The 229,815-nt window shown below is 72.7% G+C and carries 205 protein-coding genes, 1 tRNA gene and 2 pseudogenes (2 of these 208 cut by a window edge); 85 read left to right on the top strand and 123 right to left on the bottom strand.

What is annotated here, in order from left to right; all coding sequences use genetic code 11:
* Positions 1–561: the final stretch of a TerD family protein gene (locus IE217_RS02300; RefSeq protein WP_190175962.1), read on the top strand. It extends 678 nt beyond the left edge of the window; only the last 561 of its 1,239 coding nucleotides appear in the window; the start codon falls outside the window, past its left edge; its stop codon occupies positions 559–561.
* A 101-nt stretch (positions 562–662) separates the two neighbouring features.
* Here the strand turns inward: IE217_RS02300 and IE217_RS02295 are convergent, their stop codons facing one another.
* Both IE217_RS02295 and IE217_RS02290 read right to left on the bottom strand, forming a co-directional pair.
* Positions 663–2,120 carry an alkaline phosphatase PhoX gene (locus IE217_RS02295; protein WP_190175961.1) on the bottom strand — a complete coding sequence of 486 codons (1,458 nt, stop codon included), beginning with the start codon at positions 2,118–2,120 and terminating at the stop codon, positions 663–665.
* 230 nt (positions 2,121–2,350) lie between these two features.
* Positions 2,351–3,805 carry a hypothetical protein gene (locus IE217_RS02290; RefSeq protein ID WP_190175960.1) on the bottom strand — a complete coding sequence of 485 codons (1,455 nt, stop codon included), beginning with the start codon at positions 3,803–3,805 and terminating at the stop codon, positions 2,351–2,353.
* Positions 3,806–4,104: 299 nt separating this feature from the next.
* Between IE217_RS02290 and IE217_RS02285 the strand changes: the two genes are divergently transcribed.
* Positions 4,105–5,940 (top strand): DUF8508 domain-containing protein, encoded by a 1,836-nt coding sequence (locus IE217_RS02285; protein ID WP_190175959.1) that lies wholly within the window; start codon positions 4,105–4,107, stop codon positions 5,938–5,940.
* Between the two features lie 57 nt (positions 5,941–5,997).
* Here the strand turns inward: IE217_RS02285 and IE217_RS02280 are convergent, their stop codons facing one another.
* Both IE217_RS02280 and IE217_RS02275 read right to left on the bottom strand, forming a co-directional pair.
* Positions 5,998–6,738 carry an SRPBCC family protein gene (locus tag IE217_RS02280; RefSeq protein WP_190175958.1) on the bottom strand — a complete coding sequence of 247 codons (741 nt, stop codon included), beginning with the start codon at positions 6,736–6,738 and terminating at the stop codon, positions 5,998–6,000.
* A 14-nt stretch (positions 6,739–6,752) separates the two neighbouring features.
* Positions 6,753–7,370: an ArsR/SmtB family transcription factor gene (locus IE217_RS02275; RefSeq protein ID WP_190175957.1), complete on the bottom strand. Its 618-nt coding sequence runs from the start codon at positions 7,368–7,370 to the stop codon at positions 6,753–6,755.
* Positions 7,371–7,715: 345 nt separating this feature from the next.
* Here IE217_RS02275 and IE217_RS02270 point away from each other — a divergent pair, with 345 nt between their 5' ends.
* The 7 genes from IE217_RS02270 to IE217_RS02240 all read left to right on the top strand — a co-directional run bounded on the left by IE217_RS02270 (position 7,716) and on the right by IE217_RS02240 (position 11,798).
* A complete protein-coding gene (locus tag IE217_RS02270; protein WP_190175956.1) occupies positions 7,716–8,024 on the top strand; it encodes a Tn3 family transposase in 309 nt (102 codons plus the stop codon).
* Between the two features lie 16 nt (positions 8,025–8,040).
* Positions 8,041–8,472 carry an Rrf2 family transcriptional regulator gene (locus IE217_RS02265; protein WP_190175955.1) on the top strand — a complete coding sequence of 144 codons (432 nt, stop codon included), beginning with the start codon at positions 8,041–8,043 and terminating at the stop codon, positions 8,470–8,472.
* 93 nt (positions 8,473–8,565) lie between these two features.
* Entirely contained in the window at positions 8,566–9,318 is a 753-nt protein-coding gene (locus IE217_RS02260; RefSeq protein WP_190175954.1) for an SDR family NAD(P)-dependent oxidoreductase, read from the top strand.
* 107 nt (positions 9,319–9,425) lie between these two features.
* A complete protein-coding gene (locus IE217_RS02255; RefSeq protein ID WP_190175953.1) occupies positions 9,426–9,821 on the top strand; it encodes an alcohol dehydrogenase catalytic domain-containing protein in 396 nt (131 codons plus the stop codon).
* A gap of 62 nt (positions 9,822–9,883) precedes the next feature.
* Entirely contained in the window at positions 9,884–10,099 is a 216-nt protein-coding gene (locus tag IE217_RS02250) for an NAD(P)-binding domain-containing protein (protein ID WP_190175952.1), read from the top strand.
* A 47-nt stretch (positions 10,100–10,146) separates the two neighbouring features.
* A complete protein-coding gene (locus tag IE217_RS02245; protein ID WP_190175951.1) occupies positions 10,147–10,563 on the top strand; it encodes a nuclear transport factor 2 family protein in 417 nt (138 codons plus the stop codon).
* A gap of 485 nt (positions 10,564–11,048) precedes the next feature.
* Positions 11,049–11,798, top strand: a complete 750-nt coding sequence (locus IE217_RS02240; RefSeq protein ID WP_229864972.1) for a recombinase family protein — start codon at positions 11,049–11,051, stop codon at positions 11,796–11,798.
* A gap of 242 nt (positions 11,799–12,040) precedes the next feature.
* Here the strand turns inward: IE217_RS02240 and IE217_RS02235 are convergent, their stop codons facing one another.
* The 4 genes from IE217_RS02235 to IE217_RS02220 are packed head-to-tail and all read right to left on the bottom strand — an operon-like array spanning position 12,041 to position 14,023.
* The gene (locus IE217_RS02235; protein WP_190175950.1) at positions 12,041–12,532 is read right to left on the bottom strand and encodes a DUF3618 domain-containing protein; all 492 of its coding nucleotides are present in this window, start codon (positions 12,530–12,532) and stop codon (positions 12,041–12,043) included.
* Complete coding sequence (locus IE217_RS02230; protein ID WP_190175949.1) at positions 12,529–12,996, bottom strand: phage holin family protein; 468 nt, start codon at positions 12,994–12,996, stop codon at positions 12,529–12,531. Before IE217_RS02230 ends, IE217_RS02235 begins: the two co-directional genes overlap by 4 nt.
* A gap of 53 nt (positions 12,997–13,049) precedes the next feature.
* A complete protein-coding gene (locus IE217_RS02225) occupies positions 13,050–13,775 on the bottom strand; it encodes a hypothetical protein (protein ID WP_190175948.1) in 726 nt (241 codons plus the stop codon).
* Complete coding sequence (locus tag IE217_RS02220) at positions 13,772–14,023, bottom strand: hypothetical protein (RefSeq protein WP_190175947.1); 252 nt, start codon at positions 14,021–14,023, stop codon at positions 13,772–13,774. Before IE217_RS02220 ends, IE217_RS02225 begins: the two co-directional genes overlap by 4 nt.
* Positions 14,024–14,095: 72 nt before the next feature.
* Here IE217_RS02220 and dapA point away from each other — a divergent pair, with 72 nt between their 5' ends.
* On the top strand, positions 14,096–15,079 hold the full coding sequence (gene dapA, locus IE217_RS02215) for a 4-hydroxy-tetrahydrodipicolinate synthase (protein ID WP_190175946.1): 984 nt from the start codon (positions 14,096–14,098) through the stop codon (positions 15,077–15,079).
* Positions 15,076–15,576, top strand: coding sequence for an HAD domain-containing protein (locus IE217_RS02210; RefSeq protein ID WP_190175945.1), 501 nt, complete (start codon positions 15,076–15,078; stop codon positions 15,574–15,576). The genes dapA and IE217_RS02210 overlap by 4 nt, the downstream gene beginning before the upstream one ends.
* Positions 15,577–15,594: 18 nt before the next feature.
* On the opposite strand, the gene dapD is transcribed toward IE217_RS02210, so the two are convergent.
* The 10 genes from dapD to IE217_RS02160 form a co-directional block, all read right to left on the bottom strand.
* Positions 15,595–16,584, bottom strand: coding sequence for a 2,3,4,5-tetrahydropyridine-2,6-dicarboxylate N-succinyltransferase (dapD, locus tag IE217_RS02205; protein WP_190175944.1), 990 nt, complete (start codon positions 16,582–16,584; stop codon positions 15,595–15,597).
* A gap of 89 nt (positions 16,585–16,673) precedes the next feature.
* Entirely contained in the window at positions 16,674–16,994 is a 321-nt protein-coding gene (locus IE217_RS02200; protein WP_190175943.1) for a DMT family transporter, read from the bottom strand.
* Between the two features lie 129 nt (positions 16,995–17,123).
* Positions 17,124–17,456 carry a metal-sulfur cluster assembly factor gene (locus IE217_RS02195; protein ID WP_003989431.1) on the bottom strand — a complete coding sequence of 111 codons (333 nt, stop codon included), beginning with the start codon at positions 17,454–17,456 and terminating at the stop codon, positions 17,124–17,126.
* Entirely contained in the window at positions 17,453–17,920 is a 468-nt protein-coding gene (gene sufU / locus IE217_RS02190) for a Fe-S cluster assembly sulfur transfer protein SufU (protein WP_189708661.1), read from the bottom strand. Before sufU ends, IE217_RS02195 begins: the two co-directional genes overlap by 4 nt.
* An 11-nt stretch (positions 17,921–17,931) precedes the next feature.
* On the bottom strand, positions 17,932–19,188 hold the full coding sequence (locus tag IE217_RS02185) for a cysteine desulfurase (RefSeq protein ID WP_190175942.1): 1,257 nt from the start codon (positions 19,186–19,188) through the stop codon (positions 17,932–17,934).
* A complete protein-coding gene (gene sufC / locus IE217_RS02180; protein ID WP_190175941.1) occupies positions 19,185–19,949 on the bottom strand; it encodes a Fe-S cluster assembly ATPase SufC in 765 nt (254 codons plus the stop codon). Before sufC ends, IE217_RS02185 begins: the two co-directional genes overlap by 4 nt.
* A gap of 7 nt (positions 19,950–19,956) precedes the next feature.
* Positions 19,957–20,274, bottom strand: coding sequence for a non-heme iron oxygenase ferredoxin subunit (locus IE217_RS02175; RefSeq protein ID WP_190175940.1), 318 nt, complete (start codon positions 20,272–20,274; stop codon positions 19,957–19,959).
* Complete coding sequence (gene sufD, locus IE217_RS02170; protein ID WP_190175939.1) at positions 20,274–21,455, bottom strand: Fe-S cluster assembly protein SufD; 1,182 nt, start codon at positions 21,453–21,455, stop codon at positions 20,274–20,276. Before sufD ends, IE217_RS02175 begins: the two co-directional genes overlap by 1 nt.
* Positions 21,456–21,546: 91 nt before the next feature.
* Positions 21,547–22,968 carry a Fe-S cluster assembly protein SufB gene (gene sufB, locus IE217_RS02165; protein ID WP_190175938.1) on the bottom strand — a complete coding sequence of 474 codons (1,422 nt, stop codon included), beginning with the start codon at positions 22,966–22,968 and terminating at the stop codon, positions 21,547–21,549.
* Positions 22,965–23,708 carry a helix-turn-helix transcriptional regulator gene (locus IE217_RS02160; RefSeq protein WP_190175937.1) on the bottom strand — a complete coding sequence of 248 codons (744 nt, stop codon included), beginning with the start codon at positions 23,706–23,708 and terminating at the stop codon, positions 22,965–22,967. Before IE217_RS02160 ends, sufB begins: the two co-directional genes overlap by 4 nt.
* A gap of 160 nt (positions 23,709–23,868) precedes the next feature.
* Here IE217_RS02160 and IE217_RS02155 point away from each other — a divergent pair, with 160 nt between their 5' ends.
* The 4 genes from IE217_RS02155 (at position 23,869) to IE217_RS02140 (ending at position 27,481) form a co-directional block, all read left to right on the top strand.
* Complete coding sequence (locus IE217_RS02155) at positions 23,869–24,681, top strand: AAC(3) family N-acetyltransferase (RefSeq protein WP_190175936.1); 813 nt, start codon at positions 23,869–23,871, stop codon at positions 24,679–24,681.
* A gap of 31 nt (positions 24,682–24,712) precedes the next feature.
* Positions 24,713–25,636 carry an ABC transporter ATP-binding protein gene (locus IE217_RS02150; protein WP_190175935.1) on the top strand — a complete coding sequence of 308 codons (924 nt, stop codon included), beginning with the start codon at positions 24,713–24,715 and terminating at the stop codon, positions 25,634–25,636.
* Between the two features lie 65 nt (positions 25,637–25,701).
* A complete protein-coding gene (locus tag IE217_RS02145; RefSeq protein WP_229864991.1) occupies positions 25,702–26,418 on the top strand; it encodes an ABC transporter permease in 717 nt (238 codons plus the stop codon).
* Positions 26,419–26,473: 55 nt separating this feature from the next.
* A complete protein-coding gene (locus IE217_RS02140) occupies positions 26,474–27,481 on the top strand; it encodes a COX15/CtaA family protein (protein ID WP_190176091.1) in 1,008 nt (335 codons plus the stop codon).
* 51 nt (positions 27,482–27,532) lie between these two features.
* Here IE217_RS02140 and IE217_RS02135 read toward each other — a convergent pair whose 3' ends face one another.
* From IE217_RS02135 to IE217_RS02125, 3 genes are all read right to left on the bottom strand, one after another.
* A complete protein-coding gene (locus IE217_RS02135) occupies positions 27,533–28,639 on the bottom strand; it encodes an amidohydrolase family protein (protein ID WP_190175933.1) in 1,107 nt (368 codons plus the stop codon).
* A 58-nt stretch (positions 28,640–28,697) separates the two neighbouring features.
* Positions 28,698–29,030, bottom strand: a complete 333-nt coding sequence (locus IE217_RS02130) for a hypothetical protein (RefSeq protein ID WP_190175932.1) — start codon at positions 29,028–29,030, stop codon at positions 28,698–28,700.
* A 95-nt stretch (positions 29,031–29,125) separates the two neighbouring features.
* Positions 29,126–30,082, bottom strand: a complete 957-nt coding sequence (locus tag IE217_RS02125; RefSeq protein ID WP_190176090.1) for a heme o synthase — start codon at positions 30,080–30,082, stop codon at positions 29,126–29,128.
* A gap of 375 nt (positions 30,083–30,457) precedes the next feature.
* Here IE217_RS02125 and tkt point away from each other — a divergent pair, with 375 nt between their 5' ends.
* From tkt to pgl, 5 genes are read left to right on the top strand one after another with little or no spacing between them, the layout of a single operon-like run.
* Positions 30,458–32,560: a transketolase gene (tkt, locus tag IE217_RS02120; RefSeq protein WP_190175931.1), complete on the top strand. Its 2,103-nt coding sequence runs from the start codon at positions 30,458–30,460 to the stop codon at positions 32,558–32,560.
* A 34-nt stretch (positions 32,561–32,594) separates the two neighbouring features.
* On the top strand, positions 32,595–33,713 hold the full coding sequence (tal, locus tag IE217_RS02115; RefSeq protein WP_190175930.1) for a transaldolase: 1,119 nt from the start codon (positions 32,595–32,597) through the stop codon (positions 33,711–33,713).
* A gap of 4 nt (positions 33,714–33,717) precedes the next feature.
* On the top strand, positions 33,718–35,256 hold the full coding sequence (gene zwf / locus IE217_RS02110; protein ID WP_190175929.1) for a glucose-6-phosphate dehydrogenase: 1,539 nt from the start codon (positions 33,718–33,720) through the stop codon (positions 35,254–35,256).
* Positions 35,253–36,314 (top strand): glucose-6-phosphate dehydrogenase assembly protein OpcA, encoded by a 1,062-nt coding sequence (gene opcA, locus IE217_RS02105; protein WP_190175928.1) that lies wholly within the window; start codon positions 35,253–35,255, stop codon positions 36,312–36,314. The genes zwf and opcA overlap by 4 nt, the downstream gene beginning before the upstream one ends.
* Positions 36,311–37,093, top strand: coding sequence for a 6-phosphogluconolactonase (gene pgl / locus IE217_RS02100; RefSeq protein ID WP_190175927.1), 783 nt, complete (start codon positions 36,311–36,313; stop codon positions 37,091–37,093). Before opcA ends, pgl begins: the two co-directional genes overlap by 4 nt.
* A gap of 58 nt (positions 37,094–37,151) precedes the next feature.
* Here pgl and IE217_RS02095 read toward each other — a convergent pair whose 3' ends face one another.
* The 5 genes from IE217_RS02095 to IE217_RS02075 all read right to left on the bottom strand — a co-directional run bounded on the left by IE217_RS02095 (position 37,152) and on the right by IE217_RS02075 (position 43,852).
* Complete coding sequence (locus IE217_RS02095) at positions 37,152–37,991, bottom strand: carbohydrate ABC transporter permease (protein WP_190175926.1); 840 nt, start codon at positions 37,989–37,991, stop codon at positions 37,152–37,154.
* Complete coding sequence (locus IE217_RS02090; protein WP_190175925.1) at positions 37,988–39,355, bottom strand: ABC transporter permease; 1,368 nt, start codon at positions 39,353–39,355, stop codon at positions 37,988–37,990. Before IE217_RS02090 ends, IE217_RS02095 begins: the two co-directional genes overlap by 4 nt.
* Positions 39,356–39,361: 6 nt before the next feature.
* Positions 39,362–40,693 (bottom strand): ABC transporter substrate-binding protein, encoded by a 1,332-nt coding sequence (locus IE217_RS02085; protein ID WP_190175924.1) that lies wholly within the window; start codon positions 40,691–40,693, stop codon positions 39,362–39,364.
* A 50-nt stretch (positions 40,694–40,743) separates the two neighbouring features.
* Positions 40,744–42,381 carry a glycoside hydrolase family 13 protein gene (locus tag IE217_RS02080; protein WP_190175923.1) on the bottom strand — a complete coding sequence of 546 codons (1,638 nt, stop codon included), beginning with the start codon at positions 42,379–42,381 and terminating at the stop codon, positions 40,744–40,746.
* A 199-nt stretch (positions 42,382–42,580) separates the two neighbouring features.
* Entirely contained in the window at positions 42,581–43,852 is a 1,272-nt protein-coding gene (locus tag IE217_RS02075) for an ABC transporter substrate-binding protein (RefSeq protein WP_190175922.1), read from the bottom strand.
* A 215-nt stretch (positions 43,853–44,067) separates the two neighbouring features.
* On the opposite strand from IE217_RS02075, the gene IE217_RS02070 reads away from it, so the two are divergent.
* From IE217_RS02070 to IE217_RS02060, 3 genes are all read left to right on the top strand, one after another.
* Positions 44,068–44,583, top strand: coding sequence for a PadR family transcriptional regulator (locus tag IE217_RS02070; RefSeq protein WP_190175921.1), 516 nt, complete (start codon positions 44,068–44,070; stop codon positions 44,581–44,583).
* Positions 44,580–45,338, top strand: coding sequence for an ABC transporter ATP-binding protein (locus IE217_RS02065; RefSeq protein ID WP_190175920.1), 759 nt, complete (start codon positions 44,580–44,582; stop codon positions 45,336–45,338). The genes IE217_RS02070 and IE217_RS02065 overlap by 4 nt, the downstream gene beginning before the upstream one ends.
* Positions 45,339–45,506: 168 nt before the next feature.
* Positions 45,507–47,804 carry an ABC transporter permease gene (locus IE217_RS02060; RefSeq protein ID WP_190175919.1) on the top strand — a complete coding sequence of 766 codons (2,298 nt, stop codon included), beginning with the start codon at positions 45,507–45,509 and terminating at the stop codon, positions 47,802–47,804.
* Positions 47,805–48,129: 325 nt separating this feature from the next.
* Here IE217_RS02060 and pgi read toward each other — a convergent pair whose 3' ends face one another.
* The 12 genes from pgi to uvrC form a co-directional block, all read right to left on the bottom strand.
* A complete protein-coding gene (gene pgi / locus IE217_RS02055) occupies positions 48,130–49,782 on the bottom strand; it encodes a glucose-6-phosphate isomerase (RefSeq protein WP_190175918.1) in 1,653 nt (550 codons plus the stop codon).
* A 69-nt stretch (positions 49,783–49,851) separates the two neighbouring features.
* Positions 49,852–51,120: an MFS transporter gene (locus tag IE217_RS02050; RefSeq protein ID WP_190175917.1), complete on the bottom strand. Its 1,269-nt coding sequence runs from the start codon at positions 51,118–51,120 to the stop codon at positions 49,852–49,854.
* Between the two features lie 137 nt (positions 51,121–51,257).
* Positions 51,258–51,593, bottom strand: coding sequence for an RNA polymerase-binding protein RbpA (locus IE217_RS02045; protein ID WP_003957010.1), 336 nt, complete (start codon positions 51,591–51,593; stop codon positions 51,258–51,260).
* A gap of 206 nt (positions 51,594–51,799) precedes the next feature.
* Positions 51,800–52,036: a preprotein translocase subunit SecG gene (gene secG, locus IE217_RS02040; RefSeq protein WP_100569504.1), complete on the bottom strand. Its 237-nt coding sequence runs from the start codon at positions 52,034–52,036 to the stop codon at positions 51,800–51,802.
* 121 nt (positions 52,037–52,157) lie between these two features.
* The gene (gene tpiA / locus IE217_RS02035) at positions 52,158–52,934 is read right to left on the bottom strand and encodes a triose-phosphate isomerase (protein WP_190175916.1); all 777 of its coding nucleotides are present in this window, start codon (positions 52,932–52,934) and stop codon (positions 52,158–52,160) included.
* Positions 52,935–52,940: 6 nt separating this feature from the next.
* The gene (locus IE217_RS02030; RefSeq protein ID WP_190175915.1) at positions 52,941–54,152 is read right to left on the bottom strand and encodes a phosphoglycerate kinase; all 1,212 of its coding nucleotides are present in this window, start codon (positions 54,150–54,152) and stop codon (positions 52,941–52,943) included.
* A 152-nt stretch (positions 54,153–54,304) separates the two neighbouring features.
* Positions 54,305–55,312 carry a type I glyceraldehyde-3-phosphate dehydrogenase gene (gene gap, locus IE217_RS02025; RefSeq protein ID WP_190175914.1) on the bottom strand — a complete coding sequence of 336 codons (1,008 nt, stop codon included), beginning with the start codon at positions 55,310–55,312 and terminating at the stop codon, positions 54,305–54,307.
* A gap of 247 nt (positions 55,313–55,559) precedes the next feature.
* Entirely contained in the window at positions 55,560–58,520 is a 2,961-nt protein-coding gene (locus IE217_RS02020; RefSeq protein ID WP_190175913.1) for a M14 family metallopeptidase, read from the bottom strand.
* A 1,263-nt stretch (positions 58,521–59,783) separates the two neighbouring features.
* Complete coding sequence (gene whiA / locus IE217_RS02015) at positions 59,784–60,773, bottom strand: DNA-binding protein WhiA (RefSeq protein ID WP_190175912.1); 990 nt, start codon at positions 60,771–60,773, stop codon at positions 59,784–59,786.
* A complete protein-coding gene (locus tag IE217_RS02010; RefSeq protein WP_190175911.1) occupies positions 60,764–61,858 on the bottom strand; it encodes a gluconeogenesis factor YvcK family protein in 1,095 nt (364 codons plus the stop codon). Before IE217_RS02010 ends, whiA begins: the two co-directional genes overlap by 10 nt.
* Entirely contained in the window at positions 61,855–62,853 is a 999-nt protein-coding gene (rapZ, locus tag IE217_RS02005; protein WP_190175910.1) for an RNase adapter RapZ, read from the bottom strand. The genes IE217_RS02010 and rapZ overlap by 4 nt, the downstream gene beginning before the upstream one ends.
* Positions 62,850–64,979, bottom strand: coding sequence for an excinuclease ABC subunit UvrC (gene uvrC / locus IE217_RS02000; protein WP_190175909.1), 2,130 nt, complete (start codon positions 64,977–64,979; stop codon positions 62,850–62,852). Before uvrC ends, rapZ begins: the two co-directional genes overlap by 4 nt.
* Before the next feature lie 362 nt (positions 64,980–65,341).
* Between uvrC and IE217_RS01995 the strand changes: the two genes are divergently transcribed.
* Positions 65,342–66,289, top strand: a complete 948-nt coding sequence (locus IE217_RS01995) for a hypothetical protein (protein WP_190175908.1) — start codon at positions 65,342–65,344, stop codon at positions 66,287–66,289.
* 44 nt (positions 66,290–66,333) lie between these two features.
* On the opposite strand, the gene IE217_RS01990 is transcribed toward IE217_RS01995, so the two are convergent.
* Entirely contained in the window at positions 66,334–66,759 is a 426-nt protein-coding gene (locus IE217_RS01990) for a Rieske (2Fe-2S) protein (protein ID WP_190175907.1), read from the bottom strand.
* A 217-nt stretch (positions 66,760–66,976) separates the two neighbouring features.
* Here IE217_RS01990 and IE217_RS01985 point away from each other — a divergent pair, with 217 nt between their 5' ends.
* Both IE217_RS01985 and IE217_RS01980 read left to right on the top strand, forming a co-directional pair.
* The gene (locus IE217_RS01985) at positions 66,977–68,029 is read left to right on the top strand and encodes a LacI family DNA-binding transcriptional regulator (RefSeq protein ID WP_190175906.1); all 1,053 of its coding nucleotides are present in this window, start codon (positions 66,977–66,979) and stop codon (positions 68,027–68,029) included.
* Positions 68,026–68,937 (top strand): carbohydrate kinase family protein, encoded by a 912-nt coding sequence (locus IE217_RS01980; RefSeq protein ID WP_190175905.1) that lies wholly within the window; start codon positions 68,026–68,028, stop codon positions 68,935–68,937. Before IE217_RS01985 ends, IE217_RS01980 begins: the two co-directional genes overlap by 4 nt.
* 99 nt (positions 68,938–69,036) lie before the next feature.
* Here the strand turns inward: IE217_RS01980 and uvrA are convergent, their stop codons facing one another.
* Positions 69,037–72,045 carry an excinuclease ABC subunit UvrA gene (uvrA, locus tag IE217_RS01975; protein WP_190175904.1) on the bottom strand — a complete coding sequence of 1,003 codons (3,009 nt, stop codon included), beginning with the start codon at positions 72,043–72,045 and terminating at the stop codon, positions 69,037–69,039.
* 234 nt (positions 72,046–72,279) lie between these two features.
* On the opposite strand from uvrA, the gene IE217_RS01970 reads away from it, so the two are divergent.
* Positions 72,280–72,966 (top strand): maleylpyruvate isomerase family mycothiol-dependent enzyme, encoded by a 687-nt coding sequence (locus IE217_RS01970; protein WP_190175903.1) that lies wholly within the window; start codon positions 72,280–72,282, stop codon positions 72,964–72,966.
* A gap of 81 nt (positions 72,967–73,047) precedes the next feature.
* Positions 73,048–73,704, top strand: coding sequence for an MBL fold metallo-hydrolase (locus IE217_RS01965; RefSeq protein WP_190175902.1), 657 nt, complete (start codon positions 73,048–73,050; stop codon positions 73,702–73,704).
* A gap of 213 nt (positions 73,705–73,917) precedes the next feature.
* Here the strand turns inward: IE217_RS01965 and aroQ are convergent, their stop codons facing one another.
* Positions 73,918–74,391 carry a type II 3-dehydroquinate dehydratase gene (gene aroQ, locus IE217_RS01960; RefSeq protein ID WP_190175901.1) on the bottom strand — a complete coding sequence of 158 codons (474 nt, stop codon included), beginning with the start codon at positions 74,389–74,391 and terminating at the stop codon, positions 73,918–73,920.
* Positions 74,392–74,574: 183 nt separating this feature from the next.
* On the opposite strand from aroQ, the gene IE217_RS01955 reads away from it, so the two are divergent.
* Positions 74,575–75,846 (top strand): MFS transporter, encoded by a 1,272-nt coding sequence (locus tag IE217_RS01955; RefSeq protein ID WP_190176089.1) that lies wholly within the window; start codon positions 74,575–74,577, stop codon positions 75,844–75,846.
* Between the two features lie 33 nt (positions 75,847–75,879).
* On the opposite strand, the gene IE217_RS01950 is transcribed toward IE217_RS01955, so the two are convergent.
* The 6 genes from IE217_RS01950 to IE217_RS01925 form a co-directional block, all read right to left on the bottom strand.
* Entirely contained in the window at positions 75,880–76,980 is a 1,101-nt protein-coding gene (locus IE217_RS01950; protein WP_190175900.1) for a calcium:cation antiporter, read from the bottom strand.
* Positions 76,981–77,020: 40 nt separating this feature from the next.
* Positions 77,021–78,022 (bottom strand): TerC family protein, encoded by a 1,002-nt coding sequence (locus IE217_RS01945; protein ID WP_190175899.1) that lies wholly within the window; start codon positions 78,020–78,022, stop codon positions 77,021–77,023.
* A gap of 263 nt (positions 78,023–78,285) precedes the next feature.
* Positions 78,286–80,388: a TerD family protein gene (locus IE217_RS01940; protein WP_190175898.1), complete on the bottom strand. Its 2,103-nt coding sequence runs from the start codon at positions 80,386–80,388 to the stop codon at positions 78,286–78,288.
* A gap of 98 nt (positions 80,389–80,486) precedes the next feature.
* Positions 80,487–81,065, bottom strand: coding sequence for a TerD family protein (locus IE217_RS01935; RefSeq protein WP_190175897.1), 579 nt, complete (start codon positions 81,063–81,065; stop codon positions 80,487–80,489).
* A 173-nt stretch (positions 81,066–81,238) separates the two neighbouring features.
* The gene (uvrB, locus tag IE217_RS01930; protein WP_190175896.1) at positions 81,239–83,407 is read right to left on the bottom strand and encodes an excinuclease ABC subunit UvrB; all 2,169 of its coding nucleotides are present in this window, start codon (positions 83,405–83,407) and stop codon (positions 81,239–81,241) included.
* 40 nt (positions 83,408–83,447) lie between these two features.
* Positions 83,448–84,326 carry an MHYT domain-containing protein gene (locus IE217_RS01925; protein WP_190175895.1) on the bottom strand — a complete coding sequence of 293 codons (879 nt, stop codon included), beginning with the start codon at positions 84,324–84,326 and terminating at the stop codon, positions 83,448–83,450.
* Positions 84,327–84,612: 286 nt separating this feature from the next.
* Here IE217_RS01925 and IE217_RS01920 point away from each other — a divergent pair, with 286 nt between their 5' ends.
* Positions 84,613–85,485 carry a glycerophosphodiester phosphodiesterase gene (locus IE217_RS01920; protein ID WP_190175894.1) on the top strand — a complete coding sequence of 291 codons (873 nt, stop codon included), beginning with the start codon at positions 84,613–84,615 and terminating at the stop codon, positions 85,483–85,485.
* A 210-nt stretch (positions 85,486–85,695) separates the two neighbouring features.
* Positions 85,696–86,217, top strand: a complete 522-nt coding sequence (locus IE217_RS01915; protein ID WP_373297950.1) for a methylated-DNA--[protein]-cysteine S-methyltransferase — start codon at positions 85,696–85,698, stop codon at positions 86,215–86,217.
* A gap of 12 nt (positions 86,218–86,229) precedes the next feature.
* On the opposite strand, the gene IE217_RS01910 is transcribed toward IE217_RS01915, so the two are convergent.
* Complete coding sequence (locus tag IE217_RS01910) at positions 86,230–86,658, bottom strand: VOC family protein (protein WP_190175892.1); 429 nt, start codon at positions 86,656–86,658, stop codon at positions 86,230–86,232.
* Positions 86,659–86,770: 112 nt separating this feature from the next.
* On the opposite strand from IE217_RS01910, the gene IE217_RS01905 reads away from it, so the two are divergent.
* Positions 86,771–87,676, top strand: coding sequence for a pseudouridine-5'-phosphate glycosidase (locus IE217_RS01905; protein WP_190175891.1), 906 nt, complete (start codon positions 86,771–86,773; stop codon positions 87,674–87,676).
* Positions 87,677–88,110: 434 nt separating this feature from the next.
* The gene (locus tag IE217_RS01900; RefSeq protein ID WP_190176088.1) at positions 88,111–88,995 is read left to right on the top strand and encodes a carbohydrate kinase family protein; all 885 of its coding nucleotides are present in this window, start codon (positions 88,111–88,113) and stop codon (positions 88,993–88,995) included.
* A gap of 233 nt (positions 88,996–89,228) precedes the next feature.
* Here the strand turns inward: IE217_RS01900 and IE217_RS01895 are convergent, their stop codons facing one another.
* From IE217_RS01895 to IE217_RS01885, 3 genes are read right to left on the bottom strand one after another with little or no spacing between them, the layout of a single operon-like run.
* Positions 89,229–90,038, bottom strand: coding sequence for a methyltransferase domain-containing protein (locus IE217_RS01895; RefSeq protein WP_190175890.1), 810 nt, complete (start codon positions 90,036–90,038; stop codon positions 89,229–89,231).
* A gap of 7 nt (positions 90,039–90,045) precedes the next feature.
* A complete protein-coding gene (locus tag IE217_RS01890; RefSeq protein ID WP_190175889.1) occupies positions 90,046–90,696 on the bottom strand; it encodes a nucleoside/nucleotide kinase family protein in 651 nt (216 codons plus the stop codon).
* A 6-nt stretch (positions 90,697–90,702) separates the two neighbouring features.
* Entirely contained in the window at positions 90,703–90,861 is a 159-nt protein-coding gene (locus tag IE217_RS01885; protein WP_190175888.1) for a hypothetical protein, read from the bottom strand.
* On the opposite strand from IE217_RS01885, the gene IE217_RS01880 reads away from it, so the two are divergent.
* On the top strand, positions 90,860–91,615 hold the full coding sequence (locus tag IE217_RS01880) for a DUF2293 domain-containing protein (RefSeq protein ID WP_190175887.1): 756 nt from the start codon (positions 90,860–90,862) through the stop codon (positions 91,613–91,615). The two genes, IE217_RS01885 and IE217_RS01880, sit on opposite strands and share 2 nt — an antisense overlap.
* Positions 91,616–91,743: 128 nt before the next feature.
* Positions 91,744–93,231: a glutamate synthase subunit beta gene (locus IE217_RS01875; RefSeq protein ID WP_190175886.1), complete on the top strand. Its 1,488-nt coding sequence runs from the start codon at positions 91,744–91,746 to the stop codon at positions 93,229–93,231.
* Between the two features lie 207 nt (positions 93,232–93,438).
* On the opposite strand, the gene IE217_RS01870 is transcribed toward IE217_RS01875, so the two are convergent.
* The 3 genes from IE217_RS01870 to IE217_RS01860 all read right to left on the bottom strand — a co-directional run bounded on the left by IE217_RS01870 (position 93,439) and on the right by IE217_RS01860 (position 95,537).
* The gene (locus tag IE217_RS01870) at positions 93,439–94,284 is read right to left on the bottom strand and encodes an SAM-dependent methyltransferase (protein ID WP_190175885.1); all 846 of its coding nucleotides are present in this window, start codon (positions 94,282–94,284) and stop codon (positions 93,439–93,441) included.
* Between the two features lie 101 nt (positions 94,285–94,385).
* A complete protein-coding gene (locus tag IE217_RS01865; RefSeq protein ID WP_190175884.1) occupies positions 94,386–94,676 on the bottom strand; it encodes a DUF397 domain-containing protein in 291 nt (96 codons plus the stop codon).
* Positions 94,677–95,537, bottom strand: coding sequence for a Sco1979 family transcriptional regulator (locus IE217_RS01860; RefSeq protein ID WP_190175883.1), 861 nt, complete (start codon positions 95,535–95,537; stop codon positions 94,677–94,679).
* Between the two features lie 404 nt (positions 95,538–95,941).
* Between IE217_RS01860 and IE217_RS35500 the strand changes: the two are divergent.
* From IE217_RS35500 to IE217_RS01845, 3 genes and pseudogenes are all read left to right on the top strand, one after another.
* A pseudogene (locus tag IE217_RS35500) lies at positions 95,942–96,472 on the top strand (ATP-binding protein); the annotation flags it as partial.
* Between the two features lie 464 nt (positions 96,473–96,936).
* On the top strand, positions 96,937–97,407 hold the full coding sequence (locus tag IE217_RS01850; RefSeq protein WP_190175882.1) for a hypothetical protein: 471 nt from the start codon (positions 96,937–96,939) through the stop codon (positions 97,405–97,407).
* A 136-nt stretch (positions 97,408–97,543) separates the two neighbouring features.
* On the top strand, positions 97,544–99,496 hold the full coding sequence (locus IE217_RS01845; RefSeq protein WP_190176087.1) for an ABC transporter ATP-binding protein: 1,953 nt from the start codon (positions 97,544–97,546) through the stop codon (positions 99,494–99,496).
* Positions 99,497–99,718: 222 nt separating this feature from the next.
* On the opposite strand, the gene IE217_RS01840 is transcribed toward IE217_RS01845, so the two are convergent.
* Positions 99,719–99,901 carry a DUF8839 family protein gene (locus tag IE217_RS01840; RefSeq protein ID WP_190176086.1) on the bottom strand — a complete coding sequence of 61 codons (183 nt, stop codon included), beginning with the start codon at positions 99,899–99,901 and terminating at the stop codon, positions 99,719–99,721.
* 270 nt (positions 99,902–100,171) lie between these two features.
* Between IE217_RS01840 and IE217_RS01835 the strand changes: the two genes are divergently transcribed.
* The 6 genes from IE217_RS01835 (at position 100,172) to IE217_RS01810 (ending at position 108,399) form a co-directional block, all read left to right on the top strand.
* Positions 100,172–101,920 (top strand): S1 family peptidase, encoded by a 1,749-nt coding sequence (locus tag IE217_RS01835; RefSeq protein WP_190175881.1) that lies wholly within the window; start codon positions 100,172–100,174, stop codon positions 101,918–101,920.
* A 4-nt stretch (positions 101,921–101,924) separates the two neighbouring features.
* Positions 101,925–104,069 carry a tetratricopeptide repeat protein gene (locus IE217_RS01830; RefSeq protein WP_190175880.1) on the top strand — a complete coding sequence of 715 codons (2,145 nt, stop codon included), beginning with the start codon at positions 101,925–101,927 and terminating at the stop codon, positions 104,067–104,069.
* A 62-nt stretch (positions 104,070–104,131) separates the two neighbouring features.
* The gene (locus IE217_RS01825) at positions 104,132–105,625 is read left to right on the top strand and encodes a vWA domain-containing protein (protein WP_190175879.1); all 1,494 of its coding nucleotides are present in this window, start codon (positions 104,132–104,134) and stop codon (positions 105,623–105,625) included.
* 38 nt (positions 105,626–105,663) lie between these two features.
* Positions 105,664–106,614: a hypothetical protein gene (locus IE217_RS01820; protein WP_190175878.1), complete on the top strand. Its 951-nt coding sequence runs from the start codon at positions 105,664–105,666 to the stop codon at positions 106,612–106,614.
* Positions 106,611–107,939: a type 2 periplasmic-binding domain-containing protein gene (locus IE217_RS01815; RefSeq protein WP_190175877.1), complete on the top strand. Its 1,329-nt coding sequence runs from the start codon at positions 106,611–106,613 to the stop codon at positions 107,937–107,939. The genes IE217_RS01820 and IE217_RS01815 overlap by 4 nt, the downstream gene beginning before the upstream one ends.
* Before the next feature lie 37 nt (positions 107,940–107,976).
* Positions 107,977–108,399 carry a CU044_2847 family protein gene (locus IE217_RS01810; RefSeq protein WP_190175876.1) on the top strand — a complete coding sequence of 141 codons (423 nt, stop codon included), beginning with the start codon at positions 107,977–107,979 and terminating at the stop codon, positions 108,397–108,399.
* 32 nt (positions 108,400–108,431) lie between these two features.
* On the opposite strand, the gene pip is transcribed toward IE217_RS01810, so the two are convergent.
* Together pip and IE217_RS01800 are read right to left on the bottom strand one after the other, a co-directional pair.
* Positions 108,432–109,394, bottom strand: a complete 963-nt coding sequence (gene pip, locus IE217_RS01805; RefSeq protein ID WP_190175875.1) for a prolyl aminopeptidase — start codon at positions 109,392–109,394, stop codon at positions 108,432–108,434.
* Between the two features lie 37 nt (positions 109,395–109,431).
* Positions 109,432–110,178, bottom strand: a complete 747-nt coding sequence (locus IE217_RS01800; protein ID WP_190175874.1) for a uracil-DNA glycosylase — start codon at positions 110,176–110,178, stop codon at positions 109,432–109,434.
* Between the two features lie 153 nt (positions 110,179–110,331).
* Between IE217_RS01800 and IE217_RS01795 the strand changes: the two genes are divergently transcribed.
* Positions 110,332–110,952, top strand: a complete 621-nt coding sequence (locus tag IE217_RS01795; RefSeq protein ID WP_373297949.1) for an RNA-binding S4 domain-containing protein — start codon at positions 110,332–110,334, stop codon at positions 110,950–110,952.
* Positions 110,953–110,984: 32 nt separating this feature from the next.
* Here IE217_RS01795 and IE217_RS01790 read toward each other — a convergent pair whose 3' ends face one another.
* Complete coding sequence (locus IE217_RS01790) at positions 110,985–111,440, bottom strand: DoxX family protein (protein ID WP_190175873.1); 456 nt, start codon at positions 111,438–111,440, stop codon at positions 110,985–110,987.
* Positions 111,441–111,549: 109 nt separating this feature from the next.
* Entirely contained in the window at positions 111,550–112,245 is a 696-nt protein-coding gene (locus IE217_RS01785; RefSeq protein WP_190175872.1) for a class I SAM-dependent methyltransferase, read from the bottom strand.
* 110 nt (positions 112,246–112,355) lie between these two features.
* Between IE217_RS01785 and IE217_RS01780 the strand changes: the two genes are divergently transcribed.
* The gene (locus tag IE217_RS01780) at positions 112,356–112,622 is read left to right on the top strand and encodes a DUF6343 family protein (protein WP_190175871.1); all 267 of its coding nucleotides are present in this window, start codon (positions 112,356–112,358) and stop codon (positions 112,620–112,622) included.
* A gap of 43 nt (positions 112,623–112,665) precedes the next feature.
* Here IE217_RS01780 and IE217_RS01775 read toward each other — a convergent pair whose 3' ends face one another.
* The 4 genes from IE217_RS01775 to rpsA form a co-directional block, all read right to left on the bottom strand.
* On the bottom strand, positions 112,666–113,046 hold the full coding sequence (locus IE217_RS01775; RefSeq protein WP_190175870.1) for a tetratricopeptide repeat protein: 381 nt from the start codon (positions 113,044–113,046) through the stop codon (positions 112,666–112,668).
* Positions 113,047–113,095: 49 nt separating this feature from the next.
* Positions 113,096–113,695, bottom strand: a complete 600-nt coding sequence (coaE, locus tag IE217_RS01770; protein ID WP_190175869.1) for a dephospho-CoA kinase — start codon at positions 113,693–113,695, stop codon at positions 113,096–113,098.
* Between the two features lie 45 nt (positions 113,696–113,740).
* Entirely contained in the window at positions 113,741–114,679 is a 939-nt protein-coding gene (locus IE217_RS01765; protein WP_190175868.1) for a PAC2 family protein, read from the bottom strand.
* A 187-nt stretch (positions 114,680–114,866) separates the two neighbouring features.
* Entirely contained in the window at positions 114,867–116,357 is a 1,491-nt protein-coding gene (gene rpsA, locus IE217_RS01760; protein WP_189703135.1) for a 30S ribosomal protein S1, read from the bottom strand.
* 317 nt (positions 116,358–116,674) lie between these two features.
* On the opposite strand from rpsA, the gene IE217_RS01755 reads away from it, so the two are divergent.
* On the top strand, positions 116,675–117,574 hold the full coding sequence (locus IE217_RS01755) for a class I SAM-dependent methyltransferase (RefSeq protein WP_190175867.1): 900 nt from the start codon (positions 116,675–116,677) through the stop codon (positions 117,572–117,574).
* A 4-nt stretch (positions 117,575–117,578) separates the two neighbouring features.
* Positions 117,579–120,443: an ATP-dependent helicase C-terminal domain-containing protein gene (locus tag IE217_RS01750; protein ID WP_190175866.1), complete on the top strand. Its 2,865-nt coding sequence runs from the start codon at positions 117,579–117,581 to the stop codon at positions 120,441–120,443.
* 18 nt (positions 120,444–120,461) lie between these two features.
* Here the strand turns inward: IE217_RS01750 and pgfA are convergent, their stop codons facing one another.
* The 3 genes from pgfA to IE217_RS01735 form a co-directional block, all read right to left on the bottom strand.
* Entirely contained in the window at positions 120,462–121,454 is a 993-nt protein-coding gene (gene pgfA / locus IE217_RS01745) for a cell envelope lipid trafficking protein PgfA (protein ID WP_190175865.1), read from the bottom strand.
* A gap of 56 nt (positions 121,455–121,510) precedes the next feature.
* Positions 121,511–121,645, bottom strand: a complete 135-nt coding sequence (locus IE217_RS01740) for an SPW_0924 family protein (protein WP_190175864.1) — start codon at positions 121,643–121,645, stop codon at positions 121,511–121,513.
* A gap of 145 nt (positions 121,646–121,790) precedes the next feature.
* Positions 121,791–123,554, bottom strand: coding sequence for a lytic transglycosylase domain-containing protein (locus IE217_RS01735; protein WP_190175863.1), 1,764 nt, complete (start codon positions 123,552–123,554; stop codon positions 121,791–121,793).
* 293 nt (positions 123,555–123,847) lie between these two features.
* Here IE217_RS01735 and IE217_RS01730 point away from each other — a divergent pair, with 293 nt between their 5' ends.
* Positions 123,848–124,897, top strand: coding sequence for a DUF4184 family protein (locus IE217_RS01730; RefSeq protein ID WP_190175862.1), 1,050 nt, complete (start codon positions 123,848–123,850; stop codon positions 124,895–124,897).
* Between the two features lie 37 nt (positions 124,898–124,934).
* Here the strand turns inward: IE217_RS01730 and IE217_RS01725 are convergent, their stop codons facing one another.
* Together IE217_RS01725 and polA are read right to left on the bottom strand one after the other, a co-directional pair.
* Complete coding sequence (locus tag IE217_RS01725; protein ID WP_190175861.1) at positions 124,935–125,333, bottom strand: hypothetical protein; 399 nt, start codon at positions 125,331–125,333, stop codon at positions 124,935–124,937.
* Between the two features lie 438 nt (positions 125,334–125,771).
* Positions 125,772–128,498 carry a DNA polymerase I gene (polA, locus tag IE217_RS01720; protein ID WP_190175860.1) on the bottom strand — a complete coding sequence of 909 codons (2,727 nt, stop codon included), beginning with the start codon at positions 128,496–128,498 and terminating at the stop codon, positions 125,772–125,774.
* Positions 128,499–128,735: 237 nt separating this feature from the next.
* Here polA and IE217_RS01715 point away from each other — a divergent pair, with 237 nt between their 5' ends.
* The 9 genes from IE217_RS01715 (at position 128,736) to IE217_RS01675 (ending at position 138,847) form a co-directional block, all read left to right on the top strand.
* Positions 128,736–131,015, top strand: a complete 2,280-nt coding sequence (locus tag IE217_RS01715; RefSeq protein WP_190175859.1) for an FdhF/YdeP family oxidoreductase — start codon at positions 128,736–128,738, stop codon at positions 131,013–131,015.
* 65 nt (positions 131,016–131,080) lie between these two features.
* Positions 131,081–131,569, top strand: coding sequence for a hotdog fold thioesterase (locus IE217_RS01710; protein ID WP_190175858.1), 489 nt, complete (start codon positions 131,081–131,083; stop codon positions 131,567–131,569).
* A gap of 90 nt (positions 131,570–131,659) precedes the next feature.
* Entirely contained in the window at positions 131,660–132,064 is a 405-nt protein-coding gene (locus IE217_RS01705) for a hypothetical protein (protein ID WP_373297947.1), read from the top strand.
* Positions 132,061–132,717: a Tat pathway signal sequence domain protein gene (locus IE217_RS01700; protein ID WP_190175856.1), complete on the top strand. Its 657-nt coding sequence runs from the start codon at positions 132,061–132,063 to the stop codon at positions 132,715–132,717. Before IE217_RS01705 ends, IE217_RS01700 begins: the two co-directional genes overlap by 4 nt.
* Positions 132,718–133,004: 287 nt before the next feature.
* Positions 133,005–134,234 (top strand): branched-chain amino acid ABC transporter substrate-binding protein, encoded by a 1,230-nt coding sequence (locus IE217_RS01695; RefSeq protein WP_190175855.1) that lies wholly within the window; start codon positions 133,005–133,007, stop codon positions 134,232–134,234.
* A gap of 111 nt (positions 134,235–134,345) precedes the next feature.
* A complete protein-coding gene (locus IE217_RS01690) occupies positions 134,346–135,278 on the top strand; it encodes a branched-chain amino acid ABC transporter permease (RefSeq protein WP_190175854.1) in 933 nt (310 codons plus the stop codon).
* A 5-nt stretch (positions 135,279–135,283) separates the two neighbouring features.
* Positions 135,284–137,122, top strand: a complete 1,839-nt coding sequence (locus IE217_RS01685) for a branched-chain amino acid ABC transporter permease (RefSeq protein WP_190175853.1) — start codon at positions 135,284–135,286, stop codon at positions 137,120–137,122.
* A gap of 7 nt (positions 137,123–137,129) precedes the next feature.
* Positions 137,130–138,134, top strand: coding sequence for an ABC transporter ATP-binding protein (locus tag IE217_RS01680; RefSeq protein WP_190175852.1), 1,005 nt, complete (start codon positions 137,130–137,132; stop codon positions 138,132–138,134).
* On the top strand, positions 138,131–138,847 hold the full coding sequence (locus IE217_RS01675; RefSeq protein ID WP_189703120.1) for an ABC transporter ATP-binding protein: 717 nt from the start codon (positions 138,131–138,133) through the stop codon (positions 138,845–138,847). Before IE217_RS01680 ends, IE217_RS01675 begins: the two co-directional genes overlap by 4 nt.
* A gap of 81 nt (positions 138,848–138,928) precedes the next feature.
* On the opposite strand, the gene IE217_RS01670 is transcribed toward IE217_RS01675, so the two are convergent.
* Positions 138,929–139,603, bottom strand: coding sequence for an ANTAR domain-containing response regulator (locus tag IE217_RS01670; protein ID WP_190175851.1), 675 nt, complete (start codon positions 139,601–139,603; stop codon positions 138,929–138,931).
* A gap of 101 nt (positions 139,604–139,704) precedes the next feature.
* Here IE217_RS01670 and IE217_RS01665 point away from each other — a divergent pair.
* Positions 139,705–139,787: transfer RNA gene (locus IE217_RS01665), tRNA-Leu, on the top strand.
* 70 nt (positions 139,788–139,857) lie between these two features.
* Here IE217_RS01665 and pyk read toward each other — a convergent pair.
* Together pyk and IE217_RS01655 are read right to left on the bottom strand one after the other, a co-directional pair.
* The gene (gene pyk, locus IE217_RS01660) at positions 139,858–141,294 is read right to left on the bottom strand and encodes a pyruvate kinase (RefSeq protein WP_190175850.1); all 1,437 of its coding nucleotides are present in this window, start codon (positions 141,292–141,294) and stop codon (positions 139,858–139,860) included.
* A 149-nt stretch (positions 141,295–141,443) separates the two neighbouring features.
* Positions 141,444–142,169: an SIMPL domain-containing protein gene (locus IE217_RS01655; protein ID WP_190175849.1), complete on the bottom strand. Its 726-nt coding sequence runs from the start codon at positions 142,167–142,169 to the stop codon at positions 141,444–141,446.
* Positions 142,170–142,307: 138 nt separating this feature from the next.
* On the opposite strand from IE217_RS01655, the gene IE217_RS01650 reads away from it, so the two are divergent.
* Positions 142,308–144,116: a bifunctional metallophosphatase/5'-nucleotidase gene (locus IE217_RS01650; RefSeq protein WP_190175848.1), complete on the top strand. Its 1,809-nt coding sequence runs from the start codon at positions 142,308–142,310 to the stop codon at positions 144,114–144,116.
* A gap of 109 nt (positions 144,117–144,225) precedes the next feature.
* Here the strand turns inward: IE217_RS01650 and IE217_RS01645 are convergent, their stop codons facing one another.
* The 5 genes from IE217_RS01645 to IE217_RS01625 all read right to left on the bottom strand — a co-directional run bounded on the left by IE217_RS01645 (position 144,226) and on the right by IE217_RS01625 (position 152,135).
* Positions 144,226–145,662: a lysine N(6)-hydroxylase/L-ornithine N(5)-oxygenase family protein gene (locus IE217_RS01645; RefSeq protein ID WP_190175847.1), complete on the bottom strand. Its 1,437-nt coding sequence runs from the start codon at positions 145,660–145,662 to the stop codon at positions 144,226–144,228.
* On the bottom strand, positions 145,659–147,080 hold the full coding sequence (locus tag IE217_RS01640) for a pyridoxal phosphate-dependent decarboxylase family protein (protein WP_190175846.1): 1,422 nt from the start codon (positions 147,078–147,080) through the stop codon (positions 145,659–145,661). The genes IE217_RS01645 and IE217_RS01640 overlap by 4 nt, the downstream gene beginning before the upstream one ends.
* Before the next feature lie 124 nt (positions 147,081–147,204).
* On the bottom strand, positions 147,205–148,038 hold the full coding sequence (locus IE217_RS01635; protein WP_190175845.1) for an NAD(P)H-binding protein: 834 nt from the start codon (positions 148,036–148,038) through the stop codon (positions 147,205–147,207).
* Between the two features lie 285 nt (positions 148,039–148,323).
* Complete coding sequence (gene pepN / locus IE217_RS01630) at positions 148,324–150,825, bottom strand: aminopeptidase N (protein WP_190175844.1); 2,502 nt, start codon at positions 150,823–150,825, stop codon at positions 148,324–148,326.
* 962 nt (positions 150,826–151,787) lie between these two features.
* Positions 151,788–152,135: a chorismate mutase gene (locus IE217_RS01625; RefSeq protein ID WP_190175843.1), complete on the bottom strand. Its 348-nt coding sequence runs from the start codon at positions 152,133–152,135 to the stop codon at positions 151,788–151,790.
* 123 nt (positions 152,136–152,258) lie between these two features.
* Here IE217_RS01625 and IE217_RS01620 point away from each other — a divergent pair, with 123 nt between their 5' ends.
* On the top strand, positions 152,259–153,158 hold the full coding sequence (locus tag IE217_RS01620; protein ID WP_190175842.1) for a hypothetical protein: 900 nt from the start codon (positions 152,259–152,261) through the stop codon (positions 153,156–153,158).
* A 40-nt stretch (positions 153,159–153,198) separates the two neighbouring features.
* Here the strand turns inward: IE217_RS01620 and IE217_RS01615 are convergent, their stop codons facing one another.
* Together IE217_RS01615 and IE217_RS01610 are read right to left on the bottom strand one after the other, a co-directional pair.
* The gene (locus IE217_RS01615; protein ID WP_190175841.1) at positions 153,199–154,167 is read right to left on the bottom strand and encodes an SDR family oxidoreductase; all 969 of its coding nucleotides are present in this window, start codon (positions 154,165–154,167) and stop codon (positions 153,199–153,201) included.
* A complete protein-coding gene (locus IE217_RS01610; RefSeq protein WP_190175840.1) occupies positions 154,164–154,934 on the bottom strand; it encodes an SDR family oxidoreductase in 771 nt (256 codons plus the stop codon). The genes IE217_RS01615 and IE217_RS01610 overlap by 4 nt, the downstream gene beginning before the upstream one ends.
* A gap of 101 nt (positions 154,935–155,035) precedes the next feature.
* On the opposite strand from IE217_RS01610, the gene IE217_RS01605 reads away from it, so the two are divergent.
* Genes IE217_RS01605 through IE217_RS01590 form a run of 4 tightly spaced genes read left to right on the top strand, consistent with a single transcriptional unit; the run spans position 155,036 to position 158,467 of the window.
* Entirely contained in the window at positions 155,036–155,779 is a 744-nt protein-coding gene (locus tag IE217_RS01605; protein WP_190175839.1) for an enoyl-CoA hydratase family protein, read from the top strand.
* 5 nt (positions 155,780–155,784) lie between these two features.
* Entirely contained in the window at positions 155,785–156,633 is an 849-nt protein-coding gene (locus IE217_RS01600) for a CoA transferase subunit A (protein ID WP_190175838.1), read from the top strand.
* Positions 156,630–157,409 carry a CoA-transferase subunit beta gene (locus IE217_RS01595; RefSeq protein ID WP_190175837.1) on the top strand — a complete coding sequence of 260 codons (780 nt, stop codon included), beginning with the start codon at positions 156,630–156,632 and terminating at the stop codon, positions 157,407–157,409. Before IE217_RS01600 ends, IE217_RS01595 begins: the two co-directional genes overlap by 4 nt.
* Positions 157,409–158,467 carry an NAD(P)H-dependent flavin oxidoreductase gene (locus IE217_RS01590; protein WP_190175836.1) on the top strand — a complete coding sequence of 353 codons (1,059 nt, stop codon included), beginning with the start codon at positions 157,409–157,411 and terminating at the stop codon, positions 158,465–158,467. The genes IE217_RS01595 and IE217_RS01590 overlap by 1 nt, the downstream gene beginning before the upstream one ends.
* A 470-nt stretch (positions 158,468–158,937) precedes the next feature.
* On the opposite strand, the gene IE217_RS01585 is transcribed toward IE217_RS01590, so the two are convergent.
* Genes IE217_RS01585 through IE217_RS01575 form a run of 3 tightly spaced genes read right to left on the bottom strand, consistent with a single transcriptional unit; the run spans position 158,938 to position 161,575 of the window.
* Entirely contained in the window at positions 158,938–160,095 is a 1,158-nt protein-coding gene (locus tag IE217_RS01585) for an acetyl-CoA C-acetyltransferase (protein ID WP_190175835.1), read from the bottom strand.
* Positions 160,096–160,118: 23 nt separating this feature from the next.
* Complete coding sequence (locus IE217_RS01580) at positions 160,119–160,754, bottom strand: TetR/AcrR family transcriptional regulator (RefSeq protein WP_190175834.1); 636 nt, start codon at positions 160,752–160,754, stop codon at positions 160,119–160,121.
* A gap of 26 nt (positions 160,755–160,780) precedes the next feature.
* Positions 160,781–161,575: an SDR family oxidoreductase gene (locus IE217_RS01575; protein WP_190175833.1), complete on the bottom strand. Its 795-nt coding sequence runs from the start codon at positions 161,573–161,575 to the stop codon at positions 160,781–160,783.
* A 73-nt stretch (positions 161,576–161,648) separates the two neighbouring features.
* Between IE217_RS01575 and IE217_RS01570 the strand changes: the two genes are divergently transcribed.
* Positions 161,649–162,788 (top strand): acyl-CoA dehydrogenase family protein, encoded by a 1,140-nt coding sequence (locus IE217_RS01570; protein ID WP_190175832.1) that lies wholly within the window; start codon positions 161,649–161,651, stop codon positions 162,786–162,788.
* Positions 162,788–163,747, top strand: a complete 960-nt coding sequence (locus IE217_RS01565; RefSeq protein WP_190175831.1) for an acyl-CoA dehydrogenase family protein — start codon at positions 162,788–162,790, stop codon at positions 163,745–163,747. The genes IE217_RS01570 and IE217_RS01565 overlap by 1 nt, the downstream gene beginning before the upstream one ends.
* Before the next feature lie 59 nt (positions 163,748–163,806).
* Here the strand turns inward: IE217_RS01565 and IE217_RS01560 are convergent, their stop codons facing one another.
* The 4 genes from IE217_RS01560 to IE217_RS01545 all read right to left on the bottom strand — a co-directional run bounded on the left by IE217_RS01560 (position 163,807) and on the right by IE217_RS01545 (position 171,820).
* Entirely contained in the window at positions 163,807–164,532 is a 726-nt protein-coding gene (locus IE217_RS01560; protein WP_190175830.1) for a vWA domain-containing protein, read from the bottom strand.
* A gap of 114 nt (positions 164,533–164,646) precedes the next feature.
* Entirely contained in the window at positions 164,647–166,110 is a 1,464-nt protein-coding gene (locus IE217_RS01555) for a glutamate synthase subunit beta (protein ID WP_190175829.1), read from the bottom strand.
* Positions 166,103–170,614 (bottom strand): glutamate synthase large subunit, encoded by a 4,512-nt coding sequence (gltB, locus tag IE217_RS01550; RefSeq protein ID WP_190175828.1) that lies wholly within the window; start codon positions 170,612–170,614, stop codon positions 166,103–166,105. The genes IE217_RS01555 and gltB overlap by 8 nt, the downstream gene beginning before the upstream one ends.
* 474 nt (positions 170,615–171,088) lie before the next feature.
* Positions 171,089–171,820, bottom strand: a complete 732-nt coding sequence (locus IE217_RS01545; RefSeq protein ID WP_190175827.1) for a VIT1/CCC1 transporter family protein — start codon at positions 171,818–171,820, stop codon at positions 171,089–171,091.
* A gap of 280 nt (positions 171,821–172,100) precedes the next feature.
* On the opposite strand from IE217_RS01545, the gene IE217_RS01540 reads away from it, so the two are divergent.
* Genes IE217_RS01540 through IE217_RS01515 form a run of 6 tightly spaced genes read left to right on the top strand, consistent with a single transcriptional unit; the run spans position 172,101 to position 179,238 of the window.
* Positions 172,101–173,321: an ADP-ribosylglycohydrolase family protein gene (locus IE217_RS01540; RefSeq protein WP_190175826.1), complete on the top strand. Its 1,221-nt coding sequence runs from the start codon at positions 172,101–172,103 to the stop codon at positions 173,319–173,321.
* Entirely contained in the window at positions 173,318–174,544 is a 1,227-nt protein-coding gene (locus IE217_RS01535; protein WP_190175825.1) for an ADP-ribosylglycohydrolase family protein, read from the top strand. The genes IE217_RS01540 and IE217_RS01535 overlap by 4 nt, the downstream gene beginning before the upstream one ends.
* Before the next feature lie 8 nt (positions 174,545–174,552).
* On the top strand, positions 174,553–175,767 hold the full coding sequence (locus IE217_RS01530) for an ADP-ribosylglycohydrolase family protein (protein ID WP_229864970.1): 1,215 nt from the start codon (positions 174,553–174,555) through the stop codon (positions 175,765–175,767).
* A complete protein-coding gene (locus IE217_RS01525; protein ID WP_190175824.1) occupies positions 175,755–177,125 on the top strand; it encodes an ADP-ribosylglycohydrolase family protein in 1,371 nt (456 codons plus the stop codon). The genes IE217_RS01530 and IE217_RS01525 overlap by 13 nt, the downstream gene beginning before the upstream one ends.
* Positions 177,122–178,360: a CaiB/BaiF CoA transferase family protein gene (locus tag IE217_RS01520; RefSeq protein WP_190175823.1), complete on the top strand. Its 1,239-nt coding sequence runs from the start codon at positions 177,122–177,124 to the stop codon at positions 178,358–178,360. Before IE217_RS01525 ends, IE217_RS01520 begins: the two co-directional genes overlap by 4 nt.
* Positions 178,357–179,238, top strand: a complete 882-nt coding sequence (locus IE217_RS01515) for an HpcH/HpaI aldolase/citrate lyase family protein (RefSeq protein ID WP_190175822.1) — start codon at positions 178,357–178,359, stop codon at positions 179,236–179,238. Before IE217_RS01520 ends, IE217_RS01515 begins: the two co-directional genes overlap by 4 nt.
* Positions 179,239–179,345: 107 nt before the next feature.
* Here IE217_RS01515 and lgt read toward each other — a convergent pair whose 3' ends face one another.
* The 11 genes from lgt to hisI form a co-directional block, all read right to left on the bottom strand.
* Positions 179,346–180,341, bottom strand: coding sequence for a prolipoprotein diacylglyceryl transferase (gene lgt / locus IE217_RS01510; RefSeq protein WP_190175821.1), 996 nt, complete (start codon positions 180,339–180,341; stop codon positions 179,346–179,348).
* Positions 180,342–180,449: 108 nt separating this feature from the next.
* On the bottom strand, positions 180,450–181,223 hold the full coding sequence (locus tag IE217_RS01505) for a DsbA family protein (protein WP_190175820.1): 774 nt from the start codon (positions 181,221–181,223) through the stop codon (positions 180,450–180,452).
* A gap of 74 nt (positions 181,224–181,297) precedes the next feature.
* Positions 181,298–182,116, bottom strand: coding sequence for a tryptophan synthase subunit alpha (trpA, locus tag IE217_RS01500; RefSeq protein ID WP_190175819.1), 819 nt, complete (start codon positions 182,114–182,116; stop codon positions 181,298–181,300).
* Positions 182,113–183,396 carry a tryptophan synthase subunit beta gene (gene trpB / locus IE217_RS01495; RefSeq protein WP_190175818.1) on the bottom strand — a complete coding sequence of 428 codons (1,284 nt, stop codon included), beginning with the start codon at positions 183,394–183,396 and terminating at the stop codon, positions 182,113–182,115. The genes trpA and trpB overlap by 4 nt, the downstream gene beginning before the upstream one ends.
* A gap of 70 nt (positions 183,397–183,466) precedes the next feature.
* On the bottom strand, positions 183,467–183,673 hold the full coding sequence (gene trpM / locus IE217_RS01490) for a tryptophan biosynthesis modulator TrpM (protein ID WP_190175817.1): 207 nt from the start codon (positions 183,671–183,673) through the stop codon (positions 183,467–183,469).
* A gap of 21 nt (positions 183,674–183,694) precedes the next feature.
* A complete protein-coding gene (gene trpC / locus IE217_RS01485; RefSeq protein ID WP_190175816.1) occupies positions 183,695–184,504 on the bottom strand; it encodes an indole-3-glycerol phosphate synthase TrpC in 810 nt (269 codons plus the stop codon).
* Between the two features lie 191 nt (positions 184,505–184,695).
* The gene (locus tag IE217_RS01480; RefSeq protein ID WP_190175815.1) at positions 184,696–185,262 is read right to left on the bottom strand and encodes a DUF2752 domain-containing protein; all 567 of its coding nucleotides are present in this window, start codon (positions 185,260–185,262) and stop codon (positions 184,696–184,698) included.
* Positions 185,263–185,369: 107 nt separating this feature from the next.
* The gene (locus IE217_RS01475; RefSeq protein ID WP_189703085.1) at positions 185,370–185,618 is read right to left on the bottom strand and encodes an HGxxPAAW family protein; all 249 of its coding nucleotides are present in this window, start codon (positions 185,616–185,618) and stop codon (positions 185,370–185,372) included.
* Between the two features lie 140 nt (positions 185,619–185,758).
* Positions 185,759–186,406 carry a TIGR02234 family membrane protein gene (locus tag IE217_RS01470; RefSeq protein WP_190175814.1) on the bottom strand — a complete coding sequence of 216 codons (648 nt, stop codon included), beginning with the start codon at positions 186,404–186,406 and terminating at the stop codon, positions 185,759–185,761.
* A 688-nt stretch (positions 186,407–187,094) separates the two neighbouring features.
* Positions 187,095–188,573, bottom strand: a complete 1,479-nt coding sequence (locus IE217_RS01465; RefSeq protein ID WP_190175813.1) for an anthranilate synthase component I — start codon at positions 188,571–188,573, stop codon at positions 187,095–187,097.
* Positions 188,574–188,584: 11 nt separating this feature from the next.
* Positions 188,585–189,037 carry a phosphoribosyl-AMP cyclohydrolase gene (gene hisI, locus IE217_RS01460; protein WP_229864968.1) on the bottom strand — a complete coding sequence of 151 codons (453 nt, stop codon included), beginning with the start codon at positions 189,035–189,037 and terminating at the stop codon, positions 188,585–188,587.
* Between the two features lie 83 nt (positions 189,038–189,120).
* Between hisI and IE217_RS01455 the strand changes: the two genes are divergently transcribed.
* The gene (locus IE217_RS01455; protein WP_190175812.1) at positions 189,121–189,756 is read left to right on the top strand and encodes a TIGR03085 family metal-binding protein; all 636 of its coding nucleotides are present in this window, start codon (positions 189,121–189,123) and stop codon (positions 189,754–189,756) included.
* A gap of 38 nt (positions 189,757–189,794) precedes the next feature.
* On the opposite strand, the pseudogene IE217_RS01450 reads toward IE217_RS01455, so the two are convergent.
* The 9 genes and pseudogenes from IE217_RS01450 to hisD form a co-directional block, all read right to left on the bottom strand.
* A pseudogene (locus IE217_RS01450) lies at positions 189,795–190,592 on the bottom strand (MFS transporter).
* A gap of 139 nt (positions 190,593–190,731) precedes the next feature.
* A complete protein-coding gene (hisF, locus tag IE217_RS01445) occupies positions 190,732–191,487 on the bottom strand; it encodes an imidazole glycerol phosphate synthase subunit HisF (RefSeq protein WP_190175811.1) in 756 nt (251 codons plus the stop codon).
* Between the two features lie 49 nt (positions 191,488–191,536).
* On the bottom strand, positions 191,537–191,929 hold the full coding sequence (locus IE217_RS01440) for a RidA family protein (protein ID WP_190175810.1): 393 nt from the start codon (positions 191,927–191,929) through the stop codon (positions 191,537–191,539).
* A complete protein-coding gene (gene priA / locus IE217_RS01435; protein WP_190175809.1) occupies positions 191,926–192,654 on the bottom strand; it encodes a bifunctional 1-(5-phosphoribosyl)-5-((5-phosphoribosylamino)methylideneamino)imidazole-4-carboxamide isomerase/phosphoribosylanthranilate isomerase PriA in 729 nt (242 codons plus the stop codon). Before priA ends, IE217_RS01440 begins: the two co-directional genes overlap by 4 nt.
* Positions 192,654–193,307 carry an imidazole glycerol phosphate synthase subunit HisH gene (hisH, locus tag IE217_RS01430; RefSeq protein WP_190175808.1) on the bottom strand — a complete coding sequence of 218 codons (654 nt, stop codon included), beginning with the start codon at positions 193,305–193,307 and terminating at the stop codon, positions 192,654–192,656. Before hisH ends, priA begins: the two co-directional genes overlap by 1 nt.
* Positions 193,298–193,462, bottom strand: coding sequence for a CG2302 family histidine operon protein (locus IE217_RS01425; protein ID WP_190175807.1), 165 nt, complete (start codon positions 193,460–193,462; stop codon positions 193,298–193,300). The genes hisH and IE217_RS01425 overlap by 10 nt, the downstream gene beginning before the upstream one ends.
* A complete protein-coding gene (hisB, locus tag IE217_RS01420; RefSeq protein WP_190176083.1) occupies positions 193,459–194,052 on the bottom strand; it encodes an imidazoleglycerol-phosphate dehydratase HisB in 594 nt (197 codons plus the stop codon). The genes IE217_RS01425 and hisB overlap by 4 nt, the downstream gene beginning before the upstream one ends.
* 5 nt (positions 194,053–194,057) lie before the next feature.
* On the bottom strand, positions 194,058–195,173 hold the full coding sequence (locus IE217_RS01415; protein ID WP_190175806.1) for a histidinol-phosphate transaminase: 1,116 nt from the start codon (positions 195,171–195,173) through the stop codon (positions 194,058–194,060).
* Positions 195,170–196,495: a histidinol dehydrogenase gene (hisD, locus tag IE217_RS01410; protein ID WP_190175805.1), complete on the bottom strand. Its 1,326-nt coding sequence runs from the start codon at positions 196,493–196,495 to the stop codon at positions 195,170–195,172. The genes IE217_RS01415 and hisD overlap by 4 nt, the downstream gene beginning before the upstream one ends.
* 231 nt (positions 196,496–196,726) lie before the next feature.
* Here hisD and IE217_RS01405 point away from each other — a divergent pair, with 231 nt between their 5' ends.
* The 4 genes from IE217_RS01405 (at position 196,727) to ybaK (ending at position 200,912) form a co-directional block, all read left to right on the top strand.
* Positions 196,727–198,328, top strand: a complete 1,602-nt coding sequence (locus IE217_RS01405; protein WP_229864966.1) for an oxidoreductase — start codon at positions 196,727–196,729, stop codon at positions 198,326–198,328.
* Between the two features lie 236 nt (positions 198,329–198,564).
* A complete protein-coding gene (locus tag IE217_RS01400) occupies positions 198,565–199,647 on the top strand; it encodes a hypothetical protein (protein ID WP_190175804.1) in 1,083 nt (360 codons plus the stop codon).
* A gap of 11 nt (positions 199,648–199,658) precedes the next feature.
* A complete protein-coding gene (locus IE217_RS01395) occupies positions 199,659–200,399 on the top strand; it encodes an LON peptidase substrate-binding domain-containing protein (RefSeq protein ID WP_190175803.1) in 741 nt (246 codons plus the stop codon).
* Between the two features lie 12 nt (positions 200,400–200,411).
* Positions 200,412–200,912 (top strand): Cys-tRNA(Pro) deacylase, encoded by a 501-nt coding sequence (gene ybaK / locus IE217_RS01390; RefSeq protein WP_190175802.1) that lies wholly within the window; start codon positions 200,412–200,414, stop codon positions 200,910–200,912.
* A 25-nt stretch (positions 200,913–200,937) separates the two neighbouring features.
* On the opposite strand, the gene IE217_RS01385 is transcribed toward ybaK, so the two are convergent.
* The 4 genes from IE217_RS01385 to IE217_RS01370 all read right to left on the bottom strand — a co-directional run bounded on the left by IE217_RS01385 (position 200,938) and on the right by IE217_RS01370 (position 205,045).
* Positions 200,938–201,663, bottom strand: a complete 726-nt coding sequence (locus IE217_RS01385) for an AAA family ATPase (RefSeq protein ID WP_190175801.1) — start codon at positions 201,661–201,663, stop codon at positions 200,938–200,940.
* Between the two features lie 34 nt (positions 201,664–201,697).
* Positions 201,698–202,525, bottom strand: coding sequence for an ABC transporter permease (locus tag IE217_RS01380; RefSeq protein WP_190175800.1), 828 nt, complete (start codon positions 202,523–202,525; stop codon positions 201,698–201,700).
* 88 nt (positions 202,526–202,613) lie between these two features.
* Positions 202,614–203,588 (bottom strand): ABC transporter ATP-binding protein, encoded by a 975-nt coding sequence (locus IE217_RS01375; RefSeq protein WP_190176081.1) that lies wholly within the window; start codon positions 203,586–203,588, stop codon positions 202,614–202,616.
* A 242-nt stretch (positions 203,589–203,830) separates the two neighbouring features.
* Entirely contained in the window at positions 203,831–205,045 is a 1,215-nt protein-coding gene (locus IE217_RS01370; RefSeq protein WP_190175799.1) for an NYN domain-containing protein, read from the bottom strand.
* A 223-nt stretch (positions 205,046–205,268) separates the two neighbouring features.
* On the opposite strand from IE217_RS01370, the gene IE217_RS01365 reads away from it, so the two are divergent.
* On the top strand, positions 205,269–205,442 hold the full coding sequence (locus IE217_RS01365) for a hypothetical protein (RefSeq protein ID WP_189703066.1): 174 nt from the start codon (positions 205,269–205,271) through the stop codon (positions 205,440–205,442).
* Positions 205,443–205,542: 100 nt separating this feature from the next.
* Here IE217_RS01365 and dnaE read toward each other — a convergent pair whose 3' ends face one another.
* On the bottom strand, positions 205,543–209,082 hold the full coding sequence (gene dnaE, locus IE217_RS01360; RefSeq protein WP_190175798.1) for a DNA polymerase III subunit alpha: 3,540 nt from the start codon (positions 209,080–209,082) through the stop codon (positions 205,543–205,545).
* 236 nt (positions 209,083–209,318) lie between these two features.
* On the opposite strand from dnaE, the gene IE217_RS01355 reads away from it, so the two are divergent.
* The 4 genes from IE217_RS01355 to IE217_RS01340 all read left to right on the top strand — a co-directional run bounded on the left by IE217_RS01355 (position 209,319) and on the right by IE217_RS01340 (position 214,345).
* On the top strand, positions 209,319–210,644 hold the full coding sequence (locus IE217_RS01355; protein ID WP_190175797.1) for a DUF2252 domain-containing protein: 1,326 nt from the start codon (positions 209,319–209,321) through the stop codon (positions 210,642–210,644).
* A 69-nt stretch (positions 210,645–210,713) separates the two neighbouring features.
* Positions 210,714–211,418, top strand: coding sequence for a hypothetical protein (locus IE217_RS01350; RefSeq protein WP_190175796.1), 705 nt, complete (start codon positions 210,714–210,716; stop codon positions 211,416–211,418).
* Between the two features lie 61 nt (positions 211,419–211,479).
* Positions 211,480–212,322: a thioredoxin domain-containing protein gene (locus tag IE217_RS01345; protein ID WP_190175795.1), complete on the top strand. Its 843-nt coding sequence runs from the start codon at positions 211,480–211,482 to the stop codon at positions 212,320–212,322.
* Positions 212,323–212,674: 352 nt separating this feature from the next.
* Positions 212,675–214,345, top strand: a complete 1,671-nt coding sequence (locus tag IE217_RS01340) for an alkaline phosphatase D family protein (RefSeq protein WP_190175794.1) — start codon at positions 212,675–212,677, stop codon at positions 214,343–214,345.
* 4 nt (positions 214,346–214,349) lie between these two features.
* Here IE217_RS01340 and IE217_RS01335 read toward each other — a convergent pair whose 3' ends face one another.
* A complete protein-coding gene (locus IE217_RS01335) occupies positions 214,350–214,940 on the bottom strand; it encodes a dienelactone hydrolase family protein (protein WP_190175793.1) in 591 nt (196 codons plus the stop codon).
* A 138-nt stretch (positions 214,941–215,078) separates the two neighbouring features.
* Between IE217_RS01335 and IE217_RS01330 the strand changes: the two genes are divergently transcribed.
* Complete coding sequence (locus IE217_RS01330) at positions 215,079–216,227, top strand: mechanosensitive ion channel family protein (RefSeq protein ID WP_190175792.1); 1,149 nt, start codon at positions 215,079–215,081, stop codon at positions 216,225–216,227.
* Between the two features lie 16 nt (positions 216,228–216,243).
* On the opposite strand, the gene IE217_RS01325 is transcribed toward IE217_RS01330, so the two are convergent.
* From IE217_RS01325 to IE217_RS01300, 6 genes are all read right to left on the bottom strand, one after another.
* Positions 216,244–216,984, bottom strand: coding sequence for an SDR family NAD(P)-dependent oxidoreductase (locus IE217_RS01325; RefSeq protein ID WP_190175791.1), 741 nt, complete (start codon positions 216,982–216,984; stop codon positions 216,244–216,246).
* A gap of 102 nt (positions 216,985–217,086) precedes the next feature.
* Complete coding sequence (locus IE217_RS01320) at positions 217,087–218,673, bottom strand: Na+/H+ antiporter (protein WP_190175790.1); 1,587 nt, start codon at positions 218,671–218,673, stop codon at positions 217,087–217,089.
* Positions 218,674–218,759: 86 nt separating this feature from the next.
* A complete protein-coding gene (locus IE217_RS01315) occupies positions 218,760–219,227 on the bottom strand; it encodes a GNAT family N-acetyltransferase (protein WP_190175789.1) in 468 nt (155 codons plus the stop codon).
* Entirely contained in the window at positions 219,224–220,168 is a 945-nt protein-coding gene (locus tag IE217_RS01310) for an RluA family pseudouridine synthase (RefSeq protein ID WP_190175788.1), read from the bottom strand. The genes IE217_RS01315 and IE217_RS01310 overlap by 4 nt, the downstream gene beginning before the upstream one ends.
* Positions 220,169–220,248: 80 nt before the next feature.
* Positions 220,249–220,881, bottom strand: a complete 633-nt coding sequence (gene lspA / locus IE217_RS01305) for a signal peptidase II (protein WP_190175787.1) — start codon at positions 220,879–220,881, stop codon at positions 220,249–220,251.
* A 121-nt stretch (positions 220,882–221,002) separates the two neighbouring features.
* The gene (locus IE217_RS01300) at positions 221,003–222,055 is read right to left on the bottom strand and encodes a TraR/DksA family transcriptional regulator (RefSeq protein WP_190175786.1); all 1,053 of its coding nucleotides are present in this window, start codon (positions 222,053–222,055) and stop codon (positions 221,003–221,005) included.
* Between the two features lie 606 nt (positions 222,056–222,661).
* Here IE217_RS01300 and ileS point away from each other — a divergent pair.
* Positions 222,662–225,793, top strand: coding sequence for an isoleucine--tRNA ligase (ileS, locus tag IE217_RS01295; RefSeq protein WP_190175785.1), 3,132 nt, complete (start codon positions 222,662–222,664; stop codon positions 225,791–225,793).
* Between the two features lie 171 nt (positions 225,794–225,964).
* On the opposite strand, the gene IE217_RS01290 is transcribed toward ileS, so the two are convergent.
* From IE217_RS01290 to ftsZ, 6 genes are all read right to left on the bottom strand, one after another.
* Entirely contained in the window at positions 225,965–227,122 is a 1,158-nt protein-coding gene (locus IE217_RS01290) for a DivIVA domain-containing protein (protein ID WP_190175784.1), read from the bottom strand.
* Positions 227,123–227,174: 52 nt separating this feature from the next.
* Positions 227,175–227,465: a YggT family protein gene (locus IE217_RS01285; protein ID WP_189703050.1), complete on the bottom strand. Its 291-nt coding sequence runs from the start codon at positions 227,463–227,465 to the stop codon at positions 227,175–227,177.
* Positions 227,466–227,515: 50 nt separating this feature from the next.
* Positions 227,516–228,157, bottom strand: coding sequence for a cell division protein SepF (locus IE217_RS01280; protein ID WP_190175783.1), 642 nt, complete (start codon positions 228,155–228,157; stop codon positions 227,516–227,518).
* Positions 228,158–228,284: 127 nt separating this feature from the next.
* Positions 228,285–229,004 (bottom strand): YggS family pyridoxal phosphate-dependent enzyme, encoded by a 720-nt coding sequence (locus IE217_RS01275; RefSeq protein WP_190175782.1) that lies wholly within the window; start codon positions 229,002–229,004, stop codon positions 228,285–228,287.
* 6 nt (positions 229,005–229,010) lie between these two features.
* The gene (gene pgeF / locus IE217_RS01270; protein WP_190175781.1) at positions 229,011–229,742 is read right to left on the bottom strand and encodes a peptidoglycan editing factor PgeF; all 732 of its coding nucleotides are present in this window, start codon (positions 229,740–229,742) and stop codon (positions 229,011–229,013) included.
* Positions 229,739–229,815: the end of a cell division protein FtsZ gene (gene ftsZ, locus IE217_RS01265; protein WP_190175780.1), read on the bottom strand. The gene runs 1,120 nt beyond the window's last position; 77 of the gene's 1,197 nt are visible here — the last part of the coding sequence; the start codon falls outside the window, past its right edge — the gene reads right to left on this strand; the stop codon is at positions 229,739–229,741. Before ftsZ ends, pgeF begins: the two co-directional genes overlap by 4 nt.

The raw sequence follows: 229,815 nt of genomic DNA, 5'->3' as shown, positions 1-229,815 counted from the left end.
AAGGGCCGCGTCAGCCTGCAGAAGAACCAGACGGTCTCCCTGGTCAAGGGCGGCCGCCCGCTGCTGTCCCAGGTGCGGATGGGCCTCGGCTGGGAGCCGGCGTTCCGCGGCGCCGACATCGACCTGGACGCCTCCGTGATCGCCTACGGCCCGCAGCGCAACCACCTCGACAGCTGCTACTTCGGCAAGCTGTCGATCCTGAACGGCGCGGTCAAGCACTCCGGCGACAACCTCACCGGCGAGGGCGCGGGCGACGACGAGGTGATCGTGGTCGACCTCGGCCGGCTGCCCCAGGAGGTCACCGGCCTGGTCTTCACGGTGAACTCCTTCTCCGGGCAGAAGTTCACCGAGGTCGCCAAGGCGTACTGCCGGCTGGTGGACGCGGCCACCGACGAGGAGCTGGTCCGCTTCGACCTCACCCACGCCGAGGCGCAGACGGGCGTGATGATGGCCAAGTTGATCCGGCAGTTCTCCGGCGAGTGGGAGATGACGGCCATCGGCGACTTCGTCAAGGCCCGCACGGTCCGCAACATGGTGAAGCCGGCCGCCCAGGCCCTGTAGCCGACGGGCGGCACGGCGGTACGTGCTCGGGGGCGCCCTCGCCGGTGCGGCGACGGGACGGCGGGGGCGCCCCCGGCCTCAGCGGCCTTCCGGGGTCCGGGTCACCGCCGCTGGCGCTTCCAGGGGCCGGTGATGGCGAGCATGATGCCCGGCTCCTGGATGTTGGCGAACAGCGTGCGGCCGTCGGGCGAGAAGGTGACGCCGGTGAACTCGCTGTACTCCGGCTCCTCCTCGGTGCCGATGTTCAGCTCGTTGCGGGCGATCGGGTAGGTGCGGCCGCTGTCGGTGGCGCCGAACAGGTGCTGGACACCCTCGCCGTCCTCGGCGATGACGAGACCGCCGTAGGGCGAGACGGTGATGTTGTCCGGGCCGTCGAAGGCGCCGTCCGCGGCCGGGTCCGGGTTCACCCCGAGCAGCACCTTGAGGGTGAGGGTGCGGCGCATGGGGTCGTAGAACCAGACCTGGCCGTCGTGCTGGAGCGGGCTCTCGGCGCGGGCGAAGGAGGAGACGATGTAGGCGCCGCCGTCGCCCCACCACATGCCCTCGAGCTTGCGGGCACGGGTGACCTGGCCGGTGGTGAACTGCTTGCGCACGGAGGTGGTGCGCGCGTCGCGGTCGGGCACGTCGACCCAGTCGACGCCGTAGACCGTGCCGGTCCGGGTGGCGCGGGAGAGGTCGTCGACGAACCGGCCGCCGGAGTCGAAGCACTTGAAGGCCTGGAGCACGCCCGCGTCGTCGGCGAGGGTGCGCAGCCTGCCGCGCCCGTGGTGGAAGCCGGCCGGCGGGGTCCAGCGGTAGAGCAGCCCGTTGGGGTTCGAGGCGTCCTCGGTGAGGTACGCGTGGCCGCGCCGGGGGTCGATGACGACCGCCTCGTGGGCGTAGCGGCCGAGGGCCTTGACCGGCCGGGGGTCCCGGTTGGCGCGGCGGTCCTCCGGGTCGACCTCGAAGACGTACCCGTGGTCCTTGGTCATGCCGTTCTGGCCGGCCTTGTCCTCGGTCTCCTCGCAGGTGAGCCAAGTGCCCCAAGGGGTGCTGCCGCCCGCGCAGTTGGTGGAGGTGCCGGCGATGCCGACCCACTCGGCGACGTGGTCGCGGCGCACCTCGACGACCGTGCAGCCACCGGAGGCGGCGGGGTCGTAGACGAGGCCCTCGGTGAGCGGGACGGGGTACTTCCAGCCGGCGCGGGGGCCCTTCAGCTCGTGGTTGTTCACGAGGAGGGTGGCGCCGCGCGGGCCCTCGAAGGCGGCCGTGCCGTCGTGGTTGGACGGGGTGAACTCGCCCGACTCCAGCCGGGTCCGGCCGCTGTGGGTGATGATCCGGTACGAGAAGCCGGCCGGCAGGGCGAGCAGACCCTCCGGGTCGGGCAACAGCGGGCCGTAGCCGACCCCGTGACGGGCGTCCGCCGCGTTCCCCGCCGCGCCGGGCGCGGTCTCGACGTCCGTGTCCGTGGACGCGAGGGCGTTCGGCGCGGTGGCGAGCGCGCCGACGCTGCCGGCCAGGGCCACTCCGGCGCCGGTGAGCGCGGACTGTCTGGCGAAGTCCCTGCGGGTGAGCGACATGGTGTCTCCTGAGACGGTGGGCTGCCGTGGAGGGTGGCGGACCTCGATCGCCGAAACCGTCCCGCCCGCGCCTGAACGCGGATTGAACGCGGGACGACTTCACCGGGTTCTCTTCCATGAATCCGTATGCGCGGCCCCATGAACCGGGAAAGTCACCCGCTCGCCCGCCACCGCCCCCGGACCCCCGCGGACCCTGCCGGTCCTCTCAACAGCCCCGGCTCGAGCCGGCCTCAGCCCCGATTCGAGCGGGCCTTGAAAGCCGCCTTGCGGGCCTCCTTGGCGGTCCTGCGGTCCGGGTGGAGGCGGCCCATCGCCTCGAGCACGTCCGCCGTCTGCGGGTGGTCCACCCGCCAGGCCGCGGCGAAGAAGCCGCCGTGCTGGTCGGCGAGGCCCTCGACCAGGTCGTACAGCTCCTCGGAGTCGCCCTCGGCGGCGAGTTGGGCGGCCACCGTGTCGATGGTCAGCCAGAAGACCATGTCCTGGGAGGGCGCGGGCACATCGGTGTGGCCCCGCTCGGTGAGCCAGACCCGGGCCAGCCCGCCGAGTTCGGGGTCGTCGAGCACCTCGCGCAGGGCCGGTTCGGCCTCGCCGCCGACCAGGGACAGCGCCTGCTGGCAGCGCAGCCGCCGCAGCGGCGCCCCGGCGTCGGTGCCGCGCGCGGCGGACAGCAACTCCCGTGCCGCGGCGAGCGGTTCGCGCCGCGCGAGCCACTGCTCGGTCTCGGCGTGCGAGGCGGCGGGCGGGAACGCGGCCGTGCCGTCGAGCAGCGCGTCCGCCCCCTTGTCGGCGAGCTCGCCGACCGCGGGCGCCTCGAACCCCGCCTCCAGCAGCCGCGCCCGCAGCCCGAACAGGCCGAGCGGCGTGAGCCGCACCATGCCGTAGCGGCTGACGTCCACGTCGTCCACCGGCGCGGCGGGCCCGTCCGCCTCCTCGGCGTCGGCGAGCAGCTCCTCGTCCACGGGCCGGTACTCGACCAGCCCCACCGGCTCCAGCAGGCGGAACTGGTCGTCCAGCCGCATCATCGCGTCGGAGACCTGCTCCAGTATGTCGTTGGTGGGCTCCCCCATGTCGCTGGGCACGATCACCGAGGCGGCGAGCGCGGGCAGCGGCACGGGTCCCGCACCCGCGACGGCGCCGGCGCCGGCGCCCGGCCCCTCCCCTCCCGCCGTCAGCAGGTAGAGGTTGGCCAGTACGCCGTCGAGGAACTCCGCCTCGGCGCCCGGGTCCCAGTCCAGCGCCGAGAAGTCGACCGGGCCGCCCTCCTCCATCGCGTCGACGAGACCGTCGAGGTCCGGCACGCTCGCGTCGGCCAGCACCGACTCCAGCACGTTCAGCCACACGGACAGCACGTCGTGCGGCGAGCCGCCGGTGAGCACGGCCAGCTCCGGCCCGGCGGCGACGGTGCCCGCGTCCTCGTCGGCGATCTCGACGAGCCCGGCGTCGAGGGCCGCGCGCCAGGCCTCGCTCGCGCAGGCCGCCGCGTCGTCCCCGCTCAGCCCGAGCACCTCGGCGGCGGCGGGCAGTTGCTCCTCCACCAGCACGCCCCCGGCGTCGACGCGGGTGCCGGGCCCGGCCCAGCGGGCGAGCCGCGCGGCACGCGAGAGCAGCGGGGTGGCGAGGGCGTCCCGGGCCAGTTCCGGTTCGGAAGCGAGCCGCACCGGGGGCAGCGGGGACCTGTCTGACATCGGCTGGTTCTCCTAGGGCCTGTTGTTCGCCGGGTTCGCCCGGCCCGGGGCTGAAGGGCCTGACGGCTCAACCGCTCAGCCTAGACGGATTTCCACCGATGCCGCCCGGTTCATCTCTCCGCCGGCTCCCGTACATGGCCGAAACCTTGACAACTGACCTGGCCCCGCAGGAGATTGACGCGCGTAGAAGTTCGGGGGGACAGCTGTTCACTGTTTTCCGGGTGCTCTACGCGCGTTGTCATGTCTTCATCCGCTCCACCCTCGTCCCGGCGCTCACGTACGTCCCCGGAGGGATTCCGTTGCCGAGCAAGTCTTCCGCGCGTCTCGCCGCGCTGACCGTCGCCGCCGTCTGTTCCGCGGCGGCGGTCGTCCAGACGATCGTCCTCCCCACGCCCGCGCACGCGGACTCCGTGCGCATCCACGACATCCAGGGCACGACCCGGATATCCCCGTACGCCGGCCAGAAGGTCGCGGACGTGGCCGGAATCGTCACCGGCGTGCGCACCTACGGCTCGTCCAAGGGCTTCTGGATGCAGGACCCGAACCCGGACGCCGACCCGGCCACGAGTGAGGGCGTCTTCGTCTTCACCAGCTCCGCCCCGAAGGTCGCGGTGGGCGACTCGGTCACGGTCACCGGCACCGTCTCGGAGTACGTCCCCGGCGGCGCCTCCTCCGGCAACCAGTCGGTCACGGAGATCACCAAGCCGGCGGTCACCGTGCTCTCCAGCGGCAACGCGGTCCCGGCGCCGGTCGTCCTCGACGCCCAGTCGGTCCCGGCCGCGTACGCCCCCGCCGGGGACGCCGCCGCGAACGGCTCGGTCAACGGGCTGACCCTCCAGCCGTCGAAGTACGCCCTGGACTACTACGAGTCCCTGGAGGGCATGAACGTCCAGGTCGCCGACGCCCGCGTGGTCACCGCCACCGACCCCTACAGCGAGCTGTGGGTCACGGTGAAGCCGCACGAGCACGCCGGCCGGCGCGGCGGCACGGTGTACGGCTCCTACGACTCCCAGAACACCGGCCGCATCCAGATCCAGTCGCTCGGCCCCACCGCCGGCTTCCCGGTGGCGAACGTCGGCGACACCCTCGCCGGCGCCACCAGCGGCCCGCTGGACTACAACCAGTACGGCGGGTACACCCTGGTCGCGGACCACATGGGCACGCTCCAGAGCGCGGGTCTGCAGCGGGAGACCACCCGCAAGCAGTCGCACGGCGAGCTCGCGGTGGCCACGTACAACGTCGAGAACCTCGACCCGTCCGACTCGACGTTCGACGCGCACGCCTCCGCGATCGTGAACAACCTCCAGTCGCCCGACATCGTGTCCCTGGAGGAGATCCAGGACGACAACGGCGCCACGGACGACGGCACGGTCGACGCGAGCGTGACGGTGAACAAGCTCATCGACGCGATCGTCGCGGCCGGCGGCCCGAGGTACGAGTGGCGCTCGATCGACCCGGTCAACGACCAGGACGGCGGCGAGCCCGGCGGCAACATCCGCCAGGGGTTCCTGTTCAACCCCGCTCGGGTGTCCTTCACCGACCGGCCCGGCGGCGACTCGACCAGCGCGGTCGGCGTCACCAGGGAGCACGGCAGGGCGGCCCTCACCTTCTCCCCCGGACGGATCGACCCCACGAGCGCCGCCTGGAAGTCCAGCCGCAAGCCGCTGGCCGGTGAGTTCGTCTTCCGCGGGCGGACGGTCTTCGTGATCGCCAACCACTTCGCCTCCAAGGGCGGCGACCAGGGGCTGACCTCGCAGTACCAGCCCCCGACGCGCGGCTCGGAGGTGCAGCGCCACCTCCAGGCCGCCGAGGTGAACTCCTTCGTCAAGGACATCCTGAAGGTCCAGAAGAACGCGGACGTCATCGCGCTCGGCGACATGAACGACTTCGAGTTCTCCGGCACCGCGAAGATCCTGGAGGGCGACGGCGAACTCTGGTCGGCGGTCAAGTCCCTGCCGAAGAGCGAGCGCTACACCTACGACTACCAGGGCAACCAGCAGGTCCTGGACCAGATCCTCATCAGCCCCTCGATCCGCCGGGCCTGCGACTTCGACTACGACAGCGTCCACATCAACTCGGAGTTCCACGACCAGATCAGCGACCACGACCCGCAGGTCCTGCGCTTCCACCCGTAGCCGAGGACACACCCGGCCCGGCCGCGGGAGCACCCCCGGGCCGGGCCGGCCGCTGTTTCAGGAGCGGGAGCCGGTGGAGAAGGCCGAGGTCAGCCAGGCCTGCCAGGCGGCCCCGGTGGCCTCGGCGTCCGCGTCCTGGGCGAAGTCGTGGACGCTGAGGCCGATCGGGGCGGACCAGTGGTTGCGGCCGAAGAAGCGGATCAGGGCCTCGTCGGTGCGCAGGCCGATGAAGTACTCGTCGCGGTAGTCGAGCACCGCCTCGAAGGGCCGCGGCCCCCGGACGCTCACCCGCGCTCCCACGGCGTCGCCGTCGGTCAGCCCGAGGGCCCGGCCCACGGCGGCGAAGGCGTCGGGGGCGGTGGAGGCCTCCGGGCCGTTCAGGGTCGAGAACGCGACCGGGCGCGGCGCGAAGTGGGTCAGGTACTCACGCAGGGTGTGCAGGTAGAAGTCGGTGTGCCGGTTCGCGCCGTCGTACTGGTTGTCCCAGTCGTCGGTGAAGATGCCGCTGTGCACGTACCGCACCCAGGCCCGGCGTCCCCCGTCGCGCGGCTCGATGGTGTGGTCGAGCTGGTTGAGCGGCTGGGCCGGCATGCCGGTGTCCTCGCTGCGGTTGGTGTAGCGGTGCGGCGGGTCCCAGGCGGTGACGGTGGACCCGAACGGCCCCCGGCCGCCCGCCTTGGGCTCGGGCGGCTCCATCGGCCACAGGTACCCGCCGGTCCCGGCGGTGACCGCCTCCCACACCTCCTCGGGCGTGGCGTCGACCTCGAACTCGCGGACGATCTCGAATTCCTTGGACATGGCGGGGCTCCTGCTCAGCTCTGGTCGGTTTCGGGGGCGGCCGGGCTCTCCTCCCGGACCGTGGGGTGCAGGGCGAGGACGACCCGGTGGTCGCGTCCGCCCTCGGCGCCGGGCGCGTCGTACTTGCGGATCAGCGCGCCGACACCGGCCGTCAGCTCCTGGACGAACGCGGCCCGGTCGGCGGCGGAGGCGAAGCGCACCTCGCCGTCCAGCGCGTACGTTGCCAGCCGCTTGCGGGCCCTGGCCGCGCCGGTGATCAGCGTGCCGACGTCCCGCACCAGGCGCGCGCCGAGCGCGAGCAGCCAGCGCGCGGACAACTGGTCGCGGAAGCGGTCCGGGTCCGGCTGCACCGCGGCGAGCGCCAGCGGCGAAATGACGTACGACGCCGCCGTCGCCCGCATCAGCCGCTCGTTCACGTTGCCCTTGCGGCGCTCGCCGGCGAGCTCGACCAGGCCGACCCGCTCCAGCGCCTTGAGGTGGTAGTTCACCTTCTGCCGGGGCAGGCCCACCTTCCCGGCCAGCATGGCGGCCGACGCCGGGCCGCCGCCCAGCTCGGCGAGCAGCCGGACCCGGACGGGGTCCAGGCAGACGGCGGCGGCTTCGGGATCCTCGATCACGGTGACGTCCAGCACGCGCCCAGCGTCCCACCGAAAACTTTTTTTGTCCAGACGCATTGAGTATTCGGCAGGCGGCCGCCGGAACCAACACGGAGCCGCCCCCACCTCGGCGATGGAACGGCCATGACCCAGATACGCCAGAAACCCGCCACGGGATGATCTTGGGGGCCTGGGGGGGCACACCCGTCACCCGTTCAGCTCAGCGTCGTTGGTGGTGACGTTGGATGTCGTCCGGGGCGCGGTGGGCTGTGACCTCGATCGAGAGGACCGCGTATCCGCGGTTCAAGCGGCTGATCACCGCGCACGAGCTGCACTTGTTCTTCTCGCCGAGCCGTGACGAGGTCGAGTGGGCCGCCGCTCGTGCTGGCTGTGACGAGCACCTGCCGGCCCAGCCGCCTCCGGCACCTGATGCGGGTGGCCGTCTCCGTGCGCGAGGGCGCCATCTCCTCCACGCTGCCGCTGCGGCGCCTGCGGGCGGGCTCACGCAAGAACGCGACATACACGGCCTTCCGCGAGGTCGGCCGCGTCATCCGCACCGTCCAGCTCCCGGCTGACGGAGAAGAACTCGGCGATGGTGTGCTCGCGGGTGGCGTGCTCCTTGACGAGGTCGGCCCGGCCAGCCCCGCAGGACTTGCCGCATGCAGTTGTAACAACTATCGTTACGACTAGAACTGAGGAGTCCGACGTGAGTGCCAACAGCAGACTGACCATTGCGGCGCACGCCCTGACATGGATCGGGCTGTATCAGCGGCGTGGCCACGAGGTCGCCACCTCCGAGCAGATCGCGACGAGCGTCAACACCAACCCGGTGGTGATCCGCCGCCTGCTGGCCAAGCTGAGCAAGGCCGGCCTGGCCGATTCACGGCGGGGGGCGGGGGCGGGCTGGATGCTCGCGCGGGACCTGGCGGCGATCACTCTGCTCGACGTCTACCAGGCGATCGAACCGGGACCGGTCTTCGCCTTGCATCGCGCGACACCGGACCCCGAGTGCATTGTGGGTCACGGCATCGGGCCGGCGATGGCCGCCGTGTACGACGACGTGGAGGCCGCCCTGCGCAGGGAGCTGGCCAAGACTACGCTGGAGGACGTGCTGCGGGACGTCTTGAAAGCCGCCTGAACTCGAACCGTCGACTTCCCTTGATCGAGGGGGGTCGTATTCCACGGCCGCCGATGTAACCAAAATAGTTACACTAAGGAATTGGAGAATCTCATGGGACAACTGGAAGACAAGACCGCCCTCGTCACCGGCGCCTCCAGCGGCATCGGCCTGGCGATCGCCCGCCGTTTCGCCGCCGAGGGCGCCACCGTCTACCTGACCGGGCGCCGCAAAACCGAGCTCGACGCCGCCGTCGCACAGGTCGGAGCCCTGGGCATCGCCATCCAGGCCGATGCCTCCGATCTCGGCGACCTCGACCGGGTCTTCGCCGAGATCACGAACCGCAGCGGCCGCCTGGACATTGTGGTGGCCAACGCCGGCGTCGGGGAATACAGCCCGCTCGGCACGATCACCGAGGAAGAGTACGACCGCACTGCCTCGATCAATTTCAAGGGCACGGTCTTCACTGTCCAGAAGGCGCTGCCGCTGCTGACGGCCGGCGCCTCGGTGACGCTGATCTCTTCCAACTCGGCTCTGCTGGCCACCCCGGGCCTGGGCGTCTACGCCGCCACCAAGGCCGCGGTCCGCAGCCTCGCACGCACCTGGGCCGCTGAGCTGGCCGGCCGCGGAATCCGCGTCAACGCCCTCACCCCCGGCCCCGTCGAGACACCGGGCCTGGCCGAGCTCGTCGCCGCTTTTCCGCGCGACGACCGGCCCACCGCGGCCGAGCCCGCCCCGCCGACCCCGCTCGGCCGCTTCGGCCGTCCCGACGAGATCGCCGCTGCCGCCCTCTACCTGGCCAGCGACCAAAGCAGTTTCACCACCGGCGCGGAACTGCTCGTCGACGGCGGCGTCACACAGCTCTAGGCGGCGAATCGGCGAGGCGGGACGCATTCGACGCTCCCGGGCGTCCGAGCCGCGTACTTGCGACCGTCTCACCCAGGCAATGGCTTCGACACAACAAGGAGTGCGTCATGAAGAGCGTGGTCCACTACCGGGCGGGCGATGCGGCAGCCGTCGCACACATCGAGGACCGGCCGGAGGCGCCGGCCCCTCGGGCCGACGAAATCCAAGTGCGTGTCGGCATCTCCCCCGTCCACCGCGGCGATCTGGTCGCGACGGAGACCGGCCTGCCGGACGGATCCGCGGGGCGCAGGCTGGGCACCGAGGCGGCGGGCGTGGTGACTGCGGTGGGTCCATCGGTGCCGGCGCTCCGTGTCGGCGATCGGGTAGCGGTCCTCCAGATCGCCGCGCAGCATCCACACCTTCTCGCCGTTCATGCCGCCTACCCGCTCGCCGAGCTGCCGAGCGCCATCTCGGCGGCGCGGACCAGTGGCACTGGCACCGTATTGCCGACGTCTCGCCGCTGACCGGCAGCGAGTGGGTCGCCCAGCAACTGCCCGGCGTCACGCTGATCAAGGCCTTCAACGCCATGTTCGCCACCTATATGGCTCCCGAACCCCGGCACCAGGACGGCAACCAGGTCGTCTTCCTCGCCGGTGACGACGAGAGCGCCAAGGCCCCCTTCACACGGCTGCTGACCGAATTCGGGTTCGCGCCGGTCGACCTTGGCGCACTGCGCGAAGGCGGGGCGCTCATGCAGCTCGGCGGGCCGCTGAGCGGCAAGCACTTCCTGTTCCAGGGCTGAGGCCCGACCGACACCCTCAAGAGACGAAGAGACAAAGGACAAGGACGATGACAACAGACACTCAGACCTCGCGGACCGTGGCCGAGAAGTTCCTGGAGCGCCTCGGCCAGCAGGACCCCGACGGCATCCAGGAACTGTTCTCCGAGGAGATCGACTGGCACGTCCCCGGCAGTGACGCACTGCCCTGGACCGGGCGCCGCACCCGCCAGGAGGAGGTCGCGCCGTACTTCACCACCATGTGGCAGCACTTCGCGCACGGCCAGAGCAAGGTCGTGCTGGAGCGCTTCATCGTCGACGGTGGTGACGTGGTGCTGCTGGCGGCCTTCACACACACCGCCGCACCCACCGGCAAGGAGTTCACCACACCGGTGGCCCTGCACCTGGCGATCGAGGACGGCCGAATCGTTCGCATGCACCTGTACGAGGACACGCTGGCCGTCGCCGAGGCGTTCGACGCCGCCTGAGCGGAGGGCACTCAGGGACCCCGCGGCCCGGGGCGGCCCGGCCGGGCATGTACGCATAGGGTCAGCCGAGACACGGCCGAAGCCGAAACGGAGAGCAGAACTCGCCCCCGGCCAATCGCTGCCGGTCAGCACGTCGGGGCGGTCGGCCTTCGGCGATGACTGCCGGCCAGGTCCCCCAGCGTCGCCAGGCCATCGGCCGGTGTCGCCATGTCGACCAGCGTGCCGCCCGCCGGGCCTGCCGCGCTGGGGACGTGACCGGCGCCCACGAACTTTCGCCCCCCACCCTGTTCCGCCGGTCTCCGGCCTCCTCGCCCGGCTGAACGGTGTTCGCAAACGATCGTTTGCCGACAGGCAGGCGACGCGTCCAATGAACCCGTGCAATCCGGGGGTTCACGGCAGCGCGAATCCAATCAGACCCGATGGTGATTACTGACAGGGTTTGACGACAGATAGGGTCCGATCCTCCGTATGGAAGGGGCCCGCGAGTGGCGAACCTGGTCTACAAGCGGGTCTCGACCGACCAGCAGTCGACCGCCCGGCAGAACCTCGTCCTGGATGAGGCCGGCATTGAGGACCCAGTCGTCTTCGAGGAGGACCCGGGAACCTCCAGCCGCCTCCACCCGCTTCAGCGGCCGAAGTTCCGCGAACTGCTCACCTACGCGCGGCCGGGCGACACTGTGCACGTCTCCGAGATGTTCCGCCTCGTGCGCGGCACCGGCCACATCCTCGATGTGCTCGACGTCCTCCACCGCGACCAGGTGGCGCTGCGTATCCACGACGGCGCGTTCTCCGCGATGGACCTCACCGCCCGCCATCCGCGCACCGGCGAGCTGCTGTCCACCGTGAAGTTCATGGTGCAGACCCTCGCCGCCTCCGGCGAACTCCAACGCGACCTCCAGCGCGAGCTGACCTACGACGGACTGCGAGCCGCCGAGGCCAAGGGCAGCAAAGGCGTGCGCCGCCCCGCCGTGGCGGCCGACAGGGCCGGCGCCGCGCGCACCGCGTACCTGGAGGGCCACTCCATCGCCGCCCTCGCCGCGACCACGGCGTCAGCCGCGGCGCCATCCGCACCGCCGTCGCCGACCTCCTGCCCGAGCACACGGCCGCGGACTCGGGCGTCCCGGCCCCGGAGCTGCCCATCACCCTTGACATGCCTGGCAAGGTCGCAGACTTCCTGCGCGCCACCGAACTGGACGATACCGAACGGGCCGTGCTCGACCACGGCCAGGCCGTAGGCGCGGCACGGGCTACACCCTGCGCGTCACCGCCATGCCCGCGCTCCACCGTCAACTCCTCAACCGTTGCCAGAACCTGGACGACGCCGGAGCCATTCCGGCACAGCGCAAGGGCCGCCGCGAGTACGCGAACCGCGTCAGTTCCCTCGGTCAGTAACCAAGATCATCCCGTGGCGGGTTTCTGGCGCATCTGGGTCATGCCCCTGGAAGCGGCTCGCGGGACCTCTCGCGCGCGTCCGGCGTCAGCAGAGACGGCTCTGCCGGCCGCGGCGCAGCAGGAGCACGCCCGCCGTCACCAGCACGGCCCCCGCCGCGCCCGCGATCATCAGGGACCGCGGGTTGCGGCGGCAGACGGCGACCGCGTCGTTCACGCTGTGCGGCACGGAGTGCTCGACGGTGTGCCCCGCCTGCGCCACCCGGTCCTGGACGCCGTGCCCGGCGTGGGACGCCTTCTCCTGCGCCCGGTGCCCGGCCTGGGACGCCTTCTCCTGGGCGCGGTGCCCGGCGTGCACGGCGCTGCTGCGCAGCTGGACCGTCATCGCACCGGCCTTGTCCCTGAGGTCGGCCGCCCGGGCCTTGGCGCGGCCCTTGACGTCGGCCTTCGCCGCCAGTTCCTCGACGGTGTCGCCGAGCCGGCTCCTGGTCTGCTCTATCTGCTGCCTGAGTTCGTCGGGGCCCTTGGCGCCGGTGGCCCGTGCGGACCCGCCGTCCGCCCCCTGTGTCCTGTCGGTCATCGGTGGTGCGCCCTTTCCCTGATCTCCTCGACGTCCGCCCTGACGCTGCCGAGCGTCGCCTCGGGCTTGGGCGGTGTGGCGCGGCGCAGCTGGGCGCGGCCGGCCAGGGCCAGCAGACCGGCGATCGCGAACAGAGCGCCGGTCACGATGAGCGCGGCCGCCCACACGGGCAGCGCCAGCGAGATCGCCGCGATGACCGTGGCGGCGAGCGCTATGAGGCCGACGTAGCCGATGGCTCCGGCAGCGCCGAGCATTCCGCCGCCCCGCCCCATCCGCCGCCCCTTCTGGGCCAGCTCGACCCGGGCGAGGGTCATCTCCTGCCGTACGAGGTCGGAGAGCTGTTCGGTCGCCTGGTGGACGAGTTCGCCCACCGAACGTTCGCCCGCCGGGCGGCGGCCCACCGGGTGGTCGCCCACCGGGTGGAGTTCGTCGCGCACGGGCCTGGCGTCAATGGTGCCGGTCACGGTGTCCCGCCTCCTCTCGGTCCGGAACCCCCGGGTACCCGCACCGCACGGCACTACCCCTGGCCGGGTCCGCCCGGTCCCCGCTCGCCGAGCCGGGCCAGCTGTGTCTGGAACCAGTCGAGCCGGGCCTGCAACAGGGCGGCCTCGGCGGCGAGCTCGGGCACCCCCAGCCCCTCGGGGCCGGCGGCTCCCGCGTCCGCCGGTCCGCCGGGCGCGTCCGGACCGGCCGCGGGCCACGCCGCCCGGCCGGCGGCCGTCACCCGCAGTCCCTCCCCGGCCAGCCGCGCGAAGGCGGCGAGGGTCAGGGACGTACGGCCGCGCACGCAGCCCGCGCACGACGGCGCGAGGGCCAGGCGGCCCGGCCTGCCCCAGCCCGCGTCGGCGAGCGCGGCGGCGGGCGCGCCGCAGGCGCAGGGGCCGACGGTGGCCGTGCGCACCCGCTGGCGGGCGTAGCGGAAGCCGCGCTCGAAGCGGATGTAGGCGCCGAGGACGGAGACCTCCAGCAGCACGGCCGTGCGGTGCTCGGCGGTGCACAGCAGCGCCTGGGCGGCGGCGCGTTCGTGCACGCAGTGGAAGCCGCAGTCGCACAGCCGGGCGGGCGGGCGGTGCCTGCGGCCGTAGACGCAGGCCGCGTCGGCGAGGACGCCGTACGGCAGCGCGCCGCCGAGCGACACTCCGGTGAAACCGGCCCGGGTGCCGTCGTGGGACAGCACCGGGTGGGCGATCTTGTATCCGGTCGGCGGCCTCGTCGGGCGTTCCACGGGCAGCCGGAGCCTCATCGGGCGGCCGGGACCTCTTCGGACGCGGCGGCCGGCTGCCGTACGGGCTCCTCGGCCGTCCCGGGCTCCGCGGGCCTCGCGGCCGGCGCGGTGCGTCCGGGCTCCTCCTCCGCGGCCGCGGGCCGCTCCTCGGCGAATCCGGTGGCCAGTGCCTTGCCGAGCTTCATGACGCCTCCCATGACCTGCCCGTCGGTGACCTCCTGCCATGGTGACCCATGGCGGCCCACTTTGGACAGGATGCGCCGCATCAAGCGATCCTTACCAATACTGGGTAGGAGATTTAAGTAGCGCTACGCGATGCCCCCCTCGAAACTACCCTCATGAACAAGACAGCGGCTCCAGGCCCCACGCCACGCCCCGCCCGCCCCGTCCCTCCCCTCGGCCGCGCCCTGTGCGCGATGATCACGCCGTTCACGGACTCCGGAGGCCTGGACCTGGACGGCGCCCAGCGCCTGGCGGCCCGGCTGCTGGCCGGAGGCTGCGACGGTCTGGTGCTCAACGGCACGACGGGCGAGTCGCCCACCACCACGGACGCCGAGAAGACCGCGCTCGTGCGGGCCGTGCGCGAGGCGGCCGGGGAGGGCGTCCCGGTCATCGCCGCGGTGGGCAGCGCCGACACCCGGCACACCGTCGAGCTGGCGCTCGCGGCCGGCAGGGCGGGCGCGGACGCGGTGCTGGTGGTGACGCCGTACTACAGCACGCCCCCGCAGGAGGCCGTGGCGGCGCACTTCCGCACGGTGGCCGACTCCTGCGGACTGCCGGTGGTGCTCTACGACATCCCCGGGCGCACCGGCACCCGCATCGAGCCGGACACGATGCTCCGGCTCGCCGAACACCCGCGGATCGTCGCGGTCAAGGACTGCTCCTACGACTTCCTCGCCGCCCAGAAGCTGCTCGCGCGCACCGAGTTGGCCTTCTACGCCGGCTGCGACGAGCACAACCTGGCGCTGTACGCGGTGGGCGGCACGGGGTACGTCAGCACGGTGGCCAATGTCGCCCCGCGCCACATGCGCGCCGTCCTCGACGCGTTCGACGCGGGCGACACGGCGGGCGCGGCCCGGCTGCAGCAGGAGGCCACCGAACTCGTGGAGTCGGTGATGTCCTCCGGCCTGCCCGGCACGGTCACCGTCAAGGGCCTGCTCAACGCCCTCGGCCTGCCCGCGGGCCCGGTCCGCCCGCCCCTGCTCCCGGCCGCCCCCGAAACGGTCGCCCACCTGCTGGCGGCCCACGAACGCCTGACGGCCGACACACCGGAGGCGGCGGAACCGGCGGGGCGGGCGCCTTGTCGTACCGTGGCCGGGTGAGCCGGCCGCTGCTGTTTCTCGACGTCGACGGTCCCCTCAACCCCTGGGCGGCGGAGCCGGGCAAGCCCGAGGGGTACACGACGATCACGGTGGCCCTGCACCCCGGCCGGGCGCTGCTCGTCCGCCTCAACCCCGCGCACGGCCCGGCGCTGCTCGGCCTCGGCTACGAACTGTGCTGGGCCACCACGTGGATGGACGCCGCCAACCGCTGGATCGCCCCGGTCGTCGGCCTGCCCGAACTGGCGTACGTCGACTTCGGCGCCGGCCTGTTCGCGCTGCGGCCCGACGGGGTGCACTGGAAGACCGAGGCGATCGTGGCCCACGCCGCGGGGCGCCCGTTCGCCTGGGTGGACGACGAGCAGAGCGGCGCGGACACGGCGTACGTGCGCGACACGCACCCCGCCCCCGCGCTGCTCCAACGGGTCGACCCGGCCACCGGCCTGACGGAGGGCCACTTCACCGCCCTCGCCGACTTCGCGTCCACCCTGACGGCGTGAACGCGCCCCGCGGGGCCGTCAGTTGTGGCTGTGCAGGATCTCGTTCAGGCCGCCCCAGACCGCGTTGTTCGGGCGGGCCTCGACGGCGCCGGTGACCGAGTTGCGGCGGAAGAGGATGTTGGAGGCGCCGGAGAGGTCGCGGGCCTTGACGATCTCCCCGTCCGGCATGGTCACGCGGGTGCCCGCGGTGACGTAGAGGCCGGCCTCCACGACGCACTCGTCGCCGAGCGCGATGCCCACGCCCGCCTCGGCGCCGACCAGGCAGCGCTCGCCGATGGAGATGATCACGTTGCCCCCGCCGGAGAGCGTGCCCATCGTGGAGGCGCCGCCGCCGATGTCGGAGCCGTCGCCGACGACGACGCCCGCGGAGATGCGGCCCTCGACCATGGAGGTGCCGAGGGTGCCCGCGTTGAAGTTGACGAAGCCCTCGTGCATCACGGTGGTGCCCTCGGCGAGGTGCGCGCCGAGGCGGACCCGGTCGGCGTCGGCGATGCGGACGCCCTTGGGGGCGACGTAGTCCGTCATGCGCGGGAACTTGTCGATCGAGGTCACCTGGAGGTGCAGGCCCTCCGCGCGGGCGTTGAGGCGGACCTTCTCGATGTCGTCGACGGCGACCGGGCCGAGCGAGGTCCAGGCGACGTTGGCGAGGAAGCCGAACATGCCGTCCAGGCTCAGGCCGTGCGGCTTGACCAGGCGGTGCGAGAGCAGGTGCAGGCGCAGGTAGACGTCGTGCGCGTCGATCGGCTTCTCGTCCAGCGAGGCGATGACCGTGCGCACCGCGACCACCTCGACGCCCCGGCGGGCGTCGGGACCGGTCGCCGCGGTGGCGCCGCCGCCGAGGAGTTCCGCGGTCCGCTCGGCGGACAGCCGCTCGGTACCGGCCGGGCCGGGCGCTTCCGTGAGCTCGGGCGCGGGGAACCAGGTGTCGAGGACGGTGCCGTCGGAGGCGATCGTGGCGAGTCCGGCGGCCACGGCGCCGGTGGTGCGGGGAGCAGTCGTGTCGGTCATGGGGGAAACCTAACGTGAGCGCCCTGGCCCCGGCGAACCGCTCCCCGTGGCGTCTCATGGACCGGTCGGGCGGGGATCGGCCCGTCCGGTCAGTGGCTCCCGCCGAGGTTCAGCACCACCACTCCGCCGACGATCAGTACGAGCCCGGCGACCTTGGCCACGCCGAGCCCCTCGCCGAAGAACACCAGCCCGATCGCGGCCACGGCCGCGGTGCCCACGCCCGACCAGATGGCGTAGGCCGAGCCGATGGAGACGGTCTTCAGGGTCTGGGCGAGCAGGAGGAAGGAGAGGACGTAACCGAGGACGGTGACCAGCGAGGGGCCGAATCGGCTGAAGCCCTCGCTGTACTTCATCGCGGTGGTGGCGGCGACTTCCGCGGCGATGGCGCCGGCGAGCATCACGTATCCCATAAGACACGGAGCCTAATGACGCGGACATGGCGTGTGCACGGCACGTGCCGTGCACGAGACGCGGGGACGGCGAGGCCCCGTGAGGCCTCGCCGTCCCCGTGTTCCGCGTGGGCGGTCGTGCGCCCGGGCTCAGACGTTGAAGCCCAGCGCCCGCAGCTGCTCGCGGCCGTCGTCGGTGATCTTGTCGGGGCCCCACGGCGGCATCCAGACCCAGTTGATGCGCAGCTCGCTGACCAGGCCGTCGGTGGCGGACTTGGCCTGGTCCTCGATCACGTCGGTCAGCGGGCAGGCCGCCGAGGTCAGGGTCATGTCGACGGTCGCGATGTTCGACTCGTCGACGTGGATGCCGTAGATGAGACCCAGGTTGACGACGTCGATGCCCAGCTCGGGGTCGACCACGTCCATCAGGGCCTCGCGGAGCTCCTCCTCCGAGGCCGGCTTCATCTCCACGGTCTCGCTCATGCCGTCTTCCTTTCGGCGTCGGCGCCGTCCAGCGCCTGGGCCGTCGCGTCCTTCCAGGCCATCCAGCTCAGCAGGGCGCACTTGACCCGGGCCGGGTACTTCGACACCCCGGCGAACGCCACCGCGTCCTCCAGGACGTCCTCCATCGCGTCGTCGGGCTCGATCTTCCCCTTGGACTGCATCAGCTCCAGGAAGGTCTCCTGGATCTTCTGCGCCTCCGCCAGCTCCTTGCCGACGAGGAGTTCGTTCAGCACGGACGCCGAGGCCTGGCTGATGGAACAGCCCTGGCCCTCGTACGAGACGTCGCTGATCGTCGTGCCGTCGTACTTGACGCGCAGCGTGATCTCGTCGCCGCACGTCGGGTTGACGTGGTGCACCTCGGCGTCGCCGTCCCGCAAGCCCCGCCCGTGCGGGTTCTTGTAGTGGTCCAGGATGACTTCCTGGTACATGGAGTCCAGCTTCACGCCTCAGCCCCTCATCCGAAGAAGTTCCGTACGTGCTCCAGGCCCTCGACCAGAGCGTCGATCTCGGCCGGAGTGGAGTACAGATAGAACGACGCTCGCGTGGTCGCGGGAATTCCGTACCGCAGGCAGACGGGCCGCGCGCAGTGGTGGCCGACACGGACCGCGATGCCCTGCTCGTCGAGGACCTGGCCCACGTCGTGCGGGTGGATGTCGCCGAGCGTGAAGGAGATCGCGGCGCCGCGGTCCTCGGCCGTGGTGGGGCCGATGATGCGCAGGTCCGGGACCTCGGCCAGCCGCTTCACCGCGTACTCGGTGAGGGCGTGCTCGTGGGCGAGGATCCTGTCCATGCCGATCGAGCCGAGGTAGTCGATCGCCGCGCCGAGGCCGACCGCCTGAGCGATCGGCGGGGTGCCCGCCTCGAACTTGTGCGGGGCGGGCGCGTACGTCGAGGAGTGCATCGACACGGTCTCGATCATCTCGCCGCCGCCGAGGAACGGAGGCAGGTCCTCCAGCAGCTCCTGGCGGCCCCACAGGACGCCGATGCCGGTCGGGCCGCACATCTTGTGGCCGGTGAAGGCCACGAAGTCGGCCTGGAGGGCCTGCACGTCCAGCGGCATGTGCGGAGCGGCCTGGGAGGCGTCGACGCAGACCAGCGCGCCGACCTCCTGGGCGCGGCGCACTATCGCCTCGACCGGGTTGACCGTGCCCAGGATGTTGGACACCAGCACGAAGGAGACGATCTTCGTCTTCTCGGTGATGATCTCGTCGATGCGGGACAGGTCGAGCCGGCCGTCGTCGGTCAGGCCGAACCACTTCAGCTTCGCGCCCGTGCGCTGCGCGAGCAGCTGCCAGGGGACGATGTTGGAGTGGTGCTCCATCTCCGTGATGACGATCTCGGTCTCGTGGTCCACCCGGTAGGGCTCGTCGGCCCAGCCGAGCATGTTCGCCACGAGGTTGAGCGACTCGGAGGCGTTCTTGGTGAAGATCACCTCGTCGCGGCTGGGCGCGTTGATGAACGCGGCGACCTTGTCGCGCGCGCCCTCGTACAGCGCCGTGGCCTCCTCGGCGAGCACATGCACACCGCGGTGGACGTTGGCGTTGTAGCGCTCGTAGTACTCGCTCAGGGCGTCCAGCACCTGGCGCGGCTTCTGCGACGTCGCCGCGTTGTCCAGGTACACGAGCTTCCTGTCGTCGTGGACCAGCCGGTCCAGGACGGGGAAGTCCTTGCGGATCGCCTCGGTGTCGAGGAGGCCCGGCAGCTGTGTCACTCGGATGCGCCACCCTTCGTGTAAGCCTCGTAGCCCTCGTTCTCCAGCTTGTCCGCGAGCTCGGGGCCGCCGGACTCGACGATGCGGCCGCCGGCGAACACGTGGACGTGGTCGGGCTTGATGTAGCGCAGGATGCGCGTGTAGTGCGTGATCAGCAGGGTGCCGACCTGGCCGGTCTCGCGGACGCGGTTGACGCCCTCGGAGACGATGCGCAGCGCGTCGACGTCCAGGCCGGAGTCCGTCTCGTCGAGGATCGCGATCTTCGGCTTGAGCAGCTCGAGCTGGAGGATCTCGTGGCGCTTCTTCTCACCGCCGGAGAAGCCCTCGTTGACGTTGCGCTCGGCGAAGGAGGGGTCCATGTGGAGCCGCTCCATGGTCTCCTTGACCTCCTTCACCCAGGTGCGCAGCTTGGGGGCCTCGCCGCGGATGGCGGTGGCGGAGGTGCGCAGGAAGTTGGAGACGGAGACGCCGGGGACCTCGACCGGGTACTGCATCGCCAGGAACAGGCCCGCGCGGGCGCGCTCGTCGACGGACATCTCCAGGACGTCCTCGCCGTCGAGCAGCACGGTGCCGCTGGTGATCGTGTACTTGGGGTGACCCGCCAGCGAGTAGGCGAGGGTCGACTTGCCCGAGCCGTTGGGGCCCATGATGGCGTGCGTCTCGCCCTGCTTCACGGTGAGGTCGACGCCCTTGAGGATCTCCTTCGTGGCGTTGTCGGCCTCGACGGTGACGTGCAGGTCTCGGATTTCAAGCGTTGCCATGGGTTCCTCAGGACTCCTGGGAGAGGGAGACGAGCACGTCGTCCCCTTCGATCTTTACGGGGTATACGGGGACGGGGCGCGTCGCGGGGAGCGCGTCGGGCTTGCCGGAGCGGAGGTCGAAGCGCGAGCCGTGCAGCCAGCACTCGATGTGGCAGTCGTCGACCTCGCCCTCGGCGAGCGAGACGTTGGCGTGGGAGCAGATGTCGTAGACCGCGAAGACTTCGTCGCAGGTGCGCACCAGGGAGATGGGCGTGCCGTCGAGTTCCACCCGCTTCGGGGTGTCCTCCTCCAGCTCGCTCAGCCCGCAGACACGTACGTAGGCCATCAGACGGTGGCCTCCAGCTCGGCCTCGATCTTCTCGATCAGCCGCGCCTCGATGTCGGCGACGCCGATCTGCTGGACCAGCTCGGCGAAGAAGCCGCGCACCACCAGACGGCGGGCGTCCTGCTCGGGGATGCCGCGGGCCATCAGGTAGAAGAGCTGCTCGTCGTCGAAGCGGCCGGTGGCCGAGGCGTGGCCGGCGCCGACGATCTCGCCGGTCTCGATCTCCAGGTTGGGCACGGAGTCGACGCGGGCGCCGTCGGTCAGGACGAGGTTGCGGTTCATCTCGTACGTGTCCGTGCCCTCGGCCTTGGCCTCGATGAGCACGTCGCCGATCCACACCGCGTGCGCGTCCTCGCCCTGGAGCGCGCCCTTGTAGACGACGTTGGACTTGCAGTGCGGGGTGTTGTGGTCGACGAAGAGCCGGTGCTCCTGGTGCTGGCCGGAGTCGGTGAAGTACAGGCCGATCAGCTCGGCCTCGCCGCCGGGGCCGGCATAGGTCACGCGCGGGTGCAGCCGGACCAGGTCGCCGCCGAAGGTGACCACGACGGACTTGAAGGAGGCGTCGCGGCCGATGCGCGCGTTGTGCTGGGCGACGTGCACGGACTTGTCGTCCCAGTCCTGGACGGAGACGACGGTCAGCTTGGCGCCGTCGCCGAGCAGGTAGTCCACGTTGGCGGCGAGCACCGCGTCACCGGTGTGGTCGATGACGACGACGGCCTCGGCGAAGGCGCCGAGCTCGATGACCTGGTGGCCGTAGGCGGTGCCGCCCTGGCCGTGCACGGCGATGCGGACCGGCTCGGCGAGGACGGTCTCCTTGGGGACGGTCACGACCGAGGCCTTCTCGAAGGCGGAGTAGGCCTGCGCGGCGATGCGGTCCACGGGGGCGCCGGCCCTGCCGAGCCGGGCGTCGTCGCGGCCGACGGTCTCCACGGTGACGCCCTCGGGGGCCTGGACGTCCACCTTCACGCCCTCGCCGGTGGCGGTGGCGGTGCCGTCGTGCAGGCCGCGCAGCCGCTCCAGCGGGGTGAACCGCCACTCCTCCTCGCGGCCGTGCGGGACCGGGAAGTCCGCCACGTCGAAGGACGGGGGCGCGCTCATGCGCGTGGCGACGGTCGACTCGGCGGCGACCGCGATCTGGCCCGCGGTGGTGGATCCCACGGGGATGTTCTGGGCCTCGGCCATGGCTGTCGTATTGCTCGCTTTCCGTTACGTAAGGGCCTGACGGGGACGGCGGGCCGGGGTCGGTCGGACGACCGCCGGCCCGGGCCGGTGCTTAACCGACCGCGCCCTCCATCTGCAGCTCGATCAGCCGGTTGAGCTCCAGCGCGTACTCCATGGGCAGTTCCTTGGCGATCGGCTCGACGAAGCCGCGCACGATCATCGCCATCGCCTCGAACTCGGACAGGCCGCGGCTCATCAGGTAGAAGAGCTGGTCCTCGGAGACCTTGGAGACGGTGGCCTCGTGGCCCATGGACACGTCGTCCTCGCGGACGTCGACGTAGGGGTAGGTGTCGGAGCGGGAGATGGTGTCGACGAGCAGCGCGTCGCACAGCACGTTCGACTTCGATCCCGCGGCGCCCTCGCCGATCTCCACCAGGCCGCGGTAGGAGGTGCGGCCGCCGCCGCGCGCCACCGACTTGGAGACGATGTTGGAGGAGGTGTTCGGCGCCATGTGGACCATCTTGGAACCGGCGTCCTGGTGCTGGCCCTCGCCCGCGAAGGCGATGGACAGGGTCTCGCCCTTGGCGTGCTCGCCCATCAGGTAGACGGCCGGGTACTTCATCGTCACCTTGGAGCCGATGTTGCCGTCGATCCACTCCATGGTCGCGCCCTCGTAGGCCACGGCGCGCTTGGTGACCAGGTTGTAGACGTTGTTCGACCAGTTCTGGATGGTCGTGTAGCGGCAGCGGGCGTTCTTCTTGACGATGATCTCGACCACGGCGCTGTGCAGCGAGTCCGACTTGTAGATCGGGGCGGTGCAGCCCTCGACGTAGTGCACGTAGGCGCCCTCGTCGACGATGATCAGGGTGCGCTCGAACTGGCCCATGTTCTCGGTGTTGATCCGGAAGTAGGCCTGGAGCGGGATCTCGACGTGGACGCCCGGCGGGACGTAGATGAAGGAGCCGCCGGACCACACGGCGGTGTTCAGCGAGGCGAACTTGTTGTCGCCGGCCGGGATGACCGTGCCGAAGTACTCCTTGAAGAGCTCGGGGTGCTCCTTCAGGGCGGTGTCGGTGTCCAGGAAGATGACGCCCTGCTCCTCCAGGTCCTCGCGGATCTGGTGGTAGACGACCTCCGACTCGTACTGCGCGGCGACGCCGGCGACCAGGCGCTGCTTCTCCGCCTCCGGGATGCCGAGCCGGTCGTAGGTGTTCTTGATGTCCTCGGGCAGTTCCTCCCAGGACTCCGCCTGCTTCTCCGTGGAGCGCACGAAGTACTTGATGTTGTCGAAGTCGATCCCCGACAGGTCCGAGCCCCAGTTGGGCATGGGCTTCTTCTCGAAGAGGCGCAGACCCTTCAGACGCAGCTTGGTCATCCACTCCGGCTCGGACTTCTTGGCCGAGATGTCGCGGACGACCTCCTCGCTCAGACCGCGCCTGGCGGAGGCGCCGGCCGTGTCGGAGTCGGCCCAGCCGTATTCGTACTTGCCCAGGCCCTCGAGTTCGGGGTGGGCAGTCTCCGTGGGGAGAGTCATGCGGGGTTCCTCCCGGCCGTGCTTGCGGATGCGTCGTTGGGAATCTTGGGGATGAACGTCGTGCAGACGCCGTCGCCGTGCGCGATGGTCGCCAGTCTCTGGACGTGGGTACCCAGGAGCTCGGCGAAGATCTCCGTCTCCGCCTCGCACAGCTGGGGGAACTGTTCGGCGACGTGGGCGACCGGGCAGTGGTGCTGGCAGAGCTGCTCACCCTTGTGCGGGAGGGGCGCGCTGCGCGCCGTAGCAGCGTACCCGTCCTGGCTCAGGGCCTTGGCCAGCGCTTCAGCGCGTTCGTCGGGTCCCGCGCCCTCGATCGCCTTGCGGTACGCGTGCGCCTGCGCGGCGATCCGGGCCCGGGCGAAGGCGGCGACCGCCTCCTGGCCACCCTCCTGGTCGGCGATCCAGCGCAGCGCGTCCGCGGCGAGCTTGTCGTAGGACTGGTCAAAGGCGTCGCGGCCGCAGTCGGTGAGCGCGAAGACCTTGGCGGGGCGGCCGCGGGTGCGCGCCCCGTAGACCCGGCGCTCGCGCGCCTCGACCACGTCGTCGGCGGCCAGCGCGTCCAGATGGCGCCGTACGGCCGCCTGGGTGAGCCCCAGCCGCCCGGCCAGCTCGGCGACGGTCGACGGGCCGTGGTCCAGGATGGACCGCGCGACCCGGTTGCGCGTGGAGCGCTCCCCGGTCGCGAGCTCCTCCTGAGGGGGCCCCGTGGGGGTCTCCCGAGCCTCGCCGACGTTTTTCACAACGCCATTGTTGCGTAATTCCGGTGAGAGTGACAAGCGACACCGGCCGGGGCGGACGGTGCCCTGCGTCACTTAGGCCAACCTAATCCCACCTGCGGAAACGCTCCGCGCCGAAGAATTTGGTGGCGGACGGCGGACCCGCGCGGGAGACTGCCTGACCATGCTCACATCCCCTCCGACCGGCCCACTCGTGACCCGGGACACCATCGCCGAGGGCCTGCGCGAGCTCGGCGTGCGCCCCGGCGAGATCCTCCTCGCACATTCCTCGCTGAGTTCACTCGGCTGGGTCTGCGGCGGCCCCGTCGCGGTGGTCCAGGGGCTCCTGGACGTCCTCGGCCCGGACGGCACCCTGGTGGTCCCCACCCAGTCCGGCGACCTCTCGGACCCGGCCCTGTGGAGCAGCCCGCCGGTGCCCGAGGAGTGGTGGGAGACCATCCGCGCCTCGATGCCCGTCTACGACCCCGGGACCACGCCCTCGCGCGGGGTCGGGGTGATCCCGGAGACCGTGCGCACCTGGCCGGGCGCGCTGCGCAGCGCCCACCCGCACACCTCGTTCGCGGCGCTCGGGCCGCGCGCGGCCCGGATCGTCGAGGGCCACGCGCCCGACTGCCGGCTCGGCGAGCGCAGTCCGCTGGCGCGGCTGGAGGCGCTCGGCGCGCGGGTGCTGCTGCTCGGGGCCGGATACGACTCGTGCACCAGCTTCCACCTGGCCGAATACCGGATACCGGGCCCGCTCGCCAGGGTGGGCAGGCCTGGCCCGCACGGGTGGGAGGTGCTGACCGAGGTGTCCATCACCTCCGAGCGGTTCGACGAACTCGGCCACGACTTCGAGCGGGACCGGCCGGTGGCGCGGGGCGCTGTGGGCGCGGCCGAAGCCAGGCTGTTCCCCGTGGCCGACGCGGTGGCGTACGCCGAGCGGTGGCTGGCGCTGCACCGGCCCCGTGAGGAGGACTTCCCGCACCCGGGCACCTGAGGGCCCGCGGGCGAACCTAGACTCTGGGTCCATGCGAAGTGAGCCCGTGGTCCAGGTCCAGGCCCTGGTGAAGCGGTACGGCACGAAGACCGCGGTGGACGGCCTCGACCTGGTGGCCCAGGCGGGAGTGACCGCCGTACTCGGTCCCAACGGCGCCGGCAAGACGACGACGGTCGAGACCTGCGAGGGGTACCGGCGGCCGGATTCCGGCACGGTGCGCGTCCTGGGCCTCGACCCCGTCAGACAGTCCCGCGAGCTGCGGCCCCGGATCGGGGTGATGCTCCAGTCCGGGGGCGTGTACTCCGGGGCGCGCGCCGACGAGATGCTGCGCCACGTCGCGAAGCTGCACGCCCACCCCCTCGACGTGGACGCCCTGATCGAGCGGCTGGGTCTCGGCTCCTGCGGCCGGACCGGTTACCGCCGGCTGTCCGGCGGGCAGCAGCAGCGGCTCGCGCTCGCCATGGCCGTGGTGGGCCGCCCCGAGCTGGTGTTCCTGGACGAGCCGACCGCGGGACTCGACCCGCAGGCCCGCCGGGCCACCTGGGACCTGGTGCGCGACCTGCGCGCCGACGGCGTCTCCGTGATCCTCACCACGCACTACATGGAGGAGGCCGAGCAGCTCGCCGACGACGTGGCGATCATCGACGCCGGCCGGGTCATCGCCCAGGGCTCCCCGGAGGAGCTGTGCCGCGGCGGCGCGGAGAACACCCTGCGCTTCACCGGACGCCCCGGCCTGGACATCGGCTCCCTGCTCAAGGCGCTGCCCGCCGACTGCACCGCCGCCGAGCTGACCCCGGGCGCCTACCGCGTCGCCGGCAAGGTGGACCCCCAGCTGCTCGCCACGGTGACGTCCTGGTGTGCCCAGCACGGGGTCATGCCGGACCGGATCTCCGTGGAGCGGCACACTCTCGAGGACGTCTTCCTCGAGCTGACCGGCAAGGAGCTGCGCTCGTGACCACCGCCACCGGCCCCGCCACGGGCACGTACGCCCCGAAGCCCGGGGCGGCCCCGCTGCCCCGCATGATCGCCGCCCAGGCGGTGCTCGAGACGAAGATGCTGCTGCGCAACGGTGAGCAGCTGCTGCTCACCGTGGTGATCCCGACCCTGCTGCTGGTGCTGTTCAGCTCGGTGGACATCGTGGACACCGGCGCCGGAAAGAGCGTGGACTTCCTCACACCCGGGATCCTCGCGCTCGCGGTGATGTCGACCGCGTTCACCGGGCAGGCCATCGCGACCGGCTTCGAGCGGCGCTACGGCGTGCTCAAGCGGCTGGCGTCCTCGCCGCTGCCGCGCTGGGGCCTGATGACCGCCAAGACGGCCTCGGTGCTGGTCACCGAGGTCCTCCAGGTGATCCTGCTGACCGCGATCGCCTTCTCGCTGGGCTGGTCGCCGCACGGCGGCCCGCTCGCCGTGCTCCTGCTGCTCGTCCTCGGCACGGCCGCCTTCTCCGGGCTCGGCCTGCTGATGGCGGGGACGCTGAGGGCCGAGGCCACGCTGGCCGCGGCCAACCTGGTCTTCCTGCTGCTGCTCGTGGGCGGCGGGGTGATCGTGCCGCTGGACAAGTTCCCGGCGGGCGCCCGCGGCGTCCTGGAGCTGCTTCCCGTCTCCGCCCTGTCCGACGGGCTGCGGGCCGTACTCCAGCACGGCGCGGCCATGCCGTGGGGCGACTGCGGCATCCTCGCGGTGTGGGCGGTCGTGGGGCTCGCGGCCGCCGGCAAGTTCTTCCGCTGGGAGTAGAGACACAAGGCCCGCCATGGACCCTCGTGAAACCGTGCACAAGCAGCGCCCTACGATGGAACGCGTGCCGAACCTGACCCGCGCCGACGCCCTGGCCGCCGTGCGCAACCCGCTCGCCTTCATCGCCGGCCGCTGGACCCCCCACCCGAGGACCGTCCAGCGGGCCGCGTTCGCCGCACTCGCCATGGGCGTGATCATCGTCGTCACCGGCGGCGCCGTCCGGCTCACCGGCTCAGGGCTTGGCTGCCCCACCTGGCCGACCTGCACCGACACCTCGCTGACCACCACGCGCGCGATGGGTGTGCACGGGATCATCGAGTTCAGCAACCGCATGCTGACGTACGTGCTGTGCGCGGCCGTCGGCTGGGCGATCGTCGCCGCGCGGGCCCAGAAGCCGTGGCGGCGCAGCCTGACCCGGCTCGGCTGGGCGCAGTTCTGGATCGTCATGGGCAACGCGGTGCTCGGCGGCATCGTCGTCCTGGTCGGCCTGAACCCGTACACCGTCGCGGCGCACTTCCTGCTGTCCAGCGCGCTGATCGCGGTGGCCACGGTGATGTGGCAGCGCACCCGCGAGGGCGACACGGCACCGCGCCCGCTGGTCGGCAAGGCCGTGCAGCAGCTGGTGTGGTTCCTGGTCGTGGCGAGCGGGCTGCTGATCGCGGTGGGCACGATCGTGACCGGCGCGGGCCCCCACGCGGGCGACTCCAAGGAGGTCGACCGGATCCCCGTCGACTGGGCGACGGTCGCCAAGATGCACGCGGTGCTCGCCTGGATCGTGGTGACGCTGACGTTCGCGCTGTGGTTCGTCCTCAAGGCCGTCGACGCGCCCCAGGGTCCGCTGCACCGCACCCGCGAGCTGTTCGTGATCCTGCTCGCCCAGGGCGTCATCGGCTACGTCCAGTACTTCACGCATCTGCCCGAGGCGTTGGTGGCCCTGCACATGCTGGGGTCCTGCGTGATGTGGGTCGGGGTGCTCAGGGTGCTGCTGTCGCTGCGCGAACGCACCGCGTCCGTGACCGGCCTGCCCGGGCCGTCCCCCGAGGCGACCCTGACGACGGCCTAGCCGGCGCCTGGACGAAGGCTCCCGCGCGGGGCGCACGGTTTCCGCGGCCGCTCACCGCAGCCCGTACACCCGCCCCGCGTTGCCCGCCGCCACCATCCCGGCCACCCGCTGGGCGTCCCCGGGCGACCAGGCGCCCTCCGCGACCCAGGCGCCCAGTACCCGGTCCAGCGCCTCGGTGAACAGCCGGGCGCCGACCACGTGCAGCTCGGGCAGGCCGTGCGCCCCGCTGGAGAAGAGGATCTTGCCGAACGGGGCCAGCTCCAGGATCTCGGCGAGGATCGTCGCGGCTCGCGCGCCGGTGCGCACCAGGGCCGCGCCCGCGTCGGCGTAGACGTGCGGGAAGACGCCGGCCAGGTGGGCGGCCTGGCGGTGGTACGGGTAGCCGTGCAGCAGGACGAGGTCGGTGCCCAGGCCCGCCGTGGCCCGTACGAAGTCGGTCAGCAGCACGGGGTCGGTGCGGTCGATGCGCGCGCCCGGTTCGCCGAGGCCCGCGTGCAGTTGCAGCGGGCGGCCGGAGGCGACCGCGATCCACAGCAGGTGCCGCAGCAGCACCGGGTCGCTCAGTTCGCCGCCCACCCGCCGTCCGGCCAGCCAGCGCCCCGCCGCCCCTCGCACCTCCCCCGGCCCGGGCGGCTCCGGCGCGAGTGCCAGGCCGTGGCGCAGGCCCGCCACGGAGGTGAAGGCGACGGCGTGCGCGGCGGCGGCGTGCACCGACTCGGCGAGGTTGGCGAGGAAGGACTCGACGGTCCCGGAGGTGTCGGCGACCTGCTCGGCGAGCAGTTCCAGGCGCACGATCTCGTGCGCGGCCGCGTCGCCCGTGGAGGCCATCTCGCCGGGCCCGGTGAGGTCCCCGGGCAGCCCGGTGTCGACGAGGTAGGTCGTGATGCCGCTGCCGCGCAGCAGCCTGCGGCCGGCCTCCAGCACGCCCAGTTCGCGGCGGCGGGCGAGATAGCGCGCGGGCGGGCAGTGCGGCTCCAGGCCGAGCAGCGGGGGGCACCAGCGGCGTACGGCGAAACCGGTCTGGGTGTCGAAGAGGGTGGTGCCGGGGGCGGGCGGGCCCTCGGTGCGGGCCAGCTGGGCCTCGAAGGTGCCGAGGCCCAGCTCCGTTCTCAGGACGCCGTGGCAGTACTGGTCCACCAGGGACGGCGTTTCGATCATCCGGACTCCCCGTTCGGTGGACGCGTGCTCCTCACACGTCCTAACGGGTGAACCGGCGTCAGGTGTTGCTCGGGCCGCCCAGCTGGATCCCGGCCATGCGCGTCCACTCGTACGGGCCCGTGCGCACCTTGGCCGCGAACTCGCCGTCGAAGTCCTCGTGGACGGTGATGCCGGCCTTCGCGACGGCCTTCTCGGCCAGCTCGTAGGAGGGCGCCACCAGGTCGCCCCAGCCGCCGTCCTCGCCGACGAGGACGATGCGCGCGCCGCGCTCGCCGAGGTAGGCCACCTGGCCCTCGGCACCGCCGTGCGCCTTGGAGAACGCACCGATCCGCTTGGCGAGGCGTGCCACCGTGCGCTCGGCCTTCGGGTCAACCTGCTCAGTCTCTGCCATGGCCAGGATGCTACCGACGGGTAGATCAAACGGCGACGGGTGGGGTGCGTGGCCTTGACCACGCACCCCACCCGTCGGCTTCGTAGGAGTGCCCGCTAGCGCAGGAAGGGGTCCACCGCGACGGCGACGAACAGCAGCGAGACGTAGGTGATGGACCAGTGGAACAGGCGCATCTCCTTGAGCTTGCCGCCGGTCGCCTCGGCCCTGGCGCGGTTCTGCAGCGCGTGCGCCTCCCACAGCCACCAGCCGCCGGCCACCAGCGCCACCGCCGTGTAGAACCAGCCGGTGTAGCCGAGCGGGGTGAGCAGCAGGGAGACGGCCACCATCACCCAGCTGTAGATGACGATCTGCCGGGCGACGACCTTGTTGGAGGCGATGACCGGCAGCATGGGCACGCCCACGCGCGCGTAGTCGTCCTTGACCTTCATGGACAGCGGCCAGTAGTGCGGCGGCGTCCAGAAGAACATGACGAGGAAGAGGATCACCGGCGCCCAGGACACGGTGTCCGTGACCGAGGACCAGCCGATCAGCACCGGCATGCAGCCGGCGATGCCGCCCCAGACGATGTTCTGGGACGTACGCCTTTTGAGGATCATCGTGTAGACGACGACGTAGAAGAGGAGCGCTCCGAGCGACAGCCACGCCGACAGCCAGTTGACGGTGAGGCCGAACAGCAGCGTGGAGACGACGGCCAGCGTGATGCCGAAGGCGAGGCACTCGCGCGGGCTCACCATGCCGGTCACCAGCGGCCGCTGCGAGGTGCGGTCCATCAGGGCGTCGATGTCGCGGTCGATGTACATGTTCAGCGCGTTGGCGCCGCCCGCCGACAGGTAGCCGCCGACGCAGGTGAGGACGACCAGACCGAGGTCCGGCACGCCCCGCTGCGCCAGGAACATCACCGGAACGGTGGTGATGAGCAGAAGCTCGATGATCCGCGGCTTGGTCAGCGCCACGAACGCCTTGACACGGGCCCCGAACGGCCGACGGCTCGGCTTCTGGCCCGCATCGAGCACCACCCCCGCTGGACGGGATTCGACGGCCGTCACGCACACCCCTGACAGAGACATCCCAGCGAGCCCCCGTCAGGTGAACCGACAGTCGGGGCTCGCGCGTACCACGCCACTGTAGACGTTGCCCAGACCCCGGCCTTCGCGGGGGTGGGGTCGTGTTGGCCCCCGCCCTTCCGGCGGGCGCGCGCCGGCTCGATTGAGCGATCGGATGAGCGCCTCCGTATTCATGTGCCGAATCGGTCGACGAGCAGGCGGGGAGGCGGATCTCCAAGAGTCCCGGCACTCTGGAACGACGCGGAAAACGCACGTTCTTACGGGATAGGCTCGACAGCGGCCGGCCGACGCGGAGAAGGCCGGCAGCCGGCGCGCGGTCACGTGCACCGGCATCCGACATGTGGAGAGGAGCCCTGACCCAGGGTGAGCACCAAGCCGACCACCACAGACCTCGAGTGGACCGAGTTGGACACGCGCGCGGTCGACACCGCGCGCGTCCTGGCCGCCGACGCCGTACAGAAGGTCGGCAACGGCCATCCCGGCACGGCGATGAGCCTGGCTCCCGCCGCCTACACCCTCTTCCAGAAGGTGATGCGGCACGACCCGTCCGATCCGCAGTGGGTGGGGCGCGACCGCTTCGTGCTGTCCGCCGGCCACTCCTCCCTGACCCTCTACACCCAGCTGTACCTGGCCGGCTTCGGCCTGGAGCTGGAGGACCTGAAGTCGTTCCGCACCTGGGGCTCGAAGACCCCGGGCCACCCGGAGTACGGGCACACCCCGGGCGTGGAGACCACGACCGGGCCGCTGGGCCAGGGTGTGGCCAACGCGGTGGGCATGGCGATGGCCGCCCGCTACGAGCGCGGCCTGTTCGACCCGGAGGCGGCGCAGGGCGAGTCGCCCTTCGACCACTTCATCTACTGCATCGCCGGTGACGGCTGTCTGCAGGAGGGCATCTCCGCCGAGGCCTCGTCGCTGGCCGGCCACCAGAAGCTCGGCAACCTCATCCTGCTGTGGGACGACAACCACATCTCGATCGAGGGCGACACCGAGACGGCCGTCTCCGAGGACACCACGAAGCGGTACGAGGCCTACGGCTGGCATGTGCAGCGCGTGGAGGCCAAGGAGAACGGCGACCTGGACCCGCGGGCGATCTTCGCCGCGATCCAGGAGGCCAAGGCCGTCACCGACCGGCCGTCCTTCATCGCGATGCGCTCGATCATCGCCTGGCCGGCGCCGCACGCCCAGAACACCGAGGCCGCGCACGGCTCGGCGCTCGGCGAGGACGAGGTGGCCGCCACCAAGCGCGTCCTCGGCTTCGACCCCGAGAAGCACTTCGAGGTGTCCGACGAGGTGCTGAAGCACACCCGCGGCGCGCTCGAGCGGGGCCGCCGGGCCCGGGCCGAATGGGAGAAGTCCTTCCAGCAGTGGCGCGACGCCGATGCCGGGCGGGCCGCGGAGTACGACCGCTTCGCCAAGGCGGAGCTGCCGGCCGGCTGGCAGGAGAAGATCCCGGTGTTCGAGGCCGGCAAGGGCGTGGCCACGCGTGCCGCCTCCGGCAAGGTGCTCCAGGCCCTGGGCGAGGTGATCCCCGAGCTCTGGGGCGGCTCCGCCGACCTGGCGGGCTCCAACAACACCACGATCGACAAGACGTCGTCGTTCCTGCCCGAGGGCAACCCGCTGCCGGAGGCGAACCCGTACGGCCGCACCATCCACTTCGGCATCCGCGAGCACTCCATGGGCGCGGAGCTGAACGGCATCACCCTGCACGGCAACACCCGTGTCTACGGCGGCACCTTCCTCGTCTTCTCCGACTACATGCGCAACGCGGTGCGCCTGTCGGCCCTGATGCACCTGCCGGTGACGTACGTGTGGACGCACGACTCCATCGGCCTCGGCGAGGACGGCCCCACCCACCAGCCGGTCGAGCACCTGGCCTCGCTGCGCGCCATCCCGGGCCTGAACATCGTCCGCCCGGCCGACGCCAACGAGACCGCGATCGCCTGGCGCGAGATCCTCACCCGCTGGACCAAGGAGTACGGCAAGGGCGCCCCACACGGCCTGGCGCTCACCCGCCAGGGCGTGCCGACCTACGAGCCCAACGACGACGCGGCGCGCGGCGGTTACGTCCTCTTCGACGCCGAGGACGCCGACGGGCAGAGCGCCGAGCCCCAGGTGATCCTCATCGCCACCGGCTCCGAGGTGCACATCGCCGTCGAGGCGCGCGAGCAGCTCCAGGCGGAGGGCGTGCCCACCCGGGTCGTGTCCATGCCGTCCGTCGAGTGGTTCGAGGAGCAGGAGCAGGGGTACCGGGAGAGCGTGCTGCCCCCGGCCGTGCGGGCGCGTGTCGCGGTCGAGGCGGGTGTCGGTCTCACCTGGCACAAGTACGTGGGAGACGCCGGGCGCATCGTTTCCCTGGAGCACTTCGGTGCTTCAGCCGACGGCAAGGTCCTCTTCCGCGAGTTCGGCTTCACGCCTGAGAACGTGGCCGCCAAGGCGCGGGAATCCCTCGCCGCCGCCCAGCGCTGACGCTCATATACGACACGTAGGAGATGCATTTTCCATGACAGACGCACTCAAGCGCCTCTCCGATGAAGGCGTCGCGATCTGGCTGGACGACCTGTCGCGCAAGCGGATCACGTCCGGCAACCTCGCCGAGCTGATCGACCAGCAGCACGTCGTGGGCGTCACCACCAACCCGACGATCTTCCAGAAGGCGATCTCGCAGGGCGACGGCTACGACCAGCAGGTCTCCGACCTGGCCGCGCGCCGGGTCACCGTCGAGGAGGCCATCCGCATGATCACCACGGCGGACGTCCGCGACGCCGCCGACATCCTGCGCCCGGTCTTCGACGCCACCGACGGCCAGGACGGCCGGGTCTCCATCGAGGTGGACCCGCGTCTGGCCCACAACACCAAGGCGACGGTCGCCGAGGCCCGGCAGCTGGCCTGGCTGGTGGACCGCCCGAACACGCTCATCAAGATCCCGGCCACCCGGGCGGGCCTGTCGGCGATCGCCGAGACCATCGGCAACGGCATCAGCGTCAACGTCACGCTGATCTTCTCCCTGGAGCGCTACCGCGCGGTCATGGACGCCTACCTGACCGGCCTGGAGAAGGCCAAGGAGCGCGGCCTGGACCTGTCCAAGATCCACTCCGTGGCGTCCTTCTTCGTCTCCCGCGTGGACACCGAGATCGACCGCCGCATCGACGAGATGGGCACCGACGAGGCCAAGGCGCTGCGCGGCAAGGCGGGCGTGGCCAACGCGCGCCTGGCCTACCAGGCGTACGAGGAGGTCTTCGGCTCCGACCGCTGGAGCGTGCTGGAGAACGCGGGCGCGAACAAGCAGCGTCCGCTGTGGGCCTCCACCGGCGTGAAGGACAAGGCGTACAAGGACACCATGTACGTCGAGGAGCTGGTCGCGCCGAACACGGTCAACACCATGCCGGAGGCCACCCTGGAGGCCACCGAGGACCACGGCGAGATCCGCGGCGACGCGGTGCGCGGCACCTACGAGCAGGCCCGCGCGGACCTCGACGCGCTGGAGCGGATCGGGATCTCCTACGACGAGGTGGTCCAGGTCCTCGAGGACGAGGGTGTCGAGAAGTTCGAGGCCTCCTGGAACGACCTGCTGAAGTCGACCGAGGCGGAGCTGGAGCGCCTCGCCCCGTCGGAGGGCTGAGGCCTTGGCGTCCCACTCCGGCACCGGAGCCAATCCGCTCCGTGACCCCGCCGACCGACGGCTCCCGCGCATCGCGGGGCCGTCGGGCCTGGTCATCTTCGGCGTCACGGGCGACCTGTCGCGCAAGAAGCTCATGCCCGCGGTGTACGACCTCGCCAACCGGGGTCTGCTGCCGCCGGGCTTCTCGCTGGTCGGCTTCGCCCGCCGCGACTGGGAGCACGAGGACTTCGCGCAGGTCGTGCACGACGCGGTCAAGGAGCACTCGCGCACGCCGTTTCGCGAGGAGGTCTGGCAGCAGCTCCTCCAGGGCATGCGCTTCGTGCAGGGCACCTTCGACGACGACGACGCCTTCGAGCGGCTGCGCGGGACGATCGAGGAACTGGACAAGGCGCAGGGCACGGGCGGCAACTTCGCCTTCTACCTGTCCGTGCCGCCGAAGTCGTTCCCGGTGGTCATCCAGCAGCTGAAGAAGCACGGGCTGGCCGACCAGTCCGGCGGCTCCTGGCGGCGGGCGGTCATCGAGAAGCCGTTCGGCCACGACCTGAAGTCGGCCGAGGAGCTGAACAAGGTCGTGCACGAGGTCTTCTCCTCGGACCAGGTCTTCCGCATCGACCACTACCTGGGCAAGGAGACCGTCCAGAACATCCTGGCGCTGCGCTTCGCCAACCAGATGTACGAGCCGATCTGGAACCGCTCCTACGTCGACCACGTGCAGATCACCATGGCCGAGGACATCGGCATCGGCGGCCGGGCCGGCTACTACGACGGCATCGGCGCCGCCCGTGACGTCATCCAGAACCACCTGCTGCAGCTGATGGCGCTCACCGCGATGGAGGAGCCCGCCTCCTTCGGCGCGGACGCGCTGGCCGCCGAGAAGGAGAAGGTGCTCGGCGCGGTCCGGCTGCCCAAGGACCTCGGCAAGTCCACCGTGCGCGGGCAGTACGCGGGCGGCTGGCAGGGCGGCGAGAAGGTGATCGGCTACCTCGAGGAAGAGGGCATCGACAAGAAGTCGAAGACCGACACCTACGCGGCCGTGAAGCTGGGGATCGACAACCGCCGCTGGGCGGGCGTGCCGTTCTACCTGCGCACCGGCAAGCGGCTGGGCCGCCGGGTGACCGAGGTCGCGGTGGTCTTCCAGCGGGCCCCGCACTCCCCCTTCGACACCACGGCCACCGAGGAGCTGGGCCAGAACGCGATCGTGATCCGCGTCCAGCCCGACGAGGGCGTCACCGTCCGCTTCGGCTCCAAGGTGCCGGGCACCTCCATGGAGATCCGGGACGTGTCGATGGACTTCGCCTACGGCGAGTCCTTCACCGAGTCCAGCCCGGAGGCGTACGAGCGGCTGATCCTGGACGTGCTGCTCGGCGACTCCAACCTCTTCCCGCGCACCGAGGAGGTCGAGCTGTCCTGGAAGATCCTCGACCCGATAGAGGAGTACTGGGACAAGCACGGCAGGCCCGCGCAGTACGCGTCCGGGACGTGGGGGCCCGTCGAGGCGGACGAGATGCTCGCACGAGACGGACGGAGCTGGCGCCGGCCATGAAGATAGACCTGACCGACACCACGGCCGGCAAGATCAACAAGGCGCTGGTGCAGGGCCGCCGCGCCATCGGCACACCGGCCGTCGGCATGGTGCTCACCCTCGTCGTCGTCACCGACGAGGAGAACGCCTACGACGCCCTGAAGGCCGCGAACGACGCCTCGCACGAGCACCCCTCGCGCACCCTGGTGGTCATCCGGCGCGTCTCGCGCACCCCCCGGGACCGCACGGGTTCGCGCCTGGACGCCGAGGTGCGGGTGGGCGCGGACGCGGGCACCGGCGAGACGGTGGTGCTGCGGCTGTACGGCGAGGTCGTCGACCACGCCCAGTCGGTGGTGCTGCCCCTGCTGCTGCCCGACGCGCCGGTCGTCGTGTGGTGGCCGATGGACGCCCCGCTGGACCCGGCGAACGACCCGCTGGGCGCCCTCGCGCAGCGCCGCGTCACCGACACCTACGCCTCCGAGGAGCCGGTGCGGGACCTCGCGGCCCGGGCCGACGCCTACACCCCGGGCGACACGGACCTGTCGTGGACGCGGATCACGCCGTGGCGTTCGATGCTGGCGGCCGCCCTCGACCAGGTCGCCTGCGAGGTGAAGGCCGTCGAGGTGGAGGGCGAGGAGTCCAACCCGAGCTGCGAGCTGCTGGCGATGTGGCTCGCGGACCGGCTGGACGTGCCGGTGCGGCGCTCGTCGTCGGGCGGGCCGGGCCTGACCGCCGTCCGTATGGACACCACGTGCGGGGCGATCACCCTGGACCGCGCCGACGGCAGGCTGGCGACCCTGTCCATCGAGGGCCAGCCGGAGCGGGCGGTGGCGCTGAAGCGGCGGGAGACGGCCGAGCTGATCGCGGAGGAGCTGCGGCGCCTGGACCCGGACGACACCTACGCCTCGGCGCTGCGCTTCGGCGTGGAACGGCTGGCGGACCCCTCGGGCGCAATCTCGGCCGGGCAGGAGCCGGTGGCGGTGGCGGTGCCGGAGGAGGAGACGGCGAAGGGGCCGGCGGGCCGGGGGGCGTCCAGGACCGCGCGGAAGGTCCCGGCGCGGAAGGCGGCGGCCAAGTGAGCACCCCTCAGCTGGTCGTCCACCGCGACAAGGAGCTGATGGCGCAGGCCGCGGCGGCCCGTCTCATCACCCGGATCGTGGACGCGCAGGCCTCCACGGGAGCGGCGAACGTGGTCCTCACCGGGGGCCGCAACGGCAACGGCGTGCTCGCCGCGCTGGCCGCCGCGCCGGCCCGGGACGCGATCGACTGGGGCCGCCTGGACCTGTGGTGGGGTGACGAGCGGTTCCTGCCCGAGGGCGACCCGGAGCGCAATGTCACCCAGGCCCGCGAGGCCCTGCTGGACTCGGTGCCGCTGGACCCCAAGCGGGTGCACACCATGCCCGCCTCGGACGGCCCCTGGGGCGCGGACGCCGAGGCGGCGGCGGAGGCGTACGCCGAGGAGCTGGCCCACGCGGCCGGTCCCGCCGGCCATGGCGCGGTGCCCGCCTTCGACGTGCTGATGCTGGGCGTCGGCCCGGACACCCACGTGGCCTCCCTCTTCCCGGAGCACCCGGGGCCGCGCGAGACGGAGCGCACGGTGATCGGCGTGCACGGCTCGCCGAAGCCGCCGCCCACCCGGATCTCGCTCACCCTGCCCGCGATCCGCGCGGCCCGCGAGGTGTGGCTGCTGGCGGCGGGCGAGGACAAGGCCAGCGCGGTGGCCATCGCCCTCTCGGGCGCCGGGGAGATCCAGGCCCCGGCGGCGGGCGCGCGGGGCCGGGCCCGCACCCTGTGGCTGCTGGACACGGCGGCGGCGGCCCAGTTGCCGCGGTCGCTGTATCCGCCGGCGTCGGCGTGAGGCACGGCGGTGGGGGCGGCGGGGGGTCAGGAACCCCCGCCGCCCCCACCGCCGCCGCTCACTTCACCGATCCCGCCATCACCCCCTGCACGAAGTGCCGCTGGAAGGCGAAGAAGACGGCCACCGGCACCACCAGGGACAGAAACGCGCCCGGCGCGAGCACGTCGATGTTGCTCCCGAACTGCCGGATCTGCGACTGCAGTTCCACCGTGAGCGGCTGCGAGGAGCTGTCCGCGAACAGCAGCGCCACCAGCATGTCGTTCCACACCCACAGGAACTGGAAGATGGCGAGGCTGGCGATGGCCGGCCGCCCCACGGGCAGCACGAGCCGGGTGAAGATCCGCCACTCGCTGCCCCCGTCCATCCGCGCCGCCTCCAGCATCTCCTTGGGCATCTCGGCGAAGTAGTTGCGCAGCAGGAACACCGCGAACGGCAGCCCGTAGGCGACGTGGAAGAGGACGACGCCGGGGATCGTGCCGAACAGGCCCAGGACGCCGAAGAGTTTGGCCACCGGCAGCAGGCCGATCTGCACGGGCACCACCAGCAGCGCCACCACCAGCAGGAACAGCGGCTCGCGCAGCGGGAAGTCCAGCCAGGCGAAGGCGTATCCGGCGAGCGCCGCGATGACGACGACCAGCACGGTCGCCGGCACCGAGATCAGCACCGTGTTCCAGAAGGCCTGGGTCATCCCGGCGTTCTTCAGCAGGGCGGAGTAGTTGTCGAAGGACAGTTGGCCGGGGCCTGTCAGCGCCGTCCACCAGCCGCCCTTGGCGGTGTCCTGGGCCGAGCGCAGCGAGGAGACGAACAGTCCCGCGAGCGGTGTGAGCCAGACCAGGCCGATCACCACGAGGAAGGCCTGCACGAGCCCGTTCCCGAGGCCCCTCCTGACCGCGTTCATCGCTGACTCCTTCGGAAGCGGCGGACGTTGAAGACCATCGCGGGGATCACCAGCAGCAGGAGCAGTACGCCGAGCGCGCTGCCGAGGCCCTGGTTGTTGCCGCCGCCGAAGGACACCAGCCACATCTGGGTCGCCAGCACGGTGGCGTCCTCCTGCACCGGGCCGGGCGCGATGATGTAGACGAGGTCGAAGACCTTCATCACGTTGATGACGAGGGTGACGAAGACGACCGTGAGGACCGGCGCGAGCAGCGGCACGGTGATGCGGCGGAAGATCTGCCACTCGTTGGCGCCGTCCATCCGCGCCGCCTCCAGCGCGTCCCGGGGCAGCGTGGCCAGCCCCGCGCCGATCAGCACCATCGCGAACCCGGTCCAGATCCACAGGTAGGCGCCGATGATCGCCGGGGTGACCAGGGTCGGCCCGAGCCAGGAGATGCCCTGGTAGGGCGGCGCGAAGTTGGACTCCGGCAGTTTCAGGGTGTACGAGCCGGCATTCAGCCCGGTGAGGTGGAAGGAGCCGTCGGACGCGGTCGTCGCGCTCGCGACCGTGTGCCCGCCGCTCAGCGCCTCGACCTTCATGCCGGGCAGTCCGCTCTCGCCGCGGTCGACCTTGTCGCGGGTGCCGCCCCCGCCGGGCGTGAAGTCCAGGTAGACGACTCCGCGCAGCTCCCCGGGGGCGGCCTTCCGCCCGGCCGCCGGGTAGGCGGGCACGGCGTTCTTCGGCAGGTCCTTGGGCAGCACGCCGACCATCGGCAGCGCCACCGTGTCACCCGGCGAGACGGCCTTGACCGTGACGTACGAGCCGTCGTGGTCCTGGGTCAGCCGCTCGGCGCGGCCGCGCGCGGTCGGGTAGGACGAGGCGCCCTCGAAGGCGTCGTGCACGGACACCGCTGCCGCGTTCAGCACGCCCTTGTTCGGGTCCTCGTCGTAGGCGAGGCGGAAGATGATCCCGGCGGCGAGGAAGGACACGGCCATCGGCATGAACAGCAGCAGTTTGAACGCGGTCGCCCAGCGGACCTTCTCCACCAGGACGGCGAGGATCAGCCCGAGGCCGGTGAGCAGCGCGGGTGCCACGACCACCCAGATGGTGGTGTTCCGGATGGCCTTGAGCGTGGCCGGGTCGCGGAACATCTCGGTGTAGTTGTCCCCGCCGACGAAGCGGGTGCCGGAGGCGTCGAAGAAGCTCCGGCCGACCGAGAACAGCACCGGGTAGACGACGAGGGCGCCGAGCAGCAGCAGCGCCGGGAAGACGAACAGCAGGGCGACGACCCGGCCCCGCCGGCGCAGGCGCCGCGCCCGGCCGGCGGGCGATGCGGCCGGCGGGGGGCTCGCACCCTTCTCCTTGGTGAGGGTGGTGGCGGTCATGCCGGGTCAGCCCTGGTCCTGGTAGGCCTTGGCCGCCGCGGCCTCCAGCTTCGCCGCGGTGCCCTTCGGGTCGGAGGGGTCGCGCAGGAAGTCCTGGAGCAGCTTCCACTCGCCGGCGCCCTTGGTGCCGCCGAAGGCCGCGGGGGCCTGGTCGGACATGTCGAAGCGGACCGAGTCGCCCGCGTCCACGAGGGACTTGGCGGTGGCGCGGGTGACGTCGTCGCCGTAGGAGGCGAGGTCGAGCTTCTTGTTCGGGGACAGGAAGCCGCCCGCCTTGGCCCACACGGCCGAGGCCTCGGGGGTGGCGAGGAACTCGAGCAGCTTCATGCCGGCCTTGGCGTTCTTGCCCTTCTTCAGCACGACCGCCGCGTCGCCGCCGCTGACGACCGGCGCCTTGCCGCCGTCGACGGACGGGAAGGGGAAGAAGTTCGCGTCCTTGCCGATGGTCCTGCCGAACTGGTCGTGGGCGACACCGGCGACGAAGTCACCCTCGTAGACCATGCCGGCCTCGGGCTTGGGGCCGAAGACCTTCTCCACCGAGCCCGGGAAGTCGGTGTTCAGGGCCCCCTTCTGGCCGCCCGCGATCAGCTGCTTGTCCTTGAACAGCTTGCCGAGCGTGCCGAGCGCCCTGACCACGCTGGCGTCGGTCCACTTCAGCTTGTGCGCGGCGAGGGCGTCGTACTTCTCGGGTCCGGCCTGGGAGAGGTAGACGTTCTCGAACCAGTCGGTGAGCGTCCAGCCGTCCTGTCCGCCGACCGCGAAGGCGGCGAGCCCGGAGTCGGAGAGGGTGTGCCCGGCCTTGAGCATCTCGTCGTACGTCTTCGGCGGCTTGACCCCGGCCTGGTTCAGCGCGTCGGGGCTGTACCAGACGGTCGACTTGTGGGCGGCCTTGAAGTACAGCCCGTACAGGGTGCCGTCGACGCTGCCGTACTTCTTCCACACGGGGGCGTAGCCGGCGTCCACCGACTTCTGGGTGGTGGCGGACAGCGGCTCGAGCCAGCCCTTCCTGGCGAACTGCTGGAGCACGCCGACCTGCGGGACCATCACGACGTCGGGGGCGTTGCCGCCCTCGATCTTGCTGCCGACGACGGTGGAGACGTTGTCGCCGGTGGAGACGAACTGCGTCTTGGCGCCCGTCTTCTCGGTGAACGCGTCGAGCACCTTCTGGAAGTTCTTCTGCTCGGTGCCGGACCAGACGCCGGCCACGGTGACGGTCTGGCCGCTGAGCGGCTTGTCGCCGCCGCCCGCGGAGACCGGGTCGCCGCCGCAGGCGGTCGCGCCGAGCGCGAGGACGAGGGCGGTGCAGCCGGTGAGGAGGGTGGTGCGTCGTCGCATCATCGTTGATGTCCCTTCGGGGAATGGGAAGTTGACGGAGACTCGGAGGAAACTCAGGTGGTGGGCTGGTCGTCGTCGGCCGTCCACCAGGCGGCGGTGGAACCGGCGAGCACTCCGGGCGGGCAGGGCCCGCTGGCGAGCAGCGGGGTGCCGGCGACCGGCGCGGGGGTGGGGGCCGTACCGAAGTTGACGGCGCAGACCAGGCCGTCGCCGCGGACGAAGCCGAGGACGCCGGGCGGGGTGTCCAGCCAGCGCAGCGTGCCCTCGCCCAGCTGGGGCAGGGCGGCGCGCAGCTGGAGGCCGTCGCGGTAGAGGTGCCAGAAGGAGCGGGTGTCGGCGAGGGCGCGGTCGGTGGCGTACTCGGCGAAGTACTCCGGCTGCGGCAGCCAGGGCTTGGCGCCCTCGGCCCCGGAGGTGAAGCCGAACGGGGACGCCTGCCCGGACCAGGGCAGCGGCACCCGGCAGCCGTCACGGATGCGGGCGCGGCTCCCGGTGCGGCGGAAGATCGGGTCGGTGAGCACGTCGTCGGGCAGGTCGACGACCTCGGGCAGGCCGAGCTCCTCGCCCTGGTAGATGTACGCGGCTCCGGGCAGCGCCAGCATCAGCAGCGCGGCGGCTCGGGCACGGGCGGCGCCGAGGCCGCTGCCGCCGGTCGCGGGCTCGCCGTAGCGGGTGACGGTGCGGACCTGGTCGTGGTTGTTGAGGACCCAGGTGACCGTGGAGCCGGTGCCGGCGATGTCCTGCATGGCCTCGGAGACGACCTTGCGGAAGGCGTCGGCGTCCCAGGGGGCGCTGAGCAGGTCGAAGAAGAAGGCCTGGTGCAGCTCGTCGGGGCGGACGTAGCGGGCGTGCTCGCGGGCGCTGGGCACGGAGACCTCGCCCACCAGCAGCCGTTCGCGGCCGTCGCGCGCGGTGTACTCCTCGCAGACGGACCGCCAGCGCCGCCACACGTCGTGCACCTCGGGCTGGTTCCAGGCGAGCGGGTTGACCGAGTCGCGGGTGCGGGCGTCGGCCTCCGGGTCGTCCGAGTCGGGCAGCGCGGGGTGCTTGTAGAGGCCGGCGGCGACGTCTATGCGGAAGCCGTCGACGCCCCGGTCCAGCCAGAAGCGCAGGACGCGCTCGAACTCGGCGGGGACGCGGTCGTCGCGCCAGTTCCAGTCGGGCTGCTCGGGCGTGAACATGTGCAGGTACCACTGGCCGGGGCGGCCGTCCGGCTCGGTGATCCGCGTCCAGGCCGGGCCGCCGAACATGGCGTGCCAGTTGTTGGGCGGCTCGGCGCCGTCCGGGCCGCGTCCGTTGGCGAAGTGGAAGCGGGCGCGGGCCGGGCTGCCGGGTCCGGCGGCGAGCGCCTCGCGGAACCAGGGGTGCTCGCTGGAGCAGTGGTTGGGGACGATGTCGAGCAGGACCTTGACGCCGAGGCGGCGGGCGGCGGCCATCAGCCGGTCGAACTCGCCGAGGTCGCCGAAGACCGGGTCGACGTCGCAGTAGTCGGCCACGTCGTAGCCGTGGTCGTGCTGGGGCGAGGGGTAGAAGGGGCTCAGCCAGATCCCGTCGACGCCGAGCTTCTTCAGATACGGCAGCCCGGCCCGGACCCCGGCGAGATCGCCGATGCCGTCTCCGGTGCTGTCCAGGAAGCTGCGCACGTAGACCTGGTAGATCACCGCGTCGCGCCACCAACGATGCCTGTTCAACCCATTGCCCTGTCTCTGTAGGCCCGTCGTTATGCATGCATGTTAGGTAGGGGCTTCGGAGAGGTGTCAATGAAGTGACCAGAAGCTACCGGTCAGTTGACCACGCATATGGGTACGTAACCGGACAGTCCGACCCCAGTCGTGATGACCGCGTTACTTAACAAGTAACTAGCAGAGGGGGCGGCGAGGGAAGGGCCGGCTAGCGGTGGGAGACGGCGGCCAGCTCGCGCGCCAGCCGCCGCACAGCAGCCTCGGGCGTCTCGCGCCCGGTCAGCGCGTCGTGCACGACCGCCTGCACCACCAGGCTGACCTGGTCGTAGTGCGCGCTCTTGGGGCGCGGCGCGGCCGAGAGCACGGCGGCCCGCAGCGTCGGCAGGTACGGGAACCGCCGGACGAGGCCCGGGTCCTGGTAGAGCGCGGCGCGCACGGGCGGCAGCGCGCCCTTGGTGAGCACCTGGCGCTGGACGGGCTCACTGGTGAGGTACGCGATCAGACGCGCGGCGGAGTCCGGGTGCCGTGCGTGCGTGTTGACGGCCAGGTTGGAGCCGCCCAGCACGCTCGTCCCGGGCCCGTTCGGTCCGGGCAGCGGCACGGCGCCGATCCGGCCGGCGACCTTGGAGCCCCTGGCGGAGGCGACGGCGTAGGCGTAGGGCCAGTTGCGCAGGAAGAGCAGGTGGCCGTCCTGGAAGGCCTGCTTGGACTCCTCCTCCTTGTACGTCAGCGCCGCCTTGGGTATCCAGCCCTCACGGAAGCCGCGCGCGAGGAAGCCGATGCCCTCCCGGGCCGCCGCGGAGTTGACGGTGACGCGGGCGCCCTCGTCGCCGAGGATGGTCCCGCCCGCGGAGTACACCGCCTCGGCCGCGTTGACGGTCAGACCCTCGTAGGGCAGGAACTGGCCCGCGTAGCCGCCCAGTCCGTACTTGGGCGCGATGGTCCTGGCGTCGTGCTCCAGCTCGGCCCAGGTGCGCGGCGGCGGGACGCCCTCCTTGGCGAGGACGTCCTTGCGGTACAGCAGCAGCCCGGCGTTGGTGACGTAGGGGACCGCGTAGAGCCGGCCGTCGTAGGTCGCCGTGTCGACGACCGGGGGCAGGAAGGTCCTCAGCGGGAAGCGGTCGCGCGGCAGCGGGCGGATCCAGCCGGCGGCGGCGAACTCCGAGGTCCAGTTGACGTCGATGTTGAGCACGTCGAAGCGGCTGCGGTCGCCGCCGCGCAGGTCGGTGGTCATCTGCGCGTGCGTCTCGTCGGCGGAGTCGGGCAGCTCGACGAGGGTGACCTTCTCGGCGGGGTGGGTGCGGTTCCAGCCCTCCAGCAACGGGCCGAGATAGCCGGTGAGGTCGCCTGCGGTGGCGAGGGTGAGCGGGCCGCGGCCCGCGCCGGAACCCTCGTCGGCGTGGGCCCCGGAGGCGATGTAGCCGGTCATGACCACGACCAGGACGAGGAGGCCCCTACCCGCGGCGCGCATCCACCGCATAGGTTCCTCCTTGCACACAGGCACCGGGCACCTTCGCCCGGCGTCAGAGGCCATGTATACCTGTTAGGTATGCGCGATACTAGGGCCTGGACCACAGTCCGGGACACGGTCCGCGAGACGGTCCAGGACACGGTCCGCACGACGGCCCGGACACGGTCCGTACGACGGTCAGGAACACATTGCGCACATGACGAGGGCGCGGGAGGAGAGCACGAGTGCGTCTGCACCTGCTGGCACTCCTCGCGCGCGGTCCCGCCCACGGTTACGAGCTGAAGCAGGACCTTGAGCAACTGCTGGGCTCCGCGTACCCTCAGCCGAACGTCGGCCAGATCTACGTCACCCTCGGCCGCCTCGAGAAGTCGGGACTGATCGAGGGCGAGGACGTCGAGCAGTCCAGCCGGCCCAACAAGAAGGTCTACCACCTCACCGAAGCCGGGCGGGATGCGCTGCGCGTCTGGTTCGAGGAGCCCGAGGACGAGCCGCGGGTGCGGGACGAGTTCTTCATGAAGCTCGCCCTCGCGCCGCAGACCGGCCTCGCCGACCAGATCACCCTCATCAACAAGCAGCGGCGCCAGTACCTCAACACCATGCGCAACCTGTCGAAGCTGGCCGCCGCCGAGGACCGCGACAACCGCGTCGCCCATCTGCTGATCGAGGGCGCCATGCTGCATCTCCAGGCCGATCTCGACTGGCTGGAGCGCTGCCAGGAGGAACTGGAGGAGCTGGAGTGAGTGACGTCCTGCCTCCCGTCCTGCGGGCCGAGGGCCTCGTCAAGACCCATTACGGCGAGGGCGCGCCCGCGCACGCCGTGCGCGGGGTCGGCCTGTCGGTGGCGCGCGGCGAGTTCGTGGCGGTCACCGGCCCGTCCGGCGCCGGCAAGTCGACCCTGCTGCACCTGCTGGGCGGGCTCCAGCGCCCCGACGAGGGCAGCATCTGGCTCGACGGCCGGTGCACGGACTCCTACGGCGAGGCCCGCTGGGCGCAGGAGCGCCGCCAGTACATCGGGATCGTCTTCCAGTTCTTCAACCTGGTCTCCAACCTGTCCGTCGCCGACAACGTCGAACTGCCCGCCCTGCTCGCCGGCCGCTCACCGAAGCAGGCCCGCGCCGGACGCGAGGAGCTCCTCGCCGAACTGGGCCTGGAGGGCAAGGAGCGCAGCATGCCGGGCGAGCTGTCCGGCGGCGAGCAGCAGCGCGTCGCCCTGGCCCGCGCCCTGGTCAACCACCCGCCGCTGCTGCTGGCCGACGAGCCCGCGGGCAGCCTGGACAGCAAGGGCACCCGCGAGGTGATGCGGCTGCTGTCCCGCTTCCACCAGCGCGGCCAGACGATCGTGCTGGTGACGCACGACGCGCGGCTGGCGAGCGCCGCGGACCGGGTGATCAGCTTCTTCGACGGCCGGATCGCCGACGACGCGGAACTCGGCGGCGCCCCCGCGCGAGGCCGGGGCATCGCGGACGTGCTGGAGCTGAGGGACCGACTGCGGTGAGGGACTGAGCGCTGTGTACGACCATCCGACGCACGACCGCCCGGCGCACCACCCTCCGGCGCGTCCGACGCACGACCGCCCGGCGCACCACCTTCCGGCGCGTCCGGCGCAGGACCGCCCGGGGCGGGACCGTCCGGCGCACCCGGCCCGGCCGAGGGGCTGAGGGCCGTGCGAGCCACGCTGCGCTGGGCGCACTCCGATCTGCGCACGCACCGCGGGGAGGCGCTGTTCATCGTGCTGGCCACGGCGGGCATCGTCGCCTCGCTGCTGCTGGCCACCGCGCTGTTCGGCTACGCGACCAACCCCTGGCAGCGGATCTTCACCCAGTCCCGCGGCGCCCACGTCTGGCTGCACACCGTGGGCCCGGCCGACACCGCCCGGCTCTCCGCCCTGGACGGCGTCGAGTCCGTCGCCGGCCCCTACGCCACCGAGTCCGTCACCGTCTCCTCGCGCGGCACCCGCGCGACCGTCGAACTGCGCGCCACGCCGTCGCGGCCGTCGGTGGGCCGTCCGCTGCTCACCTCCGGCCACTGGCTGGACCCCCGCCGGCCCGACGGCGTGGTCCTGGAGAACCGCCTCGCCCGCGCGCTCCTCGCCGAGCCCGGCGACACCCTCACCCTGCCCGGCACCACGCGCGCCCTCACCGTCGTGGGCACCGCCGACAGCGCCGAGCCCCGCTACCGGCCGGGCGAGCAGCCGGGCCTGGTGTGGGCGCCGCCGTCCGCCGTGCGCGACCCCGGCGGGCGGGTGATCGGGCTGCGCCTGAAGGATCCCGGCGACACGGACTACGCCGTCCAGCGCGCCGTCACCGTGCTCGGCGCGGGCGCGGTCGGCGAGGTCTCCACCTGGCAGCAGGCGCGGGCCGAGGCACAGGGCGACAACCGGCTGCTCGGCCAGGTGCTGGGCCTGTTCGGGCTGGGCGCCCTGCTGGCCGCGGGCTTCGCGGTGCACGGAGCGATCGCCACCCGCATCCGCGGGCACCTCCGGGACATCTCGGTCCTGAAGGCCATCGGCTTCACCCCCGGCCAGGTCGTACGCATCTTCCTGCTCCAGCACGTCGCGTACGCCCTTCTGGGCGCCGTCGCCGCGGCGCTGCTGACCCAGGCACTGGGGGCCGGTGTCCCGGGCCGGCTGGGCGACGCGGTCGGGGTGTGGCAGGGCCTGCCGGGACACACGGTCTCGCTGCTGGCGGTGCCGGTGGGCGCGGTGCTGTTCATCGGCGCGGTCACCGGGCTCGCGGCCTGGCGGGCCGGACGGGTGCCGCCGGTGCCGGTGCCGGGCGGCACGGGCGCCCCGGGCGGCCGACTGCCCGGCGTGGCACGACGGGCCCTCGGCCCGCGGCTGCTGGGGCTGCGGCTGCCGCCCGCGCTGGTCCTCGGCTCGCACAAGGCGTTCACCCGCCGTCCGCGCACCCTGGCCACGGTGGGCAGGCTGGCCCTGCCGCTGCTGCTGATCGTGGTGGCGATGAGCGCATGGACCACCATCGACCGCTTCCACACCAGCCCCGAACGGCTCGGCCTGCCCGCCGCGCTCACCGTCCGCGCGGACAGGGGCCTGAGCGACACGGCGACCCGTGCCCTGCTGGAACACGAAAACGGCGTACGCGCGGTCTACCCCGGCGTCGAGGTGGCCGCCCTGGTCCCCGGCCAGACCGCGACGATCGCCCTGCGCGGCCTCGGCACCCACGACGACCCCTATCCCTACGCGCTCGCCGAGGGCCGCCCCGCCGACGGCCCCGACGAGGCGGTGGCCGGCCAGGGTCTGCTCGACCTCCTCGACGTGCGCGTCGGCGACTGGGTGCGGATGACGGTGGGCGACCAGCCGCAGATCCTGCACATCGTGGGCCGCAGCATCGAACCGGAGAACGCGGGCCGGGTCATCTCCACGTCCCTGGACACCCTGCGCGAGAACGACCCGAGGCTGGCCCCGACCCTGTACCAGCTCCGCCTGCGCCCCGGAGCCGACCCCCACCAGGTCGCCGCCGCCCTGGCCACGGCCGGCCACGGCCACCTGGACGTGCACACCGTGACCAACCCTGCCGACGGCCTCTCCCCGCTCCGCGCGGTCATTGCCGGCCTGATCTGCGTGCTCGCCCTGATCGGCCTCATCGAGCTGCTGACGGCGATCGGCGGCACGGTCCGCGAGGGCGAGCGCGATCTGCTGGCCCTGAAGGCCATCGGCCTCTCCCCCCGCCAGGTCACCGCGATCACGGTGACGTCGACGACCTGCACCGCGGCGGCGGCGACAGCCACCGCCACGGCCCTGGGCCTCCCCTTGTCCCACTGGCTGATCAATACCCAGGGCCGCACCAGCGGCATAGGCGCCGGCATCGCCACAACCCCGTCCCCGGCCCTCTTCACCCTCTTCATCACCGCAGCGATAGCCGGAGCGGCAGCCCTCTCAACACTCCCCGCAACAAGAGCAGCCCACCACCGCTCAGCGGACACGCTGAGCGCGGTGGCGTAGGGGGACGGGGACAAGGCGGCGGGGGGAGGCGGGCTTCCCGGCGGGGTGCAGGGGGCGGAGCCCCGCGGGGGTCCGGGGCGGAGCCCCGCGGGGGTCCGGGGCGGAGCCCCGCGGGGGTGCAGGGGGCGCAGCCCCCGCGTGGGGTCCGGGGCGGAGCCCCGTGGCGGGACTTCCTGTCCGACCGAGTCGGGCGGGCGGGTGGGAAACGGGGGGTGCAGGGGGCGCAGCCCCCGCGTGGGGTCCGGGGCGGAGCCCCGTGGCGGGACCTCCTGTCCGACCGAGTCGGGCGGGCGGGCAACAAGGCGGCGCCCGGAACCCCCGGCACTCAACGACCGCGCAGCGCGCGATACCTCCGTACCAACCCCCGAGTCGACCCGTCCAGCCCCTCCACCTCGCCCCCCTCCGTCAACGCGGGCTCCACCCGCTTCGCCAGCACCTTCCCCAACTCGACCCCCCACTGGTCGAAGGAGTCGATGTTCCAGATCGCGCCCTGCACGAACACCTTGTGTTCGTAGAGGGCGATCAGCTGCCCAAGCACCGACGGGGTCAGCTCGGTGGCCAGGATGGTCGTGGTCGGATGGTTGCCGTGGAAGGTGCGGTGCGGCACCTGCTCCTCGGGCACCCCCTCGGCGCGGACCTCCTCCGCCGTCTTGCCGAACGCCAGCGCCTGGCCCTGCGCGAACAGGTTCGCCATCAACAGGTCGTGCTGCGCCTTGAGTTCGCCGCTCAGCTCGGCCACCGGGTTGGCGAAGCCGATCAGGTCGGCTGGGATCAGCTTCGTGCCCTGGTGGAGCAGCTGGTAATACGCGTGCTGGCCGTTGGTGCCGGGCGTGCCCCACACCACGGGCCCGGTCTGCCACTCCACGGGCTCGCCGTCGCGCTGCACCGACTTGCCGTTGGACTCCATGTCCAGCTGCTGCAAGTACGCGGTGAACTTGGACAGATAGTGCGAGTACGGCAGCACGGCGTGCGTCTGGGCGTCGAAGAAGTTGCCGTACCAGACGCCCAGCAGGCCCAGCAGCAAAGGCACGTTGGACTCGGCCGGCGCGTCGCGGAAGTGGTCGTCGACGAGCCGGAACCCGTCCAGCATCTCCCCGAACCGCTCGGGCCCGATCGCGATCATCAGCGACAGCCCGATCGCGGAGTCGTACGAGTAGCGCCCGCCTACCCAGTCCCAGAACTCGAACATGTTGGCGGTGTCGATGCCGAACGCGGCGACCTTCTCCGCGTTGGTCGACAGCGCCACGAAGTGCCGGGCGACCGCCTTCTCCTCGCCCCCGAGCCCGGCCACCAGCCAGTCACGCGCGGAGGTCGCGTTGGTGATCGTCTCGATCGTGGTGAACGTCTTGGACGCGACGATGAACAGCGTCTCGGCCGGGTCCAGGTCGCGGGTCGCCTCGTGCAGGTCGGCCCCGTCGACGTTGGAGACGAACCGCACCGTCAGCTCGCGGTCGGTCCACGCCCGCAGCACCTCGTACGCCATCGCCGGCCCGAGGTCGGAGCCGCCGATGCCGATGTTGACGACGTTGCGGATGCGCCGGCCGGTGTGCCCGGTCCACTCGCCGGAGCGGACGCGCCGCGCGAAATCACCCATCCGGTCGAGCACTTGGTGCACCTTGGGCACCACGTTCTCGACGTCGACCTCGATCACCGCGTCCCGGGGAGCGCGCAGCGCGGTGTGCAGCACCGCCCGGTTCTCGGTGACGTTGATCCGCTCCCCGCGGAACATGGCGTCCCGCAGCCCGAACACGTCCGTCGCCGCCGCCAGTTCCCGCAGCAGCCGCAGGGTCTCGACGGTCACCAGGTGCTTGGAGTAGTCGATGTACAGGTCGCCGACCTGGAGCGTGTATTGGTCACCGCGCTCCGGGTCGGCCGCGAACAGGTCCCGCAGATGTGTCCCGGTCAGTTCCTCGCGGTGCTTGGCGAGAGCGGTCCACTCGGGCGTCTGGTCGAGCCTGCCACGGCCGTCTGCGTTCATCTCGGACTTCAGCCTTCTTTCCTAGCCGTCCTGCTGTGTCCTGCCCCGCTGCCGGTCCAACCTAGTTGATCAGGCCGCGCGGTGGCCCGTCGTCGCGCCGCCGTCCGGCACGACAACAGGTACGTCCCGTCGGCGCGCGGATATCAACGAGGTGACGGCGAAGCCGAAGAGGACGGCGGCCAGGAGCGCGGGCGCGTTCAGCCCCCAGGCGCGGGCCGCGGCCCCGCCGAGCAGCGCTCCGAGCGGGGCGCCGGATGTCGAGGCGGTGCGGAAGGCGGCGGCTGTGCGGCCCAGCATGGACTCGGGGGCGCGCTGCTGCATGAGGGTGACCTGGTTGACGTTCCACACCATGCTCATGGCGCCGAGGAGCGGCAGGGCGGGCAGGAGGGCCGCGAGGTGGCGGACGGTCCCGGCGAGCAGCAGGCACCCGGTCTGCACGGTGCCCGCGACGATCAGCGCGCGGAGGCGGCCGGTGCGGCGCGCGAGGCGCTGGGCGACGAGTCCGCCGGCGAGGCTGCCCGCGGAGTACGCCGTCATGGCGGCCGCGAATCCGGCGTCGCCCGCGTGCAGCCAGCGCGTCACGTGAAGCACGAGGGTGGCGATCAGGGCGCCCATGCCGATGTTGCACAGCAGTGTGGCCCCGCAGATCGCGCGCAGGGTGCGGTCGGCCCACAGTACGCGCAGGCCCTCGCCGATCTCGGCCCGCAGGGTGCTCCCGGCCGGGCGCGGCTCGCGCCGAGGCGGCCGGGTCCGCAGGGAGGCGACCAGGGCGGCGGCCAGCAGGTAGGTGCCCGCGTCGGCCGCGAAGGGCATGAACGCCCCGGCGGCCAGCAGCAGCGGCACGAACGGTCCCGCGAGCAGTCCTCCGGCGAGCTGCTGGCCGGTCATCAGCCGGGCGTTGGCGCTGCCCAGTGCCTCGCGGTCCACCAGGGAGGGCAGCAGGGCCGTGGCGGCGTTGTCGAAGAGCGTCTGCAGGGTGGTGAGGGTGAAGGCGAGGACGAGCAGGAGCGCGATGGAGGCGTGCCCGAGGTCCACGGCGAGCGCGAAGGCGGCGACGAGCAGTCCGCGTACGGTGTCGACGGCCCACATGGCGCGCCGCTGGTCCACGCGGTCCGCGACGGCCCCGCCGAGCAGGCCGAACAGCAGCCACGGCGCGTAGGCGCAGACCGTGACGGAGGCGACGGCCAGCGGCTCGTCGGTGAGCCGCACGGCGAGCAGGGGCAGCGCGGCGGTGCGCAGCGCGTCTCCGAACCGGGAGATCACGGCGGCGCTCCACAGCCGCCCGAATCCCCCGCGCCACGCGGGCCGCCGCAGGGCTGCCACCTCGACCGTCGTCACCGTCGTCGTCCCCCTCACGATTCGCCGATGCACAAACCGTAGAGGGCGGCACTGACAATCGGTCCGGGGCGAGGTGCGGGCCGGGAGACGGACAGGTCCGGCAGTGTGCCCCGAGGGGCCCGGCCGGACCTCAACTCCTAGATTTCGCCGCGCAGTTTGGCGAGCGCCTCGGCCAGGATCGCCTCGCCGTCCGCGTCGCTGCGCCGCTCCCGTACGTACGCCAGGTGCGTCTTGTAGGGCTCGGTGCGCGGCGGGTCAGGCGGGTTGTCCCGGTCCTGACCGGCCGGGAAGCCGCAGCGCGGGCAGTCCCAGGTGTCGGGAACCTGCGCGTCGCTGGCGAAGCTGGGCTGCGTCTCGTGCCCGTTGGAGCACCAGAAGGAGATGCGCAGACGCGGCGCGGACTCGCCGCGCTCGGCCTCGCCCATCGGCCCCGCCCCGACCCGGCTTCCTCGGATCGCGTTGCCACTTGCCACGGTCGTAACTCCCTGCGTGATGGTGCCGCAAAGCGAGTCGGCGTTTCGCTTCACTGCGAGCGCCTCAGTCTACGTAAGGCCCAACGCGCGTCCAGTGATTGGAGTTACCGGCCCCCACGCACAGACGCAAGCCCCATGATAGGCCGCGCTCAGGAGCGCGTACCGACCATGGGGCTTTACGTACGGAATGTGCGGTCTGCGCCGCGTCAGCTGCTGGTCTTCATCAGGATGCCGAGCACGATGATGCAGGCGAGCCACAGCAGACCGATCACCACGGTGATCCGGTCGAGGTTGCGCTCGGCGACCGAGGAGCCGCCGACGGAGGACTGCATGCCGCCACCGAACATGTCGGAGAGGCCGCCGCCCTTCCCCTTGTGCATCAGCACCAGCAGCATCAGCAGCAGGCTGAAGACGATCAGGGCGATCGAGAACCCCAAAACCACGGCTGGACCAACTTCCTCGGATTCGGATGGACGACGGGGCACGGTGGCAGGCCACCGTGCCCCCGCAAGGGTACGACGAATCGCCGTCGCCGCCTACTCGCAGCTCGCGGCGCTGATCAGGTCACTGATCGCGGAAGCGCACGATCTTGACGAACTCGTCCGCGTCCAGCGAGGCGCCGCCGACCAGGGCGCCGTCGATGTCGGCCTGGGCCATGATCTCGGCGACGTTGCCGGCCTTGACGGAGCCGCCGTACTGGATGCGGACCCGGTCGGCCACGTCCCGCGAGTACAGCTCGGCGAGCTTGCCGCGGATGGCCGCGCAGACCTCCTGGGCGTCCTCGGCGCCGCAGACCTTGCCGGTGCCGATGGCCCACACGGGCTCGTAGGCGATCACGACGGTCTCGGCCTGCTCGGCCGGGAGGTCCTTCAGGCCGCCCTCGACCTGGGCGAGGGTGTGGGCGACGTGGTTGCCCGCCTCGCGGACATCCAGTTCCTCGCCGACGCACAGGATGGGGGTCAGGCCGTGCTTGTAGGCGGCCTTGACCTTGGCGTTGACGATCTCGTCGGTCTCGTGGTGGTACTGGCGGCGCTCGGAGTGGCCGATCGCCACGTAGGTGCACTTGAGCTTGGCCAGCATCGGGCCGGAGATCTCGCCGGTGTAGGCGCCGGAGTCGTGCTGCGAGACGTCCTGGGCACCGTACTTGATCTTGAGCTTGTCGCCGTCGACCAGGGTCTGCACCGAGCGCAGGTCGGTGAAGGGCGGCAGGACGGCGACCTCGACGGCCTCGTAGTCCTTGTCGGCCAGGGCGAAGGCGAGCTTCTGGACGTGGGCGATGGCCTCGAGGTGGTTGAGGTTCATCTTCCAGTTGCCCGCCATCAGGGGCGTGCGGGTGGTCATTGAGGTTCAGTCCTCCAGTGCGGCGAGGCCGGGGAGCGTCTTGCCCTCGAGGTATTCGAGGGAGGCGCCGCCACCGGTCGAGATGTGGCCGAATGCCGACTCGTCGAAGCCCAGCGTACGGACGGCCGCGGCGGAGTCGCCGCCGCCGACCACGGTGAAGCCGTCCGAGTCGACGAGGGCCTGGGCGACGGCCCGGGTGCCCTCGGCGAAGTCGGGGTGCTCGAAGACGCCCATCGGGCCGTTCCAGAAGACGGTGGCCGCGTCGGCCAGCTTCGAGGCGTACAGCTTGCGGGTCTCGGGACCGATGTCCAGACCCTCCTGGTCGGCGGGGATGGCGTCCGCGGCGACGGCGGTGGGGTTGGCCGGGGCCTTGGTCCTCAGGTCCGGGAAGTCCCGCGCGACCAGGGTGTCCACCGGCAGGACCAGCTCGACCCCGCTCTTCTCGGCGCGCTCGAGGTACTCCCTGACGGCCGGGATCTGGTCCTCCTGCAGGAGCGACTTGCCGATCTCGTGGCCCTGGGCCTTGAGGAAGGTGTACGCCATGCCGCCGCCGATGAGCAGCCGGTCGGCCTTGCCGAGGAGCTCGTCGATCACGGCGAGCTTGTCGGAGACCTTGGCGCCGCCGAGCGCGACGACGTAGGGCCGCTTGACGTCCTCGGTGAGCTTCTTCAGGACGCCGACCTCGGTGGCGATGAGGTAGCCGGCGTAGTGCGGCAGGCGGGCCGGGAGGTCGTAGACGGAGGCGTGCTTGCGGTGCACCGCGCCGAAGCCGTCGCCGACGTAGACGTCCGCGAGGGCGGCGAGGGCGGCGGCGAACTCGCCGCGCTCGGTGTCGTCCTTGGAGGTCTCGCCGGCGTTGAAGCGCAGGTTCTCGATGACGGCGACCTGGCCGGGCTGAAGGCCGTCCACGGCGTCGTGGGCGGCGGGTCCGACGGTGTCCTGGGCGAACGCCACGGGGGCGTTCAGCAGTTCGCCGAGCCGCTCGGCGGCGGGCAGCAGCGAGAAGGCAGGGTCCGGGGCGCCCTTGGGACGGCCGAGGTGGGAGGCGACGACCACCTTGGCGCCGGCCGCGGCGAGCGCCCTGACGGTGGGCAGGACGGCGCGGATGCGGCCGTCGTCGGTGATGACGCCGTCGGCGAGCGGCACGTTCAGGTCGGCGCGGACGAAGACCCGCTTGCCGTCCACGCCTTCGGCGAGAAGTTCGTCGATCGTCTTCATGGGTGGTACTCCTGGTGAGAGGGCTCTTGATCGTACGAGGGCCGGCCGGTCCGCGGGCGGGCCGGGTCCGGCCGTACGTGCGTCAGGGCCCGGACGGCGCGTCAGCGCGCCGTCCGGGCCCCAACTCGCATCGAGGTGCCTGTTTCAGCCGATCAGAGCTGGTTGCCCACGAAGACCGTCAGGTCGACGAGGCGGTTGGAGTAGCCCCACTCGTTGTCGTACCAGCCGATGACCTTCACGTTCTTGCCCTCCTGGACCATGGTCAGGGAGGAGTCGAAGGTGCAGGACGCCGGGGCGTTGACGATGTCGGAGGAGACGATCGGGTCCTCGGTGTACTCGAGGATGCCCTTCAGCTCGCCCTCGGCGGCCTTCTGGAAGGCGGCGTTGACCTCTTCCTTGGTGACCTCGCGGGAGAGCTCGACGACCAGGTCGGTGACCGAGCCGGTGGGGACCGGGACGCGCATGGCCATGCCGTCCAGCTTGCCCTTGAGCTGCGGCAGCACCAGGGCGGTGGCCTTCGCGGCACCCGTGGTGGTCGGGATGATGTTCTCCGCGGCGGCGCGGGCGCGGCGCAGGTCCTTGTGCGGGAAGTCCAGGATGCGCTGGTCGTTGGTGTACGCGTGGACGGTCGTCATCAGGCCCTTGACGATGCCGAAGTTCTCGTCGAGGACCTTCGCCATCGGCGCCACGCAGTTGGTGGTGCAGGAGGCGTTGGAGATGACGTGGTGGTTCGCCGCGTCGTACTTGTCCTGGTTGACGCCCATCACGATGGTGACGTCCTCGTTCTTCGCCGGCGCGGAGATGATGACCTTCTTGGCGCCGCCGGCGATGTGCTTCTCGGCGTCTTCCTTCTTGGTGAAGATGCCGGTGGACTCGATGACGATGTCCACGCCCAGTTCACCCCAGGGGATGTCGGCCGGGTTGCGCTCGGACAGGACCTTGATGGCCTTGCCGTCGACGGTGATGGTGTCCTCGGTGTGCGTGACCTCCTGCTTGAGGCGGCCGAGGATGGTGTCGTACTTCAGCAGGTGAGCGGTGGTCGCGGTGTCACCCAGGTCGTTGACAGCCACGATCTCGATGTCTGCACCCTGCTCCAGCAGCGCGCGGAAGTAGTTACGACCGATGCGGCCAAAGCCGTTGATGCCTACGCGGATCGTCACGAACCGATCTCCTCGTTGGTACGCCGGTTTCGACGCCGGCGAGCTGTATGGGATGTCCCCGACCACCCCCGACCCTACCTCCCTGAAGGCCCCGAAGTGACATTCGAAGGGCCCGGAAAAGGCATAGCGGTCCGTACCCGTGAGTAGGCGTACGGACCGCCCGGAGCCGGGGTCTGATTCACTCCTTTTCAGGATGAGTGTCCGTGCATGTTGACCGCATTCATCACTCTTTCGTGCAGGGGTCGGCTCACTTGTCGAGTGCGGCGATCGAACGCCTCATGAGAGCCGCCCGGTCGGCGGCCGAGGGGAGGTGTTCGAGGCCGAAGCCGAGCAGCACCGAACGGCCCGTGGTGACCGCCCCGTAGGTCCGGAACAGGGTCCCGGTGCGGGTCCAGTCCTTCAGGACAGCCGGGCTGCCCGGCGGCGGTCCCGGCACGCTCCACGGACCGAGCGAGGTCTCGAACCCCTCGGTCTCCCTCGCCGTGCCGCCGACCACGAGCGAGGCGTCGTCGGCGAGCACGCCGTGGCCGCCGGTGCCCGGGTCGGTGACGTAGGCGAGGGCGACCTCGACGCGCTTGCCGGCGTAGGCGCTCAGGTCGAACACGGCCTGCTGCCAGCCGCTGGAGGACCCGGTGAAGCTGTTCCAGCGGCCGGTGGCGCCGGTCGCCGTGCAGCCGCCGGAGCCCAGGGTCAGGTAGTGCTTGAGCCAGGGGTGCTCGCCGATCAGGAACCCGGCCCCGCAGTCGGCCGGCACCGCCGTACTGGTCCTGCCCCCCTGTTCGGGAAGCGTCGTCCAGTCGTCGGCGCCGACGGTGTGGATCTCCATCAGCGCGTGGTCGTAACCGGGTTCGGTGTCCCACAGCAGCCGGGTGCTCAGCGCGGGCCGGTCGGCGGCGGTCACCTGCGTGAGGTCGATGGTGCGGGCCAGGCGCTTGTAGGCGTCGTCGGTGTGCACCGCGGCCGCCATGTACGAACCCGAGTACGGCCCGTACGGGTTGACGGTCCCGGCGAAGGCGCCCGCGCCGGCGCTCGCGAACTGCGGGTACCCGGCGGCGGGCAGTTCGTCGGAGGTGACCTTGTAGGTGCCGGCCGCGTCCAGCGGGTCGCCCGGCGCGCCGGCGAGGGCGCCGCTGAAACCGGCGAGCTTTCCGGCGCCGGTGAAACCGGTCGCGCCCGGCGTCGACGTACGCGAGTAGGCCCCCAGGTAGTACTGGCTGAAGTCGTCCGAGAGGGTGCCGTCGCCGAGGTCGACGCTGCCGCCGGCCCGCTGGCCCGCCTCGATCAGCTTTCCGCCCTCGTTGAGGTAGGCGCGCAGCTGGAGCTGGGTGGGGTTGCCCGGGCCCTTGGCGCCCGAGTAGTGGACGACGGTGCGGAAGTGCTTGAGTACCCCGAGCGCGTCGGGCACGCCCTGGGTGGCGACGTCCCAGACGGCCGCGCCGCGGTGGTTCGCCCTGAGCGCGTCCACGTACTTCTGCGCCTGCGTGGTGGCCGCGCCCTCCTCGGCGACCACCAGGGTGTCCGCCGGGGCGTAGCGGGCCACGGTGTAGGTGAAGTGCCCGCTCGACGACTCCTTCCCGCCCCGGTCGCGGCCGGTGAACCACACGTCGACGCTGTCGCCGGGGCGCGCGCCGCGCACCTTGGCGCGGTACTCGTCGAAGTAGAGGTGGTCGGCGCCGCCGTAGGTCGTCCCGCCCTTCCAGGGCCGCAGCGCCTTCACCTGGGTGCGCCCGCCGTTGATCCGGTAGCGCAGTTCCTTGTCCCGCACGGACTTGCGTACGACGGCTGAGACCTCCTGGTCGGCGCCGCGGGCGTAGGAGACCGGGAAGGCGGCCGGGGTGAAGTCGGCGGCGGTCAGGCCGACCGAGGAACTGGGCCGGTCGGGGTGGGAGGCCGTCTCGGCGACCGAGAGGGCGAAGGGAATGTTCTTCTCGAACTCCCGCTGGATGAGCTTCTCGTCGTCGGGGAAGTTGAAGACCGAGCGGCAGTCGGCCGCGTTCCAGGCGTCGCCGGGGTCGGAGTCGGAGGCCGTCTGACAGGTCGACATCTCGGGGGTGAACATCGCCATCCCGTTGACGTTGCCCGCGTGGCCGTCCGCCTCGCCGTTGGTGGTGTAGAGCTCCGAGGAGACCTGCGAACGGTAGCCGGGGATCGCGGGGTTGTCCGGGGTACCGGCGAGCGCCTTGTAGAGGACGTCGTCCGGGGTCGGGGTGGCGACCTGCCAGCCGACGCCGTAGAGCAGGAGTTCGGCGGCGGAGTGGTAGTTGATGCCGTACGTGAAGTGGACGCGTTTCTCGAACCGGTCGAGCGCCCGCGTCTCGGGCTCGGAGCCCGGGTTCGCGCCGCGGTAGGTCTCGCTGGTCGGGTTCGGGGACGAACCCTCGTCGTCGTAGCCCCACTTGTAGGCGAAGTTGCGGTTGAGGTCGACGCCGTCGCCGGTGGAGATGACTCCGTCGCCGTTGACGTCGCGCAGGTTCTTGCGCCACAGGCGGGTGGAGGGGTTCTTGAAGGTGTAGTCGTAGCCGTCGGGGTTGGCGGACAGGACGAACCACAGCTCGGTGGAGTCGACGATCTTCTTGACGCGCCGGTCGGTGCGGTAGTGGTCGAGGTAGTAGTGCATCAGCCGGCGGGTCATCTCCGGCGTGATCCACTCGCGCGCGTGCTGGTTGGACATGTACAGCACGGAGGGCCTGGAACCGTCCCTGGTCTTCCTCGCGTCCCTGGTGAGCTTGAGGGCGAGGATGTCCTGGCCGTCGACCGTCCTGCCGATGGAGACGACCTTGGTGAGGCCCGGGTTGGCCCGTCCGGTGCGGAGGATCTCCTCCTTCAGGCCGCCCTTGCCGCTGTAGGGGCGGAACACGCCCTGCGCGGCCGCCCGCACCCGCCTGTCGGCCGTGGCCGGCAGCTCGTGCTCGGTGACGTGGACGCCCTGCTTGCGCAGCCCGTCGGCCTGGGCGTCGGTGAGGTACAGCTCGACGGTGGAACGGCCCTTGGCGGCCACCTGGCCGCCGAGTTCCTGGCCGTCCTGGCCGGCCTTGAGCAGCAGGGGTAACTGCCGCTCGGTGACGTCGGCGTGGAACACCTTCACCTCGTCCGGGTGCGGCCGGGGTGAACTCCCGCTCCCGCTCTGCGCGTGGGCGGCCGGTGCGAGGGCCGCTCCGCCGAGCAGGAGCGCGCCGGCAGCGAGGATCGATCTCGCTCTGTGTCTCATGAAACCCCCTGGCGGTGGTCCGCCACAGCGGCGAACAGGTGCCAGGTTCATGTCACTTCTTGATCGAGTCAAGGGTGCCTCAAAGTCAGGAAAAGCCCACGTTCGGCCCCTGAAGGGGGTTCAGAACGGGGAGGTTGGCCATCGGGAACGTGAAGCGGGGCGGCCGGGACGGCGGGGTCGGTCGGGGCGGGTCTGGCTTGGCTCCACGCTGCCATCACCAGCACCCGCCCACCGCACGCCACGCGCACGCACGCACCACGGCCCACGCGGACGGCGGGCACGCGGATGCCGCACACCGATCCGGCGCACGGCTGTCGGGGGTGCCCGGACGCCCCCGCCGCTGGCCTCCCCGACCGGCGGCGGAGCGCAGATCGGCGTGCCGCGCGATCCGGCGCACGGCCCGACTCGGCGGCGCAGGGCGACGGGCGGCCCCGGTTGGCGGACGGCTCGGGCCGCCCGGCCCGGCGCCGGGGCGGCGGCAGGGGCGGTATCCCGCGGGGCGGCAGGCGCCCCGGATCGGCGGACGGCCCCGCCGGAGGGTGACGGCGCGGGTCGGCGTTCCGCCCGGATCGGCGGATGGCCCGGCTCGGCGTACTGCCGGACCGGCGGACGGCCCGGCTCGGCGTACTGCCGGACCAGCGGGCGACGCGATCGTCCACCCGGACCCAGCCAGCGTCCCGACCGGCGGCGACGGCGCAGCGCGGCGTCCCGCGCGCAGCGGCAGGCGCCCCGGATCTGCGGACGGCTTGATCGTCCACCCGGACCGAGCCGGCGGACCGGCCAAGGGCGACGGCGCAGCGCGGCATCCCGCGCTGGGCAGCGGGCGACCCGGATCGGCGGACGGCCGGTCCCGCCGGAGCGCGACGGCGCAGCCGGAGGGCGACCGGCGCAGGGCGGCATCCCGCCCGGATCGGCGGACGGCCCGGCTCGTCCGCTTGGGCCAAGCCGAGGTCTCCGGGGGTGGCGGAGAGCGGCATCCCGCCCGGATCGGCGACGGCTCGGATCGGCGGATGGCCCGGCCAGTCCACCCGGACCCAGCCGACGCCCCCACCGGCGACGCCGGGGCAGCGCGGCACCCCGCGCCACGCAGCGGGCGGCGCGGCTCGGTGTGCTGCCGGACCGGCGGGCGGTGTGACCGTCCGCCCGGACCGAGCCGACGCCCGTCGGCGGCGACGGGGCAGCGCGGCACCTCACGCCACGCAACGGACGGCGTGGTTCGGTGTGCTGCCTGCCGTACCGGCGAACGGCGGCAGGTGGTGGGGGTCAGCCGGCGAGGTTGTCGGCCAGTTCCTCGGTGAGGTTGGCCTCGGTGCCAGGGATGCCGAGGTCGGCCGCGCGCTTGTCGGCCATGGCCAGCAGCCGGCGGATGCGTCCGGCGACGGCGTCCTTGGTCAGCGGCGGGTCGGCGAGCGCGCCCAGCTCCTCCAGGGAGGCCTGCTTGTGCTCCATGCGCAGGCGGCCCGCGGCGGCGAGGTGCTCGGGCACGTCCTCCCCGAGGATCTCCAGCGCGCGCTGGACCCGGGCGCCGGCCGCGACGGCCGCGCGTGCCGAGCGGCGCAGGTTGGCGTCGTCGAAGTTGGCCAGCCGGTTCGCCGTGGCGCGGACCTCGCGCCGCATTCGCCGCTCCTCCCAGGCCAGCACGGACTCATGGGCGCCGAGCCGCGTCAGCAGCGCGCCGATCGCGTCACCGTCACGGACGACGACCCGGTCCACCCCGCGCACCTCGCGGGCCTTCGCGGCGATCGACAGCCGGCGCGCCGCGCCCACCAGGGCGAGGGCCGCCTCCGGTCCCGGGCAGGTGACCTCCAGCGAGGAGGAACGTCCGGGCTCGGTCAGCGAACCGTGGGCCAGGAAGGCCCCGCGCCAGGCGGCCTCGGCGTCGCAGGTGGCCCCCGAGACCACCTGCGGGGGCAGGCCGCGGATCGGGCGGCCCCGGCCGTCCACGAGCCCGGTCTGGCGGGCCAGCTGGTCCCCGCCCGCGACCACGCGCACCACGTAGCGCGAGCCGCGGCGCAGGCCGCCGGGCGCCATCACGATCAGCTCGGAGCTGTGGCCGAAGATCTCCAGGATGTCCCGCTTCAGACGCCGCGCCGCCATCGCGGTGTCCAGTTCCGCCTCGATCACGATGCGCCCGCTGACCAGGTGGAGGCCGCCGGCGAACCGCAGAATGGCGGAGACCTCCGCCTTCCTGCAGCAGGTCCGGGTGACGGGGAGCCGGGAGATCTCGTCCTTCACCGCTGCCGTCATCGCCATGGGCCGATCCTTCCATGCATCCGAAAAATACGGTCGTACGCGGCGGCCAGCAGCTCCGGGTCGTGCCGCGGAGTTCCGTCCCTCCGGGCCACCGGCGCCAGCTCGACCGCGGCGCCGAACCGCTTGGCGGCCTCGGTGAGGACTTCGCGGTCGGGCACGGCGGCCTCGTCGGCCAGCACCACGTCCAGGGCGAGTTTAGGGGCGTGTCGTCCCAAAACCTCCAAATGACGCTGCGGGGAGAAGCCGTCGGTTTCTCCCGGCTGCGGGACGAGGTTCAGGGAGAGCACCCGGCGGGCCTTGGTGGTGGTGAGGGCGTCGAGCAGTTCGGGCACCAGCAGGTGCGGGATGACCGAGGAGAACCAGGAGCCGGGGCCGAGCACCACCCAGTCCGCGTCCAGGACCGCGGCGACGGCCTCGGGGACGGCGGGCGGATCGTGCGGCACCAGGTGCACGGACTGCACCTCTCCCCGGGTGAGCGCCACGGTGGCCTGGCCGCGGACGGTGTCGACGTCCTCCGGCCGGTCCGGGTCGTGCCCCTTGACCAGGGCCTGGAGCTCCAGCGGCACGGCGGACATGGGCAGCACGCGCCCGTGCGCGCCCAGCAGCTTGCCGACCAGGTCCAGCGCCTGGACGTGGTCGCCGAGCTGTTCCCACAGCGCGACGATCAGCAGGTTGCCCACCGCGTGGTCGTGCAGGTCGCCCTGGGAGGTGAAGCGGTGCTGGATGACGCGGGACCAGGTCTGGCCCCAGTCGTCGTCGCCGCACAGCGCGGCCAGCGCCTTGCGCAGGTCGCCGGGCGGCAGTACGCCCAGTTCGGCGCGCAGGCGCCCGCTGGAGCCGCCGTCGTCGGCCACGGTGACGACGGCGGTGAGGTCGCCGGTGATCCGGCGCAGTGCGGCGAGCGAGGCGGACAGGCCCATGCCGCCGCCGAGGGCGACCACTTTGGGCTGGGCGCCGCGGCGGCGCGGCCGGCCGCCGCGCGCCTCGGCGGGGCGGGCCTGCCGCCCCTCGGTCGCCTGACGGGCGGCGCGTCCCTCCGGCACCACCCGGCGCAGCCTGCTCAGCCGCGGCGTACGTCCGGTCACTCGCGCCCCATGTCCCGGTGGACGACGACGGTCTCCACACCCTCGGCCGCGAGCCGTGCGGCGAGCTTCTCCGACATGGCCACCGAGCGGTGCTTGCCGCCCGTGCAGCCGATGGCGATGGTCACGTAACGCTTGCCCTCGCGGCGGTAGCCGGCGGCGATGAGCCGCAGCAGTTCGGCGTACCGGTCGAGGAACTCCTTGGCGCCGGGCTGGTTGAAGACGTAGGCGGCGACCTCCTCGTTGAGGCCGGTGTAGGGGCGCAGCTCCGGGACCCAGTGCGGATTGGGCAGGAAGCGCATGTCCGCGACGAGGTCGGCGTCGACCGGCAGGCCGTACTTGAAGCCGAAGGACATGACGGTGGCCCGCAGTTCGGGCTCCTCCTCGCCCGCGAACTGGGCGTCCATCTTGGCGCGCAGCTCGTGCACGTTGAGGCTGGAGGTGTCGATGACGAGGTCGGCGTCGCCGCGCAGTTCCCGCAGCAGCTCGCGCTCGGCCGCGATGCCGTCGACGATGCGGCCGTCGCCCTGGAGGGGGTGCGGCCGGCGGACCGACTCGAAGCGGCGCACGAGGGCGTCGTCTGAGGACTCCAGGAAGACGATCCGCCGGGTGACGTGCTTGGCCTCGAGGTCGGCCAGGGACTCGCGCAGGTTGTCGAAGAAGCGGCGGCCGCGGACGTCGACGACGACCGCGATCCGTGCCACGTTGCCCTGCGAGCGGGCGCCGAGCTCCACCATGGTGGGGATCAGCGCGGGCGGAAGGTTGTCGACCACGAACCAGCCGAGGTCCTCCAGGCACTTGGCCGCCGTGGAGCGGCCGGCGCCGGACATGCCGGAGATGATCACCAGCTCGGGGATGGCGGCGTCGGGGACCCCGGCCGTGTCGATGCCCGTACTCACCTGTGCTCCGTCTTTCTGGACCGCGTGCTGCCGCTGATCCTCGCGTGTTTTGTGCGCCTGATCCCGGTCCGCTGTGGGCCGCGGTTCGTGCTCCGTCATGTCTCCTGCCCCCGTCGCTCGTCCGGGGCGCCCGTGGGCACGGGCTCCCCTGGGGCACCCGCCGTCGTCCCGGGCGCCGTCTCTTCCACGTCTTCCATGATCTCTCCAGTCGCCGTGTTGACGGCAGGCGCGGCCGGGGCCGCCTGGGCGAGGGCCACGGCGATCGTCTCGGCCGTCTTGCGGCCTATGCCGGGCACCTCGCGGATCTGGTCGATTGTGGCGGACCGCAGCTTCTTCACCGAGCCGAAATGCTTGATCAGCGCCTGTTTGCGTGTCTCGCCGAGGCCCGGTACGTCGTCCAGGGGACCCGCGCGGAAGCGCTTGGCCCGCTTGGTGCGCTGGTAGGTGATGGCGAAGCGGTGCGCCTCGTCACGGACGCGCTGGAGCAGGTACAGCCCCTCGCTGCTGCGCGGCAGGACCACCGGGTCGTCCTCGCCGGGCAGCCACACCTCCTCCAGCCGCTTGGCCAGTCCGCACACGGCGATGTCGTCGATGCCCAGCTCGTCCAGGGCCCGCTGGGCGGCGGCGACCTGGGGGCGTCCGCCGTCGACGACGACGAGCTGCGGCGGGTAGGCGAAGCGCTTGGGGCGCCCGTCGTCCTCGGTGAGCGTGTCCACGACACCGTTGGTCGGGCCGTCGACGGCGGCACCGGGCGAGCCGTCGGCGGCGGCGCCGGAGGAGCCGTCGGCGGACGGGTCGCCGTCGCCGGCCCACTCGCCGGTCCTCTCCTTCTCGGCGAGGTAGCGCCGGAAGCGACGGGTGATCACCTCATGCATGGAGCGGACGTCGTCCTGGCCCTCGAAGCCCTTGATCTGGAAGCGCCGGTACTCGCCCTTGCGCTGAAGACCGTCCTCGAAGACGACCATGGAGGCCACCACGTCGTCGCCCTGGAGGTGGGAGATGTCGTAGCACTCGATCCTGAGCGGGGCGCTGTCCAGGTCGAGGGCCTCGGCGATCTCCTCCAGTGCCCGCGAACGCGTGGTGAGGTCGGAGGCGCGCCTGGTCTTGTGCAGCACGAGCGCCTGCTGGGCGTTGCGCGCCACGGTCTCCATGAGGGCCTTCTTGTCGCCGCGCTGCGGGATGCGCAGGGACACGGCCGAGCCGCGGCGCTCGGTGAGCCACAGCTGCACCGGCTCCACGGGGTCCGGCAGGGCGGGGACGAGCACCTCCTTGGGAACGGTGTCCCCGCTCTCCTCGCCGTACAGCTGCTGGAGGGCGTGCTCGACCAGGGCGCCGGTGGTGACGTCCTCCACCTTGTCGGTCACCCAGCCGCGCTGGCCGCGCACCCGTCCGCCGCGCACGTGGAAGATCTGCACGGCGGCCTCCAGCTCGTCCTCGGCCACGGCGATGAGGTCGGCGTCGGTCGCGTCGGCGAGCACGACGGCGTTCTTCTCCATGGCCTTCTTCAGGGCCTCGATGTCGTCGCGCAGGCGCGCCGCCCGCTCGTACTCCATCTCCTCGGCGGCCGCCGTCATCTCCTTCTCCAGGCGGCGCAGATAGGTGCCCGTGCGGCCGGCCATGAAGTCGCTGAACTCCTCGGCCAGTTCGCGGTGGTCCTCGGCGGAGATCCGGCCGACGCAGGGGGCGGAGCACTTGTCGATGTAGCCGAGCAGGCAGGGGCGGCCGGTGCGGGCGGCGTTCTTGAACACGCCGGCCGAGCAGGTGCGCACCGGGAAGACCCGCAGCAGCAGGTCGACGGTGTCGCGGATGGCCCACGCGTGCGCGTACGGCCCGAAGTAGCGCACGCCCTTCCTCTTGTGGCCGCGCATCACCTGCACGCGCGGGAACTCCTCGTTCATCGTCACCGCGAGGTACGGGTAGCTCTTGTCGTCGCGGTACTTGACGTTGAACCGGGGGTCGTACTCCTTGATCCAGGAGTACTCCAGCTGGAGCGCCTCGACCTCCGTGGACACCACCGTCCACTCCACCGACGCCGCGGTGGTGACCATGCTGCGGGTGCGCGGGTGGAGGTTCGCCAGGTCCTGGAAGTAGTTCGCCAGGCGCTGGCGCAGGCTCTTCGCCTTTCCGACGTAGATCACCCGGCGGTGCTCGTCACGGAACCTGTAGACCCCGGGAGAGTCCGGAATGTCTCCCGGCCTGGGGCGGTAGCTGGAGGGGTCGGCCATGTCTCACACCCTACTGGCGGGTGCTGACACGGCGGTGAGCCTGTGGACAACCTGGACGACACCGCGCCACCCGCCGTACGAGCGTACGACTACCCACTGTGACCAGGCATCTTCGCCCCGTGCCCCGGTACCCGGGCGGCGTGCCCGGCGTCCGCGGGCCGAGGGTGCGGAGTCGGCCAGGAGTGCACCGCTGTCGGGTCTCAGGTGTTGTCGGGACTAGGTCAACACGCTTCAATGCGTGGGAACTCGGGGCCGTGAAGGACGGCGCGGGACGTGAGGGCAGCCCTCCCCCGCGCCCGGACGGCCCCGACGACCCGCGCACGGCCCGACCAGCCGCCGCACCTTCACAGAAAGGCCCGTGCATGCCGCACGCCACTCAGCAGGCGGACATCGTCACCGCGGAACTGGACACGGCCCTCAAGGGCGGCCCCTTCCATGTGGCGCTGCGCGCCGCTATCGCCGCCCGTGGACTGCCCCTGCAGCGCGTGCAGCACCATCTGACGCGCTACGGGGTGAGGGTCGGGGTCACCAGCCTGAGCTACTGGCAGCAGGGCGCCCGCCGCCCGCAGCGCCCCGAGTCGCTGCGGGCCGTGCGGGCCCTGGAGGAGATCCTGCACCTGCCGGACGAATCGCTGATCCGGCTGCTGGCGGAGACTGGCGACCGCTCCTCCGGCCGGCGGTCCGCGTCCCGCACCTACCGCTCGCTCGTCGAGGCCTCGGACGTCTCACGGCGGCTGCTGGCGGAACTGGACGCCCCGCTCGACGACGGGCTGCACACCCTCGGGCACCACGAGCGGGTGCGGATCGGTCCGGTGCGCGAGCTCGCCGCGCGCGAGTCGCAGCACATCGTGCGCGCGCACCGGGACGGGGTCGACCGCTTCGTGGCCGTCCACCACGGCGACCCGGGCTGCGCGCCGGAGCGGATGACGGTGCAGGCCCTGGAGAACTGCCGCACGGGGCGCGTGCGGCGCCACCACGAGACGGGGCTGCTGGTGGTCGAGCTGCTCTTCGACACCCGGCTGCGGGCCGGGGACACGTTCCTGTTCCGCTACGGCGTCGAGGACGGCACGGCCGGGGTGTCGCGCGAGTACGTCCGCGGGTTCGGGGCGGCGGGCGGCCAGTACGCGCTCCAGGTGCGCTTCGACGCCGGGGCCCTGCCGGCGCGCTGCCACCGGTTCACGCAGAACTCGGCGGCGGCCCCGCGCTGTGGCCGCCAGGAGCTGCCGGTGAGCGAGCGCCACCGTTCCGTCCACCTGGTGGAGCCGCGGGTGCGGTCGGGCATCGTGGGCATCGGCTGGGACTGGGACTGAGAGCCGTTCCCGCACCGGGACGAGGGGTGCGGCCCAGGCCCTGATCAGGAACCGGGGCCCGCAACGATCTTGCCGCCTTCCGCGCGCACCGGGAGCGAGGCCAGGGGGTCGGTGGCCGGTGACCGCACCACCTTGCCGGTGGTCGCGTCGAACTCGCTGCCGTGGCAGGGGCACACCAGAGTCGTGCCCTGGAGCTTGTTGATCGGGCATCCCGCGTGGGTGCAGATCGTGCTGAACGCCTTCAGGGTGCCGTTCGCGTCCCGGCTGACGACGACGTTGTGGTCCCGGTACAGCTTGGCTCCGCCCTTGGGGACCTCGCTCTCGGCACCGAGGTCGACCGGCGCGGTGGGGGTCGCGGGCGCCGAGGTTCCGCCGCCCGGTCCGCAGGCGGCGAGCCCGAGCCCGGCGACCGGGGTGACGGCCGCCCCGCGCAGGACGGTACGGCGGCTCGCGGAAGGACGGCCCGGCATGAGGATCTCCACGTGTCAAAGGGGTCTGCGAGCCGACGATACCGCCGCCGGCCGAGGCGGACGCGGGCGGGGCGCCGCCCGCGTAAACGCTTGCGCAAGCGTTTACGCGGGCGGCGCCGATGGGGTACGTTCCCGGCCACGGAGCCCGCGCACCCGTCGCCGTACGTCCTTCACGGCGCGCTCAGCGGGCCGGAGGGGACGCGGGAGGCCGAACACGATGCCCACCATGGCCGACGTGGCGCGGAGCGCCGGAGTCTCCGTGGCGACCGTCTCGCACGTCCTGAACGGCACCCGCCCGGTACTCCCCCACACCCGCCAGGCGGTGCTCGACGCGGTCGAGGAGCTCGGCTACACGCCGAACGGTCTCGCCCGCTCTCTGGTCACCTCCCGCACCCGCTCCATCGGCCTCGCGGTCTCCGCGATCAGCAACCCGTACTTCACCGAGATCCTCCAGGGGGTCGAGGCGAGCGCCCTGGAACACGGGTACAGCCTGCTCATCGCCGACCCGCACGACGACCCGGTGCACGAGCTCAGGGCGGTCCGGCTGCTGCACGAGCGCCGCGTGGACGGCGTGATCGTCGCCCCTTCCGCCGCACCGCGCGAACTCGTGGCCCACCTCGCCCGGCACGCGGTGCCGACCGTGTTCCTGGACCGGCTCGTGGACACCGAGGCGATCACCGGGGCGGCCGGCCCGCCGTACTTCGACCAGATCTGCGCGGACAGCGCCGAACCCACGGCCCGTCTGGTCTCCCACCTCGCCGGCCTCGGCCACCGCCGGATCGCCATCGTCGCGGGGGCGCCGGGCCTCAGCACGAGCAGCGAGCGGATCACCGGCTACCGGCACGGACTGGCCGCCGCCGGGCTTGCCCACGACGAGCGGCTCGTGGTACACGGCGACTCCACCGCCGAGGGCGCCCAGCGCGCCACCGCGGCCCTGCTGTCCCTCGCGGTGCCGCCCACGGCACTGGTCACGGCCAACAACGCGATGACGATCGGCGCCCTGCGCGCCCTGCGCGAGCACGGCCTGTCGGTACCCGCCGACATGGCGCTGTGCTGCTTCGACGACTTCGACTGGGCCGAACTGTTCTCCCCCCGGCTGACCGCCGTCGCCCAGCCCGGCAGGGAGCTCGGCGCCCGGGCGGTCCGGCTGCTGCTGGACCGCCTCGCCGACCCGGACCGGGCCCCGCGGACCGTCCGTCTGCCCTGCGCCTTCGTCCACCGCACGTCCTGCGGTTGCCCCGAGCAGCCCGAGAAAGGAACCCTCTCGTGATCGTCGTCGCCGGTGAGGCCCTGATCGACCTGGTACCGCAGGGCACGGGCGCCCTCGCGCAGCTCAAGCCGGCGCTCGGCGGCGGCCCCTACAACACGGCCGTCGCGCTCGGCCGCCTCGGCTCCCGCACGGCCTTCTGCTCACGGACCTCCGAGGACGCCTTCGGCGGAGCCCTGCTCGAGGGGCTGCGGCGGGCGGGCGTGGACGTCTCGGGGGTGCAGCGCGGTCCCGAGCCGACGACGCTGGCCGTCGCGACGGTGGACGCCGGCGGATCCGCCGCGTACTCCTTCTACGTCGACGGCACCGCCGACCGCCTGTTCACGGCACCCGCCGGACTGCCGGAGGGCACCCGCGCGGTGTCGTTCGGCACCTGTTCGCTGGTGCTGGAGCCGGGCGCGAGCGCCTACGAGAAGCTGCTGCGGGCGGCTGCCGCCCAGGGCCTGTTCACCGCGCTCGACCCGAACGTCCGGCCGGGGCTGATCGCCGACGCGGACGCCTACCGGGCGCGTTTTCTGGGCTGGCTGCCCTCGGTGTCCCTGCTGAAGCTGTCGGAGGAGGACGCGCGGTGGCTGGGCGGCACCCCGCGCCAGTGGCTGGCCGCCGGGCCCTCGGCGGTCGTGATCACCCACGGCGGCGACGGCCTCACCGCCCATGTGCGGGGCGGCGCGGAGTACTCCGTACCGGGCGAGAAGGTCGCCGTCGTGGACACCATCGGCGCGGGCGACACGGTCAACGCCGCCCTGCTGCACGGTCTTTCCGTCCGTGACGCCCTTTCCCCTGAGGGGGTCGCGGGCCTCGGCGCCGAGGGCTGGAGGGGGCTGCTGCGGTTCGCGGCCCGGGCGGCGGCGGTCACCTGCTCCCGCGCAGGCGCGGAGCCGCCGTACGCCTTCGAGGTGGGCGAGCCGTAGGCCAGGCCCGGTCGTCCGCGCGGCCGCTCCGGGCGCATACGGCGGGCGGCCCCGTGGGGTGATCCACGGGGCCGCCCGCCGTGACCAGGCGCCGACGTCTCAGGCCTTGCGCGTGCGCGTGGCCCTCTTCGCGGGCGCGGCCTTCTTGACCGCGGTGCTGTTCACCGTCTTGGCGGTGGCCGTGCGCCGCGCCGTCGAGGCCGCCGCGACGGCCTTCTTGGCGGCGGCCCTGCGCGGGGTCTTCACCGGCTCGGCGTCGCTGATCCGGTCCGCGCCCAGGATCTCGCGCAGGAACTTGCCGGTGTGGCTGGCCGGAACGCCGGCGACCTGCTCGGGGGTGCCCTCGGCGACCACCAGGCCGCCGCCCGCGCCGCCCTCCGGGCCCATGTCGACGACCCAGTCTGCCGTCTTGATCACATCGAGGTTGTGCTCGATGACGATGACCGTGTTGCCCTTGTCGACCAGGCCGGACAGGACCTTCAGCAGCTTGCTGATGTCCTCGAAGTGCAGACCGGTGGTCGGCTCGTCCAGGACGTAGACCGTGCGTCCGGTGGAGCGGCGCTGCAGTTCGCTGGCGAGCTTGACGCGCTGGGCCTCGCCGCCCGACAGGGTGGTCGCGGACTGGCCGAGCCTGACGTAGCCGAGGCCGACGTCCTTGAGGGTCCTGAGGTGGCGGGCGATCGCCGGGACGGCCTCGAAGAAGTCTGTCGCCTCCTCGATCGGCATGTTCAGCACGTCGGCGATGGACTTGCCCTTGTAGTGGACCTCCAGGGTCTCCCGGTTGTACCGGGCTCCGTGGCAGACCTCGCAGGGGACGTAGACGTCCGGGAGGAAGTTCATCTCGATCTTGATCGTGCCGTCGCCCGCGCAGTTCTCGCAGCGGCCGCCCTTGACGTTGAAGGAGAAGCGGCCGGGCAGGTAACCGCGGACCTTCGCCTCGGTGGTCTCGGCGAACAGCTTGCGGATGTGGTCGAAGACGCCGGTGTACGTCGCCGGGTTGGACCGCGGGGTGCGGCCGATGGGCGACTGGTCGACGTGCACGACCTTGTCCACGAGGTCGTCGCCGTCCACGCGCGTGTGCCGGCCCGGCACGTTCCGCGCGCCGTTCAGCTCGCGTGCCAGGTGGGTGTAGAGGATGTCGTTGACCAGCGTCGACTTGCCGGACCCGGAGACGCCGGTGACGGCCGTGAAGACGCCGAGCGGGAAGGACACGTCGATGTCCTGGAGGTTGTTCTCGCGCGCGCCGTGCACCGTGAGCTGCCGAGCGGGGTCGCGCGGACGCCGGATGTCGGGCAGCGGGATCGACTTCTTGCCGGAGAGGTACTGACCGGTCTGCGACTCGGCGTTCGCGAGCAGTTCCTTCAGGGAGCCGCTGTGCACAACCTTGCCGCCGTGCTCGCCGGCCCCGGGACCGATGTCGACGACCCAGTCGGCGACCTTGATGGTGTCCTCGTCGTGCTCGACGACGATGAGCGTGTTGCCCATGTCCCTGAGCCGGACCAGCGTTTCGATCAGCCGGTGGTTGTCGCGCTGGTGCAGGCCGATGGACGGCTCGTCGAGGACGTAGAGGACGCCCACGAGGCCGGAACCGATCTGGGTGGCCAGGCGGATGCGCTGGGCCTCGCCGCCGGAGAGCGTGCCGGCCGCACGGTTGAGGGACAGATAGTCCAAACCGACGTCGACCAGGAACCGCAGCCGCTCGTTGACCTCCTTGAGCACGCGCTCGGCGATCTTCTTGTCGCGGGCGGTGAGCTTCAGCTCGCCGAGGAAGTCCGCGCAGTCGCTGATGGACATGGCGGAGATCTCGGCGATCGACTTGCCCATGAGCGTGACCGCGAGGACGACGGGCTTGAGGCGGGTGCCCTCGCAGGTGGGGCAGGGGACCTCGCGCATGTAGCCCTCGAAGCGCTCGCGGCCGGCGTCGCTCTCGGCCTCGCTGTGCCGGCGCTTGACGAAGGGGACCGCGCCCTCGAAGGGCGTGGTGTAGACGCGCTCGCGCCCGTAACGGTTGCGGTAGCGGACCTCGATCTGGGTCTTGTGGCCGTACAGCAGGGCCTTCTTGGCGCGCTGGGGCAGGCCCGCGAAGGGGATGTCGGTGCGGAAGCCCAGCGCGTCGGCGAGGGCGCCGACCAGGCGGCCGAAGTAGTCCTTGGTGTGCCCGTGCGACCAGGGGTGGATGGCGCCCTCGTCGAGGCTCTTGTCCTCGTCGGGGACGATCAGTTCGGGGTCGACCTCCATGCGCGTGCCGATGCCGGTGCACTCGGGGCAGGCGCCGAAGGGCGAGTTGAAGGAGAAGGAGCGGGGCTCCAGCTCCTCGAACGACAGGTCGTCGTAGGGGCAGTACAGGTGCTCGGAGTACATGCGCTCGCGCTCGGGGTCGTCCTCGGGGAGGTCGACGAAGTCGAGCACGACCATGCCGCCCGAGAGCCCGAGGGCGGTCTCGACGGAGTCGGTCAGACGGCGCTTGGCGCCGTCCTTCACGGTGAGGCGGTCGACGACCACCTCGATGGTGTGCTTCTCCTGCTTCTTCAGCGTGGGCGGACTGGCGAGCTGGATCGTCTCGCCGTCCACGCGCGCGCGGGAGTAGCCCTTGGTCTGAAGGTCGGCGAACAGGTCGACGAACTCGCCCTTGCGCTCACGCACCAGCGGGGCGAGCACCTGGAAGCGGCTGCCCTCCGGCAGCTCCAGGACCCGGTCGACGATCGCCTGCGGCGACTGGCGCGAGATCGGGCGGCCGCACTCGGGGCAGTGCGGCTTGCCGATGCGGGCGAAGAGCAGGCGCAGGTAGTCGTAGACCTCGGTGATGGTGCCGACCGTGGAGCGCGGGTTGCGCGAGGTCGACTTCTGGTCGATGGAGACCGCCGGGGAGAGGCCCTCGATGAAGTCGACGTCCGGCTTGTCCATCTGGCCGAGGAACTGCCGGGCGTACGAGGAGAGCGACTCCACGTAGCGCCGCTGGCCCTCGGCGAAGATGGTGTCGAAGGCCAGGGAGGACTTGCCCGACCCGGACAGGCCCGTGAAGACGATGAGCGAGTCCCGAGGCAGGTCGAGCGAGACGTTCTTCAGGTTGTGCTCGCGCGCGCCACGGACGATGAGACGGTCGGCCACGCCGGTCCGCACCTTTCTTGAGAGAAGTGACAGGGGCGGGGCCCCCGTGCTTTCTCAGACTAGGGGGAGCCACTGACAACGCCGGGTGGGATTCCCGGATGCGCCTGGACGGTCAACAATCCCCGGCCCTCCAGCATGCCCGACGCCGCCTCCGACCTTATAGCACGTGCATTCGATTTACGGGCGCAGTCGGCCACCTTCACCCGAACGTGTGCCCCGGCTAGGGTCGGAGCCATGATTGATCACGTACGCGACCTGGAGTCTGTGCGCAGCGCCACCGAGCGACTGCTCACCGCAGCCGCCAAGCTGGACAACGCAGGTGTGACCGACCAGTCACGGCTGCCCGGCTGGACCCGGGGTCATGTCCTCGCCCACGTCGCCCGCAACGCGGACGCACTCGTGAACGTCCTCGAGGGACGTCCCATGTACGTCTCCGGCGAGGCCCGGGACGCCGACATCGAGCGGGACGCCCGGCGTCCCCTGGAGGCCCAGCTCGCCGACGTGCGCGAGAGCGGGGCCCGCTTCCAGGAGACGGGGGCCGCCCCGGCGGACTGGTCGCGCACGGTGGAGCTGCGCAACGGGGTCACCGACTCAGCCTCCCGGGTGCCCTTCCGGCGCTGGGCAGAGGTAGAGCTGCACCACGTGGACCTCGGCATCGGCTACGAGCTGGAGGACCTGCCGGCGGAGTTCACCGAGCGGGAGATCGACTTCCTCGCCCGGCGGTTCACCGGGAACCCGGACGTGCCGCCGACCCGGCTGACGGACGGCACGCGCGCGTGGAGCACCGGCCAGGAGGCGGCCGAACCGGAGATCACGGTCACCGGGGCGCCCGCGGACCTGCTGGGCTGGCTCGCCGGACGCCGCGACGGCGCGGCGCTGACGGCCGAGGGCGGCGCGCTGCCGGCACTCCCGCCGCTGTAGCGCACGGGCTCGGCCCCGGGCCGCCGTCCGCCGCAGCGCGTGGACGATCCACGGGCCGCTCACCGCTATAGGCTGACGGCCATGACGTACAGCGGAGAGGTGAGGGTCGGCGGCCCGGCGGACGTGCACGAGCTGAAGGACCTGATGATCACCAAGATCGCGGTCGGCCCGATGGACAACAACGCCTATCTGCTGCGCTGCCGGGCCACCGACGAGCAGTTGCTGATCGACGCGGCCAACGACGCGCACACCCTGCTCGGCATGATCGGTGACGACGGCATCGCCTCCGTCGTCACCACCCACCGGCACGGCGACCACTGGCGGGCGCTGGCCGAGGTGGTGGCGGCCACGCGCGCGCGTACCTATGCGGGACGCGACGACGCCGAGGGCATTCCCGTGCCCACCGACGTGCTCGTCGACGACGGCGACACGATCCGGGTGGGCCGGGTGGAACTGACCGCACGGCACCTGGTGGGCCACACGCCGGGCTCCATCGCGCTGGTCTACGACGACCCGCACGGGCACCCGCACGTGTTCACGGGCGACTGCCTCTTCCCGGGCGGCGTGGGCAACACGTTCAAGGACCCGGAGGCGTTCGCGAGTCTCATCCACGACGTCGAGACGAAGATCTTCGACGTGCTCCCGGACGAGACCTGGGTCTATCCGGGCCACGGCAACGACACCACGCTGGGCGCGGAGCGTCCGCACCTGCCCCAGTGGCACGCGCGCGGGTGGTGAACCGCCGGCGCGCCGCCGGCACTGCGCGCCGCTCGCGCCCCGTGTGAAGCCTTCACACGCGCCGGTGGCACGCGCGCGCTCCTCGCCCCTCCCGCCACGCGGTCAACTGGGAGCAGCCCCGCACAGGATGACGGCTCCTGCGCGGTACGGGCCGCCGGCCTCCAACCCCGCCCTCGGCCGGCGGCCCCGGCCCGCGCCGCCGCGCGGAGCGGGCTACGCGTCCGCCCGCGCCGGGCCCGCCAGGGCCGCGACCCGCTCCACCGCGAAGGCGTAGCCCTGCACACCGCAGCCCGCGATGACGCCGTCGGCGCGCAGCGAGACGTAGGAGTGGTGCCGGAAGGACTCCCGCTGGTGGATGTTGGAGATGTGGACCTCCACCACCGGCAGCCCGTCGCAGGTGTTCAGCGCGTCCAGGATCGCGACGGAGGTGTGCGAGTAGGCGGCCGGATTGATCACGATGCCGCAGTGGTGCCGCCGTGCCTCGTGGATCCAGTCGACCAGCTCCCCCTCGTGGTTGGACTGGCGGAAGTCCACCGTGCCGCCGTGCGCGGCCGCCGCCTCGGCGCACAGTGCCTCGACGTCGGCGAGCGTGTCGGAGCCGTAGATCTCCGGCTGGCGCTGCCCGAGGAGGTTCAGGTTGGGGCCGTTGAGGATCATGATCGGCGCGTTGGCCAGGGTGCGGGGCACGGTTCCTCCGGTCCGTTCGTCGTACGGCGGCCGGCCGTCATGACCACCGCTCGCACCCGGTCTATCACGGCGCGCCCGCCGCGCTCCCCGGCGCCGTCCGTGCCTCCGCGCGCCCCGTAACCCCTGGTCACTCCGGGTGGTTGACGCGGCATGCGCACCGTACGCACCGTGAGCACCTCGTCCATGCCGCGGCTCGCCGCCGCCTCGCTGGCCGGGACCGCCATCGAGTTCTACGACTTCTTCGTCTACGGCACCGCGGCGGCCCTGGTCCTCGGCCCGCTGTTCTTCCCCGCCTTCTCGCCCGCGGCCGGGACGCTGGCGGCGTTCGGCACCTTCGGCGCGGGGTTCCTGGCCCGGCCGCTCGGCTCGGTGCTGTTCGGCCACATCGGCGACCGGCACGGGCGGCGGCCGGTGCTCGTGGCCTCGCTGCTGCTGACGGGGGCGTCGACCGTCGCGGTCGGGTGCGTGCCGGCGTACGGCACGGCCGGCGTGGCCGCTCCCGTGCTGCTGGTCGCCCTGCGCTTTCTGCAGGGGCTGGGGCTCGGGGGCGAGTGGGGTGGGGCGGTGCTGCTCACGGCGGAGCACGCCCCGGCGGCGCGACGGGGACTGTGGGCGAGCTTTCCGCAGGTGGGGCCGTCGGTGGGGTTCCTCCTCGCCAACGGGGTGATGCTGGCGCTGTCGGCGTTCCTCACCGACGCCCAGTTCGCCGAGTGGGGGTGGCGGGTGCCGTTCTGGGCGGCCGCGGTGCCGGCGGTGGCCGGGGTGTGGCTGCGGTCCTCGCTCGCGGAGAGCCCCCGTTTCCTGGAGATCGGTGCGCACGCGCGCGTGCCGCTCGTCGAGGTCGTGCGCCGGCACGGCCGGCTGGTGCTGCTGACGGCGGGCGCGCTGGCCGTCGGCTACGCGGTCTTCTACACGGTGACGACGTGGTCCCTGGCGTACGCGACGCGGCGGCTGGGGGTGAGCCGTACCGTCGTGCTGGGGTGTGTCATGGCGGCGGTGGTGGTCAAGGGCGCCTTCACACCGGTGGCGGCTCTGCTCGGGGACCGTTACGGGCGCAGGCCGCTGTGCCTGGTGGGCTGCGCCGCGTGCGCCCTGTGGATGTTCCCGATGGTGATGCTGCTGGCCACCGGGGCTCCCCTGGCGATGTTCGCCGGTTTCCTGGGTGCGCTGCTCGCCTTCGTCACGATGTTCGGCGTGATCGGGGCGTACCTGCCGGAGCTGTTCGAGCCCCGGGTGCGCTGCACGGGCGCGGCGGTGGGCTACAACCTCGGCGGGGTCCTCGGCGGCGCCCTCACCCCGATCGTGGCCACGGCGCTGTCCGAGGGCGGCGGCCGCGTCCCGTGGGGTGTGGGCGCGTATCTGACCGCCCTCGCGCTGCTGGGGCTGGCGTGCTTCGCGTTGCTGCCGGAGACACGCCCCGTGCCCGTCACGGCCCCGGAGCCCGTCGTCGGGTGAGCGGGAGGACGCCGACCACCGGCCACCTGGGCTCTAGGGGTTGATGGCCAGTTCCAGGTAGGCAGCGAAGATCACCAGGTGGACACCGCCCTGGAGCGGTGTGGCCCGACCCGGCACCACGGTCAGCGAGGCGACCACGACGGTGAGCAGGAGCAGCAGCATGTGCGTGGAGCCCAGGCCGAGGACGAGGGGGCCGGGAAGCCAGACGGACGCCAGCGCGACAGCCGGGATGGTCAGGCCGATGCTGGCCATCGCCGAGCCGAGCGCCAGGTTGAGGCTGGTCTGCACCCGGTCGCGCCGGGCGGACCGCAGCGCCGCGATGGTCTCGGGCAGCAGCACCAGCAAGGCGATGATCACACCGACGACCGCGTGGTGCAGACCGGCCGCCGCCACACCGGACTCGATGGTGGGCGACACGCCCTTGGCGAGCCCGACCACGCCGACCAGGGCCAGACCGAGCAGGCCGAGGCTGATCCCGGCGGTGCGGGCGGAGGGACGCCGGGCGTGGTCGTCGGAGGTGATCACCTCGCCCTGCCGGGTGATGGGCAGGAAGTAGTCACGGTGCCGCACGGTCTGCGTAGCCACGAACAGCCCGTACAGGATCAGGGACGACAGCGCCGCGAAGGTGAGCTGCACGCCGGAGAACTGCGGGCCCGGCCGGCTGGTGGTGAACGTCGGCAGGACCAGGCTGAGCGTGGCCAGGGTGGCCACCGTGGCGAGGGCGGCGCCGGTGCCCTCGGCGTTGAACACCGCCGTGCCGTGCCTCAGCGAGCCGACGAGAAGGCTCAGGCCCACCACGCCGTTGCAGGTGATCATCACGGCGGCGAACACCGTGTCCCTGGCCAGGGTCGCGCTCTTGTCGCCGCCGTCGATCATCAGGGTGACGATGAGCGCGACCTCGATGATCGTGACGGCGATGGCGAGGACCAGGGAGCCGAAGGGCTCCCCGACCCGGTGGGCGACCACTTCGGCGTGGTGCACCGCGGCCAGGACCGAGCCGGCGAGGACGAGGGTCACCAGTACGACGACCGCGGCGGGCAGGGCGCGACCCCAGGTGAGGATCAGCAAAACAACCGCGAGCACCGGCACCGTGGTCGTCCAAGCCGCCATGAACGCCCTGAGCCGCGTCAGCATGAGGCGATCGTCCCAAAGGCGGGCACGGTTCGCACTCCGGTCAGACACCGACGCTGTCCCTCGGGGCGTCCTCGTCCAGTTCTCGCACCTCCTTGGCGGCGGTCTGCTTCCTGGTGGCCAGCAGACTGGTGATCGTGGTGACGGCCAGGACCGCGCAGATCACGCCGAGGGAGACCGGAATGCTGATCTCCGGGACGTGGACGCCGGACTCGTGCAGCGCGTGCAGCACCAGCTTGACGCCGATGAAGCCGAGGATGACCGACAGGCCGTAGGAGAGGTGGACCAGCTTCTTCAGCAGTCCGCCGATCAGGAAGTACAGCTGCCTCAGACCCATCAGCGCGAAGGCGTTGGCGGTGAAGACGATGTACGGGTCCTGGGTCAGGCCGAAGATCGCGGGTATGGAGTCCAGGGCGAACAGGATGTCGGTGGTGCCGATCGCGAGCATCACGACCAGCATCGGCGTCATCACGCGCTTGCCGTTCTGCCGGATCCACAGCTTGGTGCCGTGGTAGCGGTCGGCGACTCCGAAGCGGCGCTCGACGGCCTGGAGCAGCTTGTTCTCCTCGTACTCCTCGTCCTCGGCCTCGGCGCGGGCCTCCATGACGAGCTTCCAGGCGGTCCAGATCAGGAAGGCGCCGAAGAGGTAGAAGACCCACGAGAAGCTCGTGAGGATCGCGGCGCCGGCGGCGATGAAGACGGCCCGCAGCACCAGGGCTATGAGGACGCCGACGAGCAGCACGCGCTGCTGGTACCGCGGGGGCACGGCGAACTTCGCCATGATCAGCACGAAGACGAAGAGGTTGTCGACGCTCAGCGACTTCTCGGTGACGAAGCCCGCGAAGAACTCACCCGCGGGGGCGCCGCCCGCGAAGAGGAGCAGGCCGAGTCCGAAGAGGCAGGCCAGCGCGACCCAGACGGCGGTCCAGATCCCGGCTTCTTTGACCGACACCTCATGGGGCTTGCGCCCGATGAGGAAGTCGACCGCGATCAGGGCGGCGAGGCCCCCGACAGTAAGGACCCACAGGGTCATCGATACATCCACTGCGCCTCCGGCAGGTACGTCAGTCACGGCAAAGGTGTCAGCGTCATCGCTGCCGGAGGTCTCTTCCACCCTGTGACGGGCCGGCGCCCCGGGATCTGGCCTGATCCGTATTGACGGGTACGCCGCAGCAGACGGGAGTACTCCCCTCCGTGGGGAAAACAGTACCCGAAACACCAAGGAAAGGTAAAGCATCTGGCAAAGAAAAGATCAAAACGCCAGGTCAGAGACCTTTACTTTCTCTTGGTACAGTCCGCGCCCAGCCCTCACCTGTTCCACTCGCGTCGGGCTGCGGCGACCTGCGCCAGCACCTGCTCCAGCACCCGGCTGCCCGCCGGGACCAGCGCCGGTTCGTAGGTCCAGGCATGCCCGACCCAGGGGTCGGCGAGGTGGTCGTCGGGGACCGGGGTGAGGCGCAGGAGCGAACGCCACAGCGGGTCGAGCAGCGGGCCGTAGGCGGTGGCGTCCTCGCGGTCGGCGACCATCATCAGATGGACGCCGACCGCCGGGCCCTCGTCCGCGAGATAGCGCAACTGGTTGACGGCGCGGTCGTCGAAACCGTGCGGGAAGTCGTTGACGACGAGGAGCTGCTCGGAGGTGTCGAAGCCGGGCGGCAGCGCGTCCGGGGCGCCGCCGCGCACCGCCATCTGCACGAGGTCGACCCGCTGCGTCAGCCGGCCGAGGACGTCCGCGACTCCCGCGGCGCCCGCCGCGGGCGGTGCGGCGAGCACCCCGCTGCGCACCAGCGGGGCAAGCGTCCGCGCCGCTGCCCCGGCCGCGTCGATGACGTGCACGCCGAACTCGCCGGCCGGGTGGACGGCGAGGAGCCGGGCCGCGTGTGCCACGGCCGCCTCCATCGCCAGGCGGCGCAGCTCACCCTCGTCGGCGAACACGTCGTCGTCGGACAGTGCGGAGCGGCCGCTGTCGATCCACAGACCGCGCTCCAGCGGGAGCCTCTGCAGCATGGGGATGCGCAGGGACGGGTTCTCGGGCAGGTGGAGGTCGCCGAGGCGGACCGCCATCGGGATCTCCATCGGCACCCGGTAGCCGTGCCAGACGGGGTTGTCCCAGCGCGCGAAGGCGGGCGGCAGCGCGGGTTCGACGACCTCGGACTCGGCGGTGAGCTGGGCCAGGTCGCGGTCGAAGGCCGCCCGGGCCTGGTCGACGAGCGCGGTGTACCTGGCGTGCGCCGCCGCGCGGGCCGCGTCGCCCTGCCCTCCCATCCTGCCGCGCGGGTCGGACAGGGCCTGGTCGAGTTCCTTGTCCCGGCGCGAGTCGGCGAAGTCCACGGCGCTTCGATAGGCGGCCGTGGTGCGGGCCAGGTCCTCGAACATGCCCCAGACCTGGTTGTAGAGCCGCTCGTCCATGGACCAGCCGGTCGCGTCCCCGGCGACCGGCTGCGCGGCCCGTCCGGGCGGTGCTGGGGGTGCGGTGGGCGGGGGTGTTGGTGGGGCCGTGCTCTGCCTGCGGGGGTGGGTGTAGTCGACGGGGCCGTGCGTGGACGCCGATGACTGGGGGCCGGTGGCGGGCACCGGTTGCTGGGGGTCCGAGGCGGGGGCCGGCCGTGGCGAGCCGTCCGGGTACGGGGGTCGGGGGCTGTCGTTGTCCGCGTACGGCGGCTGCGGCGCCGGTTGTCCAGGCGCGCGGTTGGTCCAGTTGTGGTGGGGAGTGCCGGGCTGGGCCGGTGCCGTGTTGGGCACGGCCTGCTGGACGGAGGAGGCGGAGGCGGACGCGGGGCCGGTCTGCTCCGGTCCGGGCGTGGCGGTGTGCCTGGCGCGGTCGCCGTCGGCGGGGCGCGGCGGCGGGGCCGCCACCGAGCGGGCCAGGCCCCGGGCCACCGCTTCCTCCACGGTGGCCGCCAGGTGGTGCGCCTCGGACAGGCCCTGGTCGGCGAGGAGTTCGGCGAGGCCGCCCGCGTAGCCCTGGCCGACGGCGCGGACCTTCCAGGCGCCCTGCCGCCGGTAGAGCTCGAGGGCGATCACGGCGGTCTCGGCGTCCAGGCCGATGATGGTGTAGCCGGCGAGCTCGGTGCCGTCGAGCCCGGTGACGGCGACGAAGGGCGCGGCGACCGCGCCGAACCGCCCGGGCCCCGAGGCGGGCAGGGCCAGCAGCACCGAGACGCGGTGCACGGCCTCCGGCATCGCGCCGAGGTCGAGCGCGAGCCGGTGGCCGGCGGCGGCCTGCCGGGGCACTTCGAGGCCGGGCCGTGCGGGCGCCCCTGGGTGGACCACCCACTGGGCGCCGCGCACCTTGCCGTTCTCGTCGCCGAGGGTGGCCGCGGCCACGAGCGGTGTGCCGGCCGAGACGCGTATTTCGAGGCGGACCTCGGTCAGCGGGTGGTTCTGCCCGCGCACCAGCTCGGCCGTCATCGCCTTCCCCCTGCGTCACTGCGTCGTGTGGTGTCGTGCGGCCGCTCGGCGTGCCCTCTCGGGGCTGCCTGCGGGTGCCTGGGCTGGTACCTGTGGGCCTACAGGTGCGGCAGCATCGCCGGCATCAGGTCCTGGAAGGTGCGGCCGTTGGCGGGGACGCCGATGGCCGTCATGGTCCAGCCGGCGCCCGCGCGGTGCACCTTCGCCATGATCTGCGCGGTGTAGTTGCCACCGCCGGCGAGGGTGTAGCGGGCGAGTTCCTGGCCGTTGGTCTCGTCGACCAGGCGGCAGAACGCGTTCTGCACCTCCTGGAAGGTCTGCCCGGTGAAGGAGTTGACCGTGAAGATTATCTGGTCGATGTGGACCGGCACGCGCTGGAGGTCCACGAGGATCGCCTCGTCGTCGCCGCCCTGGCCCGCGCCGCCGACGAGGTTGTCACCGGTGTGGCGCACGGAGCCGTCGTCGCTGACCAGGTGGCGGAAGAACACCACGTCGACGGGCTGCTTGTCGGCGAACAGCACGGCGGAGGCGTCGAGGTCGATCTCGCGGGTGCGCGAGCCGAACAGGCCGCGGCGCGGGGCCGCCTGCCAGCCGAGACCCATGCGGACCGCGGCCAGGCTGCCCCCGTCGTTCTTCTGCAGACTGATGGCCTGACCCTTGGTCAAGTTGACGGTCACGGCTGATTCCCCTCTCGTACATCTCCCCTGCTGCCGCGGATTCCGCGGTTGCCAAGAACCCTACGCAGGGGCACTCACATCGCCGCACACCGGTCCGCGGTTTGTGTCGGTCTTGCAACACAGCGCGCATGAGAGTGCCCGGTCCCGCCGCGGACGGGCACCCCCGGGCCGCGTCAGGAGAGGCCGGCCTCGCGCATCTGGCGCAGTTCCTTCTTCATCTCGGAGACCTCGTCGCGCAGCCGGGCGGCGACCTCGAACTGCAGGTCGGCCGCCGCGGCCCGCATCCGCCCGGTCATCTCCTCGATCTGCTCGGCGAGCTGGGCCGCCGGCCGGTCGGTCGGCGCGGCCTGCGCGGCCTTGGCCTTCGCCTTGCCCTTGGCGGACTTGGCGGGCTTCGCCGCGTCGTTGTCCTTGACGGTGTGGACGCCGAGCGAGGGCACCGGGGTCTTCGCGCCCTTGCCGTCCTTGGACTTGCGGTACCCGGTGCCGAGCAGCTGCTCGGTGTCGACGTCCTCGCGGGCGATCTGCGCGACGATGTCGTTGATCTTCTTGCGCAGCGGCTGCGGGTCGATGCCGTGCGCCGTGTTGTACGCGATCTGCTTCTCCCGGCGGCGGTTGGTCTCCTCGATGGCCTTCTCCATCGCCGGGGTGATCTTGTCGGCGTACATGTGGACCTGGCCGGAGACGTTGCGCGCGGCGCGGCCGATGGTCTGGATGAGCGAGGTGCCCGAGCGCAGGAAGCCCTCCTTGTCGGCGTCGAGGATGGCCACCAGGGACACCTCGGGCAGGTCGAGGCCCTCGCGCAGCAGGTTGATGCCGACCAGGACGTCGAACTCGCCGGAGCGCAGCTCCCGCAGCAGTTCGACACGGCGCAGGGTGTCGACGTCGCTGTGCAGGTAGCGCACCTGGATGCCCAGTTCGAGGAAGTAGTCGGTGAGGTCCTCGGCCATCTTCTTGGTGAGCGTGGTGACCAGGACGCGCTCGTCCTTCTCGACCCGGGTCCGGATCTCGTGCACCAGGTCGTCGATCTGGCCCTCGGTGGGCTTGACGACGACCTCCGGATCGACGAGGCCGGTGGGGCGGATGATCTGCTCGACCTGGCCGTCGGAGCGGGAGAGCTCGTACTGGCCCGGGGTCGCCGACAGGTACACGGTCTGCCCGATGCGCTGTTGGAACTCCTCCCACTTCAGCGGGCGGTTGTCCAGCGCGGAGGGCAGCCGGAAGCCGTGCTCGACGAGGGTGCGCTTGCGGGAGGCGTCGCCCTCGTACATCGCGCCGATCTGCGGGACGGTGACGTGGGACTCGTCGATGACGAGGAGGAAGTCCTCCGGGAAGTAGTCCAGCAGGGTGTTGGGCGGGGTGCCCGGGGCGCGGTCGTCGAAGTGCATCGAGTAGTTCTCCACGCCGGAGCAGGTGCCGATCTGGCGGAGCATCTCGATGTCGTAGGTGGTGCGCATCCGCAGGCGCTGGGCTTCCAGGAGCTTGCCCTGCTTCTCCAGCTCGGCCAGGCGCTCGGTGAGCTCCTTCTCGATGCCGTTGACCGCCCGCTCCATGCGCTCGGGGCCCGCGATGTAGTGCGAGGCGGGGAACACGTAGAGCTGCTGGTCGTCGCTGATGATCTCGCCCGTGATCGGGTGCAGCGTGGACAGCGCCTCGATCTCGTCGCCGAACATCTCGATGCGTACGGCCAGCTCCTCGTAGACCGGGAAGATCTCGATGGTGTCGCCGCGGACCCGGAAGGTGCCGCGGGTGAAGGCCATGTCGTTGCGCGTGTACTGGATGTCGACGAAGCGGCGCAGCAGGTCGTCCCGGTCGATCTCGTCGCCGACGCGGAGGGCGACCATGCGGTCGACGTACTCCTGCGGGGTGCCCAGGCCGTAGATGCAAGAGACGGAGGCGACCACGACGACGTCGCGGCGGGTGAGCAGCGAGTTGGTCGCGGAGTGGCGCAGGCGCTCGACCTCCTCGTTGATCGAGGAGTCCTTCTCGATGTACGTGTCCGACTGCGGGACGTAGGCCTCGGGCTGGTAGTAGTCGTAGTACGAGACGAAGTACTCGACCGCGTTGTTCGGCAGCAGCTCGCGGAACTCGTTGGCCAGCTGGGCGGCCAGTGTCTTGTTCGGCGCCATCACCAGGGTCGGGCGCTGGAGCTTCTCGATCATCCACGCGGTGGTGGCGGACTTGCCGGTGCCGGTGGCGCCGAGCAGGACGACGTGCTTCTCGCCCGCCTCGACGCGCCGGGCGAGGTCGGCGATGGCCTGCGGCTGGTCGCCGCTGGGCTGGTAGGAGCTGACGACCTCGAAGGGCGCCACCGTGCGTTCGATGTGTGAGACGGGCCGCATGCCATCCACCGTACGACCCGCCACTGACAACGGGGACGGATCAGCGGTTCTGCGGGGCGCGGGAGCGGGGGTGGTCCTGGGTGCGGCCGGTGCGGCGGGCGCGTACGGCGGGGCGACGGGCGGTGTGCGCGACCAGTTCGCGGGCGGGGACGCCGGGCTTGTGGTCGACGGGGGTCCAGTCCGGCCTGCCCATGACCATCAGCGGGTCGAACATCACGACGACGCCGGCGAGGAGCAGGAAGGCCAGCGGGCCGATCAGCATCGGCGCGAGGAGCGCCGCCGGCGAGTCGCCGTCGGTGGGTGCGGCGGTGCCGCCGTGGAGGTGGACAGTAAGGGCGGCCATGCCCATGTAGTGCATGCCGCTGACGGCCACGCCCATGACGAGGCTCGCGCCGACGCTCCACACGAACCCTCTGACCTGCCCGGCCGCCCACAGGGCCGTGGTCGCCGCGACGACGGCGACGACCACGGAGGCCGCGACGGTGAGGATGTCGTACTGGAACTCGCCGTCGAAGCGCATCCCCGCCATACCCAGGTAGTGCATGGAGGCGACGCCCAGGCCGGTGATCGTGCCCCCGGTGAACAGTGCCGAGCCGGTGGCGCCCCGGTAGCCGACGATGAAGATCCCGACGCCCACCATGACGACGGCGATGGCGAGACTCGCGTAGGTCATCGGCCGGTCGTAGTGGATCGGGGCGCCCTTGATGGTGAAGCCGATCATGGCGACGAAGTGCATCGTCCAGATGCCGGAGCCGATCGCCGCCGAGCCGAGGGCGAGCCAGCCCGGGCGCCAGGACTGGGCGACCAGCAGCGCGCGCGTGGTGCAGCGCAGTCCGAGGGCCCCGCCCAGGCAGGCCATGAGATAGGCCACCAGCGGTGTGACCATCCCGTAGCTGAATCCGTCGACCGTGCCCTGCATGCGCGGCGCCCTTTCACCCTCTTACGTCCCGGAATGTCGCGTGTGTCCCCCGTCCCAGGACCGCAGGGGCGGTCAAGGCTGACGCAGAGAGTATGACTCCCACCGGAATGGTCGAACGATTTTCCGGCAAAGAAACACGTCCTTGCCCCACATGTGCGGCATCGGTGAGCGGACTTGGGCGACACGCGTCGGTCCGGGACCGACGCGCGCACACCGCCGCCACGCGTCGCTCACCCAGTGCTGTCAGTCTGGTGCTGTACGTGATCGAACGACGCGAGGAGTACGCATGCACGCGCGCGTAGTTGCCGCCACGACCGCGGCCTTCCTGGGGCTCACCCTGCTGCTGCCCACCTCGGAGGCCCGGGCCGCCGGCGTCACGCCGCAGCCCCTGGTCGTCGCCCACCGCGGCGCCTCCGCCTACGCCCCCGAGAACACGCTGCCCGCGATCGACAAGGCGGCCGCGCTCGGGTTCTCCTGGGTGGAGAACGACGTGCAGCGCACCAAGGACGGCGAGCTCGTCGTCCTCCACGACGACAGCCTGGCGCGGACCACGAACGTGAAGCAGGTCTTTCCCGGGCGGGCGCCGTGGAAGGTGAAGGACTTCACCGCCGCCGAGGTCGCGCGCCTGGACGCGGGCAGCTGGTTCGGGCGCGCGTACGCCGGTACGCGCGTACCGACGCTTGACCAGTACATGCGCCGGGTCGAGCACAACCACGAGAAGCTGCTCCTGGAGGTCAAGAACCCCCAGCTGTACCCGGGCATCGAGCGGCAGATCCTCAAGGTGCTCGGCAACGACGGGTGGCTCGACCACCGGCACCTGGCGGGCCGGCTGATCGTGCAGAGCTTCAGCGCCGACAGCGTGCGCACGGTGCACGAGCTGAAGCCCGGCGTCCGGACCGCCTTCCTCGGCCGTCCGGCCATGGCGGACCTGCACCGGTACGCGGGCTTCGTGGACCTGATCAATCCGTCCTTCGGCACGCTCTCCGCCGACTACGTCTCGACCGTGCACGCCTTCCGGGGACCGCACGACAACCCGCTGAAGGTCTTCACCTGGACAGTGGACGACGCCGGCCGTGCCCGGGCGGCCGCCCGCGAGGGCGTCGACGGGATCATCACCGGAAAGCCGGACGTGGTGCGCGCGGCGCTGCGCTCGTCCTGAGCCGCCACGATGGGCAGGGGGTGCCGGGTGACGCCTGCCCCGCCCGTGAATTCGCAGGTCGGAGGCGTTGTCAGTGGTCGCCCGTACCGTGGTCGCATGGACAGTCACGAGCGGGACGAGGGGAGCGGGCAGGACGTGGGGGGTGAAGAGCACGTGGAGGGCGAGCGGCACGTGGAAGGCGAGCGGGAGGCACCGGGCGGGGAGCGCGTGGTGTGGGCCGTGGTCGGCACCGGCATCGGGCCCCTGATGCTGGCCGCGACGGAGGACGGCCTCGTCAACGTCGTGTTCCACGCCACCGACGCGGTGCGCGACCGGGCGCTGGCCCGGCTGGCGTCCCGGCTGGGCGCCGAACCGGTCCAGGAGCCCGGCTCCCCGCTGCTGGCGGAGGCGATACGCCAACTGGAGGCGTACTTCGCGGGCGAGCGCCGGGATTTCGAGCTGCCGCTGGACTGGTCCCTCATATCGGGCTTCAACCGGCAGGTGCTGCGCGAGCTCGCGGCCGGTGTCCCGTACGGCTCGGTCGTCGGCTACGGGGACCTCGCCGGCCGGGTGGGTCAGCCGGGTGCGGCCCAGGCGGTGGGCGTGGCGATGGGCTCCAACCCGCTGCCGGTCGTCGTGCCGTGCCACCGGGTCGTGGAGAGCGACGGCGGGATCGGCGGCTTCGGCGGCGGTCTGGAGACCAAGCGGAGGCTGCTCGCCCTGGAGGGCGTGCTACCCGAGCCGCTGTTCTGAACCGGCCACCGGCTAGTCGTAGTGCCGGGCCTCGATGATGTTGCCGTCGGCGTCACGGAAGTAGAAGCTGCGCTTGGCCGGGCCGCGGGCGCCGAAGGAGTCGTAGGAGAGGTCGGACACGGGGACGGCGCCGTCCTCCAAGCGGCTGCGCAGCGTGTCGAACGCGTCGGCGGGCAGGGACAGGCAGACGTGGTTGACCGGGTGGCCCGCGCCGGCGGCGGCGCCGGGGAGCATGTTCGTGCGTTCGGCCATGTCGAGCGGCGGGAGGTCGAGGATCGTCTCCTCGTTGACGCGTACGGAGGGGAAGGACACCGTGCCGGCGGTGAACTCGGCGACCCTGAGCGGCTCCAGGCCCACCGACTCCTCGTAGAAGCCTGCCGCGGCAACGGGATCGCGCACCCACAGGACGACGTGGTCGAGGCGTGTCGTGTTGTCCGTCATGTGTTCACGGCTGGTGCCCCCGCGGCATCGGCCGCAAGGGTTTGGCCGGGGGCGCGGCCCGCCAGAGATGAGGGGAGAGCGACAGGGAGAGCGACAGACGGGAGGCCGGCGCGTGCTGGTGGTGTCCGAAGAGGTACGGGAGGCGCTCGCCGCGCGCCGTCCGGTGGTGGCCCTGGAGTCCACGATCATCGCTCACGGGCTGCCGCGCCCGCGGAACCTCCAGGTGGCGCTGGAGCTGGAGGACGCGGTACGGCGGGAGGGGGCCGTACCCGCGACGATCGCCGTGCTGGACGGGCATCCGCACGTCGGCCTGGACAAGCAGCAGCTGGAGCGGGTGGCGAACGAGGAGGGGATACGCAAGCTCGGTCACCGTGACCTGCCGCTCGCCGTCGCCTCGGGGGCGAGCGGGGCGACCACGGTGTCGGCGACCGCGCTGCTGGCCGCCCTGGCGGGGATCCGGGTCTTCGCCACGGGCGGGCTCGGCGGGGTGCACCGGGAGTGGACGGTGACGCAGGACGAGTCCGCCGACCTGGGGCTGCTCGCGCGGACCCGGATCACGGTGGTGTGCGCCGGCGTCAAGTCGATCCTGGACGTGCCGGCGACCCTGCAGCGGCTGGAGACGCTCGGGGTGGCGGTGGCCGGGTACGGCACGGACCGCTTCCCCGGCTTCTACCTGACCGACTCGGGGCACCCCGTCGACTGGACGCTGCGCACACCCGAGGAGGTCGCCGAGGTGATGCGCGCGCAGAACGCGCTGCGGGCGCCCGAGTCGGCGCTGATCGTCGCCAATCCCGTGCCCGAGGACGAGCAGCTGGATCCCGAGCTGCACGCGCGCGTGCTCGCTGAGGCGCTGGAGGCGTGCGCGCGCGAGGGGATCACGGGGCAGGCGGTCACGCCGTTCCTGCTCGACCACCTTGTGCGGCACACGGACGGCGCGTCGCTGCGCGCCAACCTCGCCGCCGTGCGCGGCAACGTACGGCTGGCGGCCCGCATCGCGGCGGCCTGGACCCGGGCGTGACCTCGGGAGGGGAGCAGCCGGGAGGGGAGGACCCGCATGCCCCGGCCGGGGGCGGCGACAGGGCGCGCAGGGATGGGGACGGGACCCTGGAGGCCGGGGGCGGGGCTCCGGCGGTCGGTGACGGGACAGCCAGGGATGGGGGCGAGACCCGGGAGGTCGGTGACGGGGCTCCGGCAGTCGATGGTGGGGCTCCGGCGGTCGGGGGCGGGGCTTCTGCCGCAAGCGGGGTGTTGCGGGTCGCGGCCGGAGGCAGTGCGTCCGCGAGCGGTCCGAGCGGGGAGGAGCGCGGGGGCCCGGGTGCCGGTGCGGGTGCGGGAGCGAGCGCCGGTGCGGGGGCGGGCGCCAGCGGGGGTGGGCGTGGACCCGCAGGTCGTGGTCCGGGGCACGGGGACGGCGGCGCGTGTGCGGGCCGCGGGTGTCGCGGTGGGGCGGGGCTGCTGGTCGTCGGGGATGTTGTGACGGATGTCGTGGCCCGGCACCGGGGACCGCTCGCGGCCGGGACGGACACGATCGCCTCGATTGCGACCGTGCCCGGCGGCGCGGGGGCCAATGTGGCCTGCTGGGCGGTGCGTCAGGGGTGCCCTGATGTGCGGCTGCTCGGCCGGGTGGGTGCGGACTCGGCCGCCTGGCACGAGCGGGAGTTGATCGCCGCCGGGGTGCGTCCCCGGCTGGTGGTGGACCCGAAGGCACCGACCGGGACGGTGATCTGTCTGGTCGACGGGGCCTCCGCCGCCGAGCGCACGTTCCTCACCGACAGCGGGGCGTCCCTGCGACTGGACCCCGGGGACTGGTCCGAGGGGCTGCTCGACGGGGTGGGCCGGCTGCACCTGTCGGGTTACCTGCTCTTCTCCGCGCCGAGCCGCGCCCTGGTGTCCGCCGCCGTCGCCTCGGCACGCGCGCGTGGGGTGCCGGTCAGCCTGGACCCGGCCTCGGCGGGGTTCCTCGGCACGCTGGGCGTGGACCGGTTCCTGGCCCTCGCCCAGGGTGTGGACGTTCTGCTGCCGAGCCGGGACGAGGCCTGCCTGCTGACCGGTCTGCCCGATCCGGCGGACGCCGCGGCCAAGCTGAGCAGGCACTTTCCGCTGGTGGTGGCCAAGCAGGGCGGGGCGGGAGCGCTCGTCGCCCGGTCGGGCGCCGTGCACGCCCGCGTGCCCGCCGTGCCGGCCGCGGCCCGGGACACCACGGGTGCCGGTGACGCCTTCACGGGAGGTTTCCTCGCCGCGCTGCTCGGGGGCGCCACCCCTGAGGAAGCCGCGAGGACGGGCTGCCGAGCGGGCGGGCTCGCGGTGACCCAGGTGGGCGGCCGACCGCCCGGCTGACCCCGGGGCCGCCGGTAGCCGGCAGTGCGCACGCGGCACGCCGGGGCGTTCGGGATCGCCGGCCCGGGCACCATCCACGCCGGTGGTACCTCTCCACGCCGGGTGGTCCACTTCAAGCCGGTGGTACCACTTCATGCCGGTGGTACCCGTCCACGCCGGTGTCCGTGGCGGCTGCCCAGAGCCACTGCCAGCCACTGCCCCCGGGCGGCCTGCAAGCCGGCTGCCGGGGCCGGCTACGGCCTTTGGCCCCAGGCCGAGATCATGGGGGCTGTGGTCAGGTCCATGGGGGCCGAGGCAATGTCGGTCAGGTGGCGGTCGATCTCCTCATCGGTGGCCAGGCCCGCGGCGACCAGTCGGGGGCGGATCTGGCGGATCGTGGCGGACTCCAGGGCCGTGCAGGCGGCCGAGGCGACCGGGAAGTACGCGTCGGCCTCCACCTGCCGCAGGCCCGCCTCCCGCAGCAGACGCGGCAGCCTGCGGCCGTAGGACAGGTCGGCGCCGCCGTCGGCCAGGAGGCGGCGGAAGCCTCGCCGCAGCCGGTTGGCGAGTTCCTCCGCCGGGCCGTGCTCGTCGGGGCACAGCAGGGGCTGGAGCGCGGGGTCCGCGTCCTCCAGCAGCAGCCGCCCGCCCGGGCGCAGCGCGCTGATCATGGACCGCAGCGCCCGTTCCCGGTCGGGGACGTGGACGAGTACGAGCCGGGCGTGCACCAGGTCGAAGCCCTCCCCCGGTGGCTCCTCGGCGCCCACGTCGTGGACGCGCACCTCGACCGTCGGGCCCGCGGCCGCGGCGACGAGCGAAGTGTCGATGTCGGTGGCGACGACCCTGCCCGTCGGACCGACCCGCTCGGCGAGCCAGGAGACGACGGACGTGCCGCCGGCGCCGACCTCCCAGCACCGCAGGCCGGGTCCGGCGCCGAGTGCCTCGAGGTGGCGGAAGGTCGTGGGGTCGAAGAGGGTGGCGAAGGCGTCGAAACGCTCGCCCGCCTCGGTCTGCCGGTTGTCGAGCAGGTAGCCGTCGCCTTCTCCGTGCGCGCTGTGCGTCATGCGGCGATCATCCCAGTGGACCGCGCCAGGCCGGATGGCGCGGGTCGTCGGCGCGGACCAGCACGTCGGCCGTGCCCGCCGGGTCGGCTTCGGCCTCGTACCGTTCGAAGGCGGGCAGGGTCCAGTGGTCCGGTTCGGGGGTGCGGCGGCGCAGTGCGCCCTGGGAGAGCAGTACGTGCACGGTCAGGTCGAAGGGGAACCAGTGCCGCAGCAGGAGCGGCCCGTGCAGCAGGAGCAGGCCGCCGGGCGGGAGCGGGACGTAGGAACTGCGGGTGGCGCGGTCGGTGACCGGGTCCCACAGATCGGGCAGGACGCGGCCGTCGCCGCCGGGTTCCAGCGGGCCGAAGACCTCGCGCCACAGGGCGCCCGTGTCGAGCCAGCCGCTGTAGTACGACTCCGGGTCGCGGTGGCCGTGTTCGTAGCGGAGGGAGGCGGGGCGCAGGAAGCCCTCGGCGCCCACGACCAGCGAGGGGCGGCCGCGTACCCGCAGCGCCTGCGACACGCGCTCGGCCAGGTCGCCGGGGCGGGCCGCCGGTGCGCCGTCGAAGGCGATGCGCGGCCAGGGGCCGCCGTCACCCGGCTCGAGGTCGAGCAGGCGCTCGGCGAGGAGGTCGCCGAGCCGTTCCCAGGTGATCGCTTCCAGTCGCACAGCGCCCATGATGCGTCAGGTGCGGCCGGTGGCGCACAGGGCCGCCCAGCGGGGCGCGGAGCGGGCCGCCCAGCGGGGCGCGGAGCGGGCCGCCCAGCCGGGCGCGGAGCGGGCCGCCCAACGGGGCGCGCAGTCGTGTGCGCCGGGGCGTACGCCGGGGAATGAACCCGGCATGACCTCGACTTCCCTGCCCCGCGCGGGACTTGTCGTCGTCCAGCCGCTGCGGCGCAAGTACTGCGCCCGGTGCCGTCGTGGACCGCAGGCCCTGCTCGTGCTGGAGGACGGAGCACCCCGCTGCCCGGACTGCGCCGACCTCGGGCACCTGGTGTTCCTGCCGCGCGGCGACACCGCGCTGACGCGCAGGGCGCGGGAGGAGAGCACGCTGTGGGCGGTGGTGGTGCGCTTCAACCGGCGCAAGGGCCGCTACGAGCGTCAGGGGCTGCTGGTGGAGGAGGGTGCGCTCACCCGGGCCGAGCGGCGGTGCCTGGCGGACGCGGAGGCGCGCCGCAGGCGGCGGGCGCGGGACGCTCGGCGGCGGGCCGCGCAGGACGCGCGGTTCGTGGAGGCCTTCGCGGCGGAGATCCGGCGGCTGTATCCCGGCTGCCCCGCCGAGCGCGCCCTTGCCGTCGCGGCCCACGCGGCGGAGCGCGGCAGCGGGCGGGTCGGGCGCAGTGCGGCGGGGCGGGCGCTGTCCGAGAGCGCGGTGACCTCGGCGGTCGCGGCCTCCGTACGGCACCGGGAGACGCCCTACGACCATCTGCTGATGGCGGGGGTGCCGCGCCCCGAGGCGCGAAGGCGGATCGCACCAGCGGTGGAGTCGGTACTGCGCTCCTGGCGTGAGCCCGGGGCCGGGACAAGGGCGGACGCGAACAGCGGGCCGGGAGCGGGAGCCGGGGCCGGGACACGGGCGGAGGCGGAGGTCGGCTGAGCTCGGCTTCGGCCGAAGAAGGCGCCGGCGCAGACTCTGCGTGTGGGGCCCGTGGGACGTATCGTGGCCGCAAGGGTGCCGCCCGATGTCGCACGGCCCTGTCGTACGCGGACATGAGGGAGACGGCCATGGCCGATCCCAAGGGTTTCATGACCACCCCCCGCCAGGAATGGCCCCGCAGGCCCGTCGGGGAGCGGGTGCGGGACTGGGACGAGGTCTACGTTCCCGGGGCCCTGCTGCCGATCATCAGCAAGCAGGCCGACCGCTGCATGGACTGCGGTGTGCCGTTCTGCCACGAGGCCTGCCCGCTGGGCAACCTCATCCCCGAGTGGAACGACCTGGTCTCGCGGGAGGACTGGCGGGCGGCGAGCGACCGGCTGCACGCGACGAACAACTTCCCGGAGTTCACGGGACGGTTGTGCCCGGCGCCGTGCGAGGCGGGGTGCGTGCTCGCCATCAACCAGCCCGCCGTCACCATCAAGAACGTCGAGTGCGCGGTGGCGGACCGCGCCTGGGCGGAGGGCTTCACCCCGCCGCGCCCGCCGGAGCGGCTGTCCGGGCGGACGGTGGCGGTGATCGGGTCGGGGCCGACCGGGCTCGCCGCGGCCCAGCAGCTGACCCGCGCGGGACACACGGTCGCCGTGTACGAGAGGGACGACCGGCCCGGCGGGCTGATGCGCTACGGCATCCCCGCCTTCAAGATGGAGAAGCGCCACCTGGAGCGGCGGCTGGAACAGATGCGGGCCGAGGGGACGAGGTTCCGTACGTCCACGGCGGTCGGGCGGGACGTGGACGCCGACGGGCTGCGGGCCCGCTACGACGCGGTGGTGATCGCCACCGGGGCCACGGCGTGGCGGGAACTTCCGGTGGCGGGGCGGGAGTTGTCCGGGATACACCAGGCGATGGAGTACCTGCCGCTGGCCAACCGGGTGTGCGAGGGCGACATCGAGGCGTCTCCGCTGTCCGCCGCCGGCCGGCACGTCGTCATCGTGGGCGGCGGTGACACGGGCGCCGACTGCCTGGGCACCGCCGTACGGGAGGGCGCGGCGTCCGTGACGCAACTGGACATCTACGCCCAGCCGGACGAGGAGCGCGACGAGGACAGCGAGCCGTGGCCGACGTACCCGAAGATCTACCGGCTGTCGGCCGCGCACCAGGAGGCCGGAGAGCTGCGCACGGCGCCCGCCGCGGACGCCGACGCCCGGCTGTTCGCGGCGTCGACGCTCCGCTTCACCGGTGACGCGGAGGGGCGGGTGCGGTGGCTGCACCTGGTCGAGGTGGACGCCGCCCGGCGCCCGCTGCCGGGCACCGAGCGCAGGCTGCCGGCCGATCTGGTGCTGCTCGCGCTGGGCTTCTCCGGGCCCGACCGCGCGGACGGGCTCGTGGACCAGCTGGGGCTGGAACTGACTCCGCGCGGGACGGTCGCGCGGGACGCGGGCTTCGCGACGAATGTCCCCGGCGTGTTCGCCGCGGGCGACGCGGCCCGTGGTCAGTCGCTGATCGTGTGGGCGATCGCGGAGGGGCGGGCGGTGGCGGCCGCGGTGGACCGCCACCTCACCGGCAGTTCGAGCCTTCCGGCGCCGATCGGGCCGTACGACCGTCCGATGACGGTCTAGCCGCCCGCAACCCGGCGCGCGGCACGGCGCGCGCCACGGCTCACGTACGGCTCACGCCGCGGCCTGCGCACGGCTCGCGGTACGGCTTACGCAGGACCCGCGCACGACTCCCGTCCCGACCCGCGCATGACTCGCATCGCAGCCGTGCGCATGACTCGCGGCACAGCCGTGCGCAGGGCTCGCGTCACGGCTTGCGCACGGCTCTCGTCACGGCTTGCGTGCGACCGCTCCGTAGCCCGGGATGACTCCGTCGTCCTGGCCCGGCACCGGTTCGCCCAGTTCCGGGTGCCACTTGTGGACCACCTCGACGCCGGGCTCGACGAGTTCGAGTCCGTCGAAGAACCGGGTGAACTGCTCGCGGGAGCGCAGCGCCAGGGTGACGCCGGCCGACTTGAGCTTCTCGGTGGCCGCCGCCGAGTCCTCCGGGGTGAAGTCGGCGGTGGCGTGGGTCATCACCAGATAGCTGCCCGAGGGGAGTTCGGCGAGCAGCCGCCCCACCAGCTCGTGCGCGCCGTCCTCGTCGGAGACGAAGTGCAGCAGCGCGATGAGCGAGAGGGCCACCGGGCGGCCGAAGTCCAGGATCTTCCTGGCCCCGTCGACGATGGTCGCCGGATCGCGGACGTCCGCCTGGAGGTACTCCGTGACGCCCTCGGGCGTGCTGCGCAGCAGTGCCGCCGCGTGCGCGAGGACGATCGGGTCGTTGTCGCAGTAGACGACACGCGCGTCGGGAGCGACCTGCTGGGCCACCTGGTGCAGGTTCGGTTCGGTCGGAATGCCGGTGCCGACGTCCAGGAACTGCCGTACGCCGTTCCTGGCGAGCCAGCGGGTGGCCCGGTGCATGAACGCCCGGTTGACCCGCGCCATCACCGGCACGCGCGGTTCGAGTGCCAGCATCTGCCGCCCCATCGCCTCGTCGACGGGGTAGTTGTCCTTGCCGCCGAGGTACCAGTCGTACATCCGCGCGGGATGCGGTCTGCTGGTGTCGATGCCGGTCCCGGTGGGACCGGTCGCGTCGAGGGGATCGGGTCCGGTCGTGCCGGTCGTCCCGGTCATGAGGCACTCCATGGGCGTCTGGTGCGGCGGGTGGGCGAAACAGAGCGAATGATCAAGTCAGTACCAAGATAGGGGGGTTGTGCCAGGAAAAAGGATTCGGTTCAGGACAGGAGGAAGTCCGCCTCCCCCGCCTTCGCGCCCTCGATGAAGGCGGTCATCTCGTCGGTGGTGTAGATGAGGGCCGGCCCGTCGGGGTCGGTGGACTGCCGTACGGCGATCCGGCCGTCGGCCAGCTTCATCGCCTCCAGGCAGTTGCCCCCATTGCCGCCGCTCCACGGCTTGTGCCAGCCTTCGCTGCCCAACTCCGCCGCGGGCATGCCGTTGTAGATCCGCTCGCCGCGGATCCGCTCACCGCGGAGGCGCGGGTCGGGCTGGGACGTGATGCGATCCATTCACAGCTCCTTGCGGAAATCCCTGAGGATCTCCTTCGTGCGATGTGCAGTGGCGGCCTGCGCCGCCATGCGGTCCATGACCTCGAGATGGGTGGCCACCTCGCTGCGCGCGTCCAGGTAGACGGCGCCGGTCAGGTACTCGCTGTAGACCATGTCCGGCAGTTCGGGCACGGCGAATCGGAACAGCACGAACGGTCCGTACGTGCCGGGGTGCGGCCCCGAGGAGAACGGGGCGATCTGCAGCGTCACATTGGGCAGCCTCGCGGCCTCGAGCAGCTTGTCGGCCTGGGCACGCATGACTTCCGGGCCTCCTGCCGGGCGGCGCAGCACGGTCTCGTCCATCACGACCCACAACCTGGGGGCGTCGGGACGGGTGAGCAGTTCCTGGCGCTGCATGCGCAGCGCGACGTGGCGCTCGATCTCCTCGGGGCTGGTCTGGCCGACGGCCCCCGACTCGAGCACCGCGCGCGCGTAGTCCTCGGTCTGCAACAGGCCGGGCACGAAGTGCGGCTCGTAGGACCGGATGAGGGAGGCGGCGCCCTCCAGGCTGACGTGCATGGAGAACCAGCCGGGCAGGATGTCGTGGAACCGCTGCCACCAGCCCGGGCGGTTGGCCTCCTCGGCCAGTTGCACGAAGCCCTCGGCCTCTTCGTCGCAGACTCCGTAGGCCTTCAGCAGCAGTTGGAGATAGGGGATCTTGAGAGCGACCTCGGCCATCTCCATGCGGCGGACCGTGGCGGGGGCGACGCGCAGGATGCGGGCGGCCTCCTCACGCTTGAGTCCCGCGCGCTCCCGCAGGTCGAGCAGGCGTCGGCCGAGCACGACCTGCCCGACGGTCGGCGCCGACCGCGGCTCGCTCACGCCCCACCTCCGACAACATGTCCCGCTTCTTCGGACTCTTCTTCGGACTCTTCTTCGGTGCTCTTTGGTCTGCTTCGGTCTTCTTCGGTCTTCTTCGGCCGGCTTCGAGCTCTTCGGTCTTCTTCGAGATCCTCGCAACCGCTTCCGTCCGGCCATGGTCCCGCTCCCACGAGGGGGGCTGACGACCCCCCACCGGCCGCTGCGACCGCCCGGTCCCCATGTGGTTCCGTGCAGGTCAGCGGTACCTTTCGGCTGCACAGCCCTGCGGCGCCATTCGAAGATCCCTTCGAAGACCCGAGGGGTCCTCGCCGATCCCAACTGGCGCCGCGCTACGTGCTGTTGCGAGCAGTGTGCCACGGCCTTCCACCGCGTCACACCGCACTCTGCATTTTTCACAGTGGCACTTGCCAAGTGTTCACGCCGGGGCGATAGTGGCAAGCGTGATTCCGTCCCCGCCCTTAGGAACAGACGCCGCCGCGGGCCTCACCGGCCTCGGTGCCCCCACCGGAGCGGGCCCCCACGGGTCCGACGCCGGGCGCCGGTTCCGCTTCGAACTGGCCGCGCATCCGGGTTCGCCCGCGCAGGCCAGACGTCTGACCCGGGCCCGGCTGACCGGCTGGGCGGTGTGCGAGGACACCTGTGACACGGCGGCCCTGGTCGTCTCCGAGCTGGTCACCAACGCCATCGTGCACACCGCGAGCACCCGCGTCGTCTGCGAACTCCAGGACGGCGCCGACCTGGTGCGCATAGCCGTGCGTGACGAGGGCTGCGCGCCGGGCGAGCCGCATCCCTCGCCGCAGCGGCCGGAGGAGGAGCACGGGAGGGGACTGCTCCTCGTCGACGCCCTGTGCCGGGCCTGGGGCGCGCAGGAACACGGGCCGGGGCTCGTGGTCTGGGCGGACCTGCCCCGCGCGGCCGCGGCGCCGGGTGCCCCGGAGTCCTGCGAGCCGCACGAGGTCGGCGTTCCGCACGGAACCGCCGCGCCGCACGAGATCCGCGTTCCGCACGGAACCGACGCCCCGCACGAGATCCGCATGCCCCACGAGACGGACGTACCGCACGAGATCCGCGTTCCGCGCGGGACGGACGCCCCGCACACGATGTGCGTTCCGCACGGGTCCGACGCCCCGCACACGATGTGCGTTCCGCACGGGTCCGACGCCCCGCACCCGATGTGCGCCCCCCACGAGGTCAGCGACGATCTCGGCTGGGGTGCCCGGCCCAAGCCGGCCCCGCACCGGGCACCCGACGACGAGAACGACGACCGCCGCCGTCAGGCCCGTCACGGCGCCGGCCACCACACCGTGCCCGATGCCGGTCCCGGCGACGGACCGGGCGGGCACCGCCCCAGCCGGGACGTGCCCCACCAGGCGCCCCACCAGGCCCGGACGGGGACCGTATGGCTCTGAGCCGCGTTCCCGGACCCGGCGGCCGGGTGGTCAGCCTCGACACACTCGTCCGTCTGGGACGCGGCCTGCGCACGTCCGGCCGGCCCGGCACGCCCGCAGCCCCACGGCGGCTGGCGGTCCCCGAGGGCATGACGGTTCCGCTGGGCTGTGACGCGGTGGTGGTGCCCGCACAGCTCGGGCCACTGCTGATGCCCCGGCTGCCCCGCGTGGGATGCGTCTACGCCGATGAGAGGCACTGGTGGTGGATCGTCCCCGCCGACTCCGACTACGCCCTGTGCTGGCCCGCCCCCGCGCACTACGCCACCGGCGCGGTCCTGCCCGACGCCTCCTCGGCCGCGCTCCCGGAACTGCTCCACCGCCCCGACGGCAAGGTGCCGTACACCCCGCCGATTCCCCTGTACCTGGCGCTGTGCCGGATCACCGGGACGACCCCGGCGTGGTCCCGCCCCGTGAGCGCCTAGGCCAGAACCTCTCCTCCGGATCCTGCCGCCGTCGCGCGCCCGCGCGCTTCTCCTGCCGGGTCGCGCGCCCTGCCCCGCGCGGGCCGGTCCGGCGATAGTGGCGTTCGTCGCCGATCGCGGGAGGCCACGAGTGAGGATGCGACGAGGGGGCACAGGCTCGCCGGACGGGCCCGAGGTGTCGGAGTCCGAGCGTCTGCTCTTCGGCGGCCCCCTGCGCTACGACATGGGCTGGAACCAGCACCGCGACGCCTTCCTCGAGCTGAACTTCCGCGGCATGCTGCGGCGGCTGCCCGGCCTGCTCGCCTCCAGCTTCCGGCTCGCCCGGCAGGCCGATCCGAAGGCCGCGCGGACCGTGCTGGCCGCCGAGTCGGTGCGCGGCCTCGCACAGGCGGTGAGCCTGCTCGCGGTGAACAGCGTGCTGGGCCGCCTGATGGCCGGCGGCGCGCTTCAGGACCGGCTGCGCGGCGCCGTGCCCGCGCTGGTGGTCATGGCGGCGGTGATGCTGGCCGGAGCGCTGCTGCGGGCGGCGTCGACGTACGCGACCGGCCGGCTGGAGCCGAAGGTGGAGCGCGTGGCCACCGAGCTGTACCTGGAGCGGGCGGCGGCGGTGGAGCTGGCCGCGATCGAGGACCACGCGTTCCACAAGCTGCTGGACACCGCGCAGTACGGCGCCGCCTCCGCCCGCCGGATGATCATGTACGGCACGCGCGTGGTGAACGCGATGATCTCGCTGATCGCCGCGGCGGGCGTGCTGACCGTGCTGCATCCGCTGCTGCTGCCGCTGCTGGTCACCATGACGCTGCCGAGTGCCTGGAGCGCGCTGACCAATGCGCGGCGCCGTTACGAGTCCTTCCACATCTGGGTCCAGCACGCCCGCGCGGGGCACCTGCTCAGCGGGCTGCTCACCGAGCCGGCGGCCGCGCCGGAGATCCGGGTGCACGGGGTGGGCCCCTTCCTGCTGCGCCACTATCGGGCGATGTCGGAGACGGCGGAGGCGGAGCAGGCGCGGCTGGCCCGGCTGGCGGCCCGCACGGGGCTGTTCGCGGCTGCCTGGACGGGGCTCGCCACGGTGGCGACGTACGCGACGCTGGGCGGGCTGCTGCTGGCGGGGGCGATGGCGCTGTCGGTGGCCGGTACGGCGGTGATCGCGATCCGCACCGGGTCGGCGAGCCTGGACACGCTGGTCCTGGAGGTCAACCAGCTGCACGAGGAGGCCCTCTTCGTGGGTGATCTCCAGCGCCTCTACGCGGAGGCGGCCGAGCGGGCGATCCCGGTCGGCGGCAGGCCGCTGCCCGAGCACCCGCGCGAGATCCGCTTCGAGAACGTCACCTTCAGCTACCCGGGCGAGGAGGTGACCCGTCCCGCCCTCGACGACGTCACCCTGAGCATCCCGCTCGGCCGCATCGTGGCACTGGTGGGCGAGAACGGCTCGGGGAAGACGACCCTGGTCAAGCTGCTCGCCGGGCTCTACACACCGGACAGCGGCCGCGTCCTGTGGGACGGCGTGGACGCGGCGACGGCCGACCGGCACGCTCTCGCGGAGCGCGTCGCCATGGTGGCGCAGGACTTCAAGCGCTGGCCGTTCACGGCCCGGGTCAACGTGGCGGTGGGCCGCTCGTCGGCGCCGCTCACGGAGGAGCGGCTGGCGGGCGCCGTCGCGGACGCGGGCGCCGGGGAGGTGGTGGCCGACCTGCCCCGCGGGCTGGACACCCTGCTGGCGCGCAACTTCAGCGGGGGGCACGAGCTGTCCGGCGGGCAGTGGCAGCGGCTGGGCATCGCGCGGGCCGCCTACCGGCGCGGCAGCATCCTGATCGTGGACGAGCCGACCGCGGCGCTGGACGCCCGGGCCGAGCTGGAGGTCTTCGAGCGGATCCGGCGGCTGGCCGACGGCGGCCAGACGGTCGTGCTGATCACCCACCGGCTCGCGTCCGTGCGCCACGCCGATCTGGTGCACGTACTGGAGCAGGGCCGGCTGGTGGAGTCCGGCCCGCCGGACGAGCTGCTGGCCACCGGCGGTCTGTACGCGGAGCTGTACGCGCTCCAGGCGGAACAGTTCAGGACCCGGCTCCCGGCCCCGGAACCGGGCTGACACCGCACCCACCCGGGACGGTGACCGGACGAGAGGCACACCCACGCGGGACGGTGACCGGACGAGACGCACACCCACGCGGGACGGTCACCGCACGAGACGCACACCCACGCGGGACCCCCGACGAACGAGACGCACCCCTGCGCGCGGCCGCGCGGGACCCCCCACGGACGAGACACACGCCCGCGCGGGCACGCGCGCGGGACCCGGGCACCGCCGCGTTCACGCGGTCGCGTCACCGCCCTGTTCGCCGCGGACGATCACCAGGAACGTGTCCGTCGCGAGGTCCATCACGACCTCCGCGGGCAGGCCCTCCAGACGCCGCGCATGCGCGAACTCCTCCGCCGGCCACGACCCGCGTGGACCGCCGGCGGGAAAGCGCTCGAGCACCGTTCGCCCGTTCACCTGCACCTCCATGTAGCGCTGTACTCGTAGAGTTAAACGCCAAGCATGCGGCGAACACCTCGGCCGGTGACGGTATTGAGACGTACTCGACACGCGTTCAACGCCGAAAGTGCGTCTCACCTCACACTTCCGGCCCTGTCGATCACTTTTCGCGTCAACTCGCGTACACCTCGTGTTCACCCTCCCCGCGAGACGCCCCGTCCGCGCCCGTAAGGGCCCGTTGACGACAACTCGGGCTCATGGGGCGGTCGTTGACATACCTTGGAACACATGGCGCTGCACGATCACAGGGACGATCCGTGGCGGGTGAGGGTGGACGACGAGCGGGGGGCGGTCTGCGGTGCCGGGGTCCTGCTCGACGACCGCCACGTGCTGACCTGCGCACACGTGGTCCGCTACGCCGGGGCGGCGCCCGTGGACGCGGCGGCACCGGGCTCCGCGGCACCGGGCACCGCGCCCGGGGACGGCGCCCCCCGCGTCCGGATCACCAGCGTGGCCTGCCGCCCGGAGTGGACGCGTACCGCGCGCGTACAACCCGGCTCCTGGGTGCACGAGGACGGCACCCGCCGGGGTGACGTGGCCCTGCTGGAGCTGGACGAGCCGGCCCCCTGCGGCACCCGGACCACGCTGTGGAAGGTGCCGATCTCCGGGGTCAGGGTCGGGGTCTACGGCTTCCCGGCGGCGGAACCGTACGGCATCTGGACGGAGGCCGAGCTCGCGGGGGCCGGCGGCCGGGAGGGCGAGTGGGGCCTGCTGCGGCAGCTGCGCGCGGGCGACCCCTGGATCGAGAAGGGCTACTCGGGCGCGGGGGTGGTGGCGCGCGACGGCGAGTTCGAGGGCCGCGTCATCGGCATGGTGGTGGCCGACTACGTCGACGGCGACGCCCGGGCGGCGTGGATGCTGCCCACCGAGTCGGTGCTGGCGTACCTGCCCCGGATCGGTGAGTTCACCGGCGGCGACCGCACCGACGAGCTGGGCCCGTACCACGACGAGTCGCCCGGCGACGTGCTGGGGGATCCGCTGCGGCTGGCGCTGACCCAGGAGCTGACCCGGCTGCTGAGCGGCGGCTGGACGGGCACCGCGGTCGTCGGCACCGGCGGCACGACCGGGGTGGGTTCCTCTTGGCTGGTGCGCCTGGTGCGCACCGCCGACCCGGCGGCCCGGGCGGCCGCCTCCGACGACGAACTGACCGGGGCGCCCGGTGACACGGTCCTCGGGCTCGGCTCCATCGACGCCGCCTACGACGCCCGGGACCGGTCGGTGGCGGAGGTGCGGGACTATCTGGCGGGCCGGTTCGGGCTGGGCTCCGGATCCACGCGGGACGTGGTGCGCCGGCTGCTGCGCCGCAGGCCGCCCGCGTGTGTGGTGGTGGGCAGCGTCGACCTGGCCGCCGACCCCGGCGCGCTCGTGCGGGAGCTGCTGGGTCCGATGGCCGGGCGGGCCCGTTCGCGCGGGATGCGGCTGGTGCTGGGCTTCGCGGACCGGCCGCCGGACGACCTGCCCTACGACGTGTCCCTCGATCCGGAGCCGCTGCGCGGCGGCGCCGTGGCGCGGCCGGTGAGCACCGCGCAGACGCAGTCGGCGGTCGGGCGGCTGGCCGCGGCGGAGGAGGCCGCCGCGCGGCTTCAGCAGGAGTGGGGGGCGCACTTCTTCGGCGCGCCCCGGCTGCCGCACGCGGCCGCGCCCCGGCTGCGGGTGCGCCTGGCGGTGGCCCGCAAGACCGAGCCGAATCCGGAGCTCGCCGCGCTGCACGACGGCGCCGAGCGGGCGCGTACGGAGTCCGAGCACTACGCCCGCGCACTGCGGCGCATGGTCACGGCCCACCAGGACCTCGTCACGAGCCTGGAGCTGCACCGGGTGCGGGCCGCCCGGTTCTTCGGCGAGGAGGACCGCGGGCTCGCTGAGCTGCACGCGCCCGCCGCGCGTGCGCTGCGCGAGGTGCCGATCGACCTCACCGCGGCCCGGACGCTGGTCAGGGCTTACGTGGACGAGGTCAACCGCCGGATCGACGAAGGGTGACGCCATGCGGATGTGCAATCGCCCCGACTGTGGCCGGGGCGAGCTGGACGACAGCGGCTTCTGCACCGAGTGCGACCGCGAGCCGCTGCCGCCGGGCCCTGCCCCGGCCGTCGGCCGGGAGGCCGGACCGGGGCGGGGAGCGGGGCGCGGCGCGAGCGTCGGGGTGGCGCCCGTGCGCCCCGACCCCTGGTACGGCCTGGCCCTGGCGGGCGACGGACACGCGCCCGAGGCGCCCGCCGCCCCGGGCGGGCCGGCCGGTCCGGTCGCCGAGGAGCACCGCTTCTGCCCCAACCCCGGCTGCGGACGCCCGGTCGGGCGCGGGCAGGGCGGCGCGCCGGGCCGCGTCGCCGGCTTCTGCGCCCACTGCGGCACGCGCTACGACTTCGCCCAGCCGCACGGCCTGACCATCGCGGGGCGCTACGCCGTGGAGCGCGTCCTCGGCTCAGGCGCCTACGGGGCCGCGTACCTGGCGCACGACCGCAACCTCAGCACACATGTCGTCGTCAAGGCGCTCAACCGCTCGGTGGCCGCGACCGCCGAGCACGAGCGGGACGTCCTGGTCGGGCTGCGGCACGACAGCATCGTCCGCATCCTCGGCTACGAGCGCCAGGGCCCGCACCTGGTCCTGGAGTACGTGCCGGGCGATCCGCTCTCCGCGCGGGACGGCGACCGCCTGGAGACCCTGCTCGCGCACGGCATCCGCGTCCTGCAAGCGCTCGACTACCTGCACGCCAGGGGCCTGCTGCACTGCGACGTCAAACCCCTGAACATCATCCGCTACCGCGAGGAGTCCCCCGCCGGGCCGCTGGACCGGGTGCGGCTGATCGACTTCGGCGCGGTGCGCTCCCGCGAGAAGGACACCGGGCCGGTCGTCGCGTACACCAGGGCGTACGCGCCTCCGGAGGGCGATCCGGAGCACATACGGCCCACCGGGGGCTTCGACCTGTACGGGCTCGGCATGACGCTGCGGGAGGTGTGCCGCGCGCACGGGGCCGACCGGGCGGCGCCGGGGGTGGACTCGCTGATGCTGCTGCTGGACCGGGCCACGGACACCGCCGTACCCGGGCGCAGGTTCGTCTCGGCGCGGCAGTTCGGGGAGCAGCTCAGCGGGGTGATCCGGCAGATCGTGGCGGCCGCGCCGACGGGCCGTCAGGTGACGCGTCCCTCGGCGCTGTTCGGCTCGATGACCGAGCCGCTGCACGGCGGACTCGGCGCGGCCCGCCCGCTCGCCCACTGGGTCCGCGCCACCGCCGACGACCGGGGGCGGCTGTCGATGCCCGCACCCTTTGCCGCGCCGGCCCCCGCGGACGTGGCGGTGGCGCTGCCCGCTCCGCTCTCCGACCCCGACGACCCGGTTCCGCGGGCGGCAGGCGACGCGCTGGCCGAGTGCAGGCTCGCGCTGCGCCGGCGGGACCTCGCGGCGGCAGAGCGGGCCCTGGCGTGCGCGGACCTGCCCGGGTGGCACTGGCTGGCTTCCTGGTACGCGGGTCTGATCGCGCTCGCCCGGGGGGACGCGCCCCTGGCCACCGGCCACTTCACCGACGTACGAAGAGCGCTGCCGGGCGAGCTGGTCCCTCAGCTCGCGCTCGGCCTGTGCGCCGAACTGCGCGGCGGGCACGACGACTTGGAGGTCGCGCGGTCCCACTACGGCACGGTCTTCGCCACCACGCCCGCGCTCGGCGCGGCGGGCTTCGGGCTGGCGCGGGTGCATCTGCTGACCGGGCGGCGCGCGGACGCGGTGGACGCGGCGGAACGGCTGGCCGGGGAGTTCCGCTTCGAGCGCGAGGCGCGCGTCGCGGCCGTACGCCTGCTGGTCGCGCCGCTCGCGCCGGCCGGGCCCGGCGAGGTCGCCGAGGACGACCTGGCCCGGGCCCGGGAGGCGGTGGCCGGGCTGGAGGTGGAGGAGGCCGCGGCGGCCGGTCTGCGGGCGGAGATCCAGTACGCGGAGTTCCTGCGCGCCCCCGACCGACTGCGGCTGTCGGAGGCGGTCCGCGCGCTCGGCGCGCACGCGGCCACCGAACGCGAGTACGTCGCACTCGTCGACCTCGCCAACAGGCTTCGCCCGCCGCTGCGTTGGGCACCTCCGTGGCGCGGGGGCGGAGCCCGTCACTCCCGTTTCGGACGCACCGCCAACACGTTAAGCTTCTGATGCGTTACTCAGGGACACGCAACGAAGCGGTCAGGGTGGTGCCGGTGGGGGACAGGTCGCCCTTGGGACTCGATTTCGCCGTCGAAGTGGACGCGCCCGAAGACCTCGCGCACGACGCGCGGCGCGCGGACGCCCTCGTCACCGTCCGGGCCCGGCCCGGTGAGCGGGCGTCGCCGCCGACGCCGGCCGCCGAGGTCCTCATCATGGACCGTTCGCTGTCCATGGCCGGCCGGGGCAAGCTCGACGAGGCCAAGCGCGCGGTGTGCGCGGCCGTCGACACGCTGCGCGACGGGACGCGTCTGGGCATCGTCGCGGGCAACCACCTGGCCGAGGTGGTCTTCCCGCCCGAAGGCGGTCTCGTCCCCGTGGACGCCGGCGTCCGGGAGGCCGCCAAGGCCCGGGTCGCCGCGCTGCCGGCCGAGGGCGGCACGGCGATCGGGCAGTGGCTGGCCTGCGCCGACCGGCTCTTCGCCGACGTCCGCTCCCCCGGCGCCGTGCGCCACGCGGTCCTCTACACCGACGGCAAGGACGAGCACGAGACGCCCGGGCAGCTGCGCGCGGTGCTCGACGCGTGCACCGACCGGTTCGTGTGCGACGCCCGGGGACTCGGCGAGGACTGGAACTACGAGGAGCTGCTGCGGATCACCGAGGCGCTGCACGGAGGCGCCGAGGCCGTCGTCGACGTCCACGACCTCACCGAGGACTTCACCCGGCTGATGCGGCAGGCGCAGCGCATCGCCGTGGCCCGCGTGTATCTGGGCCTGCGCCTCAACGAGCGGTTCCGGCTGGACTTCGTACGCCAGACACGGCCGGTGGAGGCCGAATTGACGGCACGTCAGAGGTACGGGAACGAGACCCACGTGCCGCTCGGCCCCTGGTCGCCCGGTGAGGCCCGCCAGTACCAGGTGTCGCTGCGCTTCGACCCCGCCACGCTGACGGTCGGCGAGAATCTGCGCGCCGCACGCCTCACCCTGCACGCCGAGGCCCTGGACGGCACCCGCGAGGCGTGCTCGGTGACCCGTTCGATGGTCGTACGGCGGCGGGCCGCGGCCGGGTTCGGCGTTCCGCGCTCCCCCGACCTCACCCGCGTGGAGAACGAGCGCGAGCTCGGCATGGCCATGCGGGCCTGCGCCGACGCCCAGCAGCGGGGCGACTTCGAGCGGGCGGACCGGGAGCTGCGGATCGCGCTGGGCCTGGCCGAGGACCTGCGGGACGGCGCCCGGCTGCGGCTGCTGCGCTCGGTGGCGGCGACCGGCCCCGACGGGCGGCCCCGGGTGCGCCGCGACGCCCCGCGCGGGCAGATGCAGCGGCTGGGGCTGGAGTCGACCAGGACCGCCGCGCCGCCGATGGACGCGATGGACGCGACGGGTCCGGCAGGCGCGGGAAAACTCCCGCCCGGTGAGGGGGTGTTGCCCCGCGTGTGCCCGCGCTGCGGCACCACGGCCGCGGTGGGCACGGCCAGGTTCTGCGAGGAGTGCGGCCACCGCTTCGGCGACGTACCGGCGAACGGCGGTCCTGACGTGCCCGCCGACGACACGCCCGTGGACGCCCCGTGACCGGGACGGCAGGGGCGTCGGCAGAGGCATCGGGAGGGGTGTCGCGGGACGGCTGGTCCCTGCGGGACGCCGTCACGCGCCGGCGGGACCGGCTGCGCGGGACGCATCCGACCACGGTGCTGCGCTGGCTGCGGGCCGGCGTCCTGGCGATGGTGCTGGCCACGGCCCTGCTGTACCTGCTGGTCTCGGCCCAGGCCGGCCGTCAGATCACCGCGGCCAAACGCACCGACGCGGCCATCCGGAACCTGGGCGACGCCCGGGAGGAGGCCGCGCGGGCCAACACGGCGCTGGAGAACGCCGCCGGCACCGGCGAGGTCGCCCTGATCGGCACCGGCACGGAGTTCGCCAACGCCACCGCGCGCGTCAACTCCCTGGTGACCTCCGCGACCGAGGGCAACGCGGACGGGCAGCAGGGGCTCATCCAGATCCAGTTCGTGCAGGGCCAGTTGACCACCAGCGTGCAGTTGGCGAACACTGCGGTCCGCGACTACGACCGCAGCGGACCGGCGGGCCTGAAGGCCGCGCACCAGGCCCTGACCGCGCCGCGTGAGCAGGACAGGGTGACCAAGCGGCCCATCCCGTACACGGGCGGACTGCTGAACTCGCTCGCCGACCTCCAGCAGCAGCAGCGCGACGCCCTCGGCCGGCAGCAGAACTCCAACTGGCTCGACCCCGCCCACGTGTGGGCGCTGCTCGTCGGACCGGTGGTCGTGATGCTCCTGTGCGTGCTGGCCACCGCCGACGTGGTGGCGCGCAGCTTCCGGCGGTACGTCAGCCCGCGCCTGCTGCTCGCGCTGCTCGCCACGGCGGCGGTCGGCGTCACCACCAGCGTGCTGTGCCGTTACGCGGCGGGGCGCCTGACCGGGCACACTCCGTTCGCGGCGCCCTGGACCACGGCGCTCGCGCTGGCCCTCCTGGCCGCCGCGGGCGTCCTCGCCTGGCTGGCCTACCGTCCGCGTCTCGCCGAGTACCGGTTCCCGCGGTCATGAGAGCGCTCGGGTCGCGCCTGGCGCGCGACGTCTCGTGCCTGGCGCGCCGGGTCTCTTGCCTGGTGCGCCGGGTCTCGCGCGTGGCGCGCTGCGTCCTGCTCCCCGTAGTGCTGCTGGCCGGGGCGGGCTGTGGCAGCGGCGACGGCGGAGGCGACGGCAGTGTGACGATCATGGTGCCCTGGTCGGGCGACGAGTTCGCGGCCTTCAACGCGGTGATCAGGAAGTTCGAGCACGACCGCGGTGTCCGTGTGCACGTGCAGGTCACCCGTGCCCTGACCCAGCAACTGGACGCCGCGGTCGGGGCCGGCGCGCCCCCGGACCTCGCCATCCTGCCGAGCGTGGGTGCCATCTACACGTACGCCGACCACGACAAGGGCCTCAAGCCGCTCGCGGCGGCCACGCGTACGGACACCTTCCTCCAGCCGTTCCAGGGCCTGACGAGGATGAGGAACCGGGTCTACGCGCTGCCGGTCAAGGTGGACGTCAAGAGCCTGGTGTGGTTCACCCCGGAGACGGTCGGGCGGGCCCGGGACACGGCGGCGGTGCGGTCCTACGCCCACGCGCACCCGGGCGCCTGGTGCCTGGGCCTCGAGTCCGGGCCCACGTCCGGCTGGCCCGGCGCCGACTGGATCGCCGACCTCGTCCTCGACGGGCAGGGCGCCGGCGCCTACGAGCAGTGGCTGTCGGGCGGGCGGCCCTGGAAGGACGTGGCCGGGGCCTGGCGCGACTGGCGCGGCCTGGTCGGGCCCGGCGGCAAGCGGGCCTTGACGCAGGTGTTCAGCGAGGCCGCCGGCGGGATGACCAGCACACCGCCCAAGTGCTCGCTCGCCCACGGCGCGCTGTCCGCCATGGGCTTCCGCGCCGCGGACGTCCAGCGTGGGCGGTACGACTTCGTGCCGTCGTCCGCGAGGCACCGGCTGGAGGTCTCGGCCGACTTCGTCGGCAAGTTCACCACCGGCAACCCGCACGCCGACGCCCTCGCCGCCTACCTGGCGAGCGCCGGGGCGCAGCAGTTGTGGGTGGACCAGCCGGGGGGCTACGCCTTCTCGGCCAACACGAGGGTGACGGAGTACCACAACCGGGGTGTCCAGCAGCGTGTCGCCGAGATGCTGCGCCCGGGATCGGGCAACACCCTGTGCTTCGGCGCCGCCGACGCGATGACGCCCGACGTGTCCGCCGCCTTCTACCGGGCCGTGCTCACGTACGTGGCGCAGGACGGCACCGATCCGAAACCGATGCTGTCCAAGCTCGACCAGTTGCAGACCAAGCTCGGGCCCTCGGGGAAGTCCCCGGTGCCCGCGAACCGGCTCTGCGCCACCCCCTGACCGAACGCACACCTCTGGTCCCCTAGGAGCCCCTTCCATGCCGGACGCAGTCCAGTTCTCCCTCTCCGACGGCACCGTCGTGCTCGTGGCCCCGCCCGCGCGGGCCGGGACGGGGGCGGTGGGCCTCGGCAGCCGTCTGGAGACCGCCGAGCGCACCCTGCGCCAGGCCCTGGCCCCGATCACCTCCGCCGCCACCGAGGTCATCGGCGAGTTCCGCTCCCTCGCCCAGCGTCCCGAGGAGGTCGAGGTCACCTTCGGCGTGGTCCTGGACGCGAGACTCGGCGCGGTCATCGCCGGTGCCAAGACAGGCGCCCATCTGGACGTCACCCTCCGCTGGACCGGCAACCCGGGCATCACCCGGGGGCACTCCCCCGCCCCGGCCGACCCGGATGAGGACTCCGACCCCGGCTCGGACTCCGACTCCGACCCCGGCTCGGACTCCGACTCCGACTCCGACTAAGGGGCGACTCGGGGACGCCCTCCGCCACCTGGTCAGAGCGTCGCGTACTTGTCCGTGGCCGCTGTCAGGGCGTTCACCGCCGCGGGGGTGGAGGGGCCGTGGCCGGCCTCGTCGATGACCACCAGTTCACTGCCGGGCCAGGCGTGGTGGAGTCGCCACGGGGTGCCGATGAGGTTGCCGAGGTCGAGGCTGCCCTGGACGACGGTGCCGGGGATGCCCTTGAGGAGGTGGGCGTCGCGGAGCACCACACCCTCGTCGTTGCCCTCGCCGAGGAAGTGGTCGTTGCCCCAGTAGTGGGTGACCGTGCGGGCGAAGCCCATGCGGAAGACCGGGTCCTCGTAACGCTCGACGGAACGCGGCGGGGCGGGGACGATCGCCGTCTCCCAGTCGGTCCAGGCGCGCGCCGCCCGCTCCCGCACGGCGGGGTCGGGGGACTCCATCAGCCGGTTGTAGGCGGCCGCGAGGTTGCCGTGCCGCTCGGGTTCGGGGAGCCCGGCGAGGAAGCGCTCGTAGGCCTGCGGGAAGATCTTCCCCAGGCCGTGGGTCAGCAGGTTGACCTCGGCGTTGGAGCCGGTGGCGACTCCCGTCAGCACGAGTGCGCGGACGGCGTCCGGGTGCGTCTGGGCGTAGCGCAGCGCCAGGACCGATCCCCACGACACTCCCCACACCAGCCATCGCTCGATTCCGAGGTGGCGGCGCAGGAGCTCCAGGTCGGCCATGACATGGGCCGTCGTGTTGACGCTCATGTCGGTGTCGTGGGCGCTCGCGTGCGGGGTGGAGCGTCCGCAGCCGCGCTGGTCCAGCAGGACGATGCGGTAGGCGGCCGGGTCGCAGTAGCGCCGGTAGCGGGGTGAGCAGCCCGAGCCCGGTCCGCCGTGCAGCATCAGCGCCGGTGTGCCCTTCGGATTGCCGCAGGTCTCCCAGTACACGGTGTTGCCGTCGCCGACGTCGAGCCGGCCCTGGTCGTACGGTTCGGTCTCCGGATACAGGCCCATCCGCGCACCGTAGCCCTCCCGCGGTGCCGTCGTCGCCCTAATTGGCCTCGCGCCCGCCCCCGTCCTCGTCCGTGTCCACGTCCTCGTTCTCGTGCGGCAGGCCGGCCGCCTGGGCCGCTGTGCGCAGGACGGTGCGGAGCATCTCCGGCGTCAGCCGGCCGGTGAAGGTGTTGCGCTGGCTGACGTGGAAGCAGCCGAAGAGGTCGATGCCGTCGAGCGGCACACGCGTGCCGTGGGCGAAGGCCGGACGGGGGCGGGGCACCGTCCAGCCCGCCTCGGTGAACGCCGGCAGCGCGGCCTGCCAGCCGAACGCCCCGAGCACCACCGCCGCCCGCAGCGTCGGCCGCAGCAGCCGCAGTTCCTGCACGAGCCAGGGCCGGCAGGTGTCCCGCTCGCCGGGCGTGGGCTTGTTGGCGGGCGGCGCGCAGTGCACCGGCGAGGTGACCCGCACGCCGTGGAGCCGCAGCCCGTCGTCGGCGCTGACGGAGGTGGGCTGCGAGGCGAGCCCCACGTCGTACAGCGCCTGGTAGAGCACGTCGCCGGAGCGGTCCCCGGTGAACATGCGCCCGGTGCGGTTGCCACCGTGCGCGGCCGGGGCGAGCCCGATGATCAGCAGCCGGGCGTCCGCCGGCCCGAATCCGGGCACCGGCCGGCCCCAGTACGTCCAGTCGGCGAACGAGGGGCGCTTGGTACGGGCCACCTCCTCACGCCAGGCGACCAGCCGTGGGCAGGCCCGGCAGTCCGCGATCCGCCGGTCGAGGGCGTCGAGGCCGCTGGTGTCCATGCCTCCACCGTAGGGCCTCGCGTCCGGCCACCACGGCGGTGGAAAATCCGGGCGGGAGCGCGGGCGGGGGCGGCTAAGGTCGGTGCCATGGTTCCCGAGGACGACATCGACCGCGGGCCGGTCCCCGACATGGCCGGTGGCCCGGCTGGTGACATGGCCGGCGACGCATCCCGTTCCCCGGCCGGCGACACGGCAGGTGACACGGCCGGGGACGCAGCCGGCGGCCCGGCACGTGACGCAGCGGATGCCCCGGCCGGTGGTCCGGTCGGCGGTGCGCCCGGCGGCGCCCGGGCGGCGGAGGCCGCCGTCGATCCCAAGGTCGCCGCCGCCATCGCCGCGGCCGAGGCGGCCGGTCCGGCCAGTGGTGAGACCGTGCGGATCGACAGCTGGATCTGGGCGGTGCGCCTGGTCAAGACACGGTCCGTCGGGGCCACGGCCTGCCGGGGCGGGCACGTCCGGGTGAACGGGGAGCGGGTGAAGCCCGCCCACTCCGTCCGCGTCGGCGACGAGGTGCGCCTGCGGCACGAGGGCCGCGAGCGGATCGTCGTGGTGAAGCGGCTGATCCGCAAGCGGGTCGGTGCCCCCGTGGCCGCCCAGTGCTACGTCGACAACTCCCCGCCGCCCCCGCCCCGCGAGGCCGTCGCCCCGATCGGTGTCCGAGACCGGGGTGCGGGCCGCCCCACCAAGCGCGACCGCCGTGAGCTGGAACGCCTGCGCGACCTGGAGCGACTGCGCGACGCGGGCGGCCTCGGCGGCCGCCCGCGGGAGCGGTGAGCGCCGGCCGGTGACGCCGGCGCCGTACCGGCTCAGCCGTGCCGCCGTACGAGCCGCAGAAGGTCGGCGTTGCTGTCCCGCCGTGCCCAGGCGATCAGGGCGAGCGGCACGATCAGGATGAGCGGAGTCGCCGCGTACTGCCCGTCGAAGACGGTGAGCTGCACGACGAACGCGCCCACCATCAGCGCGCTCAGCGCGGTCGCCGCCACCGACTGCAGCACCGGGACAAGCAGCCCGACCGCTCCGGCCAGCTCCAGGGCGCCGATGGTGTACATCCCCGCGCCGCCCCAGCCGATCTTGTCGAAGGACTCGACGGCCGACGGATGCGCGATGAGTTTGGGCAGGGCGCTCGCGAGGGCGTAGAACATCGCGAGCAGCACCTGCACGGCCCGCAGCGCGATACGTGCGGCACGACGGCCCCGCGTGGGGGACCCGGCCGAGGCGATGGTGGTGACCGACGGGACGTGAGCGGTGGTCTGGGACGGCATGGCGTTCTCCTGGGGAAGCGGTCCGGCTTGCTTTACACGGAGGCAGACCGCTGCCCCTCCCAGAACTCATCGCTGCCCGCCGGATTCCCCGCGGATTCCCGCCCGTTGATCACCGGTTCATGGCCACCGCCTTCACCCAGACCCCGTCCTCGGTCAGATACCGGTCCACCCTCAGTCCTTCCTCCGCCAGTGCCTCCTCGAACTGCTGCCTGCTGAGCGGGCGGGCCCGGAACGTCTGCGTCCAGGTCGCGTCCGGGAACACGTACTCCGCCCGCACCGAGTGCACCCCGTCGCCGACCGGGTCGGAGGACACGATCCGCACGGTGAAGCCGGCCGGGTCCACGCGCTCGCGCGGCAGATCGCGGTGGTAGTCGGCCCCCTCCCGCTGGATCAGTACGCAGCCGCCGTCCGCCAGGTGCCGGACGCAGGCCCGCAGCAGGCCCCGCCGCACCTCGGCGTCGCCGGCGTGCACCAGGAACGACGCCAGCATCACGACGTCGAAGGTCTCCGCCAGGTCGAGATGCTCGATCGGACCGCATATCGTGCGCGCTTGCCGCACCCGGCGGAGCATCTCCGGCGACTCGTCGACGGCGGTGACGGTGAAGCCCCGCTCCAGCAGCGAGTGGGTCACCCGGCCCACTCCGCAGCCGAGCTCCAGGATGCGGGCGCCCTCGGGCACGGCGGCGGCGACGATGTCCGGCTCGTCGCCGACGGGCAGCCGGGAGTACAGCTCCACCGCGCAGCCGTCGGGTGTGATCGGTCCCGGGCCCGTTCCCTGATGTCCCTCGCGCATTTTCAGCCTCATGCCCGTCCAACGGGCGGCCTTCGCACGGCCGTTCCCTCTTCGCCGCGGTTCACCCGTACGTGTGAGCGGCGTACAGGAACGGGTACGCGGCAGGCAGGAGCTGATCGGTGATGCGTACAGGGAGTGAGCCGACGACCGCGCGCAGCCCCCTGCGGGCGCGGTTCTGGCTGAGTCTGTGGGGGATGGTCTGGGCGATCTTCGGCACGGTCGTGTTCATACTGGTGGACCGGCCCGGGTGGGCGGCAGCCTGTGCCGTGCTGTGGCTGGTGATCACGATCGACTTCACGCTCGTGGTCCGGCACATGCGGCAGGGCCCGCACTATCAGCCGGGGCCGGACGTCCCGCCGTACCCACCGCCCGAGAACCGGCGCCGTTAGCCGCCTCCCGAGTCCCGGCCGCAGTCGCGAGCGCGGCGCCCGGTCAGGTGTCGAACCGGGCGCGTTCGAGGTACTGCGGGTTCGGGTCCAGGGCCGCCGCCAGCCGGAAGTGACGCCGGGCCTGGTCGTGGCGGCCCTGCCGCTCGTAGGTGCGGCCGAGGGCGAAGTGCGCGAACGCGTTGTCCGGCTCGCGCTCCAGGACGACGGTGAACTCCAGCTCGGCGGGTCGCAGCTGCGCCGCCGCGAAGAAGGCCCGCGCGCGCAGCAGCCGGGCGGCGGTGTTCTCCGGGTGCGCGGCTATGACCCCGTCGAGCAGCTTCACCGCGCCCCGCGGGTCCCGTGCGGCGAGCAGTCGCTCGGCGGCGCGGAAGTCGATGACATGCGTCTTTGGCGTACGTCCGGACGGACCGCTGGTTTCGGGCACGGCGAAATCCTTCCCTCACTGGAAGGGTTCAACGCCCCGCCCGGACAGCTCATTCCTGGGCCCTGCGGACGAGCTCGGACCAGACCTCCCGCACCCGCGCGCGCAGCCGGTCGAGGGGCACGTCGTTGTCGATGACGATGTCCGCGATCTCCAGGCGCTTCTCGCGGGTGGCCTGGGCGGCCATGCGGGCACGCGCGTCCTCCTCGGTCATGCCGCGCAGCCGTACCAGCCGGTCGAGCTGGGTGGCGGGGCTCGCGTCGACGACGACCACCAGGTCGTACAGCGGTGCGAGGCCGTTCTCGGTGAGGAGGGGGACGTCGTGGACGACGACCGCGTCCGCGGCGGCGGCCTCCTCCAGCTCACGGGACCGCGCGCCCACCAGGGGGTGGACGATCGAGTTGAGCACGGCGAGCTTGCCGGCGTCGGCGAAGACGATGGACCCGAGCTTCGGCCGGTCCAGGGCGCCGTCCCCGGTGAGCACCCCGGGGCCGAAGGCGTCCACGACCGCCGCGAGGCCGGGCGTGCCCGGGGCGACGACCTCGCGCGCGATGCGGTCGGCGTCGATCAGCACGGCCCCGCACTCGACGAGCAGCCGGGACACCTCGCTCTTGCCGGCGCCGATTCCGCCGGTCAGGCCCACCTTCAGCATGACCGGAAGCTTAGGGCCTGCCCCGGGACGAACGGGCGGCAGGCTTCAGTTGTCGCCCTCCCGCTCGGCCAGGAAGCGCTCGAACTCGCGGCCGATCTCGTCGGCCGAGGGGATGTCCACCGGCTCGGCGAGCATGTTGCCGCGGGTCTCCGCCCCGGCCGCCGCGTCGTACTGGTGCTCCAGGCCCTGGACGAGGGAGGTGAGCTCCTCGTCGCCCTCGCGGACCTGCCGGTCGATCTCGGTCTGGGTGCGGTGGGCGTCGTTGCGCAGCGAGTGGGCGAGGCCCGGCAGGACCAGGCCGGTGGCCGCGGTGATGGCCTCCAGGACCGTGAGCGCGGCGTCCGGGTAGGGCGAGCGCGCGATGTAGTGCGGCACGTGGGCGGCGACGCCGAGCACGTCGTGCCCGGCCTCCATCAGCCGGTACTCCAGCAGGGCCTCCGCGCTGCCGGGGACCTGCGCCTCCTCGAAGGGGCTGGTCCGCCCGGGGACGAGGTCGACGCGGTTGCCGTGCGGGGTCAGGCCCACGGGCCGGGTGTGCGGCACGCCCATGGGGATGCCGTGGAAGTTCACCGACAGGCGTACGCCCAGGCGCTGCACGATCTGCCGCACGGCGGCCGCGAAGCGCTCCCACTCCACGTCGGGCTCGGGCCCGCACAGCAGCAGGAACGGTGCGCCGGTGGCGTCCTGGACCAGTCGCACCTCGATGGCCGGCTCCTCGTACCCGGTCCAGCGGTCCCGCTGGAACGTCAGCAGCGGGCGGCGGGCGCGGTAGTCCACGAGCCGGTCGTGGTCGAAGCGGGCCACGACCTGGTGGGGCATGGAGTCGAGGAGCCCGTCGACGATCAGGTCGCCGGTCTCACCCGCGTCGATGTATCCGTCGAAGTGGTAGAGCATGACAAGTCCGGCCGACTCCTGGGCGAGCGCCATGTCGACGACGGCCAAACCCTTCGGTTCCCATGCGTACAAACCCTGCGGATCAAGCACTGTGACCGCCCCTCCTCGTGTTCACCGATCACAACGAGTGGCGGAGCGTGGGCATTCCCGGAACACCCGATCGGGCGTCCCTTCCCGGACACCGCGCGGCGAGAGCCCCCGGACACGACCGCGGCCCGCGCCCCCTTGCGGGGGTGCGGGCCGCGGTTGTTACCGGCTACCGCTCAGCGGCGAGCGTTCAGCTCTGGCCGCCGGCCAGCTTCTCGCGCAGGGCAGCGAGCGCCTCGTCCGAGGCGAGCGCGCCGGAGCTGTCGCCACCCTCGGAGGAGTACGAACCGCCGGACGCGGCCGGAGCGGCGGCCTCGCCACCCTCGGCGGCGGCAGCGGCGTCCGCCTCGCGGGACTTGATGACCTGCTGCTGGTGCTGCTCGAAGCGGGACTGCGCCTCGGCGTACTGGCGCTCCCACTCCTCGCGCTGCTTCTCGTAGCCCTCGAGCCAGTCGTTGGTCTCGGGGTCGAAGCCCTCGGGGTAGATGTAGTTGCCCTGGTCGTCGTAGGACGCGGCCATGCCGTACAGGGTCGGGTCGAACTCGACCGAGGCCGGGTCGGCACCGAAGGACTCGTTGGCCTGCTTCAGCGAGAGGCTGATGCGACGGCGCTCGAGGTCGATGTCGATGACCTTGACGAAGATCTCGTCGTTGACCTGGACGACCTGCTCCGGGATCTCCACGTGGCGCTCGGCCAGCTCGGAGATGTGGACCAGACCCTCGATGCCCTCGTCCACGCGGACGAACGCACCGAACGGAACCAGCTTCGTGACCTTGCCGGGCACGACCTGGCCGATCTGGTGGGTGCGGGCGAACTGCTGCCACGGGTCTTCCTGGGTCGCCTTCAGCGACAGGGAGACGCGCTCGCGGTCCATGTCGACGTCGAGGACCTCGACGGTGACCTCCTGGCCCACCTCGACGACCTCGGACGGGTGGTCGATGTGCTTCCAGGACAGCTCGGAGACGTGGACCAGACCGTCGACGCCACCCAGGTCCACGAAGGCACCGAAGTTGACGATCGAGGAGACCACGCCGGAGCGGACCTGACCCTTCTGGAGGGTCGTGAGGAACGTCTGGCGGACCTCGGACTGGGTCTGCTCCAGCCAGGCACGGCGGGACAGGACCACGTTGTTGCGGTTCTTGTCCAGCTCGATGATCTTCGCCTCGAGCTCCTTGCCGACGTACGGCTGGAGGTCGCGGACGCGGCGCATCTCGACCAGGGAGGCCGGCAGGAAGCCGCGGAGGCCGATGTCGAGGATGAGACCACCCTTGACGACCTCGATGACGGTACCGGTGACGATGCCGTCCTCTTCCTTGATCTTCTCGATGGTGCCCCAGGCACGCTCGTACTGGGCGCGCTTCTTCGAGAGGATCAGGCGGCCTTCCTTGTCCTCCTTCTGGAGGACCAGGGCCTCGATCTCGTCGCCGACGGCGACGACCTCGTTGGGGTCGACGTCGTGCTTGATCGAGAGTTCGCGGCTCGGGATGACACCTTCGGTCTTGTAACCGATGTCGAGCAGGACCTCGTCCCGGTCGACCTTCACGATGACGCCGTCGACGATGTCGCCGTCGTTGAAGTACTTGATCGTCTCGTCGATCGCTGCGAGGAAGGCTTCCTCGTTACCGATGTCGTTGACCGCTACCTGCGGGGTGGTGGCGGTGGTCTCGGTGCTGCTCGTCATGTGGGAAAGGGCTCCGGTACGGACATTGAAGTCGTAGGTACTGCTTACGCCGGGAGCCCGTTTCGCTCTGCAGAAGCCGGACAGCCAAGGAAGCGCCACACGAACCACTGGTGGCGCCTCGACAACCGAGGGGACATACATACAGATGCGAGCGCAGCCTGCTACGTCTGAGGAGCGCAGGCCCGCAGCGCAACTTGTAGCATACGGGGGCAGCCGGACAGGGTCAATGCGCGAAGCCGCACACCCGGGGCGGATCACCCCATAACCGGCACAAAACCTGTCTCCCGAGGCCACGCGGACGCCGGAACACCCCGGTCGTGTCACCACCGGGGCGGGTTGGACGGAAGAGTACGACGAGGGAGCCGATCATCCAAGAGCCCGAACCGTTCGAGCCGGAAGACCCGCGGGACGCGGTCCAGGAGCAGGACGAGCCGGAGGCCACCCGGCGTGCGGCCGGCGTCGCGGAGAGCGCCCGGGCCAACCGCGGCTGGTGGGACCGCAACGCGGACGACTACCAGGAGGAGCACGGCACCTTCCTCGGCGACGGCCGTTTCGTGTGGTGCCCCGAGGGCCTGGACGAGGTGGAGGCCGAACTGCTCGGCCCGCCGGAGGAGCTGAAGGGCAAGGACGTCCTGGAGGTCGGCGCGGGCGCGGCGCAGTGCTCGCGCTGGCTGGCCGCGCAGGGCGCCCGTCCGGTGGCCCTGGACCTCTCCCACCGCCAGCTCCAGCACGCGCTGCGCATCGGCGGGGGCTTCCCGCTGGTGTGCGCGGACGCGGGGGCGCTGCCCTTCGCGGACGGCTCCTTCGACCTGGCGTGCTCGGCGTACGGCGCGCTGCCGTTCGTCGCCGATCCACGGCTGGTGCTGCGGGAGGTGCACCGGGTGCTGCGGCCGGGCGGGCGGTTCGTGTTCTCGGTGACCCATCCGGTCCGCTGGGCGTTCCCCGACGAGCCGGGGCCGGAGGGGCTGAGCGTGTCGGGGTCGTACTTCGACCGCACGCCGTACGTGGAGCAGGACGAGGACGGCCGCGCGGTGTACGTGGAGCACCACAGGACGCTGGGCGACCGCGTCCGGGACGTGGTGGCCTCGGGCTTCCGCCTGGTGGACCTGGTGGAGCCGGAGTGGCCGGTGTGGAACACCTCCGAGTGGGGCGGCTGGTCGCCGCTGCGCGGCGGCCTGATCCCGGGGACGGCGATCTTCGTCTGCGTACGGGACTGACCGCGTGATCCGGCACGAGGCCCTGGAGGCCCTCCCCGTACGGTCCGCCCTGCCCGCCCTCGGTGAGGCGCTCGACGGTCACGGCACGGCCGTGCTCGTCGCGCCGCCGGGCACCGGCAAGACGACGCTGGTGCCGCTGGCCCTGGCGGGGCTGCTCGGTGAGGGTCCCGCGCGGAGGGTGGTCGTCGCCGAGCCGCGCCGGATCGCGGCGCGGGCGGCGGCCCGCCGGATGGCGTGGCTGCTGGGCGGGAAGCCGGGCGGGAGCGTCGGCTTCACCGTGCGCGGCGAGCGGGCCGTCGGGCGGCACACGCGCGTGGAGGTCGTCACGACCGGTGTGCTGTTGCAGCGGCTCCAGCGGGACCAGGAGCTCGCGGGCGTCGACGCGGTGGTCCTGGACGAGTGCCACGAGCGGCACCTGGACGCGGACACGGTGGCCGCGTTCCTGTGGGACGTGCGCCAGGCGCTCAGGCCGGAGCTGCGGCTGGTGGCCGCGTCGGCGACCACGGACGCGAGCGGCTGGTCGGACCTGCTGGGCGGCGCGCCTGTGGTCGAGGCCCCGGGCGTGTCGTATCCGGTGGAGGTGGTGTGGGCGCCTCCCGCGCGTGCGGTGCGGCCGCCGCACGGGATGCGGGTGGACCCCGCGCTGCTGGCGCACGTCGCCTCGGTGGTGCGCCGGGCGCTGGCCGAGCGGCCGGGTGACGTGCTGTGCTTCCTGCCGGGCGTGGGCGAGATCGCGCGGGTCGCGGGGCAGCTCGGAGAGCTCGGTGACGTGGAGGTGCTCCAGGTGCACGGGCGGGCGCCGGCGGCCGTGCAGGACGCGGTGCTGTCGCCGGGGCGGCGGCGCCGGGTGGTCCTCGCGACCTCGGTGGCCGAGTCGTCGCTGACGGTGCCCGGGGTGCGGGTGGTCGTCGACGCCGGTCTCGCGCGGGAGCCGCGCGTGGACCACGCGCGCGGGCTGAGCGCCCTGACGACGGTACGGGCCTCGCGGGCGGCCGGGCGGCAGCGCGCGGGACGCGCCGGACGCGAGGCGCCGGGCACGGTGTACCGCTGCTGGGCCGAGGCCGAGGACGCCCGTCTGCCGCGTTTCCCGGCGCCGGAGATCAAGGTGGCCGACCTGACGGCGTTCGCCCTCCAGGCGGCCTGCTGGGGCGATCCGGACGCCTCCGGGCTGGCCCTGCTGGATCCGCCGCCGGGCGGTGCGATGGCGGCGGCGCGCGAGGTGCTCGGGGCCGTCGGCGCCGTGGACCCGCGCGGGAGGGCCACCGAGCGGGGGCGGCGGCTGGCACGGCTGGGAGTGCACCCGCGGTTGGGACGCGCGCTGCTCGCCTCCGGCGAGGCGGGCGCGGAGGTCGTGGCGCTGCTGAGCGAGGAGCCGCCCAGGGAGTACGGGTCCGATCTAGCCGACGCCCTGCGCCGCGCCCGGCGCGGGGGCGACCCCTACGCCGGGCGGTGGCTCGCGGAGGTGCGGCGGCTGCGGTCCGTCGCATCCGAGGCGCCCCGCTCGCCCGGCGACGGCTCCACGGCTCCCCTGGGCGTCCGGCAGGAGCCGGGCGGCGCGAACCCGGGCGGCACGAGTGGCGCGGGTGGCGCGAACCCGGGCGGCACGAGTGGCGCGGGTGGCGCGAGCCCGAGCGGCGCGAACCCGAGCGGCGCGAACCCGAGCGGCGCGAACCCGAGCGGCACGAGCCCGAGCGGCGCGAGCCCGAGCGGCGCGAGCCCGAGCGGCGCGAGCCCGAGCGGCGCGAGCCCGAGCGGCACGAGCCCGAGCGGCACGAGCCCGAGCGGCACGAGCCCGAGCGGCGCGAACCCGAGCGGCGCGAACCCGAGCGGCGCGAACCCGAGCGGCGCGAGCCCGAGCGGCGCGAGCCCGAGCGGCGCGAGCCCGAGCGGCGCGGGTGGCGGAGGGATCGCGGGGCTCGTGGCCGCGCTGGCCTTCCCCGAGCGGATCGCCCGGCTCGACGGCGGCTCGTACCTCATGGTGTCCGGGACCCGCGCGGAGCTTCCGGACGCCTCGCCCCTGCGCGGGGCGCCCTGGATCGCCGTCGCCGTGGCCGACCGGCCGCTGGGCAGGGGGCACGCGCGCGTGCAGCTCGCCGCGGCCGTCGACGAGGACGTGGCCCGGGCGGCCGCCGGCGCCCTGTACGAGGAGACCGAGGAGGTCCGCTGGGCCGAGGGGGACGTCGTGGCCCGGCGGGTCGAACGGCTGGGGGCCGTCGAGCTGGTGGCCCGCCCGCTGACCGTCCCGGATCCGGGGCTGGTGCGCGCCGCGCTGCTCGACGGTTTGCGGCAGGAGGGTTTCGGCCTGCTGCGGTGGTCGCAGGAGGCGCGGGTGCTGCGGCAGCGGCTGGCGTTCCTGCGCCGGCACCTCGGCGAGCCCTGGCCCGAGGTGTCCGACGACGTGCTGCACGCGCGCGTGGAGGAGTGGCTGGAGCCCGAACTGGGCCGCGCGCGGCGGCGGGCGGACCTGGCGCGCATCGACGCCGGGCAGGCGCTGAACCGGCTGCTGCCCTGGGCGAGCGGTGAGGCGGCCCGCCTGGACGAGCTCGCCCCGGAGCGGATCACCGTGCCGAGCGGGTCGAGGATCCGCGTCGACTACGCCGATCCCGGGCAGCCCGTGCTCGCCGTCAAGCTCCAGGAGATGTTCGGCCTGGACCGGTCGCCGGTCCTGGCCGGGGTTCCGGTCCTCGTGCACCTGCTCTCCCCCGCCGGGCGGCCGGCCGCGGTCACCGCCGACCTCGCCTCCTTCTGGCGGGACGGCTACAAGGGCGTACGGGCGGAGCTGCGCGGGCGCTATCCGAAGCACCCGTGGCCCGAGGACCCTGCGGCCGCGCGACCGACCCGGCACACCAACGCCCGGCTCAGGGGCTGAGCCGGCTCCCGGCACCGCTCAGGAGCCGAGCGGTGCCGGTTCCTCCGTCCGGACGGCGGCCGGTCCCGGGGTCCGCCGGCCGCGCGCCTCGAGGTACAGGGAGAGCGAGAGCAGCAGGACGCCCAGGACGAGGAAGCCCCAGGGCAGGTACGACGTCACCAGGAGGACCAGCCGGCGCTGGGACTTCACCAGGTCCACGGTGTGGCGGGTGTAGTCCTCGCGCATCTTCACGTGGCCGGCGAACGCCGTCACCCGGTCCCGGCCGCCGAGCAGGCTGCCGCCGCGCAGTTCCTCCTTGTGGATCTCCTCGCCGTAGACGGGGGCGCCGGTGACGGGCTCGACCCAGAACTTGCGCACGGTGGTGTACCAGCGGGTGGTGCCGGTCTTCGCGACCGACTCGGGCGTGATCCCCGCGACGGGCATCACCTTGGGGAAGGGGACGCGGGTCCAGGGGATGGTCTGCTCGAAGTAGTAGACGCTCAGGCCGCGGAAGTCGCGGGTGCCCTCGTAGTGGATGGGCGCGGTGACGCGAGCCTGGGCGTCGAAGTACTCGTAGTCCCGTTTCTGCGTCAGGAAGGGCCACTTGAACTCGATGCCGGTGCGGGTGACCGGGTCGCCGTCGACCATCTCGCCGGTGGCGTGCACCGGTTCCTGGGTGTGGGCGTCGAACACGTAGCGCTCGGGGATCCTGGAGACCATCTTGCCGTCGGGTCCCTGGACGTAGGACAGGCCGTCCCAGACCACGACGTCCCGGCCCGCCGTCCTCTCGATCTTCCTGGCGGCCTCGACGTTCCCCTTGAGGGTCTGCACGACGGTGATCTCGGGGACCGTGCGGGCCTTCATGGTGCCGTAGTCGAGCAGGGTGGCGTCGCGGGCCTGGAGGACCATGGTCTGGTACTCGCCGGCGGGCACCTTGACCAGCCGCGGGTAGGCGTACCAGCGCAGCAGCGGGGACAGCGCCGCGAAGAACACGGCGAGGGCGAGCAGGACCAGGCCGGCCGTGCGGCGCATCTCGGCCTCCCTCCCGGGCGGTTGCGGGTCGTCGCGTGCGGTGGTGGGCCGCGGCGTCAGGGGTGTGCGGGGACGGTCGTCAGCAGGGGTTGGGGGGACGTCCTGCCCTCGGGTGTGCCCACGGCGGTGATCGTCAGTACGAGGGCGAGCGCGGCGGCCAGGCCGGCCGCGGCGGCGATCAGGGCGCGCATCGGGCCTCCCCGCGACGGAACTGATGGATCGTCAGGTTGGGCACCGTAGCAATGGGCGGGCGAGATGAGAACACATGGCGCACACGACGAGGGCGCCCTCCCCGCGCGGTCCGCGGGTCGGGGCGCCCTCGTACTGGCGCGGTGCCTAGGCGGCCGGGCTCGGTGACGGGCCGGCCGTGGTGTCGTCGGCCGCCGCCACCTTGAGCTCCACGGTCAGGGTGGCGCCGCCGGTGGTGGTGATGCGCAGCAGGAACGTGCCGGTGGTGTCGTCCGCGTACAGCTTGGGCAGCTTCAGCAGGCCCTTGGCGTCGGTCTGAAGGTCCTTGAGGGTGCGTACGGGCTTGCCGTCGGCGTCCTTGAAGTAGGGGCCCTTGTCGTTCTCGGTGGGGTCGTCGTCGGCCTTGATCAGGGTGGCGGTGGCCGCGACCTTGTCCGCGACGGCGCCCTTGTAGGTGGCCTTGATCTCGACCTGGTCGGCGAACTCGCCGCCCGGCACGCACGTCAGCGGGGTGTCACTGGTGCGCGCGAGGGCGTCGGCGGCGCGCGGGGTGACGGTGGCCTTGTGGTCGAGCGCGGTGATGTTGCGGCCGGCGACGAGGGCGCGGACGGTGAAGTCGCCGGTCTTCTCGCCCGCCTGGAGTTGCGGCGCGACGGCCGTGCCGGTGGCGTCGGTGACGACGGTGGCGACCTTCTCGCCGCCGGTGAAGACGGCGTCGGTGTCACCGGTGATCGTGAAGCGGATCCTGACCTTGGCGACCGGCTTGCCGTCCTTGGTCTCGGCGCGGGCCTCGGCCTTGCGGGCGAAGGCGTGGCCGGCCATGGCGGTGAGGTCGCCCGGGTCGGCGTCCGTGAGGTGGTCGACGGTGTCGGTGGGGGTCGGCGGTGTGGTGTGCGGCGGGGCCGGCTTGCTCGGCGGGGTGGGCTTGGCGGGCGGGGTGGTGCTGCCGCCGCCGGGCTCGGTGGGCCCGCCCGGCTCGGAGGGCTTCGAAGGCTTGGAGGGCTTCGAGGGCTTGGACGGCCGGTGGGTGCCGGGCGTCCGGGACGGCGTCGGGCCGGGGCCGGCGCCCGGCGTGTCGTCGCTGCGGCCGGAGGGCAGCGTGCCGGTGCCGTCCGGGATCGAGTGGGTGCCCCTGCGGTAGTACTCCATCCAGGACAGGACGGTGTCCAGGTAGTCCTGGGAGTTGTTGTAGCTGAGGATCGCCGACCTCAGGCCGGAGCCGGTGGACATGTCCCAGCCGTTGCGGCACAGGTAGTGGCCGGCGGCGAGGGCGGCGTCGTAGATGTTGTTGGGGTCCTTCTTGCCGTCGCCGTTGCCGTCGCGGCCTGCCCACTTCCAGGTGGACGGGATGAACTGCATCGGGCCGACCGCGCGGTCGTACCTGCTGTCGCCGTCGTAGGCGCCGTGGTCGGTGTCGCTGATCTGGGCGAAGCCGTTGCCGTCGAGGACCGGGCCCAGGATCGGCGAGTAGGTGGTGCCCTCGGCGTCGACCTGGCCGCCGCGGGCCTGTCCGGACTCCACCTCGCCGATGGCGGCGAGGAGTTGCCAGGGCAGGTTGCAGTCCGGCTTGGAGTCGCGCAGTTCGGCCTCGGCCTTCTTGTAGGCGTCGAGCACGGTCGCCGGGATGCCCGCCTCCGAGGGCCCGGGGGTGGCCGGGGTGCCGGTGGCCGGCGCGGGGCTCGGGCTGTGCAGCGGCGGAAGGGCGGTGTAGTACGGCGAGTTGCCGGTCGCGCTGCCGTCGGGGGCGGCGCTCACGTCCGGGGCGGAGGTCGAACCGGCGGCGGCCTGTCTGCCGGGGTCCCCTGTCGTCGCGTCCGGAGCCTGGGAGGCGGACAGCGCCGCGACCGCCGCCGCGGCCACGGCCGTGGTTGCCGCTCCCTTGCGCAGCCTCCTGCCGAAATGCGCCGACATAGAGTGAACCCCTCCCGTGGACGCTCGAGCGTCCGTCCGTGTCCGACCGTTCGCCCTGTTGTGACGGTTGACCCGCGGTTCCGGTTGCCTTCGTGGTGCGTTCGGATGTGCGACCCAGGCGACCCTACGACAACTTCGTTTGCGCCGGCAGCCGTTGGTGCCCGGTTTTCACCGTTTGGCCACGTGACGTTGGGCCGGATGCCGTGGGGCCGCCTCCCGCATACTGGACAGGGTTGATCACGGGACGGTGCCTGTCCGGCGCCGCCGGTCCGTGCTCGTCGGAGGGAGCCCCGTTGCCGTTCACTCTCAGTCACGCGGCCGCTGTCCTGCCCGCGGTGCGCGGCGACGGAACGGGGCGGGGGCGGCTGGTGCCGTCGGTCCTCGTGGCGGGCTCCTTCGCGCCCGACACGACCTACTACGCGGCGGGCGTGGTGTCCGGCGGGATGCGGTTCGGCACGGTCACCCACTCCCTGCCCGGGGTGTTCTCGCTCGACGTGCTCATCGCCTGGGCGCTGGTGGGGCTGTGGCTGCTGGTGCGGGAGCCGCTGGTGGCACTGTTGCCGGGGAGCGTGCGGGGGCGGGTGGCGGCGCTGACGCGGTGCGGGGCGCCACGCGCGCGCGTGCGGGCCGCCTCGGTGTGGTGGTGGTACGTCTCCGCCGCGCTGGGCGCGCTGACGCATGTGGTGTGGGACGCGTTCACCCACCCGGGCCGGTGGGGGGTGCGGCTGCTTCCGGTGCTGGGGCGGCAGGTGGCGGGAGTGCCGGTCTACTGGCTTGCGCAGTACGGCAGTTCGCTGGTGGCGGCGCTCGTGGTCGTCGCCTTCCTCGCCCACGCGCTGCGCCGCGCACCCGCGGAGGGACAGGGAGGCCGGCCGCTGGGCGGGCCGGCGGTTCCGCGGTTGTCCGCACGGGACCGGTGGTGGGCCGCGGCCGCGCTCGCCGGGTCCGCGGTGGTGGGCGCCGTGCAGCGGGTGTCCCAGGACTGGGCCTTCCTCCGAGGCACCGGAACCGGCTTCTGGGACCTGGTACCAGCCGTGTGCTTCGGCGCGGGCGCGGGCCTGGTGCTCGGCCTGCCGCTGTACGCGGCGGCGGTCAGAGTCCTGCGTCCCACGGCGCGGACGGCGGCCGGAAGTGCCGGGGACACGGCGGGCGCCGGGTACACAGCGGGCACCGGGGGCACGGCGGGCGCCGGGGAAACGGCGGGCGCCGAGGGCACGGCGGGCACCGGGGGCACCGGGGACACGGCGGGCACCGGGGAAACGGCGGGCACCGAGGGCACGGCCGCCACCGAGGACGCCGTGGCCACGGGGCCCGGCCGGCTCGGGGGACAGTCCGGCGAGTGAACGGTTCCGGCGGGGCCGGGGTGTTCGAGGTGCGGGGTCAGCCGTCACGGCGCGGTGGAGGGCCCTGGTGGTTGTGGCGGGGTGGGCCGGTCGGGCGGTCGGCGGCCGTTGGCGTGGCGGCGACGAAGACGGTGACCGTGGGGACCGGTCCCGGTGCCGGTCTCGGCAGCCGGGCGAGGAACAGGGCCAGGTAGCCCCGGGCCACCTCGGCCCACAGGCACCACGGGGGTGCCTCTCCGGGGTCGGCGGGGCGTGGGAGGAGGCGACCGCGCAGACCGGTCGCGGCGCGGCGCAGGGTGGCCGCGAGGTCGGTGGGGATGCGGGCGGTGCTTGCGCCGGCCGAGAAGGCCGGAACCGGCGGAGGCGGTGCGGCGGGGGCCGCGCCGCCGGCTGTCGGCGATACCGCCGGCCGGTGGTTGAGCATGCGTATACCCATGCCCGCATCCTGGCTGGCGGCGCCGCCACCGGCGTCTTCGCGGGGGCCACGTGAGTGACGACACCCGCCGACGCCGCCCCTCATTCCGAGGGAAACCCGCACGTCAAGGGCCTGCCGCACCGGCGTGAAGCCCGAACGCCACGCGAACCCGCACTGGCACGGACCGCGAACATGGCGTAACCCACCACACCGGGCCCGCCCCAGCACGCCGCCACAGACCCCCCGGACCGGCACGAGCCCCGCCCGCCCAGACGCTGCCCACTGGCACGCCCGCACGCACGCCAGCACACCCGCACGCCACAGACCTCACGCACCGCTACGAGCCCCGCGCAACGGCAGCCCTCTCCCCCAGCGCGAGGCGACCTACTCCCGCAGGCCCCCAAACCCCACGCGACCCGCCCGTCCGAGGCCCCCCAGCCCCTCAGCCCCCGACCACACTCAGTGAGCCGCCGACTCCCAGTCCGGCCCCACGCCCACCGAGACGTCCAGCGGGGCCCTCAGGCTGACCGCGCTGGACATTTCGCGGCGGACGAGCTCCTCGGCGGCCGTGCGCTCGCCGGGGGCGATCTCCAGGACGACTTCGTCGTGGACCTGGAGCAGCATGCGGGAGGTCAGGCCCGCCTCCCGCAGCGCCTTGTCCACGTTCAGCATGGCGATCTTGACGATGTCGGCGGCCGTGCCCTGGATCGGCGCGTTCAGGGCCATCCGCTCGGCCGCCTCGCGGCGCTGGCGGTTGTCGCTGTTGAGGTCGGGCAGGTAGCGACGGCGGCCGAAGAGGGTCGCCGTGTACCCCGTGGCGCGGGCCTCGTCGACCACGCGGCGCAGATAGTCCCGTACGCCGCCGAACCGCTCGAAGTAGGCGTCCATCAGGGCGCGCGCCTCGGCCGCCTCGATGTTGAGCTGCTGGGAGAGGCCGAAGGCCGAGAGCCCGTACGCCAGGCCGTAGGACATGGCCTTGATCTTGCGGCGCATCTCCGCGTCCACCGCCGACCGCTCGACGCCGAAGACCTGGGAGGCGGCGGTGGTGTGCAGGTCCTCGCCGGAGGTGAACGCCTCGATCAGTCCGGCGTCCTCCGACAGGTGCGCCATCACCCGCAGCTCGATCTGGCTGTAGTCGGCGGTCATCAGCGACTCGAAGCCCTCGCCGACGACGAAGCCGCGGCGGATGGCCCGGCCCTCGTCGGTGCGCACGGGGATGTTCTGCAGGTTGGGATCGGTGGAGGACAGCCGTCCGGTCGCGGCGACCGTCTGGTTGAACGTGGTGTGGATACGGCCGTCCGCCGCGATGGTCTTGATCAGGCCCTCGACGGTGACGCGGAGCTTGGCCTGCTCGCGGTGGCGCAGCATGATCACCGGCAGTTCGTTGTCCGTCTGGCCCGCCAGCCAGGCCAGGGCGTCGGCGTCGGTGGTGTAGCCCGTCTTGGTCTTCTTGGTTTTCGGCAGGGCGAGCTCGCCGAAGAGGACCTCCTGGAGCTGCTTGGGCGAGCCGAGGTTGAACTCGTGCCCCGCCGCCGCGTGCGCCTCCTTCACGGCCTGCTGCACCGCACCGGCGAACGTCTGTTCCATCGCTTCGAGGTGGGCGCGGTCCGCCGCGATGCCGTGCCGCTCCATGCGGGCGAGCAGTGCGGAGGTGGGCAGCTCCACGTCCCGCAGCAGGTCCGCCGCGCCGACCTCCGCGAGGCGGGCCTCGAAGGCCTCGCCGAGGTCGAGGACGGCGCGGGCCTGGATCATCAGGGCCTCGGCCTCGGCGCCCTCGTCCGCGCCGAAGGCCAGCTGGCCGTCGGCCTGGGCGGCGGGGGCCAGCTCGCGGTGCAGGTACTCCAGGGACAGCGCGTCGAGGTCGAAGGAGCGGCGGCCGGGCTTGACCAGGTAGGCGGCGAGCGCGGTGTCCATGCGCACGCCCTCGATGCTCCAGCCGTGCTCGGCGAAGACCCGCATCGCGCCCTTGGCGTTGTGGAAGACCTTGGGCCGGTCCGCGTCCGCGAGCCAGGAGGCGAAGGCACGCTCGTCGGCCTCGTCCAGCTGGGACGGGTCGAACCAGGCGGCCGCCCCGCCGGCCGCGGCGAGCGCGACCTCGGCGACCGAGCCCGCGCCGAGCGCCCAGGCGTCGACGGTGGCGACGCCGAGGACCTCGGTGCCGTGCTCGCCGAGCCAGCCGGCCAGCTCGCCGGTGCCGAGCACCGCGCCGTCCAGCTCCACGCCCTGCGCCGAGACCGGGGTGGTCTCGGCCTCCTCGGCGCCCGGGTCCACGGCGAAGAGCCGCTCGCGCAGCGACGGGTTGCGGATCTCCAGGGTGTCCAGGACCATCGCGACGGCCTTGCGGTCGTACGGCACCCGGGCGAGGTCGGTGACCCCCTTCGGCAGCTCCACCTCGCGCTCCAGCTCGGTGAGCCGGCGGTTGAGCTTGACGGCCTCCAGGTGGTCGCGCAGGTTCTGCCCGGCCTTGCCCTTGACCTCGTCGGCGCGCTCGACCAGCTCCGCGAACGAGCCGAACTGGTTGATCCACTTCGCGGCCGTCTTCTCGCCGACGCCGGGGATGCCCGGCAGGTTGTCCGACGGGTCGCCGCGCAGCGCCGCGAAGTCGGGGTACTGCGCGGGCGTCAACCCGTACTTCTCGACGACCTTCTCCGGGGTGAACCGAGTCAGCTCGGAGACGCCCTTGGTGGGGTACAGCACCGTGGTGTGCTCGGAGACCAGCTGGAAGGAGTCGCGGTCGCCGGTGACGATCAGCACCTCGAAGCCCTCGGCCTCGGCGCGGGTGGCGAGGGTGGCGATGACGTCGTCCGCCTCGAAGCCCTCGACGGCGAAGCGGGAGGCGTTCATCGCGTCGAGCAGCTCGCAGATCAGCTCGACCTGGCCCTTGAACTCGTCGGGGGTCTTGGAGCGGTTCGCCTTGTACTCGGTGAACTCCTGCGAGCGCCAGGTCTTGCGGGAGACGTCGAAGGCGACCGCGAAGTGCGTGGGCGCCTCGTCACGCAGGGTGTTGGCCAGCATCGACGCGAAGCCGTAGATCGCGTTCGTCGGCTGGCCCGTCGCGGTGGTGAAGTTCTCCGCGGGCAGCGCGAAGAACGCGCGGTACGCCAGCGAGTGCCCGTCCATGAGCATCAGCCGGGGACGGTCTGTGCCGGAGGTCTTCTCGGTCGTCTTCGATGCTGTTTCTGCCACGTCCCCGATCCTGCCACGAGCCACTGACAGCCGGAGCCCGCCGCCCGCCCGCGCGGCCCTTCCCCCGCTCCGCAGCCCGCCCGCCCGCGCGGCCCTTCCCCCGCTCCGCAGCCCGCCCGGCCGGGATCGTTGTCGGCGGCTCGTGCGAGGATCGGAGATCTCCGGAGCACGCGGCCCGACGCCAGGGCGGGCGGCCCGGAGGCACCGAGCGCACGCGCAGTCGAAGGGGAGGGTGCGATGGCCACGAAGCCGCCCAAGGGTGATCCGGTCCAGGACGCGCCGCAGGTCTCCGGACCCCGGCACGCGGCGGCGGGGCTGCCGGCCGTCGGGCACACCCTGCGCGTCGCCCAGCAACAGATGGGCGTGCGCCGCACCGCGCTGACGCTGCTGCGGGTCAACCAGAAGGACGGCTTCGACTGCCCCGGCTGCGCCTGGCCGGAGCCGGACCACAGGCACAGGGCGGAGTTCTGCGAGAACGGCGCGAAGGCGGTCGCCGAGGAGGCCACCCTGCGCCGGGTCACCCCGGAGTTCTTCGCCGCGCACTCCGTCACCGACCTCGCCGGCCGCAGCGGCTACTGGCTCGGCCAGCAGGGCCGGCTCACCCACCCCATGTACCTGCCCGAGGGCGCCGACCACTACGAGCCGGTGACCTGGGAGCGCGCCCTCGGTATCGTCGCCGAGGAGATCGCCGCCCTCTCCTCCCCCGACGAGGCCGTCTTCTACACCTCGGGCCGCACCAGCAACGAGGCCGCGTTCCTCTACCAGCTCTTCGCGCGCGAGCTCGGCACCAACAACCTGCCCGACTGCTCCAACATGTGCCACGAGTCCTCCGGCTCGGCCCTGTCGGAGACCATCGGCATCGGCAAGGGCAGCGTCCTGCTGGAGGACCTCCACCAGGCGGACCTGATCATCGTGGCCGGCCAGAACCCGGGCACGAACCACCCGCGCATGCTCTCCGCCCTGGAGCGGGCCAAGGCGGGCGGCGCGCGGATCATCAGCGTCAACCCGCTGCCCGAGGCGGGCCTGGAGCGCTTCAAGAACCCGCAGACCGCCAAGGGGCTGGCGGCCGGCGCCGCGCTCACCGACCTGTTCCTCCAGATCCGCATCGGCGGTGACCAGGCCCTCTTCCGCCTGCTGAACAGGCTGATCCTGGAGACGGAGGGCGCGGTCGACGAGGAGTTCGTCCGCGAACACACCCACGGCTACGAGGAGTTCGCGGCCGCCGCCCGCGCCGCCGACTGGGACGAGACGCTCACGGCGACCGGCCTCACGCGCGGGGAGATCGACCGGGCGCTGGAGATGGTCCTCGCCTCCCGGCGCACGATCGTGTGCTGGGCGATGGGCCTGACGCAGCACAAGCACTCGGTGCCGACCATCCGCGAGGTCGTCAACTTCCTGCTGCTGCGCGGCAACATCGGCCGCCCCGGCGCGGGCGTGTGCCCGGTGCGCGGCCACTCCAACGTGCAGGGCGACCGCACCATGGGCATCTTCGAGCGGCCCGCCCCCGCCTTCCTGGACGCCCTGGAGAAGGAGTTCGGCTTCGCCCCGCCGCGCGAGCACGGCTACGACGTGGTGCGCGCCATCCGCGCGCTGCGCGACGGCGAGGCGAAGGTGTTCTTCGCGATGGGCGGCAACTTCGTCTCCGCCTCCCCCGACACCGAGGTCACCGAGGCGGCCATGCGCCGGGCCCGGCTGACCGTGCACGTGTCGACGAAGCTCAACCGCTCCCACGTCGTCACCGGCGCGCGCGCCCTGGTCCTGCCCACGCTCGGCCGCACCGAGCGGGACGTGCAGGCGGGCGGCGAGCAGTTCGTCACCGTCGAGGACTCGATGGGCATGGTGCACGCCTCGCGCGGGCGGCTGGCGCCGGCGAGCCCGCACCTGAGGTCGGAGCCGGCCATCGTGTGCGCCCTCGCACGCCGGGTCCTGGGCGAGGACAGCGTGGTGCCGTGGGAGGAGTTCGCGAAGGACTACGCCACGGTCCGCGACCGGATCGCCCGCGTGGTTCCCGGGTTCGAGGACTTCAACGCGCGCGTGGCCCGCCCCGGCGGCTTCGCGCTGCCGCACGCGCCCCGCGACGAGCGCCGCTTCCCCACGGCCACCGGCAAGGCGAACTTCACGGCGGCGCCCGTGGAGTATCCGGAGCTGCCCGAGGGCCGTCTGCTGCTGCAGACGCTGCGCTCGCACGACCAGTACAACACCACGATCTACGGCCTGGACGACCGCTACCGGGGGATCACCAACGGCCGGCGGGTGGTGCTGGTCAATCCCGAGGACGCGCGGCGGCTCGGGGTCGCGGACGGGTCGTACGTCGACCTGGTCGGCGAGTGGAAGGACGGCGTGGAGCGGCGGGCGCCGGGCTTCCGGGTCGTGCACTACCCGACCGCGCGCGGGTGCGCGGCCGCCTACTACCCGGAGACCAACGTGCTGGTGCCGCTGGACGCCACCGCGGACACCAGCAACACCCCGGCCAGCAAGTCCGTCGTGGTGCGTCTGGAACAATCGGCGACCGACTGAGCGTTCGCTCAGGCAGTACTGGCCGATCGGCGGCGAGCCGATCACGGATGGACGGAGCCGCACCCATGGGCGAGCAGCAGAGCGTGAAGTTCCCGCAGGAGGTCGTCGACGAGTACGCGGCGCTCGGCGTCGACCTGCCCGCCCTCTTCTCCGCCGGGCACCTCGGCACCCGGATGGGCGTGCAGATCCTGGAGGCCTCCGCCGACCGTGTCGTCGGCACCATGCCGGTGGAGGGCAACACCCAGCCCTACGGGCTGCTGCACGGCGGCGCCTCCGCCGTGCTCGCCGAGACCCTCGGCTCGGTGGGCTCCATGCTGCACGGCGGCAGCTCCAAGATCGCCGTCGGCGTCGACCTGAACTGCACCCACCACCGCGGCGTGCGCTCCGGCCTGGTCACCGGCGTGGCCACGCCCGTCCACCGGGGCCGCTCGACGGCGACGTACGAGATCGTGATCAGTGACGAGGAGGGCCGCCGCGTGTGCACCGCCCGCCTGACCTGCCTCCTGCGCGACGTCCGCCCGGCCGACGGCGGCCACGTCCGCAAGGCCGACTGAGCGACCCGCCGCACGCGAGCGGCCCGGCATCCGGCCGGTGCCGTTTCGTTGCCCGGAGGGGGACGGGCGGCCTAGCGTCTGAGCATGGTGATGCGGGGTGGTGGGCGGCCGGGGGCCTGGGGCCGGCTCGTGTTCGTGCTTCTGCTGGCCGGCTTGGCCGGCTCGGCCGGCTGCGGCGCGGGGGGCGGTGCGCCTACCGCCGCCGGGCCGTCGGCCTCCCCCTCCCCGCGGACCACGTCCGCCGAGGAGCTGTGCGCCTCCGTCGTCACGTACTGGTCGCGCAAGGTGCTGGACAGCCACACCTACGGGGACTACCAGTCCATGGGGCTGTCCAACGGGCAGTACGAGATACTGCGTCAAGTCGTCGACCGGGCAAGGTCGGTGAAGAGGCGTCAGGGAGCCGCCGCTGCCGACGAGTCGATCGGCCGCGGGGCCCGGCGGGGCTGCGCCGACTGGTACCGCGCCGGCGGTCCCCGCAAGGGGCCGTGGAGTTGAGCGGCGTCGGCCCGGTCGAACCGGGCGAGGGCACACGCGCGTCGGACACCCCCGGCCCGGACTCCGCCTCGGGCGGCGATCCCCGACTCCGCCCCCGCGAGGCCTTGTTGAGCGGCCTCGTCAGCCGTTACGAGCGCCACCGCCGCGCCGCCCTCGCCGCCACCGCGGCCGCCCTCCTCCTCGCCGGCGGCGGCTACCTCTACGCCACCCGGCCGCACCAACTCCCGCCCCCCGCACCCGAACCCGCCCCTCCCCCGCCGTACCCGTCCCAAGTGGTGGACGTCGCCTACCTCGAGCCCGCGCCCGCGCCGCGCGACGCCGCGCCCCGGAGCTTCGGCCTCACGGTGCTGGTCAGCGTGTCGGCCGGCCCGCCGGTCACCGTCACCCGGATCAGCCAGCCGTATGCCGGGCTCGCCCTCACCCCCGAGCCGCTCCCGCCCCTGCGGATCGCGGCCGGCACCGCCCGGAAGATCGTCATCACCATGCGGGTGACGGAATGCGGGAAAGTGCCGGAGAGCGCCGGACTGCCTTTCCTCGACGTAACACTGCGTAATACGCGCGCAATCGAAGTTCACAGTTACATCCTCGGATCGCGCTATGCGCACGCACTCTCCGACGGCCTGCACGTAGCCTGTGGCAACGATTTCCGGTAATCAGCAAAACCGCCGAGACGCCTGAACGCAGCGCGGTCCGTCCTGCGGGTTCTCAGAATGTGGACGGGGCGAATCGGCCTGAATTCCGCTGTTCCACCCACCGAGTACCGCTCTGCATTACGTCGTGTCATAACAAGAGAGTCACAGCCTTGGTCAGACCCTCCTCGACCTTCCCCGCACGCGCTTAGAGTCACGGCCAGTCACGGCGCGGTCGGAAAGTCTCTTCGGCACAGCGCTCGACTCGGCCACTTCCAGGGGGGAGGGCCGTGCCAGGGAAAGGACTGATCGTGCGTCAACGTTCTCTCATCGCCATCACCGCCGCACTGGCGGCGGGAGCCCTCACCCTCACCGCCTGCGGCTCCCGGGGCGGCGACAAGGGCTCCGACTCCGGAAAGGGTGGCACCACCGTCACCATCGGCGTCGACGCCCCGCTGACGGGTGACCTGTCCGCGCTCGGCCTCGGCATCAAGAACTCCGCCGACCTGGCCGCCAAGACGGCCAACAAGAAGAACTACGTCAAGGGCGTCACCTTCAAGATCGAGGCCCGCGACGACCAGGCGCAGCCCTCCGCCGGCCAGCAGAACGCCACCGCCCTCGTCGCCGACAAGAACGTCCTCGGCGTCGTGGGCCCCCTCAACTCCTCGGTCGCCGAGTCGATGCAGAAGGTCTTCGACGACGCCAAGCTGGTCGAGGTCTCCCCCGCCAACACCGGTCCCTCCCTCACCCAGGGCCCCGACTGGCGCACCAAGAAGGTCCGCACGTACAAGTCGTACTTCCGTACGGCGACCACGGACGCCATCCAGGGTCCGTTCGCCGCGCAGTACCTCTACAACGACGCCAAGAAGAAGAAGGTCTTCGTCATCGACGACAAGAAGACCTACGGCGCGGGCCTCGCCGGCACCTTCACCGACGAGTTCAAGAAGCTCGGCGGCCAGATCGTCGGCACCGAGCACATCAACCCCGACGCCAAGGACTTCTCGGCGATCGCCACCGAGGTGAAGAAGTCCGGCGCGGACGTCGTCTACTACGGCGGCGAGTACCCGCAGGCCGGCCCGCTCAGCAAGCAGATCAAGGCGGCCGGTTCCAAGATCCCGCTGGTCGGCGGCGACGGCATCTACGACCCGACCTTCATCAAGCTCGCCGGCGCCGACTCCACCGGCGACCTCGCCACCTCCGTCGGCGCCCCGGTCGAGAGCCTGCCCTCGGCCAAGCAGTTCGTCGCCGACTACAAGGCGGCCGGCTACAAGGACGAGTACGCGGCCTACGGCGGCTACTCCTACGACTCCGCCTGGGCGATCATCGAGGCCGTCAAGAAGGTCGTCGACGACAACGGCGGCAAGCTCCCCTCCGACGCCCGCGCCAAGGTCACCGCGGCCATGCAGAACGTCTCCTTCGACGGTGTGACCGGCAAGGTCTCCTTCGACGAGTTCGGTGACGCCACCAACAAGCAGCTCACCGTGTACGCCGTGAAGAACGGTGCATGGGCGGCGGAGAAGTCCGGCACCTACACCGGCTGACCCCTCCCGCACCACCACAGGCCGCGCGGGGCGCTGATCCACTGGCGCCCCGCGCGGACTCGCATCCGGTCACATCCGTCGAACGTTTCCGAAAGTCTCGGAGGACATGCGGTGAACGAACTGCCGCAGCAGCTGGTCAACGGCCTGCTACTAGGATCCATGTACGGGCTGGTCGCCATCGGCTACACAATGGTCTACGGCATCGTCCAGCTCATCAACTTCGCCCACGGCGAGATCTTCATGACCGGCGCCTTCGGCGCGCTCACGGTCTACGTCTACATCCTGCCCGACGGCACCTCCATGTGGGTGGCCCTCCCCCTCATGCTGATCGGGGCGGTCATCGTCTCCGTGCTCGTCGCCGTGGGGGCGGAACGGTTCGCCTACCGCCCGCTGCGCACCGCGCCACGCCTCGCGCCGCTCATCACCGCCATCGGTCTCTCCCTCGCGCTGCAGCAGGCGGTCTGGGCCTGGTACCCCGAGGCCAAGTCCGCGCGCACGTTCCCGCAGATCCCCGGCGGCCCCTTCCACATCGGCAGCGTCACCATCCAGACCGGTGACATCTTCCTCCTCGCCGCCGCGCCCATCAGCATGGCCGTCCTCGCGTACTTCGTCATGAAGACCCGCACCGGACGCGGCATGCAGGCCACCGCCCAGGACCCGGACACCGCCAAGCTCATGGGCGTCAACACCGACCGCATCATCGTGGTCGCCTTCGCCCTCGGCGCCGCCTTCGCCGCCGTCGGAGGTGTCGCCTACGGCCTCAAGTACGGCCAGATCGACTTCCGCATGGGCTTCATCCTCGGCCTGAAGGCCTTCACCGCGGCCGTCCTCGGCGGTATCGGCAACATCTACGGAGCCATGATCGGCGGCGTCGTGCTCGGCATCGCCGAGACCCTGGCCACCGCCTACATCTCCGACATCCCCGGCATGGACAAGTTCGGCAGCCAGACCTGGGCAGACGTCTGGGCGTTCGTACTCCTCATCCTCGTACTGCTGTTCAGGCCACAGGGCCTGCTCGGCGAGCGCGTCGCGGACAGGGCGTGACACCGATGACCACACAGACCACCGCACCCGAAACCCCCGAGACCCCGAGCGCCCCCTCCACCGGCGCCTCGCCCTCCGGCCTGTTCGGCATCCCCGCGGCGACCGGGCGCGCCCTCGCCGCCGGCGCCGGCGTCCTGACGATCGTCTCCACCTTCCTCGCCTGGACCTGGACCTCCGACTTCCCCGGCGACCTCACCGTCTACGGCTACCCCGGCGGCCTTCAGGTCCTCGTCCTCATCGGCGCCGCGGTCACCACGCTGCTGGCCCTGGCGACCTACGACGTCAAGGGGCTCGGCTGGCTGGTGCCGTCCGGCGGCGACGCGGCCGTCAAGCTCGCCGCGCTGGCCACCTTCGCCACCGCCTGGTACACGGTGATCTCCATCAGCGTGGAGCTCGGGGGCGTCGTCAACCTCGAACCCGGCGGCTACGTCGTCGCGGTGACCTCGCTCGCCGCCCTCGTGGGCGCCCTCGCGCTCCCCTTCGAGCGGCCCGAGCCCGACCCGATCGACCCCGACAGCACCGGCTGGGAGAAGTTCCGGCACAGCCTCGCCCACGGCTGGAACACCACCAAGGCCACCTTCGCCGCCGAGAGTCCCAAGCCCGTCGGCAAGCTGCCCTCGTACGCCGAGATCCTCATCATCGTCGCCGCGCTCGCCCTGGGCCTGACCGTCTTCACGTACGGCATCGGCACCGAGTACGACGAACTCTTCGTGGGCTTCCTGATCCTCGCCGGCTTCGGCTTCGCCGCCCTCAACAAGGCCGGCCTGATCGCCCACGTCGCCCAGATCACCGCGCGGCACCAGAACGTCACCGTGTTCGGCGCGTTCATCGCGGCGGCGCTCTTCCCCTTCACCCAGACCGACGACCAGTACGCCACCCTCGGCGTCTACATCCTGATCTTCGCCACGGTCGCCCTGGGCCTGAACATCGTCGTCGGCCTCGCCGGCCTGCTCGACCTCGGTTACGTCGCCTTCCTCGGCGTCGGCGCCTACGCGGCCGCACTCGTCAGCGGCTCCCCCAACTCGCCGTTCCACGTCCACTTCCCCTTCTGGGCCGCGGTCATCATCGGCGCGCTCGCCTCGCTGGTCTTCGGCGTCCTCATCGGCGCCCCCACCCTCCGCCTGCGCGGCGACTACCTCGCCATCGTCACCCTCGGTTTCGGAGAGATCTTCCGCATCACCGCCAACAACCTCGACGGCACCAGCGGACCGGACATCACCAACGGCTCCAACGGCATCGCGTCCATTCCGAACCTCGACATCCTCGGATTCGACTTCGGCGCCGTCCACGACGTCGCCGGGTTCTCCATCGGACGCTTCGCCAACTACTTCTTCCTGATGCTCATCATCACGGCCGTGGTCGTGCTGGTCTTCCGGCGCAGCGGCAACTCCCGCATCGGACGCGCCTGGGTCGCCATCCGCGAGGACGAGACCGCCGCGCTCGCCATGGGCATCAACGGCTTCCGCGTCAAGCTGATCGCCTTCGCGGTCGGCGCCTCGCTCGCCGGACTCGCCGGCACCGTCCAGGCCCACGTGACCTACACCGTCACCCCCGAGCAGTACCTCTTCGCCGGTCCCATCCCGCCCAACTCGGCCTTCCTGCTCGCCGCGGTCGTCCTCGGCGGCATGGGCACCATCGCCGGCCCGCTCATCGGCGCGGCGCTGCTCTTCCTCATCCCCAACAAGCTCCAGTTCCTCGGCGACTACCAGCTCTTCGCCTTCGGCGTCGCGCTCATCCTCCTCATGCGGTTCCGCCCCGAGGGCCTCATCCCCAACCGGCGCCGCCAGCTCGAATTCCACGAAGAGGCCGAAGCGCCCGCAGTCCTCGGCAAGACAGGGGCCTGACACCACCATGACCACCGAAACCACCACCAAGGACACCGCCCCGGGCGCCAGCGTCCCCGGCGAGAGGGTCCTCGACGCGCGCGGCGTCACCATGCGCTTCGGCGGCCTCACCGCCGTACGCGGGGTCGACCTCACCGTCAACAGCGGCGAGATCGTGGGCCTGATCGGGCCCAACGGCGCCGGCAAGACGACCTTCTTCAACTGCCTCACCGGCCTCTACGTCCCCACCGAGGGCGAGGTCCGCTACAAGGGCAACGTCCTGCCGCCGAAGTCCTTCAAGGTCACCGCGGCCGGCATCGCCCGCACCTTCCAGAACATCCGGCTCTTCGCCAACATGACCGTCCTGGAGAACGTCCTCGTGGGGCGGCACACCCGCACCAAGGAGGGCTTCTGGTCGGCCGTCCTGCGCGGACCCGGCTTCCACAGGGCCGAGGCCGCCTCCCGGGCACGCGCGATGGAGCTCCTGGAGTTCGTCGGCCTCGACAGCAAGGCCGAGCACCTCGCCCGGAACCTGCCCTACGGCGAGCAGCGCAAGCTCGAGATCGCCCGCGCCCTCGCCAGCGAGCCCGGGCTGCTCCTCCTGGACGAGCCCACGGCCGGCATGAACCCGCAGGAGACGCGCGCCACCGAGGAACTCGTCTTCGCCATCCGCGACATGGGCATCGCGGTCCTGGTCATCGAGCACGACATGCGGTTCATCTTCAACCTCTGCGACCGCGTCGCCGTCCTCGTCCAGGGCGAGAAGCTGATCGAGGGCGACAGCGCCACCGTCCAGGGTGACGAGCGCGTCGTCGCCGCCTACCTCGGCGAGCCCTTCGAAGGCGCCCCCGGCGCCGCGGAGGCGGCCGAGGTCGCCGAGGCCGAGGCCACGGCCGCGGAGGCCGACGCCACGGCCTCAAAGGCCGACGCCACGGCAGCCGGCGCCACAACGGCGGACGCCGAGGCCGCCACGGCTGACGCGGACGCCGACACCACGACGGACGCCGCGCCCGGAAAGGAGAACGACCGATGACCGCACTCCTCGAGGTCGAGGACCTCCGCGTCGCCTACGGCAAGATCGAAGCCGTGAAGGGCATCTCCTTCAAGGTCGACGCCGGGGAGGTCGTCACCCTCATCGGCACCAACGGCGCCGGGAAGACCACCACCCTGCGCACGCTCTCCGGCCTCCTCAAGCCGGTCGGCGGACAGATCAAGTTCGACGGCAAGTCCCTGAAGAAGATCCCCGCCCACCAGATCGTCTCCCTCGGCCTCGCGCACTCCCCCGAGGGGCGGCACATCTTCCCCCGCATGACGATCGAGGACAACCTCCGCCTCGGCGCCTTCCTCCGCAAGGACAGGGACGGCATCGAGAAGGACATCCAGCGCGCCTACGACCTCTTCCCGATCCTCGGCGAACGGCGGAAGCAGGCGGCCGGCACCCTCTCCGGCGGTGAGCAGCAGATGCTCGCCATGGGCCGCGCCCTGATGTCCCAGCCGAAGCTGCTCATGCTCGACGAGCCCTCCATGGGCCTCTCCCCGATCATGATGCAGAAGATCATGGCCACCATCGCGGAGCTGAAGTCCCAGGGCACCACCATCCTGCTCGTCGAGCAGAACGCCCAGGCGGCCCTGTCCCTGGCCGACCACGGCCATGTGATGGAGGTCGGCAACATCGTCCTCTCCGGCACCGGGCAGGACCTGCTGCACGACGAGTCCGTCCGCAAGGCCTACCTCGGCGAGGACTAGAGGACCAGCGAGGCACGACGCACGAGGGCCCGCACCCGGAAGGGGTGCGGGCCCTCGTGCGTGGACCGGTGCGGGCGGCACTCAGCCCTTGTCGGACTTGTCCCCGCCCTTCGCGGCCTTCTTCTCCTCGCTGTCCTGGATGACGGCCTCCGCGACCTGCTGCATCGACATGCGGCGGTCCATCGACGTCTTCTGGATCCACCGGAACGCGGCCGGCTCCGTCAGCCCGTACTCCGTCTGCAGGACCGACTTCGCGCGGTCCACCAGCTTGCGCGTCTCCAGCCGCTGCGAGAGGTCCGCGACCTCCTTCTCCAGCTCCTTCAGCTCCGTGAACCGCGAGACCGCCATCTCGATCGCCGGCACCACGTCGCTCTTGCTGAACGGCTTCACCAGATACGCCATCGCCCCGGCGTCCCGCGCCCGCTCCACCAGGTCGCGCTGGGAGAACGCGGTCAGCATCAGCACCGGCGCGATCCGCTCCTCGGCGATCTTCTCCGCCGCCGAGATCCCGTCGAGCTTGGGCATCTTCACGTCGAGGATGACGAGGTCCGGCCGGTGCTCCCGGGCGAGTTCGACGGCCCGCTCGCCGTCGCCCGCCTCGCCGACGACGGCGTACCCCTCCTCCTCGAGCATCTCTTTGAGGTCCAGCCGGATCAGCGCCTCGTCCTCCGCGATGACGACACGGGTCGTCAGCGGAGGCACATGCGACTTGTCGTCGTCGGACACGTCAACGGGCTGCGGCGACTCGGCGGTCACGGGGGCGCTCCTTGTTCCAGGGCGGGGCAGGTACTGCTGCTTATGCAGCCTACCCAGAGGCGAGCACCCGGGCTCACCCGGTACACTCACCGCAGTGCCCGGCCGGGTTGGTGGAACGGTATACACGGAGGTCTCAAACACCTCTGCCTGTGAGGGCTTGCGGGTTCGAATCCCGCACCCGGCACGCAGCGAAAAGCGGAGGACCACGTTCGCGTGGTCCTCCGCTTTTCGCTGCCTGCCGCCGCGAGCGGCCGCTACCTGGGGGTGTCGTCCTCGCCGATGTGGTGGACCCGGACCATGTTCGTGGAGCCGGCCACCCCGGGAGGGGAGCCCGCCGTGATGACGACCACGTCACCCTTCTCGCAGCGGCCGTACCTGAGGAGGAGTTCGTCCACCTGGGCGACCATCGCGTCCGTGGAGTTCACCCGGGGGCCGAGGAAGGTCTCCACGCCCCAGGTCGCGCTGAGCTGGGAGCGGGTGGCCGGCTCCGGGGTGAAGGCCAGGAGCGGGATGGGCGAGCGGTAACGGGAGAGGCGGCGGGCGGTGTCGCCCGACTGGGTGAAGGCGACCAGGAACCTGGCCCCGAGGAAGTCGCCGATCTCGGCGGCCGCGCGGGCGACGGCGCCGCCCTGGGTGCGGGGCTTGTTGCGGTCGGTCAGCGGGGCGAGGCCCTTGGCGAGGATGTCCTCCTCGGCGGCCGCGACGATCTTGGACATGGTGCGCACGGTCTCGACGGGGTACTTGCCCACGCTCGTCTCGCCGGACAGCGTCACCGCGTCCGTGCCGTCGATGACCGCGTTGGCCACGTCCGAGGCCTCCGCGCGCGTCGGACGCGAGTTGCCGATCATGGAGTCGAGCATCTGGGTGGCGACGATCACCGGCTTGGCATTGCGCCTGGCCAGCTTGATCGCGCGCTTCTGGACGATGGGGACCTGCTCCAGGGGCATCTCGACGCCGAGGTCGCCGCGGGCGACCATGATCCCGTCGAAGGCGGCGACGATGTCGTCGAGGGCCTCGACCGCCTGCGGCTTCTCGATCTTCGCCCAGACGGGGAGGCGACGGCCCTGGTCGTCCATGACGCGGTGGACGTCGAGGACGTCGCGTCCGCTGCGCACGAAGGACAGCGCGATGACGTCGAACCCGGTGTGCAGGGCCCACCGCAGGTCGTCCTCGTCCTTCTTGGACAGGGCCGGGACGGACACGGCGACGCCGGGGAGGTTGATCCCCTTGTGGTCGGAGATCACCCCGCCCTCGACCACCCTGGTCCGCACGCGCGGGCCGTCGACCGCGGTGACCTCGAGGGCGACCTTGCCGTCGTCGACGAGGACGCGCTCGCCGGGCGTGACGTCCTCGGCGAGACCGGCGTAGGTGGTTCCGCAGACGTGACGGTCGCCCTCGACGCCTTCCTCGACGGTGATGGTGAAGGTGTCGCCGCGTTCGAGGAGTACGGGCCCCTCGCGGAAGCGGCCCAGCCGGATCTTCGGGCCCTGAAGGTCGGCGAGGATGCCGACGCTGCGGCCGGTCTCGTCTGCGGCCTTGCGCACGCGCCGGTACCGGGCCTCGTGCTCGGCGTAGGTGCCGTGGCTGAGGTTGAAACGGGCCACGTCCATTCCCGCGTCGACCAGCGCTTTGATCCGGTCGTACGTGTCGGTGGCGGGTCCCAGGGTACAGACGATCTTTGCTCGGCGCATGATGTGAGCCTAGGCCTTACCGCTCGGTAGAGATTCGGTGCCGGGTGACTGCTCAACAACCGTTGAGTGAAAGGTTATTGACAACTGTTGAATTGTGCGGGGCGCTGCTCCGATGAGCGTTCGCACGTTCGCTCGGAGTTTGCCGCACTTCACAGTCTGGGCGGTGTCATGGTGAATCGCGCGTTGAGTTGCGCGTAGACGTGCTGGCGTTGCGGTTCGAGGTCGAGGGGTGCCGCGCCCTCCTCGGGAGCCGCGGCGCCGTAGCCGGCCATGGCCCGCATGCGTCCGGGGGCGGCCGGGTACGGCTGGGCGTTCTCCGCCCCGATGTCGGCGACTTCGACGAGCGCGGCGAGGGTGGCACCGAGCGCCTCGGCGTACTCCCGGGCGCGCTGGACGGCCTCGTGGACGGCCTGCCGGCGGGCCTCCCGGTGAGCGGGCGACTGCGGGCGCAGGGCCCACCAGGGGCCGTCCACCCGGGTGAGTTCCAAGTCGGCCAGTCGGGTGGTGAGTTCGCCGAGCGCGGTGAAGTCGGAGAGTTCGGCGGTGAGGTGGACGGTGCCCTGGTAGGTGCGCACGCGTTCGCCGCGTCCATGGCGGGTGAGTTCGGGGGTGATGGAGAAGGCGCCGGTCTCGAGGCGTTCGACGGCCGTTCCGTACGTCTTGACGAGGTCGACGACGGCCGCGTTGCGCCGGGTGAGGTCGTCGAGGGCGGAACGGCGGTCCTTGCCGCGGGCGGTGACGGTGATGCCGATGCGGGCTATCTCCGGGTCGACTTCGAGGTGGGCCTCGCCGCGTACGGCGATGCGGGGGGCGTCGGGAGTGCCGTAGGGGACGGCGGGCTGGGGGCCGGATGCGGGGGCGGAGGCAGTGGTCATGTGCCCCACTCTGTCACCGGCGGGTGGGGCCGCGCTCCCGCCGGTCACGCAATCGCAACCTGCGGGGTCTGTTGCGTTTGGTCATGCGCGGGTCAGAATCTACGCGCGTTGTTGACTCATTCCCGAGGAGAACGAGACATGCCGTTGAACCGCCGGAAGTTTCTGAAGAGATCCGCCGTGACGGGGGCCGGGGTGGCGCTGGCCGGTGGGGCGGCGGCTCCGGCGGCACAGGCCGCGAGCGGGGCGGGCGCGTCCGGGCGGCGGGCCAAGCGCTGGTCGCTGACCGTCATGGGCACCACCGACCTGCACGGACACGTCTTCAACTGGGACTACTTCAAGGACGCGGAGTACGCCGACAAGGCGGGCAACGCCCAGGGCCTCGCGCGGATCTCGACGCTGGTGAACCAGGTGCGCGAGGAGAAGGGCCGGTGCAACACCCTGCTCATCGACGCGGGTGACACGATCCAGGGCACCCCGCTGACGTACTACTACGCGAAGGTCGACCCGATCACCGCCAAGGGCGGTCCGGTGCACCCGATGGCGCAGGCGATGAACGCCATCGGGTACGACGCGGTGGCCCTCGGCAACCACGAGTTCAACTACGGCATCGAGACGCTGCGCAAGTTCGAGCAGCAGTGCGACTTCCCGCTGCTCGGCGCGAACGCGCTGGACGCCAGGACGCGGAAGCCCGCGTTCCCGCCGTACCTCATGAAGAAGTTCCACGTGCACGGCGCGCCGCCGGTGACGGTGGCCGTGCTCGGCCTGACCAACCCGGGCATCGCGATCTGGGACAAGGCCTACGTCCAGGGGAAGTTGACCTTCCCGGGGCTGGAGGAGCAGGCCGCGAAGTGGGTGCCGAAGCTGCGTTCGATGGGTGCGGACGTGGTCGTGGTGTCCGCCCACTCGGGCACGTCGGGCAAGTCCTCCTACGGCGACCAGCTGCCGTGGGTGGAGGACGCGGCGGCCAACGTGGCGCGGCAGGTGCCCGGCATCGACGCGATCCTGGTCGGTCACGCGCACCTGGAGATCCCCGAACTGCGGGTCGTCAACGAGAAGACCGGGAAGACGGTCGTGCTGTCGGAGCCGCTGTGCTACGCGGAGCGGCTGACCCTGTTCGACATCGAGCTGGTGTTCGCCAAGGGGCGGTGGGAGGTGGAGTCGGTCGCGGCCTCGCTGCGCAACTCCAACTCGGTCGCGGACGACCCGAGGATCACCCGGCTCCTGAAGGACGAGCACGCCAAGGTCGTCAGTTACGTCAACCAGGTCGTCGGCCGGGCGACCGAGACCCTGACGACGGTGGACGCCCGCTACAAGGACGCCCCGATCATCGATCTGATCACCAAGGTCCAGGAGGACGTGGTGAAGTCGGCGCTCGCGGGCACGCAGTACGCCGCACTGCCGGTGATCGCGCAGGCCTCGCCGTTCTCGCGGACCTCCGAGATCCCGGCGGGCGATGTGACGATCCGGGACCTGTCGAGCCTGTACGTGTACGACAACACGCTGGTCGCCAAGTTGATGACGGGCGCGCAGGTGCGGGCGTACCTGGAGTACTCGGCGGAGTACTTCACGCAGACGGCGGCGGGCGCTCCCGTGGACGTGGAGAAGCTGACGAACGCGAACAACCGTCCGGACTACAACTACGACTACGTGTCGGGGCTCGCCTACGACATCGACATCGCGCAGCCGGCCGGGTCGCGGATCAAGAACCTCACGTACAACGGGGCGGCGCTGGACGACGCTCAGCAGTTCGTGCTGGCGGTGAACAACTACCGGGCCAACGGCGGTGGCGCGTTCCCGTACGTGGCGTCGGCGAAGGAGCTGTGGTCGGAGTCGACGGAGATCCGCACCCGGATCGCGGAATGGGTGACCGCGAAGGGCGTGCTCGATCCGAAGGACTTCGCGTCGGTGGACTGGCGGCTGACGCGCGACGGTACGCCGGTGTTCTGATGCGCGGGTGGTCTGAGGCTCGGGGGGTGTGAGGCGCGGGTCTTCTGACACGCGGCTGCGCCGCGACGCGCTTCTTCTCACACGCGGGTCTTCGGACCGGGAAGCGGCCTCAGATTCCGTTTCCGTCGGCCAGGGGGGTGAGTGCCCTGAACCGGCGGGTGGGCGGGATCTGGGGCCGTCCCTGCTCGAGGCCGAAGGTGGTGAAGGCGGTGCGGGCGGGCAGCGGGTAGGGGTCCGTGCCCGTGACGGAGTTGAGGATGGTGGCGCTGCGCCAGGCGGCGAGGCCGAGGTCGGGGGTGCCGACGCCGTGGGTGTGGAGTTCGGCGTTCTGGACGTAGGCGTGGCAGCCGGTGGCGGTGACGGAGGGGTCGAGGACGAGGCGGAAGTGCTCGTCGACGCGGGGGCGTTCGCGGCTGTCGCGGCGCACGTAGGGGTCGAGTCCGGCGAGGAGGGGGGTGAGGGGGCGTTCTCGGTAGCCGGTGGCGAGGACGACCGCGTCGGTGGTGAGGCGGGTGCGGGTGCCCTGCTGGAGGTGCTCGAGGTGCAGTTCGACCTGGGTGGTGGCGAGGCGGCCCGCGGTGCGGACGCGGACGCCGGGGGTGAGGACGGCGTCGGGCCAGCCGCCGTGGAGGGTGCGCCGGTAGAGCTCGTCGTGGATGGCGGCGAGGGTGGTGGCGTCGATCCCCTTGTTCAGCTGCCACTGGGTGGGCAGGAGGCGGTCGCGGACCGATTCGGGCAGGGCGTGGAAGTAGCGGGTGTAGTCGGGGGTGAAGTGCTCCAGGCCGAGCTTGGAGTACTCCATGGGGGCGAAGGCCGGGGTGCGGCCGATCCAGTGCAGCCCCTCGCGGCCGGCGGGGCGGTGGCGTAGCAGGTCGAGGAAGATCTCGGCGCCGGACTGTCCCGAGCCGACGACGGTGACGTGGCCGGCCGCGAGGAGGGCTTCGCGGTGGAAGAGGTAGTCGGCGGCGTGGAGGACGGGGACGCCGGGGGTTTCGGCGAGGGGTCTGAGGGGTTCGGGGACGTGGGGCCGGGTGCCGATGCCGAGGACGATGTTCCGCGTGTAGGTGCGGCCGAGGGCCTCCGCCTCGCCGTCGGCGTCGAGCTGGGTGAAGTCGACCTCGAAGACGTCGCGTTCGGGGTTCCAGCGGACGGCGTCGACCTGGTGGCCGAAGTGGAGTGCGGGGAGCCGGTCCGCGACCCAGCGGCAGTAGGCGTCGTATTCGGCGCGGTGGATGTGGAGCCGTTCGGCGAAGTAGAAGGGGAAGAGGCGGTCGCGGGACTTGAGGTAGTTGAGGAACGTCCAGGGGCTCGCGGGGTCGGCGAGGGTGACGAGGTCGGCGAGGAAGGGGACCTGGACGCGGGCGCCGTCGATGAGCAGGCCCGGGTGCCAGGTGAAGCCGGGACGCTGGTCGTAGAAGACGGCGTCGAGGGTGGTGAGGGGGTGGGCGAGGGCGGCGAGGGAGAGGTTGAAGGGGCCGATGCCGATGCCGACGAGGTCGCGGGGTGTTTCGGGCGCCTGGAGTGGGGGGTTGGGGGGCGGGGTCATCGGGGGGTGCTTCCTTCCACCAGTTTCAGCAGGACGGCCAGGTCGTCGGGCCGGATTTCGGGGTTGAGGAGGGTGGCCTTGAGCCAGAGCCGGCCGTCCAGGCGGGCGCGGCCGAGGACGGCGCGGCCCTCGGTGAGGAGTTTGCGGCGCACGGCGGCGACGTCGTCGTCGGTGGCACCGGTGGGCCTGAAGAGGACGGTGCTGATGGTGGGCCGGTCGTAGAGCTCGAGGCCGGGGTGCTCGCGGACGAGGTCGGCGAGTTCGCGGGCGCGGGCGCAGACGGTGTCGACGAGGGCGCCGAGGCCGCCGCGGCCGAGGGTCTTGAGGGTGACGGCGATCTTGAGGATGTCGGGTCGGCGGGTGGTGCGCAGGGAGCGGCCGAGGAGGTCGGGCAGGCCTGCCTCGGTGTCGTCGGCGGCGTTGAGGTAGTCGGCTCGCTGGCCGAGGACGGCGAGGTCGCAGGGGTGGCGGACGGCGAGGAGGCCCGCGGCGACGGGCTGCCAGCCCAGTTTGTGCAGGTCGAGGGTGACGGTGTGGGCGGCTTCGAGTCCGGTGAGCTTGTCGCGGTGACGGTCGCTGAAGATCAGGCCGCCGCCGTGGGCCGCGTCGATGTGGAGACGGGCGCCGTGGGCGGCGCACAGGCCCGCGATCTCGGGCAGCGGGTCGATCAGTCCGGCGTCGGTGGTGCCGGCGGTGGCGGTGACGAGGAGGGAGCCGCGGGGGCCGGCGAGGTCGGTGAGGGCGCTGTGGAGGGCGGCTAGGTCGATGGTGCCGGAGGGGGCGGGGACGACCACGGGTTCGGGCAGGCCGAGGAGCCAGGCGGCGCGGGGCAGGGAGTGGTGGGCGTTGGCGCCGTGGACGAGGCGGACGTGGCCGCCGTTGGTCTCGCGGGCGAGGAGGAGGGCGAGGTGGTTCGACTCGGTGCCGCCGGTGGTGACGACGGCGTCGGCGAGGCCGGTCTCGTGGGCCAGTTCGCGGGCCACGACGGCTTCCAGTTCGCCCGCGGCGGGCGCCTGGTCCCAGGAGTCCAGGGAGGGGTTGAGGGCGCTGACGGCGAGGTCGGCGGCGGTGGCGACGGCGAGGGGCGGGCAGTGCAGGTGTGCCGCGCACAGCGGGTCGGCGGGGTCGGCGGCGCCCTCGGCGAGGGCGTGGACGAGGGCGCGCAGGGCGTCGGGGTCGCCGTGGTCGGGCAGGACGTCGCCGAGGGCGTCCCGGACACGGGCGGCGACCGCCTCGGGGCCCCCTGCGGGCAGCGGCCCGCCGCGGGCCCGGCGACCGCTGTCGAGGGCGTCGAGAACGGCCTCGAGCAGCGGGCGCAGGGCCCGGGGCCCCTCGGGCCCGGAGGCGAGAGGGGCGGAACCGGGGTGTGCCGGGGGTGCGGGGCGGGGAGCGGGGGCGTCCGGGGGCGGGGTGTCCATGGCTGTCTCCCGTGGCTCGGGGGCAGGGACTTCCAGCTTGGACGCAAGAGGGCGCGACGCGCCCGGAAGCCGGACGATCGAACCCGAAAGTGTGTACTGGCGTGTCTGGAGGCGGTGTTGGCCGTCAGGAGCGGAAGTCGGCCGTGTGGGACGCGGCCCACTGGGCGAAGGTGCGGGCCGGGGTGCCGGTGATCTTCTCGACGGTGCCGGTGATCTCCGGGGGTACGCCGACGGTGGCCTCGAAGGTCTTCATGAGGGCCTGCACCAGGTGCGGGGGCAGGCCGGGGTAGAGAGCGGCGGCGGCCTCGCCCGGCGGGATCTCGGTGTAGGCCAGCGTGCGGCCGAGGGCCTGGCCGAGGGTGGCGACCTGCTCGGCGTTGGTGATGGCCTCGGGGCCGGTGAGGCGGTGGACGGCGCCCTCGTGACCGCCGTCGAGGAGGGCGCGCTCGGCGACGGCTGCGATGTCGTCCTCGTGGACGGGCGCGGTCAGGGCGTCGGCGAAGACGCCCCGGACGGTGTTCCCGGCGCGGATCTGCGGCGCCCAGTGCAGGGCGTTGGCGGCGAAGGCGCCGGGCCGCAGGAACGTCCAGTCCAGCCCGCTCTCGCGGACCTGGCGCTCGACGGTGGCGTGCATGACGTGGATGGGGTGGGTCTCGTCGGCGCCCTCGGCGATGATGGCCGAGGAGAGCATCACGACGTGCCGGACGCCGGCCTCGCGGGCGGCGCGCAGCAGTTCGGCGGTCCGCTCGCCGCCGGCCTGGGCGTAGAGGAAGAGGGCGCCGGCCCCGGCGAACAGGGACCTCGGGTCGTCGGGGCGGTGGCGGACCACTTCGGCCCGCTCGGGCAGGCCTGCCCGCAGCGGGTCGCGCGTCAGCGCCCGTACGGGCCGGTCGGCGGCGAGGAGACGGTCGACGAGGGCGCGTCCGACGTTGCCGGTCGCGCCGGTCACTACGATCACGGGTCTGCCTTCCTGGCTGGGCCTGGTCGGGTCCGGGACCGGTCGTGCCTCACCGGTGGCCGCCGGCCGTTCCCGGCGCCCCGGGTCCCGGGGGCCCGAGCCTAGAAGGACGGCCGGGCCGCCGCGCGGTGGGCGGTCCGGGCGTGGCCGGTTCCCTTCCCTGGCGTGCTCGTGCCGTACCCCGCAGTGCCACTCGTCGTACTCGCCTGGCGCTCCCGTCGTGCTGGCCTGGCACTCCCGTCGTACTCGTGTCGCACTCCCGTATCCCGTAGTGCTCCTGCCGTGTCACGCCTCCCTGACGCGCAGGGCCCGTGCCAGGTCGTCGAGCTGGTCGACGAGCCTGCGGCGCAGCGCGGGCGTGGGGTCGCCGTCGCGCAGGCAGGCCTGGCCGAGGCTCAGGTGGCCGGCGTCGACGGCGTGGGCGGGGAAGGCCCATTGCCCGGCGGCGCGGGCGATGGCGGGCCCGCGGCGGGCGGCGACGGCGACCACGGCGTCGTAGTAGCGCGGCACGTACTCCCGTACGAGATCGGCCTGTTCGGGCTGCCAGAAGCCCTGGGCGGTGGCGGCGAAGAGGTAGTTGGACAGGTCGGCGCTCTCGTCGTCGGTGAACATCGCCTCCCAGGCGGCGCGCTTGGCCTCCGGGTCGGGCAGGGCCGCGCGGCAGCGTGCGGCGCCCTCCTGTCCGGTGGCGGAGGGGTCGCGTTCGAGTTCGGCGGCGATGGCAGCCTCGTCGGTGGCGCCGAGGACGGCGAGCCGGGACAGGACGCGCCAGCGCAGCTCGGGGTCGAGTTCGGGGCCGCCGGGGACGGTGCCGTCGGCGAGCCAGGCGGCGATGGTGTCGGGGTGGGCCGCCACGTCGATGAACTGGCGTACGGCGATCAGACGCAGGCCGGGATTGTCGCCGTCCTCGGTGCGGCGGATGAGGTCGCGGCACAGGTCGGCGAGGGTGGCGAGGGCGGCGGGCCGCTGCTCGGGGGTGAGGTAGCGGTCGGCGATGTGGACGCGGGCGAAGGCGAGGACGGCCTCGGCGAGGGCGAGGTCGGTCTCGTGGGGCAGGTGGGCGCGGGCGGCGTCCAGGTAGGCGGTGGGGGGCAGTTCGCCGTCGCGGACGGCGTCCCGGAGCGCGTTCCACACGATGGCGCGGGTCAGCGGGTCGGGCAGGCCCGAGAGGTGGTCGCGGACGGCGCGGAAGGAGTCGGCGTCGAAGCGGACCTTGGCGTAGGTGAGGTCGACGTCGTTGAGCAGGAGCAGCGCGGGGCGCTTGCCGATGGGGTGGGGTTCGGCCTGCGGGACGTCGAGGTCGAGGCGGGTGCGCAGGGCGAGGCGGCCCTCGTCGGTGAGGTCGGGGTCGTACAGGCCCGCGGCGATGCGGTGGGGGCGGCTGCCTCGGTGGTCGACGGTGAGGACGCAGGTGCCGTCGGCGGCGGGGGTGACGCGCGGGGTGAGGGTGTCGACGCCGGTGGTGCGCAGCCAGGCGTCGGCCCAGGCGTGGACGTCGCGGTCGGTGGCGGAGGCGAGGGAGTCGATGAAGTCGGCGAGGGCGGCGTTGGCGAACCGGTGCCGGGCGAAGTGGGTGTTGATGCCGGCGAGGAAGTCCTTCTCGCCGAGCCAGGCGACCAGCTGGCGCAGGGCGGAGGCGCCCTTGGCGTAGGAGATGCCGTCGAAGTTGAGCAGGGCGGAGGCGGTGTCGTCCACGGCCTCGGGGGCGACGGGGTGGGTGGAGGGACGCTGGTCGGCGTCGTAGCCCCAGGCCTTGCGGGAGACGCCGAACTCGGTCCAGGTGTCGGTGAAGCGGGTGACCTCGGTGACGATCTGGTAGCCCATGTACTCGGCGAAGGACTCGTTCAGCCAGATGTCGTCCCACCACTTGAGGGTGACGACGTTGCCGAACCACATGTGGGCCATCTCGTGGGCGACGACCACCGCGCGGGTCTGCCGTTCGGTGTCGGTGACGGCGGAGCGGTGGACGAACTCCTCGCTGAAGGTGACCAGGCCCGGGTTCTCCATGGCGCCGGCGTTGAACTCGGGGACGAACGCCTGGTCGTAGGAGTCGAAGGGGTAGGGCTCGTCGAACTTCTCGTGGTAGCGGTCGAAGCAGGCGCGGGTGACGTCGAGGATCTCGTCGGCGTCCGCGTCGAGGTGCGGGGCGAGGGAACGGCGGCAGTGGATGCCGAAGGGCAGGCCGCGGTGCTCGGTGCGGACCGAGTGCCAGGGGCCCGCGGCGACGGCGGCCAGGTAGGTGGAGATACGGGGGGTGGCGGCGGCCTTCCAGACGCCGTCGCCGGTGTGCTCGGTGACGCCGTTGGCGAGGACGGTCCAGCCCTCGGGCGCCTTCACGGTGAGGTCGAAGACGGCCTTGAGGTCGGGCTGGTCGAAGGCGGCGAAGACGCGCTGGACGTCGTCGAGGAAGAGCTGGGTGTAGACGTAGCTCTCGCCGTCGGCGGGGTCGGTGAAACGGTGCATGCCCTCGCCGGTGCGGGAGTAGCGCATCGAGGCGTCGACGCGCAGTTCGTGCTCGCCCGGGGTGAGGTTCTTCAGCGGCAGGCGGTTCTCGACGAGACCGCCGGGGTCGAGGGGCTGTCCGTCGAGGGTGGCGGAGCGCAGCTGGGCGGGCTTGAGCTCGACGAAGGTGTCCGTGACGTCCTGGCCGGCACGCACGGTGAACCGGATCGCGGTCAGGGAGCCGAAGGTGTCGTCCCCGACGGTCAGGTCGAGGTCGACGCTGTAGTGGTGGACGTCGAGGAGCTGGGCACGGATCTGCGCTTCGTCGCGCGTGAGTACGGACATGCAGGCCATGCTGCCCGATCCCACCGACCCACCACGAGGGGGTTTCACCGACAGGAAACCCGCCACGCACAGACCGGGGCGCGCTCGGGGGCGCGATGCGCTTCCCGCACGGCGCGCGAGGCGGGGCGGGGCGGGGCGGGGCGCCGCCCGCGCGGGGTGAGGCGGGGGCGCACATGCAGCGCGGGGCGGTATGCGGTGGTATCCGGCACTGCCCGTGCCGGGTGACGTACGGCGTCACGCTTCCCGCGCGGGGGCGCGTGCTTCGCACGCGGGGCGGTGCGGGGACGCGCTGCCGCGCGGGGGCGCGCTTGAGGCTGCGTCTGCCCGAGCGGCGGCTGTGCCGGGAGGCGGCACGGCGTACGCCTCTCACTCCGGGCCGGCAGCGCGCTTCCCGCGCGGGGGCGTGCTTGGGGCTGCGTCCGCCCGCGCGGGGTGGGCGGCGGCGCGCTTGCCGGGCGGGGGCCGCGCTTCGCGCGCGGGCTGTGCCGGCAAGCAGCGCGTGCGCTTAACGCGCAGGGCGGGCTGGAACGGCACCCTTCCCGCGGGGGCGTGCTTGGCGACGTCTGCCCGCGCGGCGGCTGTGCTGGGCACGTGCTGCCCGCGCGGGGTGGGTGGCGGGGCGCGCTTCCCGCGCGCGGGAGCGCGGTGCCGGAGTCCGCGCTGTCGGCGCGGGGGTGGTGCTTGGCGCTGCGCGCCCCGGGCGCGGCCGCTGTGCCGGCAGCGGGACGTCGTGCTCGCCGCGCGCGAACCGCGCGGGGAATCGCGTCCCCCGTGCGGGGACGACGTGGCACTCCGGGCAGCAACGCCGCGGGGCAACGTGGTTTCTGCGCGGGGACGATCCCCAGTGTCCCCGCACCCCCTGCTGGGCCCGCGCCGGCCGCGTGGCGAGGACCGGGTGGCCCGCTCCCCGACCAGTACCGCGCGGCCCGTGGGACTCCCCGCGCGGGACGACGCCGTGCCCGTCAGCCGGCCGGCGGGGTGGTGCCCGGGGCGGTTTCGGCGATGCGTTCGTGGTGGCGGATCACCTCGGCGACGATGAAGTTGAGGAACTTCTCGGCGAAGGCCGGGTCCAGTTTGGCGTCCTCGGCGAGGGCGCGCAGGCGGGCGATCTGGCGGCCCTCACGGGCAGGGTCGGCCGGCGGCAGCCGGTGGGCGGCCTTGAGGTGGCCGACCTGCTGGGTCGCCTTGAACCGCTCCGCGAGCATGTGGACGACGGCCGCGTCGATGTTGTCGATGCTGTCGCGCAGCCGCGTGAGCTCCGCGAGGACCGCGGGGTCGACTTCACCGGTACCGGTGCTGCTGGTGGTCATGGGCGCCAACCCTACGGGGTGGACGCCGGTCCGATCATGGGCGGACCTGCCGCGGGGCCGAAACCCGCCGTACTGCGCATAAAGTGGGAAGGAGCTCTGGGCGGCGTCTTTGGGGGTACGGACGTGGCGGACGACGGACCGGTCGAGCACGGGTTCCCGCACCTGGACACGGTGCGCGCCGCGATCACGGCGCTCTACAAGCGGCTGTCGTACGACACCGTCCGCACGTTCTCGACCAGCGTGCCCCCGGCCGACGTGGCCTTCTGCGACACCGACGACCTGCATCTGGGCGCCCAGCGCGTGGCCGGGGAGCTGGTGCGCCACTACCGGCTGCCGGACGCCCGCCTGATCGTCAGCTTCCGCGAGATGAAGCACGCGGCCAACGTCGAGCTGGCCGCGGGCCCCGAGTACTTCGTCGAGCTGAACGACCGCTTCCGCACCCACCGCGAGGACATCGGCGCGGCCCTGGCGCACGAGGTGATGCACGTCTACCTGCACCGCCTGGACCTGTCCTTCCCCGGCGTCCGCGACAACGAGATCCTCACCGACACCGCCGCCGCCTACCTGGGCGCGGGCTGGCTGCTGCTGGACGCCTTCCGCGAGCACGGCTCGGCGTCGCAGAAGCTCGGCTACCTCACTCCGGAGGAGTTCGGCTACGTCATCGCCAAGCGGGCGTTGTTCTTCGGCGAGGACCCCTCGACGTGGTTCACCAGCCCGCAGGCGTACGAGGCGTACGTCAAGGGAATGGCGCGGGCCCGCCGCGACGAGCAGCAGCCGCCGTTGACGGCGGCGGGCTGGGCGGGCCGCCGCCGCTACGCACGCGACCGGCGGCACGCCCAGGAGCACGGCCGCGCTCAGCTCGCCCCGTCCGGAGTGCCGTACTCCTTCACGGCGGCCGGGCACGAACCACTGCGGGTCTCCTTCCCCTGCCCGACCTGCCACCAGCGGATCAGGGTGCCGGTGCGGGGCCGGATGCGGGCGCGGTGCGCGCTGTGCCGGACGGTGCTGGAGTGCGACACCTGACCTGAGCGCACCTGACCGGAGCGCCACCCGACCGGAGCGCTCACCGCGTGCCGTACACCCGCTCCGGTGCCCGCGCCTCGGCGAGCAGTTCGCGCACCGCCTCCCCCGCCTCGGCCGGGGACCAGCGGGCGCCCTTGTCGGCGGTGGGGCCGGGGTGCCAGCCCTCCATGACGGTGATCCGGCCGGCCTCCGTCTCGAAGACCCGGCCGGTGACGCCCGCGGCGGCCGCGGAACCGAGCCAGACGACGAGCGGGGAGACGTTGGACGGCGCCATCGCGTCGAAGCCGGCGGTGGCGGGCGCGGCCATGGTCTCGGCGAAGGTGTGCTCGGTCATCCGCGTGCGGGCGGCCGGCGCTATCGCGTTGACCTGGACGCCGTAGCGGGCGAGTTCGGCGGCGGCGACCAGGGTGAGGCCTGCGATTCCGGCCTTGGCCGCGCTGTAGTTGGCCTGGCCGAGCGACCCGAGCAGTCCGGCGCCGCTGCTGGTGTTGACGACGCGGGCGACCGGCGTCCGCCCCGCCTTGGTCTCGGCCCGCCAGTGCGCGGCCGCGTGCCGCAACGGCAGGAAGTGGCCCTTGAGATGGACGCGCATCACGGCGTCCCAGTCGTCCTCGTCGAGGTTGACGAGCATCCGGTCGCGCAGGAACCCGGCGTTGTTGACGAGGGTGTCCAGCCGGCCGTAGGCGTCCAGCGCGGTGCGGATCAGGGAGGCCGCGCCCTCGGTGCCGGCGACGTCCCCCGTGTGCGCCACCGCCTCACCGCCCGCGGCCCGGATCTCGGCGACGACCCGGGCGGCCGCGCCGTCCCGCCCCGTCCGCCCGCCCTCCGCGGACGTGCCGTCGCCGTCCCCTTCCGCCCCGGCGCCGGGGCGGCGGCCGTCGAGGCGTACGTCGAGGTCGTTGACGACGACGCGGGCGCCCTCGGCGGCGAAGGCGAGCGCGTGGGCGCGGCCCAGTCCGCGGCCGGCGCCGGTGATCACGACGACCCGGCCGTCGCAGATTCCGCTCATCGGCCCTTTCCTTTCTCCTTGTTGACGGTCGCGGCGGCCAGGAACGCCGGCCGCTCCCCACCGCCGTGCACGAGCAGGCTCGCCCCGCTGATGTAGGCGGCCGCGTCGGAGGCGAGGAAGACGGCGGCGGCCCCGACGTCGGCGGGCGCGGCCATACGTCCGAGGGGGATGGTGCGGCCGACGGCCGCGATGCCTTCCTCGTCGCCGTAGTGGAGGTGGGACAGCTCGGTGCGGACCGGGCCGACGACGAGGGTGTTGACGCGGATGTCGGGGGCCCACTCGACGGCCATGGAGCGGGCGAGGTTCTCCAGTCCGGCCTTCGCGGCGCCGTAGGCGGCCGTGCCGGGCGAGGGCCGGGTGCCGCTGACGCTGCCGACCATGACGACGCAGCCGCGGGTGCGGGCGAGGTGGGCGCGGGCGGCGAGGGAGGCGGTCAGCGGGGTGAGGAGGTTCAGCTCGATCACCCGTGCGTGCCGTTCGGCGTCCGCGTCGGCCAGCAGACGGTACGGCGCTCCGCCCGCGTTGTTGACCAGGACGTCGAGCCGGGGCAGCGCGTCGAAGAAGGCGCGCACGGCGGGTGGGTCGCGCAGGTCGCAGGGGGTGAACGCGACGCCGGGCAGCGGGGTTCCGGGGGGTCTGCGGGCGCAGGCCACGACCTGGGCGCCGGCCGCGGCGAAGGCGCGGGCGATCCCGGCGCCGACGCCTCGGGTGCCGCCCGTGACGACCACGGTTTTCCCGCTGAGCGGCGGGTGGGGCGAGTTTTCCACAGGGCCTCCCGCTCGGTTCGTGCTGCTGCTAGCTTCGAAGGACTTCGCACCTAACAAATGTTTGGTGGAATACCACGTGAGTGAAGGTAGCTGATGCGCCCATGGGTGTCTCCCTCACGACCGCGGAAAGCGGGATTTCCGTGGTCACGGTCGACTTCCCGCCGGTCAACGCCCTGCCGGTGAGCGGGTGGTTCGCGCTGGCCGACGCGGTGCGCTCGGCCGGCCGCGACCGGCGGACGCGCTGCGTCGTGCTGGCCGCCGAGGGCCGCGGGTTCAACGCGGGCGTGGACATCAAGGAGATACAGGCGGGCGGCCACAGCGCCCTGCTCGGAGCCAACCGGGGGTGCGCGGACGCCTTCGGCGCGGTGTACGACTGCGAGGTGCCCGTGGTCGCGGCGGTGCACGGCCACTGCCTGGGCGGCGGCATAGGCCTGGTGGGCAACGCGGACGCGATCGTGGCGAGCGAGGAGGCCATCTTCGGCCTGCCCGAGCTGGACCGGGGCGCGCTGGGCGCGGCCACGCACCTGGCCCGGCTGGTCCCCCCGCATCTGCTGCGCGCCCTGTACTACACGGCGCGCACGGTGACGGCGGCTCAGCTGCACGCGCACGGCTCGGTGTGGCGGGTGGTGGCGCGGGAGGAACTGCGGGCCGCGGCGCTGGAGCTGGCCGGTGAGATCGCGGCCAAGGACGGGGAGCTGGTGCGGCTGGCCAAGGCGGCTCTCAACGGCATCGACCCGGTGGACGTGCGCCGCGGCTACCGCTTCGAGCAGGGCTTCACCTTCGAGGCGGCGCTGAGCGGCGTGGCCGACCGGGTCAGGGACACCTTCGGCGGGAAGGGGCGGTGAGGCGGGTGGCCGACAAGATGATGACGGCGGACGAGGCGGTCTCCCGGCTGCGCAGCGGGATGACGCTGGGCATCGGCGGCTGGGGTTCGCGCCGCAAGCCGATGGCGCTGGTCAGAGCCCTGTTGCGGTCCGACGTCACCGATCTGACGCTGGTGTCGTGCGGGGGTCCGGACGTCGGCATGCTGGCGGCGGCCGGCCGGGTGCGCAGACTGGTGACCGCCTTCGTGACGCTGGACTCGGTCCCGCTGGAGCCGAACTACCGGGCGGCCCGGGAGAGCGGGTCGCTGGAGCTGACGGAGGTCGACGAGGCGATGTTCTTGTGGGGGCTGCGCGCGGCGGCGCACCGGCTGCCCTTCCTGCCCGTGCGGGCGGGAATCGGCTCGGACGTCCTGCGCCCCGGCTCCGGGCTGCGGACGGTGACCTCGCCGTACGAGGACGGGGAGGTGTTCGTGGCCATGCCGGCGCTGCGGCTGGACGCGGCGCTGGTGCACCTCAACCGCGCGGACCGGCGGGGCAACGGCCAGTATCTTGGGCCGGATCCGTACTTCGACGACCTGTTCTGCGAGGCGGCCGCCGAGGCGTACGTCTCCTGCGAGCGCGTCGTGGACACCGCCGAGCTGACGAAGGCGGCCGCCGTGCAGACCCTGCTGGTCAAGCGGCACACGGTGACCGGTGTGATCGAGGCGCCCAGCGGCGCGCACTTCACCTCCTGCGACCCCGACTACGCGCGGGACGATGCCTTCCAGAAGCACTACGCGACCACGCCGTGGCCCCGCTTCGCCGAGCGGTTCCTCGGCGGCGACGAGCGGGCCTACCGGGCGGCCGTGCGGTCCTGGCGGGAGGCGGACCGGTGAGCCGCTCCCCCTCCCGTGCCCCCGGTGCCCCGGCCGCCCCGCCCTCCCGGGCCGAGTACTGCGTGATCGCCTGCGCCGAGGCCTGGCGCGGCGCGGGCGAGATCCTGGCGAGCCCGATGGGGACGGTGCCCTCGGTGGGCGCGCGGCTGGCCCGGCTCACCTTCGCGCCGGACCTGCTGCTGACCGACGGCGAGGCGCTGCTGATCGGCGCGGACGGCACGGTGGAGGGCTGGCTGCCCTACCGGCAGCATCTCGCCCTGGTCGCCGGCGGCCGGCGGCACGTGATGATGGGCGCGAGCCAGCTCGACCGGTTCGGCAACCAGAACATCTCCCGCATAGGCGGGGGTTCCCCGCCCCGCCGGCAGCTGCTGGGCGTGCGCGGCGCCCCGGTCAACACGCTGAACAACCCGACGAGTTACTGGGTCCCCCGGCACTCCCGGCGAGTCTTCGTGGAGAAGGTCGACATGGTGTGCGGGGTGGGGTACGACAACGCGGCCCGCCATCCGGCCACCGCCCGCTTCCACGACCTGCGGCGGGTCGTGTCCGACCTGGGGGTGTTCGACTTCGGTACGCCGGACGGGTCGATGCGGCTGGTCTCGGTGCATCCGGGGGTGACGGTCCGGGAGGTGCGGGAGGCCACCGGTTTCCCGCTGGCCGTCCCCGAGGAGGTGCCGTGCACGCGGGAGCCCACGGAGGAGGAACTGCTGCTGATCCGGGAGGTGATCGACCCCGCCGGCCTGCGGGGCCGTGAGGTGCCCGAGGGGGCGGGGCGCTGATGGAGACCGCGCTGACCCGGCTGGTCGGGGTGCGGCACCCGATCGTGCAGAGCGGGATGGGTTGGGTCGCGGGACCGCGTCTGGTCTCCGCGGCGGCGAACGCGGGAGCGCTCGGCATCCTGGCCTCGGCGACGATGACACCGGACGCGCTGCGCTCGGCGATACGGGAGGTGAAGTCCCGTACGACGGCGCCCTTCGGGGTGAACCTGCGGGCCGACGCGCAGGACGCCGCCGAGCGGGTGCGCATCCTCGTCGAGGAGGGCGTGCGGGTGGCGTCCTTCGCGCTCGCCCCGTCCCGGGAGCTGATCGCCCGGCTGAAGGAGGCGGGGGTGGTCGTCGTCCCGTCGGTGGGGGCGCGGCGGCACGCCGAGAAGGTGGCCGCGTGGGGCGCGGACGCGGTGATCGTGCAGGGCTGGGAGGGCGGCGGGCACACCGGTGCGGTGGCGTCCACGGTGCTGCTGCCGCAGGTGGCCGACGCGGTCGGGATACCGGTGGTGGCGGCGGGCGGCTTCTTCGACGGGCGGGGCCTGGTGGCGGCGTTGGCGTATGGGGCGGCGGGCGTCGCGATGGGCACGCGGTTCCTGCTGACGTCCGACTCGACCGTGCCGTACGCGGTCAAGGCCCGCTATCTCGCGGCGGAGGTCGGGGACGTCACGGTCACCCGGGCCGTGGACGGCCTGCCGCACCGGGTGCTGCGCACGGAGCAGGTGGCGGCGCTGGAGCGGCACGGCAGGGTGCGGACGCTGGCCGAGGCGGTCCGCCGGGCGGCCGCGCTGCGCGGGGTGTCGGGGCTGACCTGGCGGGCGATGGTGCGGGACGGGCGGGCCATGAGGCACGGCCGGGCGATGTCCTGGGCGCAGGTGCTGCTCGCCGCGAACACCCCGGTGCTGCTGAGGTCGGCCATGGTGGACGGCCGCACCGACCTAGGCGTGATGTCCGCCGGACAGGTCACCGGCGTGATCGACGACCTGCCCTCCTGCGCGGAACTGGTGGACCGGATCATGGGCGAGGCGGAGGAGGTGATGCGCCGGCTGGAGTCGTCCGGAGCCACGCGGTGACGCGACCGCCGACGGCCGGGCTCGGCCGAGCCGGTCGGTGACTCGGCTGTCGGCCGCCGGGGCGGGCGTCAGTCGGTGACTCGGCTGTCGGCCGCCGGCGCGGGCGGCGCCCGAAGCCGAACCAACCCGCCCGGCCACCTGGCCACCCGGCCATCCGGCTGCCGAAGCCGGCCCGGGCCAGGGAGTGGAGCGGCGCCCGAAGCCGGCCAGAGCCGGACCGAGCCACCGGGTCACGCGACCGCCGACCGCCCGAGCCACCCGGCGACCCAGCGGCCCGGCCACCGAAGCCGGCCCGAGCCACCCCGCGACCCAGCGGCCCGGCCACCGAAGCCGGCCCGAGCCACCCGGCCACCCGGTGACCCAGCCACCCAGCCCCCGGCCACCGAGCCGACCCGAGCCCCCCATGCCCCAGCGCCCCGTGCCCCGCGCCTCAACGCCCCGGCGGCCCAGCGCCCACCCGCCCAGGTTCGTCAGAGGCGTTCGATGATGGTGACGTTGGCCTGGCCGCCGCCCTCGCACATGGTCTGGAGGCCGAAGCGGCCGCCGGTGCGTTCCAGCTCGTGCAGGAGGGTGGTCATCAGGCGGGCGCCGGTGGCGCCGAGGGGGTGGCCGAGGGCGATGGCGCCGCCGTTGACGTTGACCTTGCCCGGATCCGCGCCGGTCTCCTTGAGCCAGGCGAGGACGACGGGGGCGAAGGCCTCGTTGATCTCGACCAGGTCGATGTCGTCGAGGGTGAGGCCGGTCTTCTTCAGGGCGTGCGCGGTGGCCGGGATGGGCGCCGTGAGCATGCGGATCGGGTCCTCGCCGCGCACCGAGAGGTGGTGCACGCGGGCCCTGGGACGCAGACCGTGTTCGCGCACCGCGCGCTCGGAGGCGAGCAGCAGGGCGGCGGCGCCGTCGGAGACCTGGGAGGAGCAGGCGGCGGTGACGGTGCCGCCGGGCACGACGGGCGCGAGGGCGGCCATCTTGGCCAGGGAGGTGTCCCGGCGCGGGCCCTCGTCGGCCTGGACGTCGCCGTAGGGGACCGTCTCCCGCTCGAAGCGGCCCTCGTCGATGGCGCGCAGGGCACGGCGGTGGGAGCGCAGGGCGTACTCCTCCTGGTCGTGCCGGGTGATGCCCCACTTGGCGGCGATCATCTCGGCGCCGGCGAACTGGTTGACGGGCCGGTCGCCGTAGCGGGCGCGCCAGCCCTCGCTGCCGGCGAAGGGGCCCTGGGTGAAGCCGAGGGGTTCGGCGGCCTGCCGGGTGGCGTAGGCGATGGGGATCTGCGACATGTTCTGCACGCCGCCCGCGACCACCACGTCCTGGGTGCCCGACAGCACGCCCTGGGCGGCGAAGTGCACGGCCTGCTGGGAGGATCCGCACTGCCGGTCGACGGTGACGCCCGGTACCTCCTCGGGCAGTCCGGCCGCCAGCCAGCACGTCCGGGCGATGTCCCCGGCCTGCGGCCCCACGGCGTCCAGGCAGCCGAAGACGACGTCCTCGACGGCGGCCGGGTCGATGCCGGCGCGGGCGAGGAGCGCCTTGAGGACATGGGCGCCGAGGTCGGCCGGGTGGACGGCGCTCAGTCCTCCCCCGCGCCGTCCGACGGGTGTGCGGACCGCTTCGACGATGTAGGCCTCGACCATGGCAACTCCCTCTCCTAGAAGGGCTATTCGCGTACGGCGATCCCGTCCAGCACCATCGACAGGTACTGCCGGGCGATCTCCTCGGGGCTGTGCTGTCCGCCGGGCCGGTACCAGGACGCGGCGACCCACACCGTGTCCCGGACGAACCGGTAGGTGAGCCGGACGTCGAGGTCGGCCCGGAACACCCGGGCGGTGACGCCGCGCCGGAGCGTGGACAGCCACGCCTTCTCGAACCTGCGCTGCGACTCGGCGAGGAACGCGAAGCGCTCCTGCACGGCGAGCTGCTTGCTCTCCTTCTGGTAGATGGCGACGGCCGCGCGGTGCCGGTCGATCTCCCGGAACGACTCGGTGACCAGGGCCTCGAGAGTCTCGCGCGGCCCGAGTCCCGCGCCGAGCACGGCGTCGTAGCCGTCCCAGAGCTCGTCGAGGAAGGTGCGCAGGATCTCCTCGAGCATCGACTCCTTGGAGTCGAAGTGGTAGTAGAGGCTGCCCGCGAGCATGCCCGCCTCGTCGGCGATCCTGCGGACGGTGGTGGCGTTGTAGCCGTGTTCGGCGAAGACCTCGGCGGCGGTGCTGAGGAGTTCGCCGCGGCGGGCGACGGCGGCGGCCGCCGCGGGCTTCTTCGGGGCGGTCACCTGGGGCTTCTTCTTGGTCGGCACACGTCCATTGTGATCGCCGCCGCCCCTCACGCGTGCTGGCTGCTGACGGAGACGACCTCTCCGGTCATGTACGAGGAGTAGCCCGAGGCCAGGAACACGATGACGTTGGCCACCTCCCACGGCTCGGCGTACCGTCCGAAGGCCTCCCGCCCGGTCAGCTCCTGAAGGAGTTCGGGCGGGGCCGCCCTTGCCAGGTGGGGGTGCATGGCGAGGCTGGGCGAGACGGCGTTGACCCGCACGCCGAACGCGGCCGCCTCGATCGCCGCGCACCGGGTCAGCGCCATCACGCCCGCCTTCGCGGCCGCGTAGTGCGCCTGCCCCGCCTGGGCGCGCCAGCCCACCACCGAGGCGTTGTTGACGATCACTCCGCCGTGCCCGGGGTGGTCGCGGAAGTGCCGCAGGGCGGCCCGGGTGCAGCGGAAGGTGCCGTTCAGTGTCACGTCCAGTACGCGCGACCACTGCCCGTCGTCCATGTCGACGAGCTGTGAAGTGCCGCCGAGGCCCGCGTTGTTGACGAGGACGTCCAGCCGGCCGTGGGTGTCCCGAGCCGCCGTGAACAGCGCGCGCACCTGCTCCTCGTCGGTCACGTCGCAGGGCGTGGCGGCGACCCGGCCGGGGCCGAACTCCCCGGCGAGCCGCGCCGCGTGCTCCTCCAGCCGCCTCGGATGCGCGTCGCTGATCAGCACCCGCGCGCCCTCCTCCAGGAACCGGCGCGCGGTGGCACCGCCGATGCCCGTGCCGGCGGCCGCGGTGACGACGGCCGTGCGCCCGCTGAGCAGTCCGTGTCCGGGGACGTACGCCGGACCCTCGACGTCTGTCATACCGCCACGCTAACCTACCAAACACTTGTTAGGGAAGGTGCCGCACGACCGCCGGGAAGGGAGCGCACCGCCCGTGGACCTCGACCACTCCCCAGCCGAGGAGGCCTTCCGCGCCGAGGCGCGCGCCTGGCTGGCGGACCATGTGCCCGCGCGCCCGCTGCCCTCGCTGGAGACCGGCGAGGGCTTCGCGGCCCACCGCGCCTGGGAGGCCGAACTCGCCGCGGACCGCTGGTCGGTGGTCTCCTGGCCCGTGGAGTACGGCGGCCGGGGCGCGGACGTGATGCGCTGGCTGGTCTTCGAGGAGGAGTACTGGGCGGCGGGCGCCCCCGGCCGGGTGAGCCAGAACGGCATCGGCCTGCTCGCGCCCACCCTGTTCGAGCACGGCACCCCCGAGCAGCGGGCGCGTGTGCTCCCGCCGATGGCGACCGGCGAGGTGGTCTGGGCGCAGGCATGGTCCGAGCCGGAGGCCGGTTCCGACCTGGCCGCGCTGCGTTCCCGGGCGGTGCGCGCGGACGGCGGCTGGCTCCTGAGCGGACTGAAGACGTGGTCCTCGCGCGCGGCGTTCGCCGACCGCGCCTTCGGCCTGTTCCGCGGCGATCCCGGCGCGCCCAGGCCCCATCAGGGGCTCGTGTACGTGATGTTCGGCCTGCGGGACCCGGGGGTGACCGTCCGTCCGATCGGCCGCCTCGACGGCAGGCCCGCGTTCGCCGAGCTGTTCCTGGACGAGGTGTTCGTGCCCGACGAGGACGTCATCGGGGAGCCCGGCGAGGGCTGGCGGGTGGCGCTGTCCACGGCGGGCAGCGAACGCGGCCTCACCCTGCGCTCCCCCGGCCGTTACCTCGCCGCCGCGCGCCGGCTGCACACGCTGTGGCGCACGCTGGGCAGCCCGGAGCACGTGCGCGACCGGGTGGCCGACGCCCTGTCCGGCGCCCGCGCCTACCAGTTGTCCGCCTACGCCCAGGCCTCCCGCCTCATGGAGGGCGCCACCGTGGGCGCGGAGGCCAGCATGAACAAGGTCTTCTGGTCCGAGCTGGACCTCGCGCTGCACGAGACGGCCCTCGATCTGCTGGGCGAGGAGGGCCAGTTCGCGGACGGCCCGTGGTCCGAGGGGTATGTCTTCGCGCTGGCCGGGCCGATCTACGCGGGCGCCAACGAGGTGCAGCGCGACATCGTCGCCGAGCGGCTGCTCGGCCTGCCGAGGGGACGGCGCTGATGCGGTTCCTGCCGACCCCCGAACAACGCGAGTTCGCCCGCTCCCTGGACGCGATGCTGTCCGCCGCGGACACTCCGTCGGCCGTGCGGTCCTGGGCCGCCGGGGACCGCACGGCCGGGCGGGCGCTGTGGTCGCGCCTCGCCGACGCGGGGGTCTTCGCCCTGGCCGTACCGGAGTCCTGCGGCGGTGTGGGACCGCTGCCCGTGGAAGTGGCCGTGGCCTTCGTGGAACTGGGCCGCCACGCGGTGCCCGGCCCCCTGGTGGAGACGGTGCTCGCCGCCGCCCTGCTCGCCGGTGGGTCCGGACCGGACGCGGCGGCCGGGCTGCTGTCCGCACTGGCCTCGGGCAAGGCGATGGCCACGGTCGGGGCGCCCTACGCGCTGGACGGGGACGCCGCCGACGTCGTCCTCGTCCTCAGGGACGGCGGGGTCTGGCGGGCGCCCGGCGCACGGGACGCGCGCCCCTGCCTGGACCGCGCCCGCCGCCTGACCACTCCGCTGCCCGGTGGCGAACTGCTCCTGCCCCGCACGCCCCCGGCCGCCCTCCACTGGGCCCGCCTCGCCACGGCGGCCCAGGCGCTCGGCGTGGGTCTCACGCTGCTGGACCGCACGGTCGCCCATGTCGGACGGCGCGTCCAGTTCGGGGTGCCCATCGGCTCCTTCCAGGCCGTCAAGCACCGTCTGGCCGACGCCAGGATCGCCCTGGAGTTCGCCCGGCCCCTGCTGTTCGGCGCCGCGCTCACCATGGACCCGGCCGACGTCGCCGCCGCAAAGGCAGCGGCCTGCGAGGCGGCGTACACGACGGCGCGTACGGCACTGCAACTGCACGGCGCGATCGGCTACACGGCGGAGTGCGACCTGTCGCTCTGGCTCACCAGGGCCCGCGCGCTGCGCACCGCCTGGGGCGCGCCCCACGAGTGCCGCGCCACCGTCCTCGCCGCCGGACCACCGCACCACTGACCCCGGGCCACCGCACCACTGACCCGGGCCACCGGATCCGGGTCCCGCCCCCCGAGTGCTCAGTCCGCCCTCACGATCCCCTGGGCCCGCGCGGCCGCCAGCCACTTGGGGAACTCGCCCACGAGACGGTCGTACAGCTCCGCGTCCGGCATCGCCCGCGGTTCGCGGCCGGCGTGGAAGAAGCCGGCGTTGTCGACCACCCGCCTGCCGGGCACCGGCAGTTCGTCCAGGCGGCGCAGGAAGTCGAACTGCCGGCTGTGCGGATCGCCGAAGCCGATGAACTGCCAGAAGAGCGGGAGCCTGGCCGCCTTGCACAGATAGCGTTCCGCGGCGGCCCTGCTGGTGGGGCCGCCGTCGGTCTGGAAGACGACGAGGGCCGGGTCGGTGGCGCCGCTGTCGAGGTAGTGGTCGACGACGGCGTCCATCGCCAGGTGGTAGCCGGTCTGCCCCATGTGGCCGAGCGAGGCCACGATCCGCTCGACGCTGCCGCGGTGGTCGGCGAGCCCGATCTCGGCGACCGCGTCGATGTCGGTGGAGAAGAAGACCACCGGTACCCGCCCGTCGTCGTCCAGGTGCGCCGACAGGCCCAGCACCCGGTCGGCGAGCGCCTGCACGCTGCCGTCGCGGTAGTACGGCCGCATGGAACCGGAGTGGTCGAGGACGAGGTAGACGGCGGCGCGCTGCCCCTCCAGGCCGTGTCCGGCGAGCGAGGCCCCCGCCGTCTTGTACAGGCTGACCAGTGCGGGCGCGGTCTCCTCCACCTTGCTCAGACTGATCGCGGCCATGGCTCCCCCTCGGCGTGCGGACGTGCGACGACGCCTGCCCGGGTCCGGTCGGGGACAGGGCAGGCGTCGTCAGTGTTCCGTACGCCGTTGTACGGGACGTCCTCAGGGCCGCCGTCAGACCGCGAGCGCGCGGTCCGTCGGGCGGATGGGGGCCGGCAGGTCGCTGGCGCCGGTCAGGTACCGGTCGGCGCCGCGGGCGGCGGAGCGGCCCTCGGCGATCGCCCACACGATGAGCGACTGGCCGCGGCCGGCGTCACCGGCGACGAACACGCCCGGCACGTTGGTCTGGAAGTCGGCGTCGCGGGCGATGTTGCCGCGCTCGTCGAGCTCCAGGCCGAACTGCTCCACGAGGCCGTTCTGGCGGTCGGTGCCGGTGAAGCCCATGGCGAGGGTGACCAGCTGGGCGGGGATCTTGCGCTCGGTGCCCGGCTTCTGGGTCAGCTTGCCGTCGACGAACTCGACCTCGCTCATGTGCAGCCACTGGACGTTGCCGTCCTCGTCGCCCTCGAAGTGGGTGGTGGAGACGGCGTAGACCCGCTCGCCGCCCTCCTCGTGGGCGCTGGTGACCTTGTACAGCATCGGGAAGGTCGGCCACGGCTGGGAGACCGGGTTCCGCTCCTCGCCGGGCCGGGGCATGATCTCCAGCTGGGTGACGGAGGCCGCGCCCTGGCGGTGGGCGGTGCCCACGCAGTCCGCGCCGGTGTCACCGCCGCCGATGACGACGACGTGCTTGCCCTCGGCCGAGATAGGCGGGGTGACGTAGTCGCCCTCCTGCACCTTGTTGGCCAGCGGCAGGTACTCCATCGCCTGGTGGATGCCCTTGAGTTCGCGGCCGGGGACCGGCAGGTCGCGGGCGGTGGTGGCGCCGGCCGCGATGACGACCGCGTCGTAGCGCTTCTTCAGGTCGGTGGCCTTGATGTCGCGGCCGATCTCGACGCCGGTGCGGAAGCGGGTGCCCTCCGCGCGCATCTGCTCGATACGGCGGTTGATGTGCCGCTTCTCCATCTTGAACTCGGGGATGCCATACCGCAGGAGGCCTCCGACGCGGTCCGCGCGCTCGTAGACGGCGACCGTGTGGCCGGCCCGGGTCAGCTGCTGGGCGGCGGCCAGGCCCGCCGGGCCCGAGCCGATGACCGCGACGGTCTTGCCCGACAGGCGCTCGGGGATCCGCGGGGCGACGTCCCCGGTCTCCCACGCCTTGTCGATGATGGAGACCTCGACGTTCTTGATGGTGACCGGCGGCTGGTTGATGCCGAGCACGCACGCGGACTCGCACGGAGCGGGGCACAGACGGCCGGTGAACTCCGGGAAGTTGTTGGTGGCGTGCAGGCGCTCGGAGGCGGCGGCCCAGTCCTCGCGGTAGGCGTAGTCGTTCCACTCCGGGATGAGGTTCCCGAGCGGACAGCCGTTGTGGCAGAACGGGATGCCGCAGTCCATGCACCGGCTGGCCTGCTTGCTGATGATCGGCAGCAGGGAGCCGGGGACGTAGACCTCGTTCCAGTCCTTGACGCGCTCCTCGACGGGGCGGGACTTGGCGACCTCGCGGCCGTGGTTCAAAAAGCCCTTCGGGTCAGCCATTGATCGCCGCCTCCATCATCTTCTCGGTGATCGCGGTCTCGGGGAGACCGGCTCGCTCGGCGGCGTCCTTGGCGGCGAGCACTGCCTTGTACGTGCTGGGGATGATCTTGCTGAAGCGCTCCACGGCGGTGTCCCACTCGGCGAGCAGCTTCTCGGCGACGGTGGAGCCCGTCTCCTGCTGGTGGCGGCGGACCACGTCGTGCAGCCACTGCTTGTCCGCGTCGTCCAGCGCCTCGACGGAACCGAGGTTGCCGGCGTTGACGTTGTCGCGGTTCAGGTCGATCACGTAGGCGACGCCGCCGGACATGCCGGCCGCGAAGTTGCGGCCCGTCTCGCCGAGGACCACCGCGTACCCGCCGGTCATGTACTCGCAGCCGTGGTCGCCCACGCCCTCGGAGACGACCGTCGCGCCGGAGTTGCGGACGCAGAACCGCTCACCGGTCCGGCCGCGCAGGAACATCTCGCCGCCGGTCGCGCCGTAGGCGATCGTGTTGCCCGCGATGGTCGAGTACTCGGCGAGGTGGTCGGCCGCGCGGTCCGGGCGGACCACGATACGGCCGCCGGACAGGCCCTTGCCGACGTAGTCGTTGGCGTCGCCCTCCAGGCGCAGCGTGATGCCGCGCGGCACGAACGCGCCGAAGGACTGGCCTGCGGAGCCGGTGAAGGTGATGTCGATGGTGTCGTCGGGCAGGCCCGCGCCGCCGAACTTCTTCGTCACCTCGTGGCCGAGCATGGTGCCGACCGTGCGGTTGATGTTGCGGATGGCGACCTGGGCGCGCACCGGCTGGGCGTCGGCTGAGCCGGGCGCGGCCAGCGCGTCGGCGGCGAGCCTGATCAGCTCGTTGTCGAGCGCCTTCTCCAGGCCGTGGTCCTGGGCGATCACCTGGTGGCGGACCGCGCCCTCGGGCAGTTCGGGCACGTGGAACAGCGGCTCCAGGTTCAGGCCCTGCGCCTTCCAGTGGTCCACCGCGCGGGTCACGTCGAGGACCTCGGCGTGGCCGACGGCCTCCTCGATGGAGCGGAAGCCCAGTTCGGCCAGCAGCTCGCGGACCTCCTCGGCGATGAACCGGAAGAAGTTGACCACGTACTCGGCCTTGCCGGCGAAGCGCTCGCGCAGCACCGGGTTCTGGGTGGCGATGCCGACCGGGCAGGTGTCCAGGTGGCACACGCGCATCATGACGCAGCCGGAGACGACGAGCGGGGCGGTGGCGAAGCCGAACTCCTCGGCGCCGAGCAGCGCGGCGATGACCACGTCACGGCCGGTCTTCAGCTGGCCGTCGGTCTGGACGACGATCCGGTCGCGCAGGCCGTTGAGCAGCAGGGTCTGCTGGGTCTCGGCGAGGCCGAGCTCCCAGGGGCCGCCCGCGTGCTTCAGGCTCGTCAGCGGAGACGCGCCCGTGCCGCCGTCGTGGCCGGAGATCAGCACGACGTCCGCGTGGGCCTTGGACACGCCGGCCGCGACCGTGCCGACGCCGACCTCGGACACCAGCTTCACGTGGATGCGGGCGGCCGGGTTGGCGTTCTTCAGGTCGTGGATCAGCTGGGCCAGGTCCTCGATGGAGTAGATGTCGTGGTGCGGCGGCGGGGAGATCAGGCCCACGCCCGGCGTGGAGTGCCGGGTCCTGGCCACCCACGGGTACACCTTGTGGCCGGGCAGCTGGCCGCCCTCGCCGGGCTTGGCGCCCTGGGCCATCTTGATCTGGATGTCGTCGGCGTTGACCAGGTACTCGGAGGTGACGCCGAAGCGGCCGGAGGCGACCTGCTTGATCGCCGAGCGGCGCGCCGGGTCGTACAGGCGCTCCGGGTCCTCGCCGCCCTCACCGGTGTTGGACTTGCCGCCCAGCTGGTTCATGGCGATGGCGAGTGTCTCGTGCGCCTCCTTGGAGATGGAGCCGTACGACATGGCGCCGGTGGAGAAGCGCTTGACGATCTCGGAGACCGGCTCGACCTCCTCCACCGGGATCGGCGCGCGGCCGGAGGCGAAGCCGAACAGGCCGCGCAGCGTCATCAGGCGCTCGGACTGCTCGTTCACCCGGGAGGTGTACTTCTTGAAGATGTCGTAGCGGCCGGAGCGCGTGGAGTGCTGGAGCCGGAAGACGGTCTCGGGGTCGAACAGGTGCGGCTCGCCCTCGCGGCGCCACTGGTACTCGCCGCCGATCTCCAGCGCGCGGTGCGCGGGCGCGATGCCGGAGGCCGGGTAGGCCTTGGCGTGGCGGGCGGCGACCTCCTTGGCGATCACGTCGATGCCGACGCCGCCGATCTTGGTGGCGGTGCCGTTGAAGTACTTCTCCACGAAGGTCTCGTCCAGGCCGACGGCCTCGAAGACCTGGGCGCCGCGGTAGGAGGCGACGGTCGAGATGCCCATCTTGGACATGACCTTCAGTACGCCCTTGCCGAGGGCGTAGATGAGGTTGCGGATGGCCTTCTCGGGCTCGATGCCGGGGAGGAAGGTGCCCGCGCGGACCAGGTCCTCGACGGACTCCATGGCCAGGTAGGGGTTGACCGCGGCGGCGCCGTAGCCGATGAGCAGGGCGACGTGGTGGACCTCGCGGACGTCGCCGGCCTCGACCAGCAGGCCCACGTGGGTGCGCTGCTTGGTGCGGATGAGGTGGTGGTGGACGGCCGCGGTGAGCAGCAGCGACGGGATCGGCGCGTGCTCGGCGTCGGAGTGGCGGTCGGACAGGACGATCAGCCGGGCGCCGTTGCCGATGGCGGCGTCGGCCTCGGCGCAGATCTCCTCGATGCGCGCGGCGAGCGCGTCGCCGCCGCCGGAGACCCGGTACAGGCCGGAGAGGGTCGCGGCCTTGAAGCCGGGCATGTCGCCGTCGGCGTTGATGTGGATGAGCTTGGCCAGCTCGTCGTTGTCGATCACCGGGAAGGGCAGGGTGACCGAGCGGCAGGAGGCGGCCGTCGGCTCCAGCAGGTTGCCCTGCGGGCCGAGCGAGGAGCGCAGCGAGGTGACGAGCTCCTCGCGGATCGCGTCCAGCGGCGGGTTGGTGACCTGCGCGAACAGCTGGGTGAAGTAGTCGAAGAGCAGCCGCGGGCGCTCGGAGAGGGCGGCGATGGGCGAGTCGGTGCCCATGGAGCCGATCGGCTCGGCGCCGGTCTTGGCCATCGGCGCGAGGATGACGCGCAGCTCCTCCTCGGTGTACCCGAAGGTCTGCTGGCGGCGGGTGACCGAGGCGTGGGTGTGGACGATGTGCTCGCGCTCGGGCAGGTCCTCGAGCTCGATCTCGCCGGCCTCCAGCCACTCCTGGTACGGCTGCTCGGCGGCGAGGGCGGCCTTGATCTCGTCGTCCTCGATGATGCGGTGCTCGGCGGTGTCGACGAGGAACATGCGGCCCGGCTGGAGGCGGCCCTTGCGGACGACCCTGGCCGGGTCGATGTCGAGGACGCCGACCTCGGAGCCGAGGACGACGAGGCCGTCGTCGGTGACCCAGTAGCGGCCGGGGCGCAGGCCGTTGCGGTCGAGTACGGCGCCGACCTGGGTGCCGTCGGTGAAGGTGACGCAGGCGGGGCCGTCCCAGGGCTCCATCATCGTGGAGTGGAACTGGTAGAAGGCGCGCCGGGCCGGGTCCATGGAGTCGTGGTTCTCCCACGCCTCCGGGATCATCATCAGCACCGAGTGCGGCAGCGAGCGGCCGCCGAGGTGGAGCAGCTCCAGGACCTCGTCGAAGGAGGCGGAGTCGGAGGCGTCGGGGGTGCAGATCGGGAAGATCCGCTCCAGGTTGTCCTTGCCGCCGAACAGCTGCGAGGCGAGCTGGGACTCGCGGGCGACCATCCAGTTGCGGTTGCCCTTGACGGTGTTGATCTCACCGTTGTGGGCGACGAAGCGGTAGGGGTGCGCGAGCGGCCAGCTCGGGAAGGTGTTGGTGGAGAAGCGGGAGTGGACGAGCGCGATCGCGGAGGCGAAGCGGCGGTCGGACAGGTCAGGGAAGAACGGCTCGAGCTGGCCGGTGGTCAGCATGCCCTTGTAGACGAGGGTGCGGGCCGACAGGGAGGGGAAGTAGACGCCGGCCTCGCGCTCGGCGCGCTTGCGCAGGACGAACACCTTGCGGTCCAGGGCGATGCCCTCGCTCACGCCGTCGGTGACGAACAGCTGGCGGAAGACCGGCATGGTGGAGCGGGCGGTGGCGCCGAGCAGTTCGGGGGCGACCGGGACCTCGCGCCAGCCGAGGACGGTCAGGCCCTCGTCGGCGGCGATCGTCTCGATGCGTGAGACGGCGTCCTCGGTGCCGTCCTCGGGCAGGAAGGCGATGCCGACCGCGTAGCCGCCCGCGGCGGGCAGCTCGAATCCGGCCACCTCGCGCAGGAAGGCGTCGGGCACCTGGGAGAGCAGGCCCGCGCCGTCGCCGGAGTCGGGCTCGGAGCCGGTGGCGCCGCGGTGCTCGAGGTTGCGCAGAACCGTGAGCGCCTGCTCGACCAGCGCATGGCTCGCCTCGCCGGTGAGGGTGGCCACGAAGCCGACGCCGCAGGCGTCGTGCTCGTCGCGGGGGTCGTACATACCCTGCGCAGCAGGGCGAGCATCCATGAACGACCAGTTCTGGCCACTCGCGGAATGCTGGGACGGCTGGCGCGGCGTACGCATCGGCTCTCCCGTCGTCGTCATCTGGCATGTGCTGGTGCCGAGGGACGACGTTGGCCCTCTGCGTAAGTGCGAAATTTCGTGCAGGTTACATGATGGAAGGATTCTCGGGAAGCGGATACTCCGTTCCAGCATGCGGACACCGCGGGTCGGCGGCGGAGGGATTTCCGCGCCCGGCGGTGTGGAGACTGTGGGGCCGGAGAGGACGGGATCGGTCGGATCGGTGTCCGTGACGGCCCTGAGGGGGGACGGGGAGAGCGGTGTCCGCCCGCCCCGCGGGTGCGCGGCAGGCCTCATTGCCCACAGCGCTTACGGCTCATGCCCGGTGGTCACGCAGTCGAAACCAGCGAGTAACGGGTACTTATACGGCAGAGCGTATATGTCCCGGGCACGTCATCCTACGGCCGTTCCGAACAGGGTGCCCAGGGCGTACGTCACACCGGCGGCGGCCCCGCCGAGGGCGAGCTGGCGCAGGCCGCTGTACCACCAGGTGCGCGCGGTCACCTTGGCCACCACCGCACCGCAGGCGAACAGGCCGGCGAGGGCGAGCAGCAGGGCCGGCCACAGGGCCGTGGCGCCCAGCAGGTAGGGCAGCACCGGCAGCAGCGCGCCCAGCGCGAAGGACCCGAAGGAGGAGACCGCCGCGACCAGCGGGGAGGGCAGCTCGCCCGGGTCGATGCCCAGTTCCTCGCGGGCGTGTATCTCCAGGGCCTGCTCGGGGTCCTCGGACAGCTGCCGGGCGACCTCGCGGGCCAGTTCGGGCTCCACGCCCCGCGCCACGTACAGCGCGGCGAGCTCGTCCTCCTCGTCCTGCGGGTGCTTGCGCAGTTCGCGCCGCTCGACGTCCAGCTCCGCCTCGACCAGCTCGCGCTGGGAGGCCACGGAGGTGTACTCGCCGGCGGCCATGGAGAAGGCGCCGGCGGCCAGGCCGGCGAGTCCGGTGAGGATGATGGTGTGCTGGCTGACGGCGCCGCCCGCGACGCCGGTCATCAGGGCGAGGTTGGAGACCAGGCCGTCCATCGCACCGAAGACCGCGGGGCGCAGCCAGCCACCGTTGACATCGCGGTGCGTGTGGTTGTCGCGGTGCGCGACGTGGAGCGTCGCCTCGGTGTCGAGGATGGCCATGAGTTGTCCCCCAGGGGCGTGAAGCTTAGGCAAGGCTTGCTTTTGGACGAGTTCTACTTTTCGACAACACGGAACCTACGCCTGAAATTTCTCCCCCGCCAGCAAGGAAAGGCTGGGCTAACCTGCGGTTTTGTCGCTTATCGCTCTTATGAGCAGAGAGCTGTTCAGATGTCGTACGGGTGACACCGCGCCCCGAAAGGCTGCGCGGCGGCCTCCACCGGGGACAGATCCGCCAAGGGTCTCGCGCCCGCTCCCGCGCCCCCGGAGAGGAGAGCCCGCGATGCGCCCGGCGACCGCCTCTCCCCCGGCCTCCACTCCTCCCGCCGCCGTGTCGCAGCGCGCGCGGGCGCGCGGGGCGCTGCTCGGCCTCGCCGTGGGGGACGCGCTCGGGGCGCCCGCGGAGAACCTGGAACCGTCCGGGATCCGGGCCCGCTGGGGCCGCATCACGGGCTACGTCAGCGAGTTCCCGGCCGGCACCGACGACACCGAGTACGCCCTGTTCTCCGGCCTGCTGCTGGCCCGGCACGGCGCCGCGCTCACTCCCGCGCTGGTGGAGGCGGCCTGGCGGGAGCTGATCGCCGGCCGCGCCCAGGGCGCCTTGCGGGGCGCCGGGTTCAGCGAGCGGGGCACGCTGGAGAACCTCGGCCGGGGCCTGCACGCGCCCGCCTCCGCCCAGCACCGGCATCCCTGGAGCGACGGGCTCGCCATGCGGGCGGCGCCCTTCGGGGTGTTCGCCGCCGGGCGCCCCGCGGAGGCCGCCCGGCTGGCCGCGATCGACGGCGCGGTCAGCCACGAGGGCGAGGGCATCCACGGCGGCCGGGCGGTGGCGGCGGGGGTCGCGGCGGCGATGGCGGGCGCGCCGCCGGTCGCGGTCGTGGCGGCCGGGCTCGCCGCGGTGCCGGACGACTCCTGGACCGCGCGTTCACTACGCCGGGCCGTGGCGGTGGCCCACCGCGGCGAGGACGCGATCCGCTCCGCGGCGGTCGTGACCGGCTATCCGTGGACCGACCTGGCCCCGGAGGCGGTGGCCCTCGCCTTCGGCGCCTACGCCGCCGCCGACGGCGACTTCCGCGGGGCGGTCCTCACCGCCGTGAACATGGGCCGTGACGCCGACACCACGGCCGCGATAGCCGGCGCCCTCGCGGGCGCCACCCGCGGCGCCGCCGCCGTCCCCGCCGAGTGGTCGGCCCCCATCGGCCCGGCCCTCGGCAACTGCCTCCCGGCGATGAGGGGCCGGCATGTGCTGGAACTGGCGGACGCGCTGCTGGCGAGGGCGGCGGAGGAAGGTGCGCTCGCCCGGGCGCAGGCGCCCGTACGGCCGGAGACCGTGGACGCGGAGGAGCTCGCAGCGCCAGAGGTCGTGGCGGAGGAGCTCGTAGGGCCAGAACTCGTAGCGGAGGAGCTCGTACGGCCGGAGCCTGTCCCGCGCCGTGAAGCGGACCCGGCGGCGGGGCCCGGCCGCTACGTCCTCACGGCGGACGACGGCGAGGCCGGACCGTGACCCGCCGCGTGGAGGGACTGCTGCTGGGCCTGGCCGCGGGCGACGCCGCCGGCTGGCCCGCCACGCGGCACCGCGCCGCCCGGATGCCCGGCTGGACCCGCCGCCTCACCCGGGAACTGGACACCTTCGCCGAGCACAACGCGACGACCACCCTCCCCGTCCCCCTCGCCCTCAACCAGTCCCCGGCCCCGCTCCGCCTGGGCCCGTCCGACGACGCGGAGTGGGCAGCGTTCGCGGCCCAGGCGCTGCTGCGTGCCGCCGCCGGGGGCGGACCCCGCGATCCCTGCGGAACCTGCGATCCCTCCGCGGCCTCCGGACCCTCCGGGCCCTGCGAGTGCCCCGAGTACCGCGACTGCCCCGAGTGCCGCGACTGCCCCGAGTGCCGCGATGTCGGCGGGAGCGAGCGGGACCGCCGGATCCGTACGGCGATCGATCTGGCGTGGGGCGCGGTGGCCGATGAGGTCGCCGGGGTGGCGATCGGGGCCGAGGGCGACGGCGTCACGCCGTTGCGGGCGCGGATCTCCGTCCGGGCCGGGGCGGGGAATCTGGCCGCCGGGATACGGCCGCCCGCCGCCGGGCACGACAACCCGCACTACTTCGACGACGCGGCCTGTGTCCGGGCCTGTGCCCTGGGCGTGGCCCACCCCGGCGACCCCCGGCGGGCGGCCGCGCTGGCCGAGTTCGACGCCCGTTACACCCAGGACGGCGACGGGGTGCACGGGGCCCGGGCGATGGCGGCGGCGGTCGCCTCGGCGCTGGCCGGCGCCAAGGCCGCGGAGTGCGTCACGGCGGCGCTCGCCGAGCTGCCCGGGGCGAGCGAGATCGGGCGCAACGCCCGCCACGCGCTGGACCTCGCCGCCACCTGCGACAGCGCGTTCGCGCTGGTGCCGCTGCTGGAGCACCGGATCGTGGACCACGTCTACGGCTACGGCGTCGCGGCCGCCGAGACCGTTCCGGTCGCGCTCGCGCTGACGTGGGCGGCCGGCGGCCGGATCGCTGAGGCGCTGCCCGCGGCGGCCTGCCTGTCCCGGCTCGCCGACTCCGCGCCCGCCCTCACCGGGGCCCTCACCGGCGCGCTGGGCGGCGCCGAGGCGGTCCCGCGGCCGTGGCGGGACGCCTGCCGCACCCTCTCCGGTTGCGTCCTGCCCCGGTTGGCCGGAACGGATCTGGTGGAACTCGCCGGACTCCTGGAAGCCGCACAACCGGCCCCACCAGGAGGATGATTCCGGGCATGACGCCCAAAGGAGAACAGAGCCGAGGCGCGGTCCGCAGCGCCCCCGGCCCCAGTGCCGCCGGGGGCGCGACGCTGGAGGAGCGGATCACCGGCGCGCTCGTCGGCGCGGCCGTCGGCGACGCGCTCGGCGGTCCCGTCGAGGGGTACTCCCCCGACCAGATCCTCCAGCGCCACGGCGGCCGCGTGCACGGCGTGGTCGGCCCCTGGCACGGCGACGACTGGCGCACCGCGCGCCCCCTCGCCCCGTACCACAAGGGCGACGGACACGTCACCGACGACACCCTCATGACCCACGCCCTGGTACGGGTCTACGCCCGGGTCCGCGACCACCTGGACGCCTACGCCCTCGCCGACCACCTGGTCCCGGACCTGATGACCAACCCGCGCTGGATCCCCGAGCTGGAGGCGGAGGCGCTGCCGCTGCACCGGGTCTTCCTCGCGGAGAAGTGGCTGGTGGCCCGGCTGCACTACGGCCACGCCGACCCCCGCGAGGCCGGCGTCGGCAACATCGTCAACTGCGGGGCCGCGATGTACATGGCCCCGGTCGGCCTGGTCAACGCGGCCGACCCGCGCGCGGCCTACGCCGAGGCCCTGGACGTGGCTGGCGCCCACCAGTCCTCCTACGGCCGCGAGGCTGCGGGCGTGTTCGCGGCGGGCGTGGCGGCGGCCTGCGCGCCGGGGGCCACCGCGGACTCGGTGGTGGCGGCCTGTCTGTCCCTGGCCAAGGACGGCACCCGGACCGCGATCGAGAGGGTCTGCGAAGAGGCCACCCGGCACTCGGACTTCGAGTCGGCGCTGGCCCCGCTGCGGCAGGCCGTCGCGCCGTACGACACGGTCGGCCCCGACTACCGCAGCCCCTCGCTCGGCGCCCGCCGCCCGTCCCGGCTGCACGCGATCGAGGAACTGCCCGTCGCGCTGGGCATGCTGACGGTGGCGGGCGGCGGCTACGGCGAGACCGTCCTCGGCGCGGTGAACTACGGGCGCGACTGCGACTCCATCGCGACGATGGCCGGGGCGCTGGCGGGAGCGCTGGGCTCGCCGGTCCCGGAGGACTGGGCGAAGACGGTGGCCGAGGCCAGCCGCCTGGACCTGTGGGAACCGGCGCGCACACTGACCGGGGTGGCCCGGGAGGTCTTCGCCGCGGACGTACGCCGACGGCGCGCCCACGAGCGGGCGTTCGCCGCGATGGGAGGCGCGCGATGCTCCGACTGACCTGGGTCCAGCCGGAGGACCTGCTCGGCCACGAACTGCGCCAGGCCGTGCAGGACGGCCGCGAACCGGCCGCCGTCGCGGCCCGGTGGCGGGCCGCCGGCGGCCCCGAAGCACCGGCCCGGGCGGGCGCCTCGCCGCAGCGCGCCTCACGCTACCTGCGCCTGCTGGCGGAGGACCTGCTGGACGAACTGGCCGAGCTGCCCAGCCGGTTGGCGGACGCCGAGCCGACCGGCCTCGGCGCGATCATCTCCCTGTGCCCCGACTGGCCGGCCCCGCCGGCCCGCGGCCGTGCGGACGCTCCCGGCCCCGGCCGGCTGGAGGCCGCCTGGCTCGGGCGGGCCGCCGGGTGCCTGCTCGGCAAGCCCGTCGAGAAGCTGCCCCTGGACGGCATCCGCCAACTCGCCCGCGCCACCGGCAACTGGCCGCTGACCACCTGGTTCACGGGGCGTGGCGTCCCCGAGGACCTGGCCGCCAAGTACCCGTGGAACACCCGCTCGGCCGCCACGAGCCTCGCCGAGAACATCGACGGCATGCCCGAGGACGACGACCTCGACTACGCGCTGCTCAACCTCCTGCTGCTGCAACGCCACGGCCGCGACTTCACCACCACCGACGTGGCCCGCCTCTGGCTGGACGAACTGCCCGCCGGGCGCGCCTTCACCGCCGAACGCGTCGCCTACCGCAACCTCCTCCTCGGCATCGACCCCCCGCACACCGCCCGCCACCGCAACCCCTTCCGCGAGTGGATCGGCGCCCTGATCCGCGCCGACGTGCACGGCTGGACCAACACCGGTGACCCGGCGGCCGCCGCCGCCCAGGCGCACCGCGACGCCACCCTCACCCACACCGCCAACGGCGTCTACGCCGCGATGTTCACGGCCGCCGTGATCGCGGCCGCGGCGGCCGGTGACCGGGACGTGCACGGCTGCCTCGCCACCGGTCTGAGCGTCGTACCGCCCGGCTCCCGCCTCGCCCGCGCGGTCCGCCAGGGCGTCCGACTCGCCGCGGAGCACACCGACTTCGACACGGTCGTCGACGAGCTCCACGCCACGTACTCCGGCACCTTCCACTGGGTCCACGCCGTTCCCAACACCGCGCTGATCGCGGCGGCCCTCACGCACGCGGACGGCGACTTCACGGGCTCCGTGTGCCGGGTGGTCTCCGGCGGCTGGGACACCGACTCCTGCGGCGCGACCGCCGGTTCGGTCGCGGCCCTCCTCGCCGGTTCCCCCGCCGCCCTGCCCGACCGCTGGACGGCGCCGCTGAAGAACCGGCTCGCCACCTCCGTCGGCGACTTCAACGGCACCGGCTTCGACACCCTGGCCCGGCTCACCCACCTGGAGGCGCTGCGCCCATGACGCCGCAACCGCCCGTCCCCGAGCCCCCCGCACAGGCGTTACCGGAACCCGCCGCGCCCCTCGCCGGGCTCAGGGTGCTGGATCTCGCCACCCTGTTCGCGGGACCCATCGCCGCCATGATGCTCGGCGACTTCGGCGCCGAGGTCGTCAAGGTGGAGCACCCGGCCAAGCCGGACCCCTCCCGCGGCCACGGCCCGGCGAAGAACGGCGTCGGCCTGTGGTGGAAGATGCTCGGCCGCAACAAGCGCACCATCACCCTGGACCTGTCCAAGCCGGGCGGCCGCCGCACCCTGCTGCGCCTGGCCGCCACCGCGGACGTCGTCATCGAGAACTTCCGCCCCGGCACCCTGGAGCGGTGGGAGCTGGGCTGGCCGGAGCTGTCCGCGGCCAACCCGCGCCTGGTGCTCGCCCGGGTCACCGGCTTCGGCCAGTTCGGCCCCTACGCCTCCCGCCCCGGCTTCGGCACCCTGGCCGAGGCGATGAGCGGCTTCGCGGCGATCACCGGCGAACCGGACTCCCCGCCCACGCTCCCGCCGTTCGGGCTCGCCGACTCGATCGCGGGCCTGGCGACGGCGTACGCGGTGATGACGGCGCTCGCCGCGCGGGAGCGCACCGGCGAGGGGCAGATCGTCGACATGGCGATCATCGAGCCCATCCTGACCGTCCTCGGCCCCCAGCCCCTCTGGTTCGACCAGCTCGGCTACGTCCAGCCCCGCACCGGCAACCGCACCCAGAACAACGCCCCGCGCAACACCTACCGCACCTCCGACGGCACCTGGGTCGCGGTGTCCACCTCGGCCCAGTCGGTGGCGGAGCGCGTGCTGCGGCTGGTGGGCCGCCCGGAGCTGATCGACGAGCCGTGGTTCGCGACCGGCGTCGAACGGGCCGCGCACGCCGACGTGCTCGACGAGGCGGTCGGCGGCTGGATCGCCCGGCACACCCGGAGCGAGGTGATGGAGGCCTTCGAGAAGGCCGAGGCGGCCATCGCGCCGATCCAGGACGTCCGGGACGTGATGGCCGACCCGCAGTACCAGGCCCTCGGCAGTCTGACCACGCTGTACGACCCGCAGCTCGGCCGGATGCGCATGCAGAACGTCCTGTTCCGGCTCTCCGCCACCCCCGGCGCGATCCGCTGGGCGGGCCGCCCGCACGGCGCCGACACCGACGCGGTGCTGACGGAGCTGGGCCTGACCCCGGAGGAGCTGGCCGCGCTGCGCGCGGAGGGCGCCCTGTGACGGCCACCGCCCCCTTCCCGCTGACCTGGCTCTACGTTCCCGGCGACCGCCCCCACATCGTGGCCAAGGCGCTGTGCAGCGGGGCCGACGTGGTGGTGATCGACCTGGAGGACGCGGTCGCGCCCGACCGCAAGGAGTACGCCCGCTCCGCCACCACCGAGCTGCTGAGCGAACCGCCGCCGGTCCCGGTGCACGTGCGGATCAACGCCGTGGACAGCCCCCTCGCGGCCGCCGACCTCGCGGCGGTGGCCCACCGGCCCGGCCTGGCCGGCCTGCGCGTGCCCAAGGTGACCGCGCCCGAGCAGATCGTGCGCGTCGCCCTGGCCACCGACCCCGCCACCGCCTGGGCGCGTCCGGGCGCCGCGAGGGCCGCCCACGCCCTCGGACCGGGGCCGCCGCTCTACGCCCTCCTGGAGACCGCCCTGGCCATCGAGCGCGCCCACGCCATCGCCTCCGCGCACCCGTCGCTGTGCGGAGTCTCGATCGGGGAGGCGGATCTGCGGGCCGACCTGGGCGTGCGGCAGGACTCGGGTCTTGACTGGTGCCGGGCCCGGGTCGTGGTGGCCGCGCGGGCGGCCGGCCTGCCGCCGCCCGCCCAGTCGGTGCACCCCGACATCCGCGACCTGGAGGGCCTGGCCGCCTCCTGCGCGCACGGCCGCGCCCTGGGCTTCCTCGGCCGGGCGGCCATCCACCCCCGCCAGCTTCCGATCATCGAGCGCGCCTATCTGCCGACCGACCGCGAGCTGGAGGAGGCCGAGACGATCATCAAGGCGGCCACCACGGACCGGGGCGCGCAGGCGCTCCCGGACGGCCGCTTCGTGGACGCGGCCGTGGTGGCCGCGGCCCGGCGCACCCTGGCCCTGGCCCGCAGACGCTGACCGCGCGCGGCGAGGGCGCCCCGGTGCTTCTCCGGGGCGCCCTCGTCCGCCTACGACTGCTCCACGGCCGCTCTACGGCCGTCCTGCGGCTGTTCTACGGCCGCACGTCAGCCCTGTTGCGCCGATCCGGCGCCGTCCTTGACGCCGACGTCGTCGCGTGGAGCGGAGTCCGGGTGCTCCTTGTCCCCGTCGCCGGCGGCCCCGGCCTTCTCGTCCGCCGCCTCGGTCCCGGAGCCGGACTCGGCGGACTCGGCGGACTCGCCGGACTCCTCGCCCTCGATGTCGCCCGCGCCCGGCTCGACCTCGGCCTCGCGGCCCGGCCGCTTCTTGGCGGACACCCAGATGTAGACCACCGCGAGCAGGAAGACGGCCAGCGCCGTCCAGTCGTTCAGCCTCAGGCCGAGGATGTGGTGGGCGTCGTCCACGCGCATGTACTCGATCCAGCCGCGGCCCACGCAGTACGCGGCGACGTACAGGGCGAAGGCCCGGCCGTGGCCCATGTTGAACCGGCGGTCGGCCCAGATGACCAGGAGGGCGACGCCGACGCACCACAGCGACTCGTACAGGAACGTCGGGTGGTAGTACCCCGGCACCCGTCCCTCGGCCGAGGAGGTGATGTGCAGCGCCCACGGAACGTGCGTCGGACGACCGTACAGCTCCTGGTTGAACCAGTTGCCCCAGCGGCCGATCGCCTGCGCGAAGGCGATGCCCGGCGCGACGGCGTCGGCGTAGGCGGGCATGGAGATGCCCCGGCGCCGGGCGCCGATCCACGCGCCCAGCGCGCCGAGCGCGATGGCGCCCCAGATGCCGAGGCCGCCCTGCCACACCTTGAAGGCGTCCACCCAGTCACGGCCGTCGCTGAAGTACAGCTCGTAGTCCGTGATCACGTGGTAGAGCCGGCCGCCGACCAGGCCGAAGGGCACGGCCCAGACCGCGATGTCGGCCACCGTGCCGGCCCGGCCGCCGCGGGCGATCCAGCGCTTGTTGCCGAGCCAGACGGCGACGAAGACGCCGATGATGATGCAGAACGCGTAGCCGCGCAGCGGAATGGGGCCGAGGTACAGCACCCCGCGCGACGGGCTGGGAATGTAGGCAAGTTCCATGGCAGGGTCGACGCTACCGCAGCCGGAGCGGGCCCACGTCGGGCAGCCCGGCTACGGGTCCATAACAGGCGGCCCGCCGCACGCCCCTCCACCGCTCACTGTTCCCTGTCATCCCTGGTCCGCCGCTTCCACCGTCTGCTTGAGCTTCGCCGGGGTCATCGTGCGGTCCTGGATGATGTTCTTGCCGTTGAGGAGCACCGTCGGGGTGCCCGAGAAGCCGCCGGCCTGGAAGGCCTGGTGGGACTTGTCGACCCAGGCGTCGTGCGTGCCGTTCTTCACGCAGGTGCGGAAGGCCGGGGTGTCCAGGCCGCTCACCTTGCCGGCGAGGGCGATCAGCTTGCCGTTGTCCGCGTAGGCGTCGTCGGTCTCCTTGGGCTGGTTCTCGTAGAGCACGTCGTGGTACGCGGAGAACTTGCCGGCGTCCTGGGCGCAGGCCGCGGCGTTCGCCGCGCGCAGCGAGCCGGTGCCGCCGAGGTTGCCGTCGATCAGCCGGACCAGGTGGTACTCGACCCGCAGCTTCCCGGCGTTCGTCAGCTCGTGGATCGTCGGCCGGTAGACCGTCTCGAAGGCCTGGCAGGCCGGGCAGCGGAAGTCCTCCCACACGGTGAGCGTCGACTTGGCGCCGTCCTTGCCGACCGGGATGGCGAGGCTGTCCTTGCCCTGCGCGCCCGAGGGGGCGACGGCCGGGCCCGCCTTGGCCGGCTTGCTCTTGCCGGAGTTCGCGGCGACCACGCCGATCACCGCGGCCAGGCCGAGGACGCAGACGACGCTCGCACCCACGATCAGTGTGCGCCGTCGCCGCTCGGCGGCCTTGTGCTTGTCGCGCTCGGCCGCCAGCCGGTCCCTGGCGGTGCGCTTTCCGTGCTGGTTCTTCTCGCTCACACCCCCTGAACGAACCGGGGAGGCGCATTGCGCCTCCCCGGTCCCAGGTCCACCCCTTCGAGTGATCGTGGCGTCTACGCCCGCCCGCGCACCCCGGCCGCCAGCTCGCCCGCGAGGGCGCGCACCGCCTCCAGGCCGGCCGCCTCGTCCGGAGCGTCCAGCATCCGCTTGACGAAGGCAGAGCCGACGATCACGCCGTCGGCGAACCCGGCGACCTCGGCGGCCTGGGCGCGGCTGGAGACGCCGAGGCCGACGCAGACCGGAAGGCCGGTCCCGGTGGCGCGGGTGCGCTCCACCAGGTCCTGAGCCTGCGCGCCGACCGACTCACGGGTGCCGGTGACGCCCATGAGCGAGGCGGCGTAGACGAAGCCGGAGCCGGCCGCGGTGATCTCGGCGAGCCGCTGGTCCTTGCTGCTGGGCGCCACCACGAAGACGGTCGCGAGGCCGTGCTTCTCGGCGTGCTCCCGCCACAGCGCCGACTCCTGGACCGGCAGGTCGGGCAGGATGCACCCGGCGCCGCCCGCCTCGGCGAGCTCACTGGTGAACCGCTCGACGCCGTAGCGGTCGATCGGGTTCCAGTACGTCATGACGAGCACCGGCTTGCCGGTCGCCGCGTGGGCCTCGCGGACCGTGCGCATGACGTCGGCGATCCTGACCCCGCCGCGCAGGGCGATGTCGTCGGCGGTCTGGATGACCGGGCCGTCGAGCACCGGGTCGCTGTGCGGCAGCCCGACCTCCACGACGTCCGCGCCGCCGTCGAAGACGGCCCTGATCGCCTCGATGCCGCCGTCCACGGTGGGGAAGCCGGCCGGGAGGTAGGCGATGAGCGCCGAGCGGCCCTCCGCCTTGGCGCCCGCGAGGGTGTCCGTCAACAGCTGGATGTTGCCGCTCACTTGGCGTCCCCCTCGATCTCGGCGGTGTCGGCGGCGTCCGCGGCCACCTCGGCGTCGGTGTCGTACAGCCCGAAGTACCGGGCCGCGGTGTCCATGTCCTTGTCGCCGCGTCCGGAGAGGTTGACCACGATCAGCCCCTGCGCGCCGAGCTCCCGGCCGACCTCGAGGGCGCCGGCCAGGGCGTGGGCGCTCTCGATCGCCGGGATGATGCCCTCGGTGCGCGACAGCAGCCGCAGCGCCTGCATCGCCGCGTCGTCGGTGACCGCGCGGTACTCGGCGCGCCCCGAGTCCTTCAGGTAGGAGTGCTCGGGGCCGATGCCCGGGTAGTCCAGGCCGGCCGAGATGGAGTACGGCTCGGTGATCTGGCCCTCGTCGTCCTGGAGGACGTAGGACCGGGAGCCGTGCAGGATGCCGGGCTCGCCGGCGGTCAGGGTCGCCGCGTGCTCGCCGGTCTCCACGCCGTGCCCGGCGGGCTCGCAGCCGATGAGGCGTACGCCCTCGTCGGGGATGAACGCGTGGAAGAGGCCGATGGCGTTGGAGCCGCCGCCGACGCAGGCGATCGCCGCGTCGGGAAGGCGCCCGGCGCGCTCGAGGAGCTGGCGGCGTGCCTCGACGCCGATGACCCGGTGGAAGTCGCGGACCATGGCCGGGAAGGGGTGCGGGCCGGCCACGGTGCCGAACAGGTAGTGGGTGCGGTCGACGTTGGCGACCCAGTCGCGGAACGCCTCGTTGATGGCGTCCTTCAGGGTGCGGCTGCCGGACTTCACGGCCACGACCTCGGCGCCGAGCATGCGCATCCGGGCCACGTTCAGCGCCTGGCGCCGGGTGTCGATCTCGCCCATGTAGATCGTGCAGTCCAGGCCGAACAGCGCGCAGGCGGTGGCGGTGGCCACGCCGTGCTGTCCGGCGCCGGTCTCCGCGATCACCCGGGTCTTGCCCATGCGCTTGGTGAGCAGGGCCTGGCCCAGCACGTTGTTGATCTTGTGCGAGCCGGTGTGGTTGAGGTCCTCGCGCTTGAGGAAGACACGGGCGCCGCCCGCGTGCTCCGCGAAGCGCGGCACCTCGGTCAGGGCGCTGGGGCGCCCGGTGTAGTGGACGAGCAGGTCGTCGAGTTCGCGCGCGAACTCCGGGTCGGCCTTCGCCTTGTCGTACTCGACGGCGACCTCGTCCACGGCGGCGACGAGCGCCTCCGGGATGAACTTGCCGCCGAAGGCGCCGAAGTAGCCCTCGGCGCTGGGCACCTGACCGGTGGGGTCAGGGAAGAAGAAATCGCTGGGCATGCCAGAACCTCACGGTGGGTGTGCGTGAAAAGACACTGATCGCCGTGGGGGCGGAGCCTGTCGTGCGACCTCAGGCCGGGTGCGGCCGGTCGCGCGCTTCCCCGCGCCCCTGCGGGGCGCGCTGCCATCGGCGTCCGTTCACCTGCCCGGGTTCGTCGCCGATGACGTACCGCACGCGGCGGCCGTGGACACGCCTCGCGGGGGCACGGCAGCCCCTGGGGCGGCAGCCGCGCGCCAGGCGGGCGTGCCGGTCCACGGTCGTCACGGTGGCAGTCATCGGGGCCAGCCTACCGGCGTCTCAGCCCCGGCCGTGCCGCAGCGCGGGGTGGGCCCCGGCGGCGACCAGGTCGGCGACCGCGGTCTTCGGGTCGCGGCCGGTGACCAGGGACTCGCCGACCAGGACGGCGTCGGCGCCGGCGTTGGCGTAGGCGATCAGGTCGTGCGGGCCGCGGACGCCCGACTCGGCGACGCGGACGAGGTGGCCGGGGATCTCCGGCGCGACCCGCTCGAAGGTGCCGCGGTCGACCTTGAGCGTCTTGAGGTTACGCGCGTTGACGCCGATCACCTTGGCTCCGGCGTCCACCGCGCGCTCCACCTCCTCCTCGTCGTGCACCTCGACGAGCGGGGTGAGCCCGATGGACACCGCGCGCTCGATCAGCGACTCCAGGGCCGGCTGGTCGAGGGCGGCGACGATGAGCAGGGCGAGGTCGGCGCCGTAGGCCCGCGCCTCCCACAGCTGGTACGAGGTGACGATGAAGTCCTTGCGCAGCACCGGGATGTCGACGCGGGCGCGGACGGCCTCGAGGTCGGCCAGCGAGCCGCCGAAGCGCCGCTGCTCGGTCAGCACGGAGATGACGGAGGCGCCGCCCGCCTCGTAGTCCGCGGCCAGACCGGCCGGGTCGGCGATGGCGGCCAGCGCGCCCTTGGACGGGCTGGAGCGCTTGACCTCGCAGATCACCCTGACGCCGTCGCCCTTGAGCGCGGCCACCCCGTCCTTGGCGGCGGGTGCCTTGGCCGCGCGCTCCTTGAGCTCGTCGAGGCTGACGCGCGCCTGCCGCTCCGCGAGGTCGGCACGGACTCCGTCGATGATCTCGTCGAGCACACTCACGCGAGCGGCCCCCTTCCAGACGGTTGACTTATCCAGCGGGTGGAACGGCCCCGGCCCTTCCGCTGCCGCATCCGGCGGATCCGGTGGATCAAGCGGACGAAACCGGTGGTCACTGCGATGGTATCCGGAGTGGGGCACCGGCCTCGCATCCGGTGGACGGCGGTCCCACTACCTGGACATACGCCGGCCGATCAAGGGTGGAGCAGGCCGCCGAAGGGCAGGTTCCGGACAACGGTGAACGCCAGCAGCAGCCCGCCCAGGGCCCACAGGTGGGCGGGCCGGGGTTCGAGGCGCGGCGGCCGCCCGCGGGCGGCGCGGCAGGCCCACACGGTCCAGACCACTGCGAAGGCCAGGTATCCGGCGACGGCCGCCGCGTTGTCGTGCAGGGCGGCGGCGAAGTCGCCGTGCACGAAGGCGTGGGCGCTGCGCAGGCCGCCGCAGCCGGGGCAGTAGATCCCGGCGTACCGCAGGAGGGGGCAGACCGGGTAGTGGCCGGGCTGGTTGGGGTCCACGGCTCCGACGTAGGCGAAGGCGGCGGCCACGGCGGCCAGGACCGCGAGGGGAACCCCGAGCCGCCGCACCGGGCCGGGGGCAGGCGCCGGGCCGAGTGCGGGAGCCGGGCCGAGCGCGGGAGCCGGGCCGGGGGCTGGCGCCAGGCCGGGGGCAGGCTCCAAGCCGGGGGCAGGCGCCGGGTTGGCGGATGTCGGGCCCGGGCTGCCGGCTGTCACCCTCTGGCTGTCGGCGTTCACGTCTCGCATTGTGCACCGCGCGCCGTGCACGCGCGCGTGAGGGGCGGCACCGGGCCGCCCCTCCCCGTCCGTCCCGCTCACGGCGCGTCGGGCCGCGCCGGCCGGGGTTTCGCCCGTCAGCCCTTGGCGCCGGCGGGCTGGCCCTTGTCCGCGACCTGGTGCACCGGGTGCTCGTTCTTCTGGCCCATGCCCATCATGCGCATGATGCCGCCGACGACACCGCCGAGCAGCACGATGCCGATGCCGACCCAGAAGCCGACCGGCTGGGCCATCACCATGAAGGCGCCCGCGACGCAGAAACCGATGAAGGCGATGATGACACCGGTCCAGGCGGCCGGGGTGTGACCGTGGCTGCTGCCCGCCATGACTTGCTCCTCGTTGCTTGTACGTGTCTGAGCCGGACGCTCGGACCCATTGTCCCGTACGCGCGCACGCGACGTGACCGGGGGTGGCCCCTGGCGTCACCCTCTCACCGCGGTGGCCGGACCGCCTCGGCGGCGCCCGGTCAGGCCGGTTCGGTGCCGGTCGGGTCCTCGCCCCGGTCCAGGGCCTTCCAGAGGTCCTCGGGCCGGTCGGGGTCGACGGCCTTGGGGGCGCGGGAGCGGGGCGCCCCGGAGCGCTCGTAACGGCCGGACATGGCGGGCCACAGGCCGCCGTAGCGCAGGGCGAGCAGTCCGGCGAGCAGGATCAGCGCGCCGCCCGCCGCCGCGACATAGGGCCAGCCGGTGTGGCTGAGGGCGGCGGCGGTCGCGGCGGTGTCGCCGGACGCCTGCGCGGCCTTCTCGTCGAGCGCGGCACGGTTGCCGGCGCCGGTCAGGGCCGCGCCGACGGTGCCCGCGCCGGAGAGGGTGAGCAGACCGGCGACCAGGCGGCGGCCGGAACGGCGGACGGCGAACACGGCGACCAGGGCGGCCAGGCTCACTATGGCGAGCGCCGCGGGCACACCCGTGACCTCGCTGCCCTTGGCGGTCAGCGGGAAGTCCCCGCCGGCCACCGTCGCGGTGCCCTCCGCCCAGCGCTGACGGGTGGCCAGCAGCGCCACGGCCGCGCCGAGCGCGCCGCACAGCAGGGCGACGGCGAGGCTGCGGCGGCCGGACCGGGCGGGCCCGGCGGCTTCGGTACGGGGGTGAGGTACGGCAGTCACGTAGTCCACTATCGCCTGAACCCCGAACGAACGGTCACCCGGGGTTCGGTGAGAAACGCCGCACCGCGAGCGGCGGTTGCCCCGCCCCTACGCCCGACGGCGCGCGCAGCGCCATCCGGCGCCCTCGGCGACCGTACCCACCCGGCCGCACGCCCCGCCGTCCGGCGGCCGACGGCGCGCCCGCCCCGCCGAGTCGGCGGACCGCCGGGCCGCGCACCCCGCGGGGCCCGCCCACCGCCGCCGAACACCGACCCACCGCCCCGACCGGCCCGCACCGGACGCCACGCGTAACCCACCGCCCCGACCGGCCCGCGCCATGCGCGATCCGCCGCCCCAGCCGGCCGACGCAGTGCCCGGCCCCCCTACCCGACCGGCCGGCACGGCACGCGGTCCACGGTCTCAGCCGCCCGGTACCGTGCACGACCCACTGACCCAGCGGCCCGCGCCATGCACGACCCGCCGCCCCGGGGATCCGCGCCGTGCGCGACCCGCCGAACCGGTCGGCAGGCGGCGTGCCCGGCCCACCGACCCGACCGGCCGGCAGCGCACGCGGCCCACGGTCTCAGTCGACCGGCACCGTGCACGACCCACTGACCCAGCGGCCCGCGCCAAGCGCGACCCACCGCCCCAGCCGGTCGCGCAGTGCCCGGCCCACCGACCCGACCGGCCCGTGCCGTGCGCGGCCCGTCGGGCGGGGCTAGCCGGGCAGGCGGTTGGCCGTGTGGATGGCCCGGAGCACCGCGGCGGCCTTGTTGCGGCATTCGGTGTCCTCGGCGACCGGGTCGGAGTCGGCGACGATGCCGGCGCCGGCCTGGACGTAGGCCGTGCCGTCGCGCAGCAGGGCGGTGCGGATGGCGATGGCGGTGTCGGAGTCGCCGGCGAAGTCGAGGTACCCCACGCAGCCGCCGTACAGGCCGCGCCGGGACGGCTCGAGTTCGTCGATGATCTGCATGGCGCGCGGCTTGGGCGCGCCGGAGAGGGTGCCCGCCGGGAAGCAGGCCGTCAGGACGTCGAAGGCGGTGCGGCCCGGTGCGACGCGGCCGGTGACGGTCGAGACGATGTGCATCACGTGGGAGTACCGCTCGATGGACATGAAGTCGACGACCTCGACGGAGCCCGGCTCGCAGACGCGCCCCAGGTCGTTGCGGCCGAGGTCGACGAGCATCAGGTGCTCGGCGCGCTCCTTGGGGTCGGCGAGGAGTTCGTCGGCGAGGGCCTGGTCCTCCTGCGGCGTCGCCCCGCGCGGGCGGGTGCCGGCGATGGGGTGGACCATGGCCCGCCCGTCCTCGACCTTGACCAGCGCCTCGGGCGAGGAGCCGACGACGTCGAAGCCGTCGAAGCGGAACAGGTACATGTACGGCGAGGGGTTGGTGGCCCGCAGCACCCGGTAGACGTCCAGGGCGCCGGCCGCGCAGGGCGTCTCGAAGCGCTGCGAGGGGACGACCTGGAAGGCCTCGCCCGCGCGGATGCGCTCCTTGACGTCCTCGACGGCCTCCTGGAAGTCCTTGCCGCCCCACAGCGCGGTGTACTCGGGGAGTTCGGACGGCGGGAGCGCGGCGGGCGGCTGGGCGACCGCGCGGGACAGGTCCGCCTCCATCGCGTCGAGGCGGGCCACCGCGTCGGCGTGCGCCTCGTCGACACCGGTGTCGAGGTCGTTGTGGTTGATCGCGTTGGCGATCAGCAGGACCGTGCCGTCCCAGTGGTCGAGTACGGCGAGGTCGGAGGTGAGCAGCATGGTCAGCTCGGGCAGCCGCAGGTCGTCGCGCTCGCCGGGGCCGATCTTCTCCAGTCGCCGCACGATGTCGTAGCCGAGGTAGCCGACCATGCCGCCGGTGAAGGGCGGCAGGCCCTCCTGGTGCGGGGTGTGCAGGGCCTCGATGGTGGCGCGCAGGGCGGCGAGCGGGTCGCCGTCGACGGGGACGCCGACGGGCGGGGTGCCGAGCCAGTGGGCGTGGCCGTCCCGCGCGGTCAGGGTGGCGGCCGAGCGCACGCCCACGAAGGAGTACCGGGACCAGGAGCGGCCGTTCTCGGCGGACTCCAGCAGGAACGTGCCGGGGCGTTCGGCGGCGAGCTTGCGGTACAGCGCGACCGGGGTGTCGCCGTCGGCGAGGAGCTTGCGCGTGACCGGGATGACCCTGCGGTCGGTGGCGAGCTTGCGGAACGTCTCGAGATCCATGGCGGCAGACCCTACTGATCCGCGGCGGCCGGGCCGGAACCGGCGTCCTTGAGCAGCACGTCGGTGTCGAAGCAGGTGCGGTCGCCGGTGTGGCAGGCCGCCCCGACCTGGTCCACCTTGACCAGCACGGTGTCGGCGTCGCAGTCCAGGGCGACGGACTTGACCCACTGCACGTGCCCGGAGGTGTCGCCCTTGACCCAGTACTCGCCCCGGCTGCGCGACCAGTAGGTGCAGCGGCCGGTGGTCAGGGTGCGGTGCAGCGCCTCGTCGTCCATCCAGCCCAGCATCAGCACCTCACCGGTGTCGTACTGCTGGGCGATCGCGGGGAGGAGCCCGTCGCCGCTGCGCTTGAGGCGCGCGGCGATCTCCGGGTCCAGACCGCTGGAGGGAGCACCGTGGCGCGAAGCGCCTCGGTGGGGGGCGGTGGCCGGGTGACGGGCGGGCGTGCCGGGCGTGCTGGTCATGGGTGCCATTGTGCCGCGCGGAAGGCGCGCGAAGGGGCGGCGGTCCAGTGGGCGGACTCGCTGCGTGGTCGTAGGCTGACTCCATGTCGACCTTTGCCAAGCGTGAACGGCTCCTGCTCGCCGACCTCTTGGAGACCGCCGGTCCGGACGCGCCCACCCTCTGCGAGGGCTGGCGCACCCGCGACCTCGCCGCGCACGTGGTGGTGCGCGAGCGCCGCCCGGACGCGGCCGGGGGCGCGCTGATCAAACCGCTGGCCTCACGGCTGGAGAAGGTGCTGCAGGAGTACGCCGCCAAGCCGTACGAGGAACTGATCCAGCTGATCCGCACCGGCCCGCCGCGCTTCTCGCCCTTCCAGCTCAAGCAGGTCGACGAGGCCGCCAACACGGTGGAGTTCTACGTCCACGCCGAGGACGTGCGGCGCGCCCAGGGCGACTGGTCGCCGCGTGAGCTGGACCCGGTCTTCCAGGAGACCCTGTGGTCCCGTCTGGAGCGCACCGCCCGGCTGCTGGGCCGGGGCATCCCCACGGGCCTGGTGCTGCGCCGCCCCAACGGGCAGACGGCGGTCGCGCACCGGGGCACCCCGGTGGTGACCGTGACCGGCGAGCCCTCGGAGCTGCTGCTGTTCGCCTTCGGCCGGCAGAGCGCGGCCCGGGTGGAGGTGGACGGCGACAAGGACGCCATCGCGAAGCTGTCGGAGACCAAGCAGCTGGGGTTCTGACTCCGGCCCGCCGAGCCGGGTAGGGGGCCGCCGGGGCCTCAGGGCAGTTCCACCCGCCGCGGTTCGCGGGCGACGAGGACGACCAGTCCGCCCAGGGCGCAGACCGCCGCGCTGACGACGAACACCGGGCCGGTGCCCCAGGCGCCGATCGCGGCGGCGGACAGCGGCATGCTCAGGGGTGCGAGGCCGAGGCTGACCAGGCTCGCCACGGCGGTGACCCGGCCCAGGAAGGCCGGCTCGGCCTGGGTCTGGAGCAGCGCGCCGCACAGCGCGCCGCTGAGCCCGGCGGACAGGCCGATCAGCACGCCCACCGCGACGGCGGCGACGACGCCGGTCACGAAGGCGAGCGCGCCGATCGCCGATCAGCGGTCCCGCCACCGAGAAGGCCGCCGCCGCGCCGCCGAGTGCGATGCCGAGGCCGCCGAGCGGGGCGCCGACGATGCTCGCCAGCCGGATCGCCAGGCCCCGCAGGCCCTGCGCGCGCGCGAGCTGGTCCGTGCCGGTCACCCGCGCGGGCAGGGCGCCGACGGCGGGCACGAACACCGCGTCCACGGCGCCGAAGACCAGGGCAGCAGGGCGAGCAGGGCCAGCGGCCACAGCCGGGGCCCGGTGCCGTACAGCAGCGCGGCCACCGCGAGGACGGCGGCGCAGCGCACGGCGTCGCTGCCGATGACGACCCGGCGCGGCCCGAACCGGTCCGCGACCACTCCCCCGGCCGGCATCAGCAGGGCCCTGGGCGCCGCGCTGACCGCCGGCACGATCCCCGCCTGCGCGGGCGACCCGGCCCGCACGGCCGCCCAGGACAGCGCCAGGTAGTAGACGTTGTCGCCCGTCATCGACGCGGTGTACGCGGCGAGCCGGCGCAGGAGGTTGCCGTCGCGGTGGGCGGGGCGGCCGGTGGCGGGTGCGGTCGCGGCCCGTACGGCCGCGGTGCTTTCGGCGGCGCCCGCGCCGGGGGCCGGCGCGGGCGTGGGACTACCGGACGGGATGGCCCGCCTCCCGCAGCGTCTGCTTGACCTGGCCGATGCGCAGGTCGCCGAAGTGGAAGACCGAGGCGGCGAGGACCGCGTCCGCGCCCGCCGCGACGGCCGGCGGGAAGTGGCCGAGGCTGCCGGCGCCGCCGGAGGCGATGACCGGGACGGTGACGTGCTTGCGTACGGCGGCGATCATCTCCAGGTCGTAGCCGTCCTTGGTGCCGTCCGCGTCCATGGAGTTGAGCAGGATCTCACCCGCGCCGAGTTCGGCTGCGCGGTGCGCCCACTCCACCGCGTCGATGCCGGTGCCGCGGCGGCCGCCGTGGGTGGTCACCTCGAACGTGCCGGCGGGGGTGCGGCGCGCGTCGACCGACAGGACGAGGACCTGGCGGCCGAAGCGCTCGGCGATCTCCCGGATCAGGTCGGGGCGGGCGATCGCGGCCGTGTTGACGCCGACCTTGTCGGCGCCCGCCCGCAGCAGCCTGTCGACGTCCTCGGCGGTGCGGACGCCGCCGCCGACCGTGAGCGGGATGAACACCTGCTCGGCGGTGCGGCGCACCACGTCGTACGTCGTCTCCCGGTTGCCCGAGGAGGCGGTGATGTCCAGGAACGTCAACTCGTCGGCGCCCTCGGCGTCGTACACCTTGGCCATCTCGACGGGGTCGCCCGCGTCGCGCAGGTTCTGGAAGTTGACGCCCTTGACGACCCGGCCGCCGTCCACGTCCAGGCAGGGGATGACTCGGACCGCCAGGGTCATGAATCCACGGCTCCTCAAACGAAGTTCTGCGGCCGGCGAAGGCCTGCGGTCAGCCTCTGAAGGCTTCCAGTTCCACCGACACCAGCACGCGCGGGTCGATGAAGCCCTCCACGACCAGCAGGGTCGCGGCAGGGCGTACGGAGTCGAACAGTTCCTTGTGGGCGCGGCCCACGTCGTCCATGTCCCGGGCGTGGCTGAGGTACATCCGGGTGCGGATCACCGACTCCACGCCCAGCCCGAACTCGCCGATGGCCTCGATGGCGCTGGTGAACGCCACCTTGGCCTGTTCGTACGGGTCGCCCTCGCCGTACAGCACGTCGCCCCGGAAGGAGGTCGTGCCCGCGACGAGGACCCGGTCACCCGCCGCCACGGCGCGCGCGAAGCCGAACGCTTCTTCCCAGGGAACCCCGCTCTGCACCCGCCGTACGGCATCGGACGTCATGACGACACTTCCTCCAGGGCCTCTTCAAGGGTGAACGCCTTCGCGTACAGCGCCTTCCCGACGATGGCGCCCTCGACACCGAGCGGGACCAGCGAGGCGATGGCGCGCAGGTCGGCGAGGGAGGAGACGCCGCCGGAGGCGACCACGGGGCGGTCGGTCGCCGCGCAGACGTTCTTCAGCAGCTCCAGGTTGGGGCCCTGGAGGGTGCCGTCCTTGGCGATGTCGGTGACGACGTAGCGCGCGCAGCCCTCCTTGTCGAGCCGCTCCAGCGTCTCGTAGAGGTCGCCGCCGTCGCGGGTCCAGCCGCGGCCGCGCAGGGTGGTGCCGCGTACGTCCAGACCGACCGCGATCTTGTCACCGTGCTCGGCGATGACCTTGGCGACCCACTCGGGGGTCTCCAGGGCCGCCGTGCCGAGGTTGACGCGGGTGCAGCCGGTGGCGAGGGCGGCGGCGAGGGTGTCGTCGTCGCGGATGCCGCCGGACAGCTCCACCTTGATGTCCATGGCCTTGGTAACCTCGGCGATCAGGGCCCGGTTGTCGCCGGTGCCGAACGCGGCGTCGAGGTCGACCAGGTGCAGCCACTCGGCGCCCGAGCGCTGCCAGGCCAGGGCGGCCTCGAGGGGGGAGCCGTAGGAGGTCTCGGTCCCGGACTCGCCGTGCACGAGCCGGACGGCCTGGCCGTCGCGGACGTCGACGGCGGGGAGGAGTTCGAGCTTCGGGGGCATCAGAGGGTTCCGATCCAGTTGTTCAGCAGCTGCGCTCCGGCGTCGCCGGACTTCTCGGGGTGGAACTGGGTGGCCCACAGGGGCCCGTTCTCCACGGCGGCCACGAAGGGCTTGCCGTGGGTGGCCCAGGTGACCTTGGGGGCCCGCATCGCCGGGTTGTGCGCCTCCTGCTGCCAGTCGTGGACGGCGTAGGAGTGCACGAAGTAGAAGCGGGCGCCGGCGTCGAGGCCGGCGAACAGCTCGGAGTCCGCGGGCGCTTCGACGGTGTTCCAGCCCATGTGCGGTACGACGTCGGCCTGGAGGGGCGCGACGGTGCCGGGCCACTCGTCCAGGCCCTCGGCCTCCACGCCGTGCTCGATGCCGCGGGCGAAGAGGATCTGCATGCCCACGCAGATGCCCATGACCGGGCGGCCGCCGGACAGCCGGCGGTCGATGATCCAGTCGCCGCGGGCCGCCTTGAGGCCGCGCATGCAGGCGGCGAACGCGCCGACGCCGGGCACCAGCAGCCCGTCGGCGTTCATCGCCCGGTCGAAGTCGCGGGTGATCTCGACGTCGGCGCCGGTGCGGGCGACGGCCCGCTCGGCGGAGCGCACGTTGCCGAAGCCGTAGTCGAAGACCACGACCTTCTTGGCCGCCGCGCCGGTCAACTCCACACCTCCAGCCGCATCACGCCCGCGACGAGGCACATGGCCGCGGCGACGGACAGCAGTACGACGAGGCTCTTGGGCATCTGCTGCTTGACGAAGGAGACGATGCCGCCCACGAGGAAGAGGCCGACGACGATCAGCAGGGTGGACAGGCCGTTCACAGTGCGCCCTTCGTGGACGGGAGGATGCCGGCCGCGCGCGGGTCGCGCTCGGAGGCGTAGCGCAGTGCCCGCGCCAGGGCCTTGAACTGGCACTCCACGATGTGGTGCGCGTTGCGCCCGTAGGGCACGTGGACGTGCAGGGCGACCTGGGCCTGGGCGACGAAGGACTCCAGGATGTGCCGGGTCATGGTGGTGTCGTACTCGCCGATCATCGGCGCCATGTTCTCGGGCTCGGTGTGCACGAGGTAGGGGCGGCCGGAGAGGTCGACGGTGACCTGGGCGAGGGACTCGTCCAGCGGGACCGTGCAGTTGCCGAAGCGGTAGATGCCCACCTTGTCGCCGAGCGCCTGCCTGAAGGCGGCGCCGAGCGCGAGGGCGGTGTCCTCGATGGTGTGGTGGGAGTCGATGTGCAGGTCGCCGTCGGTCTTCACGGTCAGGTCGAACAGGCCGTGCCGGCCGAGCTGGTCGAGCATGTGGTCGTAGAAGCCGACGCCGGTCGCGATGTCGGTCTTGCCGGTGCCGTCGAGGTCGATCTCGACGAGGACCGAGGTCTCCTTGGTGGTGCGCTCGACTCTTCCAAGGCGTCCCACGCGAGTCATCCGCTCTGCTCCTGTTCGTTCTTCAGATCGCGTACCGCATCGAGGAACGCGTCGTTCTCCGCCGGGGTTCCGGCGCTGACCCGCAGCCGTCCCGGTACGCCGTTGTCGCGCACCAGGACGCCCCGGTCGAGGATCCGCCGCCAGGCGGCGTGGGAGTCGGCGAACCGGCCGAACTGGACGAAGTTGGCGTCCGACTCGGTCACCTCGTAGCCCATCGCGCGCAGTTCGGTGACCAGCCGGTCGCGCTCGCCCTTGAGCTGCTCGACGTACTTCAGCAGCGTGTCGGTGTGCTCCAGGGCGGCCAGCGCGGTGACCTGGGTGATCGCCGACAGGTGGTAGGGCAGCCGGACCAGCTGGACGGCGTCCACGACGGCCGGGTGCGCGGCGAGGTAGCCGAGGCGCAGCCCGGCCGCGCCGAACGCCTTGGACATGGTGCGCGAGACGACCAGGTGGGGCCGGCCTTCCAGCAGCGGCAGCAGTGAGGCGCCATGGCTGAACTCGATGTACGCCTCGTCCACGACGACCATGGACGGCTTCGCCGCCTGGGCGGCGTCGTACAGGGCGATGACGGTCTCGGCCGGGACGGCGTTGCCGGTGGGGTTGTTGGGGGTGGTGACGAAGACGACGTCGGGCCGGTGCTCGGCGATCGCCTTCTCGGCGGCGGGCAGGTCGATGGTGAAGTCCTCGCCGCGCGGACCGGAGATCCAGCCGGTGCCGGTGCCGCGCGCGATGAGCGCGTGCATCGAGTACGACGGCTCGAAGCCGATCGCGGTGCGGCCGGGACCGCCGAAGGCCTGGAGCAGTTGCTGGATGACCTCGTTGGAGCCGTTGGCCGCCCAGACGTTCTCCACGCCGACCCGGTGGCCGCCGGTCCGGGTCAGGTACGCGGCCAGCGCGGTGCGCAGCTCGACTGCGTCCCGGTCGGGGTAGCGGTTGAGGTCGCGGGCCGCCTCGCGGACGCGCTCGGTGATCCGCTCGACCAGCGGTTCGGGCAGCGGGTAGGGGTTCTCGTTGGTGTTCAACCGTACGGGGACGTCCAGTTGCGGCGCGCCGTAGGGGGACTTGCCGCGCAGCTCGTCCCGTACGGGAAGATCGTCGATTCCGGGGTTCACTTGCTCGTCGGTACCTTCCAGCCGAACCTGGCCTTGATCGCCGCGCCGTGCGCGGGCAGGTCCTCCGCCTCCGCCAGCGTCACCACGTGGTGGGCGACCTCGGCGAGGGCGTCCTTGGTGTAGTCCACGATGTGGATGCCGCGCAGGAAGGACTGGACGGACAGGCCCGAGGAGTGGCAGGCGCAGCCGCCGGTCGGGAGCACGTGGTTGGAGCCGGCCGCGTAGTCGCCCAGGGAGACGGGCGCCCAGGGGCCGACGAAGATCGCGCCGGCGTTGCGCACGCGCTCGGCGACCGCGGCGGCGTCGGCGGTCTGGATCTCCAGGTGTTCGGCGCCGTAGGCGTCGACCACGCGCAGGCCCTCGTCGACGCCGTCGACGAGGACGATCGCGGACTGCCGGCCGGACAGGGCCGGACGGATCCGGTCCTCGATGTGCTTGGTGGCCGCGACCTGGGGTTCGAGCTCCTTCTCCACGGCGTCCGCGAGGTCGGTGGAGTCGGTGACGAGGACGGCGGCGGCCAGCGGGTCGTGCTCGGCCTGGCTGATCAGGTCGGAGGCGATGTGCACCGGGTCGGCCGTGGCGTCGGCGAGGACGGCGATCTCGGTGGGGCCGGCCTCGGCGTCGATGCCGATCTTGCCGGTGAAGTGGCGCTTGGCGGCGGCGACCCAGATGTTGCCGGGGCCGGTGACCATGTTGACCGGCGGGCAGGACTCGGTGCCGTGGGCGAACATCGCCACGGCACCGGCGCCGCCGGCCGCGTAGACCTCGTCAACGCCGAGCAGGGCGCAGGCGGCGAGGATCGTCGGGTGCGGCAGGCCACCGAACTCGGCCTGGGGCGGGGAGGCGAGCGCGATCGAGGCGACGCCGGCCTCCTGCGCGGGCACCGCGTTCATGATCACGGAGGAGGGGTAGACGGAGCGGCCGCCGGGCGCGTAGAGCCCGACGCGCTCGACCGGCACCCACTTCTCGGTGACCGTGCCGCCGGGGACGACCTGGGTGGTGTGCGTGGTGCGGCGCTGCTCGCGGTGGACGAGGCGGGCCCGGCGGATGGACTCCTCCAGGGCGGCGCGCACGGCCGGATCGAGCTCCTCGAGCGCGCGCGTGAGCGCGGCGGCCGGGACGCGGACCTGGTCGAGCCGCACGCCGTCGAACCTCTCGGCGAAGTCGATCAGCGCCGCGTCGCCCCGATGATGCACGGCCTCGCAGATCGGGCGCACCTTCTCCAGGGCGGCCGCGACGTCGAAGTCGGCTCGGGGCAGCAGGTCGCGCAGGGCGGGTCCCTCGGGGAGGGCGTCGCCGCGCAGATCGATTCGGGAGATCACGGTTCCAATTCTCTCAGACCGGCGCCGGGCACCGTCCGCCCGTATCAATGGCTGATACAGAACGTGGTCACCGTGACGCCGGGGCACCGGGCCCCCGCGCCGCCGCGGGGCAGGCGGCGCCGGCCGCGCGACATCTCCGCCGCCTTTCGTGTTCAGAGCGTGACGCAGCGGGCATCACCGTTGTACGCAGCGTAGCGAACCGGCGAGTAGCAGGGGAGGAAGTGAAGATCCGTGACCGAGAGGGCCGGCTTCCACGCCGGGTGCCAGCCCGGGAACCTGCCCGGGGACCTGCCCGGCGACCTCACCGCCGTCGAGGCGGGGATGTGGCAGGCCTTCCGCAACGGCAGCGTGTACGACCTGCGCAGCGGGGACGCGCTGGTGGACGATCCGCACGGCGGGCACCCCTGGGGGCCGGAGCGGACGGTGCGGGCGCGCGTGGTGTGCTGGCTGCTGCTGGACGGGCCGCCCGCGCTCGCCGGGCGGGTGTCGTCCCTGAAGCTGGCCGGGCTGCGGATCGAGGGCTCCCTGGACCTCGCCGGGGGCACGGTGGTGCCGTACGTGGAGATGGCGGGCTGCCGCTTCGAGCGGGAGGTGCTGCTGCCCGAGGCCCGCTTCACGACGGTGCGGCTGCTGGACTGCTCGGTGCCGAGGCTGGAGGCGGCCCGCGTGCACACCGAGGGCGATCTGCACCTGCCGCGCTGCCGCTTCCCGGGCGGGGTGCGGCTCACGGACGCACAGATAGGCACCGACCTGCTGCTCAGCCAGGCGATCGTGCACCGGGACCGCACCGGCCGCTCGATCGCCGCCGACGGGCTGACGGTCGGGCAGGACCTCCAGGCCGAGCTGCTGGAGTCGCACGGGGAGTTCAGCCTGCGCAGCGCCAAGATCGGGGTCTCGCTGAGCCTGCGCGGGGCGCGCCTGTCCAACCCGCAGGCCCGGCTCGCGCTGAACGCGCCGCAGCTGACCGTCGAGCGCACCCTGTACCTCACCCCGGCCGGCGTCGGCGGCACACCGCTGAGCGGGGTGACCCCGGCGCGCGGCACACGCGTCCAGCCCTTCGAGTGCCAGGGCGGGATACGCCTGGACGACGGCCGCTTCGGGGACGCGGTCGACCTGGAGGGGGCGCGGCTGGTCCTGACCGACGAGCAGGCGCTGTCGCTGCGCCGGGTGCAGACGCCCGAGCTGCGGTTCCTCGGGGAGCGGCCCCGGCGCGGAAACGTTCTGCTGTCGGGGGCGCGGATCGTCACCCTCGTGGACCGGGCGAGCAGCTGGCCCGGCCCGGGCGGCCTGCACATGGGCGGCTTCGTCTACGAGAACCTGGTGCCGCGCGGCCCCTTCTCGCTGGCCCAGCGCCTGGACTGGGTGGCGGCGGCGACCGCCGAGTACAACCCGGAGCCGTACGAACGGCTGGCGGCGGTGCTGCGGGAGTCCGGAGAGGACGAGGACGCGCGCGAGGTGCTGCTCGCCAAGCACCGGCGGCGCCGGGAGACCCTGCCGCCGGCCGCCAAGCTGTGGGGGTACGTGCAGGACTGGACGGTGGCGTACGGCTACCGTCCGGGCCGGGCCGCCGTGTGGATGGCCGTGCTGTGGGCGGCCGGCTCCCTCGCCTTCGCGCACGCGGGCCGGCCGCCGGTCAGCCAGGGCGGCCACCCCCAGTGGAACCCGGCCCTCTACGCCCTGGACCTCCTCCTGCCGGTCGTCGACCTCGGCCAGGTCAGCCAGTGGCAGCTGCGCGGCGGCTGGCAGTGGCTCGCGGCGGCGATGATCCTGCTGGGCTGGACGCTGGCGACGACGGTGGCGGCGGGCGCGACACGGCTGCTGCGCCGTAACTAGGACTTACGGGACCTACGGGACCCGCGGGGTCACGCCCGGCGGGTCCCGGGCCCGGGCGACAGCGGTCCGAGACAGGTCCCGGGCCCAGGCGACAGCGGTCCGGGACGGATCCCGGTCCGCCCGACACGGTCCGACAGTTGTTGAACAGTCACCTTTACTCGACCTTGACCGCCCGGCGTACAACTTTCACCGGCTTGCCCACACCCTCTGGCGCGTCCCCGACCTGCGGTCTTTCAATGGTCGACACCATGGCTCTGCTGCCCCCGTTCATCCGCCCCACCCGGATGGCAAGAACCGCTCCCGGCCCCGTCACCGCGCGGCCCGGCCACGGGCTGCCCGCCGACGACGAGGTGCTCCTCGACGCGCCCGACGAGCGGCTCGGCCCGGTGCTGGTCGCCGCCGCGCAGGGCGTCCACGGCCCCGCCGCCGAACTGCTCGCCGCCACCCGGCGGCGGGGCGAGTGGGAGGACCGGGACCGCTACACGCTCCGGCTGGCCGCCTTCGCGCGCTCGCGTGCCGAGTGGCTGGACGCCTGGCGCGCGGCCGCCCCGCACGACCCAGACGCGCTGGTCGTCGCGGCCCAGCTCGCGGTGGACCGCGCCTGGCCCTCACCGGCCCGGGCCGAGCTGCTGCGCGAGGTCAGCCCGCTGATCACGGCGGCCGCGCGCGGGGACGACCGCGACCCGGTGCCGTGGCGGATCGCGCTGGACCACGCGCGCGGCAGCCGCGCCGGGCACAAGTACTTCGGCGAGCTGTGGGAGGCGGCCGTCCGCCGCGCCCCGCACCACTACGGCTGCCATGTGGCGGCCCTGCGCTACCTGGCCTCCTCCTGGCGCGGCTCGCACCGCGAGTGCTTCGACTTCGCCGAACTGGCCGCCCTGGACGCCCCGGCCGGCTCGCTCGTGCAGGCTCTGCCGGCGCGGGCCGCCTTTGCCTACCTCACCGACGGCGGCGTGGCCGGGGTGCCCCCCGAGCGGCTGGACGCGGCGGCCGACCGGGCGATCGCGCTCTCCTGCCGGTTCCCGGCCGCCGACCCGTGGCCCGCCGAGATCCGCAACCTGCTGATCTGCGTCCTGCTGCGGCTGGAGCGGCGCGAGGACGCGGTCGTGCAGTTGCGGCTGCTCGGCCCGTACGCCACGTCCTTCCCCTGGAACCGGATGCCGGGCGCGGTACGGGGCGGGGTGCCCGACGAGGTGGCCGAGGATCCGCTCGGGCACTTCCTGCGCGTGCGCGCCGAGGTCCTCTCGGCGCTGCTCCCTGGGCTGCCGGGGCAGCCCCGGGGCGGGCGCGGCGGACGTGCCCGTCCCGGCGACCATTAGGCTTTTGCGCCGTGACCACCGTCCGGCTCCCGCTCTTCCCCCTGAACTCCGTGCTGTTCCCGGGGCTCGTGCTCCCGTTGAACGTCTTCGAGGAGCGCTACCGCGCCATGATGCGCACGTTGCTGAAGACGCCCGAGGACGAACCGCGCCGGTTCGCCGTCGTGGCGATCCGCGACGGCCACGAGGTCGCCCCGAGCGCCCCGGGCATGCCCGATCCCACGGCCGAGCCCGAACGCGGCCCGGCCGCCGGGTTCGGTCCCGACCCCGCCCACGCCTTCCACCAAGTGGGCTGCGTCGCGGACGCGGCGACCGTACGGGAGCGTGCCGACGGCACCTTCGAGGTCCTGGCGACCGGAACCACGCGGGTGCGGCTGCTGTCGGTGGACGCCTCGGGGCCGTTCCTCGTGGCCGAGCTGGAGGAGCTGGCCGAGGAGCCGGGCGACGAGGCGGGGGCGCTGGCCGAGGGGGTGCTGCGGTCCTTCCGGCAGTACCAGAAGCGGCTGGCGGGGGCCCGGGAGCGTTCGCTGTCCACGGGCGCGGACCTGCCGGACGAGCCGAGCGTGGTGTCGTACCTGGTGGCGGCGGCGATGGTGCTGGACACGCCGACGAAGCAGCGGCTGCTCCAGGCGCCCGACACCTCCTCGCGGCTGCGTGACGAGCTGAAACTCCTTCGCTCCGAGACGTCGATCATCCGTAGCCTGCCCTCGTTGCCGTCGTCGGACCTGACGCGCGGCCCGACGAGCCTGAACTGAGAGCCCCCGCGCATGGCGAAGAAGGCGAAGAAGCAGCAGCCCGGCGGCACACCGGCCACGGTGGCCCTGACCGCGGCGGGCGCGGAGTACACGGTGCACTCCTACGACCACGACCCCTCCCACCCGTCCTACGGCGAGGAGGCGGCCGAGGCGATGGGCGTGTCGCCCGACCGGGTGTTCAAGACGCTGGTCGCGGACGTCGACGGGGCGCTGACGGTGGCCGTGGTGCCGGTGGCCGGATCGCTGGACCTCAAGGCCCTCGCGGCGGCGGTGGGCGGCAAGCGCGCGGCGATGGCCGACGCGGTCCTCGCCGAGCGCACCACGGGCTACGTCCTCGGCGGGATCTCCCCGCTCGGGCAGCGCAAACGCCTGCCCACGGTCCTGGACGCCTCCGCGACGGCGCACGCCACGATCTGCGTCTCGGCGGGCCGCCGGGGCCTGGAGATCGAACTGTCCCCGACGGTCCTGGCCGACCTCACGTCGGCGACCCTGTCACCCATCGCGCGGGCCTGACAGGCCCGCGCCGCAACTCCCGGTGTCAGCGGGTCCGGCCGTCGTGCGGCTCCGGGTCCGGGCCGGGGTGGGGAGTGTGGCCGTAGGGCTCGGGTTCCGGGTCGCGGGGCCCGAAGAGGGCCGTCACGCCGAGGTGGACGACCAGGGCGGCCAGGGGCCAGGCGAGGAGCGCGCCCTTGGCGCCGAGCTTCAGGGGGGCCGGGAAGGTGACGCCCTTGCCCACGGCCTTGGCGTGGGCGATCACGTCGTGCTCGGGGCCGAGCCACACGCCGAGCCGCCAGGCGAGCAGCGAGCCGAGCAGCGCGCCCACACACAGGCCGATCACCAGCGGCACTCCCCCGCGCCGCCGGGCGAGGAACACCGCCACGGCGCTGACCACGCCGAAGGCGAGGGCGAGCAGCGTGAACGTTCCGTCGACGCCGATCGCCTGCTCGCCCTCGGTGTCCTTGAGGTAGACGATCCAGCTGTTGCCGGACACGTCCGCGACCAGCGGCACCTGGGGCGCGAGCCACCACCACAGCAGCCCGAGGAGCACCCCGCCGAGCGCGACCGCCACGGTGACCACGGCGGCCTCGCGGATTTCGGTCCTCATCCCGGGGCCGTCCTGTTCGCCGGCGCTTCCGGCCGCGCCGGCTCCGGCGGGCGGCACGTGCCAGGCCTGCTCGTGGGCGGTCCCGGCGGCCTCGGAGGGCCGGGAGGGCTGCGAGGGCCGCTGGTGCGGCGGCGGAGGTGGAGTCAACGGAGCGGTCACCCTGTCATCGTGCCAGTTGGGTCCGTGCGGCGCGTCACCGGACGGCCGCCCGCCGGTAGGCCCAGGTGGCGACGGCCAGCGAGACCACCCCCACCCCGGCGCAGACGGCCATGTCACCGGCGACGTACGCCCAGTCGGGGCTGCCGCCGAAGGTGCGGGCGTAGGCCTCCACGCCGTACGTCGAGGGCAGCAGGTCACGTGCGAACCGTACCGCCTCGGGCATGCGGTCGGGCGGGAGGACACCGAGGAGCAGCGCGGCGGACATGCCCAACTGGCCGAGCAGCGTGGCCAGTTCGGGTCGCGGTGCGAGCAGTCCGCAGGCCGCGCCCAGTCCGGAGAGCGCGGCGCCCGCGAGCGGGACGACGGCGAGGAGCACCCACAGGTTGCCGAGCGGCAGCCCGAAGAGCAGGCAGCCGAACACGGCGGTGACCATCGTGCCGGGCACGGTGAACGACGCGTACGCGGCCGCCGCGCCCAGCACCACGGCCGCCGGCGGCACCGGCAGCGTCGCGTAGTGGTCGAGCCCGCCGCTGAAGCGCAGGTGCCCGAAGTACTGCGAGAGCAGGTTGAGGGCCACGTAGGCGACGACGACGACGGACGCGCCCGACACCACGTACTCGGCCTCGCCGCCGCCGCTGACCACGCCCCGCATCATGATCATGATGCCGACGGACTGGAAGGTCGCCACGAACAGCAGCGGGATCCTGGCCACACGCGCGCGGGACAGCTGGGCACGGTAGACGGCGGCCAGGGACGGCCACAGCCGCGCGCGCGGCCCGAGCTCGGCCGCCGCCCGGCGGGTGCCGGTGTCCTCGGCGGCCGGCGCGGGCCGTGCGGCCACACCGGTGGGTACGGCACTCACGTCGCACTGCTCCTCTTCGCGTCGTCGGCACCGGACGGGTTCCCCCCGGCGCCCGCACAGTCCCCTACGGATCCGGCGGCCCGCGCGCTCATGCCCGCACCAGCCCCTGCTGGGCCGCGCCGCCGAGCGCCAGGTAGACGTCCTCCAGGCTGGGCGTGGCGAGGGTGAAGTCGTCCAGGGCGGCGAAGGCGGCCCCGCCGGTGACGGTGGCGACGGCGGCACGGGCCTCCTCGGGCGCCAGGCGCAGCGTCCAGCGGCGGCCCGCCTCCACGGCGCGCTGCCGCAGCGCGGCGACCTCCGGCACCTGCAGCGGCGGGCTCTCGCGCCACACCAGCTCCACGCGCACCTCTCCGGCCACCCGCTCCTTGAGCCCGGCCGGGGTGTCGCAGGCGATGACCCGGCCCTGGTCGAGGACGGCGACCCGGTCGAGCACGGTCTCGGCCTCGATGACGTTGTGGGTGACGAGCAGCACGGTGGTGCCGCGCTCGGCGCGCCTGCGGTCGACGGCGGACCACACCGCGCGCCGCGCCACGGGGTCCATGCCGGTGGTGGGCTCGTCCAGGACGAGCAGGGGCCGCTCGCCGACCAGGGCGGCGGCGAAGCAGGCGAGGCGCCGCTGGCCGCCGGAGAGCTTCTTCAGCGGCCGCCCGGCGATGGGCGTGAGGCCCAGTTCCTCCAGGACGGCGTCCCGCTCGGCGCGCGCCCGGCGCAGGTCGAGGCCGCGCAGCCGCCCGGTGGTCTCGGCGGCGAGCGCCACGGTCAGTTCGTCCAGGGCGCTGGACTCCTGGCCCAGGTAGGCGAGGATGCGGGCGGCCCGCTCGGGGTGGGCGACGATGTCGTGGCCGAGGATCTCGACGCTGCCCCGGTCGGGGCGCATCAGCCCGGTGAGCTGGCGTACGAGGGTGGACTTGCCGGCGCCGTTCGGGCCGAGCAGCCCGAAGATCTCGCCGCGCCGGATGTCGAGGGCCACGTCGTCGGTGGCCCGCACCTCGGGCGTCCCGGGCGCGCCGCGCCGTGCGCGCACGGCCGCGTAGGTCTTGGTCAGTCCGCGCACCGCGCACACCACGTCGTCCGTGTGCCGAAGTCCGGGTGCAGCGCGCTTACTCACAAAGGACGAGAGTACGTGGTCCGAGCCCTTTACTCGTCCTTGGGGCCGCTTCGGCCGGACCTTCCAGGCCCACCGTCCCACACCGGGCCGCCCACCGTCCCCCACCGCGCCGTCGGCCGTCCCCCGTGACAGGGGTCCCTTCGCCCCGGCACCGACGCCCACCGGCCCCAGCACCGGCAGCACCGCTCGTGGTGGGGTCAGTCGCCGGCCGGGGCGTGCTCCGCGCCGGTGCGGACGTCGATCTCGCGCCAGAAGCCCGCCCGGATCGCGTAGCGGTCGTGTTCGTCGATCTGGTCGTCCTTGTGGGCGAGCAGGCCGAAGCGGGCGGCGTAGCGGAGCAGCTCGCCGTCGATGCGGTGGGGGATGCGCGGGTACATCGCGGACAGCTTCGGCAGGTGCGGCTGGTCGCCGAGCCGCTCCACCCACCGGCGTGCGAACACCTGTCCCACCTCGTACGGGTCACCGCCGACGGTGGTGATGTCCTCCTCGCGGTCCGCCCAGCGCTGCTCGGCCGTGGTGAGCTGGGCCAGGGTGGGCATGGAGGCGGCCTCGGGCGGCTCGGAGGCCACGCCCGGACGGTCGACCCAGCCACGGTCCGAGGACCAGCGCAGGGTCGCGCTCGCGGGCTGCTGGGCGGCCTGCTGGGCGCCGGGGGCGCGCAGCGCGGCGAGGTCCTTGGGCGTGGGCACGCCCTTCGCCGCCGGCACCCGTTCCCCGGCGCCGGCGCGGGCCGTGTCGGGGTGCGGCCGCTCCTCGGCGGGCCGCTCGGCCGTGGCGCCGAGGCCGGACTCGGGCAGGGGCGCGGAGAGGATCGCGGCGATCTCCGGCCGCGGCACGGGCGGCGGCGCGCAGACGCCGCCGAGCTCCTTGGCGCGTACGGCCTTGGTGATCCACGTACGGTCCAGCACGCGCCGTTCGTCGGCCTCGGCGACGAGGTCCTCGGACTGGTTGTAGTCGCCGTCGGCGGCCTGCACCGCCCACAGGTGCACCGCGACCCCGTGCTCCTTGGCGGCCATCATGCCCGGCAGCAGGTCGCCGTCCCCGGTCACCAGGACCACGTCCGAGCAGGCGCGGTTGCGGGCCAGCTCGGTCAGTTCGGCGTGCATGGCTGCGTCGACGCCCTTCTGCGCCCACCGCCCGTCGCTGCGGGTCAGCGCGCCGAGCCGCACGGTGACCCGGGGCATCACGCGCAGCCTGCGGTGCTCGGGCTGCGGCACGCGGTCGGGGGCGCCGTCGAACCAGTAGATGCGCAGCAGCGGCCGCTCCGTGTCGGACTCGGCCTGTTCGCGCAGCCCCTGGACGAGTGCGGTGTGGTCCACGGTGATCCGGGACCGGGACGGCTCCCCGGCGAGGAGACTGGCGGCGGCCCCCAGCAGATACCCGGCGTCCACCAGGACGATGCAGCGGTCCACGCGATCCACCCTCTTTCCGGGAGGTTTGCTTCGGGCTTGCTTCGAGTCTGCCCGACCTTGGCGGGGTTAACGGCCCGAACTCGATCTTCGGCGTGGCGTTTCGGGAAGGGCGGACCCGACCACCCCTGTCACATACGGTAATTGTCCGACATGCGTTCATTATCAGGCTATGTGAATCTGGTCCCGGCCCTGGCCCCTAGATCCCCCTTGGAGGTTGATCACCATGGCCAAGAACCGGAAGCAGGACCGCAGCAGGCAGAAGGCGACCGTGGCCGCGAACGGCCCGCAGGAGACGGAGCACTCCGTCACGGAACCGCAGCCCGAGCACCACGCCCCGCAGCTGAGTCCCACCGAGATGGCCCGCAAGGGCCGTCAGAAGCGCTTCGGCCACAACTGAGCGCCTGCCGGGGGCCGTTGAACGAGCCCCGGCACCGGCGAGGGGCGTACCCGGTCGCTTCGGGCACGCCCCTCGTCCGCGTCGCCGGCCGGCCGCGCCGTCAGCCGGCCAGGCAGGACGGGCCGAGCAGCACCTTCAGGTCGCCGAAGAGCGCCGGGTCGGGCTTGACCCGGTGCCGGTCCAGGCGCAGCACGGTGGTCTTGCGCGGCCCCTGGAGCTTGATCCGGACCTCGCTGTCGCCCTTGTGGTGGCTGAGGATCTCGCCGAGGCGGCTGACCATGGGCGGGGTGACCTTCAGGGCGGGGATGGTGAGGACCACCGGCGCGTTGGCGCCCGCGTTGGACAGGTCGGGGACCATCAGCTCCATCGCGACCAGGCGGGGCACGTCCTCGCGCTTGTCGAGCCGGCCCTTGACGAACACCACGGCGTCCTCGACGAGTTGCGTCGACACCAGCTGGTAGGTCGCCGGGAAGAACATGCACTCGATGGAGCCGGCCAGGTCCTCGACGGTGGCGATCGCCCAGGCGTTGCCCTGCTTGGTCATCTTGCGCTGGAGGCCGGAGATGATGCCGCCGATGGTGACCACCGCGCCGTCGGCGTGCTCGCCGCCGGTGAGCTGGGCGATGCCGGCGTCGGCCTTGTCGGCCAGCACGTGCTCCAGGCCGAAGAGCGGGTGGTCGGAGACGTACAGACCGAGCATCTCCCGCTCCTGGGCGAGCAGATAGGTCTTGTCCCACTCCTCGGTGGAGAACTCCACGTCCAGCCCGAAGCCGGGCTCGCTGCCGGTCTCCTCGCCCATCCCGCCGAAGAGGTCGAACTGCCCCTCGGCCTCCTTGCGCTTGACCGCGACCACGTTGTCGATCATCGGCTCGTACTGCGCGGTGAGGCCCTTGCGGGTGTGGCCCATGGTGTCGAAGGCGCCGGCCTTGATCAGCGACTCGGTGGTGCGCTTGTTGCAGACCACCGCGTCGACCTTGTCGAGGTAGTCGGGGAAGGAGGCGTACTTCCCCTTGGCCTTGCGGCACTTGATGATCGACTCCACGACGTTGGTGCCGACGTTGCGCACGGCGGACAGGCCGAAGAGGATCACGTCGTCGCCCTGGGCGGCGAAGTTGGACTCCGACTCGTTGACGTTGGGCGGCAGGACCCGGATGCCCATGCGGCGGCACTCGTTGAGGTAGACGGCCGACTTGTCCTTGTCGTCCTTGACCGAGGTCAGCAGCGCGGCCATGTACTCGGCGGGGTGGTTGGCCTTGAGGTAGGCCGTCCAGTACGACACCAGGCCGTACGCGGCCGAGTGCGCCTTGTTGAACGCGTAGCCCGCGAAGGGGACCAGCACGTCCCACAGGGCCTGGATGGCCTCGTCGCTGTAGCCGTTCTTGCGGGCGCCGGCCTGGAAGATGGTGAAGTTCTTCGCCAGCTCCTCGGGCTTCTTCTTGCCCATCACGCGGCGGAGGATGTCGGCCTCGCCGAGCGAGTAGCCGGCGATGATCTGGGCGGCCTTCTGCACCTGCTCCTGGTAGACGATCAGGCCGTAGGTGACGTCCAGGACCTCCTTGAGCGGGGCCTCCAGCTCCGGGTGGATCGGGGTGATGTCCTGCTGCCCGTTCTTGCGCAGCGCGTAGTTGGTGTGCGAGTTCATGCCCATCGGGCCCGGCCGGTACAGGGCCGAGACGGCGGAGATGTCCTCGAAGTTGTCGGGCTTCATCAGCCGCAGCAGGGAGCGCATGGGCCCGCCGTCGAACTGGAAGACGCCGAGGGTGTCGCCGCGCTGGAGCAGGTCGAAGGTGGTGGGGTCGTCCAGCGGCAGACTGAGGAGATCGATGTCGATCCCCTTGTTGGACTTCACCATCTTCACGGCGTTGTCCATGATCGTCAGGTTGCGCAGGCCGAGGAAGTCCATCTTCAGCAGGCCGAGCGACTCGCAGCTCGGGTAGTCCCACTGGGTGATGGTCACCCCGTCGGTGTGCCTGACCCACACGGGCACGTGCTCGGTGATGGTCTCGCTGGACATGATCACGCCGGCGGCGTGCACACCCATCTGCCGGACCAGGCCCTCCACGCCGCGCGCGGTGTCGATGACCTTCTTCACGTCCGGCTCGTTCTCGTACATCGCGCGGACCTCGCCGGCCTCCGAGTAGCGGGGGTGCTCGGGGTCGGTGATGCCGGACAGCGGGATGCCCTTGCCGAGGACGTCGGCGGGCATGGCCTTGGTGATGCGGTCGCCCATCGCGTACGGGTAGCCGAGCACCCGCGCGGAGTCCTTGATCGCGTTCTTGGCCTTGATGGTGCCGTAGGTGCCGATCATGGCGACCTTGTCGGCGCCGTACTTCTCCGTCACGTACCGGATGACCTCCACGCGCCGGCGCTCGTCGAAGTCGATGTCGACGTCGGGCATGGAGATGCGCTCGGGGTTGAGGAACCGCTCGAAGATCAGGCCGTGCGGGATCGGGTCGAGGTCGGTGATGCCCATGGCGTAGGCGACGATCGAGCCGGCCGCGGAGCCGCGGCCGGGGCCCACCGCGATGCCGTTGTTCTTGGCCCACATGATGAAGTCGGCGACGACGAGGAAGTAGCCGGGGAAGCCCATCGAGATGATGACGTCCATCTCGTAGTCCGCCTGCTTCTGGCGGTCCTCGGGGATGCCGCCGGGATAGCGGCGCTCCATGCCGCGGCGGACCTCCTCCTTGAACCAGGTGACCTCGGTGTAGCCCTCGGGGATGTCGAACTTGGGCATGAGGTCGCGCTTTTGGAACATGCCCGTGGTGTCGACCATCTCGGCGACCAGGAGCGTGTTGGCGCAGCCCTCCTGCCAGGCGTCCGAGGAGTCGATGGCGTACATCTCCTCGGTCGACTTCAGGTAGTAGCCGGTGCCGTCGAACTTGAAGCGGTCGGGGTCGGAGAGGTTCTTGCCGGTCTGGATGCACAGCAGGGCGTCGTGGGCGCCCGCCTCGTGCGCGTACGTGTAGTGCGAGTCATTGGTGACCAGGGGCGGGATGCCGAGCTTCCTGCCGATGTCCAGCAGCCCCTCGCGCACCCGGTGCTCGATGTCGATGCCGTGGTCCATCAGCTCCAGGAAGTAGCGGTCCTTGCCGAAGATGTCCTGGTAGTCGGCGGCCGCCTTGAGGGCCTCGTCGAAGTGGCCGAGGCGCAGCCTGGTCTGCACCTCGCCGGAGGGGCAGCCGGTGGAGGCCACGATGCCCTCCGACCACTGCGCGATGGTCTCCTTGTCCATGCGGGGCCACTTCTGCAGCCAGCCCTCGGCGTAGGCGTCGGAGGAGAGGCGGAAGAGGTTGTGCAGGCCCGTGCTGTTCACCGCCCACATGGTCTTGTGGGTGTAACCGCCGGAACCGGAGACGTCGTCCCGCTTCTGGTGGGGCTGGCCCCACAGGATCTTGCGCTTGTTGCGCCGGGACTCCGGGGCGACGTACGCCTCGATGCCGATGATCGGGGTGACTCCGGCCTTCTGCGCGGAGTGGAAGAAGTCGTACGCCCCGTGGAGGTTGCCGTGGTCGGACATGGCGATGTGGGTCATGCCCATCTCGTTGCACGCGTTGAACATGTCCTTCAGCCGCGCGGCACCGTCCAGCAGCGAGTACTGGGTGTGGACGTGCAGGTGCGTGAACGGCGGCTTCGACACGGCTGCGGCCTCCAGGGAGAGCGGACGGATACGGGGGTCCGGCAGGCTGCGGACAGTCCGGGGGACAGCGTCGAAGTCTATGCCCCGGCACTGACACCCGGGGCCTCGCGCCGCGTACCTTCGTGCGAGGACAGCGCGGGCACTCAGCCGCACCGCCGGACGTTGTGGCGGGGGGAGGATCCACGCGCGGTCCGTCCCACACGTCTCGTACCACCCGCACCAGGAGGCACCCAGCGATGTCGGTCCCCCAGCTCAGCGACGAGCAGCGCGGCGAGGAGATCCTCGCCGTCTTCGACACCGCCTTCGGCGAGCTCCTGGCCGCCGACCCGGCCGCGTTCCGCGTGAAGTTCCGGAAGATGGCGGCCTCGGCCTTCGCGTTCTACCGGGGCACGGCCTGCCTCTTCTACCACGACCTGGACGCCGACCGGCGCGGCGGCCCGTTCCTGGACGAGCGCACCTCGCGCGTGTGGATCCACGGCGACCTGCACGCGGAGAACTTCGGCACGTACATGGACTCCAACGGCCGCCTGGTCTTCAACGTCAACGACTTCGACGAGGCCTACGTCGGCCCCTTCACCTGGGACCTCAAGCGCTTCGCCGCCTCGATCGCCCTCGTGGGGTACGCCAAGGCGCTCGGCGACGACCAGATCACCGAGCTGGTCGCGGTCTACGCGGCCGCCTACCGCGAGCGGATCCACGCCCTGGCCACCGGCGCCAAGAGCGACGAGGTCCCGCCCTTCACCCTGGACACCGCCCAGGGCCCGCTGCTGGACGCGCTGCGCGACGCCCGCTCGCTGACCCGGTTCGAGCTGCTGGACTCGATGACGCAGATCCGCGACTTCGAGCGCCGCTTCGCCCCCGGCGGGGGCGCCATCGAGCTGGACGCCGCCACGCGCTACAAGGTGCTCGCCGCCTTCGACGGCTATCTGGAGACGCTGCCGGAGTCCTCGCTCGCCCGCCCGGACTCCTACCGTGTGAAGGACGTCGTGGGCCGGCGGGGCATCGGCATCGGCTCGGCCGGGCTGCCGTCGTACAACATCCTGCTGGAGGGCAACAGCGACGCGCTGGAGAACGACGTCGTGATCTACATCAAGCAGGCCCAGACCCCGGCCGTCTCCCGGCACATCACCGACCAGGCGATCCGCGGCTACTTCCAGCACGAGGGCCACCGCACGGTGATCTCCCAGCGCGCCCTCCAGGCGCACGCCGACCCGTGGCTGGGCTGGACCGAGCTTGACGGCGCGGGCCAGCTGGTCGCCGAGGTGTCGCCGTACGCCGTGGACCTGGACTGGGGCGACATCGACGACCCGGAGGAGATCGCGCAGGTCGTCGCCGACCTCGGCCGGGCCACGGCGACCATGCACGCGGCGGCGGACGACCAGTCGGGCGAGTCCCTGGTGCCGTTCTCCACCGAGCGGGCCATCGACGCGGCGATCGCGGCCGACGAGGAGGGCTTCGCCCCGCTGCTGGTGGACTTCGCCCACGCCTACGGCGCCCGCGCCCGCGGCGACCACCAGATCTTCGTGGACCTGTTCCGCAACGGACGGATTCCGGGTCTGTGACGGAAAGGCCGCACACAGGGATCCTTTAAGGGTCCCTTACCGGCCCACGTGACACACTCTTCTCTCGCTATGGACATATCCGGGACCCAGCTCAGAGCCGTGCGCGCGGCGCTGTTCACGGCCGTGGTCGTGACGCTCAGCACCGCGTCGCACGTCCTGCTGTCCAGGGCCCCGCTGCCGCTGAACACGGTGGCCGCCGTCGCGGTCGCCGTGTTCCTGCTCGCCTACGCCCTGGCCGGGCGCGAGCGCGGCTTCGGGCGGATCGCCGCCCTGCTGATCCCGCTGGAGCTGGCCGCCGACACGGTCTTCACCACCGGCCAGCACGTCTGCTACGGCCCCGTGGGCGGCCCGGTCGCGGGACCGCTGCGCTCGGTCGGCTGGGACGTGCTGTGCGGCAACGGCACGGACGTCGGCACCCCGCTGGCCCGGATGACCGGCACCGACACCGACCATCTGGCGACGCTGCTGGCCCACGCGACCCCGGCGACGGCCTGGCTGCTGCTGGCCGCGCACGTCGCCGTCGGCCTGCTCGCGGCCGGCTGGCTGCGCCGCGGTGAGCGCGCGCTGGCCGAGCTGCTGCGCGCGGTGGCCGCGACCACGTTCCGGCCGCTGCTGCTCGCGGTGGCCGCGGTGGCCTCCCGGCGGGCCCCGGCCGTCACGCGCCCGGCCCGCCCGGCGCCGGCCGCGGCCGTCCCGCTCACCCGCCTTCTCACCCACTCCCTGGGACGGCGCGGACCGCCGAACCCGCTCGCGCCCGCCTCCGCCCTCGTCTGAGCGGCGGCGCGGCGCCGAGCCCGCACGGAACGGTCCCCCACACCCACAGGAGAACACCATCATGAGCAAGCGGAACACCCAGACGGCGAAGACGGCGGCCCGGGAGCGGCTGCGCGCGGAACGCGAGCGCGAGGCCAAGCGCGCCAAGACGCGTCGCCAGATCATCGTCGCCTGCTCGGTCGTGGCCGTCCTCGCGGCAGCCGGCGGCATCGGCTACGCGGTGGTCCAGGCCAACAAGCCGGGCCACTGGGAGGCCGTGAAGGACGAGAAGGTCGTCGCCCCGGCCAACACCACGGGCACGGACGGCACGACGGTGGTCATCGGCAAGAGCAGCGCGTCCAAGACCCTCAAGCTCTACGAGGACCCGCGCTGCCCGATCTGCGCCCAGTTCGAGGAGAACGTCGGCCCGGTCATCAGGAAGGACCTGGCCGACGGCAAGTACAAGATCCAGTACGTCGGCGGCACCTTCATCGACGGCGACTCGCTCGGCAAGGGCACGATCGGCTCGCGGGGCGAGGGCTCCAAGAACGCGATGAGCGCCATGGGCGCCGCGCTGAACGTCAGCCCGGACGCGTTCCTCGACTACAAGACCGCCCTGTACTCGAAGAAGTGGCACCCGGAGGAGACGGACGACAAGTTCAAGAGCCACGACTACCTCATCCAGGTCGCGAACACCGTCCCCGCGCTGAAGAACAACGCCAAGTTCCAGACGGCGGTGAAGAACGGCACCTACGACGCCTGGGCGCTGGCGATGTCGAAGAGCTGGGACACCAACAAGGACGGCGTGACCGGCACCCCCAGCCTCGTCATGAACGGCAAGATCCTCACCGTCCCGGGCTCCCAGAACCCGCCGATGACGGCGCAGGAGTACAACGCGGTGATCGCGGCCGCGCTGAAGGGCTAGGGCCTTTCTTCCGGATCAGGCCGGCTCCGAGCCACCTCGCCTCCCGGCAGACCCGAGCGGTGACTGGTGCGTGCAGATGCAAGGCGGAGGAGGGAGCCGACGCGATGGGGGTCCCCCCTTGCTCGTCAAGAGCCTGGGGGAGTCGGCGACCGACGGCAACGCCGCAGATGTGCGTGCCGGCCACCGCGACCGGCGGCAAGATCCGGAAGAGAGGCCCTAGCACCGGCGCAGCCCGGGCGCGCTCCTCCTCACCGGGACGACGAGCCCGCCCGGGCGACCGGCGGCCGAAGAGCGGGCGAACTTTCAGGAGTTCGTCCGCTCTGGCGTGTACCGGTCAGTAATCTGATCGGTCGTGACCAGTCGATACAGATCAGGTGAGGCTTCGCAGGGCCTCAACTCCCTTTCCCCGCGCCGCCGTACGGTCGTCAAGGCCGCGGCGGCCACCGCTGTCCTGGCCGGGCCGCTCGCCGCTGCGCTGCCCGCGCGGGCCGCGGCCGACGTGCCCGCGTTCCTGCACGGCGTGGCCTCCGGCGACCCGCTGCCCGACGGCGTCCTGCTGTGGACCCGGGTGACCCCCACCGCCGAGGCGGCGCCCGGTTCCGGGCTCGGCCCCGACACCGAGGTGAGCTGGGTCGTCGCCAGGGACAAGGCGCTCACCGACGTCGTCGCCAAGGGCTCCCTCACCGCGACCGCCGCCTCCGACCACACCGTCAAGGCGGACGTGCGCGGCCTCTCGCCGGCCACCGACTACTGGTTCCGCTTCTCGGCCGGCGGCGCCGACTCCCCCGTGGCCCGCACCCGCACCGCCCCCGCCCACGACGCCGCCGTCACCGGCCTGCGCTTCGGCGTCGTCTCCTGCACCAACTGGGAGGCCGGCTACTTCGCCGCCTACCGCCACCTCGCGGCTCGCGGCGACCTCGACGCCTGGCTGCACCTCGGGGACTACATCTACGAGTACAAGAGCGGCGAGTACGCGGCCCGCGGCAAGGTCGTGCGGCCCCACGCGCCCGCCAACGAGATCATCACCCTCGCCGACTACCGCACCCGGCACGCCGAGTACAAGACCGACCCCGACCTCCAGGCCCTGCACCACAAGGCGCCGGTCATCGCGATCTGGGACGACCACGAGTTCGCCGACAACGCCTGGTCCGGCGGCGCGGTCAACCACACCGAGGGCGCCGAGGGCACCTGGACCGCCCGCAAGGCGGCCGCCAAGCAGGCCTACTTCGAGTGGATGCCGGTGCGCCCCGCGATCGCGGGCACCACCTACCGCCGGCTGCGCTTCGGCAAGCTCGCCGACCTGTCCCTGCTGGACCTGCGGTCCTTCCGCTCCCAGCAGGCGGCCTCCGGCAGCGGCTCGGTCGACGACCCCGACCGCACCATCACCGGCCGGGCCCAACTGGACTGGCTCAAGGCCGGCCTGAAGGCCTCCGACACCACCTGGCGGCTGGTCGGCAACTCGGTGATGATCTCCCCCTTCGTCGTCGGCTCCCTCTCCGCGGACCTGCTCAAGCCGCTGGCCAAGCTGCTCGGGCTGCCGCAGGAGGGCCTGGCCGTCAACACCGACCAGTGGGACGGCTACACCGACGACCGCCGCGAACTCCTGGCACACCTGCGCTCCAACGCCATCGGCAACACCGTCTTCCTGACCGGCGACATCCACATGGCGTGGGCCAACGACGTGCCCGTGGACGCCGGTACGTACCCGCTGTCGGCCTCCGCCGCCACCGAGTTCGTCGTCACCTCGGTGACCTCCGACAACCTCGACGACATCGTCAAGGTCCCCGAGGGCACCGTCTCGGCGGTCGCCTCCCCCGTCATCCGCGCCGCCAACCGGCACGTCCACTGGGTCGACACCGACCGCCACGGCTACGGCGTACTGGACATCACCGCCGAGCGGGCGCAGATGGACTACTACGTGCTGTCCGACCGCACCAGCCAGGCCGCGACCAGCGCCTGGACCCGCTCCTACCGCACCCGCAGCGGCACGCAGAAGGTGGAGCGGACGTACGACCCCGTGTAGCGGGTCACTCCGGGTCCTGCGAGCCCTCAAGGCCGTCGAGGAAGCCGAGCGCCACCCGCCAGGTGGCCTCGGCCGCCTCCTCGTCGTAGTCGGGCAGGCCGGGGTCGGTGTAGAGGTGGCCGGCCCCCGCGTACCGGTACACCTCCACGTCGGCGCCCGTGCGGCCCATCTGGAGGTACCACGCGCTCAGCCAGTCGTCCGTCTCGAACGGGTCCGGCTCGGCCACATGCAGTTGCACGGGCAGTCCGTCCGCCGTCGCGTTCGGCGCGATGTCCGACGTGCCGTGCAGGAGCAGCAGGCCGCGCGCCTTGTCGTCGCCGAGGGCGAGGGTCTGGGCGATCGAGGCGCCGAGCGAGAAGCCCGCGTACACCAGGCCCCGGTCGGAGTAGGGCGCGGCGGCCAGCACGGCCCGCTTGAGCAGCTCGTCCTTGCCGGTCTCGTCCTTGAAGGCCATGCCCTCCTCCACGGTGTCGAACGTGCGGCCCGCGAAGAGGTCCGGCGTCCACACCTCGTGCCCGGCGGCGCGCAGCCGGTCGGCGGCCCGGCGCACGGCCGGCCGGAGCCCGTAGGTCGAGTGGAAGAGCACGATGTTCATGAGGCCATGGTGCCAGCCGGGTACGACAACGCCCGGCCCCGGCCGGACCCTCCGCACGGCCGCGAGCCGGGGCGGGTGCGCGGGAAGGGACGCAAGTCACATGTTCAAGCTCGTGCGGCGGCGGTTAGGCGCGCAGGCATGGAGAACGTACTCCGACCCGTGCTCGTGGTCGGCGGCTCGGTCATGATCACCCTGGTGATCGGCTGGGCCACCGACCTTCTGCTGCGCAAGGCCGACGAACGGCACCACGAGACACCGCTGTGGGGCCTCCTGCGCCGCGCCCGCGTGCCGTACCAGCTCGTGCTGTGCGCCGCCCTGCTCAGAGGCTCCTACGACCAGGTGAACGTGGTGGCGAACCACCACGCCGGCATCGGCAGGTCCCTGACCCTCACCCTGATCGGCTCGGCCGCCTGGCTGGTCATCCGGATCGCCTCGGCGATCGTGGAGACCTCCTACTCGCGCTACGCCAGCGCCCGCGCCCACCGGGACCCGGCCCGGGTGCGGCGGGTGCGCACCCAGGTCGAGCTGATCATGCGGGTGGTGTCGGCGGTCGTGATCGTGGTGGCGGCGGCCTCCATGCTGCTGACCTTCCCGGCGATGCGCGCGGCCGGCGCCTCGCTGCTGGCCTCGGCCGGGATCCTCGGCATCGTCGCCGGTGTGGCCGCGCAGTCCACGCTGAGCAACATGTTCGCCGGGCTGCAGATCGCCTTCGGCGACATGGTGCGCATCGGCGACACGGTGGTCGTCAACGGCGAGTGGGGCACCGTCGAGGAGATCACGCTGACCTTCCTGACGGTACGGACCTGGGACGAGCGGCGGATCACCATGCCGGTGTCGTACTTCACGGCCAACCCGTTCGAGAACTGGTCCCGCGGCACCCCGCAGATGACCGGCACCGTCTTCTGGCACCTGGACCACCGCGCGCCACTGGAGGCGATGCGGGAGAAACTGCGCGACATCCTGCGCCAGTGCCCGGCCTGGGACGGCCGCGCCTTCAACCTGTACGTCACCGACACCACCCCCAGCACCATCCAGGTGCGGGCGCTGGTGACGGCCAAGGACTCCGACGACATCTGGACCGTCCGGGTCGCGGTGCGCGAGGAGATGATCCGCTGGCTGTGCGAGGAGCACCCGTACGCCCTCCCGCGCGTCAACACCGCGGACGCGGCCCGGCCCCCGAGGCAGCGGGACGGGGGCCACGACCTCGACGTGGTCCGGGACGGCGCCGCGCGGCCGTCCCTCGACAAGTCGCACTCCTTCGGCGCGTCGGGCAGGGGGCGCGGCTGAGGCCGCCGCCTCGGTCTCAGTGGCCGCGTTCGGCGCCGCCGTTGACCTGGATGATCTGGGAAGTGATGTGGGCGGCGCCCGGCGAGGCCAGCCAGTGCAGGGTGGCGGCCACGTCGCCGGGGGTGCCCGCGCGCCCGGTGGAGGTCTCGGCGACGAGCCGGGCGCGGCGGGCGTCGTCCATCGCGTCGCCGAAGAAGTCGGTGTCCTCGACGTACCCGGGCGCGACCACGTTCACCGTGATCCCGCGCGGGCCCAACTGCCGTGCCAGGTCGTGGGCGTACGGGTGGAGGGCGGCCTTGGACGCGGCGTAGGCGCCGCTGCCCGAGCCGCGGTAGGCCGCGATCGAGCTGAGGAACAGCACACGTCCGCCCGGCTCGGCGAGGCGCTCCTTGAGGGCCTCGGTGAGCAGCACGGCCGTCAGCGTGTTGATCCGGAAGTTGACCGTCCAGTTGTCGGCGACGAGCTCGAGCGGGTCCTCCCGCTCCACCCGGGCCTCCAGTTGCCCGGAGCCGCCGGCGCTGTGGATCAGCACGTCCACGGCGCCGAGTTCGTCCGCCACGAAGCGCGCGACGCCGCGCACGCCGTCGACGTCGCCGACATCGGCCGCGTACGTGAGCGCGCCCGGCACCCGCGCCCCGCGCAGCACGTCCTCCCGCCGCCCGAGCAGCAGGACCCGGTCGCCCTCCGCCGCGAAGGTCTGAGCCGCCGCGAGCCCGATCCCCGTACCACCACCGCTGATCACCACGTTGCGAGTCATGATCCGAGCGTAGGCCCGCGCGGGCGCGCGATGGGGTAACGGGGGTCGGGCGGCGGCGCGCGCACCGCACACGGCGGGTGCGCCGGACGCGGGCCGGGTGCGTCAGCGCAGGCTGCGTACGTCGAGGTGGCGCAGCACCCGGTCCACGATCTCCGGGTCGGCCCCGGGCTCGCTGCGCGCCGCCAGCACCTCGTGCCGGGCCGCGCTCAGCATCTCGCCCTGGATGCGGCGCACCCGCTTCAGCCGCCGCACCCGGTTCTCCTGCGCCTCCCGGCGCTCCTCGTCACCGATCCGCGGGCTGATCCGCAGCCCGATCTCGAAGGCCCGCCGGTTCATCTGCTCGGACAGCTCCTCGGGCAGCTCCTCGACGGACTCGATCTCCCTCAGCCGCCGCTTGGCCGCCCTCGCCGCCCGAGCGGCCAGCTGCGTCTCGAACTCCTCCTCCCGCTCGGTGTCCGCGCGCACCCCGAGCCGCCTGACCAGCCGCGGCAGGGTGAGGCCCTGGAGCACCAGCGTCGCCACGATCACCCCGAAGGCGATGAACACGATCTCGTCGCGGTCGGGGAAGGGCGCGCCGGTGTCCGTGCGCAGCGGGATGGCCAGCGCGAGCGCCACCGTGGCCACACCCCGCATCCCCGACCACCACATGACGACGGTCTCGCGCCAGCTGAGCGGAATGTCCTCGTCGTAGTCCCGCAGCGCGTGCAGCCGCTTGGTCAGCCAGGTCGCCGGCAGCAGCCACAGCAGCCGTACGAGCACCACGACGGCCACGACGACCCCCGCCCAGCCGAGCAGTTCGCCCCAGCGCGAGGAGGCGGTGTGGACCGCGTTGTGCAGCTCCAGGCCGACCAGCCCGAAGGCGACACCGGTGACCAGGGTGTCGACGACGTCCCAGACGGTGTGTCCGGCGAGGCGGCTGACCACGTCGTCGGCGTCGACGGCGTACTCGGCCAGGAACAGCGCGGTGACGAGCACGGAGAGGACCCCGGAACCATGCAGCTCCTCGGCCAGCACGTAGGAAGCGAAGGGCACGAGCAGCGTCAGGCCGATCTGGAGCGTCGCGTCCCCGAGCAGGCTCAGCAGCTTGTTCGCGCCCCAGCCGAGCGCGACCCCGACGGCCACCGCGACCACCGCGGACAGCACCAGGTCGAGACCGGCCCGCCAGACGGAGAACTCGCCGCTGACGGCGGCGGCGATGGCCACGTGGTAGAGCACGATGGCCGTCACGTCGTTGAACAGGCCCTCGCCCTCCAGGATCGACACCAGGCGGCGGGGCAGCCCGAGCTGCCCGGCGACGGCGGTCGCCGCGACCGGGTCGGGCGGGGCGATCAGCGCGCCCAGCGCCACAGCGGCGGCCACCGGCAGCCCCGGCACGATGGCGTGGGCGACGACGGCGACGCACAGCGTGGTGACGAACACCAGCGCCACGGCCAGCAGGAAGATCGGCCGCTTGTTCGCCGCGAACTGCCGCCATGAGGTGCGCCGTACGGCGGCGTAGAGCAGCGGCGGCAGCAGCGCGGGCAGGATGAGATCGGGCGGGATGTCGACGTTGGGCACGAAGTCGGGCAGCGCGAGCGCGATGCCGAGCAGGGTCATCAGGACCGGCGAGGGCAGCCCGAACCGTTCCCCGACCGGGACACTGATCACGGCCCCGAGCAAGAGGACGAACAGCAGGGCCAACTGATCCACGGTCAGCGCTCCGGGGTCGGACGTTCACACGGCTGACCTCAAGCGTGCCATGCCGCCCCGCTCAGCGGCCCCTTCCCGGTGAGCGGCTACAGCACGCGCCGCATCGCGCGGTGGGGTATCCCGGCGTCGGGGAACTCCGGGCCGTACGCCTCGTACCCCAGCCGCTCGTAGAAGCCGAGGGCGTGCGTCTGGGCGTGCAGGTCGACGGCCGTGAGGCCACGCACGCGTGCCGCGTCCTCGATGGCGCGCACCAGGGCGACGCCGACGCCCCGCCCGCGGGCCTGTCTGGCGACCGCGAGCCGCCCGAGGGAGCCGACGCCGGCCTCGCCGCCGGTCTTCGCGGCGGCCGCCTCGCCGTACAGCAGCCGTCCGGTGCCGAGCGGGAGGCCGTCCTCGCGGACGGCGAGCACGTGCAGCGCCACGGCGTCGTGGGCGTCGTACTCGATGTCCTCGGGGACTCCCTGCTCGGCGACGAAGACCTGCTTGCGCACGGCGAAGCAGGCCTCGCGGTCGGCCGGGTCCTCGGCGACGCGCACCTCGTAGGGCGTGCTCATGCGTAGGTCTCCTCGCGGACCTGGTCGAGGGCCTGCTGGAGGTCCTCGGGGTAGTCGCTGGCGAACTCCACCCACTGGCCGTCGCCGGGGTGCTCGAAGCCGAGCCGGACCGCGTGCAGCCACTGGCGGGTGAGCCTGAGCCGCTTGGCGAGGGTGGGGTCGGCGCCGTAGGTCAGGTCGCCGACGCAGGGGTGGCGGTGGGCGGCCATGTGGACGCGGATCTGGTGGGTGCGGCCGGTCTCCAGCTTCACGTCGAGCAGGGAGGCCGCGCGGAAGGCCTCGATCAGGTCGTAGTGCGTGACGGAGGGCTTGCCGTCGGCGGTGACCGCCCACTTGTAGTCGTGGTTGGGGTGGCGGCCGATGGGCGCGTCGATGGTGCCGCTGGTCGGGTCGGGGTGGCCCTGGACGAGGGTGTGGTAGCGCTTGTCGACCGTGCGCTCCTTGAACTGGCGCTTGAGCGAGGTGTACGCGTACTCCGACTTGGCGACGACCATCAGGCCGGAGGTGCCGACGTCGAGGCGGTGCACGATGCCCTGGCGCTCGGCGGCGCCGGAGGTCGAGATGCGGTACCCGGCGGCGGCCAGTCCGCCGATGACCGTGGGTCCGTTCCAGCCGGGGCTGGGGTGGGCGGCGACGCCGACCGGCTTGACGATGACGACCACGTCCTCGTCGTCGTGCACGATCTCCATGCCCTCGACCGGCTCGGCGACCACCTGGACCGGGGCGGGCGCCTGGGGCATCTCCACCTCGAGCCAGGCCCCGCCGCGCACCCGCTCGGACTTGCCGACCGCCGTGCCGTCGACCAGCACCTTGCCCGCGGCGGCCAGCTCCGCCGCCTTCGTACGGGAGAAGCCGAACATGCGGGAGATGGCGGCGTCGACGCGCTCGCCCTCCAGGCCGTCGGGCACGGGCAGGGTACGGATCTCGGGAAGCGTGCTCACCCGTCGAGTATGCCGGACGGGCCCGGCGGCCCCGACCGGGCCTGTGGACAACCCGTCCGCGGACGGGCGGGAGCGGGCGGTCAGTCCTTGTGGACCGTGCCGTCCGGGTCCAGGCCGCGGAAGGACAGCAGCACGATCAGGATGCCGCCGCAGACGATCGCGGAGTCGGCGAGGTTGAACACCGCGAAGTGCTTGGGGGCGATGAAGTCGACCACGGCGCCCTCGAAGACGCCGGGCGAGCGGAAGATCCGGTCGGTGAGGTTGCCCAGCGCGCCGCCGAGCAGCAGGCCGAGCGCGATCGCCCAGGGCAGGCTGTAGAGCTTGCGCGCGAGGCGGGTGATCACCACGATGACGGCGGCCGCGATCACCGTGAAGATCACGGTGAAGGCCTCGCCGAAGCCGAAGGCCGCGCCCGGATTGCGGATCGCCTCCAGCTGGAGCCAGTCCCCGATCAGCTTGATCGGCGCGTGGTGCTCCAGCTTGGCGACCACGACCAGCTTGCTCACCAGGTCCAGGGTGTAGGCGAAGGCCGCGACCGCGAACAGGACGGCGATGCGGCGCCCGCCGCGCGGCCGCGCCGCGGTGGCGGGCTCCTGCGCTCCGCCCGCGCGGGCGGACGCCTCCGGCGACGTGCCGTCGCCGGGCGGCTGCTGTCCGGGCCGTGCCGCGTCCGGGGTGTCCGGCGTACCGATGATGCGCTCCGCCTCTGCCACGTGAGTCCCTCGACCTAGAACCTGATAGAGGACGAGAGTACGACACCCCCGTCCCGGCGGACGTGCTCAGGAGGCGTATGGCGGCGCCCCGGCCCGGGCGCGGGCCCCGGTTCCGGCCCCCTCAGTAGCGGCGTTCCTGCTTCTGCTTGCACTCCACGCACAGGGTGGCCCGCGGGAAGGCCTGCATACGGGCCTTGCCGATGGGGTTGCCGCAGTTCTCGCACAGGCCGTAGGTGCCCGCGTCCAGCCGGTCCAGGGCGCGCCCGGTCTGGGTGAGCATCTCGCGCGCGTTGGCGGCGAGGGCCATCTCGTGCTCGCGCGTGATGTTCTTGGTGCCGGTGTCCGCCTGGTCGTCGCCCGCGCCGTCCCCGGAGTCCCGCATCAGGCCGGCCAGGGACTGCTCGGACGAGCTGATCTCGTCGCGCAGCCGCTCCATCTCGGACTGCAGCTCCGCGCGGGCCTCCGCGACCTCTTCCGGGGTCCAGGGGTCCTCGCCCGGGCGTACCGCGAGGTCGCCCGGCTCGACCGCCGCGGCGGCGCGTGCCTTGGGGACGGCGGTCGTGGCCGCCGCGGCCGTGCCAGGAGTCTTCTTCGCAACCACCGTCGTGGCTCCCGTCTGCTTCGCGGCCCGTGCCGCGCCCGCCTTCTTGCCCGTGCTCTTCCTGCCCGCGCTCCGCCCGGCGCCGTCCCGCGCGGGAGTGCCGTGCTCCGTCTCCGCGCCCCCGGTTCCCGGCTTCGCCCCGGGCCTCTCCGCGGCCTTGCCGTGCGCCCCCTTGTCCTGGTCGGCCTTGCCGTGAGCAGCCTTGTCCTGCGCCGCCTTGCCGTGAGTCGCCTTGTCGTGCGACGCCTTCTTCGCCGGGGTCGTGGCGGCGGCCGTCCGCTTCGGCTCCGCCTTCTGCGGTCCGGTCCTCCCCGTCTCCCCGGCGTTCACGGCCTTCTCTGCCGCCGTGGCCTTTTTCGCGTTCTTCGCGGCCGTCCGCTTCCTGGCGGCGGTCCCCGCGGCCGCCGGCTTCTTCGCCGCGGTCTTCCTCGCGCCCCCGGGCTCGTTCGTCGCGGGCCTCGCCGCCTGGTCCATGGCCGGCTCCTTCGCGGCCGCGTCCACGTGCCCGGCGAGGGCATCGGCGCTCCGGGACCTGCCCGACGCCGAGTGCTCGGCGGTCTTCCTCGCCACCATGGCCGCGGCCCCTTCACATATTGTGATCTTGCTCGCGAATCGTGCTGGGACGATAAATCGACTGGAGTCCCGCGGCAACGGGGCACGCCGCCCGATTCGCCCGCCTCGTGCCTGCCGCTCGGCCGGCATGCATGCGTTGTGCCCAGCTCCTCGCCGGGTAATCCGACCAGCTGCGCGTCCTACGATCCGAGCGGCCCACCCCTCGCCATTCGGGGCACCCGCGCGGGCCGCCGGCCCCCGGACCCGGCACCGGAAAACCGGTCGGCCGCTGTCGCCGGAGCGCCGTACACTGGGCGGAGCGAAAAGCGTGGATGGGGACGAGTAGCGGCGCAGGCGGCCCAGAGCGACCCGGGGACGGTGTGAGCCCGGGGGCGAGCACGTCGTGAAGATCACCCCGGAGCCGCCGGAAGAACGCCCCAGGGACCGCCCGTGGACCCCAGGGCCAGTAGAACCGGCTCGCGACCCCAATGAGGGGGCTCACCGGCGCGTACGGCGCACCGGAGGGCCAAGGAGGGTGGTACCGCGGGAGCGCGCCGCACACGGCGTAGGAAGCACGAAGCTCTCGTCCCTCCGACGGAAGGCAGTACGTCCGCCGGAGGAAGATCGATGACGCAGTACCGTCAGGTGCCCGCCCAGGTCGACCTGCCCGCCCTCGAGCACGCCGTGCTCGACTTCTGGCGCGAGCAGAAGATCTTTGGCAAGAGCCTGGAGCAGTCCGAGGGCCGCCCCGAGTGGGTGTTCTACGAGGGCCCGCCCACCGCCAACGGCATGCCGGGCGCCCACCACATCGAGGCGCGCGTCTTCAAGGACGTCTTCCCCCGCTTCCGCACCATGCGCGGCTACCACGTGGCCCGCAAGGCCGGCTGGGACTGCCACGGCCTGCCCGTGGAGCTGGCGGTGGAGAAGGAGCTGGGCTTCTCCGGCAAGCAGGACATCGAGGCGTACGGCATCGCCGAGTTCAACGCCAGGTGCCGCGAGTCGGTGACCCGGCACACCGACGCCTTCGCCGAGCTGACGACCCGCATGGGCTACTGGGTCGACCTCGACGACGCCTACCGCACCATGGACCCCGAGTACGTGGAGTCCGTGTGGTGGTCGCTCAAGCAGATCTTCGACAAGGGACTGCTGGTCCAGGACCACCGCGTCGCCCCCTGGTGTCCCCGCTGCGGCACCGGCCTGTCCGACCACGAGCTGGCGCAGGGCTACGAGACGGTCGTCGACCCCTCGGTCTACGTGCGCTTCCCGCTCACCTCCGGCCCGCTGGCCGGCCGGGCGGCCCTGCTGGTGTGGACGACGACCCCGTGGACGCTGGTGTCCAACACCGCGGTCGCCGCGCACCCCGAGGTCACCTACGTCGTCGCGACGAACGGCGAGGAGAGCCTGGTCGTCGCCGAGCCGCTGCTCGCCAAGGCGCTCGGCGAGGGCTGGGAGACCACCGGCGAGACCTTCACCGGCGCCGAGATGGAGCGCTGGACCTACCAACGCCCCTTCGAGCTGGTGCCGTTCGAGGAGCCGGCCCACTTCGTGGTCAACGCCGAGTACGTCACCACCGAGGACGGCACGGGTCTGGTGCACCAGTCCCCCGCCTTCGGCGAGGACGACCTGCGCGTCTGCCGCGCCTACGGCCTCCCGGTCGCCAACCCGGTGCGTCCCGACGGCACCTTCGAGGAGGACGTGCCGCTGGTCGGCGGCGTCTTCTTCAAGAAGGCCGACGAGCGGCTCACCGAGGACCTGGCCGAGCGCGGCCTGCTGTTCAAGCACCTGCCGTACGAGCACAGCTACCCGCACTGCTGGCGCTGCCACACCGCGCTGCTGTACTACGCGCAGCCGTCCTGGTACATCCGCACCACCGCGATCAAGGACCGGCTCCTCGAGGAGAACGAGCGGACCAACTGGTTCCCCGACACCGTCAAGCACGGCCGCTACGGGGACTGGCTGAACAACAACATCGACTGGGCGCTCTCCCGCAACCGCTACTGGGGCACCCCGCTGCCCGTCTGGCGCTGCGAGGACGGCCACCTCACCTGCGTCGGCTCCCTGGCCGAACTGACCGAGCTGACCGGCGCCGACCAGTCGGGCCTCGACCCGCACCGTCCGTACATCGACGAGGTCACCTTCGCCTGCCCGCAGTGCGAGCGGACCGCGACACGCGTGCCGGAGGTCATCGACGCCTGGTACGACTCGGGTTCCATGCCGTTCGCGCAGTGGGGCTACCCGTACAAGAACAAGGACCTGTTCGAGGCCCGTTACCCGGCGCAGTTCATCTGCGAGGCCATCGACCAGACGCGTGGCTGGTTCTACACGCTGATGGCGGTCGGCACCCTCGTCTTCGACAAGTCGTCGTACGAGAACGTCGTGTGCCTCGGCCACATCCTCGCCGAGGACGGCCGCAAGATGTCCAAGCACCTGGGCAACATCCTCCAGCCGATCCCGCTCATGGACCAGCACGGCGCGGACGCGGTGCGCTGGTTCATGGCGGCCGGCGGCTCGCCCTGGGCGGCCCGCCGGGTCGGCCACGGCACCATCCAGGAGGTCGTCCGCAAGACGCTCCTCACGTACTGGAACACGGTCGCCTTCCAGGCGCTGTACGCCCGCACGTCGGGCTGGGCGCCCAGCGCCGCCGACCCGGCCCCGGCCGAGCGCCCGCTGCTGGACCGCTGGCTGCTCAGCGAGCTGCACGCGCTGACCGACCAGGTCACGCAGGCGCTGGAGGGGTACGACACGCAGCGTGCCGGCAAGCTGCTGTCCGCGTTCGTCGACGACCTGTCCAACTGGTACGTCCGCCGTTCGCGCCGCCGCTTCTGGCAGGGCGACAAGGCCGCGCTGCGCACGCTGCACGAGGTCGTCGAGACGGTGACCAGGCTGATGGCCCCGCTGACCCCGTTCATCACCGAGCGGGTGTGGCAGGACCTGGTGGTGCCGGTGACCCCGGGCGCGCCCGAGTCGGTGCACCTGGCGTCCTGGCCGGAGGCCGACCTGTCCGCGATCGACCCGGAGCTGTCGCGGCAGATGGTGCTGGTGCGGCGGCTCGTGGAGCTGGGCCGGGCCACCCGCGCGGAGTCGGGCGTCAAGACGCGCCAGCCGCTGTCGCGGGCGCTGGTGGCGGCCGCGGGCTTCGACTCGCTGGACGCCGAGCTGCACGCCCAGATCACCGAGGAGCTGAACGTGGCCTCGCTGGCCTCGCTCAGCGAGGTCGGCGGATCGCTGGTGGACACCACCGCCAAGGCCAACTTCCGGGCGCTGGGCAAGCGGTTCGGCAAGCGGGTGCAGGACGTCGCCAAGGCGATCGCCGGCGCCGACGCGGCCGCGCTGTCGCTCGCGCTGCGCGAGGGCACGGCGTCGGTGGAGGTCGACGGCGAGACGGTCGTCCTCGCGCCGGACGAGGTGATCATCACGGAGACTCCGCGCGAGGGGTGGTCGGTGGCGTCCGACGCCGGGGCGACGGTCGCCCTCGACCTGGAGATCACCGAGGAGCTGCGGCGGGCGGGGCTCGCCCGTGACGCGATCCGGCTCATCCAGGAGGCGCGCAAGAACAGCGGGCTGGATGTGGCCGACCGGATCGTGCTGCGGTGGACCGCGACGGACGCCGCGACGATCGCCGCGCTCAGTGAGCACTCCGGGCTCATCGCCGAGGAGGTTCTCGCGACCGACTTCGCGCAGGGTGAGGGGGACGACACCCTCGGTGAGGTGTTCTCCGACGAGGGACTGTCGTTGACCTTCCGGCTCCGCAAGGCGTAGGGGCCGGGTCCGGGGGCTTCTCGCCCCCGGACGCCCTTACCGGGGGCCTCGGGTGAGCTGCTCCCCGCGAGCCACGCACTTGGGAACGGGAACGGCCCCGGAGGGAGATCCCTCCGGGGCCGTTCCTCAGGCTGCCGACGCCTATTGATCACCTGGACCCTCGCGGGTCCGTCAGTTGTCGTCCTCGTCGATCAGGAAGCCGCGCATCGGCGAGGGGGCCTGGCCCATCGGGGACGGGCCCTGCGGACGCACCGGTGCCATCGGCTGGGTCATCGCCGGGGACATCTGCTGCTGGCCGCCGTAGGACGGGCCGGACGGGCTCTGCGGGCCGCCCATCGTCTGGTTGCCGCCGTACGACGGGGCGCCTGCGCCGGCCGGGGCCATGGAGGGCGCCGGGGACGGCGGCAGCGACGCGGTCGCCGGGGTGCGCGGCGGGGCCAGCGAGTCGTCGGCCTGCGTCTCCAGCTGGCGCAGCTGCGACTCGAGGTACGACTTCAGGCGCGTACGGTACTCGCGCTCGAAGCCGCGCAGGTCCTCGACCTTGCGCTCCAGCGTGGCGCGGGCGGACTCAAGGGAGCCCATCGCGACGCGGTGCTTCTCCTGTGCGTCCCGCTCCAGCGCGTCCGCCTTGGCACGGGCGTCACGCTCGAGACCCTCGGCACGCGAACGCGCCTCGCCGACGATCTTGTTGGCCTCGGAGCGGGCCTCGGCGATCGCCTGGTCGGCGGTCTGCTGGGCCAGCGACAGGACGCGCGCGGCGCTGTCGCCACCGGGACCCTGGCCCATCGGACCGGGGCCGCCCATGGGGCCGCCCATCGGGCCGGGACCCATCTGGCCCTGCATCGGGCCCTGGCCCATCGGGCCCTGCCCCATCGGCCCCTGTCCCATCGGACCCGGACCCATCGGACCGGGACCCTGCGGACCCTGACCGCCGGGGCCGGCGGGCAGCTGCGGGGCACCGCTCGGCAGCTGGGGCGGGCCACCCATGGGGCCGCCCATCTGCTGCTGCGGCGGGCCCGATATGCCGGCGGGCACGGGAGCGCCGGGACCTCGCATGCCCTGCTGCGGGTGCTGCTGGGGGTGCTGCTGGGGGTGCTGCTGCGGATGCTGCTGGTCCTCCGGCGGCTTGCGCATGTTCTGCTGGTTCTGGGCAGCAGCACGCGTGGCCGCGGCCAGCTTGGCGCGCAGGTCCTCGTTCTCCCGGAGCAGGCGGGTCAGCTCGGCTTCGACCTCGTCGAGGAAGGCATCGACCTCGTCCTCGTCATAGCCTTCTCGGAGGCGGACGGTCGTGAACTGCTTGTTCCGCACGTCCTCGGGGGTCAACGGCATCTCTTCACCTCAACGTAGTCATCGGCAGTCGGCAAGACCGTATCGTCCACAGTCACCTCGCGAGGTTTCCCACGATGGAGATCAGGATGTAGACGATGATCATCAGTACGAAGAAGGACAGGTCGAGCGCCACGCCCCCGAGACGCAGCGGCGGGATGAACCGCCGCAGAAGCTTCAGCGGTGGATCGGTGACAGTGTAGGTGGCCTCCAGAACGACCACCATCGCCTTGCCGGGTTGCCACGAGCGGGCGAACTGGAACACGTAGTCCATGACCAACCGGAAGATGAGCACGATGAGGAACACCATCAGCGCGATGTAGAGAACCTCCATGGCCACGCCCATGATCGGTGCTTCCCTCTCCCCTGTTCCGTGCCTGTTTCCGGTGGTGCGTCTCAGCTCTGGTTGAAGAACCCGCCCTCTGCGATGCGGGCCTTGTCCTCCGCCGTGACATCGACGTTAGCAGGCGACAACAGGAACACCTTCTGCGTCACCCGCTCGATGCTGCCGTGAAGACCAAACACCAAACCGGCCGCAAAGTCGACAAGTCGCTTCGCGTCTGTGTCATCCATCTCAGTCAGATTCATGATCACCGGGGTGCCCTCACGGAAGTGTTCCCCGATGGTACGGGCCTCGTTGTAGGTCCGGGGGTGCAGCGTGGTGATCCGGTACGGCTCACGTTCCGACACGACCTTGGGCATGATCACCGGTGCGTTCTTCTCCAGGCTTGCGCGGTCTTGTGTGATGGACGCCACGGGCGCGATGCGCGCCGGGCGCCCGGATTCCGCCGGGAGCGAAGCGGAATGCGACACCGGTTCGCGGGGTGCCGGAGGCTGCACCACTCGTACCGGTTCGTCCCTTTGTGGCTGATGTGTCACATGCGACTGGTGCGACGGCTCGTGCCGTCGGCGGTCCCGCTCGGGTTCGGGGTCCAGCTCGGGTTCGAAGTCGTCGTCGGGGTCGAAGCCCCGGCCGTCGTACCCATCGTCCTCCACGAGGCCGAGGTAGACCGCCATCTTGCGCATCGCGCCGGCCATGCTCTGAGTCCTCCGCTCTGTGGTGGATCCGCTGACGACCGCCAAGTCCCCGCGATCCACGAGGTCGTTGCGCCTTCTTCGGCGGTATTGACCATATTTTCTGCTGTGGTCCGACTTCCTGGCGACGTTACCCGAGCCCGGGGCGGACACCGAGTACCGCGGTGCCGACGCGCACATGTGTCGCCCCGGCGGCCACGGCCTGTTCGAGGTCCGCACTCATCCCTGCCGAGACCATGGTGGCAGCCGGATGGGTTCTGCGCAGGTCAGTCGACAAATCCATGAGCCGCTCGAACGCGGCCCGTTCGCGTCCGGCGTACGGGCCCGTGAGCGGCGCCACGGTCATCAGACCGTCGAGCCGCAACCCCTCGGAGCGGGCCACCAGATCGGCCAACTCCCCGATTCCCGCGGGCCCGACGCCCCCGCGCTCCCCGCGGCCGCTCTCGCCCGCGTCCAGCGCGACCTGGATCAGGCAGCCGGTCTCCCGCTCCTGGCGCACTGCCTCCTTCGACAGCGCGGTGACGAGCCGGGCGCGGTCGACCGACTGCACGACATCGGCATAACCGACCACCGAGCGCACCTTGTTGGTCTGAAGTTGACCGACAAAATGCCAACTCAAGGGCAGATCAGCACATTCCGCGGCCTTGGGCGCCGCGTCCTGGTCGCGGTTCTCGGCGACGTGGCGCACACCGAGTTCCGACAGGATCCGCACGTCCGAGGCCGGGTAGGTCTTGGTGACCACGATAAGGGTCACCTCCTCGCGGGGCCGGCCCGCGGCGGCGCAGGCCTCGGCGATGCGTCTGTCCACGTTCGCCAGGTTGGCGGCGAGTTCGTCCTTACGGTTGCTCATGTTCCATCAGTCCAGCCAGACGTAGCCCGCGAGCCGCCCGGTGGTGCGGTCCCGGCGGTAGGAGAAGTGGTCGTCCGACTCCCGCGTGCACACCGGCGACTGCTGCCGGTCGCGCACCCCGAGGCGTTCGAGCTGCGCGTGCACCCCGGCGCACACGTCCACCGCGGGTGTGCCCCAACTGGTCTCGGCGTGCGCCGCCGGTTCGGCGGCGGCGACCTCGGCGCGCATCGCGTCCGGCACCTCGTAGCACCTGCCGCAGACGGCGGGTCCGGTGCGGGCGACGATCCGGGCCGGGTCGGCGCCGAGCGACTCCATCGCTCGGACGGCCGCCGGCACCACGCCCTTGACCATGCCGGGCCGTCCGGCGTGCGCGGCGGCGGCCACCCCGGCGACCGGGTCGGCCAGCAGCACGGGCACGCAGTCGGCGGTGAGCACCGCGAGGGCGAGGCCCCGCCGCGCGGTCACGACCGCGTCCACGGCGGGGATCCGGCCGGCGGAGCCCCAGGGCCCGTCGACGACGGCCACGTCCGCGCCGTGCACCTGGTTCATCCACACCACGCGGGCCGGGTCGATCCCCAGGGACTTGGCGGCCAGCTCGCGGTTGGTGCGCACGGCGCCGGGGTCGTCGCCGACCGCGCCGCCGAGGTTGAGCTCCTCGTACGGAACGGCGCTCACCCCGCCCCACCGGTCGGTGAAGGCGAAGTGCGCGCCGCTCACGGTGTCGCGCTGTCCTATCACTTCAGGAAGTCCGGTACGTCCAGTTCCTCGGCCGCGCTGTCCGTGTAGGTCCGCGGGGCCGGCGTCACCGGCG

Source organism: Streptomyces naganishii JCM 4654 (genome assembly GCF_014650575.1).
Taxonomy (GTDB): Bacteria; Actinomycetota; Actinomycetes; order Streptomycetales; family Streptomycetaceae; genus Streptomyces; species Streptomyces naganishii.
Note: the sequence above shows the minus strand (reverse complement) of the source record. Positions and strands in the feature narration are given on the sequence as shown.

Bases quoted from the DNA above. Each gene is read 5' to 3' on its own strand.
- IE217_RS02145 (WP_229864991.1), top strand. From the start codon at position 25,702: ATGATCGCCGCCCAGGCGGTGCTCGAGACGAAGATGCTGCTGCGCAAC.
- IE217_RS02220 (WP_190175947.1), bottom strand. From the start codon at position 14,023: ATGCGGCGCATCCTGTCCAAAGTGGGCCGCCATGGGTCACCATGGCAG.
- pip (WP_190175875.1), bottom strand. From the start codon at position 109,394: ATGGGCCTGTATCCGGAGACCGAACCGTACGACCAGGGCCGGCTCGAC.
- IE217_RS01955 (WP_190176089.1), top strand. From the start codon at position 74,575: ATGCCGCGGCTCGCCGCCGCCTCGCTGGCCGGGACCGCCATCGAGTTC.
- IE217_RS01575 (WP_190175833.1), bottom strand. From the start codon at position 161,575: ATGACAGACGTCGAGGGTCCGGCGTACGTCCCCGGACACGGACTGCTC.
- IE217_RS01655 (WP_190175849.1), bottom strand. From the start codon at position 142,169: ATGACCACTGCCTCCGCCCCCGCATCCGGCCCCCAGCCCGCCGTCCCC.
- uvrB (WP_190175896.1), bottom strand. From the start codon at position 83,407: ATGCGGCCCGTCTCACACATCGAACGCACGGTGGCGCCCTTCGAGGTC.
- IE217_RS01680 (WP_190175852.1), top strand. From the start codon at position 137,130: ATGACCACCGAAACCACCACCAAGGACACCGCCCCGGGCGCCAGCGTC.
- sufD (WP_190175939.1), bottom strand. From the start codon at position 21,455: ATGGCCGAGGCCCAGAACATCCCCGTGGGATCCACCACCGCGGGCCAG.
- IE217_RS01615 (WP_190175841.1), bottom strand. From the start codon at position 154,167: ATGAGCGGAATCTGCGACGGCCGGGTCGTCGTGATCACCGGCGCCGGC.
- IE217_RS01325 (WP_190175791.1), bottom strand. From the start codon at position 216,984: ATGACTCGCAACGTGGTGATCAGCGGTGGTGGTACGGGGATCGGGCTC.
- IE217_RS01850 (WP_190175882.1), top strand. From the start codon at position 96,937: ATGGCTCTGAGCCGCGTTCCCGGACCCGGCGGCCGGGTGGTCAGCCTC.
- IE217_RS02255 (WP_190175953.1), top strand. From the start codon at position 9,426: ATGAAGAGCGTGGTCCACTACCGGGCGGGCGATGCGGCAGCCGTCGCA.
- sufC (WP_190175941.1), bottom strand. From the start codon at position 19,949: ATGGCAACGCTTGAAATCCGAGACCTGCACGTCACCGTCGAGGCCGAC.
- IE217_RS01830 (WP_190175880.1), top strand. From the start codon at position 101,925: ATGCGGATGTGCAATCGCCCCGACTGTGGCCGGGGCGAGCTGGACGAC.
- IE217_RS01440 (WP_190175810.1), bottom strand. From the start codon at position 191,929: ATGACGTCCGATGCCGTACGGCGGGTGCAGAGCGGGGTTCCCTGGGAA.
- IE217_RS01585 (WP_190175835.1), bottom strand. From the start codon at position 160,095: ATGGTCGAGGCCTACATCGTCGAAGCGGTCCGCACACCCGTCGGACGG.
- IE217_RS02095 (WP_190175926.1), bottom strand. From the start codon at position 37,991: ATGAACGCGGTCAGGAGGGGCCTCGGGAACGGGCTCGTGCAGGCCTTC.
- IE217_RS01950 (WP_190175900.1), bottom strand. From the start codon at position 76,980: ATGCTGACGCGGCTCAGGGCGTTCATGGCGGCTTGGACGACCACGGTG.
- tpiA (WP_190175916.1), bottom strand. From the start codon at position 52,934: ATGACCACCCGCACGCCCCTGATGGCGGGCAACTGGAAGATGAACCTC.
- IE217_RS01275 (WP_190175782.1), bottom strand. From the start codon at position 229,004: ATGAGCAACCGTAAGGACGAACTCGCCGCCAACCTGGCGAACGTGGAC.
- IE217_RS02135 (WP_190175933.1), bottom strand. From the start codon at position 28,639: ATGATCGAAACGCCGTCCCTGGTGGACCAGTACTGCCACGGCGTCCTG.
- IE217_RS01815 (WP_190175877.1), top strand. From the start codon at position 106,611: ATGAGAGCGCTCGGGTCGCGCCTGGCGCGCGACGTCTCGTGCCTGGCG.
- IE217_RS01520 (WP_190175823.1), top strand. From the start codon at position 177,122: ATGACGCCGCAACCGCCCGTCCCCGAGCCCCCCGCACAGGCGTTACCG.
- IE217_RS01785 (WP_190175872.1), bottom strand. From the start codon at position 112,245: ATGAGGCTGAAAATGCGCGAGGGACATCAGGGAACGGGCCCGGGACCG.
- IE217_RS02150 (WP_190175935.1), top strand. From the start codon at position 24,713: ATGCGAAGTGAGCCCGTGGTCCAGGTCCAGGCCCTGGTGAAGCGGTAC.
- IE217_RS01965 (WP_190175902.1), top strand. From the start codon at position 73,048: ATGACGTACAGCGGAGAGGTGAGGGTCGGCGGCCCGGCGGACGTGCAC.
- IE217_RS01780 (WP_190175871.1), top strand. From the start codon at position 112,356: ATGCGTACAGGGAGTGAGCCGACGACCGCGCGCAGCCCCCTGCGGGCG.
- IE217_RS01995 (WP_190175908.1), top strand. From the start codon at position 65,342: ATGCCGCACGCCACTCAGCAGGCGGACATCGTCACCGCGGAACTGGAC.
- IE217_RS02295 (WP_190175961.1), bottom strand. From the start codon at position 2,120: ATGTCGCTCACCCGCAGGGACTTCGCCAGACAGTCCGCGCTCACCGGC.
- IE217_RS01865 (WP_190175884.1), bottom strand. From the start codon at position 94,676: ATGGATCGCATCACGTCCCAGCCCGACCCGCGCCTCCGCGGTGAGCGG.
- trpB (WP_190175818.1), bottom strand. From the start codon at position 183,396: ATGCCCAGCGATTTCTTCTTCCCTGACCCCACCGGTCAGGTGCCCAGC.
- IE217_RS01835 (WP_190175881.1), top strand. From the start codon at position 100,172: ATGGCGCTGCACGATCACAGGGACGATCCGTGGCGGGTGAGGGTGGAC.
- IE217_RS01545 (WP_190175827.1), bottom strand. From the start codon at position 171,820: ATGGCCATCCTCGACACCGAGGCGACGCTCCACGTCGCGCACCGCGAC.
- dapD (WP_190175944.1), bottom strand. From the start codon at position 16,584: ATGACCGACACGACTGCTCCCCGCACCACCGGCGCCGTGGCCGCCGGA.
- IE217_RS01540 (WP_190175826.1), top strand. From the start codon at position 172,101: ATGCGCCCGGCGACCGCCTCTCCCCCGGCCTCCACTCCTCCCGCCGCC.
- gltB (WP_190175828.1), bottom strand. From the start codon at position 170,614: ATGTACGACCCCCGCGACGAGCACGACGCCTGCGGCGTCGGCTTCGTG.
- IE217_RS01880 (WP_190175887.1), top strand. From the start codon at position 90,860: ATGACCTCGACTTCCCTGCCCCGCGCGGGACTTGTCGTCGTCCAGCCG.
- IE217_RS01845 (WP_190176087.1), top strand. From the start codon at position 97,544: ATGCGACGAGGGGGCACAGGCTCGCCGGACGGGCCCGAGGTGTCGGAG.
- IE217_RS01790 (WP_190175873.1), bottom strand. From the start codon at position 111,440: ATGCCGTCCCAGACCACCGCTCACGTCCCGTCGGTCACCACCATCGCC.
- IE217_RS01985 (WP_190175906.1), top strand. From the start codon at position 66,977: ATGCCCACCATGGCCGACGTGGCGCGGAGCGCCGGAGTCTCCGTGGCG.
- IE217_RS01650 (WP_190175848.1), top strand. From the start codon at position 142,308: ATGCCGTTGAACCGCCGGAAGTTTCTGAAGAGATCCGCCGTGACGGGG.
- IE217_RS01705 (WP_373297947.1), top strand. From the start codon at position 131,660: ATGCGGGGTGGTGGGCGGCCGGGGGCCTGGGGCCGGCTCGTGTTCGTG.
- coaE (WP_190175869.1), bottom strand. From the start codon at position 113,695: ATGCTGAAGGTGGGCCTGACCGGCGGAATCGGCGCCGGCAAGAGCGAG.
- IE217_RS01795 (WP_373297949.1), top strand. From the start codon at position 110,332: ATGGCCGGCGACGCATCCCGTTCCCCGGCCGGCGACACGGCAGGTGAC.
- IE217_RS02085 (WP_190175924.1), bottom strand. From the start codon at position 40,693: ATGATGCGACGACGCACCACCCTCCTCACCGGCTGCACCGCCCTCGTC.
- ybaK (WP_190175802.1), top strand. From the start codon at position 200,412: ATGGCGAAGAAGGCGAAGAAGCAGCAGCCCGGCGGCACACCGGCCACG.
- hisF (WP_190175811.1), bottom strand. From the start codon at position 191,487: ATGACCCTGGCGGTCCGAGTCATCCCCTGCCTGGACGTGGACGGCGGC.
- IE217_RS02195 (WP_003989431.1), bottom strand. From the start codon at position 17,456: ATGAGCGAGACCGTGGAGATGAAGCCGGCCTCGGAGGAGGAGCTCCGC.
- IE217_RS01530 (WP_229864970.1), top strand. From the start codon at position 174,553: ATGACGCCCAAAGGAGAACAGAGCCGAGGCGCGGTCCGCAGCGCCCCC.
- rpsA (WP_189703135.1), bottom strand. From the start codon at position 116,357: ATGACGAGCAGCACCGAGACCACCGCCACCACCCCGCAGGTAGCGGTC.
- IE217_RS01315 (WP_190175789.1), bottom strand. From the start codon at position 219,227: ATGAGCACGCCCTACGAGGTGCGCGTCGCCGAGGACCCGGCCGACCGC.
- IE217_RS01345 (WP_190175795.1), top strand. From the start codon at position 211,480: ATGAGCAAGCGGAACACCCAGACGGCGAAGACGGCGGCCCGGGAGCGG.
- IE217_RS01725 (WP_190175861.1), bottom strand. From the start codon at position 125,333: ATGGGTATACGCATGCTCAACCACCGGCCGGCGGTATCGCCGACAGCC.
- IE217_RS01455 (WP_190175812.1), top strand. From the start codon at position 189,121: ATGTCGACCTTTGCCAAGCGTGAACGGCTCCTGCTCGCCGACCTCTTG.
- whiA (WP_190175912.1), bottom strand. From the start codon at position 60,773: ATGGCGATGACGGCAGCGGTGAAGGACGAGATCTCCCGGCTCCCCGTC.
- IE217_RS01740 (WP_190175864.1), bottom strand. From the start codon at position 121,645: ATGCGCGCCCTGATCGCCGCCGCGGCCGGCCTGGCCGCCGCGCTCGCC.
- IE217_RS01970 (WP_190175903.1), top strand. From the start codon at position 72,280: ATGATTGATCACGTACGCGACCTGGAGTCTGTGCGCAGCGCCACCGAG.
- IE217_RS01350 (WP_190175796.1), top strand. From the start codon at position 210,714: ATGGACATATCCGGGACCCAGCTCAGAGCCGTGCGCGCGGCGCTGTTC.
- IE217_RS01735 (WP_190175863.1), bottom strand. From the start codon at position 123,554: ATGTCGGCGCATTTCGGCAGGAGGCTGCGCAAGGGAGCGGCAACCACG.
- IE217_RS01940 (WP_190175898.1), bottom strand. From the start codon at position 80,388: ATGACGGCCGAGCTGGTGCGCGGGCAGAACCACCCGCTGACCGAGGTC.
- IE217_RS01480 (WP_190175815.1), bottom strand. From the start codon at position 185,262: ATGCGAGACGTGAACGCCGACAGCCAGAGGGTGACAGCCGGCAGCCCG.
- IE217_RS02280 (WP_190175958.1), bottom strand. From the start codon at position 6,738: ATGTCCAAGGAATTCGAGATCGTCCGCGAGTTCGAGGTCGACGCCACG.
- pgi (WP_190175918.1), bottom strand. From the start codon at position 49,782: ATGAACGCAGACGGCCGTGGCAGGCTCGACCAGACGCCCGAGTGGACC.
- IE217_RS01810 (WP_190175876.1), top strand. From the start codon at position 107,977: ATGCCGGACGCAGTCCAGTTCTCCCTCTCCGACGGCACCGTCGTGCTC.
- IE217_RS01875 (WP_190175886.1), top strand. From the start codon at position 91,744: ATGGCCGATCCCAAGGGTTTCATGACCACCCCCCGCCAGGAATGGCCC.
- pepN (WP_190175844.1), bottom strand. From the start codon at position 150,825: ATGTCCGTACTCACGCGCGACGAAGCGCAGATCCGTGCCCAGCTCCTC.
- IE217_RS01400 (WP_190175804.1), top strand. From the start codon at position 198,565: ATGGTCGACACCATGGCTCTGCTGCCCCCGTTCATCCGCCCCACCCGG.
- IE217_RS01800 (WP_190175874.1), bottom strand. From the start codon at position 110,178: ATGGACACCAGCGGCCTCGACGCCCTCGACCGGCGGATCGCGGACTGC.
- IE217_RS01645 (WP_190175847.1), bottom strand. From the start codon at position 145,662: ATGACCCCGCCCCCCAACCCCCCACTCCAGGCGCCCGAAACACCCCGC.
- IE217_RS01715 (WP_190175859.1), top strand. From the start codon at position 128,736: ATGGCCACGAAGCCGCCCAAGGGTGATCCGGTCCAGGACGCGCCGCAG.
- IE217_RS01605 (WP_190175839.1), top strand. From the start codon at position 155,036: ATGGGTGTCTCCCTCACGACCGCGGAAAGCGGGATTTCCGTGGTCACG.
- tal (WP_190175930.1), top strand. From the start codon at position 32,595: ATGACAGACGCACTCAAGCGCCTCTCCGATGAAGGCGTCGCGATCTGG.
- IE217_RS02250 (WP_190175952.1), top strand. From the start codon at position 9,884: ATGTTCGCCACCTATATGGCTCCCGAACCCCGGCACCAGGACGGCAAC.
- IE217_RS01920 (WP_190175894.1), top strand. From the start codon at position 84,613: ATGCACGCGCGCGTAGTTGCCGCCACGACCGCGGCCTTCCTGGGGCTC.
- IE217_RS01475 (WP_189703085.1), bottom strand. From the start codon at position 185,618: ATGGCGGGCAGCAGCCACGGTCACACCCCGGCCGCCTGGACCGGTGTC.
- IE217_RS02245 (WP_190175951.1), top strand. From the start codon at position 10,147: ATGACAACAGACACTCAGACCTCGCGGACCGTGGCCGAGAAGTTCCTG.
- IE217_RS01675 (WP_189703120.1), top strand. From the start codon at position 138,131: ATGACCGCACTCCTCGAGGTCGAGGACCTCCGCGTCGCCTACGGCAAG.
- uvrC (WP_190175909.1), bottom strand. From the start codon at position 64,979: ATGGCCGACCCCTCCAGCTACCGCCCCAGGCCGGGAGACATTCCGGAC.
- IE217_RS02130 (WP_190175932.1), bottom strand. From the start codon at position 29,030: ATGGCAGAGACTGAGCAGGTTGACCCGAAGGCCGAGCGCACGGTGGCA.
- IE217_RS02030 (WP_190175915.1), bottom strand. From the start codon at position 54,152: ATGAAGACGATCGACGAACTTCTCGCCGAAGGCGTGGACGGCAAGCGG.
- IE217_RS01555 (WP_190175829.1), bottom strand. From the start codon at position 166,110: ATGGCTGACCCGAAGGGCTTTTTGAACCACGGCCGCGAGGTCGCCAAG.
- IE217_RS01885 (WP_190175888.1), bottom strand. From the start codon at position 90,861: ATGCCGGGTTCATTCCCCGGCGTACGCCCCGGCGCACACGACTGCGCG.
- dapA (WP_190175946.1), top strand. From the start codon at position 14,096: ATGAACAAGACAGCGGCTCCAGGCCCCACGCCACGCCCCGCCCGCCCC.
- rapZ (WP_190175910.1), bottom strand. From the start codon at position 62,853: ATGACGGAGCACGAACCGCGGCCCACAGCGGACCGGGATCAGGCGCAC.
- IE217_RS02075 (WP_190175922.1), bottom strand. From the start codon at position 43,852: ATGCGGTGGATGCGCGCCGCGGGTAGGGGCCTCCTCGTCCTGGTCGTG.
- IE217_RS02235 (WP_190175950.1), bottom strand. From the start codon at position 12,532: ATGACCGACAGGACACAGGGGGCGGACGGCGGGTCCGCACGGGCCACC.
- IE217_RS02175 (WP_190175940.1), bottom strand. From the start codon at position 20,274: ATGGCCTACGTACGTGTCTGCGGGCTGAGCGAGCTGGAGGAGGACACC.
- IE217_RS02020 (WP_190175913.1), bottom strand. From the start codon at position 58,520: ATGAGACACAGAGCGAGATCGATCCTCGCTGCCGGCGCGCTCCTGCTC.
- IE217_RS01910 (WP_190175892.1), bottom strand. From the start codon at position 86,658: ATGACGGACAACACGACACGCCTCGACCACGTCGTCCTGTGGGTGCGC.
- IE217_RS01590 (WP_190175836.1), top strand. From the start codon at position 157,409: ATGGAGACCGCGCTGACCCGGCTGGTCGGGGTGCGGCACCCGATCGTG.
- IE217_RS01285 (WP_189703050.1), bottom strand. From the start codon at position 227,465: ATGGGCGTGGCCATGGAGGTTCTCTACATCGCGCTGATGGTGTTCCTC.
- IE217_RS01280 (WP_190175783.1), bottom strand. From the start codon at position 228,157: ATGGCCGGCGCGATGCGCAAGATGGCGGTCTACCTCGGCCTCGTGGAG.
- IE217_RS02200 (WP_190175943.1), bottom strand. From the start codon at position 16,994: ATGGGATACGTGATGCTCGCCGGCGCCATCGCCGCGGAAGTCGCCGCC.
- IE217_RS02090 (WP_190175925.1), bottom strand. From the start codon at position 39,355: ATGACCGCCACCACCCTCACCAAGGAGAAGGGTGCGAGCCCCCCGCCG.
- lgt (WP_190175821.1), bottom strand. From the start codon at position 180,341: ATGGAACTTGCCTACATTCCCAGCCCGTCGCGCGGGGTGCTGTACCTC.
- IE217_RS01890 (WP_190175889.1), bottom strand. From the start codon at position 90,696: ATGGGCGCTGTGCGACTGGAAGCGATCACCTGGGAACGGCTCGGCGAC.
- hisI (WP_229864968.1), bottom strand. From the start codon at position 189,037: ATGACCAGCACGCCCGGCACGCCCGCCCGTCACCCGGCCACCGCCCCC.
- priA (WP_190175809.1), bottom strand. From the start codon at position 192,654: ATGCCCCCGAAGCTCGAACTCCTCCCCGCCGTCGACGTCCGCGACGGC.
- IE217_RS01365 (WP_189703066.1), top strand. From the start codon at position 205,269: ATGGCCAAGAACCGGAAGCAGGACCGCAGCAGGCAGAAGGCGACCGTG.
- IE217_RS01710 (WP_190175858.1), top strand. From the start codon at position 131,081: ATGGGCGAGCAGCAGAGCGTGAAGTTCCCGCAGGAGGTCGTCGACGAG.
- IE217_RS01300 (WP_190175786.1), bottom strand. From the start codon at position 222,055: ATGGTGGCGAGGAAGACCGCCGAGCACTCGGCGTCGGGCAGGTCCCGG.
- sufB (WP_190175938.1), bottom strand. From the start codon at position 22,968: ATGACTCTCCCCACGGAGACTGCCCACCCCGAACTCGAGGGCCTGGGC.
- opcA (WP_190175928.1), top strand. From the start codon at position 35,253: ATGAAGATAGACCTGACCGACACCACGGCCGGCAAGATCAACAAGGCG.
- IE217_RS01355 (WP_190175797.1), top strand. From the start codon at position 209,319: ATGTCGGTCCCCCAGCTCAGCGACGAGCAGCGCGGCGAGGAGATCCTC.
- pyk (WP_190175850.1), bottom strand. From the start codon at position 141,294: ATGCGCCGAGCAAAGATCGTCTGTACCCTGGGACCCGCCACCGACACG.
- IE217_RS01685 (WP_190175853.1), top strand. From the start codon at position 135,284: ATGACCACACAGACCACCGCACCCGAAACCCCCGAGACCCCGAGCGCC.
- IE217_RS02260 (WP_190175954.1), top strand. From the start codon at position 8,566: ATGGGACAACTGGAAGACAAGACCGCCCTCGTCACCGGCGCCTCCAGC.
- pgfA (WP_190175865.1), bottom strand. From the start codon at position 121,454: ATGCGCCGCACGGCCGGCCTGGTCCTGCTCGCCCTCGCCGTGTTCTTC.
- IE217_RS01330 (WP_190175792.1), top strand. From the start codon at position 215,079: ATGGAGAACGTACTCCGACCCGTGCTCGTGGTCGGCGGCTCGGTCATG.
- IE217_RS01925 (WP_190175895.1), bottom strand. From the start codon at position 84,326: ATGCAGGGCACGGTCGACGGATTCAGCTACGGGATGGTCACACCGCTG.
- IE217_RS01565 (WP_190175831.1), top strand. From the start codon at position 162,788: ATGCGGTTCCTGCCGACCCCCGAACAACGCGAGTTCGCCCGCTCCCTG.
- IE217_RS02225 (WP_190175948.1), bottom strand. From the start codon at position 13,775: ATGAGGCTCCGGCTGCCCGTGGAACGCCCGACGAGGCCGCCGACCGGA.
- trpM (WP_190175817.1), bottom strand. From the start codon at position 183,673: ATGACTGCCACCGTGACGACCGTGGACCGGCACGCCCGCCTGGCGCGC.
- IE217_RS01525 (WP_190175824.1), top strand. From the start codon at position 175,755: ATGCTCCGACTGACCTGGGTCCAGCCGGAGGACCTGCTCGGCCACGAA.
- IE217_RS02155 (WP_190175936.1), top strand. From the start codon at position 23,869: ATGCTCACATCCCCTCCGACCGGCCCACTCGTGACCCGGGACACCATC.
- IE217_RS01625 (WP_190175843.1), bottom strand. From the start codon at position 152,135: ATGACCACCAGCAGCACCGGTACCGGTGAAGTCGACCCCGCGGTCCTC.
- IE217_RS01640 (WP_190175846.1), bottom strand. From the start codon at position 147,080: ATGGACACCCCGCCCCCGGACGCCCCCGCTCCCCGCCCCGCACCCCCG.
- IE217_RS01335 (WP_190175793.1), bottom strand. From the start codon at position 214,940: ATGAACATCGTGCTCTTCCACTCGACCTACGGGCTCCGGCCGGCCGTG.
- IE217_RS02290 (WP_190175960.1), bottom strand. From the start codon at position 3,805: ATGTCAGACAGGTCCCCGCTGCCCCCGGTGCGGCTCGCTTCCGAACCG.
- IE217_RS01465 (WP_190175813.1), bottom strand. From the start codon at position 188,573: ATGGATCTCGAGACGTTCCGCAAGCTCGCCACCGACCGCAGGGTCATC.
- IE217_RS02140 (WP_190176091.1), top strand. From the start codon at position 26,474: ATGGAACGCGTGCCGAACCTGACCCGCGCCGACGCCCTGGCCGCCGTG.
- IE217_RS01990 (WP_190175907.1), bottom strand. From the start codon at position 66,759: ATGCCGGGCCGTCCTTCCGCGAGCCGCCGTACCGTCCTGCGCGGGGCG.
- IE217_RS01290 (WP_190175784.1), bottom strand. From the start codon at position 227,122: ATGCCGTTGACCCCCGAGGACGTGCGGAACAAGCAGTTCACGACCGTC.
- IE217_RS01870 (WP_190175885.1), bottom strand. From the start codon at position 94,284: ATGACCGGGACGACCGGCACGACCGGACCCGATCCCCTCGACGCGACC.
- IE217_RS01895 (WP_190175890.1), bottom strand. From the start codon at position 90,038: ATGACGCACAGCGCGCACGGAGAAGGCGACGGCTACCTGCTCGACAAC.
- IE217_RS01560 (WP_190175830.1), bottom strand. From the start codon at position 164,532: ATGGCCGCGATCAGTCTGAGCAAGGTGGAGGAGACCGCGCCCGCACTG.
- ileS (WP_190175785.1), top strand. From the start codon at position 222,662: ATGACGCAGTACCGTCAGGTGCCCGCCCAGGTCGACCTGCCCGCCCTC.